Raw genomic sequence first — 226798 nt, 5'->3', positions numbered from 1 at the left:
CGGCTTGGCGGTCGGTGACGCGTACGGCGAGCAAGCCGTGTTACCGACACCGCCGCCGTGGCGGTGGACCGACGACGCCGAGATGGCCTGCTCGGTGTACGCCGTGCTGGCCCGCGACGGCCGGATCGACCAGGACGTGCTGGCCGCGTCGTTCGCCGAGCACTACGACCCCGACCGCGGTTACGGCTCGGGCGCCGGGCGCATGCTGCTGCGCCAGCGTGCCGGCGAGCCGTGGCGCGATGTGGCGGCCGACGCGTTCGGCGGCAACGGATCGTGGGGCAACGGCGCGGCCATGCGAGTGGCTCCGGTCGGCGTGTGGTTCCGCACCAGCCTCGATGACGTGGTCGATCAGGCCGCGGCGTCGGCGCGCGTCACGCACACGCATCCCGAAGGAGTGGCCGGCGCGGTCGGGGTGGCCGTGGCGGCGGCGGTGGCGACCACGACGGACGGCGACCCGGCGGCATTCCTCGACGCGGTGGCCCCCCACGTGCCGGACAGCGAGGTGCGCGACGGAATCCGGCGCGCCGGTGACCTGATCGGGGCCGACGCGCGCGAGGCCGCCGGCGTACTCGGCACCGGCGGCCGGGTGAGCGCGATGGACACCGTCCCGCTCGCGCTGTGGCTGGTCGCCCATCACCTCGACGATTTCGCGGGCGGGGTGACCACGGCGGCCGAGGTATCCGAGGACGTGGACACGATGTGCGCGATCGTCGGCGGGATCGTGGCCGCGCGGGTGACGCTCGACGGCATTCCGGCCGAGTGGCGTGCTGCCTGCGAGCCGCTGCCGGAATGGTGCGGTCTCGAATTGCGCTGATTCGAATCGACGGGTGATCCAGTTCTGGGATACCTGTTAATAGGCCGGCCCTACCAAAGTAGGTGGTGCCGGAGAATTGATCGGGGTAATCGTTTTTTGAGGCGCGGAAGTGGTTCCCATCCGACCGAAGAAGGCGGTACCGCATCATGACAAGAGGGACTCGTATCCGGAGATCTTTGTTCGCCCTGGTGGCGGGCGGTGCGCTTGCCGTCGCCGTCGGGGTGCCCGCCCAGGCGCAGGCCGAACCCGGCGTGACCTACGGAAACCAGCCCGGCGACGTCAGCGTCAACGTCGTCGGCGGTGATCCGGCGCCGGAGGGTGCCTATCCGTACATTGTCCGTCTTTCGATGGGCTGCGGTGGCGCCATGATCACCGAACAGGTGGTTTTGACCGCCGCGCACTGCGTCGACGGCACCGGTCAGGACACCTCGATCACCGCGTCGACCGGATCGGTCGATCTGAACAGCCCCAACATCGTGAAGACCCAGTCGGCCTACGTGCACGCGGGCCCCGGTGTCGGCCCCGGTGACTGGGCGCTGATCAAGCTGGCGAAGCCCGTGGCGAACGCCAAGACCATCAAGATGGCCGAGACGGCCGACGGCGACAAGGGCGAGTTCCAGATCATGGGTTGGGGCGCCGACAGGGAAGGCGGGCAACAGCAGACCAAGCTGCGGCACGCCAAGGTGCCGTTCGTCGACGACGGGACCTGCGCCGGTGCGTACTCCGACCTGGTGAAGGACAGCGAGATCTGCGCCGGCCTGATGGACCAGGGCGGCGTGGACACCTGCCAGGGTGACTCCGGTGGCCCGATGGTCCAGCTTGCCGGTGACGTGCCGACCGTGGTCGGCATCGTCAGCTGGGGCGAGGGCTGCGCCCGGCCCGGCAAGCCCGGTGTCTACGGCCAGGTGAGCTTCCTGCACGCCGAGATCAAGAAGGCGCTCGACGGCCTTCCCTGATGATCGACCCTGACGATCGACACCCGCCCGACCGGCTCTTGATTTGAATTCACTTCACGTTCAGGATGTGGAGCCAAATCGTTCCGGTCGGTCGGGTGTACTCGGTCGGGCTCACCAGGAGGGCGCATGGACCAGACCGGGCGATCGATCAGCCGCCGCGAGCTCTTCGTCGGCACGGGCGCCCTCGCGGCAGCCGCCGGCGTGCTCGCCCTTCCCGGAGGGCCGGCCGCGGCGAGTGAAGGTCGGTTTCCACTGCCGACCACCCGTGAGCTGAACGTGCTGATCACCGGTGACGCCGGAACCGGAGAGGCCGGGCAGTGGGCCGTCGCGCGGGCGGCCAAGCAGATTCACGACCGGGAGAACATCTCGCTGGCGATCGGTCTCGGCGACAACATCTACGAGAACGGTCCGGAGTCCGGCGACGACGACGAGTTCGCCAGCAAGTTCGAAAACCCTAACGCCGGAATCGACGTTCCGTGGTTGATGGTCCTGGGGAATCACGATTGCAGCGGAATTATTCCGGGTAGTGGCGGGTGGCCCAGGCGTGGCGACCACGAGGTCGAATACCATTCCCGCTCGCGCCGCTGGTACATGCCGAGCCGCTACTACTCCGTGCCGCTGCCGGCCGCCGACCCGGTCGTCGAATTCTTCGGAATCGACACGACGCCGCTGACCTCGTACGTGATGCAGACCGACCCGTACTACACCTACGACGGGCCGTTCATCCGGGAGCAGCGCGCGTGGCTGGACCGGTCCCTTGCCGCGTCGAAGGCCACCTGGAAGATCGTGTTCGCGCACCACCCGCTGCGCAACAACGGGAAGCACGGCAACGCCGGCGAGTACGACGGCATTCCGATCGGCAACTACATCAGCGGCATCCACGCGAAGAAGTTGTACGAGGAAATCGTCTGCGGGCGGGCCAATTTCATACTTTCGGGGCACGACCACACGTCGCAGATTCTCGACACGGCGGCCGAATACAAGGGAACGCAGCAAATCGTGTGCGGCGCCGCCGCGAAAACGGGCGGCGGCGACAGCAAAATCACGAACAAGTACTTCTGGCAGGATTTCTCGAGCCTCGGGTTCATGGTGATGAAGATCCGCGACACCGAGGTGGTCCTGGACGCCTACACGGTCGACCCGGCCTCCTCCTCGCCGACACTCGCGCACACCCAGACCACCCGCCGCTAGCGCCCGTGAGTGTGACCCCTCGGCCCGCCCACGCCATCGTGCTCATTCGTGCACCCCTCCCTGACCTGCACTTTTGCTGCGGCCGCTGGACTTTAGCGGGCTAAAGTACGCGGAACATGAATGGCGTTGTCGCCAAGTTTCGGACAAGTCGCAGCCGTGTCGTGTGCGTGCGGCGCGGCCACTAGAGTTCGGGTGTCGCGACTGGCGTGTTCAGGGTGGAACCGACCACCGGGGAGCGACCGAATCGGAGCGATGCCGTACGCCTGGGCGCCTCCGCCGAGTCACGTCTGCGCAGGAGGCCACCCATGCACGAGCCCGCGATCTCCCACCTGTCCGCCGCCGACCCCGAGCTGGCCGGACTGGTCGAGGCCGAAGCCACGCGCCAGTACGAGAAGGTCCGCCTGATCGCCTCGGAGAACTACGTCTCCACCGCGGTGCTAGAGGCGACCGGAACGGTGCTCACCAACAAGTACTCCGAGGGCTACGCGGGCAAGCGCTACTACGAGGGCCAGCAGGTCATCGACCAGGTGGAGACGCTGGCCATCGAGCGGGCCAAGGCGCTGTTCGGCGTCGACCACGCGAACGTGCAGCCCTACTCCGGCTCGCCGGCCAACCTCGCCGTGTACATGGCGCTGGCCAACCCCGGCGACACGGTGATGGGCATGGCGCTGCCGGACGGCGGGCACCTCACCCACGGCTGGGGCGTCTCGGCGACCGGCAAGTGGTTCAACCCGGTGCGCTACGGCGTGGCCAAGGAGACCGGCACGGTGGACCTCGACCAGGTGCGCGACCTGGCCCGCGAGCACCGGCCGAAGCTGATCTTCTGCGGCGGCACCGCGATCCCGCGCACGATCGACTTCCCGGCGTTCGCCGAGATCGCCCGCGAGGTGGACGCCGTGCTGGTGGCCGACATCGCGCACATCGCCGGTCTGGTCGCCGGTGGCGCGCACCCGTCGCCGGTCGGCCACGCCCAGATCACCTCCACGACCACGCACAAGACGCTGCGCGGGCCGCGCGGCGCGATGGTGTTCTCCGACGCCGAGTACGCCAAGGCGCTGGACAAGGCGGTGTTCCCGGGCCTGCAGGGTGGCCCGCACAACCACACCACCGCGGCGATCGCGGTGTCGCTGGGCGAGGCGGCCACGCCCGAGTTCCGCGTCTACGCGCACGCCGTGGTGGCCAACGCGAAGGCACTCGCCGCGGCACTGCTGGAGCGCGGTTTCGACCTGGTCTCCGGCGGCACCGACAACCACCTGATCCTGGTCGACCTGACCAGCAAGGGCATCGGCGGCAAGCCGGCCGCCCAGGCACTGGACCGTGCGGGCATCGAGCTGAACTACAACACCGTGCCGTTCGACCCGCGCAAGCCGTTCGACCCGTCGGGCATCCGGCTGGGCACCGCGGCGATCACCACGCGCGGGCTGGACGTGGATCTGATGCCGAAGGTCGCCGAGTGGATGGACGGCGCGGTCACCGCGGCGGGCGCCGGGGACGAGGCGGCCATCGAGCGGATCGCCGCCGAGATCCGCGAGCTGTTGGCCGGCTACCCGATGCCTGGCTACACCGCGTAACCGAATCGAGCCGGATTCCGCTGCGAGCGGAGTCACAGGTAATTCGTTTGCACTAACCCACGCCCAAGAGGATAGTTGTGCACAGCAACTAGTTGATTGGTGCATGCAATGAATTCCGGCACGACGGTCAAAACGGACGAGCCGAGCAAGGCCGACCTGGCCACCGCCAACGCGATCGGCCAGTCCATGGTCCGGCTCAAGCGGCAGATGGCGTGCGCCGCCGCGCAACTGAGCAAGCAGGGCTTCGAGCAGGCCTCGTTCGGGCTGCTGGCGACGCTGGTCAACGGCGGACCTCAGCGGTCCAGTTCGCTTGCCGAAGCGCTCTTCACCGATCCGTCGACGATCAGCCGACAGGTCGCTCACCTGGTCAAAGAGGGCCTGGTCGAGCGTCAGGCCGATCCGGCGGACGGTAGAGCGTCGGTGCTTGCTGCTACACAACAGGGACTGGCCTTCTTCGAACGGCACCGCCGGCAGCGCGATGTGGCCATCGCACAGATCGTGGCGAGTTGGCCGGCCGAGGACCGGACGCGGTTCGCGGAACTGTTCGAACGATTCGCCGACGACTACGAGCGCATGCTGCCGGACATCTTGGCCGAGCGCGTCGCGCAGGCGCGCTCCGAAGGGGAGAACTGATGTCGGATACACCCGCCGCCACGGCGGTCGAGGAACCCTCGGCACCCGCCGAGGGCGCACTCACGCACCGTCAGATCCTGACGGTGATCTCCGGGCTGATGCTCGGCATGCTGCTCGCCGCGCTGGACCAGACGATCGTGTCCACCGCGTTGAAGACCATCGCCGACGAACTGCACGGACAGACCATCCAAGCCTGGGCCACCACGGCCTACCTGATCACGATGACCGTCACGACACCGCTCTACGGCAAGCTGTCGGACATCTACGGTCGCCGGCCGCTGTACCTGACCGCGATCTCGATCTTCCTGGTCGGCTCGCTGCTGTGCGGCATCGCGTCGTCGATGTACGAACTCGCCCTGTACCGGGCGATCCAGGGCCTCGGCGCCGGTGGGTTGATCTCGCTGGTGTTCGCGATCATCGGGGACATCACCGCGCCCCGGGAACGCGCCAGGTACCAGGCCTACTTCATGAGCGTGTGGGCCACCGCGAGCGTGCTCGGCCCGGTGCTCGGCGGCCTGTTCGCCGGCACCGACTCCTTCCTCGGGATCACCGGCTGGCGCTGGGTGTTCCTGGTGAACCTGCCGGTGGCGCTGGTCGCGCTGATCGTGGTGACCAAGGTGCTGCACGTGCCGCACAAGCGGGTGGAGCACCGCGTCGACTACTGGGGCGCCGCGACGCTCACGCTCGCCGTGGTGCCGGTGCTGCTCGTCGCCGAGCAGGGACGTGAGTGGGGCTGGGGTTCCGTCACCTCGTTGATCATGTACGGCCTCGGCCTGCTCGGGCTCGCGTCGTTCGTCTACGTGCAGCGGCGGATGGGCGACGAGGCGCTGCTGCCGCTTCGGCTGTTTCGGCACCCGACGTTCTCGATGGCCAACCTGCTGTCGTTCATCCTCGGTGTCGGCATGTTCGGCGGGTTCGCGAGCCTGCCGCTGTACATGCAGATCGTGAAGGGGGTCTCGCCGACGGAGTCCGGGCTGACGATGCTGCCGATGATGGTCGGCATCATCGTCTCGGCCACGCTCAGCGGGCGGGTCATCTCCAAGACCGGGCGCTACCGTGCGTTCCCGATCGCCGGGATGGGCCTGCTGGCGCTGGCGCTGTTCCTGCTCGGCCAGCTCGGCACCGATTCGCCGCTGGTCCTGCCGATGCTGATGATGGCGGTGTTCGGGCTCGGGCTCGGGCTGTGCATGCAGACGCTGCTGCTGGCCACACAGAGTTCGGTGCCGCTGAGCGACATGGGCGTGGCGAGCGCGTCGTCGGCGTTCTTCCGCTCGATCGGCGGGACGTTCGGCACCGCGGTGTTCCTGTCGATCCTGTTCACCGTCGTGCCGGACCGGATCGCGGCGGCACGGGCGGCGGCCGGCCTGCCGCAGCTGCCTCCTGGCGCCGGGCTGGACCTGAACGACACGTCGTTCCTGAACCACCTCGATCCGGTGAACAAGCGCCCGATTCTGGACGGCTTCTCCAGCGCGATGGACACCGTGTTCATCGCCGGCGGGTTCGTGATGTTGGTGGCGTTCGCGCTGGTGTGGTTCCTCAAGGAGGTCAAGCTGTCCGACAAGTCGGGCACGCAGCGGGCCGCCGAGGAGGCCGCGGCAGCGGTCTGAGCATTCTGACCGGGGAACACGACGGCCCCGCACCCGAATTCGGGTGCGGGGCCGTCGCGTCAGATGGTCACCTTCAGTGCATCGTCAGACCGGAGTCCTTGAGCCGCTGGTAGGACCGCTCGACCTCGGCCTCCGCCTCGGTGCGGCCGACCCAGCTGGCGCCTTCGACGCTCTTGCCGGGCTCGAGGTCCTTGTACACCTCGAAGAAGTGCTGGATCTCCAGGCGGTGGAACTCGGCGAGGTGGTGGATGTCGCGCAGGTGCTCGGTGCGCGGGTCCTCGGCGGGGACGCACAGCACCTTGTCGTCGCCGCCCTTCTCGTCGGTCATCCGGAACATGCCGATCGCGCGGGCGCGGATCAGGCAGCCGGGGAACGTGGGCTCCTGCACAAGCACCAGTGCGTCGAGCGGGTCACCGTCCTCGCCGAGCGTGTTTTCGACGTACCCGTAGTCGGCCGGGTACTGGGTCGCGGTGAACAACGTCCGGTCCAGCTTGATGCGGCCGGTCTCGTGGTCCATCTCGTACTTGTTGCGCTCGCCCTTGGGGATCTCGATGGTGACGTTGAATTCCACGCCGTCCTCGCTCGTGTCGGCTCTGCTCGTTACGCCACTAGTGTGGACCACGACTTGGTCCCGATTGGCCTGATGAGCCCTGGGATCGATGTGATGTTCGCACGGGCGGATCGGAGACCACGGGTTTGAGCGAGCGCAGCGAGTCGGACAGTCCGCTGTGGCCGTCCGACGACGAGGACATCGCTGGGGACGCCACTGGGGGCAGCGGCAGGGATGAGGAGCCGACGGTGCCCGCGCCCGATCGCGAGGCCACCGTGCCGGCGCCGGGCCACGAGACGATGCGCCTGCCCGTGCCGACCGACCGCAACAAGACCACTCGGCTGCCCATTCCCCCACGCGAACCGCAGCCGGCCAGGCAGGTGCCGGTGCCGCCGCGGCCGGAGGCGGCCCGTGATCCGCACCGGGCCGCGCCGATGCGGATCGAGGCGACCGGCGAGCAGCCGCGCGTGGAGGTGGACGAGCCGGTCCGCCGGCGCGGCCGCAAGCCGCTGATCGTGCTGGTCGTGCTGGTGCTGATCGCGGGTGCCGGCGCCGGTGTGGTGTTCGGCGTGCCCGGCGTGAAGGAGAAGCTGGGGCTGGTCTCGAAGAACGACGAGAGCCCGCAGCCGGTCGCGCCGCCCCCGGCGCCGATCGAGTTCACCCCGGCGCTGCGCGCGCTGGACCCGGCCGCGCCGACGCCGACCGGGCCGGGGGTGAGCGCGGCTCTCGGGCCGGCGGCGGCGAACCCGGCGCTCGGCACGCTCACCGGCGCGGTGATCGACCCGGCGACGAACACCGTGCTGTGGCAGCAGAACGGTGGCGCGCCGATGATCCCGGCGTCCACCGCCAAGGTCCTCACCTCGGCGGCGGCGCTGCTCGCGGTGGACCACGGCTACCAGTTCACCACCACGGTCGTCGAGGGCGACAAGCCCGGCACGGTGGTGCTGGTCGGCGGCGGCGACATCACGCTGTCCTCGCTGCCCGCCGGCCAGGAGACGGTCTACCCGGGTGCCGCGCACCTGGACGACCTGGTGGCGCAGGTGAAGGCGGCCACCGGCGGCAAGGTGGACAACGTGCTGGTGGATCTCGGGCGGTACGCCGGGCCGAGCCTGGCGCCGGGATGGTTCCCGCAGGACATCGCCGGCGGATACCTGGCGCCGATGGTGCCGGTGATGCTGGACGGCGCGCGGCTGACCAAGCCGGCGTTCCGCGATTCGCCGCGCAGCGACAACCCGTCCCGCCAGGTGGCCGGGGAGCTGGCCAAGCGGCTCGGCGCGCAGGTGCCGCCGTCGGCCGCGGTGACCGCGCCGGCCGGTGCGCGGGTGCTCGGCACGGTCCGCTCCGCCCCGCTCGTGGAGGTGGTGGACAACCTGCTGCTCACCTCGGACAACCTGCTCGCCGAGGCGGTGGCGCGCGAGGTGGCGAAGGTGAGCGGCGAGGAGGTGTCGTTCGCCGGTGGTGCTCGGGCGACTCTGGAAGTGTTGCGGCGCAACGGTTTCGACGTCGGGCCGACTCAGCTTTCGGACGCCAGCGGGCTGTCGGTCAACAACCGCGTGTCGGCCAGCCTGCTCGCCCAGGTGCTCGCCGTCGCGGCCGCGCCGGACGGGCGTGATCCGAGGACGGCCAAGCTGCGCCCGCTGCTCGGCGGGCTCCCGGTGGCGGGTGGCAGTGGCACGTTGGCCAAGCGGTACCAGACTCCGCCGTCCACCGAGGGCAAGGGCTGGGTGCGGGCCAAGACCGGCACGCTCACCGGTACCAACGCGGTCGCCGGCACGGTGCTCGACGCGGACGGCCGCACGCTGGTGTTCGCGCTAGTCAGTGCCGGCCCGAACTCCGATGCGACGAAGCAGGGTTTGGACAACATCGCCACGGCGCTGCGTCAGTGCGGTTGTCGCTAGCCCAGGGTGAGTGCACCCGGACGCCGTAACGCGAATGCGGCGTGTGCTCGGGTAGCGTCGGTGACGTGGATGCGGGGACGGAAGCGCGACGGGCGACGGGCGCGAGCAGTGCGATCGACTGGTCGGTCGCCGTCTCCACGGGCCAGCGCCTGGTGAAACCCGGCCCGGCGGTGCCCCGAGCCGAGGCCGAGGACGCCGTGCGCCGCATGCGTGAGATCACCACGGTGGCCGAGCAGCACGTGCGTGATCTCACCGGCCTCGGGCAGGACCTTCCGCTCAACCCCGGCGAAGTGGTCGACCGGCGCGCGTGGATCAAGGCCGCCGCCGACGGACTGGCCGCGCTGACCGACGGCGCGCTGCCCACCTCGGATCGCCGGGGCGGGCGCTACCTCGGCAGCGTGCTCGCGGGCGGCGCCGGCGTGCAGGCCGGCTTCGTGCTCGCCTTCCTGTCCGCCCGCGTGCTCGGGCAGTACGACCCGTTCGGGTCCGCCGACGGCGACGGCGAGTCCGGCCGGCTGTTGCTGGTCGCGCCGAACGTGGTCGGCGCCCAGCGCGCGATGGACGTGCCGGCCGCGGACTTCCAGATGTGGGTGTGCCTGCACGAGTGCACGCACCGCCTGCAGTTCACCGCCGTGCCCTGGCTGCGCGAGTACTTCGCCGGCCAGGTCGCCGCGTTCCTGTCCGGCCTCGACGACTCGGCGTCGGTGGCGGTCGGCCGGCTGCCCGACGTGCTGCGCGAGGCGCGCAAGTCGCGGGCCGGTAGCGGGCCGCTCGGCGTGATGGAGTTGCTCCAGTCGCCGCAGCAGCGGGTGGTGTTCGACCGGCTGATCGCGCTGTCCACGCTGCTGGAGGGCCACGCGGACTACGTGATGGACGCGGTCGGCCCCGCGGTCGTGCCCACGGTGTCCACGATTCGCGAGCGGTTCACCGTCCGGCGGCGCGGCGGTGGTCTGCTGGACCGGCTGCTGCGCACGCTGCTCGGCGTGGACGCCAAGGTCAAGCAGTACGCGGCGGGCGCGGCGTTCACCCGGCACGTGATCGACTCGATCGGCATGGACGGCTTCAACCGGGTGTGGACCTCGCCGGACACGCTGCCGCTGCGCGCCGAGATCGCCGACCCGGACGCGTGGATCACCCGCGTGCACAGCCGTGACTGACAGGCTCGACCCGGCCGTCGCCGCCGTTCGCAAGGCGGTGCGCACCGCGGTCGACGCGTCTGTCCACAGTGGACACTTGGCTGTCGCGGTGTCCGGTGGGGCCGACTCGCTGGCACTCGCCGCGGCCGCCCGATTCGTGACGGCACGTAACGGAATCAGGCTGCACGGGCTGATCGTGGACCACGGCCTGCAGGCGGAATCCCTTGCGGTGGCGGAGAAAACGGCCGGACTGCTGCGCGAGCTCGGGTTGGACGAGGTGCGCGTACTGCGCGTCGACGTCACCGGAAAGGGCGGCGTCGAGGCGGCCGCGCGCCGGGCCCGCTACACCGCGCTGCGTGACGCGCTGCCCGCGCCGGACGCGCTGGTGCTGCTCGGACACACCCGCGACGACCAGGCCGAGACCGTGCTACTCGGGCTGGGCCGCGGCTCCGGCCCCCGGTCGATCGCCGGCATGCGGCCGCTCGACCCGCCGTGGCTACGCCCGCTGCTCGACCTGCCGAGGGTGACCACTCGCGCCGCGTGTCACGCCCTCGGCATCACCCCCTGGGAGGATCCGCACAACGCCGACCCGGCGTATACGCGCGTGCGGCTGCGCGCGGAGGTGCTCCCGCTGCTCGAGGACGTGCTGCACGGCGGTGTCTCCGACGCCCTCGCGCGCACCGCCGCCCAACTGCGCGAGGACACCGACGCGCTGGACCAGATCGCCGAGAACCTGGTGCCACACAAGGGAAACACGCTCGACGTCGAGGAGCTGGCGGCACACCCGCCGGCGATCCGGCGCCGGGTGCTGCGCCGCTGGCTGCTGGCCGCCGGCGTACCCGAACTGACCGATCAGCACCTGCGTTCGGTGGACGCGCTGATCGGCGAGTGGCGCGGGCAGGGCGGAGTATGGCTACCCGGCGGGTTGGTGGCCGAACGTGCGCATGGCAGGCTGAGCCTGACCGCCTCGGCGTAACCGAAAGGCCAGCTCACGTGTACTCCGGCGACATCGCCTCAGTGCTCATCACCGAGCAGCAGATCGACGAGAAGGTGGCGGAGCTCGCCAAGCAGGTCGCCGACGACTACCCCGACAAGGGCGACCGGCACGACCTCGTTCTGGTCGGGGTGCTCAAGGGCGCCGTCATGTTCATGACCGACTTCGCCCGCGCGCTGCCGCGACCCGTGCAACTGGAGTTCATGGCGGTCAGCTCCTACGGTTCGGCGACCTCGTCGTCGGGCGTGGTGCGCATCCTCAAGGACCTGGACCGCGACATCGCCGGCCGGGACGTGCTGATCATCGAGGACATCATCGACTCCGGGCTCACGCTGTCCTGGCTGCTGAAGAACCTCGCCTCGCGCGGCCCGGCGTCGCTGGAGGTGTGCACGCTGCTGCGCAAGCCGGACGCGGTGAAGGTCGAGGTGCCGGTCAAGTACGTGGGCTTCGAGATCCCCAACGAGTTCGTGGTCGGCTACGGGCTGGACTACGCCGAGCGGTACCGCGATCTGCCCTACATCGGCACGCTCAACCCCAAGGTCTACACTTGATCGCCTCCCCGGAATTTCCCAGTACTGTCCCGTTTCAGCGCGCGCTGCGGTTGATTTGTCACCGTGGCTGAGTCCCGTCCCGTTCCCCTAAGGTGCGGCTGCGTGGGGCGCGGGAGCTTCTTGAGCGGTTTAGCAGGAACCGGCTTGATGGCACGGTGGTCTGAGTTACGCTCGGGCGATGCGTGGTGTGGGGGCCGCGGTGGGGCGGAAGGGGTTTTGACGTGACTGGCCAGCAGGTTCCCGGCCTGTCCGGGATCAGCAAGGGCGTCGCCGGATTCGCGCAGGCCGCGGCCAACGGCCAGGTCAGTATCGACCCGGACGCCGTGCGCGGCGTGCTCAACAAGATCAGGGGCGCCAAGGACGAGGTCGCCGCGCTGCTGCGGTCCGCGGCGGGCGGCGTGGTGCGGGCCGACGGCTCGTTCCTCGGCGCGAACCAGGTCGGCACGGCCATGTCCACGAAGTTCGCGCGCCGTGGCGAAGGCGGTGAGCACTCGCTGCACGCGGTGCTCCAGGGTTACCTCGACGAGCTGGCCGCCGCCGAGCGCGCGATCGAGACGTGCACCCGCAACTACCAGAGCCGTGACACCGGTTCCGCGCGGCGGCTCGGCGCGGTCGATACCAGCGTCGACCTGTAGAACCGTTGGCGCACAAGACTTTTCGGTACACGGAGGGGGCCGGTAATGGCACCGCAGGAGGCGCCGAAGGGCGTCCGGTACGGCGAGGACAGGGCGATCGGCAGCCCGCCGAACTGGGACACGCTGTCCAGTGAAGCGCTGTACAAGGCGGCCACCGAGAACAACAACCCGGACGGCGCCGCCAGAATGGGCGCCACCTGGAACCAGCACGGCAAGGCCCTCGCGCAGGTGTCCGGCCAGCTCACCGAGTTGCTGACCGGCCTGGAGAACGCCTGGACCGGGCCGGCCGCCGACTCCGCGCGCGGCGCCATGCGCCCGCTGGCCGACTGGGGCGGCATGGCCGGCGCGACCGCGCAGCTGATGGGCGTGCGCATGTCCGAGTCGGCCTCGGCCGCCCAGCGGGTGAAGCTGATGCCGCCGCCCACGACGTTCGACCGCGACGCCAACATGCGCGCGATGCTCGCCGGCGGCCCGGCCGCCATGACCGCCGACCTCGCCGCGCAGCAGGCCGCCGCCGACCGGGTCAAGCGCGAGCAGGTCGCGTTCCTCGACGCGTACACCAAGTCGATGGCCCAGATCGACAGTGCCACCCCGACGTTCGCTCCGCCGCCCAAGACGGTGGCCGGCGAAGGCAGGTCCGGACCAGGCGGCCCGGGTGTTCCCGGCGAGCCGCTGCCCGCGCCGCACCCGGCGCAGGGGATGCGGCCGAACATGCCCGGCGCGATCGGCGCGATGCCGATCCCCGGCGCCGGCCCGGACGGCGAGTTCGGCACCGGCGACGACGGCGACCCGGTCGGCTCGATGCCCGGTGGGCTCGGCGGACTCGGTGGTCTCGGCGGCGGCAGTGGTGGCACCCCGACCGGCACGGCCGGCTACACGCCGTCGCAGCTGTCCGGCACCACGGCCGGCCCCGCACCCGCGGCGAGCATGCCGGCCGCGCCCAGCGCGGGTGCCGGCGGATTCGGCGGCGGATTCGGATTCGCCGGTGGCGGCGCACCCGGTCGTGGCGCGGCGGGTTCGACACCGGCGGCCGCACCCGGCGACGGTGCCGCCGAGTCCCGCTCGACCCGCGGCGGATCGTCCGGCCGGGCGCGTCCCGACGCCATGGGCGCCGGCGGCGTCCCACCGGGAGCGCGCTCCGACGACGAGGACGACCTCGAGCACGAGTCACCGTCCTATCTGGTGGAGGCGGATCCCGGATCCGCGTTCGGCAGCGACGAGTCCACCGTCCCGCCCGTCATCGGAGGTGACCGGTGACCGACGGCGAGCACCTCAGCCCGATCGAGCTGGACTTCCTGTGGGAGACGCTGGACGGCGGCGAGTTGCCCTACCCGCTGGAATCGCGCTCGCACGGCACCACCATGGAGGAGCGCGACGAGCTGCGTCAGCAGGTGCGTGCCCAGCTCGTGCAACGCCGCCTGCTGAACCAGGACGGCGAACTCGGGCCGCACGTCGAGACGTGGCTGTCCATCCTGGTGCGGCCGCAGGTGAGCGTGGACTCGGTGTTCCTGCCCGAACTGGACGGCGTCGCGGTCTGCTCGATCGCGGCGCTGGCCGGCGGCAACGCCGTGCTCGCCGTGCAGGACGACGAGGGCCTGCGAATCCGGCCGGTGCACGCCACCGGGCTCGCCTCGGCGGTGGTCGAACTGCTGCCCGAGGCCGAACGCGGCACCGAGCAGTCGATCAGCCTGCCGGCCGAGGAGCTGACCGCGGTCGCCGAGACGGTGAGCGCCGGGCAGGTGTCCGGCCCGACCGCGCGGCCGGGCCGTGGGCGCGGCGTCACCGACACCAGGGAGGCGCTGCTCAGGCTCACCGGGCGGCGCAGTCACCGCGGCGGGCAGATCGCCGCCAACAGCAGGGGCAACCTCGGCGGTCGCAAGCGCACGCCGGTGCTCGCCTGGTTCGACAACGACACCGGTCGGTATCTCAGCCAGGCCCGCTCCGGTGCCGACGGTCGCGATTGGGTGACGGTGGCGCCGGCCGACGCGGCGACGCTCCGGCACCGGATCTCCGAAATGATCACGGCGATAACCCAGGAGCGATGAAACGCCGACCTGCGGGAACACCAGGCGTTGATGGCCCGTTGTCCTGCTGGGCGGGCCAGCCACCACTTCACACGGTGGCGTCACGCGGACGGGTTGTACGCTGGTCGGACCAGGCATCCGTCCCGGATGGGCACGGGTTCGCCGACACGCAAGTCAGGGAGGGTCGAGGCCGGCTCGCGGCCGTAAGTTAATGGACCGTAAGCGCCTGCTCCGCAATCCGTTGCTGTGGATCGCGGCGGTGTTGCTGATCTATTTCCTGGTCAGCATGCTGCTCGACGACACGCGCGGGTACTCCCAAGTGTCGACGTCCAAGGCGATCGAGCAAGTCCGCGCCGGCAACGTGACCAAGGCGGAGCTCGAGGACAAGGAACAACAGCTCAAGCTCAACCTGGGCAAGTCGATCGAGGTCGACAAGCAACAGGTCACCCAGATCATCACGCAGTACCCCGCGCAAGCGACCGACGACATGTTCCGCGAGCTGCAGGGCAAGAACGTCGAGTTCGAGACGAAGGTCACCCAGGAGTCGTTCTTCACCCAGATACTCATCTATCTGGTGCCGCTGGGTCTGCTCCTGCTGCTGCTCATGTGGATGATGAACAACGTCCAGGGCGGCGGGAACCGGGTTCTCAACTTCGGCAAGTCCAAGGCCAAACAGCTCAACAAGGACATGCCGAAGACCACGTTCGCCGATGTGGCCGGCGCCGACGAGGCCGTCGAAGAGCTGTACGAGATCAAGGACTTCCTGCAGAACCCCGGCCGCTACCAGGCACTCGGCGCGAAGATCCCGAAGGGCGTGCTGCTCTACGGCCCGCCGGGTACCGGTAAAACGCTGCTCGCCCGCGCGGTGGCCGGCGAGGCGGCCGTGCCGTTCTACACGATCTCCGGCTCGGACTTCGTGGAGATGTTCGTCGGTGTCGGCGCCTCCCGGGTGCGCGACCTGTTCGAGCAGGCCAAGCAGAACGCGCCGTGCATCATCTTCGTGGACGAGATCGACGCGGTCGGCCGCCAGCGCGGCGCCGGCCTCGGCGGCGGCCACGACGAGCGCGAGCAGACGCTGAACCAGCTGCTGGTCGAGATGGACGGCTTCGACGCGCGCGGCGGGATCATCCTGATCGCGGCGACCAACCGTCCGGACATCCTGGACCCGGCGCTGCTGCGGCCGGGCCGGTTCGACCGGCAGATCCCGGTGTCCGCGCCGGACCTGATGGGCCGCAAGAAGATTCTCGAGGTGCACTCCAAGGGCAAGCCGATGGCCCCGGACGCCGATCTGCACAGCCTGGCCAAGCGCACCGTCGGCATGTCCGGCGCGGATTTGGCCAACGTGCTCAACGAGGCGGCGCTGCTCACCGCGCGCATCAACGGCTCGCTGATCAACGGCGCGGCCCTGGAAGAATCGGTGGACCGGGTGATCGGCGGTCCGGCGCGCAAGAGCCGGATCATCTCCGAGAAGGAGCGCAAGATCACCGCGTACCACGAGGGCGGGCACGCGCTCGCCGCGTGGGCGATGCCGGACCTCGAGCCGGTGTACAAGCTGACGATCCTGCCGCGCGGGCGCACCGGCGGGCACGCACTCGTCGTCCCCGAGGACGACAAGGAGTTGATGACCCGCTCGGAGATGATCGCCCGGCTGGTGTTCGCGCTGGGCGGACGGTCCGCCGAGGAGCTGGTGTTCCACGAGCCGACCACCGGCGCGTCGCAGGACATCGAGCAGGCCACCAAGATCGCCAAGGCGATGGTCACCGAGTACGGCATGAGTGCCCGGCTCGGTGCGGTGAAGTACGGCCAGGACCAGGGCGACCCGTTCCTCGGGCGTTCCATGGGCCACGCGCCGGACTACTCGCTGGAGGTCGCGCACGAGATCGACGAGGAGGTGCGCAAGCTCATCGAGGCGGCGCACACCGAGGCGTGGGAGGTGCTCAACACCTACCGCGACGTGCTCGACGACCTGGTGCGCGAGCTGCTGGTGAAGGAGACGCTGCAGCGCAAGGACCTTGAGCGGATCTTCAGCGGCGTGGAGAAGCGGCCGAGGATCACCGCGTTCAACGACTTCGGTGACCGCCAGCCGTCGGACAAGCCGCCGATCAAGACGCCGGCCGAGCTCGCCAAGGAGCGTGGCGAGCCGTGGCCGCCGCCGCAGGAGGAGCAGCCGACTCCGGTGGGCACCGCCCCCGGTGGCGGGGATCTGCCCGGTGGCCCGCCGCGGCCCAGCCCCGCGCCGCCCGGCGGCAACGGTGCCGGTCCGAACGGGCTGCCGCAGCCGGGTCCGACGCCGCCCGGTCCGCAGCCGAGCCCGACGCCTGGCGCGCCGCCGCAGCCGTACCCGAGGCCGGGCGGGCAGCCGCGGAGCGGTCCGGAGGGCGACGAGCGACACGGTGGCAACTACGGTCCGCCGAACTACGGCGCGCCGCCGGGGTGGAAGCCGGCGACCACGCCGTCCGAGCGTCCGCAGCAGAACTGGCGGCCGTCCTGGGAGCCCGAGAACGACCGGCGCGACTCGGGCGACGGTCAGGGTCGACGTGATCCGGATCGGTCGGGGCAGACGGAGTGGGACGGCGGCAGGTAGCGTCGGCACCGGAGGTAACGGTGACCGGTTTTCCCTGGCAGTCGGCCGATGGGTCGCAGCCCGTGTTCGACGCTGAGCGTGCGGAGAAGGCCGTGCGCGAGCTGCTGCTCGCGTGCGGCGAGGACCCGGACCGCAACGGCCTGCAAGAGACGCCGGCCCGGGTGGCGCGCGCTTTCCGCGAGATGTTCGCCGGCCTGTACAACAACCCGGACTCGGTGCTCGACAAGACGTTCGACGAGTGCCACGACGAGCTGGTCCTGGTCACCGACATCCCGCTGTTCAGTACGTGTGTGCCGAGCAAGCAGACGGTGAACGCGGTCGGCGGGCGCAAGCAGGCGCGCGAGGTCCAGGTCGGCGATCAGCTCTGGACGCTCGCTGACGGCAAGGTCGAGCCGACGACCGTCACCCAGATCAGCTCGCACACGACGCGGGAGCTGGTCGAGGTGACGACCACCGGCGGGCGGTTCACCGTCACGCCAGACCACCCGCTGGCGACGCCCGAAGGCTGGCTGGAGGCCAAGGACGTCGAGGGCACGTTCATCGAGTGGACGCACGCGCGTCAGCTCTCCCGTGACCGGTGGCGTCCGACGCTCGGCTACGACTTCGGCTATGTGGTCGGGTCGGTATGCGCGGACGGCACGACCGCCGAACGGTACGTGTCGCTCGTGGTGAACGATCGCGACTACGCCAAGAAGTTCGCTGTTTCGTTGCGGCGGGCATTTGGAATAGAAGCACGAATCGAGCCGGTCGAGCGGCCGTCGGGGCATTTCCGTGTTCGGGTCACCTCGTCGTACTTCGCCGACTTGATGAGGCAGTACGCGAGTGGGAATTTCCCAGCGGTGGTGCTCAACGATCGCTCGACCTTCAACGGTTTTCTCGACGGGTGCACGGACGGAGACGGTGCACCGCCTCTGGACGACTTGGCCCCCCTCATCGGGGCACGCTTCACGCCGAAGGCCGGCGGTCCTGCGTCCCACCTGTACGTCGCCGACAGCTGGTTCCGCAAGCACGGGTTCCCGCAGCAGACGGTGCGGCACGAGCTGATCGAGTCGGAGTGGGTGCGCGTCGAATCGGTACGTCGAATCGAGGCGACCGGAACAAAGCCGTACACTGTTTACAGCTTCAAATGTGATCCTCACCCGACATTCTTGATTGCCGGTCACCTAAGTCATAACTGCGAACACCACCTCGTGCCATTCCACGGGGTGGCGCACGTGGGGTACATCCCGAGTGAGGAAGGCAAGGTCACCGGGCTGTCAAAATTGGCAAGGCTTGTCGATTTGTACGCGAAGCGGCCGCAGGTGCAGGAGCGGCTGACCTCGCAGATCGCCGACGCGCTGGTGCGCAAGCTGAACCCGCGCGGGGTGATCGTGGTGATCGAGGCGGAACACCTGTGCATGGCCATGCGCGGTATTCGCAAGCCTGGCGCGCGCACCACGACCTCTGCCGTGCGCGGCCTGCACAAGACCTCCGTGTCCTCCAGGGCGGAGGCGCTGGACCTGATCAACGGACGCACGCGCTGATGCACCGACTGCTGCCCGATCCTGGACGCTGTGCCGTGGTGGGCGTTCTGAACGTCACGCCGGACTCGTTCTTCGACGGCGGCCGCTACCTCGACGTGGACGACGCGCTGGAGCACGGCGAGGCGATGTGGCGGGCCGGCGCCGATCTGATCGACGTGGGCGGCGAGTCCACCAGACCGGGCGCGGCACGTGTGGACGCCGACACCGAGATCAGCCGCATCCTGCCGGTGATCAAGGAGCTGGCCGGCGCCGGCGTCGGGGTCAGCGTGGACACCACCCGCGCGGCCGTGGCCGAGGCGGCGCTCGCCGCTGGCGCGATCATCGTGAACGACGTGTCCGGCGGCCTGGCCGATCCGGACATGGCGCGCACGGTCGCCGACGCCGGGGTGCCGTTCATCCTGATGCACTGGCGCGGGCACAGCGCGAACATGGACACGCTGGCCGAGTACCGCGACGTGGTGGCCGACGTCCGCGACGAACTGGCCCAGCGAGTGGACGCGGCGCTCGCCGCCGGGGTGGCGCGGGACGCGATCGTGATCGACCCCGGCCTCGGATTCGCCAAGCGCGCCGAGCACAACTGGACCCTGCTGCGGCGGCTGGACGTGTTGCGGGACATGGGTTTCCCGGTGTTGATCGGCGCGTCGCGCAAGCGGTTCCTCGGCAGCCTGCTGGCCGCCGAGGACGGCACACCGCGCTCGCCGGACGGTCGGGAGCAGGCCACGGCGGCGATCTCCGCGCTGGTCGCCGCGGCCGGCGCGTGGGGGGTTCGGGTGCACGACGTCGAGTCCAGCCTGGACGCGGTGACCGTGGCGAGCGCACTGTCCGACGAGGAGGCCCCATGACCGATCGGATCACGCTCACCGGCCTGCGCGTGCACGGCCACCACGGCGTGCTGGACCGGGAAAAGGCCGACGGGCAACACTTCCTCGTCGACATCACCGTCTGGGTGGATCTCAATACCGCGGCGGCCAGCGACGAGCTGTCCGACACGATCGACTACGGCGTGCTGGCCGAGCGTGCGGCGGCGATCGTCGGCGGCCCGCCGCGCGACCTGATCGAGACGGTGTCGGCCGAGATCGCCGACGAGGTGATGGCCGACGAACGGGTGCACGCCGTCGAGGTGACGCTGCACAAGCCGAGCGCACCGATCCCCCTGACCTTCGCCGACGTCGCGGTCACAGCCAGGCGCTCCCGCAGAGGTGGTCGAAAGTCCATAGTGGACGGTGGAGGGTCATGATTCGTGCCGTCCTCTCTCTTGGTTCCAATGTGGGCGACCGTTTCGCCTATCTGCAGAAGGCGATCGACGGATTCGGTGAGATGGTCGCCGAGGTGTCACCGGTTTACGAGACCGAGCCGTGGGGGGTTTTCGGCCAGGAGGACTTTCTCAACGCCGTATTCGTGGTGCGATCGGACGACGTGGATCCGCACGGATTGCTGACGATCGCCCAGGATTTGGAACGCGAGGTCGAGCGAATTCGAGGCGTCAAATGGGGGCCGAGAAAGCTCGACGTCGACATCGTGCACGTCGACGGCGTGGTGAGCGACGACCCCGACCTGACGCTGCCCCATCCGGGAGCGCATCGGCGGTCGACCGTGCTGGTTCCCTGGTACGACATCGAGCCGGATGCGGAGATCCCCGGGCACGGCCGTATAGCGGATCTGGTCGCCGGCATGGATACCTCCGATGTGGTGCCACGGCCCGATCTCGTGCTCCATACTGGGTGCGGTCGGCCGATCACCTGAGGTCGCCGGCGAGCTGGTGGGAGGCGGCATGCCGGGCGTGTTCGTGGATCGCGAGCACGAATCGGCCCGCATGATCGAGTTCGTCCAGCAGCTCTCGCACGGTGGACCCCGCGTGCTCGCCGTTCACGGCGACCCCGGGATCGGCAAGTCGGCCTTGCTCGGCGCCTTCGAGCAATGGGTTCGCAGCAACGCGGCGCCGCGAGTCCGGCGGGTGGCCGCCGTCCGGTGCCATGGCCAGATCGGCACCGAGAACGCCTACGGCCCCATGATCGACATCGTGAAGGCGTTGCGCGCACGCCTGTCCCGTGGCCGTGTGGCCAAGCTGGGCACTCGTGCGGCCGTCGACTCGGGGGCCGAGATTCTGGCCAACCTCGTACCGGCGGCGGGGCCCGCGCTGCGCGCTGGGGTAGGAGCTGTGGGCAAGGGCGCGGCGGCGAGTGCGTTGCCGGAGGTTCCCGTCCCGAGGCTCGTGGCGGACGCGATTCTCGGTGAGGTGCGCCAGGGGCGGCCGGTGGTTCTGATCATCGACGACGCCCATCTGATCGACACCAGTTCATGCCTCGTGCTCGATCGCCTGTTGGCGTCGCAGGACAGCCCCCTCGGCATCGTCCTCGGGATGAGGAACGGCGAGCTGACGGACCAGAACCCACTCCGGGAGATCATCGACAGGTCGACGATTCAGGAAACCTGTTCTGTCATCGACCTTTCCGGGTTCGCGCCGGCCGCGGTCGATTCCTTCGTGCGCGCACGGTACGGAACCGGTCTCACAGCGGACCAGATCGCCACGATTCACGAACGCACGGGCGGGCACCCGATTTTCGTCTCGCAGTACTTGTCGATGATTCGCGAAAGCGAGAACGGACCGACTTGGCCGGCACCGTCGTCGGCCGCGGCGGTGATACGGCAACGCCTTCGTGGACTGGATCCGACGGATCTCGAACTGCTTTCGCTCGCCGCGGTCCACGGCGAGCGATTCATCAGCTCAGTGGTGGAGCGCCTGTCGGGGCGTGACCGGTCCGACGTGCTCGACCGCTTGTATCAGGTCAGCACCACCAGCGGCCTGATCCGGCTGCGTGAACCGGACGAGTGGACGCGACGCGCGGGTGCGGACCACTACGAGTTCGAGCACGCGTTCGTGCGGGAGGCCCTCTACACGAGGCAGAGTCCACAGTCGCGGCGCGAGCGGCATGCGGCCGTCGCCGGGCATCTCGACGAGATGATGCGCGACTGGTCGACGAAGCCGCAGGAGTATCTGCTCGAAGTGATCAAGCAGCACCATCTTGGCGGGCAGTCGCTGCCGGCGGCGTCGAAGGCCTTGGAGATGGCACGGTCGTTGATCGCGACCGGAGGTTCGCTCGACGAGGCCGAGCGGCTGTGTCGCCAGGCGCTCGACGACGTCCGCCAGGCCGAGTCGGGTGCGACTGTCGACCGGCTGCGAGTGGAGATCATCGAGCTGCTCCTGCTCGCCACCGAGAGCAGATGGAGCGTGAACGCTGATTTCCTGGCGAGCACACCGCTGGAGGAGCTGAGCGACGAAGCGGTGGCGGCCGCCGAGCGATGTGACGAGCTGAACCTTCGAGTCCGTGCGGCGGCTCTGCGCGGCCGTGTTCTGCACAAGGTCCGCGGCGTCGATCACAGCTTGCGAGCGCTCGCCGAAGCGGTGCGGCTCGCGAAGCAGAGCGAGGATCTCGCGTTGTTGTTCCTGACCAGCTCGGCGTATGGCAGGGAGCTGACCAAACGGGATCTGCACGCTGGTTTGGCGGCGTTGCTCGATGCCGAGCGACTGGCAGAGGAGCACGACGAGGTCGGCCGGAGCACGGATCCGGCGCTGGCGCACGCTGTCGCCCGGACCGCCATGCAGGTCGGCGTGAGCATGTTCGACGCCGGTGATCTCGGAGCGGCCGATGAGCGCCTTCTTCGTTGCGTGGCAAGGCTTCGCGCCGACGGCGATGCCGGCACCATGCCGACGGCCCTGAACTATCTCGCCCAGGTGCAGATGGCGCTCGGACAGTGGGAACAGGCCTTGCTCACATTGCGGGACGCCGTCGCGCGCGAGGACGCGGAACCGAGCGCGTGGCACGGATACAACGTCGCACTGCTCGGGAAGCTTCATCTGGAATGCGGCGAATCGGCCGAGGCCGGAAGGGCGTTCGAGGCGGCCTGGCAGGAGACCAGCCGCACCTGGTTGGTCAACATCGCGACGCTGGTGTGCAATCTGTACGCGGAGTTCGAAATACATCGCGTCGAACGGGGTGAGGTCGACGGCCAATGGGTCCGCGACTTGCTCCTGTCGAACATCGAGCGCGCCGAGACCGCGGGCTTGTGGCGCAGCGTCGTCGTCGGCCTGTCATTGCTCGGCAGGTTGTCGCTGGCGCGCGGAGAACTGGACGAGGCGCTGGACGCCTCCGAACGCGCCGAGCGGATTCTCCACACTCGCGGTCCGTTGCCGGCGGTCCGTGACGAGGAAGTCCTGTACTGGCGGGCGGTCGTGCTCGACAAGGCCGGCAAGCACACGGAGGCGGCCGCGGCGCTGGCGGCCGCGCGGGCCAAAGTGGAGCGCCAGGCGGCGACCTTGACCGGTCGGCAACGGATCGGCTTCCTCACCCGCGTGCCGCTGAACGCCAAGCTGATGGCGGATTAGATAGCGTGGCGAGGTGAAATTCACCAGCGCACGCGACCTGGCGGTGGCCGGGGTGATCGCGGGGGTACTGGTGTACCTGCTGGTCAGTCAGCTCTACGGCGATCTGCCGAGGCTGCCCACGTTCGCCGGTGTCACGCTGCTCGTGCTGGCGGTGATCGAACTGGTGCTCGCGCTGACCCTGCGCACGCGGATCCGGCGCGACATCCGCCAGGTGGACGGCATCACGGTGGCGCGCGTGGTCGCGCTGGCCAAGGCGTCCTCGCTGCTCGGAGCGATCATGCTGGGCGCGTGGCTGGCGGTGCTGGTGTACGTGGTTCCCGAGCGTGACGAGCTGCCGGCCGCACAGCACGACACGACGAGCAGCGTGATCGGCGCGGTGTGCGCCGGCGCCCTGATCGCCGCCGCGCTGTGGCTCGAGCACTGTTGTCGCACTCCGGACGAACCGGACGAGTCGCGCGAACATCGTGCGGGGTCAGGCTGACCGCGGGACGTGAAATCCATGTCGCGGATGAGCACGGGACGGTCTCGGTCTGATTACTAGACGGTACGGTGTGCGCATGACCGGCCGCGCCGACTCGCCTGACGAGACGCACGAGCGCGCGCCCGGCGGCGGTCTGCTGATCGTCGGCGGGCTCGTTCTCGCGGGCGCGGCGACGGCGGCCGTCGTCCTCACCACCGACGTGCGCTGGCTGCGGCTCGGCATCATCGCCGCGCTGTGGGCCGCGCTGATCGGCGCGTTCGTCGCCGCGAGATACCGCAAACAGGTCGCCGAGCGCCGCGAGGACGCCGCCGAGGCGCAGCGGGTCTACGAGCTGGAGCTGGAGCGCGAGGTCGCCGCCCGCCGCGAGCACGAGATGCAGGTGGAGGTGGACGCCCGGCACAAGGCCGAGGAGGACGCCCGCGACGACATCACCGCCCTGCGCTCCGAGCTGCGCACGCTGCGGCAGACGCTGGAGACGCTGATCGGCGGCGAGGTGCTGGTCGAGCGGTACCAGCTGCACGCCGAGTCGACCAGGATGCGCGCGCTGCAGGAGGACCCGCACACGGCGATGCGGCAGAACGTGCGAAAGCGGCTGACCGCCGCGCCGGAGCACGAGGTCGTGGCCGACGTCGTGCCGGAGGAGATCGCCGAGACGCGCACCGAGATCATCCGCCCGGCCGCCCGCCCGGCCCGCCCGGAGCGGCGTCCCGAGCCACCCAAGGCCGAGCCGCGCCGGGAACCCGAGCCGCGCCGCGAGCCGGAGCCCCGCCGCGAGCCGATCCAGGCCGAGCGCCGACCCGAACCGCGGCGCGAACCGGAACCCCGTCGTGAACCGGTCCAGGCCGAGCGCCGCCCCGAGCCACGCCAGCCCGAACGCCAGCCCGAGCCTCGTAGGCAGGAGCCGCGCCGTGCCGAGCCCAGGCGCCCGCAGCGCCCGCCGGAGCCGGTGCCCAGCCGGGGCGAGGAGTCGGAGCGCTGGTTCGACACCAACCCGGCCGAGCGGTCCACCCCGGCTATGCGTCCCCCGGCCCGGCCCGCCGCCCCGCAGCGCCAGGCCCCGGCCGACCGGCAGCAGCCGAGGCCGGCCGAGCCCGCGTACGGCGGCCTGGACATGGACTGGACGCCGTCGTGGGAGGAGACCCAGCAGGGCCACCGCAACGGCCGCCCGCCCGAGCGTCAACGGGACACCAGGCACGAGATGCGACCGGCCGCGGCGAGCGAGTCCAGCCGGTTCGCGCCCGCCCGCGAGCCTGTACGGGAGCCCGTACGTGAGCCGGAGCGGACCCAGCAGCGCCCGCCGGTGCGGCCGAGCGCGGCGACCGAGTCGAGCCGGTTCGCCGCGCCGGAGCCGCGCTCCAACGGCGCCGAGTCCGGCAGGTTCGCGCCGCCGCCGCCCCCACCTCCGCCTCCGACGCGTGAGCGCCCGCGCGAGGACGCGCCGTCCGGCCGGTTCCCCGCGCCGCAGGAATCCCGGCACGCCACCGAGTCGGCCCGGTTCGCGCCGGTCGAGCGGCAGCAGCCGCCCCCCGTCGAGGAGAGTGGCGGCCGGCGCCGGCGTGCCGAGGGCGCGCCGACCTGGCAGGAGGTCGCCGCCTGGAAGCAGGAGGCCGAGGAGCCGAGGGACGAGCCGGCCGGCGCGCACGGCGACCCCGGCGGCTCGCACACGGCCGGCCGATCGGTCAACGATCTCCTGGCCGCGCACGGGCTCGATCCCAACGTGCGCCGTCACCGCCGGCGCGCCGATTAGCCCACTGTCCATAAAGGACAGTTGACCACTGGTGCGGTTACCACGGGTGACTCCGTAGAGTGCCTGAACGTGACCTCCCCGCGTCCATCCCTGCACGGGCACACCCCGCGCCGGCTGACCGTGCTCCTGCCGGTCGCCGCCGCGGTGCTGCTCGCCGGCTGTGGGCTGGTGCTGCTCGCGGTGAGCACCGCGGAGGTGGGCCTGGTCGCCGAGTTGGTCGGCGTGGCCGGCGCGCTGCTGCCGGTCGGCCCGGTGGTGGCCGCGTTCCTCTGGGTGGACCGCTGGGAGCCCGAGCCGGCGAAACTCCTGCTGCTGGCGTTCGCCTGGGGCGCCTGTGTCGCCACGGTGACCGCGCTGCTGATCAACAACACCGCCGAGGCGGTCGGGGATCTGTTGCTGGGTAAGGGAAACGGCGACAAGTTGTCCGCCGTCCTGTCCGCACCGCTGTTCGAGGAGGCGGCCAAGGGCGCGTTCGTGGTCGGCATCCTGATCTGGCTGCGCCACGAGTTCGACGGCGTGATCGACGGGATCGTCTACGCCGGGCTGTGCGCCGCCGGGTTCGCGTTCACCGAGAACATCTACTACTTCGGGCGGGCGTTCGCCGAGCACGGTTTTGGTGACTCGACCAACCCGGGCGTGCTGATGGCGTTCGTGCTGCGCGGGGTGCTCGCGCCGTTCACCCACCCGCTGTTCACCGCGATGATCGGGATCGGCATGGGCGTCGCGGTCGGCACGCGCGACAAGCGGGTGCGGGTGCTCGCGCCGCTGGCCGGCTATCTCGCCGCCGTCGTGCTGCACGCGCTGTGGAACGCCGCCGCCACACTCGGCACCGCGAACACGTTCCTGAACGTGTACTTCCTGGTGATGGTGCCGATCTTCGTCGCGGTGGTGATGCTGGTGAACTGGCACCGCAAGCGCGAGCAGCGGATCGTCGCGGAGGCGTTGCCGCGCATGGTGGACGAGGAACTGGTGGTGCCGAGCGAGGTGGACCTGCTGGCCAGTCTCAAGGGCCGCCGGCAGTGGCGGTCGGCGGTGCGCAAGGAGTCCGGCTCGGCGGCGGCCCGTGCGGTGCACGGCTACCAGTCGGCGGTCACCGAGTTGGCGTTTCTGCGGCACAAGATCGCGCGCGGCACCACGGGCGAGGAGGCCGCGGTGCACCAGCGCAAACTGGTCGCGGTCGTGGTGGCGCACCGCGCGCGGGCGGTGCGCGCGGCCGCACGCGCGGCCGAGAAGGACCAAGGCGCACCAGCGACCCCTTGATCACTCGGGGTCATCACGAGTGGGTGAAACTGGTCACCCGCGTAATGTTTCGTCATCTTCACGGCGTTACGCTCGCGGCCGTCGTCTGGTACCCGCGAAAGATGTGGCGGGACTGGAACGAGTGTGAGGGAGCCACGCGATGACCGCGGGGAGTACTCGATGAGCCGGCCGGCCCGGCTCGCCGTCGGCGTTGTGTCCGCCGGCCGGGTGGGTGCCGTGCTCGGCGCCGCGCTCGCCCGCGCGGGTCACACGATCACCGCCGCGTCCGGCGTGTCGAAGGCGTCTCTGCGCCGCGCCGAGGAATTGCTGCCCGGCGTCCCACTACTGCCGCCCGACGAGGTCGTGGCGCGCGCCGATCTCGTGCTGCTGGCCATCCCGGACGACGCGATCGAGGGCACCGTGCGCGGGCTCGCCGCCTCCGGCGCGCTGCACGCCGGGCAGATCCTGGTGCACACCTCGGGGGCGCACGGAGTCGACGTGCTCGCCGCCGCCGAGCGGCACGGCGTGCTGCCGCTCGCGCTGCACCCGGTGATGACGTTCACCGGTCGCGCCGAGGACCTGCAGCGGATCGCCGCGTGCTGTGTCGGCGTCACCGCGACCGAGGACGACGAGGCCGCGTGGAATGTGGGCGAGGCGCTCGTGGTGGAGATGGGCGCCGAGCCGGTGCGGGTGCCGACCGCCGCCCGGCAGCTCTACCACACCGCGCTGGCGCACGGCGCCAATCACCTGATCACCCTGGTCGCGGACAGCGCCGACCTGCTGCGCTCCGCCGGGGTGGAACACCCCGACCGGCTGCTCGGCCCGCTGCTGTCCGCCGCGCTGGACAACGGCCTGCGCTACGGCGACAAGGCGCTCACCGGGCCGGTTGCCCGCGGCGACGCGCACACCGTTCAGTCCCATGTGGACACTCTGGCCAAGCACGCGCCGGAGAAGCTGCCCGCCTATCGCGCGCTGGCCAACCGCACCGCCCGGCGCGCGGCCGGCACCGGGCTACTGCGCGCCGACCTCGCGCCGGACGTGTTCGCCGCACTGGACGAGGAGGACGCGTGACAGCCGAGATCAAACTCGGCGAGCTGACTGTCTACAGTGGACCGTCCGAGTTCGCCAGGGTCACCCGCGCGCTGCGCGGCACCGGCCGCCAGATCGCGTTCGTGCCGACCATGGGCGCGCTGCACGAGGGCCATCGCGAGCTGCTGCGCCGCGCGCGTCGCATCCCGAACGCCGTACTGGTCGCGTCGATCTTCGTGAACCCGTTGCAGTTCAACGATTCCCGCGATCTGGAGCGCTACCCGCGTCCACTGGAGACGGACCTGGACGTGTGTCGCGCCGAGCGGGTGGATCTCGCCTTCACGCCGTCCACCGAGGACGTCTACCCGCCGGGCGCGGACACCACCGTCCAGCCAGGACGACTGGGCGAGCTGCTGGAGGGCGCACACCGGCCGGGCCACTTCGCCGGCGTGCTGACCGTCGTGGCCAAGCTGTTCAACATCGTGCGCCCGGATTTCGCGCTGTTCGGCGAGAAGGACTACCAGCAGCTCACGCTGATCAAGCGGATGGTCGCCGACCTGAACATGGACACCGCGGTGATCGGCGTGCCGACCGTGCGCGAGCCGGACGGACTCGCCCTCTCCTCGCGCAACGCCCTGCTGTCCACAGAGGACCGCGAGCTGGCCGTTACGCTGTCCGCCGCGCTCACCGCCGGCGCGTACGCCGGGCCGCACGGCCCCGACGTCGTGCGCGCCGCCGCGCGGGCCGTGGCCGACGCCGAGCCGAAGATCGACTGGGAGTACCTGGAGCTGACCGATCCCGACCTGGGGCCCGCCCCCGACAGCGGCCCGGCGCGGCTGCTCGTCGCGGCCAAGGTCGGCCAGACGCGCTTGATCGACAACGTTCCCGTGCAGCTCGGCACGGGATGAGGGGAGCTCGACCAATGTTGCGAACCATGTTCAAGTCGAAGGTGCACAGAGCCACCGTCACGCAGGCGGACCTGCACTATGTCGGCTCGCTGACGCTGGACGCGGACCTGATGGACGCGGCCGACTTCCTGCCCGGCGAACAGGTCGCGGTCGTGGACGTGACCAACGGCGCGCGGCTGGAGACCTACCTCATCGAGGGTGAGCGGGGCAGCGGCGTGCTCGGCATCAACGGCGCGGCGGCACACCTGATCAACCCCGGTGACCTGGTGATCCTGATCTCCTACGCGCAGATGGACGAGGCCGAGGCGGCCGCGTACCAGCCGAAGGTGGTCTTCGTCGACGAGCACAACAAGATCGTCGAGACCGGCGCCGACCCCGGCCACGCGCCGGAGGGCTCCGGCCTGCGCAGCGGATCGATCATCGAGGCCACCGTGGAAGACGCGGCGGCGGAGACCTCGGACGCGGCCAAGCTGGACGCGCTGATCAGCGCAGAAGCGTCCAGGGCCTGAGGCACCGCGTGCTGCTGACGATCGACATCGGCAACACCAACATCGCGCTCGGGCTGTTCTCGGGTGCGGACCTGGTGCGCGACTGGCGGATGCGCACCGACGCCCGGATCACCGCCGACGAGCTGGCGCTGACCATGCGCGGGCTGCTCGGTGAGCACGCCGACCAGATCACCGGAATCGGCGCGCTGTCAACGGTTCCCGCCGTCATGCGGGAGCTGCGGGTGATGCTCGGGCGGTACTACTCCACGGTGCCGAGGGTGATCGTGGAGCCGGGCGTGCGCACCGGCGTTCCGCTGCTCGTGGACAACCCGAAGGAGGTCGGCGCGGACCGTGTGATCAACACGCTGGCCGCGCACCACCTGCACGAGACCGCGTGCGTGGTGGTCGACTTCGGCACGTCCACCAACGTCGACGTGATCTCCGCGAAGGGCGAGTTCCTCGGCGGGGTGTTCGCGCCGGGCATCGAGATCTCCGTGGACGCGCTGGCCAACCGGGCGGCCGCGCTGCGCAAGGTGGAGCTGGTCCGGCCGAGGTCGGTGATCGGCAAGAACACCGTGGAGTGCCTGCAGTCCGGGATCGTCTACGGATTCGCGGCACAGGTGGACGGCCTGGTCCGGCGAATCGTCGCGGAGTTGGCCCGCGCGGGCCACCCGGCGCCGGTGACGGTGATCGCCACCGGCGGCCTGGCCCCGCTCGTGGTCCGCGAGTCGGAGACGATCGTGGACCACCGCCCCGACCTCACGCTGCTCGGCCTGCGCCTGGTGTTCGAGCGCAACACCAACTGACACGCCTGTCCGAAACTTAACGACCGCTCCATTCACGTTCTGCGTACTTTAGCCCGCTAAAGTCCGGCCGCCACGGAGAAGGTGCAGGTCAGCGCGTTGCTGAAACGCGAGGGGTGGTCGTGATCAGGCGATCTTCACGCCAACATCACCGTCCGCGAGAGCCCGGCCGACTCGTAACCGGTGACGAGACCTCGTCGGGGTGCAGCGCGTCGAGGATCAGGGAGAGGCCGAACTCGAACTCGTCGGCGTACTCATAGCCAGGCTTCAAGGCGTGCTTTGTGATCAGTTCAGTGAGGTGCGGGTAGGCGTCGGCCGGCAGGTCGCTCAGAATGTCGCCGGCGATCTCGTCGAGTTCGGCCGCGCTGGTGAACGGCAGGCTCAGCTCCTGCATGACGAACCCGTAGAGATAACTGTCGATCACCGAGAACGCGTGCGCGGCCATCGCGACCGAGAAGCCGCCCGTTCGCAGCGCGCCGAGGACGGCGTCGTGGTGGCGCAGGATCGCCGGGCCGGGCTGGCTGCGCGAGTCCATCAGGCCGACGGCCCAGGGGTGACGCCGAAGCGCCGCGCGTGACGACGCGGCACGGTCGCGCATGGCGATCTTCCAGTCCGCGGTCGACACCGGAAGCTCGATCTCGCCGAACACCGCGTCGACCATTCCGTCGAGGAGGTCCTCCCGGCCGGCCACGTGGTTGTACAGCGACATCGCCTCCACGCCCAGCCGAGTGGCGAGCGCCCGCATGGTGACCCCGGCCGCGCCCTTCTCGTCGGCCAGCGCCATCGCGGCGGCGATCACCCGCTCCCTGGACAGCGGCGGCCGCTTCGTCTGCATCAGTGGTTCCTCCTTGACGGACTTACACCGTAAGTCTAGCCTGACTTACACCGTAAGTTAGGAGCATCGAATGAGCACTGATCGAAGACGGAAGGTCTGCGTCGTCGGCGCCTCGGGCAAGCTCGGGCGGTACATGGTTCGGCACGCGCTGGACCGCGACTACGAAGTCGTCGGCGTGTGCCGTGAGCGCAGCGTCGAGAAGCTCGCCGAGTTCGCGGACCGGATCACGATCGTCCCCGGGCCGACGAACGACCGCGAGGTGATCAGGAAGGCGGTCGCCGGATGCGACGGCGTGCTGACCGTGCTGGTCCCCTGGGGCGTGCGGCAGTACTCGTCGGGCACGGCGCAGGCGGTGCTCGACCACGCCGAGCCCGACGCGCGCCTGATCTTCTCCTGCGGCTGGCACATCACCCGGGACGGCAAGGGCAAGTACTCCTGGCGGTTCAAGGCGGTCGTCCGGGTCGTCGCCTGGCTTGCCCGCCTCGTGCGCGCGGTCGAGCTCGACGACCAGGTGGAGGCGTGCCGGCGGATCTTCGCCAGCGACCGGCGGTGGACCGTCGTCCGTGGCAGCGACCTCGAGGAGGGCGAGAGCCAGGGGCTGCCCGTGTGGAGCCGCCACGTCGGTGACCCGGTCCTCGCGAGCAACCGGACGCGGCGCGTGGACTTCGCGTTGTTCATGGTGGAGGCGCTCACCGACGACACGCTCGTCCGCGAGGCGCCGGCGATCGTCGGGTGCCGCACGCCGAGCGCACTGGCGCACGCCCGCGGCTAGAAGTCTCTGTCGCGCAAGGGAATCAGCCGATCGGGAGGTTCGGTACGCACGGTGGGGCCGGTGCGCTGGGGTCGAGTCCTCTTTTGACCATACCGATTACCCGCGGCGAATAGGGCAGTTCGACGTGCTCGGAAATATCGACCTCGCAGCCGTCCTGCACGGTCACGTTGGTGACCGTCGCGCCGGGGCCGGCCGTGAGGAACGTGCTCTGGTACGGCGTGGTGACCTCGTCGTAGCGGGTCGCGATCACCAGGTAGTTCACGCCCGGCACGGTGTCGCCGCCCGCGTTGAGCGTGCGCAGGAACTCCGAGCCCTCGATCTGCTGCTTGGCCGCGTCGCCGAGCAGCAGGTTGCTGTACTCGGCGAGGCCGAGCACGTTCGCCAGCGTGCCGAGGCCGAGCAGCGTGGTGCCGTGGTGGGTCGCGCCGAGTGTGACCAGGTTGCGCACCTTGCCGGCGCCGCCCTCGGACTTGAGGTACTGGCGCGGCATTAGGCCGCCCTGCGAGTGGCCGACGATGTCGACCTGCGACGCGCCGGTCGCGGCCAGCACCTTGTCCACGAATACGCGCAGTTCCTTGGCGGAGCGGCGGATGTCACCGGTGCCGTTCACCGCCGGGTGCAGGCCCAACAGGTCGAGCCCGTGCCGGCCGTAGTTCAGCGCGAAGACGCAGTGGCCGGCCTTCTTCAGCTCGGGCGACAGCTTCGCGAAGTTGTTGAACCGGTTCTCCCAGGTGCCGTGCACCAGGACGACCGGACGCGAGTGCTCGCCGGAGGGCTGGCAGTTCCAGTCGTTGGCACCGGGCGGATCGGCGTTCCAGTGCGCGAAGGAGTACAGCAGCGCCGACGGGAATTCGTTGAACTCCGGGCCTTCGGCCGCGGCCGCCGGGGCGGTGGTGCTCAGGCCGACCGTCATGGCGATCGCCGAGAAGATTCCGGCTATTCCGGTGAGTGCGCGCCGGCGGTTCATCAGCGTCCTCCGCTCCGCGTTGGGGGTGCGCCGGATCGTATGACCGTCAGGTACACCCGGCGCCGCGGACGAACGCCGATCGGCGAGTGACACACGAAAGCGTGACATTCGTGCCAAGTGAGGGTGTCCAAACACTCACATTCGCACAAAAACTCACGGGCGCAGGTGCGCTCGGACGACGGTGGTGATCAGCGGCAGCTCGAACTCGCCGGTGGCCGTCTCCGGGCGGCTGTCCAGGTAGGAGCGCACCTGGCGGAGGTACTCGATGCGCTCGCTCGGCGTGCGCGTGAGTGCCCGGGAGTGCGTACCGATGGTCGCGGTCATCGTCTCGGCGGTGCGCGGCTGGCTGTGCCGGAATCGGGTCCGGCGGAAATCGGTGAACAGCGGGTGCTCGGGCATCACGTCGTGAGCGAGCCAGTCGCCACCCATTCCGGTATCGGTCAGCTCGTTCATCTCGGCCACCCAGTCGACCTCGAGGTCATGGTGGTTCCACAGGCCGGCCACGATTCCGCCGGGACGCAGCACGCGCGCGATCTCCGGGTACGCCTTGTTCGGGCGGAACCAGTGAAATGCCTGGCCGGCGACCACGACGTCCACCAGACCGTCCGGCAGCGGGATGTTCTCCGCCGTGCCGTCCAGCGCGGTGACCTCGGGGAACCGCTGGGTCAGCTCGGCCAGCATGAGCGGGTCCGGCTCCACCGCGGTCACCCGAAACCCTTGCGCCACAAGGGTTTCGGTCAGCTTGCCGGTACCGGCGGCGAGATCGAGGACGTGCGGAGGCGAGTTGGGTGCGTCCTCGATCACCCAGGACACGGCGTCCACCGGATAGTCGGGGCGATGTTCGGCGTAGGCGGGAGCCGCCTCGCCGAAGGAGTTGGCCCGCCCGGGAAACGATCCGCGGTATCCGCTCACGTCAGCGAACATATCGGCGACCCTGCTGCGGGCGCACCCACGTTTCCATTCGGCGGATACCCGTTCGCGCGGCTCGCGGCGCTCTCCGTACCCTTTGCGCGTGACCGATACGCCAGTTCCCCCACCCTCGCCAGAAGACGATCTGCCCGAGCAGATGCGCGTGCGGCGGGAGAAGCGCGAGCGGCTGCTGGCCGCCGGCACTGATCCTTATCCGGTCGAGGTTTCCCGGACGCACACGCTGGCCGAGATCAGGGCCGCGCATTCGGACCTCGAGGCGGACACGGCGACCGGTGAGATCGTGGGTGTCACCGGAAGAGTGATGTTCGTCCGAAACAGCGGCAAGCTCTGTTTCGCCACGCTCCGCGAGGGCGACGGTACGGAACTGCAGGCGATGCTGTCGCTGAACAAGGTCGGCGAAGAGGCACTTTCGGCGTGGAAGACCGATGTTGACCTCGGCGATCACGTTTTCATCCACGGCGAGGTCATCACCTCGAAACGCGGCGAGCTGTCCGTGCTCGCCGACGAGTGGCGGATGACCGCCAAGTCTTTGCGCCCGTTGCCGGTCGCGCACAAGGAGCTGGCCGAGGAAACCCGTATTCGGCAGCGTTATGTCGATCTGATCGTCCGGCAGCGGGCGCGCGATATCGTGCGCACGCGTGCCGGCGTGGTCCGCGCGCTGCGTGACTCGTTCCACGGCCGAGGATTCATCGAAGTCGAGACGCCGATGCTGCAGACGCTGCACGGCGGAGCCGCCGCGCGGCCGTTCACCACCCGGTCGAACGCCTTCGACATGGATCTCTACCTGCGCATTGCTCCGGAGCTGTACCTCAAGCGGTGCGTGGTGGGTGGTCTGGAGAAGGTTTTCGAGATCAACCGAAACTTCCGCAACGAGGGCAGTGATTCGACACATTCGCCCGAGTTCGCGATGCTCGAGTACTACGAGGCGTATGCGACCTATGACACGAACGCGGCGATGACCCGGGAACTCGTGCAGGAAGCAGCGGACGCCGTTTTCGGTAGTCAGGTGGTCACTCTCACGGACGGGACGGAATACGACCTGTCCGGCGAGTGGACGACGCTGCCCATGTATGAGTCGTTGTCCGACGCGCTCGGCGAAGAAGTGACTCCGGACACAGGTGTCGAGCTTCTTCGCAAGCACGCGCACGCCAACGGGTTGGAGCCGGATCCCAAGCTGGGCCACGGAAAGCTCGTCGAGGAGCTGTGGGAGCACCTTGTCGGTGACCATCTCACCGCGCCGACGTTCGTGCGCGATTTCCCGGTGGAGACCTCGCCGCTCACCCGACAGCACCGCTCCCGGCCCGGTGTCGCGGAAAAATGGGACCTCTACGTCCGAGGATTCGAGCTGGCGACCGGTTACTCGGAACTCGTGGATCCCGTGGTCGAACGGCAGCGGCTCACCGAACAGGCACGGTTGGGCGCGGCCGGCGATGACGAGGCCATGCAGTTGGACGAGGACTTTCTGCGGGCGCTCGAGTACGGAATGCCGCCGTCCGGCGGCGTCGGAATGGGCGTGGACCGGCTCTTGATGGCGCTCACGGGTCTCGGCATACGTGAGACGATCCTCTTCCCACTCGTCCGCCCGGAATGAACACTCTTCTGGGTGTCGCTGTGCGTTGGGGACCCGATTTGCGCTAACCTCCGCTATAGGAGTATTTATATGCATGCGGGCCAGCACGCAACAACCTGAGCATTCACGTCCAAGGAGGGCGCACATGGCTAGCGTTACGACCATCGAGGTCGTCGACGACATCGACGGTTCGAAGGCAGAGGAGACCGTCAAGTTTGGTCTGGACGGCGCGTCCTACGAGATCGACCTGTCCACGAAGAATGCCGACAAGCTCCGCAAGGCTCTTGCCGACTATGTCGCGCACTCCCGCCGGGTCGGTGGCCGTAAGCGCGTGGGTGGCCGTGCGCCGCGCACCGCTTCTGCGGACCGCGAGCAGAACCAGGCAATTCGCGAGTGGGCCCGTAAGCAGGGCTACAAGGTGTCCGACCGCGGTCGCATCCCGCAGGAGATCTCGGACGCCTACCACAAGAAGAACTGAAAACCTTCGAGGTTTGGCTACAAGTAAGGCCGCGGGCACCTGCCCGCGGCCTTACCTTTTACCAGAACCTCACTTCATCGGATCGACGCCGAACAGCTTCGCCAGGTCGTCCATGATGGCGTGCGCGCCCTGCAGGCTGACCGAGGTAATCCAGGTCGTGTCGTTCACATCGGAAACCTTGCCGGTGAGCTTGCCCCAAAGTGGATTGGCCGCGAACCTCGACTTGACCTCGGCGCCCTTTCGCGCGTCGTCGTCGTAAACGCCCACGAAAACACGGTCGGCGTCCAGCTTCAGGATCTCCTCCTGGCTGACGTCCACGTTGACCTTGTCGGTTCGATCCGGCTGCCCGGGCGGACGCGGCAACCCGATATCGCGCATCACGATGCCGGCGTAGGACTCACTGGTGTACAGCCGGGCGGTCTGCTCGCCGGCCACGAACCTGGCCAGCGTCACGGTCGGGGCCTTGCCGCCATTCTTCGTCTTGATCGCCTCGCCGAGCCGCCGCGCCCGCGACTCGTAATCGGCGATCCTCTTGTCAGCCAGTTGCTCCTTGCCGAGCGCCTTGCCGAGCAGCCGGATGTTGTCCTTCCAGCTCGCGCCGGTCGTCTGGCTGAACACGGTCGGCGCCGAGCTGGCGAACTGCTGGTAGTACTTCTCGTGCCGGATCTTGGCGGACACGATCAGGTCCGGCTTGAGGGCGTAGATCTGCTCGACGTCCGGTGCGGCCAGCTCGCCGACCGCCTTGGCGTTGGTGCCGCACTTCGCCGCGTCCGCCGCCAGATAGTCGGGCAGCTTGTCGCCGAATCCGCGGTACTTCGTGAACGCGATCACCTCGGTGTCCAGCGCGAGCGCGGCGTCCACGTAGCTGGTGTCCAGCGCGGCCACTCGCTTCGGTGGCTTGTCGATCTTCGCCTCGCCCATCACGTGTTTCACGGTCCTGGGGAAGCCGGCCGAGTTGTCGGCCACCTGCCCGCAGGACGAGGACGCGGCCTGCGGCGTCTCGGTCGATGAACACGCGGTGAGCACGAGACAACTGGCCGTCGCGACCAGCACTGATGCGTGCCACCGTCGGCGGGTACTGGCCATGGGACGGCCCCTTTCGAATGGTTAGCCTTGCCTAATCGCACACTATGATGTGCGAGCTTCGGAACAAAACGGACAGGATGCGGCTGTGACAGGCACGACGGCGGCGGCCACGGCCGCACCCCGCGGCGCGCGGGTGACCAGTCGCCGGCGCCGCACGATCGCGCTCGTGCTGTTGCTCGTGGCACTCGCCGCGGCCAGTGCCGCGAGCATCTGCCTCGGCGCCAAGGCGATCCCGCTGCACGTCGTGCTCGACGCGCTGACCTCGCCGCAGGACATCGAGCAGCACATCATCGTTCGCTCGCTGCGTGTCCCGAGAACCGTGTTCGGCCTGCTCGTCGGTATCGCGCTCGGCATCGCCGGCACCCTGATCCAGGGCCACACCCGCAACCCGCTGGCCGACCCCGGCCTGCTCGGCGTGACCCAGGGCGCGGCGTTCGCGGTGGTGACGGCCGTGGTCGTGCTCGGCGTCGACTCGCTGTACGGGTACGTGTGGTTCGCCGTACTCGGCGCGCTGGCCGCGAGCGTGACGGTGTTCGCGCTCGGCTCGGCGGGCGGCCGGGGCGCTTCCCCGGTCACACTCGCACTGGCCGGCGCGGCGGTCAGCTTCTTCCTGCACGGGCTGACCTCGGCGATCGTGCTCGTCGACGAACGCGGGATGGACGTGTTCCGGTTCTGGAGCGTCGGGTCGATCGCCGCGAGGGACTACGCCATCGCCGGCCAGATCGCGCCGTTCCTGATCGTGGGGCTGATCCTGGCCGCGATCAACACGCCCGGCATGAACACGCTGGCACTCGGCGACGACGTGGCGGTGGCGCTGGGCACGAACGTGGCGCGCACCCGGGTGCTCGGCGTGCTGGCGATCACGCTGCTCACCGGTGCGGCCGTGGCGGCGTGCGGGCCGATCGCGTTCGTCGGACTCGTGGTGCCGCATCTGGCGCGGGCGATCACCGGGCCGGACTACCGGTGGGTGGTGCCGTTCGCCGGGTTGATCGGCGCGGTGCTGTTGCTGGTGGCCGACGTGCTGGGGCGGGTGCTCGCCTCGGACGCGTTCGAGGTCGGGATCATGCTCGCGCTGATCGGCGCGCCGGTGTTCATCGTGCTGGTTCGGCGGACGAGGCTGGTGCGCCTGTGACATCGACGAGACGGACCGTCCGGCTGGGCGGGCTGAGCTTCCTGCTGCGGCCGAGGCTGGTCGTGGTGACCGCCTCCGGCGTGGCGGCGCTGCTGCTCGTGGTCGCGCTGAACCTCGGCATCGGGTCCGTCCACATTGGACTGTCCGATGTGGTCAGCGCGCTGTTCGGTGCCGGGGATCCGTTGCACCACAACATCATCTGGGAACTGCGGATGCCGAGAACGCTGGTCGGCATTCTGGTCGGCGGCGCGCTCGGCGTGGCCGGGGCGATCTTCCAGTCGATCGCGCGGAACCCGCTGGCGAGCCCGGACGTCCTCGGCGTCACCTGGGGTGCGGCCGCCGCCGCGGTCGGCGTGATCGTGCTGGAGGGCACCCGGGGCCAGATCACCGGCGGCGCCAGCACGATCGGCGTCCCGCTGGCCGGTCTGCTCGGCGGTCTGCTCGCCGGCGTGCTGCTGTACGTGCTGTCCTGGCGGCGCGGCATCGACGGGTACCGCATGGTGCTCATCGGCATCGGGATCGCCGCCATCGGCTACAACCTCGTGTACTGGCTGCTGTCGGTCGGCGATGTGGACGACGCGGCGCGCGCGGTGACCTGGCTCGTCGGCAACCTGGCCGACGTGGGCTGGGACGGCGTGGCGCCGGTGTCGATCGCGCTCGCCGTGCTGGTGCCGGTGGCGGTGATCGCCGGGCGCACGCTCGGCGGTCTGCAGTACGGCGACGACACCGCGCGTGGGCTGGGCATTCGGGTCGACCGGGCGCGCGGCGCGCTGCTGTTGCTCGCCGTGGCGCTGGCCGCCGTCGCCACCTCGGCCACCGGGCCGATCGCGTTCGTCGCGCTCGCCACACCGCAGATCACCCTGCGGCTGGCCGGCACCGCGCAGCCGCCGCTGGTCGGATCGATGGTGTTCGGCGCGCTGCTGACGGTGTCGGCTGATCTCGTGGTGCGCACGGTGCCGCTGCTGTCCGGGCTGCCGGTCGGGGTGCTCACCGCGGTGCTCGGCGCGCCGTACCTGGTGTTCCTGTTCATTCGCCGACGTCGAGAGGAGCGGGTGTGACTCGCTTGCGTGCCAACGATTTGCGGCTCGGCTACGGCGAGCACGTGGTGGTCGACGGGCTCGATCTGGACGTGCTCGACGGGACCGTGACCGCGGTGATCGGGCCGAACGGGTGCGGCAAGTCGACGCTGCTGCGCGCGCTCGGGCGGTTGCTCGCGCCGAAGGGCGGTTCGGTGCTGCTGGACGGCAAGCGGATCGACAAGCTGCCGACGCGTGAGGTCGCCAAGATCATCGGCGTGCTGCCGCAGACGCCGGTCGCGCCGGAGGGGCTGACGGTCGGCGATCTGGTCGCGCGCGGGCGGCACCCGCACCAGACGTGGTACCGCCAATGGTCCACAGTGGACGATCAGGCGGTCGGGGAAGCGTTGGAGCTGACCGGAATGGCGCCGCACGCCGATGCGATCGTCGATCACCTGTCCGGTGGTCAGCGGCAGCGCGCGTGGATCTCGATGACCCTGGCGCAGGGCACGGACGTGCTGCTGCTGGACGAGCCGATCACGTATCTGGATCTGGCGCACCAGGTGGATGTGCTCGACCTGGTGCACGCGCTGCACTCCTCGCGCGGGACCACGGTCGTGATGGTCCTGCACGATCTGAACCTCGCCGCCCGCTACGCCGACCGGCTCGTCGCCATGCGTGACGGCAAGATCGTCGCGGAGGGCCCGCCGGCAGAGGTGCTCACCGAGAATCTGCTGCGCACGGTGTTCGATCTCGACGCCAAGATCCTCACCGACCCGGTCGCCGACACCCCCATGGTGATCCCCATCGGCTCCCGCCACCGCCCCGCCACTGTGTGAACCGCGAGTCCCGCGCCCTGCACCGGTGAGTCCCGCGCTGTGCATCGGGGTCGGGTACGTGGGAGTGTTCGCGGCATGCGCGTCTGGGACATGAAGACGACCGGTGGGCTGTGCACGGCGCTCGTCGGCGCGGCCACGGTGCCGGACCTCGCGGCGGCGCTCGATCCGGCGGAGCGCTATGTGCTGCTGCCCGAGTTCACCCCACTCCAGGGCGACTGGCAGGACGCGCTGATCCCGATGTCGCCCGGACGAGGAACATCGCCGGTGAAGGTGACGGTCAAACGCGTCGCGGCCGACGTGCTGCTGGAGACGAGCGCCTTCCTGGAACTCGCGCCGGAGCTGTTCGCGCTCGGCTGCACCGCGCTGCAGTTCCGAGATCCCCCTCGGGCGTTCACCAACTATGACGACGAGCGGCCGCACGCGCGGGCGGCGCGCTACCGCAGTGCCGGCCTGACCGTCCGATTCGATCTGCCGCACGCCCGCGAGTCCGCCCTGCTCACGACGACGGACGAGGAGTCACTGCGCGCCGCACTGACCCGACTCGGCGTGTGAACCCGGCCGCCAGCAGTGTCGCCGCACCCGCGACGGCGATCGCCTGCCCGACCGAGACGATCTCGGTCAGCGCGCCCCAGATGGCCGGGCTGACTCCCTGGACGGTCATCAGACCGGACGACAGCAGCGCGAACGCCTGCCCTCGCTGGTGTGGCGGCAGCGCGTCCCGGAACGGGCCGGCGAGCCCGAGGCTGTAGGCGAACCCGGCGCCGCTCGTGGTCAGCAGCACGCAGCAGACCACCAGCGGGATGTCCCATGCGAGCACGACCAGGGGTGTGCCGATCATCGCGACGAGTGGCATTACTAATCGCAAGCGTGCGGTCGGTGGGACAAGTTTCGCGACGACGAACTCGCCGGCGAGCATGCCGACCGGAATGCAGGCGAGCATGATTCCTCCTGCGCTGGCCGGAAAACCGCGCGCGTTCGCGTATGGCACCAGGAGGCTCTCCCCTCCGATGGCCAGCGCGGGCGGCAACCACTGGGCGATCAGCAGAGACCGGATCGACCGGGTGCCGAGCAGGTGTCGCGTCGCGCGCAGGCTCTGCCGGACCACGTTGGCGCCGGCCGGCCCCGCAGGGAGGTCGGGCAGTGACAGCCGCACCGCAACGGCGGCCACCACGTGGCACCCGGCACTGATCAACAGCGCGGTCCTCGGGTTCGCCGCCGCCACCGCGATCCCGCCGAACGCCAGCCCGGCGATCTGCGCGAACGAGGCGGCCATCGAGAACAGCGACCGGCCGAGCACGTACGCGTCGCCGTCGAGCACCTCGGCGAGCAGCCGCCCGCTCGTCCCGTTGAACACGGGCGCGAGGCAGCCGATCAGACCGACGACCGCGAGGCTCGCCCACGGCGGGAGATCGACCACTCCGAGCAGCGCCGTGCCGGCCGCCGATGCCGTGTACCCGAGGGTGATCAGCACGCGCGGCCGGATTCGGTCGGGCAGCGCTCCCAGCACGATGCCGCTGACCATTTGCGGTGCGAACGCTATCCCGAACGCGAGTGCGGCGAGCCAGGCCGAGCCGGTGCTGGTGAAGATCGCGGTGGACAGGGCGACCGTGCGCAACGTGTCCGACGCGATCGCGAGCGTCCGGGTGGCGAACAGCTCGCGGAACACTGGTGTGGTCAGCACCTGGCCGAAGGTCGCTCGCATGTGGGTGACGGTGCCGGGGTGCTCGCCGGAACGCGATTGTTACGCCAGTGGACGTAAGGTCGGTACCGTGCTGCGGTTCCGCGCGAGTGCCGAGGACCTGATCGCGAGCCGGTTCGCGATCTCGCCGCTGTTCGAGTTGGACAACCTGTTGCGCCGCCTCTCCCGTCGCGGCGGGAGGCCGCTGCCGCCCGACTGGGCCGAGCGGCTGCGCCCGGTCTACCAGCGTTTGCGGCGCGACACCGAACTCGACGCGCTGCTCGCGCTGTACTCGCCGGGCCACGGCGCGGACTTCGTGGCACCACCGCCGCGAAGCCTCGCGCAGACCGTCCAGGACGATCTCGATACCGTGCGCACGACGCCGCTTCGTTTGGCGCGCAAGGAGATCGCCGGTTGTCTGGCACGTCGACCGGCCAGCGACCCGCGAGTGCTGTCGATCTTGCGCAGCCGGATGGTGGTGGCCAGGATCGCCGATGTGCTCGCGGTCGCGTGGCACGAGTTGCTCGCCGCCGACTGGATCCGGTTGCGGGCGATCCTGGAGCGGGACGTGGTGCACCGCGCCGCACTGCTCAGCCGCGAGGGCTGGGCGTCGGCGATCGACGGGCTGGACCGCCGGACTCGTTGGCGCGACGGCGCGATCGAGATCGGCCTGCGGGGTGAGCACGGCACGGTCGATCTGGCCGGCGACGGGCTGCTGCTGATCCCGTCGGTGTTCGTATGGCCGGCTGTCGCGGCGCTGATCGAACCGCCGTGGCCCAAGACGGTGTGCTACCCGGCTCGTGGTGTCGCCGCCCTGTGGGAGCCGGACGCGGCGGCGGACCCCGGTGCGCTCGGCGATCTCGTCGGACGTTCCCGCGCGCGATTGCTCGTCGCACTGGACAGTCCGGCCAGCACCACTCAACTCGCGCGTGGTCTCGCCATGGCTCCCGGCGCGGTCGGTGATCATCTCTCGGTGCTGCGCCGGGCGGGGTTGTGCGACCGTGCTCGTGCCGGCCGCTCGGTGCTCTATCGGAGGACACCGCTCGGCGACGCGGTCGCCGCCGGTGCGAAGGGCGAGTAGGGCACGATTGCTCGCGTGGGGAGGCTGGGGTACGTGCTCGTGCTGGCGGCGCCGGTGGTGCTGCCGCTGTGGGTGGCGTTCGGACATGTGCTGCTGCTCGGTGAGACCGGCCTGATGATGTTGGTCAGCATGCTGCTGATCGCGCCGACGCTGTTCAGCTTCCTGACGATCCCGTTCGTCATGGTGCTGATCAACAAGCGCGTGCGAGCGACGCGGCGGGTATCCGTGCTCGTCACGATTCCCATCCTGGTGCTGACCGGGTGCGTGCTGGTCTTTCCGGCGTTCGTCCGAGAGGCCGACGATCAGGCCAGGTGGCGGTCCTTCGCGCAGAACTCGTTCGGCATCAGTGGCGGTGCGAGCGATGACTGGGCCAACGCGCTCTACACGGTCGGAGCCGTCGCGCTGTGCGCACTGATCGTCGCCACGATCTACGAATTCGTACAGGCGAAACGTAACCCGCGTTCCGATACGGTCGTTTGATCAGTGCACTCCGAGGTCAAGGAGGACCGCCGTGCGCCACGCTCTCGCCACCTGCCTCGCCGCCGTGGTAGCCGTGCTGCTGCTGGCGCCGGCCACCGCGACCGCCCAGGACACGCCGCCCACACCGGAGAAGTGCGCCGCCACACTGGCCTGCGGCCTAGACGACATCGACAAGATGACCATGTCCGACCGGCTGGACATGGTGCGCCTGATCGAGTCCGGCCCGACCGCCGAATACCTCGGCGCCGACATCGACCCGGGCCGGTGGCGCAACATCGAAGGCATCGTGACGCTGTTCCGTAACCACGGTCTCGGCGCGCGCGGCAGCTGGGTGTCCTATGTGGACGCGGGGATCATCGAGGGGCTGGAGCGCGGGCTGGCGATCGCCAGCGGACGCGGCACCGACACCGGCGGCAACCCCGGCTCGCAACTGTGGGCGGAGTACCTCGTCAAACTGAAGGCCGGCGAGCTGACCACCCGGTCCGTGCACGATCGCGTGTGGAGCATCGCCGAGCAGGCATCGACCGAGCACGGTGTGCGGGTCGCCGAGCAGGTCCACGGCGAACGCCCCTCCGCGCGCGAGGACCGGTTCTTCCAGCTTTCCGAGATCTACCGGTTCATGCTGCGCAACCGCCCGCCGCTGCTGGACCTGGTCACCGCGGTCGGCGGGCTCACCGGGCCCGAGCGGCAGAACTTCTACGACTGGGCCACCGACGTGACCAACGCCGAGGCCGGTGTCACGGGCGCCGAAGTGCTCTGGGGCCTCGCGCGCGCCGACGTGCCGGACACCTTGTTCGCCACGATTCGCACGTTCCAGGCGTACTTCGAAAGCCTTCTTCCGTTGTACGAGAACCGAACGCGCTGACGCCGCCGTGGATCGTGTTCGGGCACGAGTGGCTGACTGGTTTCGGCGGCTGGGGCCAGGCGTTCGCGGTCCTGCTGGTGTTGTTCAACGTGCGATCGGCGGAGCGCCACGCGGTGCCGGCCGTGGTCGCGGTGCCCGCGTTCGTGTTGATCGGGTGCGCGCTGTGCCTGCCGGCGACCGTCGGCTCCGTCCAGCACGTGCTGCTCGACGTGGTGCTTGTGGCGTGGGTGGTGCTGATCGTCGCGGCGATCTACGACTTGATCAAGGTGTCACGCTCTCCAAGTTCGACTTGAGGTGCGCCAAGTTTCCCGGCAGGTCCTTGTTCGTGCTGCGGCGGGCGAACGGCGCGATCAGCTTGCCGATGCCCTTGCTCTTGAAGTCGATCGCCACATCGACGTGCGTGCCGCGCTCGATCGGGGTGAAGGTGAACATCACGTCGGTCCGCAGCGGGCCTTCGATCACGTGACACCGCCACCGCTTGCCCGGCTCGTACTCGGTGACCTCCCAGCGGAAGCTGCGCGAGGAGCCCTGGATCCGCCGGGTTTCCACGCCCACCATGCCTTTGCCCACGATGTCCGGGGTCTCGATCTCCACCTTCTCCACGTCGTCCTGCCACTGCGGCAGGTGCGACGCGTCGGCCACGTAGTCGAAGACGTCCTGGGGAGTGCGGGCGATGTCGGTCCCGTTCTGCACCGGTGCCATGACGGCCTCCTCTCGAAGAGGAGGAGAGCGTGAGCCGGTTCGGCGCCCGATCGCCAGAGGCGAAGGTCAGGGCTTGTGGCCGGTCTTGATGGTGCGCAGAAGTGCGGGAACGTTGCCACGCAGCACCGGTCCACCGGGGTTCTTCGAGTCGCGAACTCGATCGAGCGTGCCCCGCAGTTCGACACAGTCAGAGCCGTTCTCGCTGTGGGTCGCCTTCCGCCAGCGGTGATCAGGCATTGGGCGTTCCGTGGAGATGGCCCGCTTGGATCGAGCGAACGAGAGCGGGGGCATTGGCGTGGAGAACCGAGCCACTCGGGTTCTTGGAGTCGCGGAGTTGGTCGAGCGTGCCGCGCAGTTCGACGCAGTTGGCGGTGTTCTCGCTACGGGCGGCCTTCCGCCAGGTGTGGTCAGGTGCCACGGTCTTTCTCCATTCGATCAAGTAGATCCGCGATGATCCTCGCGGAGGATTCGGGCGGCAGGGCGATCGCCATGATCTTGTCGATCGCGCGCCGGTAGGCGGCGACATCGGTGTCCTCGTGCAACATGAGGTCCGCCAGCCGAGTGCCGGCGAATACGACGGAACTTCTCGTGCGGCCGCTGTCGGTTGGCCGCTTGGCCTCGATAAGTGCGAATGTGCCGTCCAGACCGGGGTGCCAGCCACGATGATCGGGAATCAGGCGCAGCTCGATGTTGTCGCACGTAGCCATCGTCAACAGGTGCTGCAGTTGCTCGATCGTCACGTCTCGGCCGCCGATATCCTGGCGGAGCGTGGCGTGGCCGAGCAACACGAGCAGGCTTGCCGGGTTGCGCTTGGTGATCACGTCGCGGCGACCGATTCGCTCGGTGACTCGCGAGGCGATCTCGCTGGCCGACACTCCGGCGTCGGTCATGATCCCGCGAACGTAGTCCGGAACTTGCAACAGTCCGGGGATCAACAGCGGCGCGACTTCGACTATTTGTCGCGCGTTCTGCTCCCAATCGACGTAGGCGACCATTTGTTGTCGTCGTTCCGGCAATGTGGTCGCGACCCACTGCGACTCGCCGGTGCGATAGGCGAGCGTCATGATTTCGTCATAACGTTCGCCGGTCACGCCGAGCTTGGTGAGTATTTGCGCCACCTGTTCCGGTTTCGGCGTGCGCTCGCCGTTCTCCCAGCGAGAGATCACGCCGATGTCGCGGCCGATCGCCGCGCCAAGCTCACGCAAGATCATGCCGTTGGCCTGCCGAGCCTGTCGCAGAGCCGCGCCGAGCGCCCGCGCCTTGGGGGTTCTGGCCATCGAGACTCCTGTTGTCGGCCGGTAACAGCATAGTGTCACCGGCATCGGGTCGGTGACACCCGTTGCGCGTAGGCAAGGGGTTTGTCGAGTTGCTCGCTTGCGGAGAAGCTGCAAGCGGAACGTAGCAGGACTCAACTCGGGAGACGCCATGGCGGACACGAACACCACCGGAATCAGTGACCCGGATCGGCCTGGGCAGTGGTTGGTGCCGCCGTGGCCGGAGAATGCGACGTTCTGCGAAATCGCCGGGTATTTCTCGGAGCGCACCCCACTCGGCGGCGAGAGCAGGGCCAGCCATTATGCGTTTTACCACGGATTTCAAAAGGCACTCGAATCCGCCCGCCCCGATCAGTCCGACGACCATTGGCGGGCGGATCTACTTCGGTGCATCACCCAGTGCGCCGACAACTACCGGCGAAGTCAGCCCTTGGGGCAGCTGCGCGGGCAGGTGCCGCACACCGAGTCCGGCGCCACCAGGTAGCGGAAGCAGCAGCTCTCCCGGCGGCGCGTCCACTCGGGCGTGCCGTTGGGTCGCAGTGTGGACGCCGAGGTGAACGGGTCCATGGCGTCCGGAAGAACGAGCGACGCGTCGGCGGCGGCCGGCCCCACTTCGCCGGCGAGCCGGCCGGCCAGCCAGAGCGAGGTGTCCAGCGCGTCGGTGGCGGCACCCCAGAGCGTGCGCCTTCCGAACCGGACGGTCGGCCCGAAGGTGTCCACGAACCGCGTCGCGTGCGCGGCGAACCGGCCGCGCAGCAGTGCGGCGAGCGCGTGCTCGTCGGGCACCACGGTCACGTTGGGTGTTCCCGCCGCCGGATCGGACGGCAGGCACGCGAACTCCGGTGCCAGCAGCGCTACTCCGATCGGGCGGTGTTGCCCATGATCAAGGTGAAAGGCCAGGTGCTCCGGCCGCACCGACGGCACCCGCCGCTCGTGGTGGAACAGCCACCCGGCCAGGTACGCCGGCACCGAGAGGTACCAGGACATGACGTAGCCGGCCGTGGTGCGGTCCGGCGCGCTGCCGTATTCGGCCTTGAGTCGCTCGCCGAGTGAGGTGCGCCACGAGTCGAACGATCCGGGATCGGCGAGCATGTCCGAGCACCGCCGCCAGCCATCGCCGTCCGGCAGCCCGAAATGGATGGACAGGAACTCCTGCAGGCCGTCCACCCGCGCCAACGAGTCCGCGATGTAGTGCCGTCGTGCGGGCGTGACAGGGGCAGCCACGGACGGATGAACCATCTTGACGCCCCCTTCCCCGAACGTGTGAGGCTTGCCTTACCTTACAAGGTATGGCTCCGTTTGGCGCAGCACGTGGCACGGGCCACAGCCTCCGCAGCGCCGAACGGTCGCGTGTTCGCGGTGAGCGGACAAACCCGTTCTGGCGGAATCCGCCCCGGTGAACGCGCGTTGTCAGGACATGTCGGGTCATCCGGCAGGCGGGAACTGGCAATCAGAGTCAGCAGTGGCACTGAGAGCGACGGGCCGGCCGACTACAGTGGTCTTACGGTGCTGACTCCACCATTGACGGTGGACAAGGGCCGCCGGCGCAGCAGTCAGGGAGTGCAAATGTTCGAGAGGTTCACCGACCGCGCGAGGCGGGTGGTTGTCCTGGCCCAAGAAGAGGCCAGGATGCTCAACCACAATTACATCGGCACCGAGCACATCCTCCTGGGTCTGATCCACGAGGGTGAAGGTGTCGCCGCCAAGGCGCTCGAGTCGCTGGGGATCGCACTGGAAGGCGTGCGGCAGCAGGTCGAGGAGATCATCGGCCAGGGCCAGCACGCGCCGAGCGGACACATCCCCTTCACGCCGAGAGCGAAGAAGGTCCTGGAGCTGTCGCTCCGTGAGGCCCTTCAACTCGGCCACAACTACATCGGCACCGAGCACATCCTGCTCGGGCTGATCCGCGAGGGTGAGGGCGTCGCCGCACAGGTGCTCGTCAAGCTCGGCGCGGACCTCAACCGCGTCCGCCAGCAGGTGCTTCAACTGCTGAGCGGCTACCAGGGCAAGGAGCCCGCCGAGGCCGGTGGCGGCCGCGGCGAGGGCACGCCGTCCAGCTCGCTGGTGCTCGACCAGTTCGGGCGCAACCTCACCGCCTCGGCGCGCGAGGGCAAGCTCGACCCGGTCATCGGGCGCACCAAGGAGATCGAGCGGGTCATGCAGGTGCTGTCCCGCCGCACCAAGAACAACCCGGTGCTGATCGGCGAGCCCGGCGTCGGCAAGACGGCCGTCGTCGAGGGCCTGGCCCAGATGATCGTCAAGGGCGAGGTGCCCGAGACGCTCAAGGACAAGCAGCTCTACACGCTCGACCTCGGGTCGCTGGTCGCCGGTTCCCGGTACCGCGGTGACTTCGAGGAGCGCCTCAAGAAGGTGCTCAAGGAGATCCGCACCCGCGGCGACATCATCCTGTTCATCGACGAGCTGCACACGCTCGTCGGCGCGGGTGCCGCGGAGGGCGCGATCGACGCGGCGTCGATCTTGAAGCCGATGCTGGCCCGCGGTGAGCTGCAGACCATCGGTGCCACCACGCTCGACGAGTACCGCAAGTACGTCGAGAAGGACCCGGCACTGGAGCGCAGGTTCCAGCCGATCCAGGTGGACGAGCCGGGCCTGGAGCACACCATCGAGATCCTCAAGGGTCTGCGCGACAGGTACGAGGCGCACCACCGGATCACGATCACCGACCCGGCGCTCGTCGCGGCCGCGACGCTCGCCGACCGGTACATCAACGACCGGTTCCTGCCGGACAAGGCGATCGACCTCATCGACGAGGCCGGCGCGCGCATGCGGATCCGCCGCATGACCGCTCCGCCGGACCTGCGCGAGTTCGACGAGAAGATCGCCGATGTCCGCCGGGACAAGGAGTCCGCGATAGACGCGCAGGACTTCGAGCGCGCCGCGCGCCTGCGCGACGAGGAGAAGACGCTGCTCGGCCAGAAGTCCGAGCGGGAGAAGCAGTGGAAGGACGGTGACCTGGACGTCGTCGCCGAGGTGGACGACGAGCAGATCGCCGAGGTCCTCGCCAACTGGACCGGCATCCCGGTGTTCAAGCTCACCGAGGAGGAGACGACCCGTCTGCTCCGCATGGAGGACGAGCTGCACAAGCGGATCATCGGCCAGGAGGACGCGGTCAAGGCCGTGTCCCAGGCGATCCGCCGCACCCGTGCCGGTTTGAAGGACCCGAAGCGCCCGTCCGGCTCGTTCATCTTCGCCGGCCCGTCCGGTGTCGGTAAGACCGAGCTGTCCAAGGCGCTGGCGAACTTCCTGTTCGGCGAGGACGACGCGCTCATCCAGATCGACATGGGCGAGTTCCACGACCGGTACACGGCATCGCGGCTGTTCGGTGCTCCTCCGGGGTACGTCGGCTACGAGGAGGGCGGTCAGCTCACCGAGAAGGTGCGCCGCAAGCCGTTCTCCGTGGTGCTGTTCGACGAGATCGAGAAGGCGCACCAGGAGATCTACAACACGCTGCTGCAGGTGTTGGAGGACGGGCGCCTCACCGACGGTCAGGGTCGCACGGTCGACTTCAAGAACACCGTGCTGATCTTCACGTCGAACCTCGGCACGCAGGACATCTCCAAGGCGGTCGGCCTCGGCTTCCAGACCGGGACCGACAGCTCGTCCAACTACGACCGGATGAAGCAGAAGGTCGAGGACGAGCTGAAAAAGCATTTCCGTCCGGAGTTCCTCAACCGTATCGACGACGTGATCGTGTTCCACCAGCTCACCGAGGCGCAGATCGTCTCGATGGTGGACCTCATGATCACCCGCGTGGAGGGGCAGCTCAAGGGCAAGGACATGGCCCTGGAGCTGACCGACACGGCGAAGCAGTTGCTCGCCAAGCGCGGCTTCGACCCGGTGCTCGGCGCGCGGCCGCTGCGTCGCACGATCCAGCGGGAGATCGAGGACCAGCTGTCGGAGAAGATCCTGTTCGGGGAGATCGAGCCCGGCCAGATCATCATCGTCGACGTCGAGGGTTGGGACCCGGAGGACCAGGCCAAGGAAGGCAAGTCCAAGGACGACAAGGCGAAGTTCGTCTTCCGCGGCGAGCCGAAGCCGTCCGTCGTGCCGGACGCGCCGCCGGCCGAGCTGGCCGCGTCCAGCGGCGGCGAGGGCGGCGAGGCTGCCGCCGAGGGCGAGTGAGCTAGCCACTCAGTAGCGAGGAAAGAGGCGGTTCCCGGAAACGGGAGCCGCCTCTTTCGTTGTGGCTCAACGTGTTCGTCCGTCCACTGTGGACCGTCCCGCCTTCTTCGCGCTTCGGCTGCCCGAGTTATCCACATGGTTCGGGTTGTCCACAGCTGACGTGCGACGCCTTCCAGCCCCCCGATTTCGCGGATAGGGTCGAAGTATGGGGAGGAGGTGTGGTGGCCCCCGGGGATCGCAGGAGGACGGGGGTGCTGGCGACTAGGAGTTCCCGGCTCTGCGCAGTGCGGCTCGATGCGCTGTGACACGGTGCGCGGTGCCTCAGTGACCCGTCTCGCGCCTCGGTGACCTAAGCCTCGTGGATCCCCGCCGTTCCAGTGTGGCAGGTGCACGCCCTCGCCGTCCCGTTGTGACAGGCTGGCGTCTGTGCGAGTGGTACTGCTCGGCGCTCCGGGGGCGCTTTCGGACGATGGCACGCCGATCGAGGTCGGCGGCTCACGCCTGCGCGCCCTGCTGGCCAGGCTGGCCCTGGACGCCGGCTCGGTCGTGCCGGCGACAGCCCTGATCGACGGCCTCTGGGGCGAGGAACCGCCGTCCGACGCCACCAACGCGCTGCAGTCGCTGGTCTCCCGGCTGCGACGTGCGCTCAAGGCAGCCGGCGACGTGATCGAGTCGAACACCCACGGCTACCGGCTGACAGTGCACCCCGACGACGTGGACGTGCACCAGTTCGAGCAACTCGCGGCGAAGGGCCGGACCGCGCTGCGCGCCGGGGACGCCGAGGCGGCGGCCGAAACACTCCGCGCGGCACTGTCCTTGTGGGACGGGCGCCCGCTCGCCGGAGTGGAGGATCTCCCGTTCGCCGGCCCGGCGATCACCCGGCTGTCCGAGGCACGCCTGACCACCTTGGAGGACCGGCTCGACGCCGACCTCAGGCTCGGCCGGCACGCCGACGTGCTCGGCGAGCTGCGGGCGCTGGTCGCCGAGAACCCGTTGCGGGAACGGCAATCCGTGCTGCTGATCAAGGCCCTGTACGCGGCCGGCCGGCAGTCCGACGCGCTCGCCGCCTACGAGCGGATCAGGGGCGCGCTGGCCGATGAGCTGGGCGTCGATCCGTCGACCGAACTGGCCGACACGCACCTGGCCGTGCTCCGGGGCGACCCGGCACTGGCCGCGCCCACGCCGCCGCCCGCCACCCGCACCCGGCTTCCGGTGCGGCTCACCAGCTTCGTCGGCCGCCGCCGTGAACTGTCCGAAGTGGACGGTCGGCTGCACGAGTCGCGGCTGGTCACCCTGATGGGCCCGGGCGGCGCCGGAAAGACCCGCCTGGCCACCGAGTTCGCCGACCGGTGGGACGCCGAGGTGCACATGGTCGAGCTGGCCGGTGTCCGCGACGAGGAGCACGTGCCCAACGCGGTGGTGGCCGGCATGGGCCTCGCCGAGCCGCTGGTTCTCGAACGGCAACCGTCCACATTGGACGCCTCGAACCGCGTCGTGGAGGCGGTCGGCGGCCGGAAAGTGTTGCTGGTACTGGACAACTGCGAGCACCTGATCGGCGGCTGCGCGCGGTTCGCCCACGTGGTGCTCGCCGGCGCGCCAGGGCTGCGGGTGCTGGCCACCAGCCGCGAACCACTGGCGATCACTGGCGAGGCGATCGTGCCGGTCGGCCCGCTGGAACTACCGTCCGAAGTGGACGGTCGGACGTCGGACGCGGTGCGGCTGTTCGTGGACCGGGCGGTCGCCGCCCGACCGGGATTCGCGCTGACCGACGACAACGCCGCCACGGTGTTCGAGGTGTGCCGCCGTCTGGACGGTCTGCCGCTGGCCCTGGAGTTGGCCGCCGCGCGCCTGCGCTCGATGACGCTGGAGCAGATCGCCGAACGCATTGGCGACCGGTTTCGCCTGCTCACCGGGGGTAGTCGCACTTCGCTGCCGCGGCACCGCACGCTGCGCGCGGTCGTCGAGTGGAGCTGGGACCTGCTGGAGAAGCCCGAGCGCGCGCTGGCCCGGCGGCTGTCGGTGTTCCCGGACGGCGCGACCGTCGAGTCGGCCACCGCCGTGTGCGCGGACGACGACGAGGTACCGGCCGACGACGTGATCTACGTGCTCGGCGCGCTGGTGGAGAAGTCGATCGCGCACGTGCACGAGGGCCGCGGCGGCATCCCGAGGTACCGCATGCTGGAGACCGTGCGCGCGTACGCAGCCGAGCGGCTCGCCGACGCCGGTGAGTCGATCACACCGCGGCTGTTCGAGTACTACGTCGATCTGATCGAGACCGCCGAGCCGCATCTGCACGGGCGCGACCAGCTCGTGTGGCTGGCCAAGCTGCGCTCCGAGCAGGAGAACATGCTCGCCGTGCTGCGGCAGGCGATCGACGCCGACGAGGCGGACACCGCGGGGCGCATGTTCGCCGGCGCGGTGTGGTTCTGGATGCTGATGGGCTTCCATCAGGAGGCACAGCTGCTCGCGGTGCAGACGCATGGGATGACCGGCCCGGTCGATCCGGCCGTCATGGCGGCGGTGCACGTGGTGGCGGCCTTCGGCGGTGAGACCGGGTTCCCCGATCAGGACGAGGCCGCCGATATCCTCCGTGAGCTGCGGGAGACCGACGCGTTGTGGCGCTATCCGCTGATGGCCATGGTCGAGCCGATGGTGGCGATGTTCAACGGCGACCGTGACGCGCTGGACCGCGCGGTGGGGCTGGCCAAGACGCACCCGATTCCGTGGGGCAGGGCGGCGTCGATGCTCGCCGCGTCGTTCATCGCGGAGAACGACGGCGACGTGGAGCGCGCGGAAACCCTTGGCGCGCAAGCATTCGAGATGTTCGAGGAGCTGGGTGACCGGTTCGGCCAGGCGATCTCGCTGACGCAGATCTCCGAGCGGCGATCACTGCGCGGTGATCACGACGGCGCACTCGAGGCGTACGAGCGGTCGAAGGACCTGGTGCGCGCGCTGGAGGCGATCGAGCAACTGTGGTCGACGACCGCGCGGCTGGCGTTGGCCCGTTACCGCGCGGGCGACCTGGACGGGGCCGAGCGCGAGATCCAGACCGCGCTCGCCTACCTGCAGGAGGCGCGCGGCGGGGACACCGAGGGGACGGCGATGGTGGCCTCGATCGCCGCGACCATCGCGTTGGCCAGGGGCGATCGGGACACGGCGCGCCGGCATCTGGATCACGCGCGGGCGAGGGTGTCCACCGTGCCGAAACCGGTCGGCCAGTGGAGCGCCAACATCGCGGTCGCCGAGGCGCGCATGGTCACCAACGCGGACGAGCGGCGCGAGGTGTTCGGCCTGCTCCGCCAGTCGATGACCGACATGGAGCCGATGCCGGACATGCCGGTGATCGCGCAGATCGCGGAGGCGGTGGGCGGGCAGATCGGACTGGAGGACGCGGAGGCGGCGGCGCGCCTGATCGGCATGGCCACCGCGATCCGGGGCGCGCCGGACCTCGGCAGCCCGGACCTGGCCGCACTGATCGCGACGCTGACCGCGCGCCTCGGCGAATCGGCCTACCGGGAGATCTCCGACGCGGGGGCGGCTTTGTCCCGCGAATCCGCCGTCGCCGAGTTGTGCACCATCCTCGACACGCGCCTGTAAACGCGCGAGTTCCGCGCTCAGACACGGTGAGTCCCGCGCTCGTGCAGCCTGTGGAGTGCACGAGCGCGGGACTCGGGGGTGCAGAGCGCGGGACTCGCGATTTTCAGGAGAGGCGCTTGCGGTAGGCGCGCATCGCCAGCGGGAAGAAGACCACGAGGATTCCGGCCATCCAGGCGAACGATCCGAGCAGTGGACCGGCAACCGGCCCGCCGACGAACAACCCGCGCAGCGTGTCCGCCACCTGGGTCACCGGGCTGATGTCGACCCATGCCTTCAACCAGGACGGCATGGTGTCCGACGACGCGAACACGTTGCTGCCGAAGGTAAGCGGCAGCGACAGCATGCCGAGCAGGCCCTGCATCGCACCCGGCGAACGGATCAGCATGCCCAGCCACACCGCGACCCAGCAGAAGCACAGGCCGAACAGCATTGCCAGCCCGACGCCGGCCACCACCGGCACGAACCCGGTGCCGAACCGGAAGCCCATGATCGTCGCGACCACCAGCAGGATGGTCATGCAGATCAGGTACCGGACCAGGTCGGCCAGCACCGCTCCGATCAGCGGTGCCGGTCGGGCGATCGGCATGCTGCGGAACCGGTCGAACACACCCTTGCTGACGTCGGTGTTCAGGTTCATGCCGACGGTCATGCTGGCCATCATCACGGTCATCACCGCGAGGCCGGGCACCAGTTGGGGCAGGTAGGACTCGATGCTCCCGCCGATCGCGCCGCCGAACACATAAGCGAACAGCAGCAGGAAGATGATCGGCATCAGCGTGACGTCGGCCAGCTGTTCCGGGTTCTTGCGAATCTTCAGGATTCCGCGCCAGGCAAGGGCAAGCCCGTGCCGCATGGTGCGCGCCGGACCGATGTGCCGAGTCACCTCCGGTGGCGCGTCGAGTGCGATCGTCGTCATGTCAAGCTCCCCGTCTTCTGAGTGTCCACAGTGGACTGCTGAGCGGATTTCCCGGTCAGGGAAAGGAAAACCTCGTCGAGGCTGGGCAGTCGCAGCGCCAGCTCGTCGGCGGTGATGCCGGCCGTGTCGAGCCGCCGGACGACCGTGGACATCAGCACCGGGTCGTCGACCGGCACGGTCACCATTCCCGCGTCCAGGTCGGTCGTCGGCGCGGTACCGGTCAGTTCGGCCAGAATTCGTTGCACCGCAAGGAGATCCGACTCGGCGGTCGGCCGCACCTGCAGCGTCTGCCCGCCGACCTTGCGCTTCAACTCGTCGGCCCGCCCCTCGGCGGCGACCAGCCCGTGGTCGATCACGGTGATCCGGTCGGCCAACTGGTCGGCCTCCTCCAGGTACTGCGTGGTCAGCAGCACGGTCACGCCGTCGTCGACGAGTCCGCGCACGACCTGCCACACCTCGTTGCGCGCGTGCGGGTCCAGCCCGGTGGTCGGCTCGTCCAGGAACAGCACCCGAGGCCGCCCGACCAGGCTCGCGCCCAGGTCGAGCCGGCGCCGCATGCCGCCGGAGTACGTCTTGATCGCCCGGTCGCCGGCGTCGGTCAGCTCGAACCGCGCCAGCAGTTCGGCCGCGCGAGCACGGGCGTCGCCCTTGGACATCTCCAGCAGCCGCCCGATCAGGACCAGGTTCTCCCGCCCGGACAGGTCCTCGTCCACCGACGCGTACTGACCGGTCAGACCGATCAGCGAGCGGACCGCCACCGGGTCGCGCACCACGTCGAACCCGCACACCTTCGCGATGCCGGCGTCCGGTCGCAGCAGGGTCGCGAGGATCCGCACGGCCGTGGTCTTGCCCGCGCCGTTGGGGCCGAGCACACCGACCACGGTTCCGGTCGGGACGGTCAGGTCGACGCCGTCCAGCGCCTTGGTTTGACCGAAGTGCTTGACCAGCCCCTCGGCCTCGATCGCCTGTGTCATGTTCCCTCCTTCGAATGTCACGAGACGACGATCGCCCCGTGCACTGTCAGGCCGCGCACAGTTCGCTGTTGCGCCCCTGTCAGCCGCTGTCATCGGGCACGCTGGTGGGGTGACCGAGGTCGTTTACATGCCAGAACCCGAGGTGGAAGAGCCGCCACGACGCCAAAACCGGTTTGTCACCGCGCTGCTCGTGGTGGCCGTCGGGGTGTTCTGTGTGTTCTCGGCGTTCCGCCTGCTCGGGTTCGACGGCAACGCGTATGTCGCGGCGGCGCTCGCGCTGACGCCGTATGTCGCGGTGGCCGGCGTCCTGCTCACGGCGATCACGCTGCTGCTACGGCGGTGGGCGACCGGCATCGTGGTGTTCGCCGTGGCGGCGGTGCTGGTGGCCGCGATGCTCCCGCGCACGATGTCGGCGGATCAGCCGGACGCCACCGGGGCCGAGCTGCGGGTGATGTCGGCGAACCTGTACTTCGGCAGGGCGGACGTCGGCCACGTGGTGCAACTGGTGCGCAACCATCGGATCGACGTGCTCAGCCTGCAGGAATTGACGCCGGCCGCTGTCGGGGCGCTGGACCGGGCTGGGCTGTTCGCCGAACTGCCGCACCGGGTGTTCCACGCGATGCCCGGCGCGAGCGGTACCGGGATCGCGGCACGGTATCCGCTGCGTGAGCGCCAGCTTGCCGGGCCGGCGCTGCACGCACAGCCCGCCGCGCTGGTGGATCTGCCCGGCCACGCCGACGCCGAAGTGGTCGCCGTGCACCCGCTCACGCCGGTGCACGATTTCGAGGCGTGGCAACGTGAGCTGGCCGGTCTGCCCGGCGTGGACACGCAAGGCCCGCCGCGTCTGCTGGTCGGCGACTTCAACGCGTCGCTGGACCACCGGGCGTTTCGCGACATCCTGCGCAAGGGGTACTCGGACGCGGCGGACGCGGTCGGCGAGGGGCTGTCGATGACCTGGTCGCAGTCACGCTGGCCGCCGGTTGCGATCGATCACGTGCTGGCTGATTTCCGTTACGCCGTGCGGGAATTCCAGGTGTTCGACTTGCCAGGCAGCGACCACGATCCGATCTACGCTCGGGTTCAGTTGCCGTAGGTGTTTCGCCCCTGTCATAGAATGGCGATGTTGGCCCTTCCGGGTGGAACACCGTGTTTCTGATCGCCATGGTGTCACGGTTATCGTAATGTGCATCGCATGTCGCGAAAAAGGGCGAGGGCAGGTTTTCGGCAACTGGGGCACGAATTGCGGGCACGGCGCAAGGCGGCCAGGCTCACGGTGGCTGCGGTGGCCGACTATCTGGGGTGGCACGCGTCGACGGTCTCGCGGGTGGAGTCCGGCCACGACGAGCTGGACACCGTGGAACTGTTGCACTACCTGGGTGCTTGCGGTGTCTTCCGGAAGGAAGCGCTGGATTTGCTCGCGCTCTGCCGGCAGGCCTGCCATCGGCTCGGGTACGCGGTCGACACGCACGGCGACGGGCTCGCAGATTCACTGTGCTCGGTCATCTACCGTGAATCGACCGCTGACAGCCTGGTCAACTACCAGCCGTTGTTGATACCCGGCCTTCTACAAACCGAGGAGTACGCGCGGTCGAGAATTCAGCGCGATCCGCAGCGTAGTGACAAGAACGTGGAAACCCGTGTCCGTGCACGGGTGGCACGGCAAAGTGTGCTTCACCGGCCGAATCCAGCGCGCTTCACCTTCTTCGTGCACGAGAACGCCCTGCGACTGGTGGTCGGCAGTCTCGCGATCATGCACGAGCAGTTGCTGCAGGTGACCTTGCTGAGCGCGCTGCCGCACGTCAGGTTGCATGTGGTTCCCGCAGGTGAGGACTCGGTGTTCGGCGCGCCATTCGTGCTCATGAGCTACGCCAAACACGATCCGGTCGTGTCTGTCGACGGCCAGGGCACGACCCTCTTCCTCGAGGACGCTGGTTACGTTGCCGGCTACCGCGAGACCGTGCCGGACATAGCAGCGGTTGCCATGAATGAGGGACAATCTCGGGAGTTCGTTGCCACACTGGCACACGAGTACGACCGAGGGAGCACCCGGCAGCATGGCGACCACGACCTGGAGGAAGAGCAGCTACAGCGACGGCGGTGACCAGGAGTGTGTCGAGGTGGCATTCGCCGACACCGCCGCTGTGCGCGACTCCAAGAACACCGCAGGTCCAACACTTCGGTTCACTGCGCGCGAGTGGCGCACCTTCATTCAGGGTCAGCGCTAATGGGCCTGGAAGACAACCCTTTCGACTGGCAGTTCACGAAGAACGGCCAGGTGGTCGTGTCACGTGGCGGGCGCACGGTGACCACCGTGCGCGGTGCGGCGGCGGCCAAGCTGACTGCGCAACTGGAGCGCGCCGACAACGAAGCGGCCCAACAGTTGCTCGCCCGCGCGACCGGGAACTACAAGCGCGGCAACGAGAAGCGCCCCACGCGGTGAAGTACGTCGACCTCGACGCCACGATCGGTGCCGTCTCCGGGGTGATGAGTCCGCTCGTCTACCTGGAGCGGCTGCCCGAGTTCGCCGGCGATCTTCCCGAGGGCGCTCGCGCGTTCGCGACCGATCCCGGGCACTACGACTTCCACGGCAAGTGGTGCGTGAAGGACCTCAAGCTGGCGCGCGTGCTGCTCGAACCGGGCACCGAATACCGCGAGCGTGGGCACCTGGAACTGATGTTTCGACACAACTGTTTCAAGCACGAGGAAGACCTGATCATCCGCTACGCCGGCGTGCTGTCGCTGCACTGGGACGGTCCGGCGAATCCGTTTGTCATCGGTGACATCGGCGTGGTGGCGCTCGACGAGGTGCTGCCGCACGACGAAGGCTGCAGCCACGAGATCGCCTGTCACAACGCGACGATCAGCGTCATCACCGCCGACCTGACCGCCACCTGGATCGACGCCGAGTGCGACCAGAAACCCTCACAGCCGGCGGTCTAGCTCCGACAGTGCTTCCAGCGCACCCATCGCGAGCGAGATTCCCCGACCGTGGCGCACGTCCGGCTCGCGAGGGTTGATCCGAATGAGTGAACCCGTTGCCGCACTGGCAAGTTCGGCCTGACGGCGTACGGTCGGGATCGCGTTGCCGGCGCCGATTTCGATCACGGCGAGCCGGGCGTCGCGCAGCCCGCGCCGCCATTCGGCCAGGGAGCGAAGGCCACCTTCACTCCGGCCGGCCACCCATTCGAAGTCACCGAACATGAGGATGTTCGGGCGGGCGAGGCTGCCGCACGTCGAACACGACGGCAGCTCGCCGACGGCGCGCATGGTGTCGTGATCAACCTCGATGTCGACCTTGGCGGGCCACACGTCCTGGCGGCACGGGCCGAGGCATTGCAGGTGGTGGATAGAGCCGTGCACCTCGGCCACATGATCGTCGGCGAACCCGGCACGCTGAAACTGTCCGTCCACATTGGACGTGAACACTCGCGCGCCGCCACGCCACTCGCCCCACCGGCGCAGAATCTCGAAACCCTTGTGCGGCACCGTGTTCCGGTACAACTCAAGCCGGTGCCCGTAGAAGCCCCAGGCCAGTTCCGGGTCCTGGGCGAAGTGAACCGGGTCGGCCAGCTCGACGAACCGCAGGCCGAGCCGCTCGTACGGTGGGTAGGCGCGCCAGAAACCCTCGTCACCCCGAAAGTCGGGCAACCCGGAATCCACGCCTATGCCGGCACCGGCACACACCAGCAGCGCGTCGGCGGACGCGATCAGCTCCGCCGCCTGGTCCAGCTCGGTCATTCAGCGTGCTCCAGCTCGGCGCCGGCCTCCTGCGGCACCTCGGTCGCGTTGATCTTCACGACTGCCATGTCCCGAGCCTACTTCCACGACCGCAGATGCCCCGTCGCACCGCCCCGTCAACCTCAGTTCCGTACTTTTGCGGGATAAAGTACGGAGGCATAGAAGCCCGCAGGTGTCAAGAGCTAGCACGGAAAAGCCCCTGACCTGCGCCGATAGGCGGCAAGGCGTGCGGGCTCGTGCGGCGAGGCCGTTGATTCCCTGGCCAGGCGGCGTACTTTAGCCCGCTAAAGTCCCCAGGGAAGCGTTGGTGCTGGTCAGCGGTGCAGGGAGCCCGGGTAGAGGTGTTCGTCGGCGGGGATCGAGGTGCCTCGGAACCAGGCGTCGAAGAAGGTGCGCAGGTTCTTTCCGGAGAGTTGCTGCGCGAAGTCCTCGAATTCGGTCCACGAGGCGTTGTTGTCGCGGTATTTCGTGGGCCATTCGCGGAGGACGCGGTTGAACACGTCGTCGCCGATCAGCCGGCGCAGCGCGTGCAGGGCGAGCTGGCCCTTGTCGTACACCGCGTCGAACTCATTGCCGGCGCCCATCTCGTACAGCTTGCGCGACCAGAATCGGTTGCTGCCCCGGACCGAGGCGACATTGGACCGGTACTCCTCATCGAGGTTCTTGCCTTCCTTCGCCTCGTCCCACAGCCATTGTGCGTAACTGGCGAAGCACTCGTTGAGACAGATGTCCCGCCATTCCTTGAGCGACACCGAATTGCCGAACCACTGGTGCGCGTTCTCGTGCACCACGACGGTCAATTCCGCCCAGTTGGCGTAGGTCGGGCGGCCGTTCGTCTCCAGCGAGAACCCGATGCTCTCGTTGATGTAGATTCCGCCGGCCGCTGTCTGCGGATAAGGCCCGAACTTCGATGACAGGAATTCGATGATCTCGGGCACGCGCTTCTCGAGCTGCTGCCCGTTGCGCACACCGGGCGCGTACGCGCTCAGCAGTGGAATGTCCGTGCCGGGCAACTTGCCGCGATCGTAGGTCCAGCGGTCGATCGCCACCGTCGTCAAATAGGTGGCCACTCGATTTCGCTCGGCCCACCGGTAGGTCGTCCAGCCGTTGGCCGGCGTGCTCGGCTCCTCGTGACCGATCGACACGACGCTCCAGCCGTCCGGCACGGTCGCGGTCACCCGGAAGGTCGCCTTGTCCTTGGGTGTCTCGTTCGCCGGGAACCAGTACGCCGCCGAGTGCGGCTCGCCGACCGCGAACGCGCCGCCGGACGTGGACCGCTGCCAGCCCTTCGTGCCGAGCCCGCCGCCCTTGCGGTCGCTGACCGGCTTGCCGGAGTAGACCACCCTGGTGCGGAACGTCGAGCCGTTCGGCACCGACGCGGCCGGCGTGATCACCAGCTCGTGGTCGCCGGCGCGGGCGAACTGGGCCGGCGCGTCGTTCACCGTCACGCTCGCCACGTCCAGCCCGCGCAGGTCCAGGTTGAACCGGCCGAGATCGGCGGCCGCCGCCGCGGTGACCACCGTGTCACCTTCGAGGTGCTGGCGCTGCGGGTCGTACTTGATCGTCACGTCGTAGCCGGTGACGTCGTATCCGCCGTTGCCGTCGGCCGGGTAGTACGGGTCGCCGGCACCGTCCGCGCCGTTGGTGCCCGCGGCCGGTGCGGCCGACGGCAGGGGCGGGCCCGGTGTGCTCGGCGGGGCCGGCGGGTCCTCGGTCGTCGCGGTACACCCGAACGCCGTCGCGGCGCAGAGCGCGATCACCATCGAACGCGCCGAGTACGTCCGGGTCCTGGCCGAGGTCATAGATGCGGCTCCACACGGTCGGGCGTCAGTGGTGGCCCATGATGCACCCCCGGGCGTAATAACCCGGTTGCTGGTAGACCTGGGGCGTGGCGGACGTGATCGATTTCGGCGGCGAGGGCGCCGGAATTCTGGTGCTGCACGGGCTGATGGGCCGCGCGCGCACGTGGTGGCGGCCGGCGCGGTGGCTCACCGGGTACGGGCATGTCGTCGGGTTGGACGCGCGCGGGCACGGGCGCAGTCCGCACCGAGGCGGCGGTTGGCGCACCGAGGACTTCGCCGCCGACGCGGCTGCTGTGGTGCGCTCTCGCGATCTTGGTCCGGCCGTGGTGATCGGGCACTCGATGGGCGGGTTGCACGCGCTTGCCCTGGCGGCGTCGGCGCCGGAATTGGTGCGGGCCGTGGTGGTCGAGGATTTCGCGCCCGATCAGCGTGGCCGCACGGTCGACACCTGGCGCGATCATTTCGACTCGTGGCCGGTGCCGTTCGTGTCTTTGGCGCACGTGCGGGAATTCTTCGGCAGCGCGGGCGACTATTTCGTGGAGTGCTTCGAGGAGCGCGAGGACGGCTATCACCTGATCGCCGACATGTCCGACGTCTACGATATCGCCGCCGAGTGGGGCGAGCGGGACTACTGGCCACTGGTCGAGCGAGTCAACTGCCCGGTGCTGGCGATCGAGGCGGAGCACACCGCGATGCCGGCCGGGCAGATCGCGCAGTTGCCGGTGCGCGCGCCGGGCGGCGGTCACCACCTCGTCGTGCCGGGCGCCACGCACCTGGTGCAGGCCGACGCGCCCTGGGTCTACCGGGGAGCCGTCGAGGCCTTTCTCTCCGCGATCCTCGGCCGCTGAGGATGCGCGCATAGCCGGCGCATAGGCGCGCTCGGCTTTCCTGTCCCCAACATCGGTCGGTACGGGAGCGCGGATGGGCGACGAGCTTGATGCCGAGGCGGTCGGGCGAGCGGCGGAGTCCGAGGACGCCCCCGCGGAGCTGAAAGCCGTCGCCGCCGCGGTGCGGGCCGGGAAGACGACCTGGGAAGAATTCCTCGCGGGCGAGGCTGATCACCTTTCCGAGGTGCAAGCATTCTATTCGGCGCGGCGAAAGCATTTTCTCGACAAGCGAAGTGAACCTGGTCGGGATCCGATTATTTTCGACGAGTGGTGAATGAAGATTGGGGAGGAACGGATGAATGGGTACGAGGTGGACCCGGACGGGGTGCGGGGCGGCGGTGGGCAGGTCCAGGCGGCCGTCGACGGTGCCCGAGACATCGATCCGACGGGGATCGCGGACGCGGGTGTCTACGGCCACGCGGCGCTTTTCCGGGCGGTGTCAGGCTTCAGCGCCACGCTCGACGCGGCCGTGCAATCCCTGCTGACCCAGGGGCACGCGCTCGGTGTCGGCCTGACGCAGGCGGCGCGGGACTACGCGGGTACGGAGGCGATGAACGACGCGCGAATGCGTCAGTGGGATGACATCGATCAGGCCTACGAACGGGACTACGGGCACTTACCGCCGAATATGCGACCGCCACGGAGCCTTGTCGATCCCATGTTCGGCATTCGGGAATTTCTGCGTGGTGACGGAAATGGCTGAGCTCGGTGAGACCACGGACCCGCTGGCGCTGATTCCGGGAAACGCGGATGCCATTGGTGACGTCGTGGTGATGTTCGCCGGAGTCGCGGAGACCTGTGAACTGGCGGGCAACGACATGCGCGGCGTGCGACTCGGCGACTGGATCGGGGTCGCGGCGACCGCGGCCGACGAGCGCCTCAATCCGACGCCCGCCTGGTGGTACGACACCGGAGCCGCCGCCTCCGCGGCCGGCGGGGCGCTGGACGGCTACGCGAGCACGCTGCGCTGGGCGCAGGGGCAGGCACTCGAGGCCATCGCCCTGTGGCAGCAGGCGGCCGAGGCGGATCTTCGTGCGGCGGCAAGCGCGCCGGCCGGTCCGCTGTCCGTCCTGCTCAGCCCGGGTGTGCCGGTACGGGCGGAGGCCAGGGAGAAGCTGGCACGGGCCCGCGAACAACTCGACGAGGCCGGCAACGACGCGGTCGGCACGCTGCTCGGCTGGGGGCCGGCGGGTGCGGACGTGTCCACCTGGCTGTCCAGGGTCGTGGACATCGAGGGCGACGGCGGCGGAGTGACCGACGAGTCGAGCCCCGGCGGCGGGCGTGAGTGGATCTACGACGGCACCGTCAACGACCACGCCGGCGGGGTGAACCTGTCGAATCCCGAGGCCTCGCCGCTCGTCGCGCTCGGCCTGGGAACGTGGTCCACGGGGCACAACGTGTGGGAAGCGTCGGAAAGCGGCACGATCGGCGAGGACCTCCAGGCTCGGGCGCAGGCGAGCCTCGGGACCCAGACCGACGCGGCACTGTCCCTGGACGCCGACGGCCTGCACGCCTCGATCGAGCAGGTCACCGGGCTGCGTGGATCGGCGGAGTTGTCCGCCTCCACCGGGCTCGTCGACACCTCGGTCTCGGCCGAGGGATCGGTGGGGACCGAAGCGTCCGCGGGTGCCGACATCGGGCCAGACGGGGTGGGCGCGGAGGCCGGCCTGTTCGCCGGTGTGGAGGCCTCGGTCGAGGCCAACGCCGATGTGGCGGGAATCGGTGGCGGCTGCCGCGCCGAGGCGCGGGCGGGCGCCGGGGCGGACGCGGAGTTCGGCATCGGTATCCAGGACGGCGTGCTGACCGTCGATGGCAGTGCCGGCGCCGCGATCGGGCTCGGCGCGGGTACCGGCTGCCAGATCACCCTGGATCCGGAGGAAATGGCGGAGGAACTCGACCTCGGGGGCGGCTTCTTCCGGGAACTGGACCGGGCGTTCCGCTTCGCTCGTTAGTCGAGCCGGAGCAATTCGGTGGTCTCGCCGGTGTGGGTGTCCACGATGTTGGCGGAGACGAGTCGCGCGCGTACCGGTTCCACCGGGTAGAGCGCGGTGAATCCCTTGGCGAGTTGGGCCGGCTCGATGTTTCGGGCGAGCGGGATGTGGGGCGTCCACGAGCCGGGGAGGTGGTACGCGGACGGGTTCTTGACCTTGCCGGCGAGGGCGTCGTGGACGGCCGAGTGGACGGCGAGCAACTCCGCGTCGACGACCGCACCGAGGTAGAGGACGGGTTCCGGGGACGAGAACGCGCCGAGCGAGTGTAGCCAGAGGCTGGGGATGGCGAGTCTGGATATGTTGTCGCGCAACGACTTTCGGGCACCGGCGGGGATGGTGGTGGCGGCGGCGAAGGTGACGTGGGGGTGGTGCCGGCGGTGAGTGGTGGTCGCGAGGCTCGAGATCTTGGCTTTCTCCAGCCGGTGCCAGAGCTGGCGAACGGCTTGATCTGCTTCGGGGTCGAAGTGGAACTGGAGGGCGTGGGACACGGGTTCGATTGTGCACGTTGGTGTGTTTTGGAGAAAAGGCGGAGTGTATCGTCGGTATATCCAAAACTGGATACGTGCTGGCAACGCCACGCTGCCTTTACTGGGGGTATGAACTACGGCGAACCAGCACAAACGGCGCCCCGCCGTATCCGATCGGCAATCTTCGCAGTTCTCGCAGTCGGCTGCGCGGCGATTATCGTTGCTCTCATCCACCAGTCGACGGCGTCCCCGTCCTCCTCGATCGCATCGTCAATTGATATTCCTCGCGGCGACCACGGTGGTCAATCTGGTGCGTCATCCGGGGTCGCTGATGGCGCCGTTCCTGACGGCGTGACGGTCTTCGATAACGGTGTTCCGGCCGTGGCCAAGCTCGATCCCGCCCTGCTCGGCGCGCTGCGCCGGGCCGCGACGGATGCCAAGGACGGCGGGGTCGAGTTCGTCGTCAACAGTGGCTGGCGTTCCCCGAAATACCAGGAAGAACTACTTCGTGAGGCGGTCTCGAAGTACGGCTCGGAAAAGGCGGCTGCCCGATGGGTGGCCATCGCGGACAAGTCGCTGCACGTGTCGGGGGACGCGGTCGATATCGGGCCTTCCGGTGCCGCGGCGTGGCTGTCCAAACACGGCGCCAAATACGGACTGTGCCAGATTTACGGCAACGAGCCTTGGCACTACGAACTGCGCCCCGAAGCCATTGATGACGGCTGCCCGCCAAAATACGCCGATCCCACCAAGGACCCGAGGATGCGGCGGTGACCCCTCAGAGCAGTGGGCGCAGGTGGGTGTAGGCCCACGATCCCAGGGTGGTCGGCGTGGTGGTGACGACCGTGCGCTCGTTCTCCGGCACGAAGTTCTCCCGCAGGCCGGCCGACATGCCGACGAACCCCTCGATCTGGCCCGCACTCAGGCCGGCAGCACGCAGACCCGCGCGCAGGTCGTCGTCGGTGATCCGCTCGACGTGCACCGGGCGGCCGATCGCGCCACCGAGGATCTCCGCCACCCGCGAGAACGTCAGGTGCTCCGGCCCGTGCACCGCCTGCACGTGCCGGCCCGTCCACGAGTCCGACAGCAGGCGCGCGGCCGCGACGTCACCGATGTCCCGAGGGTCGACCCAGGCCATCGGGAAGTCGAGCGGCCACGGCGTGCGCATGACACCCTCGCGCAGCGAATCCAACTCGAACATCAGGTTCGTGAAGAAGTACCCGCAGCGCAGGTGCGTCACGCTCGCGCCGGTCGCGTCGAGCAGCTCCTCGGTGCGTCCGAGGCCGTCGATCTCCCCGGCGCCGGACCGCTTTTCCGCGCCGACGCTGCTCAGGAACACCGTGCGCGCGATTCCGTTCTCCTGCACGGCCCGCGCGGCGTTCGCGCCCAGCCGGGCATATCCGGCGACCGGATCGTCGTCACCGGTCGGCGGGTCCACCCAGAAAAGCCGTTCAGCGTCCTTCGTCGCGCGCACGACCGCGTCGGCGTCGCCCTGATCGCAGGCCACGACGTCGACGCGGTCACGCAACGCTTCGTCCAGCTTCGCCGGATCGCGCATCAGCAGCGTCGGGCGCACGCCCGCCTGCAGCAACACCCGCACGACCCGCGAGCCGACGCGTCCGGTTGGCGTGGTCACGACGACCGACATCGGTACTCCCATCACTAGCGGTCATGTGGCCGCCAGTGTGCCGAGGGGGACCGACAATCAGCGGGCGAGCAGCGCCTGCCAGGTACGCGCGTCGATCACGCCGGTCGCCGGCAGGCCGTTCGCCGACTGTGCCGCCCGCACACCGTCCACAGTGGACTGGTCGGCGACACCCGCGGGGGAAATACGCCCGTCGGACAACAGCAACTGCGCCGCGCGCACCGCGTCACCCTGGTTGCCCGGGTGCAGCGTCGGGGTGATCAGCGGCCACCCGCCCGCGCCGAGCAACCCGCTCTCGTCGGCCACCCGGCTGGCGTAGCACGGGTCGAAGGTGACCCCGTGCTCACGCGTAAACCCTTGCACCGCACGGAAAGTGCTGTCGCTGAACACGCCGTCCACCGGCACGTCGCGCACCCCGGCGGCGCGCAGCAGGTGCTGCGCCGCGAGCACCTTCGTGCCCGCCGAGCCGACCTTGAGCAGCGGCCAGGTCGGCGGCTGCGTCACCGGCACGCCGAGGCGTCCGCCGACCGCGTCGCGCAGCTCGGGCAGCCGGGCGTACAGCGTCTCGCCAGGGCACTCGGTGGAGTTGAAGTCGCGGTGTCCCTTGATCTGCTCCGGCGCGATTCCGTACTGCCTCGCGATGTAGCTGACCAGCGCGACCAGCGAGTCCCACAGTTGCGGCGTCACATCGACATTGGTGTACAGGCCCTCGTTCTCGATGCCGATGACCTCGCTGTTGTGGTTGCCCACGTTGGCGCCCTGCACGTGCTTGGTGCCACCGCGCAGCACCTCGAGGCTGCGGTGCCGGCCCTCGGTGATATGCCCGCCGCGGCTGTTGGTGAGCTGCTGGCCGGTGTCGATCCAGCCGCGGGTGTCCATGTGGAAGTTCTGGATGTCACGCGAGATCGCGAACGCGTGATCCTTGGACAGGTCGTCGGAGTTCGCGCCGGCGGTGTGGTGCACGACGATGTAGGTGGGCTTGTGGTTCTCCACCAGGATCGTGCCGGTCGGCTGGCGCGCGCCCCAGTCGTCGCACCCGTGGATGGTCGGATCGGCCTTGGGGCCGGGGTTCGGCGCGCCTTCCGCGACTCTCGCGGTGAACGCGACGCCGGCCGCGCCGACAGCGCTGACCGCGAGGCTGGTCTTGAACAGAGAACGTCGGCTCATGCCCGACTTGGCCATCTCGATCTCCCTCGACTCGGGGCAATCTGCAGGGTCGCCCAGATCGTCCTTGGCGAGCCGAACGTATCTCCTGATACGCATACGGACAACCTTTGTCGAACTGCGAACCAAGGTGGTTGCCTGATTTCCGGTCGGGATTGGTCTACTTGGGTGATCCCGCTTGGTGCTCTCCGGGCAACGTGAACCGGCCGTCGGCGAGCTGTTCGACGAGTCCGTCGTCGAGCAGCGAGGCCAGACACGCCTCGCGCTGACCGGCGTCGGACCACACCACGTCCAGCCGCGACTTGGGCACCGGCCCGGCCGTTCCGCGCAGTACGTCCAGCAGCTTGCCGCGCACCTGCCGGTCGGTGCCGGCGTAGGTCTGCACCGCCTTGGCGGGCCCGGTGTACTCCGGAGTGCCGGCGAGCTGCCAGGCACACTCTGCGTGAATGGGGCACATCGTGCACCTTGGCGACCGGGCGGTACACACGATCGCGCCCAATTCCATCAGCGCGATCGACAGCCGCGCGGCCAGCTTCTCCTCGACCGGCAGCAGATCGTCCACATCGGACAGATCGCGCTTGGTGGACGGCTGGCCGGCGTCACCGGCACCGTGCACGGCCCGCGCCACCACCCGTCGCACGTTGGTGTCCACCACCGGCGCACGCCGTCCGTAGGCGAACGCGGCCACGGCGCGCGCGGTGTAGGCGCCGATGCCGGGCAACGACAGCAGAGTGTCCACATCGGACGGGACGGTGTCGTCGTGCTCGGCCGCGATGACCGTCGCCGCCTCGTGCAGGCGCAGCGCGCGGCGCGGGTACCCGAGCTTGCCCCAGGCTCGCACGACCTCGCCGCGGCTCACGGCGGCCAGCGCGGACGGCCGGGGCCAGCGCGCCATCCAGTCCAACCACACCGGCTCCACCCGTGCCACCGGCGTCTGCTGCAGCATGATCTCGCTGACCAGCACGCCCCACGGCGTGGTGCCGTCGGCCCGCCACGGCAGCTCGCGGGCGTTCGCGTCGAACCAGCCGACCAGAGTCCCAGCGTCCATCGCCCGCGATGGTAGCTACAGGACCTCGGTCAGCTCCGCGGTGTTCACGTCGTAGACGAAGCCGCGCACGTTGTCGGTGTGCGGCACGAACGGGCTGCGCCGTACGCGTTCCACGGACTGCTTCACGCTGTCCTTCACCTCGCGGAACGCCTCCACCGCCCACGGCGGGCGCAGGCCGGTGTCGGCCTCCAACTCGTCCTTGAACTCGTCCTCGGTGATCAGCGACAGGCCGCACTGGGTGTGCTGCATGATGACCACTTCGCGGGTCTGCAGCTTGCGCTGGCTGATCGCGAGCGAGCGGATCACGTCGTCGGTGGCCACACCCCCGGCGTTACGCAGGATGTGCACCTCACCGTGCTTGAGCCCGAACACGTCGAACACCTTGATGCGCGCGTCCATGCAGGTCACGACCGCGATGTGCATGCTGGGAACGGGCGTGTGGATCGCGGGCGCGCCGTGGTCCTCGCCGTCGAGGTGGCGTCTGGCCAGAATGTCGATACCGGTCATGCGTTGCTCCTCACGGCTGACGCGTGGTCAGCTATTGGAACCCGTATCCCACATCGCGAGCAAGACAGATTGGAGCAACGTCACGTCTCGCAGGGGTAGAACGCGATGGGTACGGGGACCCGATCGGGTGACGTCAGCTTAGGCCATTCGGAGCAGTGCTAGCGCTACCGTGGCCTCATGATCGATCCGAAGGACTGGACGTACCGGCGCCGTCGCGCGGTCGCCATCGCCGGCTCGGTCCTGGTCGGACTGCTGCTGGTGTGGCTGATCGGCGGCCTGTTCTCCGACGGATCGCCCGAGGTCGACGACGCGGCGAACGTCGAGGAGATCTCGCCGGCCGTCCGGTCGACCCAGCCGCCGTCGTCCCCACCGCCCATGCCGTCGCCGACGGCCCCACCGTCGAGCAGTTCCACCGCCTCCGCTGCTCCGGTACCGCCGGCAGGTGAGGCGCAGGCGCACCCGGTTCCCGTGCCCCCGGGTGCGCCCGCGCCCCCCGTTCCCGGTCCCGGCCAGGTCGCCGCGCCGGCGCCCGCGCCGGTCGGGCCGCCTCCGCCACCCCCGCCGCCGGGGCCGTGCCAGGACGGCGCGCTGTACCTGGCCGCGGAGACCGGCCAGCCGGAGTACCGCGTCGGGCAGCGGCCGGCCCTGCGACTCGTGATCGTGAACATCGGCCAGGTGCCGTGCGTGCGTGACATCAGCCGCAAGCTGCGCGAGCTGACCGTGCACGGCGCCGACGGGCGCAGGCTGTGGTCCAGCGCGGACTGCTACACCGACGACACGCCGGACGTGCGGGTCATCCGGCCCGGCGAGCGGCTGACGTTCGGCGTGACCTGGGCCGGCCGCACCTCCGAGCCGGGTTGCCCGGCCAGCCGCAAGGGCGTGCCGGCCGGGCAGTACCTGATCCACGCCAAGCTCGGCACGCTCACCAGTGCGGGCGTGCCGCTGCGTCTGGTCTAGGCCGCGTCTGACAAACCCATGGTCGCGGTCTTCGCGCCGAGACGGCCCCTGACTGCGTTGTCGGACAAGGCAAGTACGGTCCAGTACGAGCCTTGCCCTCCGCCTTGTCAGGAACCGCCTCGATCACGAAGCCCATCGACCGAGGTTTATCAGACACGACCTAAGCCTCGAACGGCCGGACCTCGATCGGCAGGCCGATCGCGGCGGCGACCTTCTTGCCCCAGTCCATCGCCGCGTCCAGGTCCGGTGCCTTGATGATGGTGAACCCGCCCAGGTACTCCTTGCTCTCGACGAACGGGCCGTCGGTGACGAGCACGTCGTCGTCGGTCTTGCGCAGCACGGTCGCCGTGCTCGGGGCCGCCAGCCCGCCGCCGAACACCCAGGCGCCCGCGTCCATCATCTCCTTGTTGACCCTGTCCAGCTCACGCATGATCGGGTCGAGCACCTCGGGTGGTGGCGGCGTCCCTCCGGGCGTGTAGACGCTGAGCAGGTAGTGGGTCTCGTCAGCCATGGCGTTCTCCTCGGTCGCGGCCAGCCGACCGCCAGCCTCTCACCGTCCACACGAACGCCGCCGCGCGAATTCGACAGCTAGGAGTGCGCTGAACAAGGCCCGCGAGGGTGGTGGCCCACCTCCACGTTGGGCCGTCTGTGCATCACCCTCACGTTCCCCGCGCCCTGATGATCTCGGTTGACCTGGGCTTTCTCCGTGGCTGAGGGACTTTAGCGGGCTAAAGTACGCAAAACATGAACGGAGCGATCGCTAAGTTTCAGACAGCACGACGTTGTTCAGCAGCCGCCTAGCCCGCGAAGAGTTGGCGCGCGTAGGGAATGGTGTCGACCAGCGACAGGTCCATCGTGCTGCCGTGGTCGCCCGGGTAGAACTTGGCCGTCACCGGCTGGCCGTTGCCGTTCAGCGCGTCGAGCAGCTTCTCGGTCAGGAACGGCGGCACCACGTTGTCGTCGCTGCCGTGCGCGACGAAGAACGGGCGCCGGTACCCGTCGACCGGGACCTCGAGCACCTCGCGCGCGGCCGGGATGAAGTCGCCCTCGGCCAGTTTCCCGCGCAGCAGTTGGCCGACCGTGACACCGGCGAGGCTCGCGTACAGCTCGGGCACGCACAGCTCGTGGGCGTCGCGCACCGCGACGCCGCCGCGTTCGGTCAGGTACGGCGCGACGTCCAGGCCGGGGCGCGCGGCGGGGACGCCGGCGAGAATGTAGGCCACCAGCGCGGTGAGGTTCTCGAACGGCACGTCCGGCCCGGCGAGTTCGAGCAGCCAGGTGATGTTGCTCGCCGCACCGGTGGCCACGCCACCCCGAAAGTCCAGCTCGGGCGCGTACTCGGGGGCCATCCTGGTGGTGAACAGCGCCGCGTGGCCGCCCTGGGACTGCCCGACGGTGATCCACTTCCGGGACACCGAACCGTCCACAGTGGACGCCGCGCGGACGATGTCGATCACGGCGTGCGCCTCGGACCGTCCGTCCAGGTACGGGTGCACGCCCTCGGTGCCCAGCCCGACGTAGTCGGTCGCCGCGATCGCGTATCCCTGCTCGAGCCACTTGGTCAGATAGCCGATGTCGCGCGGGCTCCGGCCTGCGGTGGACGGCGCGCAGCGGTCCCCGATGCCGGTCGTGCCGTGCGCCCAGGAGACCACCGGCCACCCGCCCGGCGGCGGTGTTCCCTTCGGCACGAACAGCGCGCCGGTGCTCGGGGTCAGGCCGACCGGTCCGGTCGTCGTGTACGTCAGTTGGTAGGCCTTGCCGGTGCCGGGCAACCAGTGCTGATCGGGCAGCGGCGCGACGCTGGTGACCTCACCGGGTGCGCCGGTCTCGGGTGAGGCGGAGGCGGCCGGCGCCGCGACGAGTGCGGCCGCGACGGCGAGGCTGACCAGGGCGGAGCGGATCCGGGGCGCGCGCATGTCTTCGGAGTTTGCCCCAAGATCGACAACGATCGGTGATTATTCGCCCACGGTGAGTGTCAATCGTGGCAGATTGCTCACTACGGGCCGAACCAGCGTTCCTCGGCGGTACGGGGCGGCGCCGAGGTGGTGCCGTCGACCAGTTCGGTCTCCAGCGTGATCTCGCGCTGCCGGTTGGCCTCCGCCGCGCCGAGCAGCAGCTTGCCGGCGGCCTTGCCCTTCTCCAGCACCGGCTGCCGCACGGTGGTCAGCCCGACCCGCCGCGCCTCGGTGATCCCGTCGAATCCGGTGATCGTCAGGTCCTGTGGCACCCGCAGGTTGCGCCGCTTCGCCTCGGTCATCGCGCCCAGCGCCAGGATGTCCGACGTGCAGATGATCGCCGTTACGCCCGGATCGGCGTCCAGCAGTTGGGCGGCCGCCGACTCGCCGCTGGCCTGCGAATGGTCGAACCGTTCGACCACGCGCACGTCGGCCCAGTTCACCCCGGCGGCGGTGAACGTGTCGGCGAGCCCCGCCAGCCGGGTGCGCTGCACGTGGAAGTGCGCGCTGCGCTGACGGTCCAGCGACACGAAGGAGTCGTTGCGATCGCGCCCCAGCCGCATGCACAGCACGCCGATTCGCCGGTGCCCCAAGGAGATCAGCCGTTTGGCGATCTTGGTGATCGCCGCGTGGTCGTCGATCCCGACCCGGTCCACGCCCTCCACCCTCGGCTGGTCGCACACCACGGTCGGCACCGGGCGGGACAGCACGGCGGCCAGGTGCGGGTCGTCGTCCGGCACGGAGTACACGACGAACCCGTCCACCCCGGCGCGGTGCACGTTGGCGATGTCCTCGCGCTGCGGGTTCACCGGCACGAGGTGCAGACCCTGGCCGGCGCTCTCGCAGGCGAGCGCCAGCCCTTCGAGGAACGCGAGCGCGGCGGGATCGCGGAACGCGTAGGAGAGGTTCTCGGTCAGCAGCAGGCCGACCGCGCCCGCCTTGCGCGTACGCAGCGAGCGCGCGACCGGATCAGGCCCTGGGTAGCCCAGGCGTTTCGCCGTCTCGAGCACCCGGCGGCGCAGCTCGGGAGAGAGCTGGTCGGGCCGGTTGTAGGCGTTGGAGACCGTTGTTCTCGATACGCCGAGCTCGGCGGCGAGCGATGCCAGGGTCGCTGGACGTCGCGCGTGCATTGACCGTGCCATGGCCTGACGGTAACGGTTCAGAACCAATAGATGAAGTCGGCCGCCGTGACCCCTCACACGTGTCGCCTCACCCGGTCGGTGCGACGTGACCCGACGGCACGTCGTAAACTAATCTGATAACGGTTTCCATTATCTGTCGATCGTCGCTCGGGAGAGTGCCATGACGTCCCGCTTACTACGAAGCGTCGCCAAGGCGACCGCCGGTTTCGCCGCACTCGCGCTCGGCCTGTCCGGCTGTGGCGGTGGCGACGGCGCGCAGCCTCCGCCGTCGTCCCAGCCGCCGACGTCGGCCGCCGCGAACGCCCAGCCGACCGCCGTGCCGGTGCCGAACGGTCCGAAGATCGACGTGGTCGCCTCCACCAACGTGTGGGGCAGCGTGCTGCAGGCGGTCGGCGGCGACGCGGTCGCGGTGAAGTCGATCATCAGTGACCCGTCCGCCGACCCGCACTCCTACGAGGGCACTCCGGCCGACGGCACCGCGATCCGCGCGGCCAAGCTCGCCGTGTTCAACGGCGGCGGGTACGACGAGTTCTTCACCAAGCTCGCCGGCGCACCCGGCATCACCACGGCGAAGATCGACGCGTTCGCGCTGTCCGGCAAGCAGGCCGGCAAACCCGGCGGTCACGGCCACGGCGACCACGAGCACGGCGAGGTCAACGAGCACGTCTGGTACGACCTCCCGACCGTGAAGAAGGTGTCCGCCGAGGTCGCCAAGCAGCTCGCGGTGATCTCGCCGGACCGCAAGGCCGCCTTCGACGCCAACGCCGCCGCGTTCGCCGCCAAGCTGGACGGTCTGACCGCCAAGATCACCGCGATCGCCAAGGAGCGCCCCGGCACCAAGATCGTGTCCACCGAGGCGGTCGCGCAGTACCTGATCGAGGCGGCCGGCCTCGAGGACGCCACACCGGAGGACTACAAGCACGCGATCGAGGAGGAGACCGACCCTCCCGCGGCCGCGATCAACAAGGTCACCACGATGATCAGGGGCAAGCAGGTGGCCGCGCTGATCAACAACAGCCAGACCGAGACGCCGGCCACCAAGCGGCTCGTCGACGCGGCCAACGGTGCCGGAGTCGGTGTCGTCGGGGTGACCGAGACCCTGCCCGCTGGCGTGACCGACTACGTTGACTGGATGACCAAGCAGGTCGACGCACTGGCGGGTGCACTGGCGAAGAAATGACAGTCGACAATCCCACTGACACCACCACCACGACGAGCACAGCGATCTCGCTGCGCGGCGCGACGCTGAGCTACGGCGACCGGGTGTTGTGGGACGGGCTCGACTTGGACATCGCGCCCGGCGAGTTCGTCGCCGTCCTCGGCCCGAACGGTTCCGGCAAGACCAGCTTGTTGCGCGTTCTCCTTGGCCTGCAACGGCTTTCGGCGGGCACCGTGGAGGTGGCCGGTGCCCGCCCCGGCCGGGCCAGCCGGTCGGTCGGGTACATCCCGCAGCAGCGCGCGCTCGACCCGAGTCTCACCGTGCGTGGTCGTGATCTCGTCGGCCTCGGGCTGGACGGGCATCGCTGGGGCATCGGGTTCGGCGGTATGCGGGACCGGCGCAGGCGGGTGACCGACGCGGTGGCCGCGGTCGGTGCGACCGATTTCGCCGACCGGCCGGTCGGGCTGCTGTCCGGTGGCGAGCAGCAGCGGCTCCGGGTGGCGCAGGCGCTGGTCGGCGATCCGGCCGTGCTGCTGTGCGACGAGCCGCTGCTGTCCCTGGACATCGCCAACCAGCGCGCGGTCAGCACGCTGATCGACAAGCGGCGGCGGGACGCCGACACCGCCGTGGTGTTCGTGACGCACGAGATCAACCCCGTGCTGCCGCTGGTGGACCGGGTGCTCTACCTGGTCGACGGCCGGTTCCGGATCGGCACCCCGGACGAGGTGATGACCTCGAAGAACCTGTCCGAGCTATACCGCGCCGCGGTCGAGGTGATCAAGGTCCGCGGCCAGATCCACGTCGTCGGCGTCCACAGTGGACTGTGCGAGGACGAGTCGCACCATCACCTGGCCGAGGCGGAATAGTGGAAGAGCTGTTCAACTTCGAGCTGACCTGGCAGCTCATCCGCGACGACGAGTACGTGCGCACGGCACTGCTCGCCGCCGCGATCCTCGGCCTGGTGGCCGGCGTGCTCGGGCCGCTGATCGTCAGCCGCAACATGGCCTTCGCCGTGCACGGCACCAGCGAGCTGTCGTTCACCGGCGGTGCCGCCGCCCTGCTGATCGGGATCAACATCGGCTACGGTGCGCTGATCGGCGCCGTGGTGGCGGCGCTGATCATGGGCCTGTTGTCCCGGCGCAGTTCCGAGCACGACTCGGTGATCGGCGTGCTGCTGGCGTTCGGGCTCGGCGTCGGCGTGCTGCTGCTGTGGTTCTATCCCGGTCGCGCGTCCAACAAGTTCGGCCTGCTCGTCGGGCAGATCGTCGGCGTGGACTTCGCCAGCCTCGCGCTGCTGTCGGTCTGCGCGGTCGGGGTGTTCGTCGTGCTCGCGGTGATCTACCGGCCGCTGTTGTTCGCCAGCGTGGACGCGGAGCTGGCCCGCGCGCGAGGCGTTCCGACCCGCGCGCTGGCGGCGATCTTCGCGGTCCTGGTCGGTATCGCCACCGCGCTCGGCGTGCAGACGGTCGGCGCGCTGCTGGTGCTCTCGCTGATGGTGACCCCGGGTGCCGCGGCCGCGAGGGTGACCGCGAGCCCCCTTCGCGCGACGCTGCTCGCCGTGGTGTTCGCCGAGATCGCCGCGGTCGGCGGGATCGTGCTGTCGCTCGCGCCCGGCGCGCCGGTGAGCGCGTTCGTGTGCACGATCTCGTTCGTGATCTACGTGATCTGCTGGACGATCTCGGTGGCCCGCGGCCGGCCGCGCAAGCTGACCGGCGGATCGGCTATCGAACCGGCCGGGCGGCGAGAATCGGTCGTAGTGTCTCGATGAACATGTCCGAGGTGAAGGGCAGCAGGATCCCGCCGGCGATGTTGCGCTCCACCACCTGCAGCACCACGATCTCGCTGTTCGCCATCTGATTCGCCACCTGCGTCGGGGTGTCGTTGATCGCCATGTAGCTCTGCATGGTCACGTTGCTGAACGCGGCCGGCAGGTACTTCGAGGTGATCTCGGTGAACGAGTCGCCGATCACCGTGGTCGGTTTGTCGATCGTGCCGCCGACGGGGTCTGACTGCCGATGTGTCGGCTGGGCCATGCCGGGCTTCACGGGATCCTGGGAGCGGTTGTTGAACCCGTCCGGACGGATCTCGTAGGCCATGCCCTCTTTCTTGGCCCGCTTTCCGACCATCGTGGCGAGGTCGGCGCCGCCGGACCACGGCTTGCCGTCGGACACCTGCCAGGTCGCGGTGACACCCGGGCTCAAGTGCTCGGCCACCGCGCGCACCATGGCGACCGAGCCCTCGTCGGTCCAGTGCGTGTCCTGCTGGTGGTAGACCGGACGCCCCGCCTCCCGGCCGGCCGCCTGCAGGGCCGGGCGCACGTCGAGCGCCTTGGCGTCCTTGGTGACCGCGCGCCACAGCTCCGGCGCGGCGGCGTTGGCGCAATCCCGGCCCGGGTAGGTGCCGGGCAGATGCTCGGGCACCATCGTGGTCTTGTCCGGTGCGACCACGAGCACGAGCTTGCGGCCGGAGGCGGTGATCGCGTCGCGCAGCCGGTTCAGTCCGGCGATGCTCTCCGCGAGCGGCTTGGTCGGCTGACACTTCGCGTCGGTGTCGTAGCCGAAGTAGAGCCACCCGTCGCTGCCCTCGATCACGCGCCGGAAACCCTCGGTGCCCGGCACGCCGGGAGTCGGGCCCTCCACGTTCGGTGGGTTCGGCACGCCGCCGATGCCGCCGGGCGGGTTGGGCAGCGGGCCGACCGGCGAGCGTCCGCCCTGGTCCAGCGGCGGTGGTTCGCCGAACAGCGTGCGGCTGATCCAGTCCGCCGCGTCGATCGCGCCGCCGCGGAACACCAGCTGATCGGTGGCCCAGTTGCCGAGGCCGGTGAAGAACGCCCAGCCGGAGTCCAGCCCGGGGAACGACGCCAGCTTGTGATTCTCCAGCTCGCTCGGCCGGCCGCCGAACACCCAGAGCGCGGCCGGGCCGGCGAAGAACACCAGCGCGCAGATCAGCGCGGTGAGCTGGCGGGTGCCGTGCCGGGGGCGGTGCAGCGAATGTTCGCGCGGGAGCCAGGCCTCGTGCACGGGGGGCAGCTCGACGCTGACCCTCGGCAGCTCACCGGTCTGCTCCTCCGGCCGCTCGGCCTGCTGCCAGGGATCGTGCACCGTCACCCGTCCGACCCTAGCTGGCGCACCTGTGGCGGATTGCGTTAACCAGGAAGAAGGAACGTCTGCAACTCGCCGACGCCGAATCCGATCATCGCGCCGACCGCGATCAGCTTCCACTCGTCGCGCCGGAACGCCGGCCGCAGCAGGTTCTCGTACTCGACACGGCTGAGCCTGCGCATGCGGCGCGCGATCGTGTTGCCGATGTCCAGCGCGCCGGCCACGTAGCCGCCGGCCTGCAGTGCCGGATCGGACATGCGGGCCACCGCGCGGTCGGCCGCGGCGTGCTTCATCTCCTCGAAGCGCTGGGAGCCAACGCCGATCGACACCAGCGGGCGCACGACGCTGGTCTGCTCGTCGATGGTGCGCGCCACGATCTCCTGGATCGACGCGATGATGCGGTCCGACCGAGGGCCGCGCAGGATTCCCTCGACGATGTTCGGCACGGTCATCACCTCGGTGGCCACCAGCCTGCCGAAGTCCTCGGCCACCTCGTCGCGCCTTCGCTGGAATATCCCCTGGAAGCGGAACAGCCCGAGAACGCGTTTCTCCTCACGCGGGAAGAAAATCAGCTTGATCGCCAGCCAGTCGGTGAACAGGCCGATTATCGCGCCGAAGACCGGCAGTACGAGCGGCTCCTTCGTGAGTGCCCACACGATCGTCTGCACCAGGCCGAGAACGAATCCGAAGTAGATGCCGGACCGGGCGATGAACGCCATTTCCGGACGGGATATCTCCCTGATGAGCCGCACGGTCAGCCGGCGGTCGCGATGCAGTGCGGTGACCGCGATGTGTTTGACGTCGAGCACCTCATCGACGTTTTCCTGGATCTCGTTGACGATGCGCCGCACCACGACCGGCGCGGCCGCCTGCACCTGCTTGACGACGAGGTCCTGGGCGAGCACCGGGAGCATCTCCCACAGCCGGGGATGGTGCTGCTCCAACACTTCCCGGGCCACGTCGTCCATTGTGGACAGAAGGGGCTGCTCGACCTCCTCGGCGATTCTGGCCGGATCGAGCCGGGCCAGCACCTCGCGCGGGTTGACCAGCTTCGTGGTGAGCAGCTCGGCGGAAATGCCGATCATCCGCTCGGAGCTGCGGGGAACGACACCCTGCCATCCGATGAACGTTCCGTTGATTCCCACGAAATCGACGGGGTGGAACATCATCTCGATCGCCACACGTTTGGTGACGTATCCGATCGCGGCCGCGATGAACGGCATCGAAACATAGATGAGCCAGTGCTCGGCGAAATCGTCGAGAACGGCGTTCACCGGCCAAGGCTATCAATGTGGAAGGACAAGGAGCACCTGCAGCTCGCCGACCAGGAAACCGATGATGGCGCCGACGGCGATCAGCTTCCATTCGTCCTGACGGAACGCCGGCCGCAGCAGTCCCTCGTACTGCAGCGGGGTCAGCCCCTTGATCTGGTCGATGATCGTGTTGCGCACGTCCATCGCCTCGGTGGCGTAGCCCTCGACCCGGCGCACCGCCTCCGGAATGCGCTCGATCGCCTTGCGCGTGGCGAGCTGCTTCATCTCCTGGTAGCGGCGCGAGCCGATGGACACCACGACCAGCGGCTTCGCCACGCTGAGCTGGGCGTCGATGGCGCGGCGCACCTCGCGTTCGATCATCACGAACAGGCGGTCTGACTTCGGGCCGGTGAGCACCGCCTCGAGCACCTTCTGCAGGGTGAGGATCTCGTCGGCGATCAGGTTGCCGTAGTCGACGGCCACCTCCTCCTTGCGCTTCTGGAACATGCCCTGCCAGGTGACCAGCCCCGCGAAGCGCTTCGGTTGACGCGGCAGGAAGATCATCTTCAACGCGAGCCAGTCGGTCAGCCAGCCGGTGAGACCGCCGAAGATCGGCATGATCCACGGGCTGTGCGTGATCGCCCACGCGACCACCTGGACCAGGCCGATCACGGTGCCGAAGTAGATGCCCGAGCGGGCGATGAACCGCATCTCCGGGCGGGAGATGTCGCGAATGAGACGGTTCAGCACGGCCTTGTCGCGCACCAGGTTGGTGACCGCCATGTCGCGGACGTCGAGCACGTCGTCGATGTTCTCGGCGACCTCGGCGATCAGCGTCTCCACGATGCGCGGCGCCTGCGACTGCACGCGGCGGACCAGCATGCGCTGGGCCGGTTCGGGCATCATCTCCCAGACCGTGGGCTGATACATCGACATGATCTCGCGGGTTATCTCGTCGACCGCCTCGCGCAGCGGTTCGCGCAGTTCGTCGGTGACCCGCTTCGGATCGAGCCTGGAGAAGATCTCCTTCGGCCTGATCAGGTTGGTGGTCATCAGGTCCATCGCGATGCTCGCCATGCGGTGCGAGTTGCGCGGGATGACGCCCTGCCAACCGATGAAGGTGCCCTTGATCCCGACGAAATCGATCGGCCGGAACATCATCTCGATGGCGGCGCGCTTGGTGATGTAGCCGATCAGCGCGGCGATGACCGGCATCGTGGCGTACACGTGCCAGTTGGCGGCGACGTCGTCGACGATGCTCTGGAAACTCACGCCGCCTCCCGTCGCCACGCTGCCGATCTGAGCATGTCACGCGTGCGGCGACGCCGGGCACCGTAGGCTGCGCCCATGGCTTCGAGTGATCAGTTCATCGAGGAGCAGTTCAAGGCGCTGGACGTGGACGGGGACGGCTTGGTCACCATCGACGAGTTCCAGTTCGCCCTGACCGCGATCGGCGAGACGGTGACCGACGAGGAGTTGCGGGCGATCTTCGGCGACGCCGACGGTGACGCCAACGGTCGGATCACCCTCGCCGAGTTCACCGAAGCCTGGCACCGCAGCGAATCCGCATGACAGGTTTCCTGCCCGGCGTACGGCGACCAGATCGACGCGAGCGGGCCGGCCGTTTCGGATGAGTCCGAGGGCCACCGGGTGCCGTTCGTAGAAGACCTGCGCGGCACACGAACTGGCTCGTGCGCGCCGAATGCTTCGCCGACTCGCACGGCGCCGCCGCCTTGGTCGTCGCCGTTTCACCGCCGCGACGTGGTCAACCGGGCGCGCCTGAGCCAGCGGTAGTCAGTCTTACTCGGCGGGCGGTGCGATGCCATGGTGATCGAGCAGTGCCTCGACGGCACGCCTGAGCCAACGCACCTCGTCACGCGTTTCAACAACGGTCGTGACAATCGCGGTCACGTCCTCTTCGACTCGCTGTGCGCGCGATTCCAGGCCGCGCACTCGCGCTTCCAAGTCCGCGAAGGTCGTCGCCATGCCTGACAATCTACCGCTTCGCGGCACCCGTGCTGCCCGCACCGCACCGCCGGTCAGAACTTGGTGGTGCGGGCACGGGGCGGCGCTGGTGGCGACGTCGCGGTTTTCGTCGGTGGTGCGCGCGACAATCTCGGGTATGGCCTACGACGAGGAGCTGGCGGATCGGATCCGCGAACTGGTCGCCAGCCGGAGCGATGTCTTCGAGCAGCGGATGTTCGGCGGGCTCGCGTTCCTGATCGCCGGGAACATATCGGTCGCGGCGAGCGGGCGGGGCGGGCTGATGGTGCGCGTCGACCCGACCCAGACCGACGACCTCGTGGACGGCGTGCGGGTCACGCCCATGGTGATGGGCGGGCGCGAACGGCGCGGGTGGCTCTACGTCGAGCTGGACGCCCTCGCGTCGGACGCCGCGCTCGCCGACTGGATCGAGCGCGGCGTGAGCTACGCGGGTTCGCTGCCCGCCAAGCGCCGCTAGAACGGCAGCTTGCGGAAGATCGGGCGCGGCAGGTGGTTCAGCACGGCCATCACCAGGCGCATCTGGCCGGGCACGTAGATCAGCTCCTTGCCCTTGCGCACACCGTCCACGATCGCCGCGGCGACCTGCTCCGGGGTCTGCGCCATGGGAGCCGGCTTCATGCCCTCGGTCAGCTTGGTGCGCACGAAGTTCGGCCGCACCACGGTGACTGTCACGCCGGATTCGCTCAGCGCGTAGGCAAGGCCGGTGTAGAAGACGTCGAGCCCGGCCTTGGACGAGCCGTAGACGAAGTTCGACCGCCGGGCGCGCTCGCCGGCGGGCGAGGACATCACGGCGAGCCGCCCGTGGCCCTGCTTGCGCAGCTTCTCGGCCAGCAGCACACCCAGGGTCATCGGCGCGACGTAGTTGATCTCGGCGACCGCGCGGGCGGCCCCGACCTCGGTCCAGCCCTTCTCGTTGTCGCCCTGGATGCCGAAAGCCACCAGCGTGATGTCGATGTCGCCGTCGGCGAAGGCCTTGTCGATGACCTCGGCGTGCGTCTCGGGCTTGCGGGCGTCGAACGTCAGCGTCGACACGGTGCTGCCGGTCTTGCGGAGCAGCTCGACCGCGGCCGCCATGCGCTCGGACTCCTCCGGGCGGTCGGCCAGGATGATCCGCAGCGGCTGCTGTTCGGCGTACTTCTGTGCCGTCGCCAGTGCGATGTCGGAGGTGCCACCGAGCACGAACAGGGACTGAGGGTTTCCAACCGCGTCAATCACAAGGTCAACCCTTCAAAGGAAAGTCGGGAGTGGACCTCGCACAGCCTAGGCAGGCCGTGCTCGGCGGTCAGAACTGGTAGTACAGGAACGGGCTGAACGTGCCCGTCGCGACGAGGATTCCGGCGTAGGCGAGGCCCACGGTCATCACGGTGATGCGCAGTCCGGTGGCGAGCCGGCCGCGCGAGGATTCGAGCATCGGGCCGGTCACCGGGTGCGCCGGCAGGAAGAGGATCACCACCGCGAGCAGCAGCAGGACCAGCCGCTGGTTGGTGAACGCCACGTCCACGACGTCGGTCAGCCCGGTGAAGTCGGGCAGCAGCATGTGGCCGATCATCGCCAGCGCCGAGCCCATGTCGGTGGCACGGAAGAACACCCAGCCGACGATCACCAGCACCATGGTCAGCGCGCGCCGGCCGATCACGGCGTGCCGGCTCTCGGGCGCCTGCTCGAGGTGGAAGCCGCGCTCGATGATCAGCAGCGCGCCGTGGTACAGCCCCCACACCAGGAACGTCCACGCCGCGCCGTGCCAGAAACCGGTCAGCACGAACACGATGAACAGATTCCGGTACGTCTTCGCCGCGCCGTGCCGGTTGCCGCCGAGTGGAACGTAGACGTAGTCGCGGAACCATCGCGACAACGACATGTGCCAGCGCCGCCAGAATTCGGTGATCGTGACAGACGAATACGGCCTGGCGAAGTTCTCGGGCAGTCGGAATCCGAGCATTCGGCCGAGGCCGATCGCCATGTCGGAATAGCCCGAGAAATCGAAGTACAGCTGTAGCGTGTAGGTGATCGCGCCCAGCCAGGCGATGCCGAACGTCATCGCGTGGCTCGGGGTGGTGAAGCAGGCGTCGGCCAGCGGCGCCAGCGAGTCCGCGATGATCACCTTCTTGCACAGGCCGAGCGCGAACCGGGGGAACCCGGCGGCGAGGTCGTCGAGCCGGTGCGTGCGGTGCTGCGGAAGCTGGTCGGCGATCTCGCGATACCGCACGATCGGGCCGGCGATCAGCTGCGGGAACATCGCGATGTAGGTGATGAACGACACCGGATTGCGCAGCGCCGGCCGTTCACCCCGATAGATGTCCACCACGTAGGAAATGTGGTGGAACGTGTAGAAGGAAATGCCGATCGGCAGCATCAGGTGCACGACCGGGAAATCGCCGCCGAGCAGTTTCGCGATCGCCGCGAGCTGTTCGGTGGCGAATCCGGCGTATTTCCAGATCACCAGGACGGCGATGTCGAACAGCACCACACCGACGAGGACCAGCCGCCGTCGTGCGCGGTCGATGTCCCACTCGTCGGGCTCCAGCGCCGGCCCGGCCCAGAAGTTGACCACCATGCAGGCGAGCAGCAGCAGCGTGGACGGCCCGGCACCGCTGGCGTAGAACAGCAGGCTCGCCACCGCGATGATGCCGTTGCGCCAGCCGCGCGGCGCGACCAGCACGATCGCGAGCACGACCGGCAAGAAGTACCACAGGAAGATCGGACTGGAGAACAGCATCCCTTGAGACCTCTGCTGGTGGACAGGCCGACCGACCCTATCCGAGCCGGGCGGGCCGCCACCGGCGAACGCGGGTTACAGCCGTTCGAAAGGCTCCGCGTAGCGGAAGGTGCCGGTGATCTCCGGCCGGTGCGCCTCCAGCGTGCGGACCTGGAAATAGGCGCCCCACGCCGCCTCCGGCGGCTCGATGCCGTGCTCGGTGGAGGTCACGAACCCGAACCGGCCGTAGAATTTCGGCTCGCCGAGCAGCGCGATCAGCGGCTCGTCCAGCGCGTCGGCGGCGGCGACCACGGCGTGCATCAGCGCGTTGCCCACCCCGGTGCCCTGGCGGGACGGCAGCACGCCGATCGGGCCGAGCCCCAGTGCCGGCACGGTCCCGACCGTGCCTCGGGTGCACACGACGTGTCCGATGATCTCCTCACCGTCCACGGCCACCAGTGACAGCGGTGGCAGCCACGCGCCGGACTCGCGAAGCTGATCGACCAGCGGCGCCTCGATCGGCTCGACGTCCGGCTTGTCCTTGTCGCGGAACGCCTCCGCGTGCACGGCCCGGATCGTCGCGGACTCGTCGTCGTGAGAGCGGCGGATCAGCATGGGCCGGATCATCCGGGCGATGCGCGGCCGGCGCAATCTGATTACCGGCCCCCAGCGCGCTGATTCGCGCACCACAACCCACACTTTGATCTTGCACTACGTACTGGACGCAGCCCCCACCCGATCCCGGGGGCGGCCCTGGACCAGTCTATCGGTGCGCCAAGATCGACAGCGGCCAAGTGATCGACATGTGGATAGAACGCGAGCTGTGGACAACTCGGCGCGCGGGCGGTTCGGGCAGCGGCGTCACACGCGGCCGGCGGCGCGGCGGCGGCGGGCGACCTCGGCGAGCAGGACACCGGCCGCGACGGAGGCGTTCAGCGATTCCACGCCGGCCGCCATCGGGATCGACACGGTCGCGTCGCACGCCTCGCGCACCAGCCGGGACAGCCCGCGCCCCTCGGAGCCGACCACCACGACCAGCGGCGAGGTGGCCAGCGTCAGATCGTCGATCGGCATCGAGCCGTCCGCGTCCAGCCCGACCAGCATCAGCCCCTCGGCGGCGTACGCGCGCAGCGTGCGGGTGAGGTTGGTGGCCACCGCGACCGGCATGCGCGCCGCCGTCCCGGCGCTCGTGCGCCACGCGACCGCCGTCACGCCGGCACTGCGCCGCTGCGGCACGACGACCCCGTGCGCGCCGAACGCGGACGCCGAGCGGATCACCGCGCCCAGGTTGCGCGGGTCGGTCACGCCGTCCAGCGCCACGATCAGCGGCACGTCGCCCGACTCCTGCGCGGTGGTCAGCAGCTCGTCCGGGTGCGCGTAGGCGAACGGCGGGACCTGCAACGCGAGCCCCATGTGCACCGCACCACCGGTGAGCCGGTCGATCTCGGTGCGCGCCACCTCCAGGATCGAGATACCGCGATCGGCGGCCAGCTGAACGGCCTCGGTCACCCGGTCGTCGGCGTCGATGCCCAGCGCCACGTACAGCGCGGTGGCCGGAACACCGGCACGCAGGCACTCCACGACCGGGTTGCGGCCGGCGATCAGCTCCGGCCCCTGCTCCTGCTTGGTGCGCCGCTGCTCGGCCTTCGCCGCGGCGGTGGCCTTGCGCTGCGCCGGATGACCCGGCCGCTCGTCGGCACGCGGCGTCGGCCCCTTGCCCTCCAACGCCTTGCGCCGCTGGCCGCCCGATCCGACGACGGCGCCCTTCTTCGTGCCCGGCTTGCGCATCGCGCCTCTGCGCCGGGAATTGCCTGCCACGTCAGCCGTCCTTCAATGTCCACAGTGGACCGTCGGGGGTGTCCTCGACGGCGATCCCGGCCGAGGTCAGCCTGTCCCGCACGGTGTCCGCGAGGGCGAAGTCGCGCTCCGCACGTGCCCGCTGCCGCTCCTCGAGCAGCTCGTCGACCAGCGTGGACAGCGCCTGCCGAGGCGCGTTGTCCACAGTGGACGAATCGGACCACTTGTCGGACAACGGATCCAGGCCCAGCACGCCGGTCATCGCGCGCACCGACGCCGCCGCGCCGAGCGCCGCCGCGTCGTCACTCGAGTCCAGCGCGGCATTGCCCTCGCGGACCGCGTTGTGCACCGTGGCGAGCGCCTTCGGGGTGCCGAGGTCGTCGTCCATGGCCTCGGTGAACTCCGCGCACAGCGCACCCGGTTCGACCGAGCCGAGCCGGCCGGCCACCCGGTGCAGGAACGACTCGATCCGCCGGTACGCCGACACCGCCTCGGCCAGCGCCGCCTCGGAGTACTCGATCGTGGACCGGTAGTGCGGCGCGACCATGTAGTACCGCAGCTCCGGCGCGCGCACCCGCTCCAGCATCGCCGGGATCGACACCACGTTGCCCAGCGACTTGGACATCTTCTCGCCGGCCATGGTGATCCACGCGTTGTGCGGCCAGTACCTGGCGAACCCGTCGCCGGCCGCGTTGGACTGCGCGCGCTCGTTCTCGTGGTGCGGGAAGATCAGGTCGATCCCGCCGCCGTGGATGTCGAACTCGCCACCGAGGTACGTGGTGGCCATCGCCGAGCACTCCAGGTGCCACCCCGGCCGGCCGGCGCCCCACGGTGTCGGCCAGGACGGCTCGCCCGGCTTGGCCGACTTCCACAGCGTGAAGTCGCGGTGGTCGCGCTTGCCGGTGGCGGCCGTCTCGCCCTGTTGCACGTCGTCCATTCGCTGGCCGGACAGCGCGCCGTAGTCGGGGAACGAGCGCACGTCGAAGTACACGTCGCCGTTCCGCGCGTACGCGTGCCCGGCGTCGATCAGCCGCCGCATCAGCTCGACCATCTGGGTCACGTGGCCGGTGGCGCGCGGCGAGTAGGACGGCGGCAGGCAGCCGAGCGAGTCGTACGCGGAGTCGAACGCGCGCTCGTGCGTCTCCGCCCATTCCCACCACGGGCGGCCGGCAGCCGTGGCCTTGGCGAGGATCTTGTCGTCGATGTCGGTCACGTTGCGCACGAACAGGACATCGTTGCCCTGAAAGGAAAGCCAGCGTCGGAGTACGTCGTAGTTGACGCCGCTGCGCACGTGCCCGATGTGCGGGACGGCCTGCACGGTGGCACCACACAGATAGATGGACGCCGTTCCGCTCCGGACGGGCTGGAACTCCCGTACGCCTCGGGTCGCGGTGTCGTATATGTGCAGTGCCACGCCGAAATGGTACGGGCCACGTATGGCCCGTCCATCTCGTGGTCACGGCTTGCAGTTGCGCATGGCGCTGGTGACCGATCCGATCGTGATGTCGACCGCGCCGGCCAGCGCGGTCAGGTGCGCCGCGACTTTGAGTCGCAGTGCCACCGTGTGGAACGGGCTACACCAGGACGCCGCGTTTGGCGAGCGCCTTCACCAGCGCGTCCGGCCGCTCGCTCGGGTCGAGGCCCGGCACGTGCTCGAACCGGGAGCCGACCGCGACCGCACCGCCGTCGGCCTCCTCGGAGTCGCCGATCATGAGCGCGTCGGCTGGCCTGATCCCGATCCGTTCGCAGGCGATCGTGAACAGTCGGGGGTCCGGCTTGACCGCGCCTTCCTCGAAGGACAGCACGTACTCGTCGACCAGGTCGGCGGCGCCGTGCAGCTCGAAGGTGGGGCGTATGTCCCACGCGATGTTGCTGACCACGGCGACCGGCAGGCCGGCGTCGCGCACCGCCCGCAACGCGGAAACCGTGTCGGGGTAAGGGAACCACGACTCCGGCGTCATGAACCGCTCGTAGAGCCGCTCGGTCATTCCTGGCCGGATCTCCATGCCGGAGGCGCGCATGGCGGTGATGTACGCGGTCCGGTGGGCCACCGGGTCGAGATCGCGCCGCTCCCAGTCGTCGCGCAGTTCGGGTGGCAGGTTGGTGGACGGGCCGGCTGGCGCGATCAGCTTGGCGACGAGCTCGGCCACCTCGGCGACGGCCAGGTCGTCTCCCGCGCCGTCGAGCCAGGACTCGTCGGGCTTCAAGCGGAACAGGGTGCCGGAGAAGTCGAACAGCACACCGCGGATCGAAACGTTTCGGGTCTCCACGGGCACCACCCTAGCGGCGCACGTGGGCCGGATTCTGTGGTCTGGCACACAGGCGTGACATCCTGGGCGGCATGTCGGAATTGCTTGATCGCCTTGGCGTGCTCGTCGGCGACTGGGACCTGGTGGGTGACCATCCGATGCTCGACGCGCCGGTTCACGGGCGCGCGACGTTCTCCTGGCTGGACGGTCCTGGGCTGCTGGTGCAGCGGACCACGGTGGAGCACCCGGACGTGCCGGACAACGTCGCGGTGATCGGCGCGGACGGTGGCAGCGGCGAGTACACGCTCGTCTACACCGACGTCCGCGACGTGCAGCGGGTGTACCGGATGGCGCTGGAGGAGGCCGACGGCGGCCTGGTGTGGCGGCAGTCGCGGGACGCGCCAGGGTTCGCGCAGCGGTTCACCGGCACGTTCGACGAGGGCCGTACCGCGATCGACTGCATGTGGCAGCTGTGCGTGGACGGCATCACGTGGAACGACGATCTGGAAGTCGCCTTCACCAAGGTCGGCTGACGCGCCGCCCACTCACCGGTGGGTGAGTGATTACTACTCCCAGAAGACCTCCAGCAGATCGGAGGTGAGCTGGCTGAGCCCGTTCACGGCGCAGTCGCCATTGGTGTGCAGGACGATCGGAAAGGCGTTCGCGGTGTCCCCGGCGAGCGGTCCACTGGTGAAGTAGGCGCTGATCGTGATCCGGCCATTGGACGGATCCGTGTTGACCGTGATGGCGAACTTGCTCTTCTCGCCGGTGTTCCAGGTGAGCACCGCGCCTTCGGTGATCGTCATGACCGGCGAGCACGACTCCAGCCCGGCCGGCCGGTTGACCGTGCCGAAACCGGTGCGCACGCCGGACTTCAACCGGGTGTAGTTGCCGTTCGGTGAGACGCAGTCGACCAGGCCGCCACGGACCTCGGCGTCCGCCGTCGTGGTCGTGGAGGTGAGCGGTGGCGTGAAGTTGAACTGAAAGTTCCCGGTGCACGCGAGGTCGCCCTGTTCGGCGAGTGCGGGTGGTGCGGTGATCGGGATGAGAGCGAGGGTTGCCAGACTGACCAGGATCGCTGCCATTCGGCGCATCGGTGGACGCCTCCTCGGTAGGCAATGTGACCGGTGCCACAGCCTTGCGGCAAACGGCACAACTGCCAATCCGCCGATCGGGTCCGAGACCCGTCACGCACCGTTCCGTGGCACCAGGCAGGCGGTCGCCACCGCCGCGACGCCCTCACCGCGCCCGGTCAGCCCGAGCCCGTCGGTCGTCGTACCGGAAACCGACACCGGCCCGCCGACCGCGTCGGAGAGCACGCGCTGCGCCTCGTCCCGCCGCTTGCCGATCTTGGGCGCGTTGCCGATCACCTGCACGGCGGCGTTGGCCACGGTGAACCCCGCGTCGTGAACCAGTTGGCGCACATGGGAAAGGAACGCCACCCCGTGCGCTCCGGTCCACCGTGGATCATCGGTGCCGAACACCGCGCCGAGATCACCGAGTCCGGCGGCGGACAGCAGCGCGTCGCACAGCGCGTGCGCGGCTACATCGCCGTCGGAGTGGCCGGCGCAACCGTCCACATCGGACCAGAGCAGCCCGGCCATCCAGCACTCCCGGCCGGCCTCCACGCGGTGCACATCGGTGCCGATGCCGACCCTGGGCGCGGTCACCCGAACACCGCTTCGGCGATGGCCAGGTCGAACGGTGTCGTCACCTTCATGGCATGTGGGTGACCCTCGACCGTGTGCACGCCGATGCCGAGGCGCTCCACGAGCGCCGAGTCGTCGGTGGCCACACCCGCCGCCTGAGCGTGCGCCTGGCGCAGCACGTCGAGCGTGAACCCCTGTGGCGTCTGTACCAGCCGCAGGGAGGAGCGGTCGGACGTGGCGATGACCATGCCGTCAGCGTCGACCACCTTCACCGTGTCGGCGACCGGAAGCACCGGAATCGCCACCGGCGCACCGGCGGCTACCGCGGAGATCACCGCACGGATCGTCTCGACCGGTGTGAACGCGCGCGCGGCGTCGTGCACCAGCACCACGTCGAACCGGCCGTGCACGGCGTCCAGCGCGAGCCGCACCGACTCGGTGCGGTCCGCACCGCCCGGGACGACGCGAACCGGCGCGTCGACGGCCGCCGCACGCGCTGCCTCGGCGATCGGCTCCACGCCGTCAGGCGGCGCGGCGACGATCACCTCACGTACGCCGGCGTCGAGCAGCCGGCGCACGGCATGCGTCAGCAACGGTTCGCCGGCCACGGGCACGAGCGCCTTGGGCAGCCCGGCACCCAGCCGAACACCCTGACCGGCGGCAGGTACCAGCGCGACGACCTCGCACGTCGTGTGCACGGTCGCGTCGTGAAGGCGGATCAGGAAGCGGTGGCGAGGACCTCGTCGAGGATGACTTCAGCCTTGTCCTCGTCGGTTCCCTCGGCCAGTGCCAGCTCGCTGACCAGAATCTGCCGTGCCTTGGCCAACATCCGCTTCTCACCGGCGGACAGACCCCGGTCCTTTTCCCGCCGCCACAGGTCACGCACCACTTCGGCAACCTTGTTCACGTCGCCGGAGGCGAGCTTCTCGAGGTTTGCCTTATACCGCCGGGACCAGTTGGTCGGCTCCTCCGTGTGGGGAGCGCGCAGGACATCGAAGACGCGATTGAGACCCTCTTGGCCCACGACGTCCCGCACACCGACGATCTCGGCGTTGTCTGCGGGGACGCGAACCGTCAGGTCGCCTTGGGCGACCTTCAGGACGAGGTACTTCTTCTCCTCGCCCTTGATCACGCGGGTCTCGATTGCTTCGATGAGAGCGGCACCGTGGTGCGGGTAGACGACGGTCTCTCCGACCTTGAAAACCATGTGTCCTCTGCCCCTTTCGCTGCCCCTATCCTAGCACGCCCGTACTACGCGCTGAGGCGGGTTGGTGATCCGTAATCGCAGGTCAGCGGCCCACCCGTGGTCCGGGCGGGGCTTGACAAACCGGTTGCGTTCGTGCTTGTCCGACCACTCGCGCGATCGCGCGTGCGGTCCAGATACCCTTCCGCCCAGGACGATCTCGCTCCGCTGGCCGCGGGGCAGTGCTGAGGAAGGACCGTCAACCGTGAGCCGTGCACAGCAGAACAGGTCCATGCGGACGGCCGTGGTGGCGATCGGCCTCGCGGCTCTGCTCGGCGCCGCGGGCTGCGGCTCCGGCCAGATCACCCAGACCGACACCCAGCTCCCGGCCGTGAACGGCGCGTTCGGCCAGGTCGGGCCGATCGTCGTGCGCAACGCGCAGGTCGCGTTCCCAAACGGCTCCGGGCACCCCAAGGGCGGCAAGGCACCGCTGATCGTCACGATCGTCAACACCGGTTCCGGTGAGGCGCGGCTGACCGGCGTCAGCAGCCCGGCCGGCGCCGCGGTGATCACCGGTGACCAGAACCTGCCGGCCGGCCGCGCGATCGTCGCCGGCAAGGAGTTCTTCACCAAGTCCTCCGGCGGCATGGTCGGCGACGGACACGGCGACCACGGTGCCGCGGCGACCACGACGCCGCAGCCGACTACCACGCCGACCACCACCGGTCACGCCCCGGCGTCCACCGGAGTGCCGACCAGCGGCGTGACCGTGCTGCCGACGTCGACCACGCCGAAGACGGTGATCGGCGAGCTGCACATCGTGCTGACCGACCTGGCCGCGCCGATCCGCTCCGGCCAGAACGTGCCGGTCACCTTCGAGTTCGCCGGCATCGGCTCGGTCACCGTGGAGATCCCGGTCGCCGTGCCGGCCGCTCCCCGCGAGGAGCCCGCCGACCACGGCGGCGGCGGTCACTGAGCCCCACCCCAAGCCGCCGGCCCACCTACACGCGGCCCACCTACCCCACCTACCAAGCTTCACGCAGCCGGGTGTGTTGACCGCCCCGATCGAAAGCCCCGCTGAGGTCGCCCTCATTGTCGAGGGCGGTCGCCCTTACGACGCCGGAGGGACAGCGGGCGAGGAACGAGCCCGCTGTCGTGGAGGTGGCGTGGCTGGACCACCCACGAAACCCAGCCACCCACACTCGGCACTCAGCCACCCAAGCAAAAAGACCACAGCCCCGTTCGGCGAAGCCGAACCAGGCGACCTTGCCCTCGATAAAGATCACCGCGTCTTGGTGACCTTGGACAGCCCGCGCGGGCGGTCCGGGTCGGCGCCGCGGGCCAGCGCCAACTCGTAGGCCAGCCGCTGCAGCGGAAGCACCTCCAGCACCGGCGCGACCTCTTCCTCGGTGCGCGGCACGTCCACCCGGAGACCGGCCGGCATGTCCGCCGCGGCCGATCCGACGGCCAGCACGTCGGCGCCCCGCTCGGACACGGTCTCGAGCACCTCGCGCATGGCCGCGCCACCCCGGCCCGCGCTGGTCACCGCGAGCACCGCGGTCTCCTCGTCCACCGCGGCCACCGGCCCGTGCAGCAGATCGGCGCCGCTGTACGCGCGGGCGGACAGGTAGCTGGTCTCGGCCAGCTTGAGCGCCGCCTCCGAGGCGGTCGCCAGCGAGTATCCGCGGCCCGTGGTGACCATCCGCTCGGCGAACCGGTAGCGCGCCGCGGCCTCGCGCACGACGTCCGCCGAGGTGTCCAAAGTGGACTGCGCGAGCTCACCCAGCGGCAGCGCGTACTCGCCGGTGCCACCGCGGACCGCGTCCACCAGCAGGTACAGCGCGAGCAGCGTGGCCGTGTAGGTCTTGGTTGCCGCGACCGCCTGCTCCTCGCCCGCGCCGATGTCGATGCTCAACTCGGCGGCCGAGACCAGCGGCGAGCCCGGCGTGTTCGTGACCGCCACGGTCAGCGCGCCGCAGCGCCGGGCCGACTCGGTGGCCGCCACCAGGTCGGGCGACCCGCCGCTCTGGCTGGCCGTCACGAACAGCACGTCGTCCAGCGACGGGCGCGCGTCGTAGAGCGTGATCGTCGACGGTGAGGCGAGCCCAGCCGGTAGATTGAGCAGGATCTCGATCAGGTACTTGGCGTACAGCGCGGCGTGATCACTGGAACCGCGCGCGGCGAGCAGGACGAACCGGGGGCGGCGCCGCGCCACGACGGCGGCGACGTCCGCGATCTCCGCCCGCCGTGCGGTGAGCTCCGCGAGCACCCGCGGCTGGTCGGCGATCTCGGCGTTCATCCGAGCGCCGGCCGTGCGGTCGGTCATGTGTTCCTCCACGGGGCGCGGTACCTTTGTCCAGGTCTAGACCAATCGTACTGGCAGCCCGGCGCGCCGTGATCGCGCGATCGGCGCTGCGCGAGGCATTCTGTGTCTGTGCACTTGCATAGCACGAGGAGGCGGCGATGCTCGACATGTCGACCACGGGTGATCCGGTGTCCGCGGCCGGCACGAGGCAGCCGCGCGAGCCGAAGTATTGGGGGCTGAAGCGGCACCTGCTCGATCTGCTCGCCGCGCTGCCGCCCGGTTCGCCTATTCCCACCGAGCGCGCGCTCGCGCAGGAGTTCGACGTGTCCCGCACGACCGTGCGCCAGGCACTCGCCGAGCTGACCATCGAAGGCCGTCTGCACCGGGTGCAGGGCAAGGGCACGTTCGCCGCGGAACCCAAGGTGGCGCAGCGGTTGCAGCTGTCGTCCTACACCGAGGACATGCGCGCGCAGGGGCGGGAGCCGTCGTCCAAGCTGCTCGAGGTGGCCGAGTTACCCGCCGAGGCGGAGCTGGCTCGCCTGCTGGGAATTCGTGCCGGGGCGAAGGTGTTGCGGCTGCGCAGGTTGCGGTTGGCCGACAATGAGCCGATGGCGCTGGAGACCACGCACCTGCCGCTCGGCCGGTTCCGCGGGCTGCGCAAGCACGTCACCGGAGGCACCTCGCTGTACGAGGTGCTCGAGGAGAAGTTCGACGTGCGGATGGGGCACGCCGAGGAGACGATCGAGACGGCACTGGCCGGACCTGAGGAGGCGGATGTGCTCGGGGCGGACGTCGGCATGCCGATGCTGTTGCTGTCGCGGCACTCGTTCGACACCCAGGGCCGGCCGGTCGAGTGGGTGCGGTCGGTGTACCGGGGTGATCGCTACAAGTTCGTGGCGAGACTGAGTCGTCCCTCATGAGCACGCCGGCCGCGGAGGAGGTGCGCTGGGGAAGCCCGGTCGCACGGGGCGTGCTCGTGACCACGATCCTTGGCTCCGGCATGGCGATGCTGGACGGCACGATCATCAACGTCGCGCTGCCGCGGATCGGCGCGGAGCTCGGTGCGGATATCGCCGGCCTGCAGTGGATTCTGGACGGGTACCTGCTGGCGCTCGCCGCGCTGATCCTGGTCGCCGGGTCGTTCGGGGACCGGTACGGCCGGCGCAAGGTTTTCACCATCGGCGTGCTGTGGTTCGGCGCGGCCTCCGCGTTGTGTGGGCTCGCGCAGTCGACCGAGATGCTGGTCGCCGCCCGGGTGCTGCAGGGCATCGGCGGCGCGCTGCTGACTCCGGGGTCGCTGGCGATCATCCAGGCGTCGTTCGCCAGGAAGGACCGGGCGCGGGCGATCGGCGCGTGGTCGGGCCTGTCCGGCATCGCGGCGGCGGTGGGCCCGCTGGTGGGCGGGCTGCTGGTGCAGCTCTGGTCGTGGCGGCTGGCGTTCTTGATCAACGTGCCGCTGGCGGTGCTGTGCGTGTGGATGGCGCGCAAGTACGTGCCGGAGTCGTGCGACGCGCAGATGAACGGGAAGCCGGACGTGGTCGGCGCGGTGGTCAGCGCGGTCGGGCTGGCCGGTGTGACGGCGGCGCTGATCGAGGCGCCGGTGCGCGGAGTCGGTGATCCGCTGGTGATCGGCGCGGCGGTGATCGGTCTGGCCGCGCTCGCCGGATTCGTTGTGACACAAGTGAAAGTGCGCGATCCGCTGGTGCCGCCGGACCTGTTCGCGAACCGCACCTTCGTGGCGTCCAACCTGCTCACTCTGGTGGTGTACGCGGCGCTCGGCGGCGTGATGATGTTGATGGTGCTGCAGTTGCAGACCTCGCTCGGGTACTCGCCGACCGAGTCCGGCGTGGCGGGCCTGCCGATCACCGTGATCATGCTGGTGCTGTCCGCGCGGTCGGGGAAGCTCGCGCAGCGGATCGGTCCGCGCGTGCAACTCGTGCTCGGGCCGATGCTGATCGCCGCCGGCATGCTGTTGCTGCTGCGAGTGGAGCCGGGCGCGAGCTACATCGGCGCGGTGCTGCCCGGCGTGGTGGTGTTCGGGCTCGGGTTGTCCACGGTCGTGGCGCCGGTGACCGCGACCGTGCTCGCCGCGTCGGCCGACCGGCACGCGGGCGCGGCGTCCGGTGTGAACAACGCGATCGCGCGGACCGGCAGCCTGCTCGCCGTGGCGGTGTTGCCGGCGGTGGCCGGGTTGACCGGCGCGTCCTACGCCGATCCGACGGCGTTGACCGAGGGCTGGCGCACCGCGCTGTGGGTGTGCGCCGGGCTGTGCGTGCTGGGCGGGGTCGCCGCGCTGGCCGTGGACAACGGGGTGCTGCGAGCCGAGCCGGACACCACGCCCGATCTCGAACTCGGCCCCACGGTCGAGGAACTCGCGCGCGACGAGTCGCCGCACCCCGGCGAGTGCATGCACTGCGGGGTGGAGGGACCACCGACGCACGTGGTGCCGGTCAGGAAGTCGGACCGGCTCGCCGGCTAGCTCTGGAGGTTGACGGTGCACTCGTTTCGCACGCCCGACGGTGTCACGCTCGGGGTCGAGCACTTCGGCGACGCGGCGGCGCCACTCGTGCTGCTCGCGGGCGGCACGACCATGCTGTCCTGGCCCGACGCGCTCTGTGCGGCGCTCGCTCGCGGCGGACGTCACGTCGTGCGCTACGACCTGCGGGATTCCGGCGCATCGACGACCGTCGACCCCGACGCGCCGGCGTACACACTGCGTGACCTCGCCGCCGACGCCGCCGCGCTGGCCGGCGGACTCGACGACCGGCCGGCGCACCTGGCGGGCATCGGGGTTGGCGGGATGGTGGCGCAGGTCGCCGCACTCGACCACCCGGACGCGTTCTCGGCGCTCACCCTCGCCGGGACGCGCCCCGTCGCGCCGGGCCCGGCCGACGAGGACCTGCCCGAGCACGACTCGGCGACGATGAAGCGGGTGTTCTCGCTCCCGATGCCCGACTGGTCCGACCGCGCCGCCGTCGCGGACTCCGCCGCCGCCCGCGCGGAGATCCTGGGCAACGACCCCGCCGCCGCACGCGCGACCGCCGAGCGCGTCTGGGACCGCACGCCGGGCACGGAGCCCGTGGTCCAGATTGCCAACCAGCTGGGCATGGTGTTCTCCAAGCTCGACTGCACGCCGCGCTGGCGCGAGCGCCTGCCCGAGTTGGCGGTCCCGGCGCTCGTGGTGCACGGCCGCCGCGACCCGTTCTTCCCCGTGGGCAACGGTGAGGCGCTCGCGCGGGAGATCCCCGGCGCGCGGCTGCTCGTGCTCGATCAGGCCTCGACCGCGATCCCCGCCGCGGCCGCCGACGAGGTGGCGGCGGCGATGCTCGCGCTGTAGCGAGTGTCTGATATCTCGGGCAAAATCCGCCGACGTTCGGCTCCGCCGAAACGGCCTGTGGTCATTTTGCGTGGGTGGTCGTCTCGACGCCTTCGGCGTGGCGGCGGTCGCCCTCGACTTTGTCGCCGACCCCGGCGTGGCTGCCGCTCGGTGCAGGTCACGCCCCAAGGGCCACCCTGGGGCGATGCACAGCGCGGGACTCACCGGTGCACAGCGCGGGACTCGCGCGTAACCACTACGACGAGAGGATCTCCGCGAACCGGGCCGGATCGATGTTCCCACCGGACACCACGGCCACCGTGCGCCCCGCCGGTAGTTCCTCCACTCGATTCAGGTGCGCCGCGACGGCCACCGCCCCACTCGGCTCGACCACCAGCCGTGCGCGCCTGGCCAGCAGCCGCACCGCCTCGACGATCTCCTCCTCGGTCACCGTCACCACGTCGTCCAGCACCCGCAGCAGATGCGCGAAGGTCAACTTCGACGGCTCGCTGCGCAGCCCGTCCGCGATCGTGCGCAGCCGGTCCTCCGGCGCCCAGTGCACCTGAGCCCCGGCCCGAAACCCGGCCTGCGCGTCGCCCGCCAGCGCCGGCTCCACCCCGATCACCTTCGCCTTGGGGCACAACGCCTTCACCGCCGTGCCGATCCCGCCCGCCAGCCCGCCGCCGGACACCGGGATCAGCACCAGCTCCACGTCCGGCATGTCCTCGGCGATCTCCAAGCCGGCGGTGCCCTGCCCGGCGATCACGTCGGGGTGATCGAACGGCGGCACCAGCGTCGCGCCCGTCTCCAGCGCGATCGCCTCGGCCCGCGCCTCCCGCTCGGCCATCGGCACCAGCACCACCTCGGCGCCGTGCGCGCGAGCCGCGTCGATCTTGATCCGAGGTGTGTCCGCCGGGGTCACCACCGTCGCCGGAACCCCGAATTCCTTTGCGGCGTAAGCGATCGCCTGCGCGTGGTTGCCGCTGGAGTAGGTCACCAGCCCGCGCTCGCGCACCTCGGGAGACAGCCGCGCGACCGCGTTGTGCGCGCCGCGGATCTTGAACGCGCCGATCGGCTGCAGGCTCTCCGGCTTGACCCACAGCGGACGGTCGGGCGTGCCGAGGTTGGTCGGAAGCAGGGGCGTGCGGACGGCGGTCCCGGCGATCCGCTCGGCGGCCGCGCGGATGTCCTCGATCGTGATCAGCTGCATGAACCCCAGTCTGCCCCGGTCACCCGAACGGTGTAGAGGCACCGCGCTGCGTGACACCTATTTGTCCCCGGTTGGCCGCTTCCGTTGAACGCGAAGCGTGCTTACGTTTCTCCCAGAGGGCCATCCGATCGGATGACACTCGAACGGACGCAGCACCTTCTCGTCCCGCGTCCGTCGTTTCTCTCTCCACGCCGGCGGTTTCGCTCACCAGTGATGTCCGCCGGTCCCTGCACTCGACACGAGGGAGACCATCCATGAATCGCACCAAGGTCGCCGGGTTCGCCGGCGCTGTCGTCATGGCCGCCGGCCTGGCGACCGCGTTCGGATTGCCGGCCGCCGCGACACCGACCCCGACCGACGTCGCACCCGAGTTGCTGCACGCCATGCAGCGTGATCTCGGACTCGACGCCGATCAGGCCAGATCGAGATTGGCCAACGAGGCAAGAGCGGGCGCGATCGAGTCGTCGCTGCGCGGCAGTCTCGGCGAGGCGTTCGCCGGAGCGTGGTTCGACGCGGAGAAGCTCGTCGTCGGCGTGACCGACGCGAGCCGCGCCGACGCCGTGCGCACCGCCGGCGCCGAGCCGCGGGTCGTGGCCAGTTCGCTGCACCGGCTCGACGCGGCCAAGGCCGCGCTGGACCGCACGGCGGCACCCGCGTCGGTCAACGGCTGGTACGTCGACACCCCGACGAACAGCCTGGTCGTCGAGGTCGCCGACGACAGCGCGCAGGCGCGGTCGTTCACGGCCAACGCACACGGAGTCGCGGTCCGCACGGTCGTCACCGAGAAGGCCAGGCCGTTGTACGACGTGCGTGGCGGTGACGCCTGGTACATCGGCTCGTCGGGTCGCTGCTCGGTCGGCTTCAGCGCGACCGGCTCCAGCGGAAGCAAGCACTTCGTGACCGCGGGCCACTGCACCGAATCGGGTGGTACCGCGTACGGGTACAACCGCGTCGCCATGGGGCCGATCCGAGGGAGCACGTTCAACTCGCGTGGCGACTACGGCAAGGTCGACGTGACCAGTTCGCAGTGGACGCTGCGGCCGCTGGTGAAGACCGCCAGTGGCACCCTCACCGTGCGTGGCTCGTCCGAGGCCGCCGTCGGTGCCTCGGTGTGCCGCTCGGGCTCCACCACGGGCTATCGCTGCGGCACGATCCAGGCGAAGAACCAGACTGTGAACTACCCAGGCGTCACGGTCGGCGGGCTCACGAGGACCAGCGCGTGCGCCGAGCCCGGCGACTCCGGCGGGTCGTTCATCACCGGTGCCGGCCAGGCGCAGGGCATGACCTCCGGCGGCTCCGGCAACTGCCGTTCCGGTGGCACGACCTACTTCCAGCCGGTGAACGAGGCGCTGAGCGCATACGGGCTGCGCCTGGTCACGGGCTAGAACCGTTGGTGCACAGGCAAACCGAATGACTGTCTCATGTGGACAGTGGGCGGGCCCCGGCGAACCCTGCCGCCGGGGCCCGCTCGCCTCCGCGACGCGGATCACATCGGGTCCGGTCACATCTGGCTGAGCCGTCTCGTCCTGGATGTGTAGCCATCGAGAGGAGTTCGGCCATGGAAGCCCGTTTGAACATGTTCGGCAACGCGATCGCCGAGAAGATCATCAAGCGCCTCGGCGCGACCAACGCGGTGCTCAAGGAGTCGCCGCTGCCGGCGGCGACGCAGGAGCTGGTGAAGATCCGCGCGAGTCAGATCAACGGCTGCGGTTTCTGCACCGACATGCACACCAAGGAGGCCATCGCCGCCGGTGAGACGTCGTTGCGCCTCAACCTGATCGCGGCCTGGCGCGAGGCCACGGTCTTCACCGACGCGGAGCGCGCCGCGCTGGAGCTGACCGAGGAGGGGACCCGCATCGCCGACGCCGCCGGCGGGGTCAGCGACGAGGTCTGGGGCAACGCCGCCAAGCACTACGACGAGGACCAGCTGTTCGCCCTGGTGTCGCTGATCGCCCTGATCAACACCTACAACCGGATGAACGTGATCGTCCGGCAGCCGGCGGGCAGCTACGAGGTCGGTCAGTTCGGCTGATCGCGCAGGCGGGCGGCGAGCTCGGCGGCCGCCGCCCGCGGGTCGGCCGCTTCGGTGATGGCGCGAACGACCACCACCCGGTCGGCGCCGGCCGCGCGCACCTCGTCGAGGCGGCCGGCGTCGATGCCGCCGATCGCGAACCACGGGCGCGCGGTGCTCAGCGCGGCCGTGTCGCGCACCAGGTTCAGCCCGGGCGCCGGCCGGCCCGGCTTGGTCGGCGTCGGCCAGCACGGGCCGGTGCAGAAGTAGTCGACGCCCGGCTCGTCCGCGGCCGCGCGCGCCTGGGTCAGGTCGTGTGTGGACAGGCCGATCACCACGTCGTCACCCACGATTCGGCGTGCCACCCGAACGGGGAGATCGTCCTGGCCAAGGTGAAGAACATCCGCCCCGGCGGCCACCGCGACATCGGCCCGGTCGTTCACCGCCAGCAGCACGCCGTGTCTCGCGCACGCCTCGGCGACGATCTCCAGCGCGGCCAGCTCCTGCTTGGCCTCCAGCGGCACGTCCTCCTGCTTGTCGCGCAGTTGGACGATGTCCACACCGCCGGCCAGCGCGGCGTCCACGAACTCGGGGAGGTCGCCGCGATCGGTTCGCGCGTCGGTGCACAGGTACAGCCGCGCGTCGGCCAGTCGTGCCCTGATCTCGTCTCCACCCAAACCTGGCATGGTGTGCAAGCTAGTCGAGTGGGTAACGTGGAGCCCGGTCGCACGGGAGCCCGGAGGTGCCGGGCTGAGAGGGAGTCCTACCGGCTCCGACCGTCGAACCTGATCCGGGTCATGCCGGCGCAGGGAGCGTGGTGGGTATGAGTGAACGAGTGGTCATCGTCGGTGGCGGCGCCATCGGGCTGTCCTGTGCCTGGCGGGCGGCGGCGGCCGGTTTCGCCGTCCGGCTGATCGACGAGCCGTCGCCGAGGTCCGGCTCGTGGGTGGCCGGCGGCATGCTGGCGCCGATCACCGAGGCGTGGCCGGGCGAGGAGAGCCTGCTCGAACTCGGGTCGCAGTCCCTGGCGCGCTGGCCGGCGTTCGCCGAGCGACTGTCCGCCGAGGGTGGGGACGTCGGGCTGACCGCACACGGCACGGTGGTCGCCGGCACCGACAGCGCGGACGCCGAGGTGTTGGACATGCTGGCCGGCCACCTCGCCGGCGTGGGCCGGCAGGTGCACGAGGTGGACGCGGCGGCGCTGCGGGAGCTGATCCCCGGCCTCGGCCCGTCCGTCCGAAGTGGACTGTTCGTGCCCGAGGATCTGGCCGTGGACAACAGAAGGCTGCTCACGGCGCTGCAGGAAGCGTGTCGGGTGCACAACGTGCTGTCCCACGGCGGGCACGTCGAGCGGGTCGAGCCCGGCGCGGTCACCTTCGCCGACGGGTCCACTGTGGACGGTGACGTGGTGATCGTCGCGGCCGGCGCGTGGAGCGCGCTGCTGCACCCGGCACTGGCCACCGCGGTGCGTCCGGTGAAGGGCGAGATCCTGCGGCTGGCGCACCGTCCCGGCGCGCTGCCGCCGCCTGTGCACACCGTGCGCGCGCGGGTCGAGGGACGGGCGGTCTACCTGGTGCCGCGCGATGACGGGCTGGTGCTCGGCGCGACGCAGTACGAGGCCGGTTTCGACGAGGGTGTGAAGGTGTCCGGCGTGCGCGACCTGCTGCGGGACGCCGAGGTGGTGCTGCCGGGGCTCGCCGAGTACTCACTGGCCGAGGCGGGCGTCGGGTTCCGTGCGACCAGTGCGGACAACCTTCCCCTGATCGGGTGGGTGGAGCCCGGCGTGATGGTGGCCTCCGGTCACCATCGCAACGGCCTGCTGCTGGCCCCGCTGACCGCCGACGCGGTGCTGGACCTGTTGCAGGGCAACGAGTTGCCGGACGTCGCGCGCCCCACCGACGCGGCCCGGTTGAACAAGGAGCGAACAGCGTGAAGGTGCGACTGAACGACGACATCGTGGAGTTGGCCGACGGTGCGACCGTGGCCGACGCGCTCGACCACCTCGGGTACTCGCCGAACGGCCTGGCCGTCGCGGTGGACGGCGAGGTCGTGCCGCGTGCCGCGCACCGCAAAACCAGGCTCGTCGAGGGCACCACGGTCGACGTGCTGTCCGCCGTCCAGGGCGGGTGAGTCCACAATGGACGATCCACTCGTCATCGCGGACCGGGAGTACTCGTCCCGGCTGATCACCGGCACCGGCGGCTCGGAGAACCAGGCCGTACTGGAGCGCGCGCTGGTCGCCTCGGGCACCGAGCTGACCACCGTGGCGATCCGCAAGGTGGACGCGGAGAACCACTCCGGCGTGCTGGATGTGTTGCGGCGCTTGGGAATCGACCCGCTGCCGAACACCGCGGGCTGCCGCACGGCGGCCGAGGCGGTGCTCACCGCGCGGCTGGCCCGCGAGGCGCTCGGCACGAACTGGATCAAGCTCGAGGTGCACGCCGACGAGCGCACCCTGCTGCCCGATCCGGTGGAGACGCTGGACGCGGCGCGCCAACTCGTGCACGACGGGTTCGTCGTGCTGCCGTACACCAACGACGACCCGGTGCTGGCGCTGCGGCTGGAGGAGGCGGGGTGTGCCGCCGTGATGCCGCTCGGCTCGCCGATCGGCACGGGTCTCGGCATCCGCAATCCGCACAACATCGAGCTGATCGTGTCGCGCGCCGGTGTTCCGGTGATCTTGGACGCCGGTGTCGGCATCGCGTCCGACGCGGCGCTGGCGATGGAGCTGGGCTGCGCCGCCGTGTTGCTCGCCACCGCCGTGACCAGGGCGTCCGACCCGGAACGGATGGCGACCGCGATGCGCCTGGCCGTGCAGGGCGGTCGGCTGGCGCACGGTGCCGGCCGGATTCCGAAGCGGTTCTGGGCGCAGGCGTCCAGTCCGCCGAGGTGAACGGGCCCCTTCGGGGAAGTAACGCGATTTCCTCTCATGTGGTCTAGACCACAGGTGTCACCTGGAGTACCGTCGGCGACACGTTGAGGCCACAACGCGCCGCCCGCGGGGAGTCGGTGAACGCTTCGAACGCCGACTCCGCCGTGGGCAGAGGGATTTCACGACACCCCTGCACCGAAGGAGTCCCATGTCCAGAACAGCTGTGAAGGCCTCACTCGTCGCCGCCGCGCTGGTGTGTACCGGCGTGATCGCGACCCCGTCACAGGCAGCGCCGGCATCTCCGCGGGCCGCCACGGGCGCGGCGCCGTACCTCTATCTCGGCTGGGGCAATCCACCCGATCCGGCGACCGTCATGCAGGCGACCGGCGTGCGAGGGTTCACCCTCGCGTTCATCCTGTCCTCCGGCGGGTGTGAGCCCGCGTGGGACGGCCAGCGCCCGCTGGCCGGCGGCGCCGACGCGGCCGCGATCAAGAAGATCCAGGACGGCGGCGGCACCGTGGTCCCGTCGATCGGCGGCTGGAGCGGCAACAAGCTCGGCCCGAACTGCCCGTCACCGGAGGCGCTCGCCGGCGCGTACCAGAAGGTGATCGACGCCTACGGGTTGAACGCGATCGACATCGACATCGAGAACACCGACGAGTTCGAGAACGAGGTCGTGCAGGACCGCATCCTGGGCGCGCTCAAGATCGTCAAGGAGCGCAACCAGGGCATCCAGACGATCGTCACGATCCCGACCACCAAGACCGGACCGAACTTCTACGGCAACCGGCTGATCGACCAGGCCAAGGCGTTGCAGGCGAACATCGACGTGTTCACCTTGATGCCGTTCGACTTCGGCAGCTCCGACATCCACGCCGACACCATCGCGGCGGTGACCGGGCTGAAGGACAAGCTGAAGGCGGTGTTCGGCTGGTCGGACGCCGAGGCGTTCGGGCACTCCGGCCTCTCCGGCATGAACGGCCTGTCCGACCAGCGCGAGACCACCACGGTCGAGACCTGGACCAAGATCCGCGACTGGGCGAAGTCCAACGGGCTCAGCCGGCTCGCGTTCTGGTCGGTCAACCGCGACCGCGGCGGCTGTGACGGTCAGGTGGCCTCGCACTGCAGCGGCATACCGCAGGAGGACTGGGCGTTCACCAAGGTCACGGCGGGTTGAACGCCACGGCCGAATCTCGCTAGAACTCGCAGACGGTCGGAGGTTACGCTTCTTAGCGTGGCTAACGACCAAGGCGCGAACCGCAAGGCGATCGCGGCCGCCGCGGTGACCGTGCTGCTGTGGGCATCGTCGTTCGTGGTGATCAGGGATGCGACAAATCACCTGCACCCGGGAGCGATGGCGCTCGGCAGGATGTTCACCGCGTCGGTCGTGCTCGTGCTTTTCCTGGTGATCCGGCGCGAAGGACTGCCGGGGCGCGGCGCCTGGCCCGGCATCCTCATCTCCGGCGTGCTCTGGTTCGGCGGCTACATGATCGTGCTGAACTGGGGCGAGCAGCTCGTCGACGCGGGCACCGCCGCGATGATCGTGAACGTCGGGCCGATGCTGATGGCGCTGCTGGGCGGCTGGCTGCTCGGCGAGGGCTTCCCGCCGAGGCTGTTCGCCGGCATCGCGGTGTCCTTCGCCGGCGCGATCGTGGTCGGCTTCTCGATGTCCGGCGGCGAGGAGGCCTCCGCACTCGGCGTTGTGCTGTGCCTGCTCGCGGCGGCCAGTTACGCGGCCGGCGTCGTCGCGCAGAAGCCGGCACTGCGGCACGCCTCACCGTTGCAGGCCACCACATTCGGGTGCGTGATCGGCATGATCGCGTGCCTGCCGTTCGCCGGGCAGCTCGTCTCGCAGGTGGCCGACGCGCCGGCCTCGGCCGTACTCGGCACCGTGTACCTCGGCGTGTTCCCCACCGCGCTCGCGTTCACCACGTGGGCCTACGCGCTGCACCGCACCACCGCCGGGAAGATGGGCTCGACCACCTACGTTGTGCCGGCGATCGTGGTGATCATGTCCTGGATCTTCCTGGACGAGGTGCCCGGCTGGCTGTCGCTGGCCGGCGGCGCGCTGTGCCTTGTCGGCGTCGCGGTCTCCCGCTGGCGCCCGAAGCCTGAGGCCGTCGAGGTCGAGCCCGAACCAGCCGCGGCACGCTGACATGGCCTGACCTGCACTGACGCACGCGCGCATTGTGCGTGCACATTGCTCGCACATTGATCGGGCTCGATTCGCCCCTCGCCATTCGTCGCACGAAATATCTTCGTGGGCAACAGGATCCGCGGATTTCAGGCGATGGCGAGGAGGACGACAATGTCACGCTGGAAGGGCGACTGGCTCGGCGAGCCGCCGGCGACGGCGCCACCGGTACTCGGCGCGGAGCCGGCCGCGGCGGAGGAACTGGTCGCGGCCGACGAGCTGCCCGACACGATCTACGTGCCGACCGAGCGGCGCTACGAGAACGCCGAGGACGAGGTCGTGCTGGAACTGCGGCCGCTGGACGACGGCCGGGTCGCGATGCTGATCTTCACGTCGTTGGATCAGCTGGTGCACGGCTGCGGTGAGAACCAGCCGTGGGTCGCCGTGCAGGCGAACACGCTGCCCACCATGCAGGTGTACACCGAGGCCGACCTGGTGATGGTGGACGCCGAACTGCCGCACGAACTGCGTCGGACCGCGGGGGGTGTCCGATGACCGACGGGTACGCGCTCGGCGACAACGGGCTCGGCCGGATCGCCGGGCGGCTCGGCCGGGGTTCCGGCGATCTCGAGGGCACCGACAGCTCGCCGAGCCCGCCGGACGCCGGCGAGGTCACCGCGGAGGTGAACGACGCGCTCGCCGAGGTGGTCAGGTCGATGGGCGCGGTGGTGGACGGCATCACGGCCGCCGGCAAGGCGGTCACCGCGAGCGACACACGCTATTCGGGCGACGATCACGGCGCCGGCGTTTCGTTCGACTCGGTTATCAAGTCTCTGTAGATCGGGCGGGGAAATGACACTCAACACAGAAGTCAAAGGGGAGCCGGAAGAACTCCGGAAAACCGCGCGCTGGCTGCGCGAGGCGAAGAAGTCCGTGCACGCCACCGGTACTCAGGTGGGAAAGGCGCGCACCGAGTCGGAAACAGAATGGGCCGGGAAGACCGGCGAGGGTTTTCGTACCAGAATGGGTGAGGCGCGCGGCAGGATCGACGACCTGTCGTCGAACGCGGGAAAGGTGGCCACGGCGCTGGACGACCACGCCGAGGCGCTCGACTCGGTCAAGTCGAAGATGCGGAAGGCCAGGACGATCGCGAGTGAGGGCGGGCTGACCGTCACCGCGACCTCGATCGAGCCGCCGGGTCCGGCGCCGGCCGCGCCGACGCCACTGCCCAAGGACAAGGAGCCGACACCGGCGCAGACCAAGGCGCACGACGCGGCCACGAGCGCGCAGTCGGCACATTTGAAGCAGGTCGCCGCCTACAAGAACGCCGAGAAAGAGGTGAAAAAGGCGGAGAGCAAGCTGGACAAGTCGGTCCAGTTCTTCAAGGACGAGTCCAAGAAATGGTGGTTCTGGTCGGACCTGTTCAGCGGCGGTGTGGCGCTCGGCGTGGAAAGCGCGAGCAAGTTCAACAAGCAGACCGGTAAGTTCAAGGACCGGGCGAAAATCGCGCGCCAGCACGCGGCACGAGCGCGGGCGCAGGGAAAGTCCGATATCGCGAAGCGGTATTCACGGCTCGCTCAGCAGCGTGCGGCGGCCGGCCGGACGAACATCAACGCCCGGGACAGCAACTTCTTCCGCAAATACGCCAACAAGATGCCCGGCTGGGCCAAGGGCGCGGTCACCGCGGACATGGGCAAGCTCGTGCGCGGCGGCGGACGGTTCGCGCGCGCCGCGCGGCCGGTGCTGAGCAAGGTGCCGGTGCTCGGGCTGGGGCTCACCGCGGTCGGCGTCGGCATGGACATCAAGGAGGGCAAGGGCGTCGCCAAGTCGGTGGTGGCCGGCGGCGGCAGCCTGATGGCGGGCGCGGCGGTCGGCACCGCGATCGGCGGGCCGGTCGGTTTCGTCGCTGGTGCCGCGGTCGGGCTCGGCGTCGGCTACGCGATGGACATGGGCCTGGCCGACAAGATCGTCGACGGCGGTGAGGCCATCGGCGAGGGCGCGAAGAAGGTCGGTGGCGCGATCGGCGACGGTGCCAAGAAGGTCGGCGGCGCGATTGGTGGATTGTTCGACTAGCTACCGGGCGGGGGAATGGCCCGTCTCGTCGTTCCGTCGCGCCCCTCGCGGCGGAACGCGGCGGCGCCTCGGGCCGGCGCGGTTCTCCACACCGCGCCGGCCTCGTCCGGTTACGGAACCACCCGAACGAGGAAGAAGATGCCGGTCGACTGCGGGAAGTACAGGTTGCCCGCCGAGTCGACCATGCGCCAGTACACCTTGCACTCACCCGGTGTGGACGGCGCCTCGGCCGGCACGTTGATCAATACGGCCGTACCGGGCTCGGTGTCCGGGATCGGCACCCGGCTCGGCGACTGGCACACGCTCAGCCCGCCGAGCGGCGGCAGCCGGTCCAGGAACCGGCCCCGCCACGGCACCGAGCCGGTGTTGTGCAGCCGCCACGTCTTCACGAACCGCTGGTTGGCCTTGACCGGCGAGCCGTCCGGGAAGGTCACGTCGTCGTTGCGGCCAAGGAACGACGAGTCACCCGGGATCGGGCGGGCGGCGTCCGGCGGCAGCACGGGGGCGCGGGACGACGAGGGCGGGGGTGTCGCAGAGTCGGTCGGCGGCGTGCGCCAGAAGATCCACCACGCGCCGAGGCCCAGCACCAGCAGCCCGACCACGGTGATCGCCACGACAGCGAGCCGGCGTGAGCCGCCGCGTTCGGTGGTCTCGGGTTCGCCGGACTCGGGTTCGGCCTCCGGTTCCGGTGCCGAGGTGGCGGCCGTTCGCGCCGTCTCCCACTCGGCCTGCCACCGGGCGCGCGCCGCGGTCTCGTCCTCGCCGTTCACGCGCACGGCCAGCGCCTTCACGAATTCCCAGGTGGTCTCCCAGGACGGGAGATCCCGGCCGCGAGCGGCGGCGGCGAGTGCGGACTTCGACGCCGCCGCGCCCAACTCCGTGCGCATCCTGTCGTAGGACGGATCGCCGGCGGACTCCTTGAGCGCCAACAACTTCAGCGCGAACTCCGCGGTCGGCCCGGACTGCGGGTCCGGCCTGTTGGGCCTGCGCCCCCGCTTCGACGAGCCACCGTCCGTGTCGCTCCCCGCCGACATTCGTCTCCTCACGCCCTCGTAAGTAGTTCCGCAGACTACCGCGAGCGTGATCGTCGAGGACCGGGCCGGAGAAGGATCACACGGTGAGCACGAGCTTGCCGGTGACCCGGCCGCGCTCGCCGAGTTCGTGCGCCTTGGCCGCGTCGGCGAGCGGGAACGTCTGCTCCACGTGCACCCGCAGCGCACCCCGCTCGACCAGCGCGGCCAGTTCGCGCAGGCCGTGGTGGTCCGGCTCGACCAGGAGCGGGGTCCACCGCACTCCGTGCCGCTTCGCCTGTGCCCCAAGGGAATCCGGAATCGTGTTGGCCGGCAGCGGGATGACGATCCCGCCCGGCTTGAGCGTCTGGATGAGTGCCAGGGTCTGCTCGCCGCCGATCGCCTCGAGGATCACGTCGACGTCGCGCAGGGAGGCGGCCACGTCCACGGCGGTGTAGTCGATCGGCTCGTCCACACCGAGTTCGCGCAGGAAGTCGTGCTTGTCGGCACGGGCGGTGCCGATCACGTGCGCGCCGCGCGCCTTGGCGATCTGCACGGCGAGGTGACCGACCCCGCCGGCCGCCGCGGTGACCAGAACCCGTTGTCCCGCTTGGACGTTCGCCACGTCGACCAGCCCCTGCCAGGCGGTCAGCCCGGCCAGCGGGATGCCCGCCGCCTCGATGTGGGAGAGCCCGGCGGGCTTGTGCGCGAAGTGTCGCGACGGCGCGGTGACGAATTCGCCGTATCCGCCGGCTTGGTGCGGGAACCACGGGAAGCCGTACACCTCGTCGCCCGGCGCGAACAGCGACACGCCGACTCCGACCTGCTCGACCACGCCGGAGACGTCCCAGCCGAGCACGAACGGCGGGGTCAGCCAGTGGCCGTCGCGGCGGATCTTCCAGTCGACGGGGTTCACGGCGGCGGCGCGCACGCGTACCAGCAACTCGGTGGCGCCGGGCTCGGGGCGGTCGACCTCGGCCTGGTGGAGCACGTCGGGCTCGCCCAGCTCGGTCTGCCGGATCACGATCATCTTCTCTGACATGCGTCCAGCATCTCGGAGATGGTTTACCGTGTGAAGTAGGCACTCGAACGTAAAGTAGGTACCTCATGGAAACGGCCTCCGACCTGCGCAATGATCCTCGTTGGGACGTCTACATGCGCGACTGTCCCTGCCGGGAGGTGCTCGATCTCGTCGCGAGCAAATGGAGCGCGCTGGTGCTCGGCGCGCTGGCCGGCCGGGCGTACCGGTTCGGCGAGCTGCGCAGGCGGGTGGACGGGATCAGCCAGAAGGTGCTCACTCAGACACTCCGTCAGCTCGAACGGGACGGCCTGGTCACCCGGACGGTGTATCCGACGACGCCGCCGAGCGTCGAGTACGCGCTGGCCGAGCTCGGGCGAGACGTCACCCAGCACCTGATCGCGATCAGCGAGTGGTCCAAGCGCAACTACGACCGGATCGTCGATGCGCGGCAGTCCTACGACGCGCGGACCGCCGAGCGGGCGCCGGTGTAATTCGGTTGCCGCCGCGGGGACCTCGGTGTTGCACTGGCGGCGACTCGAGATGTGAGGAGAAGCGAATGCGCGCTGCGTACATGTCCAACCGGCTGGGAATCACCTACGCAAAGGGCATGACGCTTCGTGGAATCGCTGAACCTGGGAATTCTGGCGCACGTCGACGCCGGTAAGACGAGCCTGACCGAACGGCTGTTGCACGCCGTCGGGGTCATCGACGAGATCGGCAGTGTGGACGGCGGGAGCACCCACACGGATTCGCTCGCGCTGGAACGCGCTCGCGGGATCACCATCAAGTCGGCCGTGGTCTCCTTCGTGGTCGACGGGGTGACGGTCAATCTGATCGACACGCCCGGTCACCCGGATTTCGTGGCCGAGGTGGAGCGCGCGCTCGGCGTGCTGGACGGCGCGGTGCTGGTGGTGTCCGCGGTGGAGGGCGTCCAGGCGCAGACCCGGGTCCTGATGCGGACGCTGCGCCGGCTGCGGATCCCGACGCTGATCTTCGTGAACAAGATCGACCGTGGTGGCGCGGATCCCGAACGCGTGTTGCGGGACGTCACGGCGAAGCTGTCGCCGGCGTGCGTCGCGATGGGGACCGTTCACGCGAAAGGAACATCGAAAGCTTTCACGAAAGCTTTCACGAAAGCTTTCACGAAAGCTTTCGGTGAAGCTTTGCCGGAAGCTTTCGAGCGAGCCAACGGTCGTTTCGTGGAGCGGGTCGCGGACGTGCTGTCCAGGAACGACGACACGCTCGTGGCCGAGTACCTCGACGGATCCCTTGCGCCGCAACGACTTCACCAGGAGTTGATCGCCCAGACCCGGCGTGCCCTGGTGCACCCGGTGTACTTCGGGTCCGCGATCACCGGCGCCGGCGTGCCGTCGTTGATCAACGGCATCACGACCCTGCTGCCGGCCGGCGAGCCGGACACGGACGGTCCCGCGCGTGGCACCGTCTTCAAGGTCGAACGCGGCGCGGCAGGCGAGAAGATCGCCTACGTGCGCATGTTCTCCGGAGCTGTCCGGGTGCGCGAGAAGATCACCTTCCGAGGGCGTGGCACCCGGGAAGCCACCGACAAGATCACCGCGATCAGCCTGTTCGACGGCGGTACCGAGGTGCCCTGCGGGTGGCTGCCGGCCGGGCGGATCGGCAAGGTCTGGGGCCTCGGCGACGTGCGCATCGACGACACGATCGGCGTTCCGCCCGGTGAGGGTGACGGCGAACGGGGCGGGCACTTCTCGCCGCCGACGCTGGAGACGGTCGTGGTGCCGCGCCGGCCCAACGAGCGCGGCGCTCTGTACGCGGCGCTCGCCCAACTCGCCGAGCAGGACCCGCTGATCGACCTGCGACTCGACGACGTGCGCGGCGAGCTGTCGGTGTCGCTGTACGGCGAGGTGCAGAAGGAGGTCATCCAGGCGACCCTGGCCGACGACTACGGCGTCGAGGTGGAGTTCCGGGAGACCACCACGATCTGCGTCGAGCGACCGGTCGGCACCGGCGCCGCCGTGGAGTTCATCGGCACCGGCGAGAACCCGTTCCTCGGCACGGTCGGGCTGCGGGTCGAGCCGGGGGCGAAGGGCAGCGGCGTGGAGTTCCGGCTGGGCGTGGAGCTGGGCTCGCTGCCGATTGCTTTCATGAAAGCTATCGAAAAAGCTGTCGTGAAAGCTTTGCGGCAAGGAATCCACGGCTGGGAGGTCACCGACGTCGTGGTGACGCTGACCCACTCCGGCTACTGGGCACGGCAGAGCCACGCGCACGCCGTCTTCGACAAGAGCATGTCCAGCACAGCCGGCGACTTCCGCAACCTCACCCCGCTGGTGCTGATGACCGCGTTGAAGCAGGCCGGCACCGAGGTGCTCGAGCCGATGCACCGGTACCGCCTGGAGATCCCCGAGGACACGTTCGCCGCCGTGCTGCCGGTGCTCGTTCGGCTGCGCGCCGTCCCACACACCTCCGCCGTGCACGGCACGACGCACACCGTCGAAGGTGACATTCCGGCGAAAGCCGTGCACGACCTGGAGCGCAGGCTGCCGTCACTCACCCGTGGTGAAGGTGTCCTGGAGTGCACCTTCGACCACTACGAGCGCGTCCGGGGCGAACCACCCAACCGCTCGCGCACCGACAACAATCCGCTCAACCGCAAGGAATACCTGCTTCGGACCCAACGGAAGCTGTGACCCGTCGACGCGGCGGGAAGCCGTGCACCATGATCACGACGACGAGCGCGGGAACCACCAGGATCGGAACGGCCCACGGCAGCAGGCCGGCGCCGAAGCCGTCCAGCAGCAGGCCGCCGAGTGCTCCGCCGGCGGCCGTGGCCGCGTTCCAGAGCGTCACGAGGATCGCCTGCGCCAGGTCGCCGGCATCGCCGTCCGCGTCGGCGGCCTCGGCCAGCGCCGACTGGGTCAGCGTCGGCACGCCACCCCAGCCGACGCCCCACAGCGCCACCGCGACGTAGACGAGCGCGGTGCTGCCGGACGACACGGCCATGAGCGTCGTGGCGGCGGCGATCAGGGCGGTGGCCGCGACGGTCAGCGCGCGCAGCCGGTGGTCGATGTAGGACCCGACGATCACGATGCTGACCACCGACGCGATGCCAAAGGTCAACAGCAGCGCGTCGACCGACCCGCCGAGACCGGCAGTCTCGGCAAACGGCGCGACGTAGGTGTACAGCACGTTCTGCGCGAGCACGATCATCAGCGTGACGAGTAGAACCGTTGGCACACCGGGAATCGCGATCGTGCGCGCAACGGAGGCGCGCGCGTCCCGCGGCTGGCCGGGGTAGTCGGGCACGATCGCGGTGATCCAGGCGAGCAGGGCGACGGCGATCACCGACATGACCGTGAACGTCACCCGCCAGCCGAGTGCCTCGCCGAGGAAGGTCCCGGCCGGGATGCCGAGCGCCAGCGCGAGCGGGATGCCCGACATGGCGATGGCCACCGCCCGGCCGCGCACGTGCTCCGGCGCCATTCGCCGCGCGTACCCCGCGAGCAGCGACCACACCAGGCCGGCCGCCATCCCGCCGACGAACCGGGCGGCGAGCGTGAGTGTGTAGGAATCCGACAGTGCGGTGACCGTGTTGGCGACGGCGAAACCGGCCACGCCGGCCAGCAGCAGCCGGCGCCGCCGCCAGGTCGCGGTGATCGAGGACAGCGGGATCGCCGTGAGCATGGTGCCGATCGCGTAGACCGTCACGAGTTGGCCGACGGCGGACTGGCTGACGCCGAGGTCCGCGCTCATCGCCGGGAGCACGCCGGCGGGCAACGACTCGGTCAGGACGGTGATGAACGCGGAGAGGGTCAACGCCGTCAGGGCCGGGAGGGGAAGCGACATGCCGCTATGCTCAAACCGTCACACTGATGTGAGGGTCAAAGCGGAACGGCGTGAGGTCGACCACATGCGCATCGGCGAGTTGGCGGAGCGGACGGGGACCGCCAGGCGCCTGCTTCGGTACTACGAGGAGCAGGGCCTGATCAAACCCACCCGCGCCCCCAACGGCTACCGGGAGTACGACGAGTCCACTGTGGACAGAGTGGTGCAGATCAAGGGCCTGCTCGGCGCCGGCCTGCCGACCCGGATCATCAAGCAGATCCTGCCTTGCCTGGACGATCCGCGAGGCATCCAGTTCGATCGCGCCACCCAGGAGACGCTCGAGTTGCTGGAGCGGGAACGCGAGAGCATGACCGGCCGGATCCAGTGCCTGACCCGCAATCGGGACGCGATCGGCGAGTACCTGGAGGCCGTCCGTGCCGCCACCGAGGCCCGCCGGTCGCGACGCTAGACCGGATCGGGGTCCCGCCGGTCGTTGCTGCCGCGCAGTTCGGCGACCTCGCGGCGCAGCGCCCGGATCTCCTCGAGCAGCACCTTGTCGGAGGCGGCCTGCTCGGCGGCGTGCTGGGCCTCGTCCCGGCGCAGGTCGTCGGTGACCTCCTTCTCCATCCCGTTGACGATCACCGCGATGAACAGGTTCAGCACCGCGAAGCTGACCACCAGGATGTAGACCACGAAGAAAATCCACGCGTACGGATGGTCCTTCATCACGCCGCGCGCGATCTCCGGCCACGCCTCCCCGGTCATCGTCTGGAACAGCGTGAACAGCGTCTTGCCGAGGCTGCCGAAGTTCTCCGGATCCTCCACGCCGAACAGCTTCGTGGCCATCACCGCGGCCACGTAGATCACCAGCACCAGCAGGGTCGCGATCGACGCCATGCCGGGCACCGCCGCCAGCAGCCCGTTCACCACGCGCCGCATCGACGGCACCATCGACACCAGACGGAGCACCCGCAGCACGCGCAGCGCCCGCAGTACGGAGAACTCACCGGTCGCCGGAACCAGCGCGATACCCACGATGATCAGATCGAACACGTTCCACGGATCGCGGAAGAAGCGCCAGCCGTACGCGTACAGCCGCAGGCCCAACTCCATCACGAAGATCGCCAGCGCGATCCGGTCCGCGGCGTGCAGCAACCCGCCGATCTGGCCGACCACGGCGTGCGAGGTTTCCAGTCCGAGGGTCAACGCGTTGAGCACGATCACCACGATGATGAACTGCTGGAAACGCTTGCCGTCGACTAACTCGCGGGCCTTGGCTCGTGAAATCACCGGCGCAGCGTATGGGACTCGTTAAGCCCGGTAGAAGCCCTCGTGGCGGATCGCACCTAGTCGTCGAGGGGTCCGTCCAGCCGCCACAGCGGTGACACCGGACCGACGCCGGCGCCGAGCGGATAGGAGTGCGCGACCGAACGGGTCACGAACCGCTTGCCGAAGGCCACCGCGTCCGGTACGGAGGAGCCGCGCGCCAGCGCCGAGCTGATCGCCGAGGCCATGGTGTCGCCGCCGCCGTGAGTGTGCTTGGTGTCGTACCGGGGGCCGGCCAACTCGGTGAACTCGGAGCCGTCGTAGAGCAGGTCAACGCAGCGCGGATCGTCGCGCATGTGCCCGCCCTTCACGAGTGTCCACTGTGGACCGAACGCGTGCAGGGCGCGCGCCGCCTCGCGCTGTTCGGCGTAGGAGGTCACGTCGATACCGGTCAGCAGGCGCACCTCGTCCAGGTTCGGCGTCACCACCGTGGCGAGCGGGAACAGCTTGGTGCGCAAGGCATCCAGCGCGTTCTCGTGCATCAGCGGATCGCCGTGCATGGACGCGGCGACCGGGTCGACCACGAACGGCGCGGACCCGTCGCGTCCGATGTGGACACTCTGGCAGGCGTCCGCGATCGCGGTGATGATCTCCGCGTTGGCCAGCATGCCGGTCTTCGCCGCGTTCACCCCGATGTCGGTGGCCACCGCCCTGATCTGCGCGGCGACCACGTCCGGCGGGATCACCGTGTACCCCTCGACACCCAGCGAGTTCTGCACGGTGACCGCCGTGATCGCGGTCATCCCGTGCACCCCGCAGGCGAACATCGCGCGCAGGTCGGCCTGCAGGCCCGCCCCGCCACCGGAGTCGGACCCGGCGATCGTCAGCACCCGCGGTGGAGTCGGCCGTCCTTCGGTCATGCGGTCAGCCTATGCGTCCCGCGCCTCTCGGAGCCGGTGCGGGTCGAGCACCACCACACGCTGGCGCCCGGTGTCGATGATCCCGTTGTCCCGCAACGACTTCAACGCCAGCACGACCGACTCGCGGGACGCGCCGATCAGGCCGGCGAGGTCGGCTTGGCTGATGTGTATCGAGATCACCACGCCGTCCGGAGTGTGCTCGCCGTGGTCCTCCGCGAGGTCGGTCAACATGCCGGCCAGCCGCGCGAGTGTGCGCTGGTCACCGCGCTCGACCCGGCGCGAGTTCGCCCCGCGCAGCTTGCCGAGCACGATCTTCAGCAGGATGGCCGCGATTCCCGGCTCGCCGTGCAGCAGCCGGTCGAAGCCGGTGGCCGGCAACCACAGCACGCGCACCGGATCCAGGCTGATCGCGGTGGCCGAACGGGTGTCCTCGTCGATCGCCGCGATCTCGCCGATGATGTCGCCGGGTCCGCGCAGCGCCAGTACGGCGGTGTGCCCGCTCGGCGTGCCGACCACGATCTTCACCCGGCCCGAGCAGATCACCATCGCCGACCGCGCGCGTTCACCCTCACGCAGCAGCACCGCCCCGGCCGGGTACCGCCGGGTCTGCGCGGCGGTGACCACGGCGGCGCGTTGCCGCTCGTCCAGCCGAGCCCAGAAGTTGGTTCGCGTCATCGGCGCTCCCCGCACTGGTGATGACATGGGCGACCTCACGGCGAGCCGACGGCGTGCTGGAAATGGTAGACAGCTCGGGTCACACTGGGTAGGCACTCGATCTCAGGGGGATCTCATGACGGAGCGGGTCTCGGTGTACCGGGCGTTGTTCGCGATCGATGTCGAGCGGTCCAGCGCGCGGGACAACGCCGGCTACGCGCGCATGCGGGAGGCGCTGTTTCCCGCGGTGGTCGAGGCGTTCGAGGCCAGCGGGATCGACTGGAAACGTTGCGAGACACAGGATCGCGGCGACGAGCTGATCGTGTTGGTGGAGCCGGACGTGCCCAAGTCGCGCCTGGTGTATCCGCTGCTCGGGCACCTCGCCGAGACGCTGCGACACCGCAACCGAACCGCTCGCGAGGACGATGTGATCAGGGTGCGGGTGGCGCTGCACGCCGGCGATCTGGTGCGCGACGCGCACGGGCTGACCGGGTCGCCGAAGGTCGTGCTGGCCCGGATGCTCAACGCGCCGGCGACCAAGCTGGCGCTCGCCGGCACACCCGCCGCGACCGTGGTGCTGGTCGTGTCCGACGTGTTCCACACCGACGTGATCTCCCAGGGACACAAGGGAATCCACCCCGAGGAGTTCGCCGGGACCACGGTCGCGATCACCGACTCCAAGACCGTGCGGGCCTGGCTGACCGTGGTCGGACACGGTGCTCCGGACGTGCGGCCCGAGCCCGCCCAGTCCGACAACGCGCAGGCCGTGCGGCCCGAGCCGCCGGCGCCCGGCGGCGGGATCAATTTCGGCAGCGGCGCGACCGTCAAGGGCGACGTCTTCACCGGGAACAAGACCGTCTACGGCGACGGGCGCACCGGCTGATCGCCGACTTGTCATGTATTTGGCCATTCTCGTGCGGCCGAACGGGTGAACTTGGGCGAATGCCATGGCTGAGCAAGATCACGGCGTACAACCTTGTTCGGCGTTCAGACACCCGCCCGAGGAGAGTCCACAATGGACACACCGCACAAGCCGCACACCGGTCCCTGGGTCCCGCCCGAGGACTTGGCCCAGAACGAGGCATATCTGGGGCAGCGGCTGCTCTACAACAGGTCCGACCAGACCGAGGTGACGCTGCTGGACGTCGTCACCGGCGACACGGCGAAGAAGATCCTGCGTCGCGCGTTCGGCGGTTTCGCGCTGATCCTGGTGGCAGGCCTGATCCTGGAGGCACTGGGCGGACTCACCTCCAGCTCCCGGTCCAGCGACGAGTCCTCGTTTGCCCTGTTCGGGACTCTGCTCGCGTTCGGCTGGCTGGCGATGAACCTGTTCGTGCCGCGCAGGGAGCCGCTCGGCGACTGGAACCTGGTGCTGGGCAAGCAACACAAGCTGGCCGACACCGCCTACGCCGCGGTGTACCGGTCGCTGAAACAGGAGCACCGGATTCCCGCGGACATCGGCGTGCGCCGCGTGCGGGTCGGCGGGCCGGCCAGCGGGGTGCGCAACTACCTGCAGGTTCGCCTCGGCAAGTACGCGGTGCACGTGTCGGTGTTCCCGTTCGGCGCGGACCTGTATCTCGGCTGGACGCTGTGGCGCACCGACGTTCCGATCGCGGTCGTGCTGCGGTGGCTGAAATTGAGCACCCGCCGCGACCCCGGCTACACCTGCATGGTCGAGATCGAGCCGGTCAAGGCGTTGCGTGACGCGGTGCACGACGGGATGCGCGCTGGCATCGAGGCCGTTCGGATCGGGGAGGCCGTCCCGCTGCGGGAGACCTTCGGTGACGGCCTGCGGATCGAGTCGGACGACACGGCCGGCCCGGCGCAGCCGGTGTCGCACTGGCTGACCGTCGCCGCGGCGGTACCGGTGTACTCGACCGAGAACGGCGCCGAACAGGGCAGGGCGACGCCGGGCAAGTCATACGAACTGGTCGACGAGACCGCCGACGGGCTGCTCGTGCGGGACACCTCCGGCGTGATCGCCCTGCTCAGGGACACCTCGGGCGTCAGGTGGTCGTGACCGACGGGTTCCTCGTCGAGGAGGAGTTCTCCGGCGTCACCGCACGGTTCGCGGTGCGCGTGGCCTCGGCCGTCGACCTGACCGTGCGGCGCGGGTTCGCCGAGCTCGCGCCGGCGGTCCGGGCCGAGGCAGCGCACCGCGAGCTGGTCGAGTACCTGGCCGGGCTGAGCGCCGCCGGCGACGGGTGCGCGTTCGAGGTGCGGTGGTGCACCGGCCCGACCGGTCCTCGGCTGACCCTGCTCGGACGTGCTCGGGGCGCGAACCGGGCGGAGGTGCTGCGCGCGGCCGGCCGGCTTCGCGATCGGTTGCTCGCGGCGCCGCCGCAGGTGCGTGTCGAGCCGCTGGTGGATTCGGACGGCGTGGACTGGGGGTTCACGCCGTTCGATCCCGCCGGCCTGGTCGAGGTGCGCCGGCGCGGCGTGATCGGCCGGACGGAACGGCCCGGCGCCCGCTACCGCTCGTATGTCGCGGTGCCGCCGTTCGGCTCGGGCTGGACTCGCTGGCCCGAAGTGGTGCGACTGCTGCGTGAGCGGGACACGCCGGCCATGGTGAGCGTCGGCCTCGAGCCGGTGTCCGCGCCCGCCTGGCTGACCGCCGCGCTGCGCGAGGGCGCCGATGATCTCGCGGAGCTGGCGCGGCCCGTCGACCTGCGCGGCACGGTCACCGGAGGCGCCCAGTATCCGGCGGAGCCGTTCGCCGCGCCGATGGCCGCGCTGTACCGCGACGCCGCGAATCGTTATGCCGCACCGGTTTTCCGGCTTCGGGTGACGGTCGTTGACACCGCTCCCGGCAACCGGCTGGCCGCCGCGGTGGCGCAGACACTGCGTCCCGACCCGCCCGGTGACGGCCTGGCGGTCGAGGCACCGGCGACGCCCCGGGACCGCGCGCTGGCGATGGAGTCAGTCGGCTGGCTGGGTGTGCCGCGGTGGGGTGTGTACCACGCGCCGGACGTGTCCGACCTCGTCCGGCTGCAGGTCGAACTGACCGACGCCGCGCAGGCCGCGCGCGCCGTCTGGCTGCCGGTGGCGACGACCGGATCGCTGCCGTGGTTCCCGGTCACCGCACCGCCGGCCGAGGCGATGGTCTCCTCCGGTGACGTGCACTTCCACGGCGACACCACGGTCGAGGGTGACGTGTTCACCGGGGACAAGACGGTGAACCCGCCGCAGTCCTGAACGATTTCCCGCCTCTGCGTAATCTTACGCAGACCGATTCCCGCTGCCCGGCGATCCTTTCCTTGTCACAAAAGGAGAAATCGCTGGGAGGGGGATCGATGAGGATTGTTTGCACATTATCCCTGACGTTCAAGGTGGCTCTCGTGTGCCTTGTCGTGGGATTCGTCGTGGGTGTCTCGTTCGGCGGCGGTGTCGCCGGAGGTGATCGCGACGGTGTCGATTCCCCTGTTCCCCCAACGGTTTCACGCCAGCCGGCGAGGCCGGTTACTGGCGCGTGAGCCGGGGAGGAGGTGTCGACATGGAGACCGACGCGATCGTGGTGTGGCTGCTGGGCGGCCTGTGAGAAAAGGGCGGCGGTGGACACACGAGTAAGGGGGTGGTCCACCGCCGCCCGCTCTTATCGAGGAGTCCATTGTATGCCGTAGCAATTGCCGGGAACGAGATCGGCGAATCGCGCGGTCACCTCGCCGTCGGCGTCGCTGTGCAATGGCTCGCCGCTCGGCGCGCCGTCGTCGAGAACCCGGATGTGCGCGCCGTCCAGCCGCCACAGTGCTCTTGGCGGCCGCGCCGGATCGAACCGGATCCGCAGGTCGAACGCCTGGCACGGCCGGCGTGGCGTGAACGCGTAGTGCGGCCGCATCCTGCGGCCCGGCGGGACCCGCACCTCCAGTCCGTACTCGTGACCGTCGCCGGTGCGCAGGGCCGCCGGCAGGTCGATCAGGAACCGGAAGTGGTTGCCGGACGGGCGTTCCCGCCGCGCGATGTGTCCGCCGTGGGTCAGCCGCACGTTCGGCTCCGCCGCGGCGGCCGGGCCGGTCGGCGGCGGCAGGCTGATCGAGGCGACGATGCGGTCCAGGCCGTCGCGGGTGGCCACGATGCCCCGCCGCTCGCGCACCAGCCAGCCGGCCCGGTCGATCCGGACCAGCGCGTCGAACCGGGCTACGTACCAGTCGCCGTCGGCCGGCGTCCTGGGTGTGGTGGCCAGGTCCGCCAGCCGGTCCAGCGCCTCGTCCGCCCGGCGGCGCGCGGTCCGCTCGTCCTTGCCGATCCGCTCGGCCAGCCACTCGAGCCGGTGCCGCAGAACTGGGTGCCGCGCGTCCGGGTGCAGGGCGAGCGCGGCCAGCGCGGCCAGGCGGAGATCCTCGGGCAAGCCGTCGGCCAGCGTGGACAGCCGGCCGGCGAGCTTGGCCCTGATCACCGCCTGGTCATCGGTTTCCGTTATGCCGCAGCAGGTTCGCAGCGCGGGGCCGACCACGGAAGGCAGGTCGTAGCCGTGCACGCCGCGCCGCTTGCGCAGCCTGGCCAGTTCCTCGGCGAGCGCCTGCCTTCCGTTCACCCGAGCACGGTAGCGGGCGCTAGGCGCGCACTGGCGAACCGTGAGTGTGACTCACCATCGCTCCCAGTCGTACACGGAACCACCTTCACGTTCTCTGTCGCCTGGTGATCTTGTCTGACCTGGGCTTTCTTCGTGGTCGACGGACTTTAGCGGGCTAAAGTACGCGAAGGGGCGCTGGAGCGGTTGTCAAGTCGTGGGCGGCGTGGCGTTGATCGATGGTCTTAGTCGCCCACCACCGGCAGGTACACCTTGTCGCCCTTGTCGTGGAATTCGTCGGACTTCTCCGCCATACCAGCCTCGATCGCGTCCACGGTGGACAGTCCGTGCTTCTCGGCGTACTCGCGCACGTCCTGCGTGATCTTCATCGAGCAGAACTTCGGCCCGCACATGGAGCAGAAGTGCGCGGTCTTGGCCGGCTCGGCGGGCAGCGTCTCGTCGTGGAAGCCGCGCGCGGTGTCCGGGTCGAGCGACAGGTTGAACTGGTCCTCCCAGCGGAACTCGAACCGCGCCTTGGACAGCGCGTCGTCCCAGTCCTGCGCGCCGGGGTGCCCCTTGGCGAGGTCCGCCGAGTGCGCCGCGATCTTGTAGGTGATCACGCCGGTCTTCACGTCGTCGCGGTTGGGCAGCCCGAGGTGTTCCTTCGGCGTGACGTAGCAGAGCATCGCCGTGCCCAGCCAGCCGATCTGCGCCGCGCCGATCGCGGAGGTGATGTGGTCGTAGGCCGGCGCGATGTCGGTGGCCAGCGGGCCGAGCGTGTAGAAGGGCGCCTCGCCGGACAGCTCCTCCTCCATCCGCACGTTCTCCGCGATCTTGTGCATCGGCACGTGCCCGGGGCCTTCGATCATCACCTGCACGTCGCGCTCGCGAGCCACGTGCGTCAGCTCGCAGATCGTGCGCAACTCGGCGAACTGCGCCGCGTCGTTGGCGTCCGCGATCGACCCCGGCCGCAGCCCGTCGCCGAGCGAGAACGTCACGTCGTAGGCGCGCAGGATGTCGCAGAGTTCCTCGAAATGCGTGTACAGGAACGATTCCCGGTGGTGCGCGAGGCACCACGCGGCCATGATCGACCCGCCGCGGGACACGATCCCGGTGACCCGCTTGGCGGTCAGCGGGACGTAGCGCAGCAGCACGCCGGCGTGCACGGTCATGTAGTCGACGCCTTGTTCGCACTGCTCGATCACGGTGTCCCGGTACACCTCCCAGGAGAGTGCGGCCGGGTCGCCGTTGACCTTCTCCAGCGCCTGGTAGATCGGCACCGTGCCGATCGGCACCGGCGAGTTGCGCATGATCCACTCGCGGGTCTCGTCGATGCGCTTGCCGGTGGACAGGTCCATCACGGTGTCGGCGCCCCACCGGGTGGCCCACACCATCTTCTCCACCTCGTCCTCGATCGAGGAGGACACGGCGGAGTTGCCGATATTGGCGTTGATCTTGACCAGGAAGTTCTTGCCGATGATCGCCGGCTCGCACTCCGGGTGCCTGCGGTTGACCGGGATCACCGCGCGGCCCCGGGCCACCTCGTCGCGCACGAACTCGGGGTCCATGTTCTCGCGCGCGGCCACGAAGGCCATCTCCTTGGTGACGATGCCGGCCTTCGCATAGGCCAGTTGGGTGACGGCACCGTTCACCGGTTCGCGTTCGGCGATCCAGTCGGCGCGCAACGGTGACAGTCCACTGTGGACATCGATGTGCGCGGTGTCGTCGGTGTACGGGCCGGAGGTGTCGTACAGGTCGACGTGCTCGCCATTGGTCAGGTGCACCCGTCGAAAGGGCACCCTGACGCCGTGGATTTCCTTGTATTCCTTCGAAGAACCGGAGATCGGCCCGGTGGTGACAGTGGGGCGAACGGAACGGTCGTCAAGCGCGGTCACGCTGAATTCCTCCCTACGCCGGCATTACCCGGTCAGGTTCGTCCGGTCGGCGGCACCGGGTCCACAAATGGACACCAGCCGCCCTCTCAGCCCGCTTCGGCGCGAGCTCCCGTTGGTGAAGTTGTCCTCCCGAACGTAACAACCGACCCGCACACCTGCCAAGTGGTACTCATCGGTACCCGTGCGGGTTCGCGGTCGTTGCGGACACCCCCGCGCTGGGTTTGCTGGTCTTCAAGACCTACAAACCGGGGGGTTTGCTGGTCTTGAAGACCAGCAAACGGCGGGTGGTCAGCGGCTGACCTGGGCGGCGAGGCGCACGCCGAGGCCGATCAGCACCACGCCGGTCACCTGCTCGAGCCGCTTGCGCACGTTCGCGCGGCGCAGCCAGCCGGCGATCCGGGCCAGCAGCAAGGTGATGGCCAGGTACCAGACGGTGTCCATCACGACCCACAGCACGGCCAGCGCGACCAGGGCACCCCGACCGCTGCCGGCCGGCACGAACTGCGGCAGGAACGAGATCGCGAAGACCGCGAGCTTCGGGTTGGCCAGGTTCACCAGCAGGCCCGAGGTGAAGCCGGCGCGCACGCTGACACCGGTGTTGTCGACCTCCAGTTCGCCGACCGTGCGGGCCGAGCGCAGCGCCTTGATCCCGAACCAGAGCAGCACGACCACGCCGATCACGCGCAGCGTCTGGTAGGCGATCTCGGAGGCGAACAGCAGTACGGACAGCCCGAGCGCGGCGGCGACCGCCCAGAAGAGCACACCCGCTTCGAGCCCCGCCACGGTGGCGAAGGCCGCCTTTCGCCCACCGCGGATCGACTGTCGCATCAGTACGGCGGTTCCCGGTCCGGGGAACATCGCCAGCAGCAGCGACGCGAGCAGGAAAGCGGCGAGGTCGACGGTCATCGGGCCATTCTGCGACTCGCCCCACCCGTCCGGCCACGGGTTTTCGGGACCACACCCGGGACTGCCCGCTACCGTCACCGCCATGACCGCACGCACGACGGCCACCATCGCGGCGGCCGCTGCCCTGCTCGCCCTGCTCAGCGGATGCGGCGGAGACGCCGAACCCGGCCCGCCGGTGCCCCCGCCGCCGGGCGCGCCCGCCGGATCGTCCACTGTGGACACTCCGCCGCCACCGCCGGCCGAGCCGCCGCACACCGTGGTGATCGAGGCGACCGGTAACGCGGCCGTCGAGTCGATCACCTCCGACGTCAACGGCCAGGTCACCGAGGAGAAGGCCGTGGTCCTGCCGTGGCGCAAGGTGCTCACCCTGCCGTCCGGCAAGGGCAAGCAGACCTGGCGGATCGTGGCGAAGACGGCGAAGGGCAATCTCACGATGGTCGCCACGGTCGACGGCAGGCCGCTCACCCGCAGCTCCGGTGGCGGCACCGGCACCGGCACGATCAGCTCGTCCGGATCGGTCGGCGGCGAGTGACGATCTCCGGTCAACAGTGCGCGGCCGCGGCGTTGGACGTGCTCAACCGGGTCGCGGCGAGCGAGGGTCCGCGGGTGGCCGCCGCGGCCGATCTGATCGCCGCGTGCCTGCGTGCCGACGGTGTGGTGCAGTCCTTCGGCACCGGGCATTCGCAGGCCACCGCGTTGGAGGTGGCCGGGCGCGCGGGCGGACTGATCCCGACCAATCGGCTGTCGCTGATCGACCCGGTTCTCTACGGCGGCGCCGACCCGGACACGATCGCCGATCCGCTGCTGGAGCGCCGGCCGGAGGTGGCGCGGCGGATCTACGACCTGGCCGCGCCCCGCCCGCAGGACCTGTTCGTGATCGTGTCCAACTCCGGGGTGAACGCCGGCGTCGTGGAGATGGCGAGCCTGGTGAAATCGTTGGGGCACAAGCTGATCGCCATCACATCGGTCGAGTACTCCGGCCGGATCGAGCCGAAGCACGAGTCGGGCAAGCGGCTCGGTGACTTCGCCGACGTGACGCTGGACAACGGCGCGCCCTACGGCGACGCGCTGCTCGCTCTGCCCGACGGCACGACCGCCTGCGCGGTGTCCTCGATGAGCGCGGCGCTGCTGGTGCAGATGGTGGTCGCGGAGACGGTGGCGCGATTCGAGGCCGCCGGAGAGGAGCCGCCGGTCTACGTGTCGACCAACGTGCCCGGCGGTTTCGAGCGCAACCTGGAGCTGGAGCGTCCGCTAGCCGGCCGCATCCGCCGCAACGCGAACTAGGCGGCTGAACAACGTCGTGCTGTCTGAAACTTAGCGATCGCTCCGTTCATGTTTTGCGTACTTTAGCCCGCTAAAGTCCCTCAGCCACGGAGAAAGCCCAGGTCAACCAAGATCATCAGGGCGCGGGGAACGTGAGGGTGATGCACAGACGGCCCAAACGTGGAGGTGGGCCACCACCTCGCGGGCCTTGTTCAGCGCACTCCTAGCCCGTCAGCTCGACGGGTTTCGCGTACACGTCCACCATCGCGCCGTTGCGCAACACGGTCACCGCCAGGTCGGTACCGATGACCTCGGCGAACAACTGCCGCTGGATGCCCTGCGCGTCGGAGATCTGCTCGCGCGCCACGGTCAGCACGAGATCACCCGGACGCAGACCGGCCTGGTGCGCGGGACCGCCCTGCACCACCTCGACCACCCGCAGACCGGCGCGCTGGCCGGTCCGCTCGGCCACGTCGTCCGGCAGCGGCGCGGGCACCCCGACCACGCCGAGGTAGGCCCGCCGCACCCGTCCCTCGACCAGCAGCGTGTCGACGATCCGGCGAGTGGTGTCGTTGATCGGCACGGCGAGCCCCAGCCCGAACCCGGCGACCGCGGTGTTGATCCCGATCACGCGTCCCGCCGAGTCGGCCAGCGCGCCGCCGGAGTTGCCCGGGTTGAGCGCGGCATCGGTCTGGATCACGTCCTCGATCACCCGGCCCGCCCTGCCCTGGCGTGCCGGCAGCGACCGGCCGAGCGCGCTCACCACGCCGGCCGTCACCGAGCCGGCCAGGCCGTGCGGGCTGCCGACCGCGATCACCAACTGCCCGACCACGAGCTGATCGGCGTCGCCGAGCGGGACCGCCGACGGCGCCGGCTCGATCGCGCGGAGCACCGCGAGGTCGGACAGCGGGTCCACGCCGACCACGCCGAACTCCGCCTCGCTGCCGTCGGAGAACACGGCCAGGCCACCGCGGGACGAGCCGACCACGTGCGCGTTGGTCAGCATGTGCCCATCGTCGGTGAACACCACGGCCGAGCCGCCGCCGCGCCGCAGGTTCACGCTGGCGACGTGCGGGGTGACCGACGCGGCGACCGAGCTCACCGTGCGGGAGTACGCGTCGAGTGCGGCCTGGTCCACCCGGGCGTCGCGCTCCTGGCGGTCGATCATCTCCACCACCGCCTTCGAAATCCGAATTACAGCGTTACACCTTCTTCAAGTGTGCGCCGCGCTCCGGTGTTCCCCGCCAGCAGTTCACCGACGGCGAACGCAAACGCGCGAGTCCCGCGCTGGGCATCGGTGAGTCCCGCGTTCGTGCGGTGCAGAGCGCGGGACTCACCGGTGCAGGACGCGGGACTCGCGAATCAGGCGAACGGATCGGGCTCGGTGGCCGGATCCCAGGACAGGCCCGGCACGCCCCAGCCGTTGCGCTTGAGCATGCGCTTGGACTCCTTGGCGTACCGGCCCACCAGACGGTTCAGATAGAGGAACCCGTCGAGGTGATCGGCCTCGTGCTGCAGGCAGCGCGCGAAGAACCCGGTGCCCTCGACCTCGACCGGCGCGCCCTCCACGTCGACGCCGATGACCTTCGCCCAGTCCGCGCGCCCGGTCGGGAAGGACTCGCCGGGAACGGAGAGGCACCCCTCGAAGTCGTCGTCCGGGTCCGGCATGGTCTCCGGCCGCTCGGAGGTCTCCAGCTTCGGATTCACCACGTAACCGCGATGCCGGACGCCCTCGTCGTCGGGGCAGTCGTAGATGAAGACGCGGAGGTCGATGCCGATCTGGTTGGCGGCGAGACCAGCGCCGTTGGCCGCCGTGTTCGTCTCGAACATGTCGTCCACGAGCCGGCGTAGTTCGTCGTCGAAGGTCTCCACCTCGCGGGTCGGATTGTGCAGCACGGGATCGCCGGCGATCCGGATCCGGTGAACGGTCATGGCGCGACGTTATCCGGCTGGCCCGGAACTGTCGGACGGCACCGCCAGAATGCTCGACATGCCGGCGGCGGAGCGATCACCGAAAGCGGTGGCGTGATGTAATGGCGGCCACGAATCACAACGGTGTGATTCCACGCGCAAGGGATACGAACCGCGGGGCGAGGAGCCGGATGGACGCCGCACAGCTGAGGGTCGCGCAACCCGAGCGAGTCCCGGAACGGGTCCCCGAACGCGTGTCGACACCGGTGGCGAAAGCCGGCGACGGCCTGACCAGTCGCGATCACGCGATGCTGGCTTTCGAGCGGCAGTGGTGGAAGTACGCCGGCGCCAAGGAACGCGCGATTCGCGAGCTGTTCGACATGTCGTCGACGCGCTACTACCAACTGCTGAACCAGCTCATCGAGAAACGTGAGGCGATGGCCGCCGACCCGATGCTGGTCAAACGGCTTCGCCGGGTGCGCGCCGGCCGCGCGCGCACCAGGGCAGCACGCCGACTGGGTTTCGAGCTGACATGAGTTCCTTCGAACCTTCCGGGGCCGGGCGATCGGGCAAGGTCGTCGGGGTGGCGCTGCTGGGTGCTGCCGGGCTCGCGCTGGTGATCGGGATCGTGACGCTGGTGGGTGGTGACGACGCCGACGGTGAGAACGGCGCCGCGCCGACGGTGACCGCCACGCCGACCAGTCAGCAGCCGCCGTCCACGACCCAGTCGTCGACCACGTCGGCGAGCATGCCGGTGCCCGTTCCGCCGCCGGCGACCACCACCGCGCCACCGATGACCACGTTGCCGATGCCGCCGGGGCAGGAGCCGTCGCCACCTCCGCCGGTCGCGCCGCCGCCCGAGCCGGGCGAACCCAAGGGGCAGAACGACGTCAAGGCGTCGCACCCGCTGCGGGTCTACAACAACAGCATGATCCCCAACCTGGCCAACGAAGCCGCCGACGACTTCCGCAACCGGGGCTGGACCATCGGCGAGGTCGGCAACCACCAGGGAAAGGTGCCCACGACGACGGTCTACTTCCGGCCGGGCACCTCCGAGGAAGCGGCCGCGCGGGTGCTGGCCGCCGAGTTCGGGATTCGTGCCGAGCCGAGGTTCGACGGCATCGTCAGCGCCCGTCCCGGCGTGATCGTGATCGTCACCAACGACTACCCCGGCCGGTGAACCCGTTGCGCCGCAACGGGTTCACCGGCTGACGGTCAGCCGATCGATCGCCAGAACCCGCACCGGTGCTCGCGCGCCAGATCGACAGGACCGGTCTGACCGATCGCCAGGGACAGCACGGTCGCCGTCCCGCGTCGGTAGGCCGGCCACTCCGCGCCGGGGGCGCCGGTCCTGGCGAAGTCGGTCACATGGCCGATCAGCCGCTCCGAGAACGCCTTCTGCTCCGGAGTGAACGACGGCGGCGCGCCGCGATCCAGGAAGTTCGGCAGGTCGGCACTGTGGTGCGCGCCCAACGGGAAGTCGCCGATCTGGAAGGCGGACGGCTGGGCGTACTCGTAGGCGTACACCGGGGACCGGCGCGCCGCGGCGTCGATCGCCGGTAGTTGGTTGCAGGCGCCGACCATCGCGCCGTAATCGGTCAGCAGCGTCGCCAGGGCCAGGCTCGGCGTGGGGTGGTCGCCGGCCGGATAGGTCGCCAGAACCCGGTCCGCGTCCCGGCCGAAGAGGTCCCCGACGATCTTCGGGTACTCCGCCGCGCTGACCGGGGTGCCCCGCAGGTCGTACACCGCCGCGACGTGCGAGCGCATCTCGTGCTTGGTGCCGCCGTGGATCAGCGGCACGTCGGCGGCCAGACCGTGGCGCAGCGCGGTCAGTGGTTGCAGTGGCAGCGCGGCGGTTCCGGCCACCGGCAGCCACTGCTTGCCGGCCGCCCGGCGGTGCAGCGTGGAGAAGGTCTGCTCGTAGTCGGCCTCGCGCACGAGCGCGTCGACCGGTGTGTCACGCAGGCAGCGCTCGGCGTCGGTCGCCTCCGCGCAGCCGGTGTCCGCGGCGACGGCGAGCCCGCGGCTGGTGGCCGTCGGCGGGTCGAGCACATCGTTGCCGCACGAGGCGCTCTGCACGATCGCCTTGTCGAACAGGCCGCGCGCAGCGGGAGCGGCCAACTGGGCACAGACGCTGACTCCGCCGCCCGACTGGCCCCACAGCGTCACGTTGCGCTGATCGCCGCCGAACGCCGCGATGTTGCGCCGCACCCAGCGCAGCGCGGCCTGCTGGTCGGCCAGCCCGAAGTTCCCCGCGTACGGGTCACGCAGCGCCGGATGCCGGAGAAACCCCAGCACGCCGAGCCGGTAGTTCAGCGTGACCACGACGGCGTCGTGCGCGACGATCCGCTGCGGGTCGTAGAGCGCGCCGTGTTCCTTCAGTAGCCCGCCGCCGTGCACGAAGACCAGGACCGGGAGCGGGCCGGACGCCGTGCGGGGCGTGGTCACGTTCAGCGAGAGACAGTCCTCGCTGCCGATCATGCCGTCCTCGCCGAGCTGCGGGCACGGTGCGCCCGGCACGGTGGCATCGCGTTCGCCCGTCCAGGGCCGCGGCGGGTGGGGCGCACGCCAGCGCAGATCGCCGACCGGTGCCGCCGCGTACGGGATGCCCCGGAAACTGCGATGGTCCTCGGTGACGGTGCCGCGCAGCCATCCGCCGTCGGTCCGGACCGGTGATTCGTCGCCGGTGTCCGCCGAGGAACCGCTCGGAAACGCGACGGCTAACGCGGCCGCCGCAACCAGAATGCTCAACGCTCGTCTGCGTTTGTCGGTCATGCCCACACGATCGCGGCACGGCCGGCGAAGGTCATCTGCCGACGACCGTATCCCGCCTACGTCAGCCTGCGTACGGCGTCACCGGGACTCGGAGAAGGCCTGCAACGCGGCGAGCTGGGCCGGGTCCAGTGAGGGGCGGACGGCCTTCCGCGCTGCGTCCACATGGGACGGTCCGACCTCGGCGGCGTCCAGCGACTCGCGCATCGCGGTGAGCGCGGCCTCCCTGATCAGCGCGGCACAGTCGGCCGCCGAGTAACCGTCCAGCGACTCGGCCAGCACGGCCAGATCCACGCCCTCGGCGAACGGCGTGTTCTTCGACGAGGCGCGCAGGATCTCGGCGCGTGCCTCGGCGTCCGGCGGCGGCACGTACACCACCCGCTCCAGCCGGCCGGGCCGCAGCAGCGCCGGGTCGACCAGCTCGGGACGGTTGGTCGCGCCGAGCACCACGACGTCGCGCATCGGCTCGACGCCGTCCAACTCGGTCAGCAGCGCGGCCACCACACGGTCGGCCACGCCGGAGTCCGACGACTGACCTCGGCGCGGCGCGAGCGCGTCCACCTCGTCCAGGAACACCATCGACGGCGACGCCTCGGCCGCCCGCCGGAACAGCTCGCGCACCGCGCGCTCCGACTCGCCGACCCACTTGTCCATCAGCTCGGCGCCCTTGACCGCGAACACGTTCAGCTTGCCCGAGCCGGCCAGCGCGCGGACCAGATACGTCTTGCCGCAGCCGGGCGGCCCGTACAGCAGCACCCCGCGCGGCGGCGCGACCCCAAGGCGCGCAAAGGAATCCGGGTACTGCAGCGGCCACAGCACCGCCTCGGTGAGCGACTGCCGGACCTCGACCATGTCGCCGACGTCCTCCAGGGTCAGCCCGCCGGTCTGCAGTGTGTCCGATGTGGACATCGAGGTCGGGCGCACGGTCTCCAGCGCGCCGAACAGGTCCTCGGAGGTGATCTTCGGCTCCTCGTCCCGAGTCCGCAGCGCGGCACGGACGGCGGCCTCGCGGCGCAGCGCGACCAGGTCGGCGGCCACGAACGCGGGCGTGCGCTCGGCGATCGCGCCGAAGTCCACATCGGACTCGACCGGCACGTCGCGCAGCAGCACGCGCAGCAACTCGGTGCGCGTCTTCCCGTCCGGCAGCGGCAGCGCCAGCTCGCGGTCCAGCAGGTCAACCGAGCGCAGGCGCGGGTCGACCGCCTCCGGGTGCGCGGTGGTGCCGACGATCGCGAGCTTCGGCGTGGCCACCGCGGCGCGCAGCGCGTCCAGCACCACGGTCGCCACCGGCGGCGCCTCGCTGGCCGGCAGCAGCGCGTCCACGTCGTTGAGCATCAGCACGGCGGGCTTGCCGTCGCGGGCGCGCGCGACGGCCTTGCCGATCGCGTCGTTCACCCGGGACGCGGCGGCGTTCGGCTCCAGCGCGGCCACCGTCGGGGCTACCAGCTCGATCACCTCGGCGTCCACAGTGGACGCCACCGAGCGGATCAGGGTGGCCTTGCCGACGCCCTCCGGACCGCTCAGCAGCGCACCAAGCCGGGGTGCGGCGCCCAGCTTCTCCAGCAGCTCCGGACGTTGGAACGCCAGCTCGAACCACTCGGTCAGCCGGCGCGCGACCTCTTGCGCCCCAACGAGATCCGCGATCGGCACGGCGGGCGAGAAGGCCGGGGCGGCGGGTGCTGCGACGATCTCCGCGTCGAGTACGTCGGTGTCCGACGTGGTCGCGTACATCTGACCGCCGCCGGCCGGCACCAGCTCGGTGCCGGTCTCACCGGTGCGCGGGCCGTCCCGCCACCCGACCACGGTGGACGGATGCACGGCCACCGCGCCGGCCGGCTCGACCGCCGTCACGGTGAGCAGTTCGTTGGTCCAGGTCATGCCGATCGCGCGGGACAGCTTGGTGCGCGCGGCCGACACGTCGGCCCCTGGTGGCGGCTGAAGGTCTTGCGGCAGAAGGGAAACCGCGTCACCGGTGGTGAGCACCTTGCCGATCAGCGCGAGCCGCAGCGTCTCCGGCGACAGCGACGTGGTGGCCAGCCGGGAGCCGGCCACGGTGACCGACTTGGCCGGCGCGACATCGGCCGGCGCCACGACCACCTCGGCGCCCTCGGTGACCCCGAGGTTGGACATCGTCACGTCGTCCAGCGTCATCACGCCGGTCGGCCCGCCGCGGTCGGCCGCCGCCGCGATCGCCGCCGACACCCGCGCGCCGGTGAGGTGCACCGCGTCCCAGGCCTGCAGCCCCAGTGCGTCCAACACCTCCGGGTGCAGGCGGACGACGCCGCGTCGAGTGTCCACTGCGGACGGAGTGAGCCTGACGGTCAACGTGATCTGTGGTGCCACGCCCGCGAGACTACTGGGGTGCGCGGGTCACCGTGGGCGTTGCTGGTCACGCCGCAGGCCGATGCGGCGCCAGTTGCGCCGTCGCATGCCTGGGCCGGCGGTGCGCGGCGGTGCGGCGTCGATCGGCAGGATCGGCCGCGAACCGTGATCGTCCTCGGTCCGGCGCATGCGCACCGCGCGCATGGCGGCACCGGCGACCCTGCGGCGAAGGGGCGGCCGCAGCCCGAGCCGGCGGCTGGCGCCACGGGCCTGGCGGATCGCCGCCCGGCGTTCGCGCGGCGGGACGTCCCACGCCTCCGGGTGGTGCGCCAGCCAGTGCTTGCGGTGCACCGCGTACGGGATGTGCACCAGGTAGATCACCATCGCGAGGGCGAGGGTGGACATCGGGTACTGGATCACCGCGGCGGCCAGCAGGCCGACGCCGACCAGCAGCGCGGCGACGAACTTGGCCGGCACCCTGACCGTCTTCACCGAGAGTGTCGGGATGCGGCTGATCAGCAGCGCGGCCACGAGGACCGTCCAGATCATGATCACCGGCTCGGAGTTCCACCAGCCGTCGGCCTCCACGCCGAGCGTGATGATCAGCGGCAGCAGGGCGAGCAGCCCGCCGGCCGGCGCGGGCACGCCGACGAAGAACTCCTTGGTGTACGGCGGCTGGTCCGGCTCATCGATCAGCGTGTTGAACCGGGCGAGGCGCAGGATCATGCACACCGCGAACACCAGCGCGAAGATCCACCCGATGCGATGCGCGTCCAGTCGCCAGACATAGAGCACCATCGCGGGCGCGACACCGAACGCGACCGCGTCGGACAGCGAGTCCAGCTCGGCGCCCATCTTCGAGGTGGCGTCGAGCAGTCGCGCGATCCGGCCGTCCAGGCTGTCCAGCACGGCGGCGACCGCGATCGCGGCGATCGAGGCGAGGTAGTTCCCGGTCAGCGCGAACTGCACGGACGACAGGCCCGCGCACATCGCCAGCACGGTGATCGCGTTGGGCAGCAGCCGAACGCCAGGCCCCGCGGGTGGAATCGGCATGGTCAGGCACCCGCCCCAGCCGGGAGTTCGGCGAGCACGGTCTCGCCGCCGATCGTGCGCTGGCCGGGCTCCACGAGCACTCTGCTGCCGGCGGGCACGTACAAGTCGACCCGCGAGCCGAACCTGATCAGGCCGTAGGTGTCGCCAGCGTTCACCTTGTCACCCTCGCGCGCGTCGCAGACGATGCGGCGCGCGATCAGGCCGGCGATCTGCACCACGACGAGCCGGTGGCCGTCGCGGGTGCGCAGCAGCAGCGTGTTGCGCTCGTTGTCGTCGCTGGCCTTGTCCAGGTCGGCGGACAGGAACTTGCCGGGGCGGTACACCGAGCGCAGCACGTCGGCGTCGGCCGGCACGCGTTGCACGTGCACGTCGAAGATCGACAGGAACACGCTCACCCGGAGCATCGGCTCGTCGCCGAGGTCGAGCTCCGGCGGCGGAACGGCAAGGCCGACCGTGGAGACCGCGCCGTCGGCTGGTGCCACGGCGAGGTTCGGGCGGCTCGGTGCGACGCGCTTGGGCTCGCGGAAGAACCACGCGGTCCACGCGGTGAGCAGCGCACCGACGACGCCGGCCGGGCGGAAGATCTTGCGGGCGAGCAGCGTCAGGGCCGCCGCGCCGAGTACGAAGGGGCGGCCGGCCGGGTGCATCGGTGGCACGACCTGCTTGGCCAGCTCGATCACATGGGAAGCGGAGGGCCGGGTATCGCGAGCGTCGGTCATCCGTCCCTCGTCGCGTGAGTTCGGTGCATTCCGACCAACACGCTACGCCAACGGGACCTCACACCGGCGCGTGCATCCCCCGACGAACGCACGCGCCGGTAGGCCGTCTGACAAGCTTAAGTGCACGCAGTGCACACAGGCAATGGCTACTCGTGCATGCACGATTACGAATGATTGCGTGGTCCGCGGCGGCCGGCCGACTGCACCAGACGCAGCAGGACCAGCAGCACCACGGCCCCCAGTGCGGCGATTCCGAAGCTCGACAGGTCGAACTCGAAGGTCTTCTGCTGCCCGGTGAACGCCTTGTACAACAAGCCGCCGAGGGCCGCGCCGACGATTCCGACCAGCACGCTCACCAGGCACCCCTGCGGCCGCCGCGAGCGTCCGCCGACCACCACGTTCGCCGCCCATCCGGCGATCGCCCCGAACACGATCCACGCCAGAAGTCCCATGTGATCAGCCTACTTGCGCGGTGCTTCCCGCAGCGCGCTGATGGCACCGAGTAGTCGCGAGTCCCGCGCCCCGCACCGGCGAGTCCCGCGCTCATGCTGCGTGAGCGCGGGACTCGGGGTGTCTGAGCGCGGGACTCGCGTCAGTGTGTTGGTCTGGCGGAAGCTTACCCGTCCAGCAGCAGAAGATCGACGTCCTTTCCGGCTGCCACCTCGGTGGTGTCCTCGTCCAGCACGATCAGGCAGTTGGACGCAGCGAACGAGGCCAGCAGGTGCGACCCCGGCCCGCCGACCGGCACCACGTCGACCGTGCCGCGATCCAGCCGCCCACGCCGGTACTGCCGCTTGCCGGCCGGCGAGCGCAGCGGCGAGGCGAGCCGCGCGGTCGCGTGCGGCCGGTCCACCACCCGATGGCCGAGCGCGCCGAGCAGCGCCGGCCGCACGAACAGCTCGAACGACAGCGCGGCGCTCACCGGATTGCCGGGCAGTGTCACCGTCGGCGTGTCCAGGTAGCGGCCGAGTCCCTGCGGACCGCCGGGCTGCACGGCCACCTTCATGAAGTCCACGCCGTGCCCGTCCAGCGCGTCCTTGACCACCTCGTACGCGCCCGCGCTCACCCCGCCGGAGGTGATCAGCAGGTCGGCGTCGCCGATGTGCCGGGCGATCGTGTCGCGGAACGCCTCGACGTCGTCCGGCACGAACCGCAGGACGATCGCCTGGCCACCGATCTCGCGCACGGCGGCGGCCAGCAGAACGCTGTTCGACTCGTAGATCTGCCCGCCCCGTAACGGTTTCCCGGGCTCGACCAGCTCCGTGCCGGTGGACAGCACGAGCACCGTCGGCCGCCGTCGCACCGGCAGATCGGCCAGCCCGACCGCGGCGGCGAGCCCGAGTTGCGGCGGGCCGAGCACGGTGCCGGCGGTCAGTACGGTGGCGCCTTCCCGGACGTCTTCGCCGGTGCGCCGCAGGTGCGTGCCGGGTGCCGCGTCGCCGCTGATCAGCACGCGCTCGGTGCCGCCGTCGGTCAGCTCCACCTTGATGATGCTGTCCGCGCCGGGCGGCAGCGGCGCGCCGGTCATGATCCGGTGCACGGTGCCCGGTTGCAGCGGCTCGACCTCGGTGCGCCCGGCCGGAATGTCGTCGGCGACCGGCAGTCTGACCGGCGACTCGACGCTCGCACCGGCCACGTCGACCGACCGCACGGCGTACCCGTCCATCGCGGAGTTGTCGAACGGCGGCAGCGACACGGTGGCCGCGACGTCCTCGGCGAGCACCAGCCCGAGGCAGTCGGCCAGCGGTTGTCGCACGACCGGCAGCGAGCCGATCAGCTCGGTGACCGCGGCGCGGTGGTCGTCGACGGTGCGCTTGCTGGAGGCGTGTTCTGGCACGGAGGGCATCCTGCCTGGAACATCGCGCCCAGAACAGTCACAGTGCGCGCGCGTGCCACACTTCTGGGCGCCCGAGTGCGTCGGCGGGGCAGGACGGGGAGGAGCGCCGTGCAGGTTCGAACCCGGCACACGCCAGCGTTCGGCGTGGCCAGGCTGATGTTGGCGCCGGACGAGGCGGTGCGCGCCGACTACGGGGCGATGATGGCCACCAGCTTCGGCGTCGTGATCAACACCGGTGGCCGGGGCGGCAAGCGGGCGCGCGGCACGTACGAGGCGGTGTTCACCGCGCCGGCCGAGGGCGGCTGGATCGACCTGGCCCCCGGCAAGGCCGGCGACGTGCACACCATCGAGATGGACGGCACCAGCGGCTGGTGTGTCGCGCGCGGGTCGGCGCTGGCCATGGCCAGCTCGGTGCGCCCGGATCCGCAGTGGCCGGGGCTGCACGCGCTGTTCGGCAGCGAGGGCGGTTTCGTCGAGCACCTCACCGGACACGGTGCGGTCGTGCTGGCCTGCGGCGGTGCGCTGGACCTGGTGATGCTCGAGGCGGGCGAGTTCGTCACGGTCGCGCCGGAGTACCTGCTGGCCTATCACGACGCGATCCAGTGCCGGCTGCGCGCGGTGGACCAGACCAGCGCGCAGTCCGTGCGCACCGGCGAGGGACTGCTGCTGGACTTCGCCGGACCTGGGCAGTTGCTCATTCAGACCCGTAATTTTTAGCTCAGGCAAGGTCGCCGAGTCGGCTTCGCCGACGGCCTGTGGTCCTTTTGCTTGGGTGGCTGAGTGCCGCGAGGTGGGTGGCCGGGTTTCGTGGGCGGTCGCCCTCGACAATGAATCGCGACCTCGGCGTGGCTTTCGATCGGTGCGGCCAAGCAGGCCTTGTGGGTGAGGTCGGGCAGGTGTTCGACGGTTGTGACGAGGTTCGCCGGACCGGACAATCGGAACCGCCCGCGCGCGTGCGCGGCCGGACGTTAGGCTGCGCTCCGTGCCGGAGGACCTCACCGGGCGTCGCCTGGGCCACTACCGCATCGACGGTGTGCTGGGACGCGGTGGCATGAGCGTGATGTACCGCGCGACCGACATCCGGCTGGGCAGAAAGGTCGCGCTCAAGGTCATCGGCGAGCACCTCGGCGAGGACGCGGAGTTCCGCGAGCGGTTCGTCGACGAAGCGCGCAACACCTCGGCCATCGACCACAAGAACGTCGTGCCGCTGTACGACTTCGGCGAGGTCGACGGGCTGCTGTTCATCGCGATGCGCCTGGTCGACGGCTCCGACCTGGCGAGTCTGGTCTCCAAGGGCCCGATCTCGCCGGCCCGCACGGTCGCGCTGCTGTCCCAGGTCGCCGAGGCGCTGGACACGCTGAACGAGCGCGGCCTCGTGCACCTGGACGTCAAGCCCGCCAACGTGTTGGTGACCAGCAGGGAGTCCGACACCGAGCACGTGTACCTGGCCGACTTCGGGCTGACCAGGCGCGGCGCGACGGGCCACCGCACGCGCGGCGGCGACTTCCTCGGCTCGCCCACCTACGCCGCACCCGAGCACCTGCGCGGCGAGCCGGTCGACGGGCGCACCGACGAGTACTCGCTGGCCTGCGTGCTGTTCGCCTGCCTGACCGGCCGGCCGCCGTTCTCCGGCCAGGTGCCCGAGGTGATCCAGGGCCACCTGAAATCCGAGGTGCCGGGCGTGTCCTCGGTGGTGAACCTGCCGTCCTCGTTCAACGAGGTGGTCCGCAAGGGCATGGCCAAGGACCCCAACGACCGGTACTCGAACTGCCGCGAGCTGATCGCCGCCGCGCGCCGCACGCTGACCCAGTTGCCGTCGCCGGCCTCGGTGCCGCTCAAGCGCGGCGCGGTCCAGCAGCCCGGCCCGTCGCCGGTGACCACGACGGGCACCAACTCCTTCCCGCCGTCGCGGCCGACCACCTCGTCGGACCCGGTGCGGCTGCGCCCGCCGGTGCCGGCCGGTTCGACCGCGTTCGGCAAGGAGGAGCGGAGCAACCGGTGGCTGGCGCCGGTGCTGGTCGGAGTGGTCGCGGTGGCAGCGATCGTCGCCATGATCGTGTTCTTCACCAGCGGTGACTCCGGTGGCGGCGGCGGTGGCGGTCCGACGACGAAGGCGCCCGAGGTTCCGGTCGGTCCGACCAGTACGAAGTTGGTGCCGAACGCGCCGAGCATGCCCGTGCCGTCCGTTCGACCAGCCACCTGACCTGCGCGTCTTGCACTCGGTGGGCGAGAGTGCTAAACACGGGACTAGCACTCGGAGTACCTGAGTGCCAGCAATAGAGGTCGGGACGGTGAGACCGGTCCGCCGGTCGTCCGTCGCGGGCACCGAGCCTGGCCAGCTACGTGCATCCATCCCAACGGAGGACCACACCGCAATGGCCAAGTTGATCGCGTTCGAGGAGGACGCCCGCCGCGGGCTCGAGCGCGGGCTGAACACCCTCGCAGACGCCGTCAAGGTGACACTCGGCCCCCGGGGCCGCAACGTCGTGCTCGAAAAGAAGTGGGGCGCGCCGACGATCACCAACGATGGTGTCTCCATCGCCAAGGAGATCGAGCTCGAGGACCCGTGGGAGAAGATCGGGGCCGAGCTCGTCAAAGAGGTCGCCAAGAAGACCGACGACGTCGCGGGTGACGGCACCACCACCGCGACCGTGCTGGCTCAGGCGCTGGTCCGGGAGGGCCTGCGCAACGTCGCCGCCGGGGCCGACCCGGTCGCGCTGAAGCGCGGCATCGAGCAGGCCGTCGAGGCTGTCACCGAGCAGCTCCACAAGATCGCCAAGGAGATCGAGACCAAGGAGCAGATCGCTGCTACCGCCTCGATTTCCGCCGCTGACACCACGATCGGCAACCTCATCGCCGAGGCGCTGGACAAGGTCGGCAAGGAAGGCGTGATCACGGTCGAGGAGAGCAACGCGCTCGGCCTCGAGCTGGAGCTCACCGAGGGCATGCGCTTCGACAAGGGCTTCCTCGCCGGTTACTTCGTGACCGACCAGGACCGCCAGGAGGCCGTCCTCGAGGACCCGTACGTGCTCATGTACGGCTCGAAGGTCTCCAACGTCAAGGACCTGCTCCCGCTGCTGGAGAAGGTCATGCAGGCCGGCAAGCCGCTGCTGATCATCGCCGAGGACGTGGAGGGCGAGGCGCTCGCCACCCTGGTGCTGAACAAGATCCGCGGCACCTTCAAGTCGGTCGCCGTGAAGGCGCCCGGCTTCGGTGACCGCCGCAAGGCGATGCTGCAGGACATGGCCATCCTCACCGGTGGTCAGGTCATCAGCGAGGACGTCGGCCTCAAGCTGGACAACGCCGACATCTCGATGCTCGGCAAGGCCCGCAAGGTCGTGGTGACCCGGGACGAGACGACCATCGTCGAGGGTGCCGGCGACGCCGAGCAGATCCAGGGGCGGGTCAACCAGATCCGCGCCGAGATCGAGCAGAGCGACTCCGACTACGACCGCGAGAAGCTGCAGGAGCGGCTGGCGAAGCTCGCCGGCGGCGTGGCCGTGATCAAGGCCGGTGCCGCCACCGAGGTCGAGCTGAAGGAGCGCAAGCACCGCATCGAGGACGCGGTGCGCAACGCCAAGGCTGCCGTGGAGGAGGGCATCGTCGCTGGTGGCGGCGTGTCCCTGCTGCAGGCTGCCGAGGTGGCGTTCGCCGGTCTGCAGCTCGAGGGTGACGAGGCGACCGGTGCCAACATCGTGAAGGTCGCGGTGGAGGCTCCGCTCAAGCAGATCGCCATCAACGCCGGCCTCGAAGGCGGCGTCGTGGTGGAGAAGGTCAAGACCCTCAAGCTGGGCGAGGGCCTCGACGCGGCCACCGGTGAGTACCGCGACCTCGTGGCCGCGGGCATCATCGACCCGGCCAAGGTGACCCGGTCCGCGCTGCAGAACGCGGCGTCGATCGCGGCCCTGTTCCTCACCACCGAGGCGGTCGTGGCCGACAAGCCGGAGAAGGCGGGCGCGGCTCCGGCCGACCCGACCGGCGGCATGGGCGGCATGGACTTCTGATCCACGCTCGCTGAAACACAGACGAAGGGGCGGTCCCGCGAGGGGCCGCCCCTTTCGTGTGCGTCACGCCCGCCGAAACGACTCACCGACCTCCCCGATGAACCCGCGCGCGTCCGCACCCCACAACGCCCGCTCGGCGAAATAGTCGAACAACTTCCGGTAGTACTCGATCTCCTTCGGATCCCGCAGCACGACCGATCCGGCGTGGAGTTCCACCGTCGCGAGACGCGCGTCGTAGAGCACGAACGTGGACATCGGTCCTTCGGCGCAGCCGATCGAGAGTGGGAGCGCGCCGATGGCGACGCTGGGCAAGCGCGACACGGAGATCAGACGATCCATCTGAGTAGCCATGACCGACGGCTCACAGAACCTCCAGCGCAGCGCCTGTTCGGTGAGCAGGAAATCGAACCGCTTGGTTGTGTCGTGCAGGACCGCTTGCCGATCCAGCTTGATCGCCGTTGCTCTTGTCGTATCGGACGTTTCGCCGGCGACAGGTGTGTTCAGGCCTGCTCGGATGTACTCCGGGACCTGGAGGAGACCTGTCACGAGCGAGGGCAGGAAATGTCGCATGTGCGTCGCGCTGGCTTCGAGACCGGCAAGATCGCGTTGGGTGTGGTGCAGTCCGCGACGGAGGTCGGCACGCACGTTCTGGAACTCGATGTTCGCGACCTTCGCCAGCGCCACGAGTTCGGTATGCATGAGATCGTCCACGTCGAGCGCATGAAGGATGCGGTCGACGTCGTCCGCTCCGGGGAGCAGCTGACCTGTCTCGAACCTGCTGATCTGGGACTGCGACATGTGGCAGCGCTGTGCCAGTTGCCCACCGGTCAAACCGGCCGCCTTGCGCAGCTTGCGCAAGGCAGCCGCAAGGTTGTTCCGATCTTGACCTGCTCGGTCTGGGTCCAAGCTCACTCATGCATTCTGGCGTAGTACTCCAGAAAGGGCTCGGAGCGCTCCAATGCGATGCGCTTCCACTCGACATACGGTGCCGGATCGATGTCCTCCAGCAGTTCTCTGCCCAGTTGAGTGCCGTCCTCCGCGTAGTCCATGCGGACGATCTTGGATTCATCGAACATCCAGAAATCCTGCACTGGAAGGCCTGGGTTCGGTTGTTCGGTGAGGTCGAGAATTCGAACCTCTTCGCCTGCGCGTGCGCTGTGCTGGTAGAAGTCGAACTCAAAACGCAGGTAGTCGGTCAGCGGTCGTGTGATCACGTGAACGCGACCGATCCAGCGATCGGTCGCACGGTAGTGACGGATGTCTTCCAACCAAGAGTCATCCGCTGGCACGTCCTGCCTTCCCGTGGCAAGAAAGGCCTCGAATTCCTCTCTTTCTCCCTCGACTCTGTACACCGGGAGCGTTTCGAGACGAAATGCCTCCCGCTCGAACGTCTGAAAGAAGGCCTCCCAGCCTTCACCAGCCAAGCGCACGCACGGCCTCCTTGAGTACGGCGGTGGGAATCTCGACGACGGCCTCGTTCGCTGGTGTCGCTCGGTCCAGAGTGTTTCCCTGGACGGCGATCGTGTCTCGATCGGTGACGAACACGGCAGGACAGTCCTTCTTGCCGCAGTCCTGGCCAGCGATCTGGTCGAGCCTCATGGTTCCTCCCCGCACCTGAACGGCTACCTGATGTGACAGTACGGCGGTCGGCATTGAGCGGGCAAGCGCGATGCACGTTCCTGCATACGGTGTCCCACCACCGAGTGAAACAAGAATTCTATGCGCGGCTGAATGCGATAAATGCAAGTTCGTGAATTCGCATGGAAGGCGACCCGGGTCACTCTTATGGTCAGACGCATGGACGACATTACAGTGGCGTGTGGTGAATGCGGCGGCAACGGCTGCGACAAGTGCAATCATTCCGGCACGGTGACCATCGTGGAGTGATGATGCGGGACTGGATTCTGCCGCCCCATGTGTATCGCGAAACGGTGTATCTCTCCGGCGGTAAGAAGGTCGACGTGTATCGGGCTCCTTTGGAGAGCGAGGGACCACGCCTGGTCGCGGCGAATGGACGCGAAACCCTGTGCTACATGCATGCGTTCTTCGTGTTCCGATGGGGCCGGAATATGCCAACCTTGGAGATCGGACACGGGCGGCTGGACAGGAACATGGCGCTGTGGCACGCGGTTCCCATTCGCGGGCCGTGGAGTCCCGAGACCCTGATCGCCTTCGGACGGCGTTGGGCCCATTTGGAACTCGCCCGGTTCGAGCGGTAGGCGTCTGGCAGGGTGGGACCGGTGACCGACATCGATCACCTGAAGGCGCTGGTCCGCTCGGTGCCGGATTTCCCCGTCCCCGGGATCCTGTTCTACGACGTCACGACGCTGCTCAAGGACCGCAAGGGTTTCGCCACGCTGGTGGACGCGCTGGCCGAGCAGTACGTCGACCACAATGCCGATCTCGTGCTCGGCATCGAGGCGCGCGGCTTCATTTTCGGGCCGGCGCTGGCCTACCGGCTGGGCGCCGGCTTCGTCCCGGTGCGCAAGCCGGGCAAGCTGCCGGCCGAGACGATCGCCGCCGACTACGAGCTGGAGTACGGCAACAACCGGCTGGAGATCCACACCGACGCGGTGCGGCCCGGCCAGCGGGTGATCATCGTGGACGACCTGCTCGCCACCGGCGGCACCGCCGCCGCCACGGTCGAGCTGGTCACCGCGCTCGGCGGCGAGGTGATCGGCCTCGGGTTCGTCATCGAGCTGGACTTCCTGCACGGGCGGGACAAGCTCGCCGGGCACGACGTCTTCTCCCTGCTGCGCTACGACGACACTTCCGAGTGAACCGGGCGCGCGACCGCCAACGCCGCGCCGCGCCGCGCCGATAGACGAGTGGGAGTCGGTGCGACGGAGGGCAGTTCCATGTTCGAATTCAGGCGGATCGCGATCACCACAGCGGCGTGCGTCGGGTTGGTCGGGCTGCCGGCGACCGCGCAGGCCGACGAGGTGACGGTCGGCGCGGCCTGGTTGGGCAGCGCCACGATCGTGACCGGGTCGACCGTCGAGCAGGGGCCGATCGCCCGCTGCGGCACCGACACCGACGTCTCGTCCGGCCAGAGCGCCGGCGTCACCGTGGGCACCACCACGAAGTACGGCCGGGGCACCACCACCTGCGGCCGGGACGCCGAGGGCATGTCCAAGGGCGCCGCGGACGGCAAGCGGTTCGAGACCACGGTGCTGCGGCAGTTCGGCGGGCCGACCATCAAGATCAGCGGGTACGGCGTGAGCTGCTGGACCCGGCCGGCCGGCAGCAGTTCGAGCATGTACCTCGAAGGTGTCAGCGGATTCGACGCGCCACAGGACATCCCGAGCAACCACCTGGTCGTGATCCCCGGCGGCTCCGGTCAGCCGCCGGCCGCGCACGTGGTGCTGAACGAGTTGACCGTGCCCTCGCCGCCGGACGGCAGCATGGTCGTGCACGCGGCGCACATCAAGCTGTTCCCCGAGGGCGGCCCGGCCAGCGGCGACATCTACGTCGGCTCGGCCGCCTGCGATCCGCACGCCGGCTAGGGATTGAGCGGGCTCGATCCCGCTTGGTAAGGCGGATCAGCCAGCGCCGGTGTGGGGTTGCGGCTGGCCAAGCGGCGACTGCTCGGTGGTGCGCGCCCTGCCGCGCGCCGCACTCAGCGCCCACGCGCCGGGCCCGGTGAACACCAGCACGAGCAGCGCCCAGGTGAACACCGCCGCACCCGTTCCGCCGTTCTGCAGCGGGAGCAGCGCCTTCGGCTGGTGCACGGCGAAATACGCGTACGCCATCGCGCCGGACGAGACGAATGCCGCGGTCCGCGTGCCGATTCCCAGTGCGATGAGAATGCCGCCGGCGAACTGGATGAGACCGGCCCACCAGTCCGGCCACGACGCGAAGTCCGCCGCGTGCCCGGGATTGCTCTTCGCGCCGCCGAAAACACCGAACAGTGTGGCGGCGCCGTGTGTGAGGAACAGCACTCCGATCGCGATTCGGTACACGGCGATACCGCGTTCCCGCAGACGGTCGACGATACCGGTGACGTTGTCGACCAATGCCATTGTTTCAACCCCGATTCTGACGGCGGAGCCGCGGGCGCCGGCTGCGATGTCCGGCGCCCGCGACCCCTGTGTTGTTGGATTCTGTGTGGTTGGTTCAGCGGCCGGACGGGAGCAGGCCGCCGATCGGCAGCAGTCCGACCGGGCCGGAGTTCGGCGACGTGCCGGCCAGCGAGTCGAGCACGCCGCCGACGAACCGGCCGACGGTCTTGGACGCGTTGGCCGGAACCGAGGCGACCTCGGCCGGCAGCAGCACCCGGCCGCTCTCGGCGCCACCCGCCGGACGCTTGTCCGACCACTTGTCCACGGTGTTCGGCGGGCGGTCCTCGGTCGGCGTCACCGTGCGGCGAACGGCCTCCCGCAGTGCGGGAACCGCCGTCGCCGGGTCCGGCTTGGCGCCGTACCTGGCCAGGTACTCCAGGCCTGCTGTGGGGTCGATCGGCGCGCGAAGTGCTTGTCCCGCATGGGAAGGCGGGCCGTGCCCGTGGTCAGGACCGGCCTCTCGGGCCGGCGTCTCCACCCAGGTGTCACCCTCCACCGCCGGCGCCTGGCCGGGCGAGACGGTGCGGGTCACGGTCTCCAGGTTGGTCGGCAGGAAGTGGTAGACCAGCCAGTCGTACGGGTCCTCGGCGGCGCGCGTGAAGCCGAACAGCGTGCGGCCCCAGTGGTAGCGATCGAGGTGGCTGGCGAAGAAGTCCGGCCCGGCCAGCGGGTCGCCCTTGTGGATGCCCGGCTGAGCGGGCGAGTGCGGGTGGCCAGGGTGCGCCGAGGCGGTCGGCGCGGCGAGCACCAGCGCGGCGGCGGTCAGTACCGCCCCGGTCGCGGGCACGGCGATACGGCGTGCGATGGACATGGAAACTCCTCGGAAGAATGCGAAATAAAGGGATGATTCGGCGATGCCGAGCGTTGACGAGAAATCAGCGACAGGCGCTACATCGGCGGCCGCTGAACGGCTTCGAATTTCTCACGAACGCATCGTGTCGGCGCGGTGAGTAACCGCGCAAGTGCTCCCAATATCTGACATTCGAAGTTACTTGACGGAAACAGAAGAGGTCACTTGTCGCACCTGAGCGAAGTCCTCGTTGAGCTGTTTGAGCTGCAGCCACACCAATCGCCCGCCCCGCTGCAGCAACAGATCGGTGATCAGAACGGACCCGCACTTCTGGCCGCGTGCGGCCACGGTGTCGGCCGGCCGCTGTGACGTGAACGGGGCACACCCGCCCTTGGCGACCTTCGCCTCGAACGCGGTGGCATCGAGCGCCGTCCCGGCGGGCAGTACGCCGGCGAACGCGCCGGGGTCGGCCGCGCCGGTGTCGGCGAATCGGGACACCTCGGGTGCCACGACCAGCGCCGGTTGCTTGCCGTCGGTCAGCCCGAGTGCCGACGGGTCCCAGCCCTGCGAGCCGGACGACTGCTTGGCCCAGTCCCTCGGCACGGTCAGCCGCACGGTGGAGTCGGTGCTGGCCACCTCGACGTTCGGCGGCCGGGTCAGGTAGTAGACGCCGGCCGCACCGCCGCCGAGCACCAGAACGGACACGATCGCCGCGGCGGGGATCCACCGCCGGCGCGGCTTCGGCTGCTGCGTCGCGTACCTCGGCGGGGTCGTGCTCACCCGCGGTGGCGGCAGCGGCTGCGACTGCTGCCTGGACTGGGTCCGCGGGTGGTACGGCGGTGGCTGTGTCTGCGGAGGCGGGAGCGGCCGGTGCGTGCGGATCGTGGAGCTGTCCACCGAGGTGCCGCGCGGCGGGGTGGCCGCCTTCGCCGGGTGGTCGATCACGTCGGTCGCCGCCTGCCCGCTGGTCGGCAGGGTCGCCGACGCACTCGTATCCGAAACAGTGAGCACTGCTCGCAGTTCGGACACCAGCTCTCCCGCGCTGGAATGACGATCCTCGGGCTCGTTGGCCATCGCGCGCAGGATCAGCGCGTCCAGTGCCGGCGGGATGTCCTGCACCAGCGTGCTCGGCGGACGGGGCGCCGCCCGGGACGGGTCGGCGATCGCGGGAAAGTCGGTCGCCTCGTGCGGGTGCGTGCCGGTGATCACCCGGTACAACATCGCGCCGACCGCGTACAGATCGGTGCGCACGCTCACCGGCGCGCCGGGCCGGGCCTGCTCGGGCGCCATGTACGCGGGCGTGCCGCCGGCCAGCGTGAGCACCGACGCCTCGCTGAGCAGCTTGCCGAGTCCGAGGTCGCCGAGCAGCAGTTGCTCGCGCCCGTCCGGCCGGGAGCGGAACAGGATGTTGGACGGCTTGATGTCGCGGTGCAGCACGCCGGCGTTGTGCAATCCGCGCAGCGCCCGCGCCACCTCCATGGCGACCTGCACGCCCTCCCGCCAGGGCAGCGGCGCGTCCTTCACCCGCGCGGCCAGCGTGCCCTTGTCGGCGTAGGTCATCACCAGGTACGGCCGGCCGTCGGACAGCTCGCCGAGGTCGTGCACCCGCACGACGCGGTCGGACTCGCCGCGCCGCAACAGCTTCGCCTCGGCGAGGAACCGGCCGCGCACGTCCATCGAGTCGAGCCAGTTCTCCGACAGGACCTTGATCGCGACGGCCGACTCGAGTGCCTCGTCGTGCGCGCGCCAGACGGAGGCGAAAGCGCCCCCGCCGATGCGTTCCTCGACGACGAATCGTCCTATCCGCTCCGGTACCGCCACGGGCGTATCATGCCTGCCCGTCGTCGTCAGCGTCCTCCGGCCTGGTGAAGCCGTACCCGTCCGTGGGCAGACACGCCGTGCAGAAGTCCTCGCCGAACCGGGACAGCAGGATCGACCGGTGCACGATCTTGGGCGCGCGGCCGGCCTGCTTCATCACCGCCGTGGTCTTCGGCTGCGCCTCGATGAGTTGGTACCGGTGCGGCGGCACCTTCTCCTTGGAGAACTCGACGAGCCCGAGCCGGTTCAGGTTGGTCAGGTACGGGTGGATGCGGTCGACGTAGGTGCACCCGGCGAACTCGGCGATCATGTTCAGTCCCGAGCCGATCAGCTCCGACCCGATGCCCAGCGGGCGGTTCGTGCGGATGTCGATCGACGGCTGCGGGCCCTTCATGAAGATGTACCGCAGGATGCGCGCCTCGTCCGGGGTGAGGTCGGCGAGGATCCGCGCGTAGGCCGGATGCGTGTCCACGGTGAACCGCACGTCGGCCGAGCGGCGCAGCAGCTCCTTGCCCTGGTCGGCCAGGCCCACGGTGGGCGAGCGCCGAGGCGTTGGCGCCGGCCGGGGCGCGGGCTGGTCGCCGTTGTCCTCTCGCATGCCGAGTGCCCGCAGCGCGATCGTGCGCAGCTCCGAGGTCTGTTTGCGGATCACGGTCGCCGGCGGCTCGCCGTTGGCCAGGTCGCGGGCGATGTCGGTGCTGGTGTTGACCGTGGTCCGCACGACCCAGGTCGCGCCGCGCACCCACGCGCCGAACGCCAGCTTGACCAGACCAGGCGTGCCGCGCACGACCTCTCCGACGATCTCCATCGTGTGGCCGGGCTCGTCCTTCTTGTCGTTCACGCCGTCGCTCATGCCTCAGACTCCGAAGATCAACAAGTGCAGCGCGCCGACGCCGACGCCGAGCACCCCGCCGTGCACGAACAACAACCACTCGTCCTGCTTGATCGCCGATCTGAGCATCTCGACGAAGTCGTCCGGCCCCATCTTGATCATCTGGCTGCGCACGAACCGGTAGATGTTGCGGGACTGCTGGCGGCCGAACTCGGCGTCGTTGAGCACGTCCATGAACGTCATGCTCTCCATCGCGACCGAGTCCCGGATGCGGTCGTACTCCCTGGTGCCGACGGCCACCCGCACGGCGCCGCGGGCCGGCCCGACCGACTTGTCGATCGCCGGGCGCATGGTGTCCTCGAGCATCTGCCTGGTGCGATCGGCGCGCGGCCCGTACAGCAGCTCGTCGCCGATGTTCTTGAGTGTGACCACGTGGTCGGCCACCATCTGCGAGTACGCGTCAGTGATCTCCGGCTGCCGCTTGATCAGCAGGCCCTGCCGCCACGGCACCCATTTCTTCGGGAAGATCGGCTCGAAGATCATCGTGATGCCGACCCAGTTGACCATCCAGCCGACGATCGTGGCGCCGACCAGGATCACCCACCATTCCGGCACGTAGTGCACGGCGATCGCGATCAGCACGCCCATCGGCAGGCCGAACCAGAAGCCGAAGTTGATCATGAACTTCAGCTCCTTGCGGCCCATGATCAGGAACAGCTCGTTGAGCAGCTCCGGGTGCCGCTGGAAGTAACCGATCACCATCAGCTTCGCGTCGATCAACTGGTCGGCGTTCTCGCCGATCTTCTCGGTGATCTCCCGGACGATCGCGGGCAACTGCTGCCGGACCCGCGCGTGCACCGCCTCCTTGACCAGCGGCGGCAGGTCGTGCCAGAGCTGCGGGTGCTCGCGGCTCATCAGCGCGTCCACGATCTCGCGGATCTCGCCCTGCGCGGTGGCCACCAGGTGGTCGGCGATCTTGTCCGGCTCCAGCTCGCGGTAGAAGTCGTTGATGCTGCCGAGCTTTCCCAGACCCTTGTCCACGGCGATGCTGGCCATCTTGTCCGCGCGCGACGGCACGATTCCCTGCCAGCCGATCTTGCCGTCGTAGCGGATCAGCGGAAGTACCTGGATGCGGCGGGGCAGCAGCGGAAAGAGGATCTTGAGGCCGGGAAACCGGAAACCGTGGAACCTCAGCGGCTTGAACAGCATCAGCACGCCGGTCCAGTTGGTGAGGTAGCCGGCGATGGCGCTGAACAGCGGGATGGTGATCATGTCGGTCCAGAACTTGCTGAGGCCGAACAGCTCCATCGATACGTTCATCGCCAGCCTCCCGCCGTTGTGGCTCCCACCGTGTTCAACGGCGAACCCGCCAGTAGGTAATCATGATTCCCGCCGGCTGGGATGGCCAGTCCGACCGAAGGACCTCCCTGACCTGCGAGTTCACGCGGAGCGCCGGACTTTAGCGGGCTAAAGTACGCAGAACATGAACGGAGCGATCGCTCAGTTTCGGACACCAGCGGCGTGGGTCAGCCGGCGCCGAGGCAGATGAACGGGCGGCGCAGCGGATCCACGGCGACTGCGGCGGCGAGTGCGGCGGCCGGGGTGGCGCCGGCGGCGAGGCGGCGGTGGTAGTCGTACATGGTGGCCGCGGCCGCGCGATGGCCCACCCTGGTCACCGCGGCGACGACCGTGCGCGACCCGCCGACCAGCAGCGCGCCGGCGAACCCGAGCGCCTCGTCGCCCGGCCGGATGTGCGCGAGCGCCAGTTCGCACGCGGCGAGCACCACGTGCTCGGGCGGACTGTCCACATGGGACGTCTCGTGCGCGAGCAGCGGTCCGTCGGCGAGTTCGAGCCGGGAGAACATCGCGTTGGCCCGCACGTGCGTGCCGTGCGCGTCCACGTGCACCAGCCGCGCACCGTCCATCGCGGCCAGCACCGCACCGGCCGCGGCCCGGTTCTCCTTGAGTACCACGGCATCCGGGTAGATCGAGCGCAGGTCCGACGACTCGGGCAGGTGCGGCCCGGTGACCAGGACCGTCGGGCCGTCCGACGCGCGATGGCGGGACGCGGCGTCGGTCCAGGTGCTCGCCGACGGCGCGACCGACACCGGCCGGCCGCGCAGCGACGGCAGCGCCGCCCACGGCACCGGGTACAGCGGCCCGTGCGGCACCAGCACCAGCTCGCCGCCGCCCAGCGCACCGGCGAGCGGCCGGAACAGCAGCTCGTCCAGCGTCTCGGCCCGCTTGCGCGCGGACGCCTGCACGCTCGCCGCCAGCCGCGCCGGCAGGTGGTCGGGCGCCAGCACGTCCAGGTCGGCGTGCAACTGCCTGGCGATCTCCGCCGCGTCGGCGACCGCGCCCAGTCGCACCAGGCTTGTCCGTCCACTGTGGACGACCACGGCGGCGAGTTCCTTGCCCGGCCCGGAAAAGCTGACCAGCGTGCGGTCGCCGAGTGCGTCGGCGATCTCCTCGGGCGAGCGCATCGGACGCGGCCGGCCCCATCGGCTGGTGCGCCAGCCGAGCCGGCTGACCTCGCGCTGCAGCGTCTCGCAGCGGCGTTCCAGCGCGGCGGAGGACCGGCCCTCCAGGCGCGCCACCTGGATCGCGCGCAGCAGCGTGCGCACCTCGGCGACCCGGTCGGCGAGCAGCGGATCGTCGATCACCGGCAGCGGCTCGTAGCGGTAGACCTGCGCGCGGGTGCGCTCCTGCCAGGCGAGCAGCCGGCGCGCGTCGGCCGCCCCGCGCGCACCCTCCAGCACGATCCCGACGGCCAGCCGGCCGAGCGCCCGCCCGTGCACGGCGGTGCCGCAGACAAGGTCCAGACCGCCCATACGGTCCCGTACGCGCTCCAGTTCGGCGAGCCCGGTTCTGGCCTGTGCCAAGGCTTTCCGGGTCTCTCCGTGCGCCACGGCCAGCTCGGCGTGGCACAGCCGGTAGAGCATCTGGTGGTCCATCGGCGCGGTGCGGCGGGGCGGCCGGACGTCGGCGAGCAGTTCCTCGGCGGCGGTGGCCGAGCCGCGCCGCAGTGCCAGCCGCACGGCCATCATCCTGGCCAGCAGCGCCTCGTCGACGAGCCCGAGCGCGGACAGCCGGTCGGCCAGCTCGCGCGCCGGCTCCGGCCCGACGCGCCGGCCGGCCGCCTGGCCGGTGAGCGCCTGCACCGCGCGGGCGCGCATCCTGGTCAGCGCGGCCACCTCGGCCCACGCGAGATTGCCCCTGCGCAGGAACCGCTGGCGCGCCGACCCGGCCAGTCGCACCGCGCCGGCCAGGTCGCCGGCGAGGATCGCGGCCGCCGCACGGGACACCTCCGCCTCGGCGAGATCCTGCCCGATTCGCTTGTCCCGCAAGGAATCCATCGCCTCGTCCAGGTGCCGCGCGGCCTCGTCGGCGAGCCCGGCGGCGAGCAGCGCGCGCCCCTGGTCCAGCCGCAGCCGTGGCAGCATGCCGGGCGCGAGCGCGGCGTACGCGTCGCCGGCCAGCTCGTAGTGCCGCAGCGCGCCGGGCACGTCGCCGACGAGCTGGGCGAGATCGCCGAGATTGTGCCGCGCCTTGGCCGGCACGATCGGCGGCACCCCGTCGACTGCCTGGGCGATGCACCGCTGCAGGTCGCGCCGCGCCGGGGCGGGCCGGCCGGCGGCCAGGTGCGCCAGCGCCCGGTTCATCAGGGTGCGTGCCAGCACGGCGGGGTCGCCGGCTCCGGCAGCGAGGCCCCGCTCCAGCAGCGGGATCGCCGCGTCGAAGTGGGCAACCGCGTCGTCGGTGCGGCCGCCGCGCAGCAGCACGATCCCGCGTTGGCCGGTGACCAGCCCCTGCAGCGCGGCCCGGCCGGGATTGCGGGGCAGCTCGGCCAGCAGCGACTCGGCGGTGTCCAGGTGGACCAGCCCGCCGGCGATCGACCCGGTCTCGGTCTCGGCGAGGGCGAGGGTCGCCAACACCTTGGTGCGCAACGAAACCAGCTCGGTGTCCACCGAGTCGATCTCGGGCAGTTCGCGGAGCGCGCGGCGCAGCAGGCGGGCCGCCTCCGCGGGGTCGGCGCCGCTGGCCGTGACGACCGCCTGCTGGTGCAGCGCCCGCGCTAGTTCGACTCCCCCAGCAGTCACAGCACTACCGCGGGGGTCACCACCGTGCCGGACAGCCTTCCGGCAAGGCGAACCAGGATCTGGGTGGTGCCGCGCGGAACGTCGGTGAGCACGAACCGGCCGGACTCGTCGGCGGTGGTGGCCGTCGAGCCGTGCTCGGCCACCCGCACCTCGACCGCGTGCTCGCCGGCGGGCACGAGCCAGCCGTCGATGCGATGCGCCTCGCCGGTCCTGGTCAGGTTCACCATCACGGTCAGGTCGTCCACGGAGAAGGTGATCGTGCCGTTGCCATCGCCGCGGACGCCGGCCAGCGCGGGCATTCGTGCCCAGCGCGCCGCCTCGACGTCGATGTCCTCGATCGCGATGGCGAACTGAATCCGTTCCACCAGATCGCCCGGTGGCGCGTCGAACTCGACCAGTCTGGCGACGCCCTGATAGACGTCGTCGTCACGGTCACTCATGGGACATCACCTTCGTCGTCGCTGAGCAGTGTCCGAAGGGTGTTCAGACACCGCCCTCTGGTCGGGCCGATGCTGCCGCGCGGCATGCGCAGCGCCTCGGACACCGCCTGGTACTCGGCCCTTCCGGCGAGCACGGTCAGCCGCAGCAGCTCCTGGCAGCGGCGGGGCAGCCGGGAGAACGCGATCCACAGGTCCTGGTCGCGCTCCTCGCGCAACGCCTCGGCCTCCGGCATCGGGTCGCGGCTGAGCACCTGTTCGGCCAACTCGGTGGACAGCTCGACCTGTGCGGTGCCGTTCTGCCGCGCGCGGTACGACTCCCGTCTCGTGGTCGTGATCAACCACCCGACCAGTGCCTTCGGCTCGGTCAGACGGTCGACGTGTCGCAGCAGCGCCAGCCACACCGTCTGCACCACGTCCTCGGCGCTGGCCTTGTCCAGGCCGTTGCCTCTGGCGACGTGCCACACCAGGGGTGTCAGCTCGGCCACGAGAACGTCCAGCGCCTTGCGGTTGCCGTGCCTGGCCGCGACCATGCACGCCGCGTGCCGGTCGGATCCGTCCAGGCCTTCCCACGGCGGATTGGTGTCCGCCATCCGGACCTCTGTCACCGCGCCCACCCCACTCCGCGGTTCTGTTGTCAGCTCGTCGCTTGCTTTGTCGCGCGGCACCTCCTTCTCATCACAGATCGCCACTACCACTTTCGGGGGTTCACCCGATTGGCCTACGTCACCCTGGCTTGGAGCACGAAGCTGAGCGTGCGACGCGGGGTGTCCTCCCACGGCCGAACCAGCTCGGCGGTCAGCTCGTGCTCCCCGCTGTCGGTGATGTCGAACGCGAGCCTGCGCTGCCCCGGCTGACCGGGCGCACCCGGCAGGCCGGGCTCGGGCCGCACATGCTCGTCGGCGATCAGCCGCAGCCCGTTCGGCAGCCGCCAGCGCCAGCGATAGCCAGTCGTCGGAATCTCCGCGAGCCGCAGTTCCACGGTGTCGCCCTTGCGTACCAGGGTCGTCCGTCGTGCGTCGCTCTCGACAAGGTGAACCAGTGCCATGAACACCTCCGCGTCCCGGGCGGCGGGTGGAAACCGCCGCGGTGCAACGGTTTCCACCCACAGGTCGTGTCTGGCAGACCATGGGTTTGCCAGACGCGACCTTCGCACCCTGATCACACCATGATCTGGTCGATCCGGCCGGACGCGTCCTCGTGGTAGTCGACGGTGATGTTGTCGTGGGTGGCCAGCGTGGACAGGATCGCCATGTGGCTGTGCCCGGACAGCGAGTTCGGCGACAGCCGCTTCCACCCGATGCCCACCACGTGGGCCCACACACCGGCCGGGTCGTCGTAGGAGTACAGGTAGGAGATCGTCCGCGCGTACACCCAGCCGGCGGTGATCTCCTCGGCGGCCAGCGCGCCGGCGGGGTCCAGCCGCGGCGGCATGGGCGCGTCGCGGTCGAGCGACACGGAGGAGACCGACGAGCCGTCGAACGCCCCGGTCGGGCTCGGCGGCGCGATGTTCGGGTCGTCCACGTTGGTCTGCGGGTCCGCCGGCGCGTCCGCCTTGACGGTCGTGGTCGGAATCGGCGGTGTGGAGGCCGCGGAGGTCTTCTTGCGCGAGGTCCGCGAAGTGCTGCTGGTCATGGTGTCGTTGCCCTTCGGATCAGTCGTGGACCTGGACGGTGGACAGCTCGTTGCCGTTGATGAACGGCGTGACCGCGTGGCCGCTGCCGCGGGCGTGGGTCAGCTCGGCGAGCTTGTTGGTCGTGGTGTTCGGGCCGCCGGCCAGGTGCGTCCAGCCGTAGTGCTCCAGGTAGGCCCACCCGTTGGCGTCGTTCGCCGTGGCGAACAGGCGCAGCGTGCGCTGAGCCGGCAGCCAGGCGCGGAGGTTCACGCCGGTGCAGCCGAACACGGTGGCGCGGTCGCCCGGGTAGTCCTCGATGAACGAGTCGCCGTAGGCGATGCGGAAGAACCCGTTCTCGCCCCAACCGGTGCCCCACGAGTTCTTGCCGATCCAGCAGCCGGCCGCGTCGTCCCAGCCGATCAGCGAGACGCAGTGCCCGCCGGCGACGCTGTTGGTGGTGTGCTTGTAGACGCCGGTCTTGTAGTGCATGAAGTCGCTGTAGACCACGAAGCAGGATTCGATCGCGCCGTAGGAGTAGATGTGCTGCTTCATGGCTGCCGGGTTGCCGGTCAGGTTGACCAGGCCGACGGCCTTGGCGAGCCGGTTGGGCCAGTCGGCGTTCACCGTGCCGGAGCCGTTGTCGTTGTACGGGAAGTAGTCCTCGAACGTGACGCCCTTGGTGACGCAGTCGCCGTACAGGTCGTCCGGCCACGAGCCGGACGCACAGGTGTAGCCGCGCGCCTTGGCGTGCACGTGGTAGAGGTGCGCCTCGGACAGGTTGAGGTTCATCCCGGGAGTGCCGCGGGTGTACGCGGCGGTGGACTCCATCGAGGCCAGCGTGCCGAAGGAGACGCAGGAGCCGCAGCCGCCCTGGTCGCGGATCGGCGTCACGAAGTTGCGTCCGCCGACGTTGCGCAGGTCGAAACTCGCGGGCAGCGAGATTCCGGGAGCGCCGGCGGCGGACACCTGCTGACCGAGTGCGGACTGCGCGGCGGCGGCCATGGCGTCGGGCTGGCCGGTGCGCGCGGCGATCTCGGCGTCGGTGGGCGTCGGCACGCCGAGGCGGGCGTTGCGCCACTCCTCGGGCAGCCGGCTCATTCGGGTCTCGGCCGCCTGCCACGGGTGGCCGAGCTCGGCCAGGGACTCGCGGACGGCCGCGATCTCCGGCAGATTGCGATCGGAGGTCATGCTTCCTCCCAGAACAAGGCGTTGATGGGTCGGACATCAAGAAGAGCCCGATCAGCCCTGCCAGATACGTGTTGGGAGAAGAAAACCAGACGTCAGGCCCACACGAACAACGCGAGCACGATCAACCCGAGTACCGTGCCGCCCGCGACGAGCCCGCAGCCGGAAACGAGCACGCGCCGCCGCGAGTCACCGCGAAACGCCAGCACCATGGCGACCACCGCCGTGATGACCACGATCGCGAGATAGGCGACGGCCCCGCCCACGACCGCTCCGGTGCCACCGGGTCGCATCAGCGCCACCGCGATCACCACCACGGCGATCATCACGGCGCCGCCCAGCGCCAGCGCGGTCGCCAGCATCACCAGGCCGCGCGCGGTGCCCACCTCGGAGTACGTTCGATCGGGCACCGCGCCAGCATAAGGCTGTGGGGCTCAGTTCTCGTCCGGCATGACCAGCCAGCAGATCAGGTAGATCAGCGCGCCGGTGCCGAATCCGAGCAGCGTGGCGGCGACCAGGATGATCCGCAGGACGGCGGCGTCGACGCCCAGCGTGGCCGCCCAGCCGCCGCACACGCCGGCGACCATGCGGTCGGACTTCGACCGGCGCAGCTTCTTCGTCGTGGTCGTGGTGTCCGTGCCGTAGATGTCGTTCGTCATGACTCCACCTTCGCCGCGAACGGGCGTCGACACATCGGGGACCGCCCCTGGTCGAACCCGGATCCGACCCCTGGGCACACCTCGGCAATAGCCCTAGGGTGTGCGCCGTGACTCGCGCCAAGATCCGTGTGTCAGTCCTGCTCGCGGCGTGCGCCATCGCCGCGACGTCCTGCTCGGGGGAGGAACCGTCCGGTGTCACCGTCCCGTCGGTCGGGCGCTCGACCACGATGGGCAAGCCGGCGCCGACCACCGCTCCGCGAGGGCAGGCGTTCACCGTGGCGGCCACCGGTGACGTGCTGATCCACCCCGCGCTCACCGATCAGGCCACCACCGACGGCGGCGGGCGCCGCGACTACCGCCCGCTGCTGGCCGGCGTGAAGCCGGCGATCGAGTCCGCCGACCTCGCGGTGTGTCACCTGGAGGTCCCGCTGGCCTCCGCGAACGGCCCGTTCGACGGCTACCCCGCGTTCAACGCGCCGCCGGAGATCGCGCGGGCGCTCAAGGACACCGGGTACGACACCTGCTCCACCGCCTCGAACCACACGCTGGACAAGGGCGCCGACGGCGTCGCCCGCACGCTGTCCACATTGGACGAGGCGGGCATCGAGCACACCGGGTCGGCGCGCTCCAAGGCCGAGGCGTCCAAGCCGCTGGTGCGCGAGGTCAACGGCGTGAAGGTGGGCCAGGTGTCGTTCACCTTCGGCTTCAACGGGATCAAGCTGCCGCCGGACAAGCCGTGGCTGTCCAACACGCTGGACGCCGACGCCGTGATCGCCGCCGCCAAGGCCACACGCAAGGCCGGCGCCGAGGTGGTGATCGCCAGCCTGCACTGGGGCACCGAGTTCGTGCACGAGCCCACCGCCGACCAGCGCGACACCGCCCGCCGGGTACTCGCCGACCCCAACGTCGACCTGATCATCGGGCACCACGCGCACGTCGTGCAGCCGATCGAGAAGATCGGCGACAAGTGGGTGGCCTACGGGCTCGGCAACCACATCGCCAAGCACTCCGAGCCGCGCGGCACCACCGAGGAGGGCCTGATCGGCCTGTTCCGGTTCTCCAGGACGGCGTCCGGGTGGACCGTGGACAACGCGCAGTACGTGCCGACGCTGGTCGATCTCGGCCCGCCGATCCGGCTGCGCGACCTGTCCGCCGCCACCGGTGTGGAGCCGGCGCGGCGTGAGCAGGCGCTGACGCGCATCGACCGGATCGTGCTCAGCCGGGGTGCGTCCAGGAGCGGCCTCAGCCGACGGTGACTCCGTCGAGAGGCTGATCTCGTCGTACATCTCTGGACGTAGATTCGGACTGCTGAGCGGGAAACACTTACGGACTGGCCCAGGCTGGTTCATACTCCGCCCTCATGGGGTGGGACTTCCGGGTGCTCGGCCCGGTCGCGGTGACGGTGGACGGGCAGCCGGCCAGAGTGGGCGGGACGAAGCTGCTCGTGCTGCTGTCCGGCCTGCTGCTGCGCGCCAACCGGCCGGTGCCGGTGGAACAGTTGACCCGCTGGGTGTGGGACGGCGAGGAGCCGACCGGCGCGCGGAACGCGATCCAGACCTACGTCCTGCGGCTGCGCCGGCTGCTCGGCCCGGACGTGGTGCGGACCGTCCCCGGCGGCTACCAGATCACCGCGTCCGAGGACTCGCTCGACCTCACCGCGTTCGACCTGCTCCTGGAGCGGGCGCGGCGGGCCGAGACCGGCGGCGAGCTGCCGGTCGCGGCGTCGTTGCTGACCAAGGCGCTCGCGCTCTGGCGAGGGCCGGCCTTCGCCGACGTGGAGTCGGATGCCTTGCGGCGCAACGAGTTCCGCGCGCTCGACGAACGGCACACGCGCACCCGCGAGCACTGGGCCGACGTGCTGCTGCGGCTCGGCCGGCACGACGAGGTCCTCGGCGTGCTCAACGAGCTGACCCGCGAGGAGCCGATGCGGGAGCGGTCCAGCGAGCTGCTGATGCTGGCCCTGTACCGGGCCGGGCGGCAGGCCGACGCGCTCGCCGAGTACCGCAGGATCGCCGGCATGCTGGCCGACGAGCTGGGCGTGGACCCCAGCCGTGGCCTGCGGCAGACCCATCAGCGGATCCTGACCGCCGACCCGACGCTGGCCCCCTCGGCCGGCGAGCGGCCGGTGGTCGCCCGCGAGGTGCCGCGCCAGCTCCCCGGTGACGCCACCGGGTTCACCGGCCGGGAGGCCGACCTGGAGCAGCTCGGCGCGACGCTGGCCGAGGACGCCGGCGAGGACAACGTCGCCATCGCGGTGATCGAGGGCACCGCCGGGGTCGGCAAGACGGCGCTTGCCGTGCACTTCGCGCACCGCGTGGTCGAGCGGTTCCCGGACGGCCAGGTGTACCTGGACCTGCGCGGCTACGGCCCCGGCGAGCCGATGGACGCGAGCGCCGCGCTGGCCTCGGCGCTGCAGTCGGTCGGTGTGCCGGGCGACGCCCTGCCGTCCGACGTGGACGCGCGGTCGGCGATGTGGCGCACCCGCACGGCGGGCCGGCGGATGCTGATCGTGCTGGACAACGCGCGCAGCAGCCAGGACGTGCGGCCGCTGCTGCCCGGTGCCGGCTGCATGGTGCTGGCCAGCACGCGCGCGCAGATGATCGGGCTCGGTGCGCGTGACGGCGCCCGGCGGATCACCCTGCACGCGCTGAGCATGCCGGAAGCGATCGGGCTGCTGGAGAAACTCGTTGGGGCGCAACGGGTCCAGGCCGATCCGGTGGCGAGCGCGCGGTTCGTGGACCGGTGCGACCGGCTGCCGCTGGCGATCAGGATCCTGGGCGAGCGGGCCGCCTCCGAGCCGGACGTGGGGCTGGCCGAATTCCTGGACGAGATGGCCGAACTGGACGGCACGCTCGCCCCGTTCACCCTCGACGACGACAAGGACACCGATCTGACCGCGGTGTTCACCTACTCCTACGACGCGCTCGATCCGGACGCGGCGCGGCTGTTCCGGCTGCTCGGGTTGCACCCTGGTACCGAGTTCGGCGCGGAGCTGGCCGCCGCGTGCTCCGGACTGTCCACTTCGGACGCTCGAAGGACGCTGGATCGGCTGTGTGGCGCGCATCTGGTGGAACGGCGTGACCGCAACCGGTACCAGTTGCACGATCTGATGCGCGAGTTCGCCGGCGAGCTGACCCGCCACCACGACGGCGCCGCGGACATCGCCGCGGCGGGCGACCGGATCTTCCTGTGGTACCTGCACTCGCTGCGCAACGCGAACCTGCACCTGAACCGGCACCGGTTCGCCGAGCGGGTGCCGCCGGTGCCGGACGGGCTGGTGCCGCTCACGTTCACCGGGTACCGCGCCGCGCTGGAGTGGTGCGACCGCGAGCACGCCAACCTGCTCGCCGTCGCACGGCGCGCGACCACGCTGTCCCCGGACAGTCCACTGTGGACACTCTGCTGGTCGATGATGACGTATTTCCTTGTGCGCAGCCGGTTCGACGACTGGGAAGCCACCACGGAGCTCGCGATCGACGTGTGCCGCGCGCGGGAGGACCTGTTCGGCGAGGCGCGGATGCTGTCCGGCGTGGCCGTCAAGCACTTCCAGACGCTGCGGTTCGCCGACGCGATCGCGTGCAGCGAACGGGCACTGGCGATCTGCCGTGAGATCGACGTGCCCAGCGTGCTGGTGAACGTGCTGTCCATGCTGGCGATCTCGCACGCGGAGCTGGGGCACCAGGAGCTGGCGCTGGACTATGGCCGGCGCGCGCTGGAGGCGGCGCCCTCGACGCCGGGCGCCAAGCACACGTGGCTCGCGCTGCGCTCGCTGGCGATGGTCAACACGCGGTTCGGCCGCTATGCCGAGGCGCTGGAGTACTGCGGGCTGGCGCTCGAGGCGGCCGGGGAGATCGGGCTCGCCGACTGCGAGGCGCTGGTGCTGCGGGAGTCCGGGCGGGCGCACCGGGGGCTCGGCCGGCTGGACGAGAGCGCGCGGATGTACCTGCGCGCGATCGACGTGCACGGTGAGCTGGAGATGCAGCTCGAGGTGGCGTTGAGCGTGCTCGAACTCGGTGAGGTGCGGCTGCGGCAGGGGCGACCGGTCGAGGCTCGACTGTGCTGGACCAAGGCGCTGCACCTGTTCGAACAGGCCGGCCATCCGGACGCCGAACTGGTGCGGGCCAAGCTCTCCGACACCGCCGTCGCCGCCAGTTAGAACCTAGGACACCGGCCGCCTGGGGCGGGGGATGCGGTGAGGCGACCGGTGTCCTTCGGTCTGTCCGCCGAGTTGGCGCGGCGGACGAGTGATAGTCAACCCGGCGCCGCTGACAATTCGCTGACACGTCAGTCACACGTGATCGCCATGATCGGGCACGTAGGGTTGATCGCGTGCGAAGCGTGGCTGAAGTGCGGAAATGGCCGGTCGACAATGTGGCGGTCGCGGTGGTGGCCGCCGACGGGACGGTGCTCGGGGCCGAGGGTGACCAGGACCGGCGGTACCGGCTGGCGTCGGTGACCAAGCCGCTGACCGCGTACGCGGTGCTGGTGGCCGTGGAGGAAGGCGCGGTCGAGTGGGACGCGCCGGCCGGGCCTGAGGGCTCCACCGTGCGGCACCTGATCGCGCACACGTCGGGGCTGGCGTTCGACAGCCGCACGGTGCAGGCGCCGCCGGGCGAGCGCCGGATCTACTCCAACGCCGGGTTCGACGTGCTGGCCGAGACGGTCGCGGCGGCCTCCGAGATCCCGTTCGCCGACTACCTCGCCGAGGCCGTGTTCACCCCGCTCGACATGACGTCGTCCGCCTTGGACGGCTCCGCCGGCGCCGGGGCGGTGTCCTCGTGCGCCGACCTCGCGCGGTTCGCGGTCGAGTTGCAGCGGCCGACGCTGGTGTCGCCGCGGACCCTCGCGGAGGCGACGGTGGTGGCCTACCCCGGTCTGAACGGCGTGCTGCCCGGCTACGGCAGCCAGCGGCCGAACGACTGGGGGCTCGGCTTCGAGATCCGGGACGGCAAGAGTCCACATTGGACCGGTGCGAACAGCTCGCCGGAGACGTTCGGGCATTTCGGGCAGTCCGGCACGTTCCTGTGGGTCGATCCGCGGGCCGGCGTCGCCTGTGTCGCGCTCGCCGACCGGAACTTCGGGGAGTGGGCGATCGAGGCGTGGCCGGCGTTCACCGACGCCGTGCTCGCCGAGCTCAGTTGACCAGTACGGCCGGATCGAACTCCACCGGCACCGGTTCGGCGGGCATGAACCGCTCGCCGGCGCCGACGGTGTGCTTGACCGCGTACTCGCCGAGTGCGACCAGCTCGTGCGCGATGATCACCGGGAGTTCCTTGGTGCGCCCGCGGTAGTTGCTCGTCTCGATCCGCCAGAAGTGTGGAATCCCGGCCTCGGCGTACATGTACGGCTTCGTCCCCCGGTCCTTCGCACGCGATCTGGGCGAGACGACCTCGACGGCGAGCTGGATGTCGCCGGGGTGCAGGGCCGCGGCCGACGTCCTGGAGGCGCTCGTCGGCACGATGACGAGATCAGGGATGAGCAGGTTGCCCTGCGGCATCTTGATGCCGACGCCTTCGAGTATGCGCAGCGCGGACCGGGCGCGTTGGATGCCGTCACGAAGGATGTAGTGAAGCTCGTGACCGAGCAGCTGGTGCGAAGGAGCTGGCGGCGGGTTCACGATGAGGTCGCCGTCGATGAGCTCATAGCGGAAACCGTCTTCCGGTAGCGCCATGACCTCGTCGAACGTCCACGGGCGACCGTGGTCGTGCTGCTGGATCGCAGTGCTCATCGCCGTCCTCCTTCACTATCAGCATGGCATGTTCCCGCCGGGTGCCACGTCGCTAGACTCGCGAGTCCCGCGCCCTGCATCGGTGAGTCCCGCGCTCAGGCAGTACGGAACGCGGGACTCGGGGTGTCCCAGCGCGGGACTCGCGCGCCTCTAGAGTCGCTTTCGTGTCAGTCACCGTTCGGGACGCGGTCCGTGATCTGCTTCGCGAGTTCGGTACGACGACGGTGTTCGGCAATCCCGGCTCCACCGAGGCCGGTTTCCTCACCGACTGGCCGTCCGATTTCCGCTACGTGCTGGCCCTGCACGAGGCGGTCGCGGTGGCCATGGCGGACGGCTACGCCCAGGCGGGCGCGCGGCCCGTGCTGCTGAACCTGCACGCGGCCGGCGGCCTGGGCAACGCCATGGGCCAGTTGGTCAACGCGTTCCACAACCACACGCCGATGGTCGTGCTCGCCGGGCAGCAGGACCGCGCGATGCTCCCGGAGGACCCGTTCCTCGCCTTCCTCGACGGGCCCGCACTGCCCAGGCCGTACCTGAAAGCGGCGATCGAACCGGCCCGCGCCAAGGACGTGCCGGCCGCCGTCGTCCGAGCACACCGGCTGGCGGCGACCTCGCCGCGCGGACCGGTGCTCGTCACGGTGCCCGCCGACGACTGGGACGCCGAGCCGGCCCCGGCCCTCGCCGGCCCGCCGATCCGACCGTCCACAGTGGACTCCGAGGCGCTGGCCGAGTTGGCCGCCGTGCTCGACAACGCCGAGCGGCCGGCGATCGTGGCCGGGCCCGCCGTCGACGCCGAGCGCGCGGTCACCGACCTGGTCGTGCTCGCCGAGCGGCTGCGCGCCGGCGTGTGGGCGGCGCCGATGTCCGCGCGCTGCTCGTTTCCCGAGGATCACCCGCTGTTCCACGGGTTTCTGGCCCCGACGCGGCAGGCGATCGCGGACGCGCTGGCCGGCCACGACGCCGTCCTCGTACTCGGCGCGCCCGCGTTCACCTATCACGTACCCAGCGACGGGCCGGACGTCCCGCACCCCCGGCTGTACCTGATCAGCGACGACGACTCCGCGCTGGCCCGCGCGCCGCACGCGATCGGCCTGTGTGGCGCGGTCGGCAAGGCGATCGTGACGCTCGCCGGCCTGGTGACGGCGTCGGACCGGCCGGTACCACCCGCACGCCCGGCGCCACCCGAGCCGGCGGGCATCGCGGCGACGGCGTTCGGGACGCTCGCGGACCTGTTGCCGCACAACGCTTTGCTCGTCGAGGAGGCACCGAGCCACCGCGACGCGCTGCGCGCGCACCTGCCGATCACCGCGACAGAGACCGGCTTCCTCACCATCCCCGGCGGCACCCTCGGGTACGGCCTGCCGGCGGCGGTCGGCGCCGCGCTCGCCCGGCCCGACCGGCGGGTGGTCGCGGTCGTCGGCGACGGGGCGGCGATGTACGCGATACAGGCGCTGTGGACCGCCGTGCGCGAGCAGGCGCCGGTGACCGTGGTGGTCATGGACAACGAGGAGTACGCCGCCGTCCGCGAACTCGGCGAGCTGTCCGGAAGGTCCAGGATGCCCGGTACCGAACTCGGCGGCATCGACTTCGCCACCCTCGCCCGCGCACTCGGCTGCACGGCGGAAACCGTTGCCACGCAAGAGAAACTGGAACCCGCACTGCGCCGGGCACTGGCCGCCGGCGGTCCGGCTGTGCTACATCTGCGCACGTGAAAAGCCGACTCAACGACGAGCAGGCGAAACTGGTCGATCGCGCGGGGGAACTCGCCGATCTGTTCGCCACGCGCGCCATCGAGCACGACCGGGAGAACACGTTCCCGCACGAGAACTACGCCGATCTGCGCGACGCCGGGTTCCTCCGGATGTCGGTGCCGACCGAACTCGGCGGTGGCGGCGCGGGTCTGGCCGAGATCGTGCCCGTACTCGAACGCCTCGCCATGGGCGACGGGTCCACCGCGCTCGCGGTGACGATGCACATCTCGCCGCTGGGTCAGTGGGGCAACATCTGGCGGCGCACCGGCAATCCGAGGCTCGCCGAACTGCTCACCCTCGCCGCGCGCGACGAGCTGGTCTGGGCGTCGGTGACCGCCGAACTCGGCGTGGTGAACGACATGACCGACGCGCGCACCGAAGCCGTGCGGGTCGACGGCGGGTACCGGCTCACCGGCCGCAAATCCTTTGCCACCAACACATCCGTGGCCACGCACTGTTCGACGACGGCGCGCTTCGAGGGCGCCGACGGCGGGCCGCGGCTGCTGCTGTGCCGGATCTCGCTGTCCGACCCGAGCGTGACCGTGCACCAGACCTGGGACACGCTCGGCATGCGCGCCACGCAGAGCAACGATCTCGAGCTGGACGGCGTGTTCGTGCCCGAGGAGGACGTGGTGCACTCGCTGCCGGTCGGGCACTTCGACGCCCGAGTGCTGGAGACGGTGTGGGCGTGGGCGATGCCCGCGTTCGCGGCCGTGTACACCGGGATCGCCGCCGGTGCGTTGAGCTGGACGGTCGACCAGGTCGTGCGGCGCGGCAAGCACACGGATCCGTTGGTACAGAACGTGATCGGCGAATGCGAGATCCTTCTGGAGAGTTCGCGTGCGCTGATCCACCGGCACGTGGACGACGTCCGCGACGGCGTGCTGACCGGGCCCGAGGTGCAGGAGGGCGTCGCGCGCTGCGGGCTGGTCAAGTACGTGGCGAGCAACAACGCGGCCGCGGTCATGCGGCAGCTCGTCGAGGTGATCGGCGGCGCCAGCTACACGCGGTCGCTGCCCTTCGAACGGATGTGGCGCGACGTGCAGGCCGGCGTGTTCATGCCGATGCCCAACGCCACGGCACGCCGGCTGCTCGGCGCGAGCGTGCTCGGCGTGGAGCTGGCCCCGTCAATCGGGCCGGACGAGACCGGTCACGACAGCCGCGCCAAGTCCTGACGCGAAGGCTGCCACCGCAGTGTGCGCCCCTCCACCGCGAGCAGCGCCGTGTTCAGGCCGTAGCCGATCACGCCGAGCAGCATGATCCACGCCCACATCTTCGGGAAGTCGAACTGCCGCTGCGCGAACAGCAACTGGTAGCCGATGCCGTTGGTGGTCGCGACGAGTTCGGAGATCACCATCAGCAGCACGGCGATCGACATGCTCAGCCGCAGCCCGGCGAAGATTTTCGGCATCGCGGCCGGCAGCACGACCGTGGTCAGCCACGCCGTCCTCGGAATGCGGAACGCGCGGGCGGTGTCGGTCTGCGTGCGGTCCACCGTGCGCACGCCGTCGACCGTGTTGAGCAGGATCGGCCACACGCAGCCGAACACGATCGTGGTCACCTGCATGGGGGTACCGATCTTGAGCAACACCAGGAACACCGGGATCAGCGTCGGCGGCGGGATCGCCCGGAAGAACGCGAACAGCGGGCCGACGTAGTCCATACCGGTACGCGAACGGCCGAGCGCGGTGCCGAGCGCCACTCCGATCACCACGGCGATCGCGAGACCGGAGAGCGCTCGTCCGATGCTGGGCAGGATGTCGTCGAACACGGTGGCGGACAACCACAACGAGGACGCGTCGCCGGTCAGCCAGAGCGCTCGCCCCTGGTCGAGAATCGTGGTGATCGGCGGGAAGTACAAGCTGGCGCTGGCACGCGCGGCGATCTCCCAGACCAGGAGCGCGCCGGCCAGCACGAGCCAGCGGCCGGCGAACGCGGCGACTCTGCTCACGCCGCCCCCTGTTCCACCGTGCTCCACCGGAACAGCCGCCCGCCGAGCCGCTCGAGGCCCTCGTTGATCAGGTAGCCGATCGCGCCGACGACCAGCGTGCCGGCGAGCACGAGGTCCATCCGGCCGGCGCCCTCGGTCGCCTCCAGGATGAACCTGCCCACTCCGCGCGTCGCGCCGGCGAGGTACTCGGTGCTGATCACCACGATCAGCGAGATCGCCGCGGACATGCGCAGGCCGGTGAACACGAACGGAGCGGCGTGCGGCAGAGACACCGATGTCGCGAGCCGCAAACCCTTGGTGCCGAACGACTTGGCGGTGTCACGCAGTAGTGGGTCGATCTCGCTGAGCGCGTACATCGTGTTGAACAGGATCGGCCACACCGCCGCGTACACCGCGAGCGTGATCTTCGCGGCCGAGCCGGCGCCGACCATGATCAGCACGGGCGGGATCAGCGCGACCGACGGGATCGGGCGCAGGAACTCGACCAGCACGCGGGTGGCCGAGCGCAGGCCGGGGATGCTGCCGAGAAGCAGGCCGGCCGGCACGGCCACACCGGTCGCGATCAGCAGCGCGATGAGCCACGCGAGCAGGCTGGCCTGCACGTCACGCAGAAACTCGACCGAGCCGAGCAGATCGCCCAGCCGTGCGAAGACCGTGGACGGCGGGGGCAGGAAGACCGCGCGAACCACGTCGGCCCTGACGATGATCTCCCACAGTGCGAAGAACACGCCGAGGCCGACGAGGCTCCTGATCACGCGCATGGTCGGGTCATTTCACCAGCAGTGGCGCCACGTCGATCTTCTTGTCGATGACCTTGAACTCGAGCAGCAGGTCCGGCACCCGCTGCATCCGGGTGGCGTCCATCGCGGACTGGAAGTCCAGCAGCGTGGCGAGCTTGGCGATGTCGTGGTCGACGCCGGCGAACTCGACCAGCAGCGGTTCGACGACCGACCGGTCGCGCGACTCGTCGGTGGCCCGTTTCATCGCGCGCTGGAAGGCGGCGACCGTCTTCGGGTTCTCCGAGGTGAACTTGCCGGTGGACGCGTAGCCGGCGGTGGGGAAGTTCGCGGTCGGGCCGGTGGCGACATCGATCACCGGGACGGCGCCGGTGGTCTTGGCCGCGTGGGTGATCCACGGTTCGGTGAGGAAGGCCGCGTCCACCTCGCGGGAGGCGAGTTTCGCCGCGGTCTGCGGGAACGGGATCTCCACCCACTTGATCGTCTGGTACGGCACGTCCTGGATCTTGAGCGTGGCCATGGTCAGCAGGTCGGAGATCGTGTTCCGCGCGGTGACCGCGACCCGCTTGCCGGCCAGATCGGCGGGGGTGCGCACGGACGAGGTGGGCAGGGCGACCACGACGGTGCTCTTCGGGCCGGCCGAGGACGCGTCGGCGACGAACTTGAGGTCCAGCACGCCCTTGGCCTTCGCGACGTAGAACGGGGTGTAGCTGGAGTAGGCGATGTCCACCTCGCCGCTGGTCAGCTTGGTGACCGAGGCGCCGCCGCTCGGGGCGTTGGAGATCTTGACGTCATCGATGCCCTCGGCCTTGAAGTAGCCGCGCTTCATGGCGAGGTGAAACGGTGCGACGTCGGTGGTCGGCATGACCGAGATCTTGATCGAGGACTTCTCGACCTTGCCGCCGGCGGACGCCGAGCTTTCGCTGTCGCCGAGCGCACTGCACCCGGTGAGAGCGGCTAACAGTGGGAAGACCAACCCGATGATCGTCGCCGTGCCGCGACGCGACATGCGCCCTCCTCGTGGTCGAGGTTCTGTGGAGGCGCACGTGCAAGCTCGCCGCCCCCAGTGGCTGTGCGCCGCGAACTCTAGGAGAAAGATCTTGGCGTCACAACGGGCAATATCCCGATTTCTCTGAGACACCAACAACACTCAGGTCAGCGCGAGTGAACGTTCGGTGACGCCCTCATGGCCAGCACGTGTGACCACAGATATCACCCGTTTGCTCACACTCAGCCATTGACGCTGCCTGACGGGCCAGGCATGCTGGAGAACGTTCGCGAAGTTTCTCGACATTGGAGGGATGATGAGAGCTTACTTCCTCGGCAAGGACCCTGAATCTCACGGTGGAGGTTCGCCAACGTTGTTCGCGACCGATCGTGCGGATCGGCGTACCTACATCGCGCAAGGCTGGGAGGTCACCGATCCGCAGGTGCTGGCCGACGTTGGCCCTATTCCTGACGGCGAGGCGATCATTGAGATTCCTGAAGAGGTGCTGGTCTTTTACGGTCGTGATCGAGAGGGTGAGACCGCTGGGTGAGTTGGTGACGCTGGGAGCGAAGAAGTTCCAGCATCTGTTCGAGAACTACGAGCACACGGCGTTCCGGTTGGAGGTGCGCGACCGCTACAACGTCTCTTACGAAACGGAGTCAGTGAACAAGTTCCTTTCCGGAGATGTCGCGGAAATGGATGTCCGGTACAGGCAGGCCAACGACTGGACGGATATGGTGGCGCGGTCCGGGGCGGCAGGCAAACTGTTTGAGCGCGTTCGAGTGGTCAGTGAACCGTTCACCGACTACACTCGTTATGGGCTTTGGTCCTCGCAGTTCACCTGTGGAGCAGGCGAGGATATTCGGTACTTGAAGCGGGATCAGGCGAACGGGCTGCCCAACCACGACTACTGGTTGTTCGACTCCCGGATCCTTGTCATGATGAACTTCGACGACGATGATCAGCCGCTGGAGCATGAGATCATCGACGATCAGCCGGAGTTGCTCGTGCAGCACAACTACTGGCGGGACGCAGCGTGGCACCACGCGATCCGACGGGAGGACTTTGTCGCGCAACACAACCTCGACTTCGCATCAAGTCCATGAGGCGCGTGAAGCGCTAGGACGGCGACTCCGCGAGCTGCGCCAGCAGGCCGGGCTGACCGGCAGGCAGCTCGCGGAGTCGTTGTCGTGGCCACCGTCCAAGATCTCCAAGCTGGAGAACGGTCGCCAGACTCCCACGGACGAGGACATCAGGCAGTGGGCGGAAGGAACGTCCGCCTCGGGCGAAGCGCAGTCGCTGCTCGTGTCGCTGCACACCCTTGAAGAGCAGTATCACGAATGGCGCAGAGCCTTTCGTGGTGGGATGGCTTCGCATCAGGGCAGGCTTCTTGAACTCGATCAGAAGTCCCGGTTCTTCCAGGTTTTCAATTCCGCGATTATCCCTGGACTTCTGCAAACTCCGGAGTACGCACGCGCACGTTTTGTTTCGGCAAGTAAACATCTCGGCACCCCTCGCGATATTGACGAATCTGTACGCGGCCGGCTCAGGAGACAGGAAGCTCTCTATCGCCCAGAGAAGCGCTTTCATTTCGTGTTGACCGAGGCGGCCCTGCGGTCTCGACTGTGCTCGCCCGAGGTGTTGCTGGGGCAGTTGGACCGGTTGTCCTCATTGGCTGGTCTGCCCAATGTGAAGCTGGGGATCATCGAGTTTCGGACCCGTTGTGACACCCCAGCGCTTCATGACTTCTGGGTCTTTGATGGCAAACAGGTTCAGATTGAGATGTTCTCTGCGGAGCTGACGTTGAAGCAGCCGCAGGAGATCGAGCTGTACGTGAAGATCTTCGAGGATCTCGCGGCGGCGGCCAGCTACGGGAGGGCTGCTCGGGCGCTCATCACGAAGGTGGTCGACGAACTGGCGGCCGAGGTCGGGGACGACGAAGATTCGTAGGTTGCCCGATCGAGCAACTTGTCCGACGGGTTGGCGAAGTTTCGAGAAAGTTGCTGGCTAGCGGAGAGTGATCGCTCATACGCTCGGCGTGTGAACTTCCCGGACCTCGATGATTTGTACAGCGAGTTGCGGCGCCGCCGATGGGACATCCACCTCTTCGGGCGAGACGACGACCGCTTGACCGCCATGGCAGCCGTCAAATGGTGGGACGAGCACGCGGACGTGCTCATTCTGCGCGGCGAGCACGAGGCCGCCGCCTACCGCGTGCACCAGCGTGAGGACGTGTTCCAGCCGCGGTGGGTCAGCTGGTGGTACGGCGGAACGGCGATGCACGCCCTGCGCGCCGTGCTGACGATCGTGTCGCCGGGCCGGGCCGGGCCGATGCAGGAATTTGCCGCGCCGGAGTTCGCCTACATTCCGACGGACGAACGCAAGCCGTGCCGCATCCGGATGGCCAACGGGCAATAACACTGGCATGAGCGTAGGCTTAGAACCTACGGAGGTGACACTCATGACGAGCCGCGTGGCAGGCAGGCTGCCCTCGAAACTACTGCGACGTCCCCTGCGCGTGCTGCGGCCACAGGACGCCACCGACGTCTACGCGCACCCACGCCCGGAGTTCGCCCGCCTCACCAAGTCCGGTGTCCTGCATCGGCTGGCCAACGGCTACTACGCGGTGGTGCCCGACGACCTGATCGGCGGCCCGTGGCTACCCGAGTTGGAACCGGCCGCACTCGGGATAGCGGCGGCCGATCAGGGCGTGGACTCCGTGGCGCTGATGGGCCTGTCCGCCGCCCGGATACACGGAGCGGTTCCCCGCGCGGTCGGGATCGCTGTCATCGCGATCACCAGTCACCGCAACACTCTTCGGCTGCTCGACCGTGACGCCGTGGTCGTCTTCGTCCGACGCGACGTGGCCGCGTTGGATCTCGAGCGGCACGTCACGGATCTCGGACAGGGTTGGGTCACCACGGTGGAGCAGACGATCCTGGATCTCGCCGCTCGACCCGCCCTCGGCGGTCCGCAAGCCGAAGCGTTGGCGGCGGCGCAGGCGCTGCTACCCAGAACAGATCGCGCCCTCTTGGACGAACTGGCTGCCAGGCAGCGCCGCCGCGCCGCGCTCAACCGCATCACGTCCGGTAGGTGACCCGTGCTCGATCCGTCCGAGGAAGTCGCAGTTGCCGACCAGTTCGGCGTCGCCCGTGACCAGGTTCGCCGCGACCATCTGATCTCGCACCTGCTGGCCGCACTCAGTAGTCGTGCTGCCGGCGACGTGGTGTTCTTCGGCGGCACCGCCTTGTCCCGAACGTTCGCACCTGACGGCCGCCTGTCCGAAGACATCGACCTGATCGCCACTCGCGACCGCCGGGATACCGCCGCCCTCGTCCAGGACTGCTCGATCCGCGAAACTCGCCGGGAATTCCCTGGACTGCGTTGGGATCCTCCGCTGACCAACGTCCGTGACACTCGACCGGCTGTCCTCACGACGACCGAGGGCATCACCGTCCGGATCCAACTCCTCCGAGCCGACGGTTACCCGAAATGGCCGACCGCGATGACATCGCTTGTCCAGCGTTACTCGGACGCGGCACCCGCCACCCTGGCGGTACCGACCGCCGCCGCCTTCGCCGCGGCCAAGACTGTCGCCTGGATGGACCGCGCGGCTTCCCGAGACCTGTTCGACCTCTGGCTACTTTCCCAAGCCGGCGCCATAAACGGCGAAGCCGCTGATCTCTTCGCTCGGCACGGCCCCACTGCGAAGGCGCCGGCTGTGAGCCTTTTCAACCGTGCGCCAAATGAGTCCACCTGGCACCGGGACCTTTCCGGTCAGACTCGCCTCAGCGTCACGCCAGTCGAAGCCTTGGACACCGTCCGACGCGCGTGGCTGGCAGCCGTCTAGGATTTCCTTCGGCCGAATCAGCTGACCTCGGGGATCTGCGGGCCGAGGAGATCGTCGGCGTCGCGGATCGTGTACGCGTAGCCCTGTTCGGCGAGGAACCGCTGCCGGTGCGCGGCGTAGTCGGTGTCCAGGGTGTCCCGGGAGACCACCGAGTAGAAGTGCGCCTGACGCCCGTCTCCCTTGGGGCGCAACAACCTTCCCAGCCGCTGCGCCTCCTCCTGCCGCGACCCGAACGTGCCGGACACCTGCACGGCGACCGACGCCTCCGGCAGGTCGATGGAGAAGTTCGCCACCTTGGACACCACCAGCACCGGCAGCTCGCCCCGCCGGAACTGGTCGAACAGCACCTCACGTTCCTTGTTCTTCGTCGAGCCCTGCACGATCGGCGCGTCCAGCGCCTCGCCCAGCTCGTCGAGCTGGTCCAGGTACGCGCCGATCACCAAAGCCGGCTCACCAGGGTGCTTGGCCAGGATCGACTTCACCACAGGGATCTTGGTGCGCGCGGTCGAGCAGATCTTGTACCGCTCGTCCGGCTCGGCCGTGGCGTAGGTGAGCCGCTCGGCCTCGGTCAGCGTCACCCGCACCTCGGTGCACTCGGCCGGCGCGATCCAGCCCTGGTTCTCGATGTCGCGCCACGGCACGTCGTACCGCTTCGGCCCGATCAGCGAGAACACGTCACCCTCGCGGCCGTCCTCGCGCACCAGGGTCGCGGTCAGTCCGAGCCGCCGCCGCGACTGCAGATCGGCCGTCATCCGGAACACCGGCGCGGGCAGCAGGTGCACCTCGTCGTAGACGACCAGGCCCCAGTCGCGTGAATCGAACAGCTCGAGGTGCCGATACTCACCCTTGGTCCTGCGGGTGATCACCTGATAGGTGGCGATGGTGACCGGGCGGATCTCCTTGCGCTCGCCCGAGTACTCGCCGATCTCCTCCTCGGTGAGCGAGGTGCGCGCGATCAGCTCGCGCTTCCACTGCCGGCCGGCGACCGTATTGGTGACCAGGATCAGCGTGGTCGCCTGCGCCTCGGCCATCGCGGCCGCGCCGACCAGCGTCTTGCCCGCGCCACACGGCAGCACCACGACGCCGGAGCCGCCGGCCCAGAACGCCTGCACGGCATGCCGCTGATAGTCGCGCAGCTCCCAGTCGCTCTCGTCCAGCGCGATCGCGTGCGCCTCGCCGTCCACGTACCCGGCGAGGTCCTCGGCCGGCCAGCCCACCTTGAGCAGCACCTGCTTGAGCCGGCCGCGCTCGCTGGGGTGCACGATCACCGTGTCGTCGTCGATGCGCGCGCCGATCATGGGCGCGATCTTCTTGTGCCGCAACACTTCCTCGAGTACCGCTCTGTCCACAGTGGACATCACGAGCCCGTGCGCGGGGTGGTTCACCAGGGACAGCCGGCCGTAGCGGGCCATCGTGTCCACCACGTCGATCAGCAGCGGCTGCGGTACCGGGTAGCGCGAGTAGTTGGACAGCGCGTCCACCACCTGCTCGGCGTCGTGCCCGGCCGCGCGGGCGTTCCACAACGCGAGCGGGGTGACCCGGTAGGTGTGCACGTGCTCCGGCGCGCGCTCCAGCTCCGCGAACGGCGCGATCGCGGTGCGCGCGTCGTCGGCGCGTGGGTGGTCGACTTCGAGCAGCAGCGTCTTGTCCGACTGCACGATCAGCGGGCCATCGGTCACGAACTGGTCCTCCTCGTCATGCGCACCAGTGTGCCAACAAGGCGCGGGTGGGCGTCATTCCGTGTGCTCGGCGAGCAGCAGCATGCGGCGCAACAGGTCGGCCAGCCGCTCGCGTTCCCGCTGGGTGAGTGGCGCCATGACGCGGTGCTCCTCGCGGCCCTGGGCGTCCAGCGCGCCCCGCCAGCGTGCGCGGCCGGCGGGGGTCAGCTCGACGTCCACCCGCCTGCGATCGGTCGACGAATGGCCGCGCGTGACGAACCCGCGCTCCTCCAGCGTGTCCAGCCTGCCAGTCATGGTGGCGGGCGCGACGCGCAGGGCGGCGGCCAGCTCACCGGCCGACGCGCGGCCGTCGAATCCGGCCAGCGAGTGCAGGGTCTGGTACTCGAACAGCTGCAGCTCATGGGTGGTCAGCGCGCGCTCCTTGTTCTTGCGCAGGTGTGCCACCAGCCACTGCATGCGGGTGACCACGGCCTCGACCGTCGGATCCAGGTCGTCGATGATCTCGCGCCACCTGGTCACGTGCTCGTCGACGGAGTCGGTCTCGGCCATGCCGGGCAGCCTACTTCGGCTCGCAAGAATTTCGTTGCCAAATCTTTCGGTATCGAAGTATCGTCGCCGGCGTGACGCACCCCTTACGTGATCGCCAGTTCCGCCGCGTGTTCCTGGGTCGCTCGTTGTCCACGTTCAGCGACGCGATCGTGCCGGCCGCCCTGACGCTCGCCGTCGTGCAGGCCACCGGGTCGGCCGGAGCACTGGCCACCGTGCTGCTCTGCGCGCTGCTCCCTCGGCTCGTGCTGCTGCCGATCGGCGGGGTGATCGCGGACCGGTTCGACGCCAGGAAGATCGCGCTCACCACCGACCTGGTGCGCGCGGCGGCCCAGCTCGTGGTCGGCGTCGAGCTGATCGGCGGCGACCCGCAACTGACGCACATCGCGATCGCCGAGGCGGTCGGCGGCGCGGCGTCCGGGTGCGCCCTGCCGACGCTGTCCCCGCTGGTGATCGGCACCGTGACGGCCGAGCAGCGGCAGCGCGCCAACTCGATGACCGGCGCGTCGGCGAGCCTGGCGCGGCTGTGCGGGCCGGGTATCGCCGGGCTGTTGATCTTCACGGTGGGCGCCGGCTGGGTGTTCGTGCTCACCGCGGTGGCGTTCCTGGTCAGCGCCTCGCTGCTGGGCTCGATCACCGTGCGCCGGGTCGAGGTGCCGCGCGCCTCGCTGCGTGCCGATCTGGTCGCCGGCTGGACCGAGGTGCGCACCCGCGGCTGGCTGTGGTCGAGCCTGGTCGCGCACGCGGTGTGGAACCTCGCCGCGGGCGTGCTGCTGACGCTCGGTCCGCTGATCGCCGTGCGCCAGCTCGGCGGGGAGGGCGTGTGGGTGGCCGCGCTGCAGGCCGGCGGCATCGGCCTGCTGATCGGCTCGCTGGCGGCCGGCAGGGCGCGGGTGTCCCGGCCGGTGCTGATCGCCAACATCGCGCTCGCCGGGTACGCCGTGCCGCTGCTGCTGTTCGCGCTGGCCGTGCCGGCGGTGTGGACGATCGGCGCGTACGGGCTGGCGCTGGCCGGGCTCGGGTTCCTCAACCCGACCTGGTCGACCGTGCTCCAGGCGGAGGTGCCGGAGCACCTGCTGGCCAGGGTGACCGCGTGGGACTGGCTGTTCTCACTCGGCGCCCAGCCGCTCGGCTACGCGCTCGCGCCGCTGGCCGCCGCGCACTGGGGCGACGGCACACCGTTGATCATCGCGTCCGTGCTGGTGGCCGTGTCCTGCCTCGGGACGGCCGCAGTGCCGGCAGTGCGCGAACTGCGGGCACGGCCGGCCGTCGCCGTGGCGCAGCCCGCTCGATGACGCCCTCGTGTCCGAAACTTAGCGATCGCTCCATTCATGTTCCGCGTACTTTAGCCCGCTAAAGTCCGCGAGCAGTGCGCCGGTCAGGCGGTTCGTGAAGGCGCGGACCGCCAACCGAGCAAGTGTCGCTCCGCGATCAGCAGCATCGAGTTGAACAGGTAGCCGAGCAGGCCGAGCAGCACGATCCAGGTCCACATCGCCGGGTTCTGGTAGCTCTCCTGCGCGTCCTTGAGCTCGCGGCCGATGCCGTTGGCCGCGCCGACCAGCTCGGAGATCACCATCAGAATGAGCGCGATCGACAGGCTCACCCGCAGGCCGGCGAAGATCTTCGGTGACGCCGCCGGCAGCACCACGCCGACCATCCACTGCGCACGGGACAGCCGGAACGTCCGCGCGGTGTCGATCTTGACGGCGTCCACCGAGCGTGCGCCGTCGACCGAGTTCAGCAGGATCGGCCACACCGCGCCGAACACGATCGTCCCGGTATGCATCCCGTCCAGGCCCATGGTGACCAGGAAGAACGGCACCAGCAACGGCGGCGGGATCGCGCGGAAGAAGTGCATCGCCGGACCGGCGTAGTCCATCGCGACCCTGGACCGGCCCAGCGCCACACCGAGCGCGATGCCGATCACCGCCGCGATCGCCCAGCCGCCGAGCATTCGCCCGAGGCTGGGCAGCACGTCCTCGGCGAACTTGCCGGAGAACCAGGTGTCCGCCGTGGCGCGCGCGATCTCCGATGGCGGCGGGAACAGCAGGTCGTCCACCGAGCGGGTGACCAGCTCCCAGGCCACCACGACGAACGCGAACAGCGCCCACCGGTGCGCCAGGCCGCCGAGCCTGCGGGTGATCGTCACGCCGCCTCCCGCACGGTGCTCCAGCCGAACAGTCCTCGGTGCAGCGCCTCCAACCCGGAGTTGATCAGGTAGCCGATCGCGCCGACCAGCACGGTCGCCGCGAGCACCTGATCCATCCGGGCGCCGCCGCTGGACGCCTCCACCACGAACGTGCCGATGCCCTTCGTACCGGCGGCCAGCAGTTCGGTGGACACCACCACGATCAGCGCGATCGCCGAGGACAGCCGCACCCCGGTCAGCACGAACGGCGCCACGTTCGGCAGTGCGACCCTGGTGAGCACCGCGCGGCGGCGCAGCCCGAACACCCGCGCGGTGTCAACCTGCACCGGGTCGATCTCGTCCAGCGCGTACATCGTGTTGAACAGGATCGGCCAGGTGGCGGCGAACACGGCGAGGCCGATCTTGGTGTCCGGGCCGGCGCCGAAGGTGAACAGGGCGAGCGGGAGCAGCGCCACCGCGGGGATCGGCCGGACGAACTCGATGATCACCATGGTGGCCTTGCGGATCGCCGGCAGCGAGCCGAGCAACAGCCCGGCCGGCACCGCGATGGCCACCGCGACCACCACCGCGACGACCATCGCGAGCACACTGGCGACCACCGCCCGCACGAAGGTCTCCTCGCCGAGCAACTCGACCAGGGACGGCAGCACCACCGACGGCGGCCGCAGGTAGTGCGACGGCACCAACTCGGCGCGGCTGGCCAACTCCCAGATCGCGAACAGCCCGGCGAGGCCGATCAGCCCACGAATGAGCCGCTTCACTTATTTCGCGTCGACTTCCGGTCGGAAGATCATCGGCCCGACGTCCAGCGGTTCCTTGAGCACGCCGAAGTTCTGCATCATCGTGGCCACCCGCTGGATCCGGGTCTTCTCGATCGAGGTCGACCAGCCCGCCACGGTCACCAGTTTGGCGGTCACGTCGTCCAGCTTGAGGTACTTCACGAAGATCGGCTCGACCTTGGACCGGTCGGCCGCCTCGGCGTGCCCCTTGAACAGTCCGCGCTGGAACGCCGCCACGGTCTTCGGGTTGGACTGGGCGAACTTGCCCTCGCCGCCGACCGCGAAGTACCCGGTGACCGGCATGTCGGCCAGCGGACCCTCGCCGCAGTCGGCGACCTTGTGGCCGCCGTAGGTGCGCAGCGCCTGGGTGAGCTGCGGCTCCACGATCGAGACCGCGTCGACGTCACCGCGATCCATCGCGGCGGCCATGTCGCTGAACGGGATCGGGTGCCAGGTGACCTTGTCGGTCGGCACGTTCTTGGCCTTCAACGCCTCCAGCACGCACAGGTCGGCGAAGGTCTTCGTGGCCGTGGTGGCGAGCCTGCGGCCCGGCACGTCCTGCGCGGTCTTGACCGGCGACTTCGGGCTGGCGAGCAGCACCTGCACGTTCGGCTTCGCGGAGAAGCCGTCGCCGACGATCTTGTAGTCGCCCGCCTTGTTCGCCTGGGCCAGCAGCACGGCGGGGTAGGAGCCCACCGCGATGTCGGTGCTGCCGTTGCTGATGCTGTCCACGGCCGCCTTGCCGCTGTTCACGGTGACGACATCGACGTCGAGGCCCTGCTCCTTGAAATACCCCCGGTCCAGCGCGAGGTAGAACCCGGCCGCGCCGAGCTCGGGGATGATGCCGACCTTGATCTTCGACTTGCCCAACGGGCCGGAAGAACCACTGTCCGATTCGCCACCGAGCAGTCCGCAGCTACTCACCGTCAACGCCATGGCGGCGACGGCCGCGAGCAGTTTCTTCCCGGACGTGATCACGTTATTTCCCCTCCAGGTATGAGCCGGAGACGTGGGGATCTCCCTCCCGGCGGACCACACCCTAAGGACTCATGATCACGTCCACAACGGCCGATCAGGTGCGACTCGCAGTCGCAGCATCGTGTCTCCGCCGCGCTGGAACTCGTAGTCGACCGGGTGTCGGCTCGCCAGCAGTCCGGCGTCGGCGAGCTTCGCGAGTACCGGGCCGAGGATGGGGCTCGTGTCGTAGCCCATCGGCACGAGTGGGAACACCCGCACCTCGGCGGCGACCGTGGCCAGTTCGACCAGGCTATCGACGTGGAACTCGACGCTGAGCCGGTCGGTGTAGCTGAACTACCTGCGCACCAGGTCGGAGTCGGTGGAGCGGTTCGTGGCCGACAAGGCCGCGCACCCGGCCCGGTGCGTCACCGCTGCCCTGCCGCGCCTGGATTTCCCCGACCGTGCCTTCGACCTGGCGCTGTGCTCACATCTGCTCGGCGGTGAAGCCGGCTCCGCCGCCGGGGCAGTCCAGGATCCGGCCGGCGAGATCGCCGTCGGTCAGCCGGAACATCCCGCGGTACTCGGCCAGCGAACGGGGGCTGACCAGCATCTCGCCGATGCGGTGCATATCGTCCGATCAGGTGTCACACGGGAGGCGGCGGGATGATCATGTCGCGCACGTCCAGGCGGTTCTTGAGCAGCCCGTAGGTCCGCATCAGGTCGGGGATGCGCTGCAGCCTGGTCGGGTCGAGGCTGGTCGGGAACTCGCCGAACCGCAGCAGCCGCGCGGTGGACTCGTCGATCTTGGCGTAGCTGGTCAGGACCTCTTCGACGCTCGTGCGGTCGGCGGACGCCGCCTGTCCCTTGGCGAGCGCCCGCTGGAACGCGGCGACCGTCTTGGGGTTGGCCGCGGCGAACTTGCCGGTCGCCGCGTATCCGGCGATCGGGATGCTGGCGGTCGGGCCCGACGCGGTGTCGACCACCGGCATCGCGCCGATCTGCTTGCTCGCCCTGGTGATGAACGGTTCGACCAGGAACGCGGCGTCGATCTTCTTCTGGGAGAGCTGCGACTCCATGTCGGGGAACGGGAGCTCGATGAACCTGACGGTTCTCGGATCCACGTCGTTGGCCTGCAGCACGGCCCTGGTGGTCAATTCGGTGATGTTGTTGAACGTGTTGACCGCGATGGTCTTCCCGGCCAGATCCCTCGGCCCCATGATCGGGGAATTCGGCCCGGTCATGATCATGAACATCTTCGGCGCCGCCTGGTAGCCGTCGGCCACCAGTTTCAGGTCGATTCCCTTGCTCTGCGCCGAGACGAAGGAAACCCAGTTGCCGAAGCTGAAATCGAGGCCGCCGTTCACCAGGCCGGGTACCGCGGCGGCGCCACCCTGGATGGGGACCGGCTCGACCTCGAGGCCGACCTCGTTGAAGTACCCGTTCTTGATGGCGATGTACAGCTGGGCGTTGTCGATGATCGGCAGCACGCCCACCCTGATCTTGGTCTTCTCGACCTGGATCGAGCCGCCGGTATTTCCCGAGTCCGAACCGCCGAGTAGCCCGCAGCCGGCCAGAACGGTGACCAGGGTGGCAGCGACGAGCGCGTGGAGATACCCACGGCATCGGGACATCATTACTCCATTTGGGTTGCGTTTTCTCGGGATGAACCGTGACACGCTACTGATGACGGTTCTCTACCTGATAGAGGCGGAAGGTAAGTCCATACAAAAGTAGTAGCGGTACGGTGCGCATAGTGACGCTGTCGATGTGAAAGGATTTCGGGGGTGGGGCGTACCACGGTTGGAATTATCGGCGCTGGCCCCGCCGGTCTCACGCTGGCGAATCTGCTCGCGAAGACCGGCGTGGAATGTGTGGTACTCGAGCGGCACGGCAGGTCCTACATCGAGGGGCGGGCGCGGGCCGGCGTGCTCGAACAGCGGGCCGTCGACATGCTCGCGGCCAACGGCCTCGCCGACCGCCTGCTCGCCGAGGCCGAACCGCACGGGGTTTGCGAGTTTCGCGTATACGGCAAGGCTTTCACCGTTCCGTACGGTGATCTCTACGAGGGGCGAACGCACTACGTCTACCCGCAGCAGGAGTTGGTGACCGACCTCGTCGCGGCTCTACTGGACCGTGGTGGCGACATTCGGTTCGACGTCGATTCTGTTGCGCTGCACCAGATCGACGGCCCGCGCCCGGTGATCAGCTGGACCGGCGCGGACGGCGAGGAACGGCTCGAATGTGATTTCATCGCGGGCTGTGACGGCTACCGGGGCGTTTCCCGGCAATCGATACCGGCGGGTATGTTTCGCGAATACTCCCATAATCCGGGAATAGCCTGGCTCAGCATTCTCGCGGAGGCGCCGCCGTCCACAAGGGCAATCATCTACGCGCTGCACGAGAACGGATTCGCCGGACACATGCTGCGCAGCAAGACGGTGAGCCGGTTCTACCTGCAATGCCCCGTTTCCGACGACGTGCGGAATTGGCCGGACGAACGGGTGTGGGCGGAACTGCGTGAGCGGCTCGCGCTCGCCGACGGGAGCTGGCGGCTGACCGAGGGCGCGATCATCGAGAAGCGGGTGCTCGACATGCGCTCGTTCGTCGTCGAGCCGATGAGCCACGGGCGGCTGTACCTGCTCGGCGACGCCGCCCACGTGATCACGCCGGTCGGCGCGAAGGGCATGAACCTCGCGCTGCACGACGCCGAGGTGCTGGCCAACGCGCTCACCCACTGGCGCACGACCGGCGAGACCACCGCCCTGGACGCCTACTCCGAGATCTGCCTGCGCCGGGTGTGGCGCTGCCAGGAGTTCTCCCAGTGGATGACCAGCATGATCCACATGCCCCGGGAGGACGACGAGGAACACGGGTTCCTCGGCCGCCTGGCGATGGCCCGCCTGGAACACCTGATGAATTCGCGGACCTTCGCCTCGGCGTTCGCGGAAAACTACGTCGGGTTGATGTGACTGCTCGGGACTTGACAAACGTGCCGGCACCCGTCCGCGTACTTTAGCCCGCTAAAGTCCCTCGGCCACGGAGAAAGCCCAGGTCAGGCAAGATCAGCATGGCGCGGGAAACCTGAGGGTGATGCACATACGGGCCCACGTGGCGGTGGGGTCACCTTCACGGGTGCTCGCTCAGGTATCGCTGGTGCTGTGGGTTTCCGCGCGTTCGGCGGCCAGGAAGCGGTCGTTGGCCGCGGTGTCGGGTACCGACGGGCTCGGGCGCGTCGCGGGCTCTCCGCCGTGCAGCAGCCGTGCGACCTCGCTGCGCAGCTCGACGAACTCCGAGGACGCGCGCGTGGTGATCTGGTCGCGCTCATCGGGCAGGTTCACGTCCAGGTCGGTGGTGATCGAGCCGGGCGACTTGGACAGCACCAGCACCCGGTCGCCCAGGTACACGCTCTCGTCGATGTCGTGGGTCACCAGCAGCACCGTGCTGTCGTGCTCGGCGCGCACCCGCAGCAGCAGGTCCTCCAGCTCGAACCGGGTCTGCGCGTCCACCGAGGCGAACGGCTCGTCCATCAGCAGCAGCGACGGCCGGCTGGCCAGCGCCCGCGCGATCGCCACACGCTGCTGCATGCCGCCGGACAACTGCCACGGGTACTTGCCGCCGGCTGCCGAAAGGCCCACCCACTCCAGCGCCTCGCGGGCCCGCTCCCGCCGCTCCGCGCGCGCGGAAACCCTTGTGCGCAACGGGAATTCGACGTTGCGCTGCACGGACAGCCACGGGAACAGCGAGCGGCTGTAGTCCTGGAACACCACGGCCAGGTCGGCCGGCACGCCGCGCACGGGATCGCCGTGCAGCAACACCTCGCCGACCGTGGGCGTGATCAGCCCGCTGATCGTGCGCAGCAGCGTGGACTTGCCGCAGCCGGACGGACCCACGACGCACACCAGCTCACCGGCGTTCACCGTGAACGACACGTCGCCGATGGCGTTGTGCACGCCGTCCTTGGTCTTGTACGTGTGGCCGAGGCCAGAAACCTCGAGCATGGTCGGCACGGAGGCCCTCCCTGTCGTCAGTGCCCAGTATGCCGCTCTGGCTGCCAGGACAGTGCCCGGTTTTCGACCATGAGCAGCACGGTATTGAAGAGGTAGCCGAGCACACCGAGCAGCACGATCCCGGCCCACATCGCCGGATAGTCGAACGCCCGCTGCGCGATCAACATCTGCAGGCCGATCCCGTTGCGCGAGGCCACCAGCTCGGAGATCACCATCAGCACGAGTGACAGCGACAGGCTCACCCGCAGCCCCGCGAAGATCTTCGGAGCCGCGGCGGGCAGTACCACCCCGAGCAGCCACTGCCCGCGGGACAGCCGGAACGCCCGGGCGGTCTCCTCCTTGATCGGATCGACCGAGCGCACGCCGTCCACCGTGTTCATCAGGATCGGCCACACCACGCCGAACACGATCGTGGCGAGCTGTGCCGGTGTCCCGATGTCAAGCAGCACAAGGAAAACCGGCACGAGCGCCGGCGACGGGACGGACCGCGCGAACGCGAACAACGGGTTCACGTAGTCCATCGCGGTGCGCGACCGGCCCAGCAGCACGCCGATCGCGACGCCGATCACCGCGGCGATGGCCCAGCCAAGCAGGATCCGCCCGATGCTGGCGAACACGTCGTCGTACACCGTGTCGGTCAGGAACAGCTGCGAGCCCGGCCCGGACAGCCACAGGTGGTAGATCGTGTTCGCGATCGTCGACGGCGGCGGGAAGAACGGGTCGTCGGCCGCCGCGGTGGCCAACTGCCAGACCACCACGATGCCCACGAACACCACCCAGCGGTACGCGAACTTTCCGAACCAGCTCACGACGCGCTCCTCGTCAGCGAACTCCAGGACACCCAGCGCCGCTGTGCCACGTCGAACGCAGCGTTCACCAGGTATCCGATCGCCCCGGCCACCACGGTCGCGGCGAGCAGCAGGTCCATCCGGCCGGCACCCTCGCGGGCGACGTTGATGAACGTGCCGATGCCGAGCCGCCCGCCCGCGATCATCTCCGTACTGATCAGCACGACCAGGCCGATCGAGGAGGCCAGCCGCACGCCGGTCAGCACGAACGGGACGGCGCTGGGCAGCGAGATGGACAGGATCGTGCGCACCCGGGAGTACCCGAACGCCCGCGCCGTCTCCAGGTGCAGGTCCTCCACCTCGTCCAGCGCGTAGATCGTGTTGAACAGGATCGGCCACACCGCGGCGTACACCGCGAGCGTGATCTTCGTTTCCGGGCCGACGCCGAGCATCACCACCGCGAGCGGGATGAACGCCACCGACGGGATCGGCCGGAGGAATTCGACCACCGCTCGGGTGGCGTGCCGGGCCACCGGGAAGCTCCCCAGCAGTAGACCCAGCGGCACGGCGATCAGCACCGCGATCGCGACCGAGACCACGAGTGCGAGCACCGTGGCGACGACGTCGGACTGGAACTTGCCGTCGACCAGGATCTCGCCGAGCGAGCCCAGCACGTCGGACGGCGGTGGCAGGAACCTGCGTTCCGTGATGCCGGACCGGCCGACCACCTCCCAGATCAGGAGGAAGACGGCCAGCCCGACAAGCCCTCGGGTGACCGGTCGCATTCGCTACTTCGTCGACCCGGCGTTGAGGATCATGCTCGACGCGTCGAACCGGTTCGGCAGCAGACCGAACTCGAGCATCAGGTCCGGGATCCGCTGCAGCCGGGTGGCCTCCAGCGAGGTCGGGAAGCCACCGAGGGCGACCAGCGCGGCCGTCTGCGGGTCGATGCCCGCGTACTCGGGGAGCAGCTTCTCGATCTTGTTGCGGTCCGCGCCCGCCGCGAGCTGACCCTTGGCGAACGCGCGCTGGAACGCGGCGACCGTCTTCGGGTTGTCCTTGGCGAACTTGCCGGTCGTGCCGTAGCCGGCGATCGGCAGGTCGGCGGTCGGGCCGGACGCCGCGTCGAACAACGGCACGGCGCCGATGGACTTCTGCGCCTGGGTGATGAACGGCTCGGCGAGCAGTGCCGCGTCGACCTTGTTCTGCTGCATCAGCGCGGCCATACCGGCGTACGGCGACTCGATGAACTCCACCTTGCTGGCGTCCACGTCGTTCGCGCGCAGCACCGACTTGATGCTCACCTCGGCGAGGCTCTTGCGGGTGGTCACGGCGACCTTCTTGCCGGCCAGGTCGCGCACGGTGTTGACCGAGGAGTTCGGGCCGCGCAGCACCATCCAGGTGTTGGGCTTGGCGATGTAGCCGTCGGCGACGAACTTCAGGCCGTCGACGTTCTTGGCCGCTCCGCCCGACTCCGCGGCGAAGAAGGACACGTAGTTGCCGAACACCATGTCCAGCGAGCCGCCGATCAGGCCGGGGATGGCCGCGCCGGCGCCCTGGATGTTGGTGAGTTCGACGTCGAGGCCCTCGGCCTTGAAGTAGCCCTCCCGGATCGCCAGGTGCACGGAGGCCACGTCGACCACCGGCAGCAGACCGAGCTTGATCTTCGACTTCTCCACCTGGCCGCCGGACGACGAGGAGTCGTCCTCGCCGCCGAGCAGACCGCAGCCGGTGACGAGTGCCACCAGCATGGCCAGGATGGTGAATAGGGCCGCGGGCCGGCGCAGTCGCGCCGGTGGGGTGCCCGGGCGTGGTCGCAGCATTGCCTCTCCTGTGGGTGAGGTGGGCAGAACGGCGCTTTCGGGCAGCCTCGAATAGAGGGGGCCCGCCGCACCGTGGCACACCATATGAGATTGGCGTAGACCACGACAAATGCGGTGAGTATCGGATGTACCACAATCGGGTGTCACCCGTTTGAACTAACGTTGGGTGATCCCACCAAAATTGAAACCGCAGGTCACATGGGGTGTCGTCAGATGGGCGTAGCGGAGTGTCATCGTGACGCTGCGGCGTGCGCACGACCGGGTTGCCACCGGAGCACCCGATGTTCAACCGCCAACAGGGCGATGTTGAACGCGTACCCGAGGATGCCGAGCAGCACGATGTAGGCCCACATGCCGGCCATGTCGTAGTCCCGGCCCGCCGCGACGAGCTGGTTGCCCAGCCCGTGCGTGGACGCGACCAGCTCCGAGACCACCATCAGGATCAGCGCGATCGAGATGGACAGGCGCAGTCCGGCGAAGATCTTCGGCAGCGCGGCGGGCAGCACCACACCGCCCATCCACTGCGGGCCGGACAGGCGGAACGCGCGCGCCGTGTCGACCTTGGTGGCGTCCACCGAGCGGGCGCCGTCGATCGAGTTCAGCAGCACCGGCCACACCGCGCCGAACACGATCGCGCCGAGCTGCATCGGCGCGCCAAGGCCCAGCGTCACCAGGAAGAACGGCACCATCAGCGGCGGCGGGATCGCCCGGCCGAAGTCCAGCAGCACGCGCAGGTAGCGCATCGCCACAGTCGAGCGGCCGAGCAGCAGGCCGAGCCCGATGCCGATCACCGCGGCGATCGCCCAGCCGAGCAGCGTGCGCCCGACACTCGGCAGCAGGTGGTCGTACACGGTGTCGGTGAGGAACAGTCGCGACGCCGGCCCGGACAGCCACAGGTCGACCATCCTGGGGCCGATCTGCGACGGCGGCGGGAAGAACGGGCTCGCCGACAGCCGGGTCACGACCTCCCAGATCAGCACGATCAGCACGAACAGCGCCCACCGCTGCACGAACCCGGTGATGCCCCTCATCGTGCCCCCGCTCCCGTCTCGGCCCCGGTCGCCTGCCACGCGAACATCCGCCGGTGCAGCCGCTCGAAGCCGGCGTTGAGCAGGTAGCCGATCAGGCCGGCGACCAGCGTGGCGGCCAGCACAAGATCCATCCGGAACCCGTTGCGCGCGTCCAGCACGTACTGCCCGAGGCCCTTCGCGCCGCCGCCGTACAACTCGGTGGTCATCACCACGGCCAGCGCGATCGTGGCGGACAGCCGGATCCCGGTCAGCGCGAACGGCGCGGCACTCGGCAGCGAGACGGTGGACATGATCCGCGAGCGCCGCATGCCGAAGGCCCGCGCGGTGTCGGTGAGCAGCGGGTCGACCTCGTCCAGCGCGTACATCGTGTTGAACAGGATCGGCCACACCGCGCCGTACACGGCCAGCGAGATCTTGGTGTCCGAGCCGGCGCCGATCAGCAGCACGAACAGCGGGATCAGCGCGGCGGACGGGATCGGCCGCAGGAACTCGATGATCACCATCGTGGCGCGGCGCACCGCGGGCATACTGCCGAGCACCAGGCCGGCCGGGATCGCGATGGCCGCCGCGATGACAACCGCGATCAGCGTGGCCAGCACCGTGGCAACGGCCGCGCGCAGGAAGGACTCCTCGCCGAGCATCCGCACCAGTGCCGGAAGCACGGTCGACGGCGGCGGGACGTAGTAACTGGGAACCAGATCGGTCCGGCTGGCCACTTCCCACACGAGAAAGAAGCCAGCCAGACCGATCAGGCTCTGCAACCGAGCCAGCACAGGGATCAGATCACGTCTTGGGCAGCATCTGGTTGACGTCGAGAGTGCCGGTGATGACCCCGAACTCGGACATCAGGTTCGCCACCCGCTGGATCCGCGCCGCCTGCAGCGAGGTCGGGTAGATCGACAGCGTCACCAGCGGCGCGGTCTGCTGGTCGACCTTGGCGTACTTGACGAACATCGGCTCCATCTTGGTGCGGTCGGTGGCCTCGGTCTGCGCCTTGACCATGGCGCGGTTGAACGCCGCGATGGTCTTGGGGCTGGTCGAGCCGAGCTTGCCCTCGCCGGCCAGCGCCACGTAGCCGGACATCGGCATCTCGGCGGTCGCGCCGGTCGCGCCGTCGACCACGGGCACCGCGCCGATCCTCTTCTGCGCGAGGGTGACCCACGGCTCGACCAGGACGGCCCCGTCCACGTCGCCGCGCTCCATGGCCGGGATCATCTCCGGGAAGCCCATCTCCACCCACTGGATCTTGCCGTAGTCCACGCCCAGCGTCTTGAACACCGACTTCGGCGCGAGATCACTGAACGTGTTCTTCGCGGTGATGGCGATCTTGCGGCCTGGCGCGTCCTGCGGCTTCTTCATCGGGGAATTCGGCGGGGCGACGACCACGATGTGGCCGGTCTTCGCGGTGAGCCCGTCGGCCACGATGGTGAACTTCGCGGCGTTCTTGCTCTGCGCCAGCATCGGCGCGGGGTAGGAGGCGAACGCGACGTCGACCGAGCCGTTGATCAGGCTGTCGATGGCCTCCTTGCCGCTCTTGGCCTCGACCGGCTCGACCTCGAGCCCCTCGGCCTTGAAGTACCCCTTCTCGATCGCGTAGTAGAACGGTGCGACGTCGACCACGGGCAGCATCGCCGCCTTGATCTTGGTCTTCTCCACCTGACCGGACGACGAATTGCCGTCGTCGGTGTCGTCACCGAGGAGACCGCAGCTGGTGAGGGCAGCGACCAGTGTGAGCGCGATCACGACGATCGCTGGTCTGGTTCGGCGAACCGGCCGGCGCGAGCGCGCCGGGTCCGTTGGGTGCAATTGCCTCTCCTTGCGAGTGCGGCGGCGCGCGCTGGGGCGCACGTCAGCCTGGCTGTCCCCGATTCCGGCGAACTCTATGAGCACGGCGCGGGCGTGACAATGCGGCTGACGGAGCAGTTTCGGTGTGGCAGTTGCCACAACCCCCGGAGATCCCCCTCGACGCGACGGACTGTGCGTGCCTCACAATTACGCATACGACGCGTGTGGCTGCCGGTCATCCAGCCGGAAAACCCTCCCCGGTAGGGTGACAGCTCGGCTCATCGTTCGCTACCTTCTGTGGCCACAGTGGAATGTGGGTGGGGTAGGCGAGCCGCCGATGTGGTGAGAGAGGTGTCCGATGTCCGGGAGATGGGTCTCGGTCGCGTGCGACGGCCCAACCGGCATCGACGTCAACACCGCTCACAGTGTCGGCAGGTCGGGCGAATCACCGTCGTGGTGTTCCGCCCGCCGAGCCGGACTCCGCGCGACGGGCAGCTGACTCGAACCAGGGAGAGTGCTTGGAGTGCCCGACCACAACGCTGGGGTCGAAGGTAGCTCGGTAGGCGAGCGGGGCGCGATACCGACCGAGAAGGTCGGCACCGCGCGTGTCGTCGACGACCGGGGTATGTCGGCTCGCGCCGGCTCGCGCTGGCGTATGCGCAACTGGCGGCTGCGCACCAAGCTGATCGCGGTTCTCGTGGTGCCGACGGTCGCCGTTCTCGTCCTGGGCGGCCTCCAGGTCAAGGCCGACCTCGACCGCGCTGAGCGGTTCCGGCAAACGGTCGCGCAGGTCGACCTGGCCCGCAAGTTGACCAACGTCGTGCACGAACTGCAGACCGAGCGCTCGCTCATGTCCGGCTGGGTGGCCGGCAACAAGGCCGCGCCGCGCACGGAGATCGACCACCAGACCGCACGCGTGGACAAGGCCGTCGACGAGGCGCGCGGCGCCGCGGCCAACCTGGACGCCGACGAGGACTCCAAGCAGCGGTACAACCGCGGTCTGCAGCGCCTGTCCGCGCTGCCCGCGATCCGCGCCACCGCGGAAGGCTCGTCCTACCCCGACGTGTCGGTGTACGCGACCTACTCCCAGATCCTCGACGCGCTGGTGCAGCTCGGCCGCGAGGTGAACACCGCGGTCACCGACCGGGAACTGCTCCGCCAGGGCACGCTCGTGCAGGCGCTCAGCGAGCAGAAGGAGTTCTTCTCCCGCGAGAACGCGATGCTGATGATCGCGGCGACGCGCGGCGTGTTCCCCGGCGACCTGCTCACCCAGACCCGTGCGGCCGAGGCGAGTGCGGAGGCCACCCGCCTCGCGTTCGCCGCGAGTGCCTCCCCGGAGCAGCAGCGGCTCTACGCCGACACCGTGAGCGGTGTCGAGGTGGACAACCGCGCGCGCCTGAAGGCCACCGCGTTCGCGCGCGCCGAGGCCGCCGCGCCCAACACGCCGGGCTCCCCGCTGGCGCTGGCCCCCGAGGCGGTCAAGACCGACGGCACCGCGACCGTCGAGCGGCTGCGCAAGGTGGAGACCGGCCTGCTGGACTCGCTGCGCCGAGCCGCCGACGGCCTGGCCAGCGACGCCACCCTCTCGGCGTGGCGCAACGCCGGCATCGTGGCCGGCGTGCTGATCGTCGCGCTGATCCTGATGATCATCGTGACCCGCTCGCTGCTGCGCCCGCTGCGCACCCTGCGCCGCAACGCGCTGGACGTGGCCAACCGCCGCCTGCCCGAGACGGTGCGCCGGATCCTGGACGACCCGGACCCGATGGAGGCGTCCAAGAACGCGATCGAGCCGGTGCCGGTGTTCACCCGCGAGGAGACCGGCGAGGTCGCGCGGTCCTTCGACGTGGTGCACGAACAGGCCGTGCGCATGGCCGCCGAGCAGGCGCTGCTGCGCGAGAACGTGAACTCGATCTTCGTCAACCTGTCCCGGCGCAGCCAGGCGCTGGTCGAGCGCCAGCTCAACCTGATCGACCGCATGGAGCAGGACGAGCAGGACCCCGACCAGCTGGCCAGCCTGTTCGAGCTGGACCACCTGGCCACCCGGATGCGCCGCAACTCCGAGTCGCTGCTGGTGCTCTCCGGCTCCGGCCTGTCCCGCCAGTTGACCAAGCCGGTGCCGGCCGCCGACGTGGTCGGCGCCGCGGTGTCCGAGGTCGAGCAGTACGCCCGCGTCGATGTGGTCAGCGCGCCGGACGTGGCGGTCATGGGCCGCGCGGTCAACGACCTGGTGCACCTGATCGCGGAGCTGCTGGACAACGCGACCTCGTTCTCCGACCCGGACAAGAAGGTCACCGTCCGGATGGCGGCCACCAAGTCCAGGGAACTCGCCATCCAGATCACCGACCGCGGTGTGGGCATGTCCGACGAGGACATCGCCGGGGCCAACGCGCGCCTCGCCGACCCGCCGGACCTGGACGTGTCGGTGACCAGGCGGATGGGCCTGTACGTGGTCGCGCGGCTGGCCAAGCGGCACGACATCAAGGTGCGGCTGCGCGACAACGAGGACATCGAGGGCGGCCTGGTCGCCAGGATCACCGTCCCCGCCGTGCTGGTGCAGGCGACCGGCGCGCCCACCACGACATTCCCGCCAGGGCCGCCCACCAGCGGCGGACCGCCGTCACGGGCCAGCGGCATCGCCGGCGCGTTCACCGGCAACATGCCCAAGCTGGGCGCGGACGGCACCCCGGTCGACGACGCGGCCAACCGGTGGCCGGACTACCCGCCACCCGAGGTGGTCGGCTACCCGCCGGCCGACGCGGAGCCCACGCAGGTGGTCGGCCACGGCGCCAACGGTGTCGCCGGTGGCTGGGGCGAGGAGAAGGCCACCAACGACGCGACGGCCGACGGGCCCGCCTCGCTGTTCGGCGAGCCGCTTCCCGAGCGGCAGCCGGGCCAGCACCTCAGCGACGCGTTCGGCCCGCGCACCGGCGGCGCGGAAGAGGCGCCGGCGGGCCACGAGCCCGTCCAGGCGCCGCAGCACGACTCCGCCGCGACCAATGGCAGCGAGTTGGAGCACAGGTCGGCAGCGCAGCAGGAGGTAGACCTGAACGTGGATGCGCCGACCGAGCGGCTGCCCATCTACGAAGCGGTGTTGTCCCAGTGGTTCGAGCACACCTCCGACCCGAAGGAGGCACTGTCCCCGGCGATGTCGGATCTCACACCGACCGGGCGGGACGAGCCCGAGCCGCCGGCGGAGTCGGACGCGGCCGCCGAGGAGCGGCGCGCGGCCGAGGCCGCGGCGGCGTGGCAGTCGCCCGGCGATGACGGATGGCAGGCCGCCCAGGCGTTGCTGACGCCGGACCCCGAGGTCGAGAAGACCACGGCCGGCCTGCCGAAACGCGTGCCCAAAGCTCACCTGGTGCCCGGTTCGGCGGCGCCGAGGCAGGAGACCGCCCAGCAGACCGAGGAGCGTCCACAGCTGCCGCCACGTACCGCCGACGCGGTGCGCGGACGGATGTCCAGCTTCCAACAAGGGGTCCGGCGTGGCCGGCACGCACTTGTTGAGTCCTACCCTGGTGACCAATCCGGCTCAGCCGAGGGCCGTCAAGACGAGGAGCAGGAGTGACGACCGCGTCAGCCAATCAGCCCGGCAGTTTCGGGTGGCTCATCACCGATTTCGTCCGACGGGTGCCTGGTGTCGCCCACGCCGTGGTGGTTTCCGCCGACGGATTACTGCTCGCCGGTTCCCACGGCCTGCCCCGCGACCGCGCCGAGCAGCTCTCGGCCGTGGCCTCCGGTCTGGTCAGCCTGACCCAGGGCGCCGCACGCTGCTTCGAGGCGGGCGGAGTGAACCAGACCGTGGTCGAGATGGACCGCGGCTACCTCTTCCTGATGTCGATCTCGGACGGCTCGTGCCTGTCGGTACTGGCCGCGCCGAACTGCGACATCGGGCTGATCGCATACGAGATGACCTTGCTGGTCGAGCGGGTTGGCCAGCAGATGACTCCGGAGCTGCGCGCGCAATTGCAGGGAGCGCAGCGACGGTAGGGCACCGACGTGTTGGACGACAGGGCAGCGCAAGCTGGCAGATTGGCCGAAGCGGAGGCTGGAGAGATGCCGGAGCGAGGTTGGGAGGACCTGCCCGAGCACGGCCTTGGAGATCCGCCGAACAGATTCGATCTGGACGGATTCAGGGCCCGACTGTTCGGGGGGCCGAGCGCTGGCCTGTACGGGGACTCGGGGGTCCCGCGTCAGTCCGACTGGGACAGTAACCAGTTTCCCGCGGTGACCGACTCGATGGCGCACCCCGAGCCGGTGCACCAGCTCGGCGTGCCGGAGCCGGAGCCGGTGAACGAGGCCGAGGAGACGGGCCTGCGAGTTCGCCCCTACACGAAGACCGGTGGTCGGACGCGTTCCGACTACGACCTGGCGATCGAGGCGCTGGTCTCCACCAGCGAGCAAGGTCGTTCACCAGACGCCGCCGTGTCGCCGGAGCACCGCTCGATCTGTGGGCTGTGCCTCGACACCCGCTCGGTGGCTGAAGTCGCTGCGCACCTCAGGCTTCCACTCGGGGTCGCGCGGGTGTTGATCGGTGACATGGCCGGCATGGGCCTGGTCCTGATCCACCAGAGCGGCATGGTCGTCGGCGACCGGCCGTCGATCGAATTCATGGAAAGGGTGCTCAGTGGGCTCCGCAGGCTCTAGCGCGGCAGGAACGCGCGGAATGGCGCCGCAGCCGACGACCTCGGCGAAGATCGTGGTCGCCGGCGGCTTCGGCGTCGGCAAGACGACGCTCGTGGGTTCGGTGTCGGAGATCGTGCCGCTGACCACCGAGGCCGTGATGACCGAGGCCAGTGTCGAGCACGACGACCTGAGCGCCACGCCGAACAAGACCACCACCACGGTGGCCATGGACTTCGGCCGGGTGTCGCTGGACTCCGACCTGATCCTCTACCTGTTCGGCACGCCGGGGCAGCACCGGTTCTGGTTCATGTGGGACGACCTGGTGCGCGGTGCGATCGGTGCGGTGGTGCTCGTGGACACCCGCCGGCTCGCCGACGCGTTCGCCTCGATCGACTTCTTCGAGGACCGGCAGCTGCCCTACATCGTCGCCATAAACTGCTTCGATAGGGTGCTCCATCACCGGGTGGACGACGTGCGCGACGCGTTGACCATCGAACAGACCGTTCCGGTGGTCACCGTGGACGCCCGCGATCGCGCGTCCACCAAGGAGTGCTTGATCACCTTGGTGGAGCACGCGATGAGGCAACGCATGTCGGCTCGCGCGGGTTAACACAGAGAACCCACAACCACATCGGCGGCCCAGGTGGTCGCCGATCACATTTGCGAGCGAGCCATCACATCCATGAGTGAGAGCGCGTCCGACACTCCCGCGAGATCGCGTGGCGGCAACCTGCTGGTGATCGTCTTCGCCGGCCTGACCATTCTGTTGGGCGCGCTCGCCGTGCTGTCGCCGGTGAAGGTCGACGACCCGGTGGTCACCTGGCCGAAGGCCGGCGAGCAGCCCGTGTCCACCGTGGTGCCGCTGTCGCCGTACCGGCCGCTCCAGTTCGACGCCACCGTGCCGTGCGAGACAGTGCGTGCCGCCGAGCGCCTCGGCGGCAACGCGCTGAGCACCTCCGTGGTGGGCGACCAGGGCATGCTGGTGCAGTCCAAGCAGGGCAAGATCACGATCACCGCGTCGGGGTCGACGCTGATCACCGAGGCCGTCCCGGCCGGATCGTGCGCCTACCGGGTGCTGGCCGACGGCAACGGCGTGCGCGTGCTGCGCGACCAGACCATGATCGCCGAGCGCAAGGGCATGTGGCCGCCGCAGGTCGCCGAGCTGACCAGCCAGGCCGACAAGCTGCCCGAGGCGCGCGGCCTGCGGGTGGAGCTGCACACCGACGCGCGCTACCAGTCCAGCCCGAGCGTGCTCAAGATCGTGCTGCTGGTGCTGCACGCGCTGTGCCTGATCGTCACGCTGGTGCTCGCCTGGCGGCGCTGGGGCGACAAGGCCAAGTTCGCGATCAGCAGGCCTCGACTGTCCATTCCGGACGGTGTGGTGCTGCTCGTGTCCGGGGCGTGGGTGTTCCTCGGCCCGATGCAGATGGACGACTCGTGGTACCTGCGGATGGCGCAGAACGCGTCCGAGTCCGGGTTCATGGGCAACGCCGTCTACATGTTCAACATCACGGAGAACCCGTTCGTCCTCTCGCAGTACCTGATGCAGTGGTGGGGCGAGCTGGGCGGCTGGTCGCTGTGGTGGATCAGGCTCGTTCCGGTCCTGTGTGGACTGATCACCTGGGTGCTGCTGCGGGTCGCGCTGGCCAGCATGCTCGGCCGGGCGGCGCGGCTGCGGTTCGTGCCGTGGGCGCTGCTGGCCGCGCACCTGCTGTGGTTCCTGCCCTACGGCGTGACGCTGCGGCCCGAGCCGGTGATCGTGGCCTGCGGCGCGGCCGTGCTGTTGTTCGCCGAGATCGCGCGGGCGCGTGAGTCGATCGCGGCACTCGCTCTGGCCACCGTGTTCGCCACGCTCGCGATCGCCGTGTCGCCGTCCGGCATCGCCGCCGCCGCGCCGCTGGTGATGGCGCTGCCGTGGCTGATCCGCTGGCTGCGCGCGCAGACCTGGTCCGGCCGGGTGGCCGCGATCCTGCTGGCCGGCGCGGCGATGTCGATCATGGTGCCGATCGGGTTCACCGACGCCAGCCTCGGCGACGTGCTGGACGCGACCACCGCGCACCAGTGGTACTACATCGCGCACCCGTGGTTCGAGGAGATCGTCCACTTCAACACGCTGCTGGACACCTCGGGCTGGGGACGGCGGCTGCCCGTGCTGCTGACCGTCGCCGTGGTGCTCGTGGTGGCGATCGGCAGCGGCCGCGCCAACATGGGCAACGATCCGCTGCGCCGGCTCACCCTGGCCGCCGCGATCACCACCGCGATCGCGTTCGTGCTGATCGCGCTGAGCCCGACCAAGTGGGTCAACCACTTCCAGGTCATGCAGCCGGTGGCCACGCTGTTGCTGGCCGCCGCGCTGGTGCGCTCGCCGCTGCCGCGCAAGGTGGGGCTGGTCGCGCGGGCCGCGGCGCTGCTGCTGACCGTGGGCGCGGTGGCGTTGTCCTACGCCGGCCAGAACCGGTGGCACCCGTTCACCGACGCCGGCCAGCGGTTCGGCAACCACCTGGACGTGGACTCGACGGTCAACGACCTGGAGCCGCACTTCGGTCCGCTGTACCTGCGCAGTCCGCTGCCGTGGCTGGCGATCGTGCTGGCCGCGTGGCTGTGGACACGCTGGCGCCGCAACCGGGGCAAACTGTCCCGAGTGGACGGTGAGCGCGCGGTGCTGCTGGCCGCCGTGGCCGGCTCGGTTGTGCTGCTGTTCGGCCTGTTCGCCTACGCGCCGATGCGCCAGAGTCCCGGGTGGACGGTCGCGAAGTCGGGCGTGGAGACGCTGTTCGGCAACGGCTGCGGGCTCGCCAGCGGCGTGAAAGTCCTTGTGCCGTCGGGGAATTCGCTCGGTGCGCCGATCGGGCAGCCGACCCGTGCCGGCGACTTCACCGCGTCCGGCCGCTCGCCGATGCGCGCCGGCTCGTGGGAGGACACCAAGCAGACCTGGCACGACGATCTGCCGGACGGTTCGTCGACCGGCACCGGCACGCTGACCACCGCGTGGTATCCGCTGCCGGCCACCGGTGGCACGCACGTGACGGTGCCACTGGCCGGTCAGCTCAACGGTCAGCGCCTGGAGATGCAGTTCGGCGCCGGCGATCCACGCAATCCGTCCATTGTGGACACCGTGAAGCTGAGGCCGGACGACCGGCTGCCGATCGACGTGTGGCAGCAGGTGCAGGCGGAGATTCCCGCGCAGCGGCCGGCTTTCGTGCGGGTGTCCGTGGCCGATGTGGTGACCGGCAGGGGAACCTGGATCGCCGCCGAGGAGCCGAGGCTGACCGAGTACCGTCCGGTGAACGACCTGGCCAAGCAGGGGACGGTGTTCGCCGACCAGATCTCCGGCGCGCTGTGGCCGTGTGTGAACCCGGCGCTGATCCGCGACGGGCTGACCGACACGCCGGGTGTGTTCCTGGCCGCCGACGAGATCATCGATCCGCGCATCCTGAACAACCCGACGCACGTCGACTGGGGCGGCGCGTGGTTGCAGACATCGCGGACGTGGGTGCGCAGCAAGGTCACCTCGATCCTGGATCCCGAAGGGCCGCAGCGGCTGCCGTGGGGGCAGGTTTTCGTGCTCCGCTACCCGTACCACGTGAACAAGTTCGACCTGCGCGTGGACACGGTGGACCGTGGTGGCCTGTACCGGGGGCCCTCGCTCGCGGACAACACCTACCCCGACATCTCCCGCAACCCCGGGATCAAGCCGGACGACATCCGCAAGCAACGCGAACGCGAAGCCGCCGCCGGAGGCGACAAGTAGAGCGGAATCTGGCTAGCCAAACCGTCCAGATTTGGATAGCGAACACGTCCAGATTTGGATAACCCGCTGGTCACGGGCCTCTGTACTGAAGGACCTCGGCAGCCGCGGCCAGCCGACGATCTACCTCACGTAGCGACTCACGTCGTGTCCGAGTACCGGGTATGCGGACGAGAATGCGCCAGACGAGATCTTCCAGCGCTATTCGTCCGAAACGCTCGCTCACCGGGTCGGCCTCCCTGGGATCTCGCCAGCCAGCCACGGCACGAACTCCGAGACGGGACCGTTCGGCACAGTGTGCTTGTTCCCGTTCTCAATCCAGTACAGCGACGCGTCGCTCGATCCGTAGATGAACAGTTGGGCCGCTGGCCGTTCCCACGTTTCACGGCGAGTGCCCCAGACCTCCAGCCTCGCCACGTGTCGCAGCGGACGTTCCTCCCACGTCCACTGCTGATCAGCGAGCGGGGCCAGTTCCGGAAACCGGCGGATCACTTCTTCGTGACTGATCTCGGCCATGCCGAGCGCACCTTCCTTGGGTGAGCGAGTCCGACGTAACGGGTTGTGCCCGTGTTATGACCCTGAGAATCGGCAGGTGCTCGCCGTCATCGAAACGTCGCCCGACGGCCTTCTGCGGTCATCTGTGGTCTTCTGTGCTCGGGGTGTCGCACTGTGTCGCGACGTGGTCGTACCTTGAGAGCGTGGAGCTCGACGATCTTCCGCCGACACGGCTTGCCCAGATACTCCGCGTTCGACGCTGGACCCTGCGGGAATTCCGCGATCGACTCAGCAGAGAAACAGGCTGGACCGTCGAGCGACGCCAGGCCGAGCGCTGGGTCAGCGGCAGGGTGCGCACCCGCCCACACCCGGACGCGTGCGCGGCGTTGGAACGCTTGTTCAACGAACCCGTGGAGCGTCTACTCGGTCCACCAAACGGCACGGCCGTTCTGCCCACACCGCCTCGGCCTGCCGGCGGCGGTACGCGGGATACCTGGGCCAGCAGGGTCCTCGCCATCTGCGCCGACCGAGCGCGCGACTTTCTATTCCAAGCGGAGGCAACAAACGTGGGACCGGAGACCATTGACCAGCTTGAGAGCGACGTGCGGGGTCTCGTCCGCAGTTACCAGCAGCGGCCGCTGGAAACGCTTCTGCCCAAGCTGGCGTCCACGCAGGAGGAGCTGATCAACCTCATCAGCGAAGGGCGACAGCGACCGGACCACGCCCGCGATCTCTACCTTCTGGCGGGGGTCGCATCCGGTCTCCTCGCGAAAGCATCCCACGATGTCGGGTCGCCCGATCATGCTCTCACCCAGGCACGCGCGGCGTATATCAGTGCCGAACGAGCTGGGCACAGCGGCCTGATCGCCTGGACCCGTGGACTCCAAGCTCTGATCACGTACTGGGCGGGCGACTACGCCAAGTCGGCGCACTTCGCGGAGCAAGGATTCGAGCACGCCGAACACAGTCAGGGAACCGTTGCCGTGTGGCTGGCCTGCAGTGAGGCCCGCACACATGCCGCGCTCAACCATTGGGACAAGGTGCATGAGGCCATCGCCAAAGCGAACGACGCCCGTGACCGCGTGGAACTGGATGATCTCGACGCTCTTGGTGGGCTTTGCACGTTCTCGCGCCCACGGCAGCTCTATTACATAGCCGACTCGCTCGCGTGGGGCGGTTCTGAACAGGCGGCGGACACGGAGCGATACGCCCTTGAGGCCATCGACGCCTACAACAACGCCGACCCCGATGACCGGGCATTCGGCGACGAAGCTGGAACAAGGTGCGATTTGGCTCTCGCCCGCGTCGCGAACCGCGATATCGAGGGTGGCCGCGAGGCCATGACCGACGTACTCGAACTGCCACCTCCGATGCGAATCAGCGGAATTGTGCACTCGGTACAGAATGTACGGACGGCGCTCGCCAGCATCGATGACTCGGCGGTTGACGACTTCCGGGCCGAGTTGGAGGACTTTTCCGCGCAGCGTCTGGCGGTTCCGTCATGAGCTATCCACTGGAGCTGCGCGGCGCGGTGGTTCGGCTCCGCGAGTTTCGCGAATCGGATCTCGACGCTTCGATGGCGATCGTCGGCGACGAACGGGTGACGGTATGGATGGCATTCGACACCCTCATTCGCGATGAGCAGAGGAAACGCCTCGCCGCCGCGATTGAGCGAGCCAAGGCCGAACCACGCACCGAGTACTACCTCGCCGTCACGACTCTCGATGACGACACCTTGATCGGCGTCATCCGCCTGGCCATCGGCATCCATCGCAACGCGAAGATCGGCTACATGATCGCGGCCGACCATTGGGGCCACGGTTACGGCACCGACGCGGCACGAACCCTGATCACCTTCGGATTCCGTGAGCTGGGCCTGCACAGAATCACGGGCGCTGCCGGACCTGACAACGCGGCTTCCATCGCTACCCTGAAACGGCTCGGATTCACCGAAGAGGGGCTGTTGCGGGAGCACGTGCACACCAATGGGGAATGGCGCGACTCGGTGTTGTATTCAGTCCTCGAACAGGAATGGAAATAGCGCTCGCAAAGCCCTCTTCCGGCCGGATTCAGCGGGCTAATTCCGGGACGTCAGGCGTCGCGGGTTTCCGAGCCGATCCAGGCGAGGTATTGAGGGCTGCCGCCGGTGATCGGGGTGGCGATCACCTCGGGCACGTCGTACGGGTGATGCGCCTTGACGTACTCGGTCAGCTCGTCCAGCCGCAGCGTGCTGGTCTTGATCACGCACTGCCACTCGGTGTCGGTCTGGATCGCGCCGTCCCAGCGGTAGACGCTGGTCACCGGTCCGACGATCTGCACGCACGCGGCGAGCCGCGCCTGGACGAGCCCGGCAACGAGATCACGTGCCGCCTGCTCGCTGTCGATCGTGGTGATCACCTGGACGCAGGACTCGATCACGGTGCCTCCTCCTGGGCCTCCTCGGCCTCGTAGGGCAGCTTCACCACCAGGCATGGTCCGCCGACGAACACGCCGCCGTCCACCCCGAGCGCCTTGCCGCCCGCGTACCGCAACGGTCCGTCGATCTGTGCCGGCATCAACCCGAGCTGATCGGCGATCACGCTGTGCCCGTGCACCACCATCTCGCCGCCGAGTGTGCGCATCAGATCGTCGGCGACCTCCTCGCCGCGCGGCCCACGGAAGGCGTAGCGCGTGGTCATCCGGCGCCACACCTCCCACCACTGCTCGAGATCGTCGGAGTGCAGCACCTCGCGCACCGAGGAGTTGATCTCCTCGATGGTGGTGCCCCATTCGAGGTACTCGAGCGTGTCCGAGTGCATCAGCAGGTGATCTTCGACGACCGCGAGCAGCGGGCGGGACAGCAGCCAGTCGATGTGCTCGGGGGTCAGCGCGTCCTGGTCGCTCTCCTGCCCGCCGTTGATCTCCCAGCTGCGGGCGAAGCTGCGCGGGCCGAAGTCCGACGGCACCTCGGTGTCACCGAACCGGTGCATGCCGAGCAGCAGCACCTCGTGGTTGCCGAGCAGGGTGTCGACCGATCCGTCGGCCTCGGCGGCCTCCTCGGCCAGTCGCATCACGAGGTCGATCACGCCGACGCCGTCCGGCCCCCGGTCCACGAAGTCGCCGAGGAACCACATGTGCGCGTCGCCGCCGCTCCACTTCTCGTCGGCGTCCAGCAAGCCGGCATCGACGAGCGCCGCGACCAGTTCGTCGCGGTGTCCGTGGATGTCGCCGACCACGTACGTCGACGGTGCTCGCTCCACTATCGAAGATCCCTCCCTCCAGCTCACTGTAGGCCCCGGTGAACACGGCTGACCATCGGGCGCACCAACGTTGACGAAGGTAACCCTCACTCGGTTGCCATGATTTTGCGCACCATCGTTCAGGCGCCGTAGACGGTGACCTCCGTGGCCTTGATCACCAGGTGGATCGCCGTCCCCGGCTCCAGCGCCAGCTCGGCGATCGCCGCCGGGCTGAGGTCGGCGGCGAGCCCGGCCACCCACGGCGGCCCGCCCCGCGCGCGCACCCTGATCACGTCCCCGTGCGGCTCCAACCCGGCCACCGTCGCGGGGAACACGTTGCGCGGACTGGCAAGCGTCCGTTCCATGTGGACGGCCACGGCGGACGGCAGGAACACCGCGACCGCCGGCGCGCCATCGGCGAGCGGCTCGCCGCGCATGCCGGCCACGTGCGTGCCGTCCGCGGTCACCAGACCGTCGCCGGACGCGGTGCCGGTGATCAGGTTCAGGCCGGCCACCCGCGCGGTGAACGCGGTGCGCGGCCGGGACAGCACCTCGCCGGTCGACCCCTGCTCGACGATCCGGCCGCCGTCCAGCACCACCACCCGGTCGGCGAGTACCAGCGCGTCCAGCGGATCGTGCGTGACGAGCACGGTGGCGCGCCGGCCGCCCGCGACACCGAGCACCCGGCGCACCAGGCCGCGCAGCGCGGGTGCCGCGTCCACGTCCAGCGCGGCGAACGGCTCGTCGAGCAGCAGCAGATCCGGCTCGGTGGCCAGCGCCCGAGCCAGCGCCACCCGCTGCGCCTGCCCGCCGGACAACGTGGACGGGCGCCGGCCGGCCAGCTCGCTCGCGTCCACTTCGGACAGCCAGCGCCGGGCCGTGTTTTCCGCCGCACGACGGGGTTTCCCGTGCGCGCGCGGCCCGAACGCGACGTTGGCGAGCACGGTCAGGTGCGGGAACAGCAGCGTGTCCTGGGTGACCAGGCCGACCCGGCGCTGGTGCGGCGGCACGTGCAGCCTGTCGCCGGCGAGCGTGCGCCCCGCCAGCTCGACCGTCCCGGTGTCCGCGCGCAGCAGGCCGGCGAGCGTGTCGAGCAGGGTGGACTTGCCGGAGCCGTTCGGGCCGAGCACGGCGAGCACCTCGCCCGGCGCCGCGGCCAGTGTCACGTCCAGCCGGAACCCGCCCCGTCCGACCGCCATCTCGGCCCGCAGACCGTCCACAGTGGACACTGTCACCACCGGCTCCGTTCCACCGCGTGCGGCCGGGCGACCGCGATCACCACGACCGCCACGATCACCAGCAGCAGTGACAGTGCCACCGCACCGTCCACATCGGACTCGCCGAGCGTGTACACCTCCAGCGGCAGCGTGCGGGTCACGCCCTCGAGGCTGCCCGCGAACGTGATCGTGGCGCCGAACTCGCCGAGCGCCCGCGCGAAGCACAGCACCAGGCCCGACCCGAGTGCCGGCAGCGCCAGCGGCACGGTCACCCGGCGGAACACGGTCCACGGCGAGGCGCCGAGCGTCGCGGCCATCGCCTCGTACCGCTCACCGGCCGAGCGCAGCGCGCCCTCCAGTGCCACCACGAGGAACGGCATCGCCACGAACGTCTGCGCGATCACCACCGCCGCCGTGCTGTACGGGATCCGCCAGCCGAACGCCGTGTCCAGATACCGGCCGGCGAAACCGTTGCGCCCCAACAGGTACAGCAACGCGAGCCCGCCGACCACCGGCGGCAGTACCAGTGGCAGCAGCACGATCGCGCGGGCCAGCCGCACGCCGCGGAATCGTCCTCGGGCCAGCACCACCGCGAGCGGCCCGCCGAGCAACAGGCACAGCACGGTCGACGCGATCGCGGTGCGCAGCGACAGCCACAGCGCGCTGACCGCCGACGGGCTGGTGATCAGCGCGGGGAAGTCGGCCAGGTCGGTGCGGGCGATCAGTCCGACCACCGGCAGCACCACGAGCGCGAGTCCGAGTACGGCCGGCAGCCAGAGCAGGCCCGGCACGCCGGTCGACGCACGGCGGGTCATGGTGCGCCGAAGCCGAACCGGTCCAGCTCGGCGCGCCCGGCCGGCGAGGTGACCATCGCGAGGAACGCGCGCCCGAGACCGGCCCGCGGGGCGCGGCTGATCGCGGCGATCGGGTACCGGTTGATCGCGCCGGCCGACTCCGGGAAGTCCACGCCCCGCACGGCGGCGCCGGCCGACCGCACGTCGGTGACGTACACCAGGCCCGCGTCCGCCTCGCCGGCGCGCACCTTGTTCAGTACAGCCTTGACGTCCTGCTCTTCGCTGGCCGGGCGCAGCGGAGTCGTGCCGGCCGCGCGCCGGGCGGCCGCCCCGCACGGCACCTTCGGCGCGCACAGCACAAGGGTGACGTCGGCGCGCGCGAGATCGGCGAGCCCGGTGATCCGCTTCGGGTTGCCCGGCCGCACAACGATCATGAGCCGGTTGGTGGCGAACACCGTCGGCGTGCCGTCGGCGAGGCCGGCTCCGGTGACCTTGTCCATGTTCTCCGTGTCGGCCGAGGCGAACACGTCGGCCGGCGCGCCGTTGACGATCTGCTGCGCGAGTGCCGAGGAGCCCTGGTAGCTGATCTTGACGTCGACGCCGGGGTTGGCCGCCTCGAAGGCCCGCTCGATCGCGCCGAACGGTTCGGTCAGCGACGCGGCGGCCAGCACGGTGACCGTGCGCGCCTGCTCGCCGCCGCTGGTGCCGCAGCCGGCCACCGCGAGCAGGAGCGTGGCCGCCGCCATGAGGCGCTTCACGGTGTCTCCACGACGACCTGGGTCGCCTTGACCACGGCGACGGCCAGCACACCCGGTTCGAGGCCGAGTTCCCGCACCGCCTCGGTACTCATCAGCGACACCACCCGCTGCGTTCCGCACTGCAGCTCCACCTGCGACATGACCTTGTCCGACACCACGTCGGTGACCAGGCCGACGAACCGGTTGCGCGCCGAACGGCCGACGCCGGACGGGTCCGGCACCTCGGTGGCGCCCGCCTTCGCGAACGCGGCCAGCTCGGCGCCGTCGACCACGGCACGCCCGCCGGAGTCCCGTCCGGCCGAGAGCTGGCCGGAGTCGACCCACCTGCGGACGGTGTCGTCACTGACTCCGAACAGTCGGGCTACTTCTGACAACCGATAGTGCGGCACGAACGCAACGATAGCTCCGCAGGTGCGGAACTTTGAACATATAGCCGAACACTAATACTGTTCAGCGTTGTTAACCCGACTGGGTGCATGGTCAGCCGACGATCAGCGGAGGCCGTGATGGCGATCCAACCGGTGGCGCCTGACGACAGAGTCCGCCGCGACCTGAGCCAGACGCTGCGAACCGGGCCGTTCCCCGCCGCGCTGCACCTGGCCATCGAGGCCAGCGGTCTCACGCTCGACCAGATCCAGGCCTGGCTCACCGAGCGGGGTGCCAAGGTGAGCGTCCCGACGCTGAGCTACTGGCGGCGTGGTCGCAGCCGGCCGGAGCGGGCCGGCTCGCTGCGCGCGGTGCACCTGCTGGAGGAGTTGTTCGAGCTGCCGCCGGACTCGCTGGTGCAACTGCTCGGGCCGCGCCGGCCGAGGGGGCGCTGGCTCGGCCACGCGCCGGGCGCCATCGACACGCAGAGCCTGTTCGACCTGCCGCGCACCGACCTGCTGGCCGGTGTCGAGGCGTCGATCAACGTGCTGACCAGGATGAGCACACACATCACGGTCACCGTCGGCGCGGACCGGCGCACGACCTCGATCCGCATGCGCCAGCTCGTGCGGGCCAACGTCGAACGGGTCTCGCGGTGCACGGTGATGTATGTGGCCGACGATCAGCCCGCGCACCCGCCGGTGGTGGCCGACGTGCGGTTCTGCCGGCTCGGCCGGGTGCGGATCGACCGGTCGGTCGGGGTGATCGTGGCGGAACTGATCCTGGACCGGATGCTCGGCCAGGGTGAGCCGGCATTGCTGGAGTACGAATGGCGGTTCTCGTCGGGCACCGCGATGGAGTACTACGAGCACAGGTTCCACGAGCCGATCAGGGAATACGCGTTGCAGGTGCGGTTCGACCCGTCGCAGGTCCCCGCGCAGTGCTACCGCTACGACCGAACCGGGGTGGCCGCTCCCGAGGAGAACCGGCGTGAGCTGTGGATCGGCGGCTCCGACACGGCGCTCCTCGCCGAATGGGACCTGCCGGCCGGGATCGTCGGAATGCGGTGGCACTGGCCGCCGGGGTTCACAGATTAGTTAACAGAGTTGACGCAATTCTCTTATCGCTCAACTTAATTTATCGACCCCTTTCTTTTCGGGCTTTACCTGATTACCTACTAAAGTTGGTATGGCTGCATGCGCATGCGAGATTACTTTCAGTCTGTCGACGTGACGGCCCCCACACGTCGAATCCCTGCTCGGAAAGGCTAATCGCATGGCGAGGAAACTATCCATCATCTCCTGTCTGGCCGCGGCAGCCGCCGTGATCGGCGTGTTCGCCGGACCGGCGTCCCCGTCGGTCAGCACCGAGACTCCCGCCGCGTCGCCGGTCGAGTACCCCCGGCCCGGCATCCCGCTGTTGGACACCCGTGAACACTCGACGGACGCCGCTGTCGGTCATGGCACCAGAGCCGAGGACATCGACGCCGCACCGGCCGCCAGTGCGGCCGCACCACCGGCCGGCGCTGCGGGCTGGCCGGTTCCCAGCCGGCGCAGCTACTACCTGACCTCGTCCTGCCAGCAGCACGCCTCGGCGATCCGCCAGGGCGCGGCCGCGTGGCAGGGTCTCACCGAAGGTGGCGGCACCCCGGTCGAATGCCGCAACAGCTACATCAGTGACTGCGGCGGTGGCGGCCGGATCGTCGGCTGCAACTGGGGTCAGGGTCAGCGCATCGCGCTGTACATGGGCGGCGTCAGCGACGACGCGCTGCTCGCCGCGCACGAGTTCGGTCACGACTGGTACGGCCACTCGAGTTACCAGTGCGCCGGTTGGAGTAGTGCCGCACACGTCATGGCCCCGACGATGTGCAACTACCGGTCACAAGGTGACGTCAAGTAAAGGTTGAAAACGAAACTGTTGCGGGCGCCACGGACAATTCCGGGGCGCCCCTTCTTTCGGCGGGTTCAGCGACTGAACTCGAACAACCGCGTTCCCGGAATGAGCGCGGACGGCGCGACGATCAGCCGGTGTACACCGACCGAGAAGTGATCGCCGGAAGGCGCGTCGAACGCGTGCTCGGCGAATCCGGCCTCGGTGAACCACTCGCGGATCCGCGGGGTGAGGTCCGGCTCGCGGCGGTGGCGGGTCCAGATCACGGTGGCGCCCGGCGCGCACAACGTCGGCAGCAGCCGGACGGTCCGTTCGACGGCCGAGTCGGTGGTGTTGCCGAACACGCCGGCCGCGACCACCAGGTCCGCCGGAGTCGCACCTATATAACTGTCCGACAGTCCGGCGTCGGCCCGCAGCACCTCCAGCTCCACCCGGGCCGCCCGGGCGGCCGCACCGGCCGCCGCCGCGTTGCGCTCGTCCAGTTCGACCAGGCGCACCTGTCCCGCCGCGCCGGGCCGCTCGGCGAGCACCTCGATCAGATCGCGGCCCTGCCCGGCGCAGATGCTCACCACGCGCGCGCCGGCCGAGAGGGCCAGCCCTTCCCGCACGCGCGCCTGGACGGCCCGAAGCCGCCTGCTGAGCGCGGACTCCGGGTCGTCGTAGGCCAGGTGCCACTCGTGCCAGTCGGTGCTCACGCCGCCAGTGACCGCGTCAGCTCGTCCAGGATCTCCATCTGCTCGCGCACGCCGACCTCCATGCCGGATCGCAGGATCAGGTCGCGCAGCTCCTTGGTGCTCGTCTGGGTCAGCAGGCGCAGTGTCGTGCGCCCGTCGGTTTCCTCGAAGGTGATGATGTTCAGCGGCGCCTCGTGCCCGGCGGCCTCCGGCGACTCGTACACCTCGGTGGTGACGATCCGCTCGTTCGGCACGATCTCGCGGTACTCGCCGTGGAAGGCCACCTGGAAGCCGCCGTTGGCGGTCAGCACGTACCGCCAGCGGCCGCCGACCCGCAGGTCGATCTCGACGCTGTCCACCGTGCCGCGCCGCCCGGCCCACCACCGTCTGACCAACTCCGGGGTGGTCCATGCCTTGTACACCAGGTGCTTGGGCGCGTCGAACTCCCTGGTGATCAGGATCTGCTCGTCGGTCGGCGTCGTGATCGTCACCGGGTTGCCGCTCGTCGTCTCGGGCATCTCAGTTCTCCTCCTCGGTCAGTTCTTCCAGTACGTCGTCCAGTGCCTCGAACCGCTCCGACCAGGTGCGCTCGTACTGCTTGACCCAGTCGTGGATCGGTTTGAGCGCGTGGCCGTTGAGCCGGTACAGCCGCTGTCGCCCGTCGTTGCGCACGTCGACCGCACCCACCTCTCTGAGCACTCGCAGGTGCTTGGACACCTGTGGCTGTGCCAGTCCGAGCGCGTCCACCAGGTCGTTCACCGGGCACTCGCCGCCGGCCAGGACGTCGATGATCTGCCGCCGCCGGGGTTCGGCCACGGCGTTGAACGCGTCGGTCGTGGTCGCTGCTCGTGCCATGCGGGCAATCATATTCCCATATGGGTATGTGTCAAGCAGGGCTACGCTGAGACAGGTGACAGCGGTTGACTTGGGTTTCCCCGCCGTGCCGCCGGCGGGTGGCACGCCGCGGCCGGACACGTCCGCGCTGGTGGACCGGTTCGGGCGGGTGGCCACCGATCTACGGGTGTCGCTGACCGACCGGTGCAACCTTCGCTGTACTTACTGCATGCCGGCCGAAGGGCTGGACTGGACGCCGGACGCCGAGCTGCTGACCAACGACGAGCTGGTGCGGCTGATCGGCATCGCGGTGTGCGACCTGGGTGTCACCAACATCAGGTTCACCGGTGGCGAGCCGCTGCTGCGCAAGGGGCTCACCGAGGTCATCGCGCGCACCGCCGAGCTGTCACCCCGGCCCAGGATCTCCATGACCACCAACGCGATCGGGCTCGCCCGGCGCGCCGGTGACCTGGCCGCCGCCGGGCTCGACCGGATCAACATCTCGCTGGATACGTTGTCGCACAAGCGTTTCCAGGAGATCGCCCGGCGCGGACGGCTGGACGACGTGCTCGCCGGTATGGCCGCCGCGCACGCCGCCGGGCTCGATCCGGTCAAGGTCAACTCGGTGCTGCTGCGCGGGGTGAACGAGGACGAGGCCGTGCCACTGTTGCGCTACTGCCTCGAGCACGGGTACCACCTCAGGTTCATCGAGCAGATGCCGCTGGACCCGCAGCACGGCTGGAGCCGCGCGGAGATGATCACCGCGGAGGAGATCCTCGCCGCGCTGCGGACCGAGTTCACCCTCACGCCGAGCCCGGAGCACCGGGGTGCCGCGCCGGCCGAGCGGTGGCTCGTCGACGGCGGGCCGGCCGACGTCGGCGTGATCGCGTCGGTCACCCGGCCGTTCTGCGAGGCGTGCGACCGCACCCGGCTGACCGCCGACGGCGCGCTGCGCTCGTGCCTGTTCAGCCAGCGGGAGACCGACCTGCGCGGGCCGATGCGGGCCGGCGCCGACGACGAGGAGATCGCCGGACTGTGGCAGGACACGATGTGGGCGAAGCTCGCCGGGCACCAGATCAACGAGCAGGGGTTCGCGCAGCCGATCCGCCCGATGAGCGCGATCGGCGGCTGAGCGTGGACATCCAGGTGCGTTACTTCGCGGGCGCGCGGGCGGCCGCCGGCGTGAGCGAGGAGAGCCTGCGGCTGCCGGCCGGCGCGTCGGTGGGCGACGCGCTCGCGGAGGTCTCCCGGCGGCACGGCGAGGCGCTCGCCCGGGTGCTGACGGCGTCCAGTTTTCTGGTGGACGGAGTCGCCGTCCGGGACCGTGGCGCGCGGCTGTCCGGTGGTGTGGAGCTGGATGTGCTGCCGCCGTTCGCGGGTGGATGAGGGCTCCCCGAACGGCTCAACACGGCGTAAACGACGTGAGCCAGGACTCACTGAGAGTGTTTTATCTCGGGTTGGACACGGCCCGGTAACGACGGCTTGAACTGGGAAAACACCCTTGATCGCAGGAGGTTGCGCCGCGTTACCGTGACGACGGTCACATACCGGATAATTTCCGATCACGACGTTCGTTACGTACCGTCGCTTCTCGGTTGGCCCCGACCAACCACGCATGACCGGGTGTCCGTTGCGCCAAGCCTTGTCCGGCGGGCATCCGGAACCAACCCCGAGTGAAAGAAAACTTCCGGACAAGGGCGGGGGAACCGCACGGATACGCCTAGCGGATCCGAGCAGTCAGCCGACGCGAGTCGGCCGGTCCCATGCGGACCGACCCACAGCGAAAGCTCGCAGGCGCGGGAGGAGAGACTCAAATGGCTTACCGAGGCAAGCACCGCAAGTCGTCCGCTGCCACTCGCACCGTTGCGCGCGTCGTCGTCGCTGGCGTCGCCGTGGGTGCCCCGCTGGCCATCGCCGCCACCCCGGCTTCGGCGGACAGCGTGAACTGGGACGCGATCGCGCAGTGCGAGAGCGGCGGTAACTGGGGCATCAGCACCGGTAACGGCTACCACGGTGGTCTGCAGTTCAAGCAGAGCACCTGGGCCGCCAACGGTGGCAAGGGCAGTGCGGCCAACGCTTCCCGCGAGGAGCAGATCCGCGTTGCCGAGAACGTGCTGAAGACGCAGGGCATCGGCGCGTGGCCGGTGTGCGGCAAGAAGTCCGGCTCGAAGGGCACCTACAAGGCCAAGACGGTCAAGGCCCCGAAGCAGGTCGTGAAGGCCGCCCCGAAGGCCGCCCCGAAGGCCGCGCCGAAGAAGGTCGCGACCCCGGCTCCGGCCCCGGCCAGCACCGGTGACTACACGGTGCAGGGCGGCGACACGCTGTCGAAGATCGCCGAGCAGCTCAACGTTGCCGGCGGCTGGCAGAAGCTGGCCGAGCTGAACAAGAGCTCGGTCTCCAACCCGCACCTGATTCTCGTGGGTCAGAAGCTCGCCACCAAGTGACGACTTCGCCCGCTCAGGTAGCAGGCTGAGACAGACAGCGCCTCGCCCCATCCCCCGGGGCGAGGCGCTGTTCGCCTCTCCGCCTTAGGTGCGGCTGCTTTGGAGGTTCTCGGGACTGCCGCTGACGTGCAGGACCGCGTCCGCGTCGTCGAGCGTCGCTTGGTCGAGCGGTGTGGTGTCGCCGCTGCCGGCGACGAAGGTGTACCGCTCGCCCACCAGTGATGCCACGATGGCGCCGGCGGACAACCAGTCGATGTCCATTCCGCCCATGCGCAGGTGGCTCGGGTTTCGCTGCAGGTGGACGTTGTGCGCGAAGACCAGCGTCGGGCCCCTGCGCTCCTCCATGCTTCGGATCTCGAGCAGGTTCTGGGCCATGAGCGCGTCCCGGGTGGCACACATGCGGGTCCACCGCGCACTCTGCTCGAGGTCCTGCGCCGCCTGCCTGTGATAGCGCAGCAGGCCGAGACCGGCGGTGAGATGCGTTCTGGCCCTGAACCACTCGGCGCGCGACGTTGCCGCGATCAGCTCCGGCGCGCGTGCGTAGAGCGAGGTGAGCATGTCGTCGGCGATCGATCGCAGCCGATCGGCCGCCGCCGTCGCGCCGACCGACACGGCTGGGTCCATGACCGCCTCCGTCCGGCTCCACCGTTCGTCGTCGCCGGTGAGGCCCGCGAGGTCGAGGTCGAGTCCCAGGTAGGCGCGGGCGTGTTCGAGGTAGCGCCGCGGGCTGGGGGCGCTCATCGTCTCCGTGGCGGCGTCGAAGCCGTGGAAGGACAGCCGGTCCGCCGGCGGCCGGCGCTCGTTGTGGTCACGCATCCAGGCGACCAGCCGCCGGTTGGCGTCCTGGTCGCCGAAGCCGTGCGAGAAGCCTTCGCTCATCGCGGCGTCGAGGGTGCCCGCGCCTTCCTGGACGAAGTCGTTCACGGTGAGCGCGGCCACGCGATCGGTCTCCAGGGCGATCGACCGAAAGCCGCACTCGATCAGCTGAACGAAGATGTCGTTGCGCAGGAACGCGAAAGCCGGCTCCAGGTGGTTCGCCTCACCGAAGGCCAACACCTCACATGACGGGGTGACGAGGTCTCGAATGTCCTGAGTCATGTGTATGAATCGTATCGTTGAAAGATCGGTTGGCACTTTGCCCGCGTTGACGGTGGTAGGGCGCGGTAAAGTCTCAAACCGTGCGTACGGCTGATCTCGCGCGCGAGCACGGCGTCTCGACCCAGGCGGTCCGCAACTACGAGCGGGACGGGTTCATCCCGCCCGCGGAGCGCACACCGAGCGGCTACCGGATCTACACCGACCTGCACGCGGCCGCGCTGCGCGCCTACCTCGCCCTCGTGTCGGCCCACGGGTACGCGGCCGGCGGCCGGATCATGATCGCGGTCCACGATGACGAGCTGGACGACGCCCTGCTGGTCATCGACCGCGGCCACGGCCAGTTGCTCCGCGACCGCGACACCCTCGACGCGGTGCGGGAGGCGGTGGATCACCTGACGGCGGAGGCCGGCGCCGCGCCGGACCGGTCAGCGGACACCCGAACCATCGGCGAACTCGCACACCGGCTCCGCGTCACCCCGGCCACCGTGCGCACGTGGGAGGACGCCGGCATCCTCACCCCGGCGCGCGACCCGGCCACCGGCTACCGGGTCTACGACGCGAGCGACATCCGCGACGCGGAGCTGGCTCATCTGCTGCGACGCGGCGGCTATCCGCTGGCACACATCGCCACCGTGGTCCACCAGATCAGAACGGCCGGCGGCACCGACTCGCTGTCGCGCGCCCTGAACGACTGGCAGCGCAGGCTCACCGCCCGGGGCATCGCCATGCTCGACGCGGCCGCTCAGCTCAGCCACTACCTGCGTGCCCGCGAACGCTGACTACGGGCAGTCCACCCATTCGTCGGTGCCGTCAGCGAAGATCTGGTGCTTCCAGATCGGCAAGCGCGCCTTGACCTCGTCGACCAGGTCGGCGCACGCGGTGAACGCCTCGCGGCGGTGCGCGGCCGCGGCCGCGCAGGCCAGCGCCACGTCACCGATGGCCAGCGTCCCGATCCGGTGGCTCACGGCCAGCGCCGCGACGCCCGCGTGCCGGCGCGCGATCAGCTCGGCCACCTCGGCGATGACGTCCTTCGCGCTCGGGTGGCCCTCGTAGGTCAGCTCGCGCACGTCGCGGCCGTGGTCGTGGTCGCGCACCACGCCGGCGAAGGTCACCACCGCGCCGGCCGTGCGGTCCGCCACGAGAGCCGCGTGCTCCTCGACCGAGATCGGCGAGTCGAGCACCTCGGCACGCAGCACGCGGGCTGGGGTAGTGGTCGCGACGCGCGGGTGGTCGCCGCCCTGGAGCTGATCGACCGCGTGGTCCAGCACGCCGTCCAGCACGCCGAGCCCGTCCTTCACGCCGCCGGTCGAGCCGGGCAGGTTCACGATCAGCGTGCCGCCCGCGACGCCCGCCAGCCCCCGGGAGAGCACGGCGGTCGGCACGGCGGGCAGCCCGGCCGCGCGGATCGCGTCCGCCAGCCCGGGGATCTCGTAGTCCAACAGCGCGGCCGTGGCCTCCGGGGTCCGGTCGGTCGGGGTGACGCCGGTGCCGCCGGTCGTGATCACGACGTGCACGCCGTCCCGCACCGCCGTCCGCAGCGCCTCGGCCACCGGATCGCCGTCGGCCACCACGACCGGGCCGTCCACGGTGTACCCGCGCTCGGCGAGCCAGGATGCGATCACCGGCCCGGTGCGGTCGGGGTACACGCCGGCCGCCGCCCGGTTGGACGCGGTGATCACGCGGGCGGTCCTGCTCATCGGTCCTCCGGGCGAGTCCAGGTGCCGGTCTTGCCGCCGTCCTTGCGATCCAGCCGCACGGCGTCCAGCGTCGCGGCCGGATCGACCGCCTTGATCATGTCGTGCAGGGTCAGCCCGGCCACCGTGACGGCGGTCAGCGCCTCCATCTCCACGCCGGTGCGATCGGTCGTGCGGGCGGTCGCTGTCACGCCGATCTCGTTGTCCCGCAAGGAGAACTCGACGTCCACTTTGGACAGTGCGATCTGGTGGCAGAGCGGGATCAGGTCCGGCGTGCGCTTGGCGCCCATGATCCCGGCGACCCGCGCGACGGCCAGCGCGTCACCTTTCTTCAACTCGCCGGCCCGCAGCAGCCCGATCACCTCGGCGGTCGTGCGTACCACCCCGGAGGCGATCGCCGTGCGCGTGGTGGCGTCCTTGCCGGACACGTCCACCATGCTCGCCGCGCCGGTCTCGTCCAGGTGCGTCAGCTCAGCCACACCTCGATGTTATGCCTCGTCAACCGCCGCGCGGCGCACGGCGTCCGCCACCGCCGGGGCCACCGCCGAGTCGAACACGCTCGGCACGATGAACGACGCGTTGAGCCGGTCGCCGTCCACCACGTCGGCGATCGCGTTGGCCGCCGCGAGCAGCATCGCGTCGGTGATCCCGCGCGCCTGCGCGTCGAGCAGTCCGCGGAACACCCCGGGGAAGGCCAGCACGTTGTTGATCTGGTTCGGGTAGTCCGACCGCCCGGTGGCCACGACCGCGGCGTGCTTCTGCGCGTCCAGCGGGTCGACCTCGGGGTCCGGGTTGGCCAGCGCGAACACCACCGCGTCGGATGCCATCGTGGCGACCTGGTCGGCGCCGAACAGGTTGGGCGCCGAGACGCCGACGAACACGTCCGCGCCGACCAGCGCCTCGTGCAGCGAGCCGGAGCGCCGCTCGACGTTGGTGTGCTCGGCGATCCAGGCGAGGTTCGGGTCCAGGCCGCCGCGCTCGGGGTGCACGATCCCGTCCACGTCCACCGCGAGGATGTCGCCGGGCCCCTTGTTCAGAAGCAGCCGGATGATCGCCGAGCCGGCCGCGCCCACCCCGCAGACCACGATCTTGCAGTCCGCGATGTCCTTGCCCACCACGCGAAGCGCGTTGCGCAGCGCCCCGACCACCACGATCGCCGTGCCGTGCTGGTCGTCGTGGAACACCGGGATGTCCAGCTTGTCGCGCAGCCGCGCCTCGATCTCGAAGCAGCGCGGCGCGGCGATGTCCTCCAGGTTGATGCCGCCGTACACGGGCGCGATCAGCTCGACCGCGCGGATGATCTCCTCGGTGTCCTGACTGTCCAGGCACACCGGCCACGCGTCCACGCCGGCGAACTTCTTGAACAGCGCCGCCTTGCCCTCCATCACCGGCAGCGCCGCGGCCGGCCCGAGGTTGCCCAGGCCCAGCACGGCCGACCCGTCGGTGACCACGGCGACCGTGTTGCGCTTGATGGTCAGCCGGCGCGCGTCGTCCGGGTTCTCCGCGATCGCCTGGCAGATCCGCGCCACGCCGGGGGTGTAGGCCCTGGAGAGGTCGTCGCGGTTCTTGAGCGCCACCTTCGCGCTGACCTCGATCTTGCCGCCGAGGTGGATCAGGAACGTGCGGTCGGAGATCTTGCGGACGTGCACGCCCGGCAGCGACTCCAGCGCGGTGGTGATGTCGCGCGCGTGGTTCTCCGAGACCGCGTTGCAGGTGATGTCCACGACCACGCGGTCGGCGTGCGACTCGACGACGTCGAACGCGGTGATCACACCGCCGACGCGGCCGATCGCGGAGGTGAGGTCGCCCGCGGCACTCGCGGACGGGGGCGCTTCGACCCGGACGGTGATCGAGTAGCCGGGGCCGGGCACGGGCATAACGCGCTCCAGGAGAATCGTCGTTGATCTGCCGGAGGAGCCTACGCCCGGTGCTACTTGTTTATTTTCGTGACCGGGTGGGTGTACCCGATTTCGTTGGCGTCCAAGGGAAAGGTCAGGTCACCGTAGGGCGACAGCGCGCCCTGGCGGTCCGCGGCGATCTCACTCACCGGGTGCTCGCCGTCGGGGACCTCGGGCCAGTGCGGGTCAACCCGGTCGGTGGGGCCGGCCTTCGCCACGTCAGCCTCCTGATAGCTCGGTGCGTTCGCGGGAGCGAGATTACCGGATGACCGCTCCGTATACCGTGGTCAGGTGTCCCGCACGACCCTGATCGACTGGCTGCGCGCACAGGACGACGAAATGCTCGCCGGCCTGCTGTCCGCTCGCCCCGACCTGGCCACGCCGCCGCCCGCCGAGACGGCGGTCGTGGTCGTGCGCGCGGGCACCTCCGGTTCGGCCGCGCGCGCCTGCGAAGGGTTGGACACGCTCAGCCTCGCCGTGCTCGAGGCGATGATCCTGCTGCGTGCCGATCTCGACGCGGTGACCGTGGACGCGATCGTCCCCATGATCGGCAACGGGGTGACCGTCGATCGGGTGAAGGCGGCCGTGAAGGGGCTGCGGCGGCTCATCCTCGTCTGGGGCGAGGACCACGATCTGCGGTTGGCGTCCGGGGTCTCCAACGCGCTGGGCCCGTTCCCCGGCGGCCTCGGCCAGTCCAAGCCCGTGCTCGCCGAGGTCGACCTGCCCGAGGTGATCAACGACCTGTCCGAGCCGGAGCGGCGGATGGTCGTGTCGCTGGCGCACGGGCCGCCGATCGGGCGCACCAAGGACGCCGGGTTCACCGGTTCGCTGGAGCGGGCCGAGACACCGGTGCAGAAGCTGCTCGCCAAGGGCCTGCTGCTGCACCGCGACCCGGACACCGTCGAGCTGCCGCGCGAGATCGGCCTGGCGCTGCGGGACAGCCCGCTGGGCCCGGTCGCGGTGGGCGAGCCGCCGCTGCGCACCAGCGCGCACAAGGCGGTCACGGTCGACTCCACGGGCGCCGGCGAGGCCGCGGAGATGTCGCGGCACGTGGAGAACCTGCTGAACCGGTGGTCGGAGGAGCCGCCGTCGGTGCTCAAGGCCGGCGGGCTCGGCGTGCGCGATCTGCGCAGGCTGACCAGGGATCTCGACGTGGACGAGACGCAGGCGGGTCTGATCGCCGAGCTCGCCCTTGGCGCGGGACTGGTCGCCGACAGTGCCGCCACCGCGCCGGAGTGGCTGCCCACCGCGCAGGCCGACGTGTGGCTCGCCGCGACGCCGGCCAACCGCTGGGCGACGCTCGCCGCGGCGTGGCTGGACCTGCCGCGCCTGCCAGGGCTGGGTGGCCGCCGCGACGCCCGCGACCGGCTGCTCGTGCCGCTGGCCGACGAGCTGCGCCGGCCGCACGCGCCGGCCGATCGCGCCCGCGTACTCGGCGCGCTGGCCGATCTCGCGGGCGGCGAGGGCGTGAGCGACCCCGAGGACCTGGTGGCCGTGCTGGCCTGGCGCGCACCCCGGCGCGGCGGCCGGCTGCGCGACGACATCATCCGCTGGACGCTGCGCGAGGCCACGGCGCTGGGCGTGGTGGCACTCGGCGCGCTCACCTCGGCCGGGCGCGCGCTGCTGGACGAGGGGACCAGCGCGGCCGCCAAGCGCATGGCCGAGGCGATGCCGCAGCCGGTCGACCACGTGCTCGTGCAGGCCGACCTGACCGTGGTCGCGCCCGGTCCGCTGGAGCCGGAGCTGGCCACCGCGATGGCGCAGGTGGCCGACGTGGAGTCGGCCGGCGGCGCGACGGTGTACCGGATCGGCGAGCCGTCGGTGCGCCGCGCGCTGGACGCCGGGCGGTCGGCCGACGATCTGCACGAGCTGTTCCGGACGCACTCGCGCACACCGGTGCCGCAGTCGCTGACGTACATGATCGACGACGTGGCGCGCCGGCACGGGCGGCTGCGCGGTGGCACCGCCGGCTCGTTCCTGCGCTGCGACGATCCCGCACTGGTCGCCGAGGTGGCGGCGAGCGCGGTGGCGCACCGGCTGGAGCTGCGCCGGATCGCGCCGACCGTGCTGGTCAGCCCGCTGCCGTTGATCGAGGTGCTGGACGAGCTGCGGGACAACGGGTTCTCGCCGGCCGCCGAGGGGCCGGACGGTCAGGTGATCGACGTGCGGCCGCGCGGGCGGCGGCTGGCCTCCCGCGCGAAGATCGCGGCGCCGGCGCCGAGGCCGCCGAGTCAGGAGCGGGTGGCCGAGCTGGTGGCGAAGGTGCGCGCGGGGGACCGGGCGTCGGCGAGCCGGCGCGGGCGCAGTGTCCGGTTGGCCGCCGGTGACGCGGACACCTCGGGCACCCTGGCGCTGCTGCAGGAGGCCGTTCAGCAGGGCCGCAGCGCGTGGATCGGTGTGGTCGACGCGCACGGAGTGGCCAGTCAGCGGATCTTGGAACCGATCAGGGTTGGCGGCGGAATTCTCGAGGGGCGGGATTCCGAGACCGACGAGATCCACCGTTTTCCACTGCACCGGATAACGTCCGCGGCACTGGTCGAGGAATAGATCAATTCGTGTCTGGTTGATAACCGCCCGCGATAAGCGCTGGTAGACGTGACACGTTCACCAGCGAAAATGTGGCGACGGACACGCCGGCGTGACACCGCCGTGTCCGTTTCGTAATGTCACGGCTGGCTCAGACCCCGGAGCCGAGGTCTTCCCCCGGACCTGACCCCGACCCAATGACAGCGGTGATCCCCCGAATGGCAGGTCGACATAGAAAGCCCCCGAAGAAGCTCATCGATTGGAAGGTGCCGGCAGGACTCGGCGTCACGGTCGCCGCGGGACTCGCGGTCACCGTCTCGCTGACCAGCGGCTCAGAGCTTCCCACTCAGGACACGGCGGCCCGAATCGCCGTCGAGCCAGGTCCGACCGTGCCCCCGACCACGGCCGAGCTCCCGGTGACGACGCAGGTCCCCATCCCGACGACGGCACCCGTGCCGATGGTCGCGCCACCCCCGAGCTCCACCACGACCACGCGCGTGCCGACGACCACGACGACTCCCCCCAAGCCGTCGCCGCGTCCGCGAACCGCCGGCAAGGCGTGCGGCACGACGCTGGACGGCGTTCAGTCGCACGTGGCGCAGGTGGGCAACCACATCGCGACCATGTTCGGCGTCGACGACATCGGCGGCCGGGCCGCGCGCGGCGGCGCCAGCGACCACCCGTCCGGTCTGGCGCTGGACTTCATGGTCGACACCGCCAAGGGCAACTTGATCGCCAACTACATCCTGGCCAACCAGAAGGCGTTCGGCGTCACGTACGTGATCTGGCGGCAGCGGTACAACGACGGCAGCGGCTGGTCCACGATGGAGGACCGCGGCGGCGCGACCGCGAACCACTTCGACCACGTGCACGTGTCGTTCCGCTCCGGCGCGAAGGTGTCCGTGACCTGCTGAGGCCCGCATCTGCCACGACGGGCGGGCCTTCGTATGCGAGCGGTCCGGTACCAGCTCAACTCCCGGGGACCGCTCGCGCCCAGGTCAACCCGCAGAAACGGCCGTTTTTAGCCCTCGGTGGCCGCCCGATACACGCCCGCCGAGTGGACCGCTCGCAACCGTCCCTGTTTCCGCAGGTCAGACCGTGCAAGAATCAGAAGCCCTGCCTCCGGCTCAACCGGCCGGACCCCATTGCGGCTCCCCCTCCGCCAGGTGCACCGGCACGCCCTCGGTGCGCGGCTGCCTCCGGCTCAACCGGCCGGACCCCATTGCGGCGTGTACAGGAGCAGCGTGCGCGCGATCCCCACATCGAGCTGCCTCCGGCTCAACCGGCCGGACCCCATTGCGGCCCTGACCTACACCGCGCACCCGGCGGCGACCGGCGGCGCTGCCTCCGGCTCAACCGGCCGGACCCCATTGCGGCTGGTTAACCCGCTTCGCCAGCCACAGCAGGAAACGGCGCTGCCTCCGGCTCAACCGGCCGGACCCCATTGCGGCCACAGCAACCGGAACAGAGCGCCGGTCGCGTGCTGGTGACTGCCACCAGCCGGACCCATTGCGGCAGTTGGTCGGCGAGATCCTGCAACGAGAACACCGGCTGAACCGGCCGGACCCCATTGCGGCGTGACGCAGCTGATCGTCGTGCGGATGCGGACCACGTCTCCGGCCTCGGGTTAGTACAGGTGTGGGTGGCTGCGTGGGTGCGCCCTTTTCCTTGGCGGGCGGTGCGGGTGAGGATGGAGCCGCACCCGTCGAGGCGAGGAGGCCTGACGTGACGACATCGCTGCCGAGCTACGCGTCCGGGACGTCGGAGGTGCCGCTGCTCGGTGACACCATCGGCGACAACGTCGACCGCACGGTCGCCGCGTTCGGTGATCGCGACGCGCTCGTGGACACCACGAGCGGCAGACGGTGGACCTACCGCGAGTTCCAGGCCGACGTGAACGCGGTGGCGCTCGGGCTGATGGGGCTGGGCGTCGAGAAGGGCGATCGGGTCGGCATCTGGTCGCCCAACTGTCCGGAGTGGACACTCGTGCAGTACGCGACCGCGAAGATCGGCGCGATCCTGGTCAACATCAACCCGGCCTACCGGGTGCACGAACTGGAGTACGTGCTGAGGTCGGCCGGCGTGCGAGTCCTGGTCGCCGCGCGCGCGTTCAAGACGTCGGACTACGCCGGCATGATCGAGCGGGTCCGGCCGAACCTCGAGGCGTTGGAGCACGTGCTGTTGCTCGACGGCGAGGAGTGGACCTCGTTGTGCGCCAACGGAAAGAGCGCGGACCCGGCGGCGCTGGCCGAGCGGTCGGCGAGCCTGTCGCCGGACGATCCGATCAACATCCAGTACACCTCGGGCACCACCGGCTTCCCCAAGGGCGCCACGCTGTCGCACCACAACATCCTGAACAACGGGTACTTCGTGGGCGAGCTGTGCGGATACACCGAGGTGGATCGGATTTGCGTGGTTCCGCCCCTATATCACTGTTTCGGAATGGTGATGGGCAACCTCGCCGCCACCAGCCACGGCGCCTGCATTGTGTACCCGGCACCCTCGTTCGACCCGCTCGCGACCCTGAACGCCGTCGCGACCGAGCGGTGCACCTCGCTGTACGGCGTGCCGACGATGTTCATCGCGGAGCTTGCCGAGGCGGCGTTCGACGAGTACGACCTGTCCAGCCTGCGCACCGGGATCATGGCCGGTTCGCCGTGCCCGGTCGAGGTGATGAAGCAGGTCATCGAGCGGATGGGCATGACAGAGGTGACGATCTGCTACGGCATGACCGAGACCTCGCCGGTGTCCACGCAGACCCGCGCGGACGACTCGATCGACCTGCGCGTGTCCACCGTCGGCCGGGTTCACCCGCACCTGGAGATCAAGATCGTCGATCCGGAAACCGGGTTGACCGTCCCGCGCGGCGAGGCCGGCGAGTTCTGCACCCGCGGCTACTCGGTGATGCTCGGGTACTGGGAGGAGCCGGACAAGACCGCCGAGGCGATCGACGCCGCCCGCTGGATGCACACCGGCGACCTCGCGATCATGGACGGCGACGGCTACGTCAAGATCACCGGCCGGATCAAGGACATGGTGATCCGCGGCGGCGAGAACATCTACCCGCGCGAGATCGAGGAGTTCCTGTACACCCTCCCGGACATCCAGGACGCGCAGGTGATCGGCGTGCCGGACGCGAAGTATGGCGAGGAGCTGATGGCCTGGGTCCAGCTTCGCCCGGGCGCGGAACCCCTTGACGCGCAAGCACTTCGCGAATTCTGTACCGGCAAGCTCGCGCACTACAAGATCCCGCGCTACGTGCACATCGTTGATGAGTTCCCGATGACCGTGACCGGCAAGATCCGCAAGGTGGAGATGCGGGAGCGCTCGGTGGAGCTGCTCGGCGTGGACGCCGGTGACCGCTGACCTGGCCGCCTGGGTCCGCGAAGACTTTGGCGTCGAGCTGGCGTCGCTGGATCGCGCGCGCCTTGGCGCGGACACGCTCGCCGAACTGTGGCACGGTGTTTCCGTTGCGGGACAACGGTTCGCGGTCAAGTTGAGCGCGGGCGGATCAGCGGCCGGGCTTACCGTACCGGCGCTGCTCGCCGCACGCGGGATCGACGGCGTGCTCGCTCCACTGTCCACTCGCGACGGTCGCATGTGGACGATTCGGGGCGAGCGGCGGCTGTCGGTCGCGCCGTGGGTGTCCGATCGGCGAGGCATGGACGAAGGGCTCACGCCGGCCCACTGGCGGCACTTGGGCGCGCTGCTGGCAGAGGTGCATGCCACCGAGGTGACCGGCGAGCTGGCCGCGCTGCCGCGCGAGTCCTATGACCACGGCCGCCTCGCCGACACCGTGCACGCTCTGGACTTCCGCCGCGACGATGTGGACGCCGTACTGGCGATCGCCGACCGGCTCGCGAACATGTTGCGGGACAAGGAGAACTCGGTGGTGGTGTGTCACGCCGACCCGCACACCGGCAACGTGCTGCTGGACGGCGAGAAGGTGTGGCTGATCGACTGGGACGACGCCGTGCTCGCCCCGCGTGAGCAGGACCTGATGTTCGTACTCGGCGGTGTGCTCGCCTTCGCGCCGGTGACACCGGGTGAGCAGCAAGCGTTCTTCGAGGGCTACGGGCCCGTGAAGGTGGACCAGGATCACCTTCGCTACCACCGGTGCGTCCGCGCGTTGGTCGATCTCACCGAGTGGGCGCTCGACGGAAGCGAGCAGGCGCTGGGACACGTGCGCGACGTGCTGTCGCCGACCGGGCTCATCGCTCAGTCACTTCACGGGCACGATCTCGCTGCCGAGCGGCACCAGTGACACCGGGATCAGCTTGAAGTTCGCCACTCCCAACGGAATCCCGATGATCGTGATGCACAGCAGGAAGCCGGTGAACAGGTGCCCGATGGCCAGCCACCACCCGGCGAAGATGATCCAGATGATGTTGCCGATCACCGACGGCGCGCCCGCACCCGACCGGGGTACGAGCGTGCGCCCGAACGGCCACAGCGCGTAGTTCGCCATCCGGAACGAGGCCAGCCCGAACGGGATCGTGATGATCAGGATGCAGCAGATGATCCCGGCCAAGGTGTACAGCAGAGCCATCCAGAAACCGCACAGCACCAACCAGATGACGTTCAGGATCAGGCTCATGCCTCCATCGTGGCGCATCGTGTGCGGTCGTGCCCAGCCGGCGAACGGGCGTTGGACCCATAGACCCCGTAGGTGGCTGGTGAACACCGTCGTGCCGTCCGAAACTTAGCGATCGCTCCATTCATGTTCTGCGTACTTTAGCCCGCTAAAGTCCCTCGGCCACGCAGAAAGCCCAGGTCACACAAGATCCATAGGGGGTGCGCAAAGGCCGTCGGCGGTGGTGGGGTCACCCTCAAGACCGTCGACCACATCGCCACCATGGGCGGGCGAACGGGCGGCCTGGTTCCGCGACACCGACGGCAACCTCCTCTGCCCGCACCAGATCGGCTGATCCGTATCGTGGCGGTGTGCCACTGACCGTCGGGTTCGACCTCGATCTCACCCTCATCGACACCAAGCCCGGCATGGTCGCCCTGCTCGACCGGCTCGCCGACCTGTACGGGGTTCCCCTGGACAGCGAGCACTTCGGCGCGAACCTCGGGCCACCGCTGGAGATCCTGCTGCCGCGGTGCGGAATGCCCGAGGACCTCGTGCCGCGCGCGGTGATCGAGTTCCGCACGAGCTACCCGGAGGTGGTGATCCCGTCCACGGTCACCATGCCGGGCGCCGCCGAGGCGATCGCGGCCGTCCGCGCGGTCGGCGGCAAGGTGTTCGTGATCACCGGCAAGTACCAGCCGAACGCCGTGTTGCACATGGAGGCGCTCGGTTGGGAGATCGACGGGCTCGCCGGCGAGTTGTGGGCGGTCGGCAAGGCGGACGCGCTGCGCGAGCATGGCGTCGAGGTGTATGTCGGTGATCACGTCGGCGACATCGAGGGCGCGCTGGCCGCGGGAGCGACCGCGGTCGGTGTGACGACCGGCCCGTACGACGCGGACGAACTGCGCGACGCGGGCGCGCAGGTGGTGCTCAGCGGGCTCGGTGAGTTCCCCCGCTGGCTGGCGCGCCATGCCGGTTCGGCCGGCGCACCACGCTGAGCACGGCGAGCGCGAGTCCGACCGGGACGAGCATGGCCGCCGCGGACAGCCACACCGGCACGTCGGTTCTGCCTCCGGCGAACAGCGAGAACACGGTGATCACCGCCACCAGGCCGACGGAGAACAAGCCGACGGCGATGGGCAGCAGCGTTGTCCGGTCTTGGCGAGACACGGCGCCAGGGTAGCCGACGTAGGGGCACTACGACTTGTCGGCGGTTTGGCATAGTCTGGAGTCCACGCGTCCCAGGCCGTGTCTTGGGGCGCGTTCGTCGTGCGGAATGGGGAGCCACGCGCGACAGGGAACGTCGACGAGAGAACGGTGAGCGCTGTGCCGACCGGAAGGGTCAAGTGGTACGACTCGGAGAAGGGCTTCGGGTTCGTGACGCAGGAAGACGGCGAGGACGTGTACGTCCGTAAGTCGGCGCTGCCGACCGGCGTGGAGGGGCTGAAAACGGGCCAGCGCATCGAGTTCGGCGTGGCGGACGGGCGCCGCGGCCCGCAGGCGCTGTCGGTGCGCCTGCTGGAGAAGCCGCCGTCGGTGGCCGAGGCGCAGCGCCGCCCGGCCGAGGAGTTGCACGGGCTCATCGAGGACATGATCAAGCTGCTGGAGATGAAGGTGCAGCCGGACCTGCGCCGTGGGCGCTACCCGGACCGCAAGAACATCACGCGGATCGCCGAGGTCATGCGGGCCGTCGCGCGCGACCTCGACCCGTCGTAAAGGTTGTTGCCCCGCAAGGGGTTCACCGCACGTCGACGGCGAGCGACCAGTAACCGGTCGCGCGCGGCAGCGCCCCTTCCGGCCCCATCACGACCATGGCCATCTGCTGCACGTGCGCGAACAGCAGCTGGTCGGTGTCGTTGGGCAGGCTGAGCGTGTACGCGTAGCGCCGGCCGGACAACTGCAGCGCGCTGCTGCCGTGTTGCTCGTTGCCGGCGCCGTCGCGATAGGTGAACACGACCGCCCACGGGCCCTCGGCCACGTCGCCGCCCACCGAGATGTGCAGCGGCTGGCCCGGTGGCACCTTGAGCCGGGCCATCGCGTTCTCGTCCTTGACGCACTCGCGTGTGCCCGGATGGCAGAACGCGATCGGACCGGTGTCGGCCGCGTGCCCGTTCGCGTAGAACGTCACGTCTGGCGTCGGCGCGGCACCGCCGCACCCGGTGAGCACCGCGGCCGCGGCAACGATCAACAGAATTACCCGACGCACGCCCAAGACCCTACGAGGTGCGGTCGCCGCGACCCCGAGCCGGTGCGGCCGGGTGGAACTTCCGCCCGCCGCCGCCGTCGTCGTTGCGCACCGGAATCGGGCGCACCGGACGATCGCCGCCGAATCCGGGGATCAGCGTGGCGCCGCGCCGCGACATCAGTGTCTGCACCAGGCCGAGCGACAGCATCACCGACACGACCAGGAATCCGAGCCAGAACATCGGCGGCAGCAGCACGCCGACCGCGCCGCCGAGCACCCAGCCCAGCTGCAGCACGGTCTCCGAGCGCCCGAACGCCGACGCGCGCGACGCCTCGGGCAGGTCGTCCTGGATCACCGCGTCCAGGCTGATCTTGGCCAGCGCGCTCGCGATCGCGCCGACCAGGCCGACCAGGGCGGCGGTCGGCACACCCTCGGCGACCGTGGCGACGACCGTGGACACCAGCGCGCCGATCACGCAGCCGAGCACGATCTGCTCCGGGTGGCCGACGTGCAGCCGCGCGCCGATCGCGTTGCCGACGAACGATCCGAGGCCGGCAGCACCCGCGATCAGGCCGAGTTGGATCAGCTGCGTCCCCACGTCGTTCGGGTAGTGATCGCGCACGGCGAACGCGGCGAACATCATCAGGAACCCGGTCAGCACGCGCACGGTTCCGTTGCCCCACAAGGCGACCACGACGTGCCGGCCCATCGGTTGGCGCTTCGGGCCGTCCGGATGCGCGCCGATCGACGCCGGCACCTCGCCCTCGGTCACCTCCACCCAGGCCGGGATCCGCATGCCCTGCACGGCGCCGACGACACAGACCACCGCGGTGAACCACAGCGCGCCGGAGGACCCGAACGGCCAGGCGACCGCGGCGGCCAGACCACCGCCGACCATGCCGGCGGCGAGCCCGAACACGGTGAGCCGCGCGTTCGTCTTGGACAGCGTGATGTCCGGCGGTACCACCCTCGGTGTGATCGCCGCCTTCAACACCGTGAACGACTTGGACAGCACCATCTTCATCAGCGCGCCGGGATAGAGCAGCCAGCTGTCGAAGTTCAGCGCCATCACCACGCAGGCCAGCGCCGAGCCGGCCGAGGCGACGCACATGGCCAGCCGGCGGCCGCGCTGGATCTTGTCCAAGATCGGGCCGATCACCGGCGCGACCAGTGCGAACGGCGCCACGGTGATCAACAGGTAGAGCGCGACCTTGCCGCGGCCGGCGGTCGGGTCGGTCGGGGAGAAGAACAGCACGTTCGCCAGCGCCACCGCCATCGCGGCATCGCTGGCGTAGTTCAGCATCGTGGCGTAGGTCAGCGCGGTGAGGCCGGACTTCTCCGCGCCGTCCGCCTTGGCCGCGCGGCGGAACGCGGACATCGCCTGCGAGGTGAGCTGCCGGCTGCGCAGCGCGGCCACCCGGGTGACGGTGATCTTCTTCGGCAGGTGCGGAACGGTGCCCTCGGTGCGCTGATCCCGCTCCGGTTGCGGCTCGTCGTACTCGTCGTAGTCCCCGTACAGCTCGGGCCCGTCAACCGGGTAGGAGTCGCGCGGCGCGCGGCGGGCTGGCGGCGGAGCCGAGGACTGCCTGGTCGGCTGCGGGTTCGCCGGCGGCCGCCGGCGAACCGGGCGGGTACTGTGCTTGTCGGGGTCGTCCTCCCACTGCGGCGGCGGAGCCTGCCGGCGTGTGGCTTTGGAGGGCGGCGGGGGCGTGTGGTCCGGCTCCTGCGCCGGCCAGTCGAGTTGACCTTGATGCCGGTCGGGGACCTGGTCACCGCGCGAGGCCTGCTGGTCGCCCTCGGTCCAGCCACGGCGGCCCTTGCTCGCCGCGCCGCCACCGCGCATACGACGGCCGCGGCCGCCGGGCGGTTGATCAGCCGAACCGGAACGAATCACGCTTCTCATCCTGCCGTACGTGGGGACCTCGGTGTGACAGACGTGCTGATCCCTCTCCAGGATCCACCCAACTGGCTACCTGGTGGTGACGAGCTTCACCCGGAAGGTCCTCGGCCACAGTTTGCCGGTTACCAGGAACTCGTCGGTACCGGGAATCGCGGCGATCCCGTTGAGCACGTCGACGTCTTTTCTGGCGTCCTCGGGCAGCCGGGCGCGCACCGCGGTCAGATCGGCGACGGTGACCTCGCCGGAGCGCACGTCCACCCGCGCGATCACGTCCTGTTTCCACACGTTCGCGTACACCGCGCCGTGCGCGCACTCCAACTCGTTGAGCAGCTCGTCAGGGCGAGTTCCCGGCACCTTCGCGAGCACGTCGGTGCGCAGCCGGCCGGTCTCGGCGAACGTGCGCGGATCGCGGAAGGTGAGCGTGTCCGAGCCGTCGCTCATGATCAGCCGGTCGGCCGCCGGGTCGTGGCACAACCCCCAGCCCTCGCCGGTGTAGGGCACCCGGCGCAGCTCGGCCAGCGTGTTCCGGTCGCGCTGGATGACGACGCCGTTGCGCCAGGTCAGCTGCCAGATCGTGGGGCCGACGACGGTGATCCCCTCGCCGAACAGATCGCGGTCGAGGTCCACGCTGGCGCGCACCTCGCCGGTCGCCGGGTCGGTGCGCCGTATCGACGAGCGGCCCTCGAGTCCGGTGCCCTCGTAGAGCACGCCGTCGACCAGTTCCAGGCCCTGGGTGAACGCGCGCGGATCGTGCGGTGACTCGGCGAGAACCTCGGCGCGCAGGCCCGCGTTCGCCGGTGGCGGCGGAGTGGCGGTGTCCCCGGCGTCGTCGGCGCAGCCGGCGAGCACGGCGGCAACGGCGAAGATCACGAGCACGGCGCGCACCCGGTAACCCTGACACGGTGCGGGGCGCCGAGGGTCGATGGGGCACAATCTGTACTGATGACACGCACCGAGACACCCCACGCCGACGCGGAGCTGATCGCCGCCGTCGAGGTCGCTCGCGCGGCCGCGCGGCAGGACGGCGGAGACGAGGTCGGCGCGCCGGTCGAGGCGACCGTCGAGGACGACGGCTCGGTGACGCACCTGTTCGACGCGGACAAGCCCGGGTATCGGGGCTGGCGCTGGGCGGTCACCGTGGCCAACGCCGGGCCCGGCACGCCGGTGAGGGTCAGCGAGGTCGTGCTGCTGCCCGGGCCGGACGCGCTGGTCGCGCCCGAGTGGGTGCCGTGGCAGGAGCGGGTGCGCGCGGGTGACCTCGGCGTCGGTGATCTCATGCCGACCGCGCCGGAGGACCCGCGCCTGGTGCAGGCCTACGTGCAGTCGGACGACCCGCAGGTCGAGGAGACCGCGGTCGAGCTGGGGCTCGGGCGGCTGCGGGTGCTGTCCCGCGAGGGCCGGCTCGAAGCCGCCGAGCGCTGGCAGGGCGGCGAGTTCGGGCCACGCTCGGACATGGCGCGCGGTGCGCCGGCGGCGTGTGGGACGTGTGGGTTCTACCTGCCGGTGGCGGGCTCGCTGAGTGCCGCGTTCGGTGTGTGCGGCAACGAGATCGCGCCGGCCGACGGGCGTGCGGTGCACGCCGAGTACGGCTGCGGCGCGCACTCGGAGGCCGAGGTGGAGCAGCCGTCGCCGGTGATCGTCGCGGACCTGATCTACGACGACGCGGTGCTCGACATGGTCTCGGTGAAGCAGCCTGCTGAGACGCCCGCTGCGGAAGAGTCCACTGTGGACGCCCCCGCTGACGAGGACGCCGCCGAAGCCGCAGTGGAGACGCCGGTGGCGGAGCAGGCCGTTGTGGAGACGCCGGCTGAGGCGCCCGCCGTGCAGGAGTCCGCTGTGGACGTTCCCGCTGGCGAAGACATCGCCGCTGAGCAGTCCGGCGCTGACGCCACTGTGGAGACGCCGGTGGCCGAGACGCCCGCCGTGGAAGAGTCCACTGTGGACGTTCCTGCAGGCGAAGACACCGCTGCTGAGCAATCCGCTGAAGTCATCGTCGAGACGCCGGTCGTCGAGCAGCCTCCGGTGGAGCAGTCCGTCTGGCAGATGCCAGCCGGAGAGTCCGCGCCGGAGTCCACCGTGGATGCGTCCGCTGGTGACGTGTCCGCCGTCGATGAGCCGTCGACCGCCGAGGAAGGCGTCGCTGAGACGCCGTCCGTGGAGCCCTCCACTGGCGAAGCGTCCGTGGAGACGCCCGCCGCGCCGGAGTCCACTGTGGACGCGCCGGCAACAGCCGAGTGGCCCGTCGCGAAGACGCCTGAGGAGCAGCCGGCTGCGGAAGCCGCCGTGGAGACCCCGGTCGTGGAGCCTGCCGTCGCGGAGGCGCCGGCCGAGGAGACCACCGCGCAGCAGTCCACCGACGCGCCCGCCGGCGAGTTCACCGAGTCCACGCCCGAGCAGGCCGAGCCCACGTCGGAGACCGAGTCCGCGCCCACGCAGTGACGCGCGACCCCTTCGACACCCACTCGCTGCGGGACGCGGTTCTCGCCGGCTGGAGCGGATCACCGACCCGGTTCCGCGAGGACGCCAACACCGAGGAAGACCTGCGGCTCGGCGGCTACCGCGACCGCCTGCTCGTCGAGTTGGCACAGAATGCCGCCGACGCGGCCACGGCCACCGGCCGCCCCGGGCGACTACGACTGTCCCTTGTGGACGGTGAGCTGCGGGTAGCCAATACAGGTGCTCCGCTGGACGCCGACGGTGTCGCCGCCTTGGCGTCATTGCGCGCCTCCGCCAAGCGAACCGGGCACGGTGTCGGCCGGTTCGGCGTCGGGTTCGCCGCCGTGCTGGCGGTCACCGACGAGCCGAGGGTGGTCTCCAGGACCGGCGGCGTCGCGTTCTCCGCCGAGCGCACCAGGAGTGAACTACCGGACACACTCGCCGGCGAGGTGTCCCGGCGCGGCGGCGCGGTGCCCGTGCTGCGCCTTGCCTGGCCGGTCGACGGCGATGAGCCGCCACCGCCGGACGGCTTCGACACCGAGGTCCGGCTGCCCCTGCGGCCCGATGTGGACGGTCCGGCGCTGCTCGACGGCCTGGCGTCGCAGGTGGACGACCTGCTGCTGTCGCTGGCCGGGCTGGAGTCCGTCGAGGTCGGCGATAACCGTTGGAGCAGAACGGATTCCGGGCTGGACGCAGTGGAGATCTCCAGCCCGTCAGGCACCGCGCGGTGGCTGCTCGTGCGGGACTCCGGGGTGCTGTCCGACGATGTGGTGCGCACGCTGGGCGCGGAGTCCCAAGAGCGTCCACAGTGGACGATCACGTGGGCGGTGCGGACCGGCGTGGACGGTGCTCCCGAGCCGCTCGACTCCGATGTGTTGCACGCGCCGACGCCCACCGACGAGCGGCTGTCGCTGCCCGCGCGGCTGATCGCGACACTGCCGGTCGAGCCGTCGCGGCGGCGCCTGCTTCCCGGGCCGGCCACGGACGCGGTGCTCGGCGAGGCCGCCAGGCGATACCCGAGGCTGGTCGAGCTGGTGTCGCCGGAGCACCGGGTGCGCCTGGTTCCGGCTCCCGGGTTCCCACTGTCCGAAGTGGACGATCAACTGCGCGGCTTGGTGACGGTCGAGCTGCGTGCGGCCGAGTGGCTTCCGGCGGCCGGTGGCGGCACCGTGGCACCCGCCAGGGCGAGCGTTCTGGACGTCGTGTCGGACGATCTCGCCACGCTGCTGGCCGACGTGCTGCCCGGCCTCGCACACGCCGACCTCGCCGCGCCCCGGCACGCGAAACCGTTGACATCGTTGGGAGTCACCCGCATCGGGCCGGCCGAACTGGTCGCCGCGATCACCGGCGTGGACCGTCCCGCGACGTGGTGGCGCAGGCTGTACGACGCGCTCGCCGTGGTCGCGGAGGCGGGAGCCGCCGCCCACGAGGCGCTCGCCGGTCTGCCCGTGCCGCTGGTCGACGGGCGCACCATGCCCGGCCCACGCGGCGCGCTTCTGCTGGACGATCACGAGCTGCTCGATCATCTGTCCCATGTGGACGCGACCGGTCTGCGGGTGGTGCACCCGGACGCCGTGCACCCGCTGCTGGAGCGTCTCGGAGCGGTGCGCGCCGGACCGGCCGAGCTGCTCGAGTCTCCGGCGCTGGCGGACGCGGTCGAGCGGAGCGTGGACGACGCCGAGTCCGGGCTGGATGTCGACGGCCTGGTCGACTCGGTGCTCAGGATCGTGCGCGCGGCCGGGGTCCGGGCCGGCGAGCACCCGTGGCTCGGCGCGCTGGCACTGCGGGACACCGACGGCGACTGGCGACGCGCTGACGAGCTGGCCCTGCCGGATTCCGCGCTGTTGGACGTGCTCGCCGAGGATTCCCCGATCGGGGTGCTCGCCAAGGTGACGGTGACCGACTGGCCGGCCGATGTGCTGTCCTCGGTCGGCGTGCTGAGCGGTTTCGCGATGGTCGACGACGAGGACCCCACCGGGCCCGACCACGATCTCGCCGACGAGGACGAGTGGTGGGATTCCCTTGCCACGCCACCACTTCGGGTGCTCGCGGTCCGTGATCTTGACCTGGTGGCCGACGACGCCTGGCCGACGGCGCTGCGGTTGCTCGCGTCCGAGCCGGCCACCCTGACTGCGTTACGCGACGAGCACGGGTACACCCGATGGTGGTTACGCCGCAACGCGCTGATCTCCGGTCGGAGCCCCGCCGAGTGGCGGCTGGCGGATGCCACGGAGATCACCGGCCTGTACGACCCGGTACCGGATGTGGGGCTGGACACCGAGTTGCTCCGGCTCGTCGGCGTTCGCACGAGTCTCGAGATCGCCGGCACGGTGGACGCCGACGATCTGCTCGCCCGGCTGGCCGACCCGCGTCTGTCCCCTTCGGACGGTGTGATCATCAGGGCGCACCACGCGCTCGCCGACGCGGTGCGCGGCGGTGTCGTCGACCCGGCCGACATCGAGCCGCCGGACGATGTGCGCACGCTCGCCGGCACCACCTCGCCGGCGAGCGACTGCCTGGTGCTCGACGTGCCGTGTCAGATCGAGGTGATCCGACCCGAGCACCTGATCACCGCGGGCCTGGACTTCGTCGCGGCGGCGCACCTGGCCGAACTGCTCGACCTGCCACTGGCCAGCGAGGAGATCGACGCGAAGATCATGTCGGATGGCGAACCCGTCGAATGGGCGAGCCTCAGCGCGGTGACAGCGGTGGCGGACTTGATGTCCATCGAGCCACCGCGCGGCAGCCTCACCGTCCACAGTGGACTCACCGTGCGCGTCGGCGACCGCACACACGAGCTGGCCTGGTGGCACGACGGCCGGGTCACGCACTGCGCCGACACCCCTGGCGGCCTCGCCCGCGCGTTCGCCTGGACCACCGGCCGCTGGCCCGACCGCCACCTGATCGCCGCCTACCTCGACGAGCCCGAGGCCGTCACCTTCCTCGACTGACCTTCCTACACCCCAACGACTCCAGCCACGCCCCACCCGCCAAGAGTCGATCTTCACCCTGGTCACAACGCACCCCCACCCACACCGGGGGCGGCCCTCGAGCCAAGCCTAACGGGAGGGCGGGGTCGACAGGGGCGGCAAGATCGACATGTGGATAAACCGGCACCTGTGGATAAGTGAGGTGTGACGAGTCGGACGGCGGCGGGCTACAGGTCGCGTTGTGCGCCCTTGCTTCCCCGTCGGGACGCGGTGCGCTGCCACCACATGATCGGCACCCCGATGAGCCCGAGCGTGGCGCCGGCGATCGCGGTCCACAGCCAGATCGGCGGTGACACGTCGAACCCGTACCGCAGCACCAGAAGCACGACCACGGCGGCGAACCACACCACGGTGCCGATCAACACGACGGACCGAAGGTCGGTCAGCGACGGCGGCAGCGGCGGTACCGGGCGTTGCGGCTTGTCGGACACGTCAGCAGGCTACCCCGGCGTTGCCGGCCCGCGAGATCGTGAGGTATGCTAACGATATGCCGGAGACCGGATCGTCGCTCGCCACGCGCCTGCGTCTGGCCGTCGTGCGATTGAATCGCAGGCTCCGCGCGCAGCGGACGAGTTCGTCGGTCACGCTCACCCAACTGTCGGCGATGTCCTGCCTCTACAAGTGCGGGCCGCTGTCGCCGGGCGAGCTGGCCGCCAAGGAAGGCGTGCAGCCGCCCTCGATGACCAGGGTGATCTCCAGCCTCGAGGAGGCGGGCCACGTCACCCGCGCGCCGCATCCGAGTGACGGACGGCAGGCCATCGTGAGCCTGTCCGACCAGGGGCGCGAGTACATCCGCGCGGACATCTCCGCGCGTGAGGCGTGGCTGGACCAGCGACTGTCCGAATTGGACGAACAGGAGCGGGAGACACTGTCCCGCGCCGCGGAGATCATCGACAGGATGGCGGGGCACTAACACTTGAGTCAGGCAGGGACGACACAGCGGAGAAGTTACTGCGACGCGACCCCGTCCCCGCCTACCCGCAAGTCCAAGCTCCCGTCCACAGTGGACGACCCGCCTGAGGGGAAGCGCGGCACGTTCGTCGCGCTGCGAATTCGCAACTACCGCCTGTTCGCCAGCGGCCAGGTGATCTCCAACGTCGGCACCTGGATGCAGCGCATCGCGCAGGACTGGCTC

General features: G+C 69.7%; 234 protein-coding genes, 2 pseudogenes, 1 CRISPR repeat array and 2 riboswitches (2 of these 239 running past the window's edge). Of the genes and pseudogenes, 123 read left to right on the top strand and 113 right to left on the bottom strand.

From position 1 onward, the window contains the following. The 6 genes from EV193_RS12365 to EV193_RS12340 all read left to right on the top strand — a co-directional run. Positions 1–814 carry the 3' portion of an ADP-ribosylglycohydrolase family protein gene (locus tag EV193_RS12365; protein ID WP_242613319.1) on the top strand. It extends 32 nt beyond the left edge of the window, so only the last 814 of its 846 coding nucleotides appear in the window; its start codon lies off the left edge, out of view; its stop codon occupies positions 812–814. Positions 815–1002: 188 nt separating this feature from the next. Continuing rightward, on the top strand, positions 1003–1770 hold the full coding sequence (locus tag EV193_RS12360) for a S1 family peptidase (protein ID WP_242613318.1): 768 nt from the start codon (positions 1003–1005) through the stop codon (positions 1768–1770). A 126-nt stretch (positions 1771–1896) separates the two neighbouring features. Further along, positions 1897–2961 carry a metallophosphoesterase gene (locus EV193_RS12355; protein WP_130344172.1) on the top strand — a complete coding sequence of 355 codons (1065 nt, stop codon included), beginning with the start codon at positions 1897–1899 and terminating at the stop codon, positions 2959–2961. Positions 2962–3148: 187 nt separating this feature from the next. Beyond that, a riboswitch (ZMP/ZTP riboswitch) is annotated at positions 3149–3237 on the top strand. 29 nt (positions 3238–3266) lie between these two features. Beyond that, entirely contained in the window at positions 3267–4532 is a 1266-nt protein-coding gene (locus EV193_RS12350) for a serine hydroxymethyltransferase (RefSeq protein ID WP_130344171.1), read from the top strand. 108 nt (positions 4533–4640) lie between these two features. Continuing rightward, positions 4641–5165 carry a MarR family winged helix-turn-helix transcriptional regulator gene (locus EV193_RS12345; protein WP_130344170.1) on the top strand — a complete coding sequence of 175 codons (525 nt, stop codon included), beginning with the start codon at positions 4641–4643 and terminating at the stop codon, positions 5163–5165. Next, positions 5165–6772 carry an MDR family MFS transporter gene (locus tag EV193_RS12340; RefSeq protein ID WP_130344169.1) on the top strand — a complete coding sequence of 536 codons (1608 nt, stop codon included), beginning with the start codon at positions 5165–5167 and terminating at the stop codon, positions 6770–6772. Before EV193_RS12345 ends, EV193_RS12340 begins: the two co-directional genes overlap by 1 nt. A 73-nt stretch (positions 6773–6845) precedes the next feature. Here EV193_RS12340 and EV193_RS12335 read toward each other — a convergent pair whose 3' ends face one another. Then, on the bottom strand, positions 6846–7343 hold the full coding sequence (locus EV193_RS12335; RefSeq protein ID WP_130344168.1) for an inorganic diphosphatase: 498 nt from the start codon (positions 7341–7343) through the stop codon (positions 6846–6848). 125 nt (positions 7344–7468) lie between these two features. On the opposite strand from EV193_RS12335, the gene dacB reads away from it, so the two are divergent. The 21 genes and pseudogenes from dacB to EV193_RS12230 all read left to right on the top strand — a co-directional run bounded on the left by dacB (position 7469) and on the right by EV193_RS12230 (position 29749). Further along, positions 7469–9220 carry a D-alanyl-D-alanine carboxypeptidase/D-alanyl-D-alanine endopeptidase gene (dacB, locus tag EV193_RS12330; protein WP_130344167.1) on the top strand — a complete coding sequence of 584 codons (1752 nt, stop codon included), beginning with the start codon at positions 7469–7471 and terminating at the stop codon, positions 9218–9220. A gap of 65 nt (positions 9221–9285) precedes the next feature. Further along, positions 9286–10377: a zinc-dependent metalloprotease gene (locus EV193_RS12325; RefSeq protein WP_207222598.1), complete on the top strand. Its 1092-nt coding sequence runs from the start codon at positions 9286–9288 to the stop codon at positions 10375–10377. Then, entirely contained in the window at positions 10370–11332 is a 963-nt protein-coding gene (gene tilS / locus EV193_RS12320; protein WP_130344166.1) for a tRNA lysidine(34) synthetase TilS, read from the top strand. The genes EV193_RS12325 and tilS overlap by 8 nt, the downstream gene beginning before the upstream one ends. Positions 11333–11349: 17 nt before the next feature. Next, positions 11350–11901, top strand: coding sequence for a hypoxanthine phosphoribosyltransferase (gene hpt, locus EV193_RS12315; RefSeq protein WP_130344165.1), 552 nt, complete (start codon positions 11350–11352; stop codon positions 11899–11901). Between the two features lie 221 nt (positions 11902–12122). Beyond that, complete coding sequence (locus EV193_RS12310; protein WP_130344164.1) at positions 12123–12536, top strand: hypothetical protein; 414 nt, start codon at positions 12123–12125, stop codon at positions 12534–12536. Between the two features lie 45 nt (positions 12537–12581). Then, positions 12582–13793, top strand: coding sequence for a hypothetical protein (locus tag EV193_RS34440; protein WP_130344163.1), 1212 nt, complete (start codon positions 12582–12584; stop codon positions 13791–13793). Beyond that, positions 13790–14581: an ESX secretion-associated protein EspG gene (locus tag EV193_RS12300; RefSeq protein ID WP_130344162.1), complete on the top strand. Its 792-nt coding sequence runs from the start codon at positions 13790–13792 to the stop codon at positions 14579–14581. Before EV193_RS34440 ends, EV193_RS12300 begins: the two co-directional genes overlap by 4 nt. 190 nt (positions 14582–14771) lie before the next feature. Beyond that, entirely contained in the window at positions 14772–17144 is a 2373-nt protein-coding gene (gene ftsH, locus EV193_RS12295) for an ATP-dependent zinc metalloprotease FtsH (protein WP_130344161.1), read from the top strand. Between the two features lie 20 nt (positions 17145–17164). After that, a pseudogene (locus EV193_RS12290) lies at positions 17165–17434 on the top strand (GTP cyclohydrolase I); the annotation flags it as partial. A gap of 885 nt (positions 17435–18319) precedes the next feature. Then, positions 18320–18667, top strand: a pseudogene (folE, locus tag EV193_RS33740) (GTP cyclohydrolase I); the annotation flags it as partial. Beyond that, positions 18667–19509: a dihydropteroate synthase gene (folP, locus tag EV193_RS12280; RefSeq protein ID WP_207222597.1), complete on the top strand. Its 843-nt coding sequence runs from the start codon at positions 18667–18669 to the stop codon at positions 19507–19509. The pseudogene folE and the gene folP, both read left to right, overlap by 1 nt. Further along, positions 19506–19904: a dihydroneopterin aldolase gene (gene folB, locus EV193_RS12275; RefSeq protein WP_130344160.1), complete on the top strand. Its 399-nt coding sequence runs from the start codon at positions 19506–19508 to the stop codon at positions 19902–19904. Before folP ends, folB begins: the two co-directional genes overlap by 4 nt. Then, the gene (folK, locus tag EV193_RS12270; protein ID WP_130344159.1) at positions 19901–20410 is read left to right on the top strand and encodes a 2-amino-4-hydroxy-6-hydroxymethyldihydropteridine diphosphokinase; all 510 of its coding nucleotides are present in this window, start codon (positions 19901–19903) and stop codon (positions 20408–20410) included. The genes folB and folK overlap by 4 nt, the downstream gene beginning before the upstream one ends. Further along, a complete protein-coding gene (locus EV193_RS12265) occupies positions 20352–23051 on the top strand; it encodes an AAA family ATPase (RefSeq protein ID WP_130344158.1) in 2700 nt (899 codons plus the stop codon). Before folK ends, EV193_RS12265 begins: the two co-directional genes overlap by 59 nt. A 13-nt stretch (positions 23052–23064) precedes the next feature. After that, positions 23065–23532, top strand: a complete 468-nt coding sequence (locus tag EV193_RS12260; protein ID WP_130344157.1) for a DUF3180 domain-containing protein — start codon at positions 23065–23067, stop codon at positions 23530–23532. A 76-nt stretch (positions 23533–23608) separates the two neighbouring features. After that, a complete protein-coding gene (locus EV193_RS12255; RefSeq protein WP_130344156.1) occupies positions 23609–25279 on the top strand; it encodes a DUF6779 domain-containing protein in 1671 nt (556 codons plus the stop codon). Positions 25280–25342: 63 nt separating this feature from the next. Then, positions 25343–26539 carry a PrsW family intramembrane metalloprotease gene (locus EV193_RS12250; protein WP_423202164.1) on the top strand — a complete coding sequence of 399 codons (1197 nt, stop codon included), beginning with the start codon at positions 25343–25345 and terminating at the stop codon, positions 26537–26539. Positions 26540–26698: 159 nt separating this feature from the next. Further along, positions 26699–27589 carry a Rossmann-like and DUF2520 domain-containing protein gene (locus EV193_RS12245; protein ID WP_130344155.1) on the top strand — a complete coding sequence of 297 codons (891 nt, stop codon included), beginning with the start codon at positions 26699–26701 and terminating at the stop codon, positions 27587–27589. Next, positions 27586–28455, top strand: coding sequence for a pantoate--beta-alanine ligase (gene panC / locus EV193_RS12240; protein ID WP_130344154.1), 870 nt, complete (start codon positions 27586–27588; stop codon positions 28453–28455). The genes EV193_RS12245 and panC overlap by 4 nt, the downstream gene beginning before the upstream one ends. Before the next feature lie 14 nt (positions 28456–28469). Further along, entirely contained in the window at positions 28470–28964 is a 495-nt protein-coding gene (panD, locus tag EV193_RS12235; protein WP_130344153.1) for an aspartate 1-decarboxylase, read from the top strand. 8 nt (positions 28965–28972) lie between these two features. Then, a complete protein-coding gene (locus tag EV193_RS12230; RefSeq protein WP_130344152.1) occupies positions 28973–29749 on the top strand; it encodes a type III pantothenate kinase in 777 nt (258 codons plus the stop codon). Between the two features lie 145 nt (positions 29750–29894). Here the strand turns inward: EV193_RS12230 and EV193_RS12225 are convergent, their stop codons facing one another. Further along, a complete protein-coding gene (locus tag EV193_RS12225) occupies positions 29895–30581 on the bottom strand; it encodes a TetR/AcrR family transcriptional regulator (RefSeq protein ID WP_207222596.1) in 687 nt (228 codons plus the stop codon). A gap of 70 nt (positions 30582–30651) precedes the next feature. Here EV193_RS12225 and EV193_RS12220 point away from each other — a divergent pair, with 70 nt between their 5' ends. Further along, positions 30652–31353 carry an NAD(P)-dependent oxidoreductase gene (locus EV193_RS12220; protein ID WP_130344151.1) on the top strand — a complete coding sequence of 234 codons (702 nt, stop codon included), beginning with the start codon at positions 30652–30654 and terminating at the stop codon, positions 31351–31353. A 22-nt stretch (positions 31354–31375) separates the two neighbouring features. On the opposite strand, the gene EV193_RS12215 is transcribed toward EV193_RS12220, so the two are convergent. Beyond that, positions 31376–32320, bottom strand: a complete 945-nt coding sequence (locus EV193_RS12215; protein WP_207222595.1) for an esterase/lipase family protein — start codon at positions 32318–32320, stop codon at positions 31376–31378. Positions 32321–32473: 153 nt separating this feature from the next. After that, entirely contained in the window at positions 32474–33244 is a 771-nt protein-coding gene (locus EV193_RS12210; RefSeq protein WP_130344150.1) for a class I SAM-dependent methyltransferase, read from the bottom strand. A 142-nt stretch (positions 33245–33386) separates the two neighbouring features. Between EV193_RS12210 and lysS the strand changes: the two genes are divergently transcribed. Continuing rightward, positions 33387–34841, top strand: a complete 1455-nt coding sequence (lysS, locus tag EV193_RS12205) for a lysine--tRNA ligase (RefSeq protein WP_130344393.1) — start codon at positions 33387–33389, stop codon at positions 34839–34841. 124 nt (positions 34842–34965) lie between these two features. Beyond that, positions 34966–35298 (top strand): histone-like nucleoid-structuring protein Lsr2, encoded by a 333-nt coding sequence (locus EV193_RS12200; RefSeq protein WP_130344149.1) that lies wholly within the window; start codon positions 34966–34968, stop codon positions 35296–35298. Positions 35299–35367: 69 nt separating this feature from the next. Here EV193_RS12200 and EV193_RS12195 read toward each other — a convergent pair whose 3' ends face one another. Continuing rightward, positions 35368–36384: an ABC transporter substrate-binding protein gene (locus tag EV193_RS12195; protein WP_130344148.1), complete on the bottom strand. Its 1017-nt coding sequence runs from the start codon at positions 36382–36384 to the stop codon at positions 35368–35370. Between the two features lie 85 nt (positions 36385–36469). Between EV193_RS12195 and EV193_RS12190 the strand changes: the two genes are divergently transcribed. The 4 genes from EV193_RS12190 to EV193_RS12175 all read left to right on the top strand — a co-directional run bounded on the left by EV193_RS12190 (position 36470) and on the right by EV193_RS12175 (position 39923). Next, a complete protein-coding gene (locus EV193_RS12190; RefSeq protein WP_130344147.1) occupies positions 36470–37516 on the top strand; it encodes a FecCD family ABC transporter permease in 1047 nt (348 codons plus the stop codon). After that, positions 37513–38574, top strand: a complete 1062-nt coding sequence (locus EV193_RS12185; RefSeq protein WP_242613316.1) for a FecCD family ABC transporter permease — start codon at positions 37513–37515, stop codon at positions 38572–38574. The genes EV193_RS12190 and EV193_RS12185 overlap by 4 nt, the downstream gene beginning before the upstream one ends. Then, the gene (locus EV193_RS12180; protein ID WP_165401323.1) at positions 38571–39371 is read left to right on the top strand and encodes an ABC transporter ATP-binding protein; all 801 of its coding nucleotides are present in this window, start codon (positions 38571–38573) and stop codon (positions 39369–39371) included. Before EV193_RS12185 ends, EV193_RS12180 begins: the two co-directional genes overlap by 4 nt. Before the next feature lie 75 nt (positions 39372–39446). Beyond that, positions 39447–39923, top strand: coding sequence for a hypothetical protein (locus tag EV193_RS12175; RefSeq protein WP_130344146.1), 477 nt, complete (start codon positions 39447–39449; stop codon positions 39921–39923). Here EV193_RS12175 and EV193_RS12170 read toward each other — a convergent pair. Next, positions 39868–41073 carry an MFS transporter gene (locus tag EV193_RS12170; protein WP_130344145.1) on the bottom strand — a complete coding sequence of 402 codons (1206 nt, stop codon included), beginning with the start codon at positions 41071–41073 and terminating at the stop codon, positions 39868–39870. The genes EV193_RS12175 and EV193_RS12170 overlap by 56 nt on opposite strands. Before the next feature lie 67 nt (positions 41074–41140). Between EV193_RS12170 and EV193_RS12165 the strand changes: the two genes are divergently transcribed. From EV193_RS12165 to EV193_RS12150, 4 genes are read left to right on the top strand one after another with little or no spacing between them, the layout of a single operon-like run. Then, positions 41141–42130, top strand: a complete 990-nt coding sequence (locus EV193_RS12165) for a DUF5937 family protein (RefSeq protein ID WP_130344144.1) — start codon at positions 41141–41143, stop codon at positions 42128–42130. A gap of 15 nt (positions 42131–42145) precedes the next feature. Continuing rightward, on the top strand, positions 42146–42610 hold the full coding sequence (locus EV193_RS12160) for a hypothetical protein (protein ID WP_130344143.1): 465 nt from the start codon (positions 42146–42148) through the stop codon (positions 42608–42610). A gap of 31 nt (positions 42611–42641) precedes the next feature. Beyond that, positions 42642–43475: a hypothetical protein gene (locus EV193_RS12155; protein ID WP_130344142.1), complete on the top strand. Its 834-nt coding sequence runs from the start codon at positions 42642–42644 to the stop codon at positions 43473–43475. Between the two features lie 14 nt (positions 43476–43489). Then, a complete protein-coding gene (locus tag EV193_RS12150) occupies positions 43490–43768 on the top strand; it encodes a hypothetical protein (protein WP_130344141.1) in 279 nt (92 codons plus the stop codon). Here EV193_RS12150 and EV193_RS12145 read toward each other — a convergent pair. From EV193_RS12145 to EV193_RS12125, 5 genes are all read right to left on the bottom strand, one after another. Next, entirely contained in the window at positions 43737–44177 is a 441-nt protein-coding gene (locus tag EV193_RS12145) for an SRPBCC family protein (RefSeq protein WP_130344140.1), read from the bottom strand. The genes EV193_RS12150 and EV193_RS12145 overlap by 32 nt on opposite strands. 66 nt (positions 44178–44243) lie before the next feature. Next, positions 44244–44414 (bottom strand): DUF397 domain-containing protein, encoded by a 171-nt coding sequence (locus tag EV193_RS12140; RefSeq protein WP_130344139.1) that lies wholly within the window; start codon positions 44412–44414, stop codon positions 44244–44246. Then, on the bottom strand, positions 44407–44703 hold the full coding sequence (locus EV193_RS12135; RefSeq protein ID WP_130344138.1) for a DUF397 domain-containing protein: 297 nt from the start codon (positions 44701–44703) through the stop codon (positions 44407–44409). Before EV193_RS12135 ends, EV193_RS12140 begins: the two co-directional genes overlap by 8 nt. Then, the gene (locus EV193_RS12130; RefSeq protein ID WP_242613315.1) at positions 44585–45721 is read right to left on the bottom strand and encodes a helix-turn-helix domain-containing protein; all 1137 of its coding nucleotides are present in this window, start codon (positions 45719–45721) and stop codon (positions 44585–44587) included. The genes EV193_RS12135 and EV193_RS12130 overlap by 119 nt, the downstream gene beginning before the upstream one ends. A 153-nt stretch (positions 45722–45874) precedes the next feature. Then, entirely contained in the window at positions 45875–46675 is an 801-nt protein-coding gene (locus EV193_RS12125) for a (2Fe-2S)-binding protein (RefSeq protein ID WP_242613314.1), read from the bottom strand. A 342-nt stretch (positions 46676–47017) separates the two neighbouring features. On the opposite strand from EV193_RS12125, the gene EV193_RS12120 reads away from it, so the two are divergent. Together EV193_RS12120 and EV193_RS12115 are read left to right on the top strand one after the other, a co-directional pair. Continuing rightward, positions 47018–49594: an ATP-dependent Clp protease ATP-binding subunit gene (locus tag EV193_RS12120; RefSeq protein WP_130344136.1), complete on the top strand. Its 2577-nt coding sequence runs from the start codon at positions 47018–47020 to the stop codon at positions 49592–49594. 426 nt (positions 49595–50020) lie between these two features. After that, the gene (locus EV193_RS12115) at positions 50021–53191 is read left to right on the top strand and encodes an AfsR/SARP family transcriptional regulator (protein WP_130344135.1); all 3171 of its coding nucleotides are present in this window, start codon (positions 50021–50023) and stop codon (positions 53189–53191) included. A gap of 103 nt (positions 53192–53294) precedes the next feature. On the opposite strand, the gene EV193_RS12110 is transcribed toward EV193_RS12115, so the two are convergent. Together EV193_RS12110 and EV193_RS12105 are read right to left on the bottom strand one after the other, a co-directional pair. Further along, complete coding sequence (locus EV193_RS12110) at positions 53295–54107, bottom strand: ABC transporter permease (RefSeq protein ID WP_130344134.1); 813 nt, start codon at positions 54105–54107, stop codon at positions 53295–53297. After that, on the bottom strand, positions 54104–55081 hold the full coding sequence (locus EV193_RS12105) for an ATP-binding cassette domain-containing protein (protein ID WP_130344133.1): 978 nt from the start codon (positions 55079–55081) through the stop codon (positions 54104–54106). The genes EV193_RS12110 and EV193_RS12105 overlap by 4 nt, the downstream gene beginning before the upstream one ends. Before the next feature lie 109 nt (positions 55082–55190). Between EV193_RS12105 and EV193_RS12100 the strand changes: the two genes are divergently transcribed. From EV193_RS12100 to EV193_RS12080, 5 genes are all read left to right on the top strand, one after another. Beyond that, complete coding sequence (locus tag EV193_RS12100) at positions 55191–56174, top strand: endonuclease/exonuclease/phosphatase family protein (RefSeq protein WP_242613313.1); 984 nt, start codon at positions 55191–55193, stop codon at positions 56172–56174. A 99-nt stretch (positions 56175–56273) separates the two neighbouring features. Next, positions 56274–57182, top strand: a complete 909-nt coding sequence (locus EV193_RS12095; RefSeq protein ID WP_130344132.1) for a helix-turn-helix domain-containing protein — start codon at positions 56274–56276, stop codon at positions 57180–57182. Continuing rightward, positions 57067–57306, top strand: a complete 240-nt coding sequence (locus EV193_RS12090; RefSeq protein ID WP_423202160.1) for a DUF397 domain-containing protein — start codon at positions 57067–57069, stop codon at positions 57304–57306. The genes EV193_RS12095 and EV193_RS12090 overlap by 116 nt, the downstream gene beginning before the upstream one ends. Further along, the gene (locus tag EV193_RS12085) at positions 57306–57521 is read left to right on the top strand and encodes a hypothetical protein (protein WP_130344130.1); all 216 of its coding nucleotides are present in this window, start codon (positions 57306–57308) and stop codon (positions 57519–57521) included. The genes EV193_RS12090 and EV193_RS12085 overlap by 1 nt, the downstream gene beginning before the upstream one ends. Next, positions 57518–58021, top strand: a complete 504-nt coding sequence (locus EV193_RS12080) for a hypothetical protein (protein WP_130344129.1) — start codon at positions 57518–57520, stop codon at positions 58019–58021. The genes EV193_RS12085 and EV193_RS12080 overlap by 4 nt, the downstream gene beginning before the upstream one ends. Here EV193_RS12080 and EV193_RS12075 read toward each other — a convergent pair. Both EV193_RS12075 and EV193_RS12070 read right to left on the bottom strand, forming a co-directional pair. Next, positions 58004–58819, bottom strand: coding sequence for an SIR2 family NAD-dependent protein deacylase (locus EV193_RS12075; RefSeq protein ID WP_130344128.1), 816 nt, complete (start codon positions 58817–58819; stop codon positions 58004–58006). The two genes, EV193_RS12080 and EV193_RS12075, sit on opposite strands and share 18 nt — an antisense overlap. Positions 58820–59133: 314 nt before the next feature. Then, positions 59134–60621 carry a M1 family metallopeptidase gene (locus tag EV193_RS12070; protein WP_242613311.1) on the bottom strand — a complete coding sequence of 496 codons (1488 nt, stop codon included), beginning with the start codon at positions 60619–60621 and terminating at the stop codon, positions 59134–59136. Positions 60622–60707: 86 nt separating this feature from the next. On the opposite strand from EV193_RS12070, the gene EV193_RS12065 reads away from it, so the two are divergent. The 4 genes from EV193_RS12065 (at position 60708) to EV193_RS12050 (ending at position 63460) form a co-directional block, all read left to right on the top strand. Further along, entirely contained in the window at positions 60708–61469 is a 762-nt protein-coding gene (locus EV193_RS12065; protein WP_130344127.1) for an alpha/beta fold hydrolase, read from the top strand. 73 nt (positions 61470–61542) lie between these two features. Then, positions 61543–61782: a hypothetical protein gene (locus EV193_RS12060; RefSeq protein ID WP_130344126.1), complete on the top strand. Its 240-nt coding sequence runs from the start codon at positions 61543–61545 to the stop codon at positions 61780–61782. Beyond that, positions 61783–62211, top strand: a complete 429-nt coding sequence (locus tag EV193_RS12055; RefSeq protein WP_130344125.1) for a hypothetical protein — start codon at positions 61783–61785, stop codon at positions 62209–62211. It begins immediately after the preceding gene. After that, entirely contained in the window at positions 62204–63460 is a 1257-nt protein-coding gene (locus tag EV193_RS12050; RefSeq protein ID WP_130344124.1) for a putative T7SS-secreted protein, read from the top strand. Before EV193_RS12055 ends, EV193_RS12050 begins: the two co-directional genes overlap by 8 nt. Here the strand turns inward: EV193_RS12050 and EV193_RS12045 are convergent. Next, a complete protein-coding gene (locus tag EV193_RS12045) occupies positions 63457–63987 on the bottom strand; it encodes a 2'-5' RNA ligase family protein (RefSeq protein ID WP_130344123.1) in 531 nt (176 codons plus the stop codon). The genes EV193_RS12050 and EV193_RS12045 overlap by 4 nt on opposite strands. Before the next feature lie 108 nt (positions 63988–64095). Between EV193_RS12045 and EV193_RS12040 the strand changes: the two genes are divergently transcribed. Continuing rightward, on the top strand, positions 64096–64740 hold the full coding sequence (locus tag EV193_RS12040; RefSeq protein WP_130344122.1) for a M15 family metallopeptidase: 645 nt from the start codon (positions 64096–64098) through the stop codon (positions 64738–64740). 4 nt (positions 64741–64744) lie between these two features. Here the strand turns inward: EV193_RS12040 and EV193_RS12035 are convergent, their stop codons facing one another. From EV193_RS12035 to EV193_RS12020, 4 genes are all read right to left on the bottom strand, one after another. Further along, the gene (locus EV193_RS12035; protein ID WP_130344121.1) at positions 64745–65614 is read right to left on the bottom strand and encodes an NmrA family NAD(P)-binding protein; all 870 of its coding nucleotides are present in this window, start codon (positions 65612–65614) and stop codon (positions 64745–64747) included. A gap of 57 nt (positions 65615–65671) precedes the next feature. Continuing rightward, positions 65672–66778 carry a peptidoglycan recognition protein family protein gene (locus EV193_RS12030; RefSeq protein WP_130344387.1) on the bottom strand — a complete coding sequence of 369 codons (1107 nt, stop codon included), beginning with the start codon at positions 66776–66778 and terminating at the stop codon, positions 65672–65674. A gap of 157 nt (positions 66779–66935) precedes the next feature. Beyond that, positions 66936–67823 (bottom strand): HhH-GPD family protein, encoded by an 888-nt coding sequence (locus tag EV193_RS12025; protein WP_130344120.1) that lies wholly within the window; start codon positions 67821–67823, stop codon positions 66936–66938. Between the two features lie 15 nt (positions 67824–67838). After that, positions 67839–68330 (bottom strand): beta-class carbonic anhydrase, encoded by a 492-nt coding sequence (locus EV193_RS12020; RefSeq protein ID WP_130344119.1) that lies wholly within the window; start codon positions 68328–68330, stop codon positions 67839–67841. 177 nt (positions 68331–68507) lie between these two features. Between EV193_RS12020 and EV193_RS33235 the strand changes: the two genes are divergently transcribed. Beyond that, positions 68508–69287, top strand: coding sequence for a hypothetical protein (locus EV193_RS33235; protein WP_165401322.1), 780 nt, complete (start codon positions 68508–68510; stop codon positions 69285–69287). Positions 69288–69447: 160 nt separating this feature from the next. Here EV193_RS33235 and EV193_RS12005 read toward each other — a convergent pair whose 3' ends face one another. The 3 genes from EV193_RS12005 to EV193_RS11995 form a co-directional block, all read right to left on the bottom strand. Next, positions 69448–69798 carry a YciI family protein gene (locus EV193_RS12005; RefSeq protein ID WP_130344116.1) on the bottom strand — a complete coding sequence of 117 codons (351 nt, stop codon included), beginning with the start codon at positions 69796–69798 and terminating at the stop codon, positions 69448–69450. A gap of 286 nt (positions 69799–70084) precedes the next feature. Next, on the bottom strand, positions 70085–71203 hold the full coding sequence (locus EV193_RS12000; RefSeq protein ID WP_130344115.1) for a lipase family protein: 1119 nt from the start codon (positions 71201–71203) through the stop codon (positions 70085–70087). Between the two features lie 80 nt (positions 71204–71283). Beyond that, the gene (locus tag EV193_RS11995) at positions 71284–72384 is read right to left on the bottom strand and encodes a LacI family DNA-binding transcriptional regulator (RefSeq protein WP_130344114.1); all 1101 of its coding nucleotides are present in this window, start codon (positions 72382–72384) and stop codon (positions 71284–71286) included. Between the two features lie 160 nt (positions 72385–72544). Between EV193_RS11995 and EV193_RS11990 the strand changes: the two genes are divergently transcribed. Genes EV193_RS11990 through EV193_RS11980 form a run of 3 tightly spaced genes read left to right on the top strand, consistent with a single transcriptional unit; the run spans position 72545 to position 75311 of the window. Beyond that, complete coding sequence (locus EV193_RS11990) at positions 72545–73564, top strand: metal ABC transporter solute-binding protein, Zn/Mn family (protein ID WP_130344113.1); 1020 nt, start codon at positions 72545–72547, stop codon at positions 73562–73564. Next, positions 73561–74409, top strand: coding sequence for a metal ABC transporter ATP-binding protein (locus EV193_RS11985; protein ID WP_130344112.1), 849 nt, complete (start codon positions 73561–73563; stop codon positions 74407–74409). Before EV193_RS11990 ends, EV193_RS11985 begins: the two co-directional genes overlap by 4 nt. Then, on the top strand, positions 74409–75311 hold the full coding sequence (locus EV193_RS11980) for a metal ABC transporter permease (protein ID WP_130344111.1): 903 nt from the start codon (positions 74409–74411) through the stop codon (positions 75309–75311). The genes EV193_RS11985 and EV193_RS11980 overlap by 1 nt, the downstream gene beginning before the upstream one ends. On the opposite strand, the gene EV193_RS11975 is transcribed toward EV193_RS11980, so the two are convergent. Genes EV193_RS11975 through EV193_RS11965 form a run of 3 tightly spaced genes read right to left on the bottom strand, consistent with a single transcriptional unit; the run spans position 75265 to position 79169 of the window. Continuing rightward, positions 75265–76650 carry an alginate O-acetyltransferase AlgX-related protein gene (locus EV193_RS11975; RefSeq protein ID WP_341273158.1) on the bottom strand — a complete coding sequence of 462 codons (1386 nt, stop codon included), beginning with the start codon at positions 76648–76650 and terminating at the stop codon, positions 75265–75267. The genes EV193_RS11980 and EV193_RS11975 overlap by 47 nt on opposite strands. 38 nt (positions 76651–76688) lie before the next feature. Further along, positions 76689–77918, bottom strand: a complete 1230-nt coding sequence (locus tag EV193_RS11970) for a DUF445 domain-containing protein (protein WP_130344110.1) — start codon at positions 77916–77918, stop codon at positions 76689–76691. A gap of 12 nt (positions 77919–77930) precedes the next feature. Beyond that, positions 77931–79169, bottom strand: a complete 1239-nt coding sequence (locus EV193_RS11965) for a DUF445 domain-containing protein (RefSeq protein ID WP_130344109.1) — start codon at positions 79167–79169, stop codon at positions 77931–77933. A gap of 75 nt (positions 79170–79244) precedes the next feature. On the opposite strand from EV193_RS11965, the gene EV193_RS11960 reads away from it, so the two are divergent. After that, complete coding sequence (locus EV193_RS11960) at positions 79245–79469, top strand: EF-hand domain-containing protein (protein WP_130344108.1); 225 nt, start codon at positions 79245–79247, stop codon at positions 79467–79469. Positions 79470–79697: 228 nt separating this feature from the next. Here EV193_RS11960 and EV193_RS11955 read toward each other — a convergent pair whose 3' ends face one another. Then, positions 79698–79883: a hypothetical protein gene (locus EV193_RS11955; RefSeq protein WP_130344107.1), complete on the bottom strand. Its 186-nt coding sequence runs from the start codon at positions 79881–79883 to the stop codon at positions 79698–79700. Here EV193_RS11955 and EV193_RS11950 point away from each other — a divergent pair. After that, complete coding sequence (locus EV193_RS11950; protein WP_242613309.1) at positions 79882–80358, top strand: TfoX/Sxy family protein; 477 nt, start codon at positions 79882–79884, stop codon at positions 80356–80358. The two genes, EV193_RS11955 and EV193_RS11950, sit on opposite strands and share 2 nt — an antisense overlap. Here EV193_RS11950 and dprE2 read toward each other — a convergent pair. The 6 genes from dprE2 to EV193_RS11920 form a co-directional block, all read right to left on the bottom strand. Beyond that, positions 80355–81116 carry a decaprenylphospho-beta-D-erythro-pentofuranosid-2-ulose 2-reductase gene (gene dprE2 / locus EV193_RS11945; RefSeq protein ID WP_130344106.1) on the bottom strand — a complete coding sequence of 254 codons (762 nt, stop codon included), beginning with the start codon at positions 81114–81116 and terminating at the stop codon, positions 80355–80357. The genes EV193_RS11950 and dprE2 overlap by 4 nt on opposite strands. Before the next feature lie 67 nt (positions 81117–81183). Beyond that, complete coding sequence (locus tag EV193_RS11940) at positions 81184–82617, bottom strand: MBOAT family O-acyltransferase (RefSeq protein ID WP_130344105.1); 1434 nt, start codon at positions 82615–82617, stop codon at positions 81184–81186. A 75-nt stretch (positions 82618–82692) separates the two neighbouring features. Beyond that, positions 82693–83211 carry a GNAT family N-acetyltransferase gene (locus tag EV193_RS11935; RefSeq protein WP_130344104.1) on the bottom strand — a complete coding sequence of 173 codons (519 nt, stop codon included), beginning with the start codon at positions 83209–83211 and terminating at the stop codon, positions 82693–82695. Positions 83212–83457: 246 nt separating this feature from the next. After that, positions 83458–84414, bottom strand: coding sequence for a 23S rRNA (guanosine(2251)-2'-O)-methyltransferase RlmB (rlmB, locus tag EV193_RS11930; RefSeq protein WP_130344103.1), 957 nt, complete (start codon positions 84412–84414; stop codon positions 83458–83460). A gap of 1 nt (position 84415) precedes the next feature. Then, positions 84416–85807: a cysteine--tRNA ligase gene (gene cysS / locus EV193_RS11925; RefSeq protein ID WP_130344102.1), complete on the bottom strand. Its 1392-nt coding sequence runs from the start codon at positions 85805–85807 to the stop codon at positions 84416–84418. Positions 85808–85967: 160 nt separating this feature from the next. Then, positions 85968–86663, bottom strand: a complete 696-nt coding sequence (locus EV193_RS11920; RefSeq protein WP_130344101.1) for an HAD family hydrolase — start codon at positions 86661–86663, stop codon at positions 85968–85970. Between the two features lie 71 nt (positions 86664–86734). Here EV193_RS11920 and EV193_RS11915 point away from each other — a divergent pair, with 71 nt between their 5' ends. Then, positions 86735–87175 (top strand): hypothetical protein, encoded by a 441-nt coding sequence (locus EV193_RS11915; protein WP_130344100.1) that lies wholly within the window; start codon positions 86735–86737, stop codon positions 87173–87175. 33 nt (positions 87176–87208) lie between these two features. Here the strand turns inward: EV193_RS11915 and EV193_RS11910 are convergent, their stop codons facing one another. The 4 genes from EV193_RS11910 to EV193_RS11895 form a co-directional block, all read right to left on the bottom strand. After that, complete coding sequence (locus EV193_RS11910; RefSeq protein ID WP_130344099.1) at positions 87209–87736, bottom strand: hypothetical protein; 528 nt, start codon at positions 87734–87736, stop codon at positions 87209–87211. 93 nt (positions 87737–87829) lie between these two features. After that, positions 87830–88312, bottom strand: coding sequence for a 2-C-methyl-D-erythritol 2,4-cyclodiphosphate synthase (gene ispF, locus EV193_RS11905; RefSeq protein WP_130344098.1), 483 nt, complete (start codon positions 88310–88312; stop codon positions 87830–87832). Then, the gene (gene ispD / locus EV193_RS11900) at positions 88309–88989 is read right to left on the bottom strand and encodes a 2-C-methyl-D-erythritol 4-phosphate cytidylyltransferase (RefSeq protein ID WP_130344097.1); all 681 of its coding nucleotides are present in this window, start codon (positions 88987–88989) and stop codon (positions 88309–88311) included. The genes ispF and ispD overlap by 4 nt, the downstream gene beginning before the upstream one ends. Positions 88990–89009: 20 nt before the next feature. Next, on the bottom strand, positions 89010–89498 hold the full coding sequence (locus EV193_RS11895; RefSeq protein WP_130344096.1) for a CarD family transcriptional regulator: 489 nt from the start codon (positions 89496–89498) through the stop codon (positions 89010–89012). Between the two features lie 241 nt (positions 89499–89739). Between EV193_RS11895 and EV193_RS11890 the strand changes: the two genes are divergently transcribed. Beyond that, positions 89740–90450, top strand: coding sequence for a copper chaperone PCu(A)C domain-containing protein (locus EV193_RS11890; protein ID WP_130344095.1), 711 nt, complete (start codon positions 89740–89742; stop codon positions 90448–90450). A 306-nt stretch (positions 90451–90756) separates the two neighbouring features. Here the strand turns inward: EV193_RS11890 and EV193_RS11885 are convergent, their stop codons facing one another. After that, on the bottom strand, positions 90757–91800 hold the full coding sequence (locus EV193_RS11885; protein ID WP_130344094.1) for an SIS domain-containing protein: 1044 nt from the start codon (positions 91798–91800) through the stop codon (positions 90757–90759). A 137-nt stretch (positions 91801–91937) separates the two neighbouring features. Here EV193_RS11885 and EV193_RS11880 point away from each other — a divergent pair, with 137 nt between their 5' ends. Genes EV193_RS11880 through EV193_RS11870 form a run of 3 tightly spaced genes read left to right on the top strand, consistent with a single transcriptional unit; the run spans position 91938 to position 95116 of the window. Continuing rightward, positions 91938–92699, top strand: coding sequence for a GntR family transcriptional regulator (locus EV193_RS11880; RefSeq protein WP_130344093.1), 762 nt, complete (start codon positions 91938–91940; stop codon positions 92697–92699). Next, a complete protein-coding gene (locus tag EV193_RS11875) occupies positions 92696–94258 on the top strand; it encodes an MFS transporter (protein ID WP_130344092.1) in 1563 nt (520 codons plus the stop codon). The genes EV193_RS11880 and EV193_RS11875 overlap by 4 nt, the downstream gene beginning before the upstream one ends. Positions 94259–94273: 15 nt before the next feature. After that, positions 94274–95116, top strand: a complete 843-nt coding sequence (locus EV193_RS11870; protein WP_130344091.1) for an alpha/beta fold hydrolase — start codon at positions 94274–94276, stop codon at positions 95114–95116. A gap of 235 nt (positions 95117–95351) precedes the next feature. Here EV193_RS11870 and EV193_RS11865 read toward each other — a convergent pair whose 3' ends face one another. Then, entirely contained in the window at positions 95352–96305 is a 954-nt protein-coding gene (locus EV193_RS11865; RefSeq protein WP_130344090.1) for a threonine ammonia-lyase, read from the bottom strand. A gap of 254 nt (positions 96306–96559) precedes the next feature. Here EV193_RS11865 and EV193_RS11860 point away from each other — a divergent pair, with 254 nt between their 5' ends. Together EV193_RS11860 and EV193_RS11855 are read left to right on the top strand one after the other, a co-directional pair. Next, the gene (locus tag EV193_RS11860) at positions 96560–97690 is read left to right on the top strand and encodes a S1 family peptidase (protein ID WP_130344089.1); all 1131 of its coding nucleotides are present in this window, start codon (positions 96560–96562) and stop codon (positions 97688–97690) included. 173 nt (positions 97691–97863) lie between these two features. After that, a complete protein-coding gene (locus EV193_RS11855; RefSeq protein WP_130344088.1) occupies positions 97864–98337 on the top strand; it encodes a carboxymuconolactone decarboxylase family protein in 474 nt (157 codons plus the stop codon). On the opposite strand, the gene thiE is transcribed toward EV193_RS11855, so the two are convergent. Then, the gene (gene thiE, locus EV193_RS11850) at positions 98325–99002 is read right to left on the bottom strand and encodes a thiamine phosphate synthase (RefSeq protein ID WP_130344087.1); all 678 of its coding nucleotides are present in this window, start codon (positions 99000–99002) and stop codon (positions 98325–98327) included. The two genes, EV193_RS11855 and thiE, sit on opposite strands and share 13 nt — an antisense overlap. Positions 99003–99034: 32 nt before the next feature. Beyond that, positions 99035–99145: riboswitch (TPP riboswitch) on the top strand. On the opposite strand from thiE, the gene thiO reads away from it, so the two are divergent. The 8 genes from thiO (at position 99140) to EV193_RS11810 (ending at position 105395) form a co-directional block, all read left to right on the top strand. After that, entirely contained in the window at positions 99140–100249 is a 1110-nt protein-coding gene (gene thiO / locus EV193_RS11845) for a glycine oxidase ThiO (protein ID WP_130344086.1), read from the top strand. (Overlaps the previous riboswitch by 6 nt.) Then, positions 100246–100446 carry a sulfur carrier protein ThiS gene (gene thiS / locus EV193_RS11840; protein WP_130344085.1) on the top strand — a complete coding sequence of 67 codons (201 nt, stop codon included), beginning with the start codon at positions 100246–100248 and terminating at the stop codon, positions 100444–100446. The genes thiO and thiS overlap by 4 nt, the downstream gene beginning before the upstream one ends. A 7-nt stretch (positions 100447–100453) precedes the next feature. Then, positions 100454–101209 carry a thiazole synthase gene (gene thiG, locus EV193_RS11835; RefSeq protein ID WP_130344084.1) on the top strand — a complete coding sequence of 252 codons (756 nt, stop codon included), beginning with the start codon at positions 100454–100456 and terminating at the stop codon, positions 101207–101209. Positions 101210–101396: 187 nt separating this feature from the next. Further along, positions 101397–102365, top strand: coding sequence for a chitinase (locus tag EV193_RS11830; protein ID WP_130344083.1), 969 nt, complete (start codon positions 101397–101399; stop codon positions 102363–102365). 57 nt (positions 102366–102422) lie between these two features. Beyond that, a complete protein-coding gene (locus EV193_RS11825) occupies positions 102423–103343 on the top strand; it encodes a DMT family transporter (protein ID WP_207222594.1) in 921 nt (306 codons plus the stop codon). A 153-nt stretch (positions 103344–103496) separates the two neighbouring features. Next, positions 103497–103877, top strand: a complete 381-nt coding sequence (locus EV193_RS11820) for an SAV_915 family protein (protein ID WP_130344082.1) — start codon at positions 103497–103499, stop codon at positions 103875–103877. Then, the gene (locus EV193_RS11815; RefSeq protein WP_130344081.1) at positions 103874–104161 is read left to right on the top strand and encodes a hypothetical protein; all 288 of its coding nucleotides are present in this window, start codon (positions 103874–103876) and stop codon (positions 104159–104161) included. Before EV193_RS11820 ends, EV193_RS11815 begins: the two co-directional genes overlap by 4 nt. Positions 104162–104174: 13 nt before the next feature. Then, a complete protein-coding gene (locus EV193_RS11810) occupies positions 104175–105395 on the top strand; it encodes a WXG100-like domain-containing protein (protein ID WP_130344080.1) in 1221 nt (406 codons plus the stop codon). A gap of 110 nt (positions 105396–105505) precedes the next feature. Here the strand turns inward: EV193_RS11810 and EV193_RS11805 are convergent, their stop codons facing one another. Continuing rightward, positions 105506–106429 carry an NBR1-Ig-like domain-containing protein gene (locus EV193_RS11805; RefSeq protein ID WP_130344079.1) on the bottom strand — a complete coding sequence of 308 codons (924 nt, stop codon included), beginning with the start codon at positions 106427–106429 and terminating at the stop codon, positions 105506–105508. 76 nt (positions 106430–106505) lie between these two features. After that, the gene (locus EV193_RS11800) at positions 106506–107435 is read right to left on the bottom strand and encodes an NADP-dependent oxidoreductase (protein WP_130344383.1); all 930 of its coding nucleotides are present in this window, start codon (positions 107433–107435) and stop codon (positions 106506–106508) included. A 77-nt stretch (positions 107436–107512) separates the two neighbouring features. On the opposite strand from EV193_RS11800, the gene EV193_RS11795 reads away from it, so the two are divergent. Both EV193_RS11795 and EV193_RS11790 read left to right on the top strand, forming a co-directional pair. Then, a complete protein-coding gene (locus EV193_RS11795; RefSeq protein WP_130344078.1) occupies positions 107513–107917 on the top strand; it encodes a winged helix-turn-helix transcriptional regulator in 405 nt (134 codons plus the stop codon). Between the two features lie 126 nt (positions 107918–108043). Further along, positions 108044–110092, top strand: coding sequence for an elongation factor G (locus tag EV193_RS11790; RefSeq protein WP_130344077.1), 2049 nt, complete (start codon positions 108044–108046; stop codon positions 110090–110092). On the opposite strand, the gene EV193_RS11785 is transcribed toward EV193_RS11790, so the two are convergent. Next, positions 110049–111248: an MFS transporter gene (locus EV193_RS11785; protein ID WP_130344076.1), complete on the bottom strand. Its 1200-nt coding sequence runs from the start codon at positions 111246–111248 to the stop codon at positions 110049–110051. The two genes, EV193_RS11790 and EV193_RS11785, sit on opposite strands and share 44 nt — an antisense overlap. A gap of 64 nt (positions 111249–111312) precedes the next feature. On the opposite strand from EV193_RS11785, the gene EV193_RS11780 reads away from it, so the two are divergent. Further along, complete coding sequence (locus tag EV193_RS11780; protein WP_130344075.1) at positions 111313–111696, top strand: MerR family transcriptional regulator; 384 nt, start codon at positions 111313–111315, stop codon at positions 111694–111696. Here EV193_RS11780 and EV193_RS11775 read toward each other — a convergent pair. Genes EV193_RS11775 through EV193_RS11765 form a run of 3 tightly spaced genes read right to left on the bottom strand, consistent with a single transcriptional unit; the run spans position 111693 to position 114088 of the window. Continuing rightward, complete coding sequence (locus tag EV193_RS11775) at positions 111693–112517, bottom strand: ion transporter (RefSeq protein ID WP_130344074.1); 825 nt, start codon at positions 112515–112517, stop codon at positions 111693–111695. The two genes, EV193_RS11780 and EV193_RS11775, sit on opposite strands and share 4 nt — an antisense overlap. A gap of 56 nt (positions 112518–112573) precedes the next feature. Then, a complete protein-coding gene (gene thiD, locus EV193_RS11770) occupies positions 112574–113413 on the bottom strand; it encodes a bifunctional hydroxymethylpyrimidine kinase/phosphomethylpyrimidine kinase (RefSeq protein WP_130344073.1) in 840 nt (279 codons plus the stop codon). A gap of 9 nt (positions 113414–113422) precedes the next feature. Further along, positions 113423–114088: a Crp/Fnr family transcriptional regulator gene (locus tag EV193_RS11765; protein WP_242613308.1), complete on the bottom strand. Its 666-nt coding sequence runs from the start codon at positions 114086–114088 to the stop codon at positions 113423–113425. Positions 114089–114203: 115 nt separating this feature from the next. Between EV193_RS11765 and EV193_RS11760 the strand changes: the two genes are divergently transcribed. From EV193_RS11760 to EV193_RS11750, 3 genes are all read left to right on the top strand, one after another. After that, the gene (locus tag EV193_RS11760) at positions 114204–114950 is read left to right on the top strand and encodes a hypothetical protein (protein WP_130344071.1); all 747 of its coding nucleotides are present in this window, start codon (positions 114204–114206) and stop codon (positions 114948–114950) included. Positions 114951–115082: 132 nt separating this feature from the next. Continuing rightward, positions 115083–116087, top strand: a complete 1005-nt coding sequence (locus EV193_RS11755; protein WP_130344070.1) for a hypothetical protein — start codon at positions 115083–115085, stop codon at positions 116085–116087. Beyond that, complete coding sequence (locus EV193_RS11750; RefSeq protein ID WP_130344069.1) at positions 116084–117262, top strand: hypothetical protein; 1179 nt, start codon at positions 116084–116086, stop codon at positions 117260–117262. The genes EV193_RS11755 and EV193_RS11750 overlap by 4 nt, the downstream gene beginning before the upstream one ends. 397 nt (positions 117263–117659) lie before the next feature. Here EV193_RS11750 and EV193_RS11745 read toward each other — a convergent pair whose 3' ends face one another. The 3 genes from EV193_RS11745 to EV193_RS11735 all read right to left on the bottom strand — a co-directional run bounded on the left by EV193_RS11745 (position 117660) and on the right by EV193_RS11735 (position 121375). After that, positions 117660–118598 carry a hypothetical protein gene (locus EV193_RS11745; RefSeq protein ID WP_130344068.1) on the bottom strand — a complete coding sequence of 313 codons (939 nt, stop codon included), beginning with the start codon at positions 118596–118598 and terminating at the stop codon, positions 117660–117662. A gap of 221 nt (positions 118599–118819) precedes the next feature. After that, positions 118820–120469, bottom strand: coding sequence for a phosphomethylpyrimidine synthase ThiC (thiC, locus tag EV193_RS11740; RefSeq protein ID WP_130344067.1), 1650 nt, complete (start codon positions 120467–120469; stop codon positions 118820–118822). Positions 120470–120757: 288 nt separating this feature from the next. Continuing rightward, complete coding sequence (locus tag EV193_RS11735) at positions 120758–121375, bottom strand: LysE family translocator (RefSeq protein WP_130344066.1); 618 nt, start codon at positions 121373–121375, stop codon at positions 120758–120760. An 82-nt stretch (positions 121376–121457) separates the two neighbouring features. Here EV193_RS11735 and EV193_RS11730 point away from each other — a divergent pair, with 82 nt between their 5' ends. Together EV193_RS11730 and EV193_RS11725 are read left to right on the top strand one after the other, a co-directional pair. Continuing rightward, positions 121458–121907, top strand: coding sequence for a hypothetical protein (locus EV193_RS11730; protein WP_130344065.1), 450 nt, complete (start codon positions 121458–121460; stop codon positions 121905–121907). Next, on the top strand, positions 121904–122659 hold the full coding sequence (locus EV193_RS11725) for a sugar isomerase domain-containing protein (RefSeq protein ID WP_130344064.1): 756 nt from the start codon (positions 121904–121906) through the stop codon (positions 122657–122659). Before EV193_RS11730 ends, EV193_RS11725 begins: the two co-directional genes overlap by 4 nt. Positions 122660–122861: 202 nt before the next feature. Here EV193_RS11725 and EV193_RS11720 read toward each other — a convergent pair whose 3' ends face one another. Together EV193_RS11720 and EV193_RS11715 are read right to left on the bottom strand one after the other, a co-directional pair. Next, on the bottom strand, positions 122862–123806 hold the full coding sequence (locus tag EV193_RS11720) for a S1C family serine protease (RefSeq protein ID WP_207222593.1): 945 nt from the start codon (positions 123804–123806) through the stop codon (positions 122862–122864). Positions 123807–124000: 194 nt separating this feature from the next. Continuing rightward, complete coding sequence (locus tag EV193_RS11715; RefSeq protein WP_130344063.1) at positions 124001–124570, bottom strand: peptide deformylase; 570 nt, start codon at positions 124568–124570, stop codon at positions 124001–124003. Positions 124571–124740: 170 nt separating this feature from the next. Here EV193_RS11715 and EV193_RS11710 point away from each other — a divergent pair, with 170 nt between their 5' ends. Next, positions 124741–125085, top strand: coding sequence for a DUF3263 domain-containing protein (locus EV193_RS11710; protein WP_130344062.1), 345 nt, complete (start codon positions 124741–124743; stop codon positions 125083–125085). Then, positions 125082–125729 carry a LytR C-terminal domain-containing protein gene (locus tag EV193_RS11705; protein ID WP_130344061.1) on the top strand — a complete coding sequence of 216 codons (648 nt, stop codon included), beginning with the start codon at positions 125082–125084 and terminating at the stop codon, positions 125727–125729. The genes EV193_RS11710 and EV193_RS11705 overlap by 4 nt, the downstream gene beginning before the upstream one ends. 35 nt (positions 125730–125764) lie before the next feature. Here EV193_RS11705 and EV193_RS11700 read toward each other — a convergent pair whose 3' ends face one another. The 6 genes from EV193_RS11700 to moeA all read right to left on the bottom strand — a co-directional run bounded on the left by EV193_RS11700 (position 125765) and on the right by moeA (position 133252). Beyond that, positions 125765–127324: a carboxylesterase/lipase family protein gene (locus EV193_RS11700; RefSeq protein ID WP_130344060.1), complete on the bottom strand. Its 1560-nt coding sequence runs from the start codon at positions 127322–127324 to the stop codon at positions 125765–125767. Positions 127325–127402: 78 nt separating this feature from the next. After that, positions 127403–129664, bottom strand: a complete 2262-nt coding sequence (locus EV193_RS11695) for an AAA family ATPase (RefSeq protein WP_130344059.1) — start codon at positions 129662–129664, stop codon at positions 127403–127405. A 27-nt stretch (positions 129665–129691) separates the two neighbouring features. Then, positions 129692–130696 carry a CDP-diacylglycerol--serine O-phosphatidyltransferase gene (gene pssA, locus EV193_RS11690; protein ID WP_130344058.1) on the bottom strand — a complete coding sequence of 335 codons (1005 nt, stop codon included), beginning with the start codon at positions 130694–130696 and terminating at the stop codon, positions 129692–129694. Between the two features lie 2 nt (positions 130697–130698). Next, entirely contained in the window at positions 130699–131415 is a 717-nt protein-coding gene (locus tag EV193_RS11685) for a phosphatidylserine decarboxylase (RefSeq protein ID WP_130344057.1), read from the bottom strand. Between the two features lie 164 nt (positions 131416–131579). Then, positions 131580–131867, bottom strand: a complete 288-nt coding sequence (locus EV193_RS11680; protein ID WP_130344056.1) for a GlsB/YeaQ/YmgE family stress response membrane protein — start codon at positions 131865–131867, stop codon at positions 131580–131582. Between the two features lie 164 nt (positions 131868–132031). After that, complete coding sequence (gene moeA / locus EV193_RS11675; RefSeq protein ID WP_242613307.1) at positions 132032–133252, bottom strand: molybdopterin molybdotransferase MoeA; 1221 nt, start codon at positions 133250–133252, stop codon at positions 132032–132034. Between the two features lie 108 nt (positions 133253–133360). On the opposite strand from moeA, the gene EV193_RS11670 reads away from it, so the two are divergent. The 3 genes from EV193_RS11670 to groL all read left to right on the top strand — a co-directional run bounded on the left by EV193_RS11670 (position 133361) and on the right by groL (position 137256). After that, the gene (locus tag EV193_RS11670) at positions 133361–133969 is read left to right on the top strand and encodes an AIM24 family protein (RefSeq protein ID WP_130344054.1); all 609 of its coding nucleotides are present in this window, start codon (positions 133361–133363) and stop codon (positions 133967–133969) included. Positions 133970–134234: 265 nt separating this feature from the next. Continuing rightward, entirely contained in the window at positions 134235–135455 is a 1221-nt protein-coding gene (locus EV193_RS11665) for a serine/threonine-protein kinase (RefSeq protein ID WP_130344053.1), read from the top strand. A 172-nt stretch (positions 135456–135627) separates the two neighbouring features. Then, complete coding sequence (gene groL, locus EV193_RS11660; protein ID WP_130344052.1) at positions 135628–137256, top strand: chaperonin GroEL; 1629 nt, start codon at positions 135628–135630, stop codon at positions 137254–137256. A 63-nt stretch (positions 137257–137319) separates the two neighbouring features. On the opposite strand, the gene EV193_RS11655 is transcribed toward groL, so the two are convergent. Genes EV193_RS11655 through EV193_RS11645 form a run of 3 tightly spaced genes read right to left on the bottom strand, consistent with a single transcriptional unit; the run spans position 137320 to position 138855 of the window. Continuing rightward, entirely contained in the window at positions 137320–138114 is a 795-nt protein-coding gene (locus EV193_RS11655) for a helix-turn-helix domain-containing protein (RefSeq protein WP_165401321.1), read from the bottom strand. Positions 138115–138164: 50 nt separating this feature from the next. Beyond that, positions 138165–138686 (bottom strand): DUF6879 family protein, encoded by a 522-nt coding sequence (locus EV193_RS11650; RefSeq protein ID WP_130344050.1) that lies wholly within the window; start codon positions 138684–138686, stop codon positions 138165–138167. Next, positions 138670–138855, bottom strand: a complete 186-nt coding sequence (locus EV193_RS11645; protein ID WP_130344049.1) for a hypothetical protein — start codon at positions 138853–138855, stop codon at positions 138670–138672. The genes EV193_RS11650 and EV193_RS11645 overlap by 17 nt, the downstream gene beginning before the upstream one ends. A 284-nt stretch (positions 138856–139139) precedes the next feature. Here EV193_RS11645 and EV193_RS11640 point away from each other — a divergent pair, with 284 nt between their 5' ends. The 3 genes from EV193_RS11640 to EV193_RS11630 all read left to right on the top strand — a co-directional run bounded on the left by EV193_RS11640 (position 139140) and on the right by EV193_RS11630 (position 140762). Beyond that, the gene (locus tag EV193_RS11640; RefSeq protein WP_130344048.1) at positions 139140–139475 is read left to right on the top strand and encodes a hypothetical protein; all 336 of its coding nucleotides are present in this window, start codon (positions 139140–139142) and stop codon (positions 139473–139475) included. A 21-nt stretch (positions 139476–139496) separates the two neighbouring features. Next, positions 139497–140036: an adenine phosphoribosyltransferase gene (locus tag EV193_RS11635; RefSeq protein WP_341273157.1), complete on the top strand. Its 540-nt coding sequence runs from the start codon at positions 139497–139499 to the stop codon at positions 140034–140036. A 78-nt stretch (positions 140037–140114) separates the two neighbouring features. Then, positions 140115–140762, top strand: a complete 648-nt coding sequence (locus EV193_RS11630) for a hypothetical protein (RefSeq protein ID WP_130344047.1) — start codon at positions 140115–140117, stop codon at positions 140760–140762. A 36-nt stretch (positions 140763–140798) separates the two neighbouring features. Here the strand turns inward: EV193_RS11630 and EV193_RS11625 are convergent, their stop codons facing one another. The 13 genes from EV193_RS11625 to EV193_RS11565 all read right to left on the bottom strand — a co-directional run bounded on the left by EV193_RS11625 (position 140799) and on the right by EV193_RS11565 (position 152753). Further along, positions 140799–141278: a DoxX family protein gene (locus EV193_RS11625; RefSeq protein ID WP_130344046.1), complete on the bottom strand. Its 480-nt coding sequence runs from the start codon at positions 141276–141278 to the stop codon at positions 140799–140801. A gap of 94 nt (positions 141279–141372) precedes the next feature. Further along, positions 141373–142128 carry a hypothetical protein gene (locus EV193_RS11620; RefSeq protein WP_130344045.1) on the bottom strand — a complete coding sequence of 252 codons (756 nt, stop codon included), beginning with the start codon at positions 142126–142128 and terminating at the stop codon, positions 141373–141375. A 177-nt stretch (positions 142129–142305) separates the two neighbouring features. Then, entirely contained in the window at positions 142306–143928 is a 1623-nt protein-coding gene (locus tag EV193_RS11615; RefSeq protein ID WP_130344044.1) for a serine/threonine-protein kinase, read from the bottom strand. Between the two features lie 7 nt (positions 143929–143935). Then, positions 143936–144778: an Abi-alpha family protein gene (locus EV193_RS33735; RefSeq protein ID WP_207222592.1), complete on the bottom strand. Its 843-nt coding sequence runs from the start codon at positions 144776–144778 to the stop codon at positions 143936–143938. A 3-nt stretch (positions 144779–144781) separates the two neighbouring features. After that, positions 144782–146077 (bottom strand): DUF445 domain-containing protein, encoded by a 1296-nt coding sequence (locus EV193_RS11605; protein ID WP_242613306.1) that lies wholly within the window; start codon positions 146075–146077, stop codon positions 144782–144784. Between the two features lie 206 nt (positions 146078–146283). Continuing rightward, entirely contained in the window at positions 146284–148857 is a 2574-nt protein-coding gene (locus EV193_RS11600) for a CHAT domain-containing protein (protein WP_130344043.1), read from the bottom strand. Beyond that, complete coding sequence (locus tag EV193_RS11595; RefSeq protein ID WP_130344042.1) at positions 148854–149297, bottom strand: carboxypeptidase regulatory-like domain-containing protein; 444 nt, start codon at positions 149295–149297, stop codon at positions 148854–148856. Before EV193_RS11595 ends, EV193_RS11600 begins: the two co-directional genes overlap by 4 nt. Then, positions 149294–149902 (bottom strand): RNA polymerase sigma factor, encoded by a 609-nt coding sequence (locus EV193_RS11590; RefSeq protein ID WP_165401320.1) that lies wholly within the window; start codon positions 149900–149902, stop codon positions 149294–149296. Before EV193_RS11590 ends, EV193_RS11595 begins: the two co-directional genes overlap by 4 nt. A gap of 113 nt (positions 149903–150015) precedes the next feature. Then, positions 150016–150342: a protease inhibitor I42 family protein gene (locus tag EV193_RS11585; RefSeq protein ID WP_130344041.1), complete on the bottom strand. Its 327-nt coding sequence runs from the start codon at positions 150340–150342 to the stop codon at positions 150016–150018. Positions 150343–150455: 113 nt separating this feature from the next. After that, positions 150456–150929, bottom strand: a complete 474-nt coding sequence (locus tag EV193_RS11580) for a hypothetical protein (protein WP_130344040.1) — start codon at positions 150927–150929, stop codon at positions 150456–150458. Between the two features lie 19 nt (positions 150930–150948). Then, complete coding sequence (locus tag EV193_RS11575; RefSeq protein ID WP_130344039.1) at positions 150949–152097, bottom strand: C1 family peptidase; 1149 nt, start codon at positions 152095–152097, stop codon at positions 150949–150951. Positions 152098–152189: 92 nt separating this feature from the next. Continuing rightward, the gene (locus EV193_RS11570) at positions 152190–152504 is read right to left on the bottom strand and encodes a hypothetical protein (protein WP_130344038.1); all 315 of its coding nucleotides are present in this window, start codon (positions 152502–152504) and stop codon (positions 152190–152192) included. Between the two features lie 24 nt (positions 152505–152528). Next, positions 152529–152753, bottom strand: coding sequence for a PspC domain-containing protein (locus tag EV193_RS11565; protein WP_130344037.1), 225 nt, complete (start codon positions 152751–152753; stop codon positions 152529–152531). A 107-nt stretch (positions 152754–152860) separates the two neighbouring features. Here EV193_RS11565 and EV193_RS11560 point away from each other — a divergent pair, with 107 nt between their 5' ends. From EV193_RS11560 to EV193_RS11550, 3 genes are all read left to right on the top strand, one after another. Then, positions 152861–154009, top strand: coding sequence for a CapA family protein (locus tag EV193_RS11560; protein WP_242613305.1), 1149 nt, complete (start codon positions 152861–152863; stop codon positions 154007–154009). Between the two features lie 104 nt (positions 154010–154113). Then, on the top strand, positions 154114–156909 hold the full coding sequence (locus tag EV193_RS11555; RefSeq protein ID WP_130344036.1) for an AfsR/SARP family transcriptional regulator: 2796 nt from the start codon (positions 154114–154116) through the stop codon (positions 156907–156909). A gap of 173 nt (positions 156910–157082) precedes the next feature. Beyond that, the gene (locus tag EV193_RS11550; protein ID WP_130344035.1) at positions 157083–157895 is read left to right on the top strand and encodes a serine hydrolase domain-containing protein; all 813 of its coding nucleotides are present in this window, start codon (positions 157083–157085) and stop codon (positions 157893–157895) included. Here the strand turns inward: EV193_RS11550 and EV193_RS11545 are convergent. Continuing rightward, positions 157888–158481 carry a Uma2 family endonuclease gene (locus tag EV193_RS11545; protein ID WP_130344034.1) on the bottom strand — a complete coding sequence of 198 codons (594 nt, stop codon included), beginning with the start codon at positions 158479–158481 and terminating at the stop codon, positions 157888–157890. The two genes, EV193_RS11550 and EV193_RS11545, sit on opposite strands and share 8 nt — an antisense overlap. Before the next feature lie 164 nt (positions 158482–158645). Here EV193_RS11545 and mdlC point away from each other — a divergent pair, with 164 nt between their 5' ends. Both mdlC and EV193_RS11535 read left to right on the top strand, forming a co-directional pair. Continuing rightward, on the top strand, positions 158646–160193 hold the full coding sequence (mdlC, locus tag EV193_RS11540) for a benzoylformate decarboxylase (protein WP_130344033.1): 1548 nt from the start codon (positions 158646–158648) through the stop codon (positions 160191–160193). Then, positions 160190–161407: an acyl-CoA dehydrogenase family protein gene (locus EV193_RS11535; protein WP_130344032.1), complete on the top strand. Its 1218-nt coding sequence runs from the start codon at positions 160190–160192 to the stop codon at positions 161405–161407. The genes mdlC and EV193_RS11535 overlap by 4 nt, the downstream gene beginning before the upstream one ends. On the opposite strand, the gene EV193_RS11530 is transcribed toward EV193_RS11535, so the two are convergent. The 3 genes from EV193_RS11530 to EV193_RS11520 are packed head-to-tail and all read right to left on the bottom strand — an operon-like array spanning position 161383 to position 163929. Further along, on the bottom strand, positions 161383–162183 hold the full coding sequence (locus EV193_RS11530) for an ABC transporter permease (protein ID WP_130344031.1): 801 nt from the start codon (positions 162181–162183) through the stop codon (positions 161383–161385). The two genes, EV193_RS11535 and EV193_RS11530, sit on opposite strands and share 25 nt — an antisense overlap. Further along, on the bottom strand, positions 162180–162944 hold the full coding sequence (locus tag EV193_RS11525) for an ABC transporter permease (RefSeq protein ID WP_130344030.1): 765 nt from the start codon (positions 162942–162944) through the stop codon (positions 162180–162182). The genes EV193_RS11530 and EV193_RS11525 overlap by 4 nt, the downstream gene beginning before the upstream one ends. 7 nt (positions 162945–162951) lie before the next feature. After that, complete coding sequence (locus tag EV193_RS11520) at positions 162952–163929, bottom strand: ABC transporter substrate-binding protein (RefSeq protein WP_130344029.1); 978 nt, start codon at positions 163927–163929, stop codon at positions 162952–162954. 295 nt (positions 163930–164224) lie between these two features. Between EV193_RS11520 and EV193_RS11515 the strand changes: the two genes are divergently transcribed. The 6 genes from EV193_RS11515 to EV193_RS11490 all read left to right on the top strand — a co-directional run bounded on the left by EV193_RS11515 (position 164225) and on the right by EV193_RS11490 (position 167758). Next, positions 164225–164458, top strand: coding sequence for a hypothetical protein (locus EV193_RS11515; protein WP_130344376.1), 234 nt, complete (start codon positions 164225–164227; stop codon positions 164456–164458). A gap of 4 nt (positions 164459–164462) precedes the next feature. Then, complete coding sequence (locus EV193_RS11510) at positions 164463–165014, top strand: DUF6879 family protein (protein ID WP_242613304.1); 552 nt, start codon at positions 164463–164465, stop codon at positions 165012–165014. Beyond that, positions 164974–165858 (top strand): helix-turn-helix domain-containing protein, encoded by an 885-nt coding sequence (locus EV193_RS11505; protein WP_207222628.1) that lies wholly within the window; start codon positions 164974–164976, stop codon positions 165856–165858. Before EV193_RS11510 ends, EV193_RS11505 begins: the two co-directional genes overlap by 41 nt. 90 nt (positions 165859–165948) lie before the next feature. After that, positions 165949–166326 (top strand): hypothetical protein, encoded by a 378-nt coding sequence (locus tag EV193_RS11500; protein ID WP_130344027.1) that lies wholly within the window; start codon positions 165949–165951, stop codon positions 166324–166326. 43 nt (positions 166327–166369) lie between these two features. Continuing rightward, the gene (locus EV193_RS11495; RefSeq protein ID WP_130344026.1) at positions 166370–167005 is read left to right on the top strand and encodes a type IV toxin-antitoxin system AbiEi family antitoxin; all 636 of its coding nucleotides are present in this window, start codon (positions 166370–166372) and stop codon (positions 167003–167005) included. A gap of 3 nt (positions 167006–167008) precedes the next feature. Then, on the top strand, positions 167009–167758 hold the full coding sequence (locus tag EV193_RS11490; protein ID WP_130344025.1) for a nucleotidyl transferase AbiEii/AbiGii toxin family protein: 750 nt from the start codon (positions 167009–167011) through the stop codon (positions 167756–167758). Positions 167759–167775: 17 nt separating this feature from the next. Here EV193_RS11490 and EV193_RS11485 read toward each other — a convergent pair whose 3' ends face one another. Further along, the gene (locus EV193_RS11485) at positions 167776–169437 is read right to left on the bottom strand and encodes a DNA repair helicase XPB (protein WP_130344024.1); all 1662 of its coding nucleotides are present in this window, start codon (positions 169435–169437) and stop codon (positions 167776–167778) included. Positions 169438–169491: 54 nt separating this feature from the next. Beyond that, positions 169492–169986 carry a MarR family winged helix-turn-helix transcriptional regulator gene (locus EV193_RS11480; RefSeq protein WP_130344023.1) on the bottom strand — a complete coding sequence of 165 codons (495 nt, stop codon included), beginning with the start codon at positions 169984–169986 and terminating at the stop codon, positions 169492–169494. Positions 169987–170057: 71 nt separating this feature from the next. On the opposite strand from EV193_RS11480, the gene EV193_RS11475 reads away from it, so the two are divergent. Further along, on the top strand, positions 170058–171278 hold the full coding sequence (locus tag EV193_RS11475) for an MFS transporter (RefSeq protein WP_130344022.1): 1221 nt from the start codon (positions 170058–170060) through the stop codon (positions 171276–171278). Between the two features lie 83 nt (positions 171279–171361). Here EV193_RS11475 and EV193_RS11470 read toward each other — a convergent pair whose 3' ends face one another. From EV193_RS11470 to EV193_RS11455, 6 genes are all read right to left on the bottom strand, one after another. After that, positions 171362–172132: an ABC transporter permease gene (locus tag EV193_RS11470; RefSeq protein WP_242613303.1), complete on the bottom strand. Its 771-nt coding sequence runs from the start codon at positions 172130–172132 to the stop codon at positions 171362–171364. Beyond that, positions 172129–172893, bottom strand: a complete 765-nt coding sequence (locus tag EV193_RS11465; RefSeq protein ID WP_130344021.1) for an ABC transporter permease — start codon at positions 172891–172893, stop codon at positions 172129–172131. The genes EV193_RS11470 and EV193_RS11465 overlap by 4 nt, the downstream gene beginning before the upstream one ends. Further along, entirely contained in the window at positions 172894–173889 is a 996-nt protein-coding gene (locus EV193_RS11460; RefSeq protein ID WP_130344020.1) for an ABC transporter substrate-binding protein, read from the bottom strand. It lies immediately after the preceding gene. 75 nt (positions 173890–173964) lie between these two features. Next, positions 173965–174141, bottom strand: coding sequence for a hypothetical protein (locus EV193_RS33230; RefSeq protein ID WP_165401319.1), 177 nt, complete (start codon positions 174139–174141; stop codon positions 173965–173967). A 211-nt stretch (positions 174142–174352) separates the two neighbouring features. Next, a complete protein-coding gene (locus EV193_RS33225) occupies positions 174353–174496 on the bottom strand; it encodes a hypothetical protein (RefSeq protein WP_165401303.1) in 144 nt (47 codons plus the stop codon). A gap of 16 nt (positions 174497–174512) precedes the next feature. Then, positions 174513–175499: an ABC transporter substrate-binding protein gene (locus tag EV193_RS11455; RefSeq protein WP_242613302.1), complete on the bottom strand. Its 987-nt coding sequence runs from the start codon at positions 175497–175499 to the stop codon at positions 174513–174515. A 153-nt stretch (positions 175500–175652) separates the two neighbouring features. On the opposite strand from EV193_RS11455, the gene EV193_RS11450 reads away from it, so the two are divergent. Next, positions 175653–176837 carry a 4-hydroxybenzoate 3-monooxygenase gene (locus EV193_RS11450; protein WP_207222591.1) on the top strand — a complete coding sequence of 395 codons (1185 nt, stop codon included), beginning with the start codon at positions 175653–175655 and terminating at the stop codon, positions 176835–176837. A gap of 171 nt (positions 176838–177008) precedes the next feature. Here the strand turns inward: EV193_RS11450 and EV193_RS11445 are convergent, their stop codons facing one another. The 7 genes from EV193_RS11445 to EV193_RS11415 all read right to left on the bottom strand — a co-directional run bounded on the left by EV193_RS11445 (position 177009) and on the right by EV193_RS11415 (position 183260). Beyond that, positions 177009–177875 (bottom strand): ABC transporter ATP-binding protein, encoded by an 867-nt coding sequence (locus tag EV193_RS11445; protein ID WP_130344017.1) that lies wholly within the window; start codon positions 177873–177875, stop codon positions 177009–177011. A 17-nt stretch (positions 177876–177892) separates the two neighbouring features. Then, on the bottom strand, positions 177893–178684 hold the full coding sequence (locus EV193_RS11440; RefSeq protein ID WP_130344016.1) for an ABC transporter permease: 792 nt from the start codon (positions 178682–178684) through the stop codon (positions 177893–177895). Continuing rightward, the gene (locus tag EV193_RS11435; RefSeq protein ID WP_130344015.1) at positions 178681–179448 is read right to left on the bottom strand and encodes an ABC transporter permease; all 768 of its coding nucleotides are present in this window, start codon (positions 179446–179448) and stop codon (positions 178681–178683) included. Before EV193_RS11435 ends, EV193_RS11440 begins: the two co-directional genes overlap by 4 nt. 3 nt (positions 179449–179451) lie before the next feature. Further along, on the bottom strand, positions 179452–180486 hold the full coding sequence (locus tag EV193_RS11430; RefSeq protein ID WP_130344014.1) for an ABC transporter substrate-binding protein: 1035 nt from the start codon (positions 180484–180486) through the stop codon (positions 179452–179454). Positions 180487–180716: 230 nt separating this feature from the next. Continuing rightward, entirely contained in the window at positions 180717–181517 is an 801-nt protein-coding gene (locus tag EV193_RS11425; RefSeq protein WP_130344013.1) for an ABC transporter permease, read from the bottom strand. Further along, complete coding sequence (locus tag EV193_RS11420; protein ID WP_242613301.1) at positions 181514–182290, bottom strand: ABC transporter permease; 777 nt, start codon at positions 182288–182290, stop codon at positions 181514–181516. The genes EV193_RS11425 and EV193_RS11420 overlap by 4 nt, the downstream gene beginning before the upstream one ends. Before the next feature lie 10 nt (positions 182291–182300). After that, positions 182301–183260: an ABC transporter substrate-binding protein gene (locus tag EV193_RS11415; RefSeq protein ID WP_130344012.1), complete on the bottom strand. Its 960-nt coding sequence runs from the start codon at positions 183258–183260 to the stop codon at positions 182301–182303. A 565-nt stretch (positions 183261–183825) separates the two neighbouring features. Here EV193_RS11415 and EV193_RS11410 point away from each other — a divergent pair. The 5 genes from EV193_RS11410 (at position 183826) to EV193_RS11390 (ending at position 191676) form a co-directional block, all read left to right on the top strand. After that, positions 183826–186867 (top strand): sensor histidine kinase, encoded by a 3042-nt coding sequence (locus EV193_RS11410; protein ID WP_242613300.1) that lies wholly within the window; start codon positions 183826–183828, stop codon positions 186865–186867. Next, positions 186864–187289, top strand: a complete 426-nt coding sequence (locus tag EV193_RS11405; RefSeq protein WP_130344011.1) for a roadblock/LC7 domain-containing protein — start codon at positions 186864–186866, stop codon at positions 187287–187289. The genes EV193_RS11410 and EV193_RS11405 overlap by 4 nt, the downstream gene beginning before the upstream one ends. Positions 187290–187526: 237 nt before the next feature. Continuing rightward, positions 187527–187946, top strand: a complete 420-nt coding sequence (locus tag EV193_RS11400; RefSeq protein ID WP_242613299.1) for a DUF742 domain-containing protein — start codon at positions 187527–187529, stop codon at positions 187944–187946. Positions 187947–187965: 19 nt separating this feature from the next. Next, positions 187966–188535 carry a GTP-binding protein gene (locus tag EV193_RS11395; RefSeq protein WP_130344010.1) on the top strand — a complete coding sequence of 190 codons (570 nt, stop codon included), beginning with the start codon at positions 187966–187968 and terminating at the stop codon, positions 188533–188535. Between the two features lie 72 nt (positions 188536–188607). Next, on the top strand, positions 188608–191676 hold the full coding sequence (locus EV193_RS11390) for an arabinosyltransferase domain-containing protein (protein ID WP_130344009.1): 3069 nt from the start codon (positions 188608–188610) through the stop codon (positions 191674–191676). Between the two features lie 219 nt (positions 191677–191895). Here the strand turns inward: EV193_RS11390 and EV193_RS11385 are convergent, their stop codons facing one another. After that, positions 191896–192189 (bottom strand): hypothetical protein, encoded by a 294-nt coding sequence (locus EV193_RS11385; RefSeq protein ID WP_130344008.1) that lies wholly within the window; start codon positions 192187–192189, stop codon positions 191896–191898. Positions 192190–192371: 182 nt separating this feature from the next. Here EV193_RS11385 and EV193_RS11380 point away from each other — a divergent pair, with 182 nt between their 5' ends. After that, positions 192372–193673, top strand: a complete 1302-nt coding sequence (locus EV193_RS11380) for an NsdA family TPR-like regulatory protein (protein WP_207222590.1) — start codon at positions 192372–192374, stop codon at positions 193671–193673. Continuing rightward, on the top strand, positions 193670–194209 hold the full coding sequence (locus tag EV193_RS11375) for a GNAT family N-acetyltransferase (protein WP_130344007.1): 540 nt from the start codon (positions 193670–193672) through the stop codon (positions 194207–194209). The genes EV193_RS11380 and EV193_RS11375 overlap by 4 nt, the downstream gene beginning before the upstream one ends. Before the next feature lie 50 nt (positions 194210–194259). On the opposite strand, the gene cutA is transcribed toward EV193_RS11375, so the two are convergent. From cutA to EV193_RS11345, 6 genes are all read right to left on the bottom strand, one after another. Next, on the bottom strand, positions 194260–194586 hold the full coding sequence (gene cutA / locus EV193_RS11370; RefSeq protein ID WP_242613298.1) for a divalent-cation tolerance protein CutA: 327 nt from the start codon (positions 194584–194586) through the stop codon (positions 194260–194262). Next, on the bottom strand, positions 194583–195407 hold the full coding sequence (locus EV193_RS11365; RefSeq protein WP_242613297.1) for a metallophosphoesterase family protein: 825 nt from the start codon (positions 195405–195407) through the stop codon (positions 194583–194585). Before EV193_RS11365 ends, cutA begins: the two co-directional genes overlap by 4 nt. 119 nt (positions 195408–195526) lie before the next feature. Next, the gene (locus tag EV193_RS11360) at positions 195527–196585 is read right to left on the bottom strand and encodes a sulfate/molybdate ABC transporter ATP-binding protein (RefSeq protein ID WP_130344368.1); all 1059 of its coding nucleotides are present in this window, start codon (positions 196583–196585) and stop codon (positions 195527–195529) included. A 32-nt stretch (positions 196586–196617) separates the two neighbouring features. Beyond that, positions 196618–197418 (bottom strand): ABC transporter permease, encoded by an 801-nt coding sequence (locus tag EV193_RS11355; protein WP_130344005.1) that lies wholly within the window; start codon positions 197416–197418, stop codon positions 196618–196620. Then, positions 197415–198155 carry a molybdate ABC transporter substrate-binding protein gene (modA, locus tag EV193_RS11350; protein ID WP_130344004.1) on the bottom strand — a complete coding sequence of 247 codons (741 nt, stop codon included), beginning with the start codon at positions 198153–198155 and terminating at the stop codon, positions 197415–197417. Before modA ends, EV193_RS11355 begins: the two co-directional genes overlap by 4 nt. Then, a complete protein-coding gene (locus EV193_RS11345) occupies positions 198152–198544 on the bottom strand; it encodes a TOBE domain-containing protein (protein WP_130344003.1) in 393 nt (130 codons plus the stop codon). The genes modA and EV193_RS11345 overlap by 4 nt, the downstream gene beginning before the upstream one ends. A 117-nt stretch (positions 198545–198661) precedes the next feature. Here EV193_RS11345 and EV193_RS11340 point away from each other — a divergent pair, with 117 nt between their 5' ends. Both EV193_RS11340 and EV193_RS11335 read left to right on the top strand, forming a co-directional pair. Continuing rightward, the gene (locus EV193_RS11340; RefSeq protein ID WP_130344002.1) at positions 198662–199618 is read left to right on the top strand and encodes a hypothetical protein; all 957 of its coding nucleotides are present in this window, start codon (positions 198662–198664) and stop codon (positions 199616–199618) included. Between the two features lie 178 nt (positions 199619–199796). After that, positions 199797–200420 (top strand): hypothetical protein, encoded by a 624-nt coding sequence (locus EV193_RS11335; protein WP_130344001.1) that lies wholly within the window; start codon positions 199797–199799, stop codon positions 200418–200420. A gap of 65 nt (positions 200421–200485) precedes the next feature. Here EV193_RS11335 and EV193_RS11330 read toward each other — a convergent pair whose 3' ends face one another. The 3 genes from EV193_RS11330 to EV193_RS11320 are packed head-to-tail and all read right to left on the bottom strand — an operon-like array spanning position 200486 to position 201940. After that, a complete protein-coding gene (locus EV193_RS11330) occupies positions 200486–201106 on the bottom strand; it encodes a class I SAM-dependent methyltransferase (RefSeq protein WP_130344000.1) in 621 nt (206 codons plus the stop codon). Then, positions 201103–201603: an SRPBCC family protein gene (locus EV193_RS11325; RefSeq protein WP_130343999.1), complete on the bottom strand. Its 501-nt coding sequence runs from the start codon at positions 201601–201603 to the stop codon at positions 201103–201105. The genes EV193_RS11330 and EV193_RS11325 overlap by 4 nt, the downstream gene beginning before the upstream one ends. A gap of 1 nt (position 201604) precedes the next feature. Beyond that, positions 201605–201940 carry an ArsR/SmtB family transcription factor gene (locus tag EV193_RS11320; RefSeq protein WP_130343998.1) on the bottom strand — a complete coding sequence of 112 codons (336 nt, stop codon included), beginning with the start codon at positions 201938–201940 and terminating at the stop codon, positions 201605–201607. Between the two features lie 55 nt (positions 201941–201995). Between EV193_RS11320 and moaA the strand changes: the two genes are divergently transcribed. From moaA to EV193_RS34435, 3 genes are all read left to right on the top strand, one after another. Further along, positions 201996–203051: a GTP 3',8-cyclase MoaA gene (gene moaA / locus EV193_RS11315; RefSeq protein WP_423202159.1), complete on the top strand. Its 1056-nt coding sequence runs from the start codon at positions 201996–201998 to the stop codon at positions 203049–203051. 2 nt (positions 203052–203053) lie between these two features. Further along, positions 203054–203305 carry a MoaD/ThiS family protein gene (locus tag EV193_RS11310; protein ID WP_130343996.1) on the top strand — a complete coding sequence of 84 codons (252 nt, stop codon included), beginning with the start codon at positions 203054–203056 and terminating at the stop codon, positions 203303–203305. A gap of 428 nt (positions 203306–203733) precedes the next feature. Then, positions 203734–204363, top strand: coding sequence for a LysM peptidoglycan-binding domain-containing protein (locus EV193_RS34435; protein WP_130343995.1), 630 nt, complete (start codon positions 203734–203736; stop codon positions 204361–204363). A gap of 84 nt (positions 204364–204447) precedes the next feature. Here the strand turns inward: EV193_RS34435 and EV193_RS11300 are convergent, their stop codons facing one another. Continuing rightward, positions 204448–205461, bottom strand: a complete 1014-nt coding sequence (locus EV193_RS11300; RefSeq protein WP_130343994.1) for an erythromycin esterase family protein — start codon at positions 205459–205461, stop codon at positions 204448–204450. 80 nt (positions 205462–205541) lie between these two features. Between EV193_RS11300 and EV193_RS11295 the strand changes: the two genes are divergently transcribed. Further along, positions 205542–206240 (top strand): TioE family transcriptional regulator, encoded by a 699-nt coding sequence (locus tag EV193_RS11295; RefSeq protein WP_130343993.1) that lies wholly within the window; start codon positions 205542–205544, stop codon positions 206238–206240. Here EV193_RS11295 and EV193_RS11290 read toward each other — a convergent pair whose 3' ends face one another. From EV193_RS11290 to EV193_RS11275, 4 genes are read right to left on the bottom strand one after another with little or no spacing between them, the layout of a single operon-like run. Next, on the bottom strand, positions 206241–207158 hold the full coding sequence (locus tag EV193_RS11290) for a molybdenum cofactor biosynthesis protein MoaE (protein WP_130343992.1): 918 nt from the start codon (positions 207156–207158) through the stop codon (positions 206241–206243). After that, positions 207155–207634: a cyclic pyranopterin monophosphate synthase MoaC gene (gene moaC, locus EV193_RS11285; protein WP_130343991.1), complete on the bottom strand. Its 480-nt coding sequence runs from the start codon at positions 207632–207634 to the stop codon at positions 207155–207157. The genes EV193_RS11290 and moaC overlap by 4 nt, the downstream gene beginning before the upstream one ends. Before the next feature lie 9 nt (positions 207635–207643). After that, positions 207644–209032, bottom strand: a complete 1389-nt coding sequence (locus EV193_RS11280; RefSeq protein WP_130343990.1) for an NAD-dependent malic enzyme — start codon at positions 209030–209032, stop codon at positions 207644–207646. Positions 209033–209085: 53 nt separating this feature from the next. After that, a complete protein-coding gene (locus EV193_RS11275) occupies positions 209086–209271 on the bottom strand; it encodes a hypothetical protein (protein ID WP_130343989.1) in 186 nt (61 codons plus the stop codon). A gap of 73 nt (positions 209272–209344) precedes the next feature. Between EV193_RS11275 and EV193_RS11270 the strand changes: the two genes are divergently transcribed. The 4 genes from EV193_RS11270 (at position 209345) to EV193_RS11255 (ending at position 215843) form a co-directional block, all read left to right on the top strand. Next, positions 209345–211600 carry a helicase-associated domain-containing protein gene (locus tag EV193_RS11270; RefSeq protein ID WP_130343988.1) on the top strand — a complete coding sequence of 752 codons (2256 nt, stop codon included), beginning with the start codon at positions 209345–209347 and terminating at the stop codon, positions 211598–211600. A 245-nt stretch (positions 211601–211845) separates the two neighbouring features. Beyond that, positions 211846–212493 (top strand): VldE C-terminal domain-containing protein, encoded by a 648-nt coding sequence (locus EV193_RS11265; protein ID WP_341273156.1) that lies wholly within the window; start codon positions 211846–211848, stop codon positions 212491–212493. A 201-nt stretch (positions 212494–212694) separates the two neighbouring features. Continuing rightward, positions 212695–213156: a CRISPR direct-repeat array (repeat unit 37 nt; unit sequence GCTGCCTCCGGCTCAACCGGCCGGACCCCATTGCGGC). Between the two features lie 148 nt (positions 213157–213304). Continuing rightward, positions 213305–214945: an AMP-binding protein gene (locus EV193_RS11260; RefSeq protein ID WP_130343986.1), complete on the top strand. Its 1641-nt coding sequence runs from the start codon at positions 213305–213307 to the stop codon at positions 214943–214945. Then, positions 214935–215843, top strand: coding sequence for a phosphotransferase enzyme family protein (locus EV193_RS11255; RefSeq protein ID WP_130343985.1), 909 nt, complete (start codon positions 214935–214937; stop codon positions 215841–215843). The genes EV193_RS11260 and EV193_RS11255 overlap by 11 nt, the downstream gene beginning before the upstream one ends. Here the strand turns inward: EV193_RS11255 and EV193_RS11250 are convergent. Next, on the bottom strand, positions 215802–216176 hold the full coding sequence (locus EV193_RS11250) for a YccF domain-containing protein (protein ID WP_130343984.1): 375 nt from the start codon (positions 216174–216176) through the stop codon (positions 215802–215804). The genes EV193_RS11255 and EV193_RS11250 overlap by 42 nt on opposite strands. Positions 216177–216523: 347 nt before the next feature. Here EV193_RS11250 and EV193_RS11245 point away from each other — a divergent pair, with 347 nt between their 5' ends. Next, positions 216524–217150 carry an HAD family hydrolase gene (locus tag EV193_RS11245; RefSeq protein WP_130343983.1) on the top strand — a complete coding sequence of 209 codons (627 nt, stop codon included), beginning with the start codon at positions 216524–216526 and terminating at the stop codon, positions 217148–217150. Here the strand turns inward: EV193_RS11245 and EV193_RS11240 are convergent. Further along, on the bottom strand, positions 217083–217322 hold the full coding sequence (locus tag EV193_RS11240) for a hypothetical protein (protein WP_130343982.1): 240 nt from the start codon (positions 217320–217322) through the stop codon (positions 217083–217085). The genes EV193_RS11245 and EV193_RS11240 overlap by 68 nt on opposite strands. A 156-nt stretch (positions 217323–217478) precedes the next feature. Between EV193_RS11240 and EV193_RS11235 the strand changes: the two genes are divergently transcribed. Next, the gene (locus EV193_RS11235; RefSeq protein ID WP_130344367.1) at positions 217479–217868 is read left to right on the top strand and encodes a cold-shock protein; all 390 of its coding nucleotides are present in this window, start codon (positions 217479–217481) and stop codon (positions 217866–217868) included. A gap of 22 nt (positions 217869–217890) precedes the next feature. On the opposite strand, the gene EV193_RS11230 is transcribed toward EV193_RS11235, so the two are convergent. The 3 genes from EV193_RS11230 to EV193_RS11220 all read right to left on the bottom strand — a co-directional run bounded on the left by EV193_RS11230 (position 217891) and on the right by EV193_RS11220 (position 221113). Next, positions 217891–218358: a DUF2771 family protein gene (locus EV193_RS11230; RefSeq protein ID WP_165401318.1), complete on the bottom strand. Its 468-nt coding sequence runs from the start codon at positions 218356–218358 to the stop codon at positions 217891–217893. A 10-nt stretch (positions 218359–218368) separates the two neighbouring features. Then, entirely contained in the window at positions 218369–220240 is a 1872-nt protein-coding gene (locus tag EV193_RS11225; protein ID WP_423202158.1) for an MFS transporter, read from the bottom strand. Between the two features lie 66 nt (positions 220241–220306). Then, complete coding sequence (locus EV193_RS11220) at positions 220307–221113, bottom strand: glutaminyl-peptide cyclotransferase (protein WP_423202163.1); 807 nt, start codon at positions 221111–221113, stop codon at positions 220307–220309. A 66-nt stretch (positions 221114–221179) separates the two neighbouring features. Between EV193_RS11220 and EV193_RS11215 the strand changes: the two genes are divergently transcribed. Both EV193_RS11215 and EV193_RS11210 read left to right on the top strand, forming a co-directional pair. Then, on the top strand, positions 221180–222676 hold the full coding sequence (locus tag EV193_RS11215; protein WP_130343980.1) for a DUF3027 domain-containing protein: 1497 nt from the start codon (positions 221180–221182) through the stop codon (positions 222674–222676). After that, positions 222673–225624 carry a sacsin N-terminal ATP-binding-like domain-containing protein gene (locus EV193_RS11210; RefSeq protein WP_130343979.1) on the top strand — a complete coding sequence of 984 codons (2952 nt, stop codon included), beginning with the start codon at positions 222673–222675 and terminating at the stop codon, positions 225622–225624. The genes EV193_RS11215 and EV193_RS11210 overlap by 4 nt, the downstream gene beginning before the upstream one ends. A 206-nt stretch (positions 225625–225830) precedes the next feature. On the opposite strand, the gene EV193_RS11205 is transcribed toward EV193_RS11210, so the two are convergent. Next, entirely contained in the window at positions 225831–226094 is a 264-nt protein-coding gene (locus EV193_RS11205; RefSeq protein ID WP_130343978.1) for a DUF2530 domain-containing protein, read from the bottom strand. A gap of 56 nt (positions 226095–226150) precedes the next feature. On the opposite strand from EV193_RS11205, the gene EV193_RS11200 reads away from it, so the two are divergent. Both EV193_RS11200 and EV193_RS11195 read left to right on the top strand, forming a co-directional pair. After that, positions 226151–226576: a MarR family winged helix-turn-helix transcriptional regulator gene (locus tag EV193_RS11200; protein WP_130343977.1), complete on the top strand. Its 426-nt coding sequence runs from the start codon at positions 226151–226153 to the stop codon at positions 226574–226576. A gap of 90 nt (positions 226577–226666) precedes the next feature. Next, positions 226667–226798, top strand: the beginning of a protein-coding gene (locus EV193_RS11195; protein ID WP_130343976.1) for an MFS transporter. The gene runs 1122 nt beyond the window's last position; 132 of the gene's 1254 nt are visible here — the first part of the coding sequence; its start codon is at positions 226667–226669; its stop codon lies off the right edge, out of view.

It is taken from the genome of Herbihabitans rhizosphaerae, assembly GCF_004216555.1.
Lineage (GTDB): Bacteria > Actinomycetota > Actinomycetes > Mycobacteriales > Pseudonocardiaceae > Herbihabitans > Herbihabitans rhizosphaerae.
Note: the sequence above shows the minus strand (reverse complement) of the source record. Positions and strands in the feature narration are given on the sequence as shown.

Excerpts from the sequence above, each read along its gene's own strand:
- EV193_RS11700 (WP_130344060.1), bottom strand. The coding sequence starts at position 127,324 with ATGACCGACAAACGCAGACGAGCGTTGAGCATTCTGGTTGCGGCGGCC.
- folP (WP_207222597.1), top strand. The coding sequence starts at position 18,667 with ATGCACCGACTGCTGCCCGATCCTGGACGCTGTGCCGTGGTGGGCGTT.
- EV193_RS11455 (WP_242613302.1), bottom strand. The coding sequence starts at position 175,499 with ATGTCCCGATGCCGTGGGTATCTCCACGCGCTCGTCGCTGCCACCCTG.
- EV193_RS11680 (WP_130344056.1), bottom strand. The coding sequence starts at position 131,867 with ATGGGACTTCTGGCGTGGATCGTGTTCGGGGCGATCGCCGGATGGGCG.
- EV193_RS33235 (WP_165401322.1), top strand. The coding sequence starts at position 68,508 with ATGATCGATCCGAAGGACTGGACGTACCGGCGCCGTCGCGCGGTCGCC.
- EV193_RS11760 (WP_130344071.1), top strand. The coding sequence starts at position 114,204 with ATGACGGAGCGGGTCTCGGTGTACCGGGCGTTGTTCGCGATCGATGTC.
- EV193_RS11225 (WP_423202158.1), bottom strand. The coding sequence starts at position 220,240 with ATGAGAAGCGTGATTCGTTCCGGTTCGGCTGATCAACCGCCCGGCGGC.
- EV193_RS11735 (WP_130344066.1), bottom strand. The coding sequence starts at position 121,375 with ATGACCGTCGACCTCGCCGCTTTCCTGCTCGCGTCGCTGCTGCTGGCG.
- EV193_RS11860 (WP_130344089.1), top strand. The coding sequence starts at position 96,560 with ATGAATCGCACCAAGGTCGCCGGGTTCGCCGGCGCTGTCGTCATGGCC.
- EV193_RS11880 (WP_130344093.1), top strand. The coding sequence starts at position 91,938 with ATGCTCGACATGTCGACCACGGGTGATCCGGTGTCCGCGGCCGGCACG.
- EV193_RS11340 (WP_130344002.1), top strand. The coding sequence starts at position 198,662 with ATGGCGATCCAACCGGTGGCGCCTGACGACAGAGTCCGCCGCGACCTG.
- EV193_RS11885 (WP_130344094.1), bottom strand. The coding sequence starts at position 91,800 with ATGACCGACCGCACGGCCGGCGCTCGGATGAACGCCGAGATCGCCGAC.
- EV193_RS11385 (WP_130344008.1), bottom strand. The coding sequence starts at position 192,189 with ATGGCCGAGATCAGTCACGAAGAAGTGATCCGCCGGTTTCCGGAACTG.
- EV193_RS12075 (WP_130344128.1), bottom strand. The coding sequence starts at position 58,819 with ATGACCGAGCTGGACCAGGCGGCGGAGCTGATCGCGTCCGCCGACGCG.
- EV193_RS34435 (WP_130343995.1), top strand. The coding sequence starts at position 203,734 with ATGGCTTACCGAGGCAAGCACCGCAAGTCGTCCGCTGCCACTCGCACC.
- EV193_RS11545 (WP_130344034.1), bottom strand. The coding sequence starts at position 158,481 with ATGAGCACTGCGATCCAGCAGCACGACCACGGTCGCCCGTGGACGTTC.
- EV193_RS12070 (WP_242613311.1), bottom strand. The coding sequence starts at position 60,621 with ATGACCTCGGCCAGGACCCGGACGTACTCGGCGCGTTCGATGGTGATC.
- EV193_RS11895 (WP_130344096.1), bottom strand. The coding sequence starts at position 89,498 with ATGGTTTTCAAGGTCGGAGAGACCGTCGTCTACCCGCACCACGGTGCC.
- EV193_RS11585 (WP_130344041.1), bottom strand. The coding sequence starts at position 150,342 with ATGGCACTGGTTCACCTTGTCGAGAGCGACGCACGACGGACGACCCTG.
- EV193_RS11950 (WP_242613309.1), top strand. The coding sequence starts at position 79,882 with ATGCCTGACAATCTACCGCTTCGCGGCACCCGTGCTGCCCGCACCGCA.
- EV193_RS11620 (WP_130344045.1), bottom strand. The coding sequence starts at position 142,128 with ATGTCCATCGCACGCCGTATCGCCGTGCCCGCGACCGGGGCGGTACTG.
- EV193_RS11630 (WP_130344047.1), top strand. The coding sequence starts at position 140,115 with ATGTTCGAATTCAGGCGGATCGCGATCACCACAGCGGCGTGCGTCGGG.
- EV193_RS11910 (WP_130344099.1), bottom strand. The coding sequence starts at position 87,736 with ATGCGCCGAATGGCAGCGATCCTGGTCAGTCTGGCAACCCTCGCTCTC.
- EV193_RS11495 (WP_130344026.1), top strand. The coding sequence starts at position 166,370 with ATGACGAGCCGCGTGGCAGGCAGGCTGCCCTCGAAACTACTGCGACGT.
- EV193_RS11605 (WP_242613306.1), bottom strand. The coding sequence starts at position 146,077 with ATGAACGTATCGATGGAGCTGTTCGGCCTCAGCAAGTTCTGGACCGAC.
- EV193_RS11915 (WP_130344100.1), top strand. The coding sequence starts at position 86,735 with ATGTCGGAATTGCTTGATCGCCTTGGCGTGCTCGTCGGCGACTGGGAC.
- EV193_RS12220 (WP_130344151.1), top strand. The coding sequence starts at position 30,652 with ATGAGCACTGATCGAAGACGGAAGGTCTGCGTCGTCGGCGCCTCGGGC.
- ftsH (WP_130344161.1), top strand. The coding sequence starts at position 14,772 with ATGGACCGTAAGCGCCTGCTCCGCAATCCGTTGCTGTGGATCGCGGCG.
- EV193_RS12140 (WP_130344139.1), bottom strand. The coding sequence starts at position 44,414 with ATGCCTGATCACCGCTGGCGGAAGGCGACCCACAGCGAGAACGGCTCT.
- EV193_RS11435 (WP_130344015.1), bottom strand. The coding sequence starts at position 179,448 with ATGCGACCGGTCACCCGAGGGCTTGTCGGGCTGGCCGTCTTCCTCCTG.
- EV193_RS12060 (WP_130344126.1), top strand. The coding sequence starts at position 61,543 with ATGGGCGACGAGCTTGATGCCGAGGCGGTCGGGCGAGCGGCGGAGTCC.
- EV193_RS12195 (WP_130344148.1), bottom strand. The coding sequence starts at position 36,384 with ATGGCCAGTACCCGCCGACGGTGGCACGCATCAGTGCTGGTCGCGACG.
- EV193_RS11995 (WP_130344114.1), bottom strand. The coding sequence starts at position 72,384 with ATGGCACGGTCAATGCACGCGCGACGTCCAGCGACCCTGGCATCGCTC.
- EV193_RS11425 (WP_130344013.1), bottom strand. The coding sequence starts at position 181,517 with ATGAGGGGCATCACCGGGTTCGTGCAGCGGTGGGCGCTGTTCGTGCTG.
- EV193_RS12340 (WP_130344169.1), top strand. The coding sequence starts at position 5,165 with ATGTCGGATACACCCGCCGCCACGGCGGTCGAGGAACCCTCGGCACCC.
- EV193_RS11335 (WP_130344001.1), top strand. The coding sequence starts at position 199,797 with ATGGCGAGGAAACTATCCATCATCTCCTGTCTGGCCGCGGCAGCCGCC.
- EV193_RS11805 (WP_130344079.1), bottom strand. The coding sequence starts at position 106,429 with ATGTCGGCGGGGAGCGACACGGACGGTGGCTCGTCGAAGCGGGGGCGC.
- EV193_RS12000 (WP_130344115.1), bottom strand. The coding sequence starts at position 71,203 with ATGCGCGCGCCCCGGATCCGCTCCGCCCTGGTCAGCCTCGCCGTCGCG.
- EV193_RS12020 (WP_130344119.1), bottom strand. The coding sequence starts at position 68,330 with ATGACCGGTATCGACATTCTGGCCAGACGCCACCTCGACGGCGAGGAC.
- EV193_RS11705 (WP_130344061.1), top strand. The coding sequence starts at position 125,082 with ATGAGTTCCTTCGAACCTTCCGGGGCCGGGCGATCGGGCAAGGTCGTC.
- EV193_RS11290 (WP_130343992.1), bottom strand. The coding sequence starts at position 207,158 with ATGAGCAGGACCGCCCGCGTGATCACCGCGTCCAACCGGGCGGCGGCC.
- EV193_RS12210 (WP_130344150.1), bottom strand. The coding sequence starts at position 33,244 with ATGTTCGCTGACGTGAGCGGATACCGCGGATCGTTTCCCGGGCGGGCC.
- EV193_RS11575 (WP_130344039.1), bottom strand. The coding sequence starts at position 152,097 with ATGACCTCCGATCGCAATCTGCCGGAGATCGCGGCCGTCCGCGAGTCC.
- EV193_RS12110 (WP_130344134.1), bottom strand. The coding sequence starts at position 54,107 with ATGACGACGATCGCACTCGACGCGCCACCGGAGGTGACTCGGCACATC.
- EV193_RS11355 (WP_130344005.1), bottom strand. The coding sequence starts at position 197,418 with ATGACCCGCCGTGCGTCGACCGGCGTGCCGGGCCTGCTCTGGCTGCCG.
- EV193_RS11525 (WP_130344030.1), bottom strand. The coding sequence starts at position 162,944 with ATGCGCGTGATCAGGAGCCTCGTCGGCCTCGGCGTGTTCTTCGCACTG.
- EV193_RS11865 (WP_130344090.1), bottom strand. The coding sequence starts at position 96,305 with ATGCAGCTGATCACGATCGAGGACATCCGCGCGGCCGCCGAGCGGATC.
- lysS (WP_130344393.1), top strand. The coding sequence starts at position 33,387 with ATGCGCGTGCGGCGGGAGAAGCGCGAGCGGCTGCTGGCCGCCGGCACT.
- EV193_RS12215 (WP_207222595.1), bottom strand. The coding sequence starts at position 32,320 with ATGAACCGCCGGCGCGCACTCACCGGAATAGCCGGAATCTTCTCGGCG.
- EV193_RS11520 (WP_130344029.1), bottom strand. The coding sequence starts at position 163,929 with ATGTCGCGTCGCGGCACGGCGACGATCATCGGGTTGGTCTTCCCACTG.
- EV193_RS11730 (WP_130344065.1), top strand. The coding sequence starts at position 121,458 with ATGACCGCACGCACGACGGCCACCATCGCGGCGGCCGCTGCCCTGCTC.
- panD (WP_130344153.1), top strand. The coding sequence starts at position 28,470 with ATGTTGCGAACCATGTTCAAGTCGAAGGTGCACAGAGCCACCGTCACG.
- EV193_RS11785 (WP_130344076.1), bottom strand. The coding sequence starts at position 111,248 with ATGTCGCTTCCCCTCCCGGCCCTGACGGCGTTGACCCTCTCCGCGTTC.
- EV193_RS11375 (WP_130344007.1), top strand. The coding sequence starts at position 193,670 with ATGAGCTATCCACTGGAGCTGCGCGGCGCGGTGGTTCGGCTCCGCGAG.
- folB (WP_130344160.1), top strand. The coding sequence starts at position 19,506 with ATGACCGATCGGATCACGCTCACCGGCCTGCGCGTGCACGGCCACCAC.
- EV193_RS12105 (WP_130344133.1), bottom strand. The coding sequence starts at position 55,081 with ATGACACAGGCGATCGAGGCCGAGGGGCTGGTCAAGCACTTCGGTCAA.
- EV193_RS11300 (WP_130343994.1), bottom strand. The coding sequence starts at position 205,461 with ATGACTCAGGACATTCGAGACCTCGTCACCCCGTCATGTGAGGTGTTG.
- EV193_RS33225 (WP_165401303.1), bottom strand. The coding sequence starts at position 174,496 with ATGCACCGCATCGGCGAGATGCTGGTCAGCCCCCGTTCGCTGGCCGAG.
- EV193_RS11855 (WP_130344088.1), top strand. The coding sequence starts at position 97,864 with ATGGAAGCCCGTTTGAACATGTTCGGCAACGCGATCGCCGAGAAGATC.
- EV193_RS11215 (WP_130343980.1), top strand. The coding sequence starts at position 221,180 with ATGACACGCACCGAGACACCCCACGCCGACGCGGAGCTGATCGCCGCC.
- EV193_RS12345 (WP_130344170.1), top strand. The coding sequence starts at position 4,641 with ATGAATTCCGGCACGACGGTCAAAACGGACGAGCCGAGCAAGGCCGAC.
- EV193_RS12030 (WP_130344387.1), bottom strand. The coding sequence starts at position 66,778 with ATGAGCCGACGTTCTCTGTTCAAGACCAGCCTCGCGGTCAGCGCTGTC.
- EV193_RS11515 (WP_130344376.1), top strand. The coding sequence starts at position 164,225 with ATGAGAGCTTACTTCCTCGGCAAGGACCCTGAATCTCACGGTGGAGGT.
- thiG (WP_130344084.1), top strand. The coding sequence starts at position 100,454 with ATGGACGATCCACTCGTCATCGCGGACCGGGAGTACTCGTCCCGGCTG.
- EV193_RS11875 (WP_130344092.1), top strand. The coding sequence starts at position 92,696 with ATGAGCACGCCGGCCGCGGAGGAGGTGCGCTGGGGAAGCCCGGTCGCA.
- EV193_RS12255 (WP_130344156.1), top strand. The coding sequence starts at position 23,609 with ATGACCGGCCGCGCCGACTCGCCTGACGAGACGCACGAGCGCGCGCCC.
- EV193_RS11430 (WP_130344014.1), bottom strand. The coding sequence starts at position 180,486 with ATGCTGCGACCACGCCCGGGCACCCCACCGGCGCGACTGCGCCGGCCC.
- EV193_RS12350 (WP_130344171.1), top strand. The coding sequence starts at position 3,267 with ATGCACGAGCCCGCGATCTCCCACCTGTCCGCCGCCGACCCCGAGCTG.
- EV193_RS11955 (WP_130344107.1), bottom strand. The coding sequence starts at position 79,883 with ATGGCGACGACCTTCGCGGACTTGGAAGCGCGAGTGCGCGGCCTGGAA.
- EV193_RS12055 (WP_130344125.1), top strand. The coding sequence starts at position 61,783 with ATGAAGATTGGGGAGGAACGGATGAATGGGTACGAGGTGGACCCGGAC.
- EV193_RS11200 (WP_130343977.1), top strand. The coding sequence starts at position 226,151 with ATGCCGGAGACCGGATCGTCGCTCGCCACGCGCCTGCGTCTGGCCGTC.
- EV193_RS11795 (WP_130344078.1), top strand. The coding sequence starts at position 107,513 with ATGGAAACGGCCTCCGACCTGCGCAATGATCCTCGTTGGGACGTCTAC.
- EV193_RS11820 (WP_130344082.1), top strand. The coding sequence starts at position 103,497 with ATGTCACGCTGGAAGGGCGACTGGCTCGGCGAGCCGCCGGCGACGGCG.
- EV193_RS11645 (WP_130344049.1), bottom strand. The coding sequence starts at position 138,855 with ATGAGGCTCGACCAGATCGCTGGCCAGGACTGCGGCAAGAAGGACTGT.
- EV193_RS11390 (WP_130344009.1), top strand. The coding sequence starts at position 188,608 with ATGAGTGAGAGCGCGTCCGACACTCCCGCGAGATCGCGTGGCGGCAAC.
- EV193_RS12245 (WP_130344155.1), top strand. The coding sequence starts at position 26,699 with ATGAGCCGGCCGGCCCGGCTCGCCGTCGGCGTTGTGTCCGCCGGCCGG.
- EV193_RS34440 (WP_130344163.1), top strand. The coding sequence starts at position 12,582 with ATGGCACCGCAGGAGGCGCCGAAGGGCGTCCGGTACGGCGAGGACAGG.
- EV193_RS12225 (WP_207222596.1), bottom strand. The coding sequence starts at position 30,581 with ATGCAGACGAAGCGGCCGCCGCTGTCCAGGGAGCGGGTGATCGCCGCC.
- EV193_RS12005 (WP_130344116.1), bottom strand. The coding sequence starts at position 69,798 with ATGGCTGACGAGACCCACTACCTGCTCAGCGTCTACACGCCCGGAGGG.
- EV193_RS12135 (WP_130344138.1), bottom strand. The coding sequence starts at position 44,703 with ATGTCGCCGCCTACCGGCGCGCGATCGACAAGATCATGGCGATCGCCC.
- thiD (WP_130344073.1), bottom strand. The coding sequence starts at position 113,413 with ATGACCGAAGGACGGCCGACTCCACCGCGGGTGCTGACGATCGCCGGG.
- EV193_RS11940 (WP_130344105.1), bottom strand. The coding sequence starts at position 82,617 with ATGCTGTTCTCCAGTCCGATCTTCCTGTGGTACTTCTTGCCGGTCGTG.
- EV193_RS11395 (WP_130344010.1), top strand. The coding sequence starts at position 187,966 with ATGGCGCCGCAGCCGACGACCTCGGCGAAGATCGTGGTCGCCGGCGGC.
- EV193_RS11565 (WP_130344037.1), bottom strand. The coding sequence starts at position 152,753 with ATGACGAACGACATCTACGGCACGGACACCACGACCACGACGAAGAAG.
- EV193_RS11935 (WP_130344104.1), bottom strand. The coding sequence starts at position 83,211 with ATGCTGATCCGCCGCTCTCACGACGACGAGTCCGCGACGATCCGGGCC.
- EV193_RS11990 (WP_130344113.1), top strand. The coding sequence starts at position 72,545 with ATGACGTCCCGCTTACTACGAAGCGTCGCCAAGGCGACCGCCGGTTTC.
- EV193_RS11360 (WP_130344368.1), bottom strand. The coding sequence starts at position 196,585 with ATGGCGGTCGGACGGGGCGGGTTCCGGCTGGACGTGACACTGGCCGCG.
- EV193_RS12265 (WP_130344158.1), top strand. The coding sequence starts at position 20,352 with ATGTGGTGCCACGGCCCGATCTCGTGCTCCATACTGGGTGCGGTCGGC.
- EV193_RS11280 (WP_130343990.1), bottom strand. The coding sequence starts at position 209,032 with ATGCCCGTGCCCGGCCCCGGCTACTCGATCACCGTCCGGGTCGAAGCG.
- EV193_RS12040 (WP_130344122.1), top strand. The coding sequence starts at position 64,096 with ATGAACTACGGCGAACCAGCACAAACGGCGCCCCGCCGTATCCGATCG.
- EV193_RS11765 (WP_242613308.1), bottom strand. The coding sequence starts at position 114,088 with ATGACGCGAACCAACTTCTGGGCTCGGCTGGACGAGCGGCAACGCGCC.
- EV193_RS11595 (WP_130344042.1), bottom strand. The coding sequence starts at position 149,297 with ATGAGTGACCGTGACGACGACGTCTATCAGGGCGTCGCCAGACTGGTC.
- EV193_RS11685 (WP_130344057.1), bottom strand. The coding sequence starts at position 131,415 with ATGACCGACGCTCGCGATACCCGGCCCTCCGCTTCCCATGTGATCGAG.
- EV193_RS11580 (WP_130344040.1), bottom strand. The coding sequence starts at position 150,929 with ATGACCAGCAGCACTTCGCGGACCTCGCGCAAGAAGACCTCCGCGGCC.
- EV193_RS12090 (WP_423202160.1), top strand. The coding sequence starts at position 57,067 with ATGAGGGACAATCTCGGGAGTTCGTTGCCACACTGGCACACGAGTACG.
- EV193_RS11985 (WP_130344112.1), top strand. The coding sequence starts at position 73,561 with ATGACAGTCGACAATCCCACTGACACCACCACCACGACGAGCACAGCG.
- EV193_RS11755 (WP_130344070.1), top strand. The coding sequence starts at position 115,083 with ATGGACACACCGCACAAGCCGCACACCGGTCCCTGGGTCCCGCCCGAG.
- EV193_RS11555 (WP_130344036.1), top strand. The coding sequence starts at position 154,114 with ATGGGGTGGGACTTCCGGGTGCTCGGCCCGGTCGCGGTGACGGTGGAC.
- folK (WP_130344159.1), top strand. The coding sequence starts at position 19,901 with ATGATTCGTGCCGTCCTCTCTCTTGGTTCCAATGTGGGCGACCGTTTC.
- thiO (WP_130344086.1), top strand. The coding sequence starts at position 99,140 with ATGAGTGAACGAGTGGTCATCGTCGGTGGCGGCGCCATCGGGCTGTCC.
- EV193_RS11960 (WP_130344108.1), top strand. The coding sequence starts at position 79,245 with ATGGCTTCGAGTGATCAGTTCATCGAGGAGCAGTTCAAGGCGCTGGAC.
- EV193_RS11800 (WP_130344383.1), bottom strand. The coding sequence starts at position 107,435 with ATGATCGTGATCCGGCAGACCGAGCTGGGCGAGCCCGACGTGCTCCAC.
- EV193_RS12120 (WP_130344136.1), top strand. The coding sequence starts at position 47,018 with ATGTTCGAGAGGTTCACCGACCGCGCGAGGCGGGTGGTTGTCCTGGCC.
- EV193_RS11810 (WP_130344080.1), top strand. The coding sequence starts at position 104,175 with ATGACACTCAACACAGAAGTCAAAGGGGAGCCGGAAGAACTCCGGAAA.
- EV193_RS12025 (WP_130344120.1), bottom strand. The coding sequence starts at position 67,823 with ATGGACGCTGGGACTCTGGTCGGCTGGTTCGACGCGAACGCCCGCGAG.
- EV193_RS11815 (WP_130344081.1), top strand. The coding sequence starts at position 103,874 with ATGACCGACGGGTACGCGCTCGGCGACAACGGGCTCGGCCGGATCGCC.
- EV193_RS11830 (WP_130344083.1), top strand. The coding sequence starts at position 101,397 with ATGTCCAGAACAGCTGTGAAGGCCTCACTCGTCGCCGCCGCGCTGGTG.
- pssA (WP_130344058.1), bottom strand. The coding sequence starts at position 130,696 with ATGCCGATTCCACCCGCGGGGCCTGGCGTTCGGCTGCTGCCCAACGCG.
- EV193_RS12095 (WP_130344132.1), top strand. The coding sequence starts at position 56,274 with ATGTCGCGAAAAAGGGCGAGGGCAGGTTTTCGGCAACTGGGGCACGAA.
- EV193_RS11625 (WP_130344046.1), bottom strand. The coding sequence starts at position 141,278 with ATGGCATTGGTCGACAACGTCACCGGTATCGTCGACCGTCTGCGGGAA.
- EV193_RS11715 (WP_130344063.1), bottom strand. The coding sequence starts at position 124,570 with ATGACCGTTCACCGGATCCGGATCGCCGGCGATCCCGTGCTGCACAAT.
- EV193_RS12145 (WP_130344140.1), bottom strand. The coding sequence starts at position 44,177 with ATGGCACCGGTGCAGAACGGGACCGACATCGCCCGCACTCCCCAGGAC.
- EV193_RS11320 (WP_130343998.1), bottom strand. The coding sequence starts at position 201,940 with ATGGCACGAGCAGCGACCACGACCGACGCGTTCAACGCCGTGGCCGAA.
- EV193_RS12355 (WP_130344172.1), top strand. The coding sequence starts at position 1,897 with ATGGACCAGACCGGGCGATCGATCAGCCGCCGCGAGCTCTTCGTCGGC.
- EV193_RS12035 (WP_130344121.1), bottom strand. The coding sequence starts at position 65,614 with ATGTCGGTCGTCGTGACCACGCCAACCGGACGCGTCGGCTCGCGGGTC.
- groL (WP_130344052.1), top strand. The coding sequence starts at position 135,628 with ATGGCCAAGTTGATCGCGTTCGAGGAGGACGCCCGCCGCGGGCTCGAG.
- EV193_RS12050 (WP_130344124.1), top strand. The coding sequence starts at position 62,204 with ATGGCTGAGCTCGGTGAGACCACGGACCCGCTGGCGCTGATTCCGGGA.
- EV193_RS12085 (WP_130344130.1), top strand. The coding sequence starts at position 57,306 with ATGGGCCTGGAAGACAACCCTTTCGACTGGCAGTTCACGAAGAACGGC.
- EV193_RS12175 (WP_130344146.1), top strand. The coding sequence starts at position 39,447 with ATGCGCGTCTGGGACATGAAGACGACCGGTGGGCTGTGCACGGCGCTC.
- thiE (WP_130344087.1), bottom strand. The coding sequence starts at position 99,002 with ATGCCAGGTTTGGGTGGAGACGAGATCAGGGCACGACTGGCCGACGCG.
- EV193_RS33735 (WP_207222592.1), bottom strand. The coding sequence starts at position 144,778 with ATGAGCGACGGCGTGAACGACAAGAAGGACGAGCCCGGCCACACGATG.
- EV193_RS11480 (WP_130344023.1), bottom strand. The coding sequence starts at position 169,986 with ATGGCCGAGACCGACTCCGTCGACGAGCACGTGACCAGGTGGCGCGAG.
- EV193_RS11780 (WP_130344075.1), top strand. The coding sequence starts at position 111,313 with ATGCGCATCGGCGAGTTGGCGGAGCGGACGGGGACCGCCAGGCGCCTG.
- EV193_RS12200 (WP_130344149.1), top strand. The coding sequence starts at position 34,966 with ATGGCTAGCGTTACGACCATCGAGGTCGTCGACGACATCGACGGTTCG.
- EV193_RS11720 (WP_207222593.1), bottom strand. The coding sequence starts at position 123,806 with ATGATCGACCGCCAGGAGCGCGACGCCCGGGTGGACCAGGCCGCACTC.
- EV193_RS11325 (WP_130343999.1), bottom strand. The coding sequence starts at position 201,603 with ATGCCCGAGACGACGAGCGGCAACCCGGTGACGATCACGACGCCGACC.
- EV193_RS11250 (WP_130343984.1), bottom strand. The coding sequence starts at position 216,176 with ATGAGCCTGATCCTGAACGTCATCTGGTTGGTGCTGTGCGGTTTCTGG.
- EV193_RS12170 (WP_130344145.1), bottom strand. The coding sequence starts at position 41,073 with ATGCGAGCGACCTTCGGCCAGGTGCTGACCACACCAGTGTTCCGCGAG.
- EV193_RS11710 (WP_130344062.1), top strand. The coding sequence starts at position 124,741 with ATGGACGCCGCACAGCTGAGGGTCGCGCAACCCGAGCGAGTCCCGGAA.